At 47.7% G+C, this 230,686-nt stretch carries 206 protein-coding genes, 2 tRNA genes, 5 pseudogenes and 1 riboswitch; of the genes and pseudogenes, 37 read left to right on the forward strand and 176 right to left on the reverse strand.

Annotated features, from left to right (window positions below):
* Positions 1-127: 127 nt before the first annotated feature.
* From cimA to ACQ5DJ_RS08300, 7 genes are all read right to left on the reverse strand, one after another.
* Positions 128-1,750 (reverse strand): citramalate synthase, encoded by a 1,623-nt coding sequence (gene cimA, locus ACQ5DJ_RS08270; protein ID WP_429842021.1) that lies wholly within the window; start codon positions 1,748-1,750, stop codon positions 128-130.
* A gap of 118 nt (positions 1,751-1,868) precedes the next feature.
* The gene (locus ACQ5DJ_RS08275) at positions 1,869-2,708 is read right to left on the reverse strand and encodes an alpha/beta hydrolase (RefSeq protein ID WP_429842022.1); all 840 of its coding nucleotides are present in this window, start codon (positions 2,706-2,708) and stop codon (positions 1,869-1,871) included.
* A gap of 104 nt (positions 2,709-2,812) precedes the next feature.
* Complete coding sequence (locus ACQ5DJ_RS08280) at positions 2,813-3,904, reverse strand: YheC/YheD family protein (RefSeq protein ID WP_429842023.1); 1,092 nt, start codon at positions 3,902-3,904, stop codon at positions 2,813-2,815.
* A gap of 120 nt (positions 3,905-4,024) precedes the next feature.
* Positions 4,025-5,215, reverse strand: coding sequence for a M20 metallopeptidase family protein (locus ACQ5DJ_RS08285; protein ID WP_429842024.1), 1,191 nt, complete (start codon positions 5,213-5,215; stop codon positions 4,025-4,027).
* Between the two features lie 75 nt (positions 5,216-5,290).
* On the reverse strand, positions 5,291-6,289 hold the full coding sequence (locus ACQ5DJ_RS08290) for a histidinol phosphate phosphatase domain-containing protein (RefSeq protein WP_429842025.1): 999 nt from the start codon (positions 6,287-6,289) through the stop codon (positions 5,291-5,293).
* Positions 6,290-6,442: 153 nt separating this feature from the next.
* Complete coding sequence (locus tag ACQ5DJ_RS08295) at positions 6,443-6,919, reverse strand: dihydrofolate reductase (protein WP_429842026.1); 477 nt, start codon at positions 6,917-6,919, stop codon at positions 6,443-6,445.
* Positions 6,916-7,710, reverse strand: a complete 795-nt coding sequence (locus ACQ5DJ_RS08300; protein ID WP_144613138.1) for a thymidylate synthase — start codon at positions 7,708-7,710, stop codon at positions 6,916-6,918. Before ACQ5DJ_RS08300 ends, ACQ5DJ_RS08295 begins: the two co-directional genes overlap by 4 nt.
* Positions 7,711-7,817: 107 nt before the next feature.
* Between ACQ5DJ_RS08300 and ACQ5DJ_RS08305 the strand changes: the two genes are divergently transcribed.
* Both ACQ5DJ_RS08305 and ACQ5DJ_RS08310 read left to right on the forward strand, forming a co-directional pair.
* Positions 7,818-9,257, forward strand: a complete 1,440-nt coding sequence (locus tag ACQ5DJ_RS08305; RefSeq protein WP_429842027.1) for a PLP-dependent aminotransferase family protein — start codon at positions 7,818-7,820, stop codon at positions 9,255-9,257.
* 117 nt (positions 9,258-9,374) lie between these two features.
* Complete coding sequence (locus tag ACQ5DJ_RS08310) at positions 9,375-9,575, forward strand: hypothetical protein (protein ID WP_429842028.1); 201 nt, start codon at positions 9,375-9,377, stop codon at positions 9,573-9,575.
* Between the two features lie 117 nt (positions 9,576-9,692).
* Here ACQ5DJ_RS08310 and ACQ5DJ_RS08315 read toward each other — a convergent pair whose 3' ends face one another.
* Positions 9,693-9,899 carry a cold-shock protein gene (locus ACQ5DJ_RS08315; RefSeq protein ID WP_392428351.1) on the reverse strand — a complete coding sequence of 69 codons (207 nt, stop codon included), beginning with the start codon at positions 9,897-9,899 and terminating at the stop codon, positions 9,693-9,695.
* Positions 9,900-10,023: 124 nt separating this feature from the next.
* On the opposite strand from ACQ5DJ_RS08315, the gene ACQ5DJ_RS08320 reads away from it, so the two are divergent.
* From ACQ5DJ_RS08320 to ACQ5DJ_RS08330, 3 genes are all read left to right on the forward strand, one after another.
* Positions 10,024-10,503, forward strand: coding sequence for a hypothetical protein (locus tag ACQ5DJ_RS08320; RefSeq protein WP_429842029.1), 480 nt, complete (start codon positions 10,024-10,026; stop codon positions 10,501-10,503).
* 185 nt (positions 10,504-10,688) lie between these two features.
* Positions 10,689-12,152 carry a sodium/proline symporter PutP gene (putP, locus tag ACQ5DJ_RS08325; protein ID WP_429842030.1) on the forward strand — a complete coding sequence of 488 codons (1,464 nt, stop codon included), beginning with the start codon at positions 10,689-10,691 and terminating at the stop codon, positions 12,150-12,152.
* Positions 12,153-12,237: 85 nt separating this feature from the next.
* Positions 12,238-12,330 (forward strand): DUF3951 domain-containing protein, encoded by a 93-nt coding sequence (locus tag ACQ5DJ_RS08330; protein ID WP_429842031.1) that lies wholly within the window; start codon positions 12,238-12,240, stop codon positions 12,328-12,330.
* Positions 12,331-12,370: 40 nt separating this feature from the next.
* Here the strand turns inward: ACQ5DJ_RS08330 and ACQ5DJ_RS08335 are convergent, their stop codons facing one another.
* Positions 12,371-13,792: a PLP-dependent aminotransferase family protein gene (locus ACQ5DJ_RS08335; RefSeq protein WP_429842032.1), complete on the reverse strand. Its 1,422-nt coding sequence runs from the start codon at positions 13,790-13,792 to the stop codon at positions 12,371-12,373.
* A 114-nt stretch (positions 13,793-13,906) separates the two neighbouring features.
* On the opposite strand from ACQ5DJ_RS08335, the gene ACQ5DJ_RS08340 reads away from it, so the two are divergent.
* Positions 13,907-14,476 carry a GNAT family N-acetyltransferase gene (locus tag ACQ5DJ_RS08340; RefSeq protein WP_429842033.1) on the forward strand — a complete coding sequence of 190 codons (570 nt, stop codon included), beginning with the start codon at positions 13,907-13,909 and terminating at the stop codon, positions 14,474-14,476.
* 64 nt (positions 14,477-14,540) lie between these two features.
* Here the strand turns inward: ACQ5DJ_RS08340 and ACQ5DJ_RS08345 are convergent, their stop codons facing one another.
* Entirely contained in the window at positions 14,541-16,508 is a 1,968-nt protein-coding gene (locus ACQ5DJ_RS08345; protein WP_429842034.1) for a dynamin family protein, read from the reverse strand.
* Positions 16,505-18,175 carry a dynamin family protein gene (locus tag ACQ5DJ_RS08350; protein ID WP_429842035.1) on the reverse strand — a complete coding sequence of 557 codons (1,671 nt, stop codon included), beginning with the start codon at positions 18,173-18,175 and terminating at the stop codon, positions 16,505-16,507. The genes ACQ5DJ_RS08345 and ACQ5DJ_RS08350 overlap by 4 nt, the downstream gene beginning before the upstream one ends.
* A gap of 210 nt (positions 18,176-18,385) precedes the next feature.
* Here ACQ5DJ_RS08350 and ACQ5DJ_RS08355 point away from each other — a divergent pair, with 210 nt between their 5' ends.
* From ACQ5DJ_RS08355 to ACQ5DJ_RS08365, 3 genes are read left to right on the forward strand one after another with little or no spacing between them, the layout of a single operon-like run.
* Complete coding sequence (locus ACQ5DJ_RS08355) at positions 18,386-19,960, forward strand: spore germination protein (protein ID WP_429842036.1); 1,575 nt, start codon at positions 18,386-18,388, stop codon at positions 19,958-19,960.
* Complete coding sequence (locus ACQ5DJ_RS08360) at positions 19,961-21,067, forward strand: GerAB/ArcD/ProY family transporter (RefSeq protein WP_429842037.1); 1,107 nt, start codon at positions 19,961-19,963, stop codon at positions 21,065-21,067.
* Positions 21,060-22,292 carry a Ger(x)C family spore germination protein gene (locus ACQ5DJ_RS08365; protein WP_429842038.1) on the forward strand — a complete coding sequence of 411 codons (1,233 nt, stop codon included), beginning with the start codon at positions 21,060-21,062 and terminating at the stop codon, positions 22,290-22,292. Before ACQ5DJ_RS08360 ends, ACQ5DJ_RS08365 begins: the two co-directional genes overlap by 8 nt.
* Positions 22,293-22,492: 200 nt before the next feature.
* On the opposite strand, the gene ACQ5DJ_RS08370 is transcribed toward ACQ5DJ_RS08365, so the two are convergent.
* The 8 genes from ACQ5DJ_RS08370 to ACQ5DJ_RS08405 all read right to left on the reverse strand — a co-directional run bounded on the left by ACQ5DJ_RS08370 (position 22,493) and on the right by ACQ5DJ_RS08405 (position 30,885).
* Positions 22,493-24,358 carry a hypothetical protein gene (locus ACQ5DJ_RS08370; RefSeq protein ID WP_429842039.1) on the reverse strand — a complete coding sequence of 622 codons (1,866 nt, stop codon included), beginning with the start codon at positions 24,356-24,358 and terminating at the stop codon, positions 22,493-22,495.
* A 79-nt stretch (positions 24,359-24,437) separates the two neighbouring features.
* Positions 24,438-24,962 carry a type 1 glutamine amidotransferase domain-containing protein gene (locus ACQ5DJ_RS08375; RefSeq protein ID WP_390299076.1) on the reverse strand — a complete coding sequence of 175 codons (525 nt, stop codon included), beginning with the start codon at positions 24,960-24,962 and terminating at the stop codon, positions 24,438-24,440.
* Positions 24,963-24,988: 26 nt separating this feature from the next.
* Positions 24,989-28,147 (reverse strand): hybrid sensor histidine kinase/response regulator, encoded by a 3,159-nt coding sequence (locus ACQ5DJ_RS08380; RefSeq protein WP_429842040.1) that lies wholly within the window; start codon positions 28,145-28,147, stop codon positions 24,989-24,991.
* An 88-nt stretch (positions 28,148-28,235) separates the two neighbouring features.
* Complete coding sequence (locus ACQ5DJ_RS08385; protein WP_429842041.1) at positions 28,236-28,709, reverse strand: 23S rRNA (pseudouridine(1915)-N(3))-methyltransferase RlmH; 474 nt, start codon at positions 28,707-28,709, stop codon at positions 28,236-28,238.
* A gap of 98 nt (positions 28,710-28,807) precedes the next feature.
* Positions 28,808-29,923 (reverse strand): response regulator, encoded by a 1,116-nt coding sequence (locus ACQ5DJ_RS08390; protein WP_429842042.1) that lies wholly within the window; start codon positions 29,921-29,923, stop codon positions 28,808-28,810.
* 165 nt (positions 29,924-30,088) lie between these two features.
* Positions 30,089-30,170 (reverse strand) — tRNA-Leu (locus ACQ5DJ_RS08395).
* 16 nt (positions 30,171-30,186) lie between these two features.
* Positions 30,187-30,263 (reverse strand) — tRNA-Pro (locus ACQ5DJ_RS08400).
* 115 nt (positions 30,264-30,378) lie between these two features.
* Positions 30,379-30,885, reverse strand: coding sequence for a hypothetical protein (locus ACQ5DJ_RS08405; protein ID WP_429842043.1), 507 nt, complete (start codon positions 30,883-30,885; stop codon positions 30,379-30,381).
* A 134-nt stretch (positions 30,886-31,019) separates the two neighbouring features.
* Between ACQ5DJ_RS08405 and ACQ5DJ_RS08410 the strand changes: the two genes are divergently transcribed.
* The 3 genes from ACQ5DJ_RS08410 (at position 31,020) to ACQ5DJ_RS08420 (ending at position 33,645) form a co-directional block, all read left to right on the forward strand.
* Complete coding sequence (locus ACQ5DJ_RS08410; RefSeq protein WP_007722024.1) at positions 31,020-31,244, forward strand: hypothetical protein; 225 nt, start codon at positions 31,020-31,022, stop codon at positions 31,242-31,244.
* 99 nt (positions 31,245-31,343) lie between these two features.
* Positions 31,344-31,769 carry a metallothiol transferase FosB gene (gene fosB, locus ACQ5DJ_RS08415; RefSeq protein WP_429842044.1) on the forward strand — a complete coding sequence of 142 codons (426 nt, stop codon included), beginning with the start codon at positions 31,344-31,346 and terminating at the stop codon, positions 31,767-31,769.
* A gap of 154 nt (positions 31,770-31,923) precedes the next feature.
* Positions 31,924-33,645, forward strand: coding sequence for a protoglobin domain-containing protein (locus ACQ5DJ_RS08420; RefSeq protein WP_429842045.1), 1,722 nt, complete (start codon positions 31,924-31,926; stop codon positions 33,643-33,645).
* A gap of 11 nt (positions 33,646-33,656) precedes the next feature.
* Here the strand turns inward: ACQ5DJ_RS08420 and ACQ5DJ_RS08425 are convergent, their stop codons facing one another.
* The 19 genes from ACQ5DJ_RS08425 to ACQ5DJ_RS08515 all read right to left on the reverse strand — a co-directional run bounded on the left by ACQ5DJ_RS08425 (position 33,657) and on the right by ACQ5DJ_RS08515 (position 53,018).
* On the reverse strand, positions 33,657-34,754 hold the full coding sequence (locus ACQ5DJ_RS08425; RefSeq protein WP_429842046.1) for a hypothetical protein: 1,098 nt from the start codon (positions 34,752-34,754) through the stop codon (positions 33,657-33,659).
* 291 nt (positions 34,755-35,045) lie between these two features.
* Positions 35,046-35,282, reverse strand: coding sequence for a hypothetical protein (locus ACQ5DJ_RS08430; RefSeq protein WP_429842047.1), 237 nt, complete (start codon positions 35,280-35,282; stop codon positions 35,046-35,048).
* A 48-nt stretch (positions 35,283-35,330) separates the two neighbouring features.
* Entirely contained in the window at positions 35,331-36,641 is a 1,311-nt protein-coding gene (locus tag ACQ5DJ_RS08435; RefSeq protein ID WP_017252027.1) for a nucleobase:cation symporter-2 family protein, read from the reverse strand.
* Positions 36,642-36,673: 32 nt separating this feature from the next.
* On the reverse strand, positions 36,674-37,264 hold the full coding sequence (locus tag ACQ5DJ_RS08440; protein WP_429842048.1) for a xanthine phosphoribosyltransferase: 591 nt from the start codon (positions 37,262-37,264) through the stop codon (positions 36,674-36,676).
* Positions 37,265-37,497: 233 nt separating this feature from the next.
* Positions 37,498-37,599, reverse strand: a riboswitch (purine riboswitch).
* Between the two features lie 135 nt (positions 37,600-37,734).
* Positions 37,735-38,820 (reverse strand): ribosome small subunit-dependent GTPase A, encoded by a 1,086-nt coding sequence (gene rsgA / locus ACQ5DJ_RS08445; protein ID WP_429842049.1) that lies wholly within the window; start codon positions 38,818-38,820, stop codon positions 37,735-37,737.
* A 242-nt stretch (positions 38,821-39,062) separates the two neighbouring features.
* A complete protein-coding gene (locus ACQ5DJ_RS08450) occupies positions 39,063-39,326 on the reverse strand; it encodes a hypothetical protein (RefSeq protein WP_429842050.1) in 264 nt (87 codons plus the stop codon).
* Between the two features lie 97 nt (positions 39,327-39,423).
* The gene (locus ACQ5DJ_RS08455) at positions 39,424-39,648 is read right to left on the reverse strand and encodes a WYL domain-containing protein (RefSeq protein ID WP_261376067.1); all 225 of its coding nucleotides are present in this window, start codon (positions 39,646-39,648) and stop codon (positions 39,424-39,426) included.
* Positions 39,649-39,790: 142 nt separating this feature from the next.
* A complete protein-coding gene (locus tag ACQ5DJ_RS08460; RefSeq protein ID WP_429842051.1) occupies positions 39,791-41,032 on the reverse strand; it encodes an MFS transporter in 1,242 nt (413 codons plus the stop codon).
* Positions 41,033-41,308: 276 nt separating this feature from the next.
* Positions 41,309-41,932 (reverse strand): YcnI family protein, encoded by a 624-nt coding sequence (locus ACQ5DJ_RS08465; protein WP_429842052.1) that lies wholly within the window; start codon positions 41,930-41,932, stop codon positions 41,309-41,311.
* A 15-nt stretch (positions 41,933-41,947) separates the two neighbouring features.
* Positions 41,948-43,234, reverse strand: coding sequence for a copper resistance protein CopC (locus tag ACQ5DJ_RS08470; RefSeq protein ID WP_429842053.1), 1,287 nt, complete (start codon positions 43,232-43,234; stop codon positions 41,948-41,950).
* A gap of 151 nt (positions 43,235-43,385) precedes the next feature.
* Entirely contained in the window at positions 43,386-44,219 is an 834-nt protein-coding gene (locus ACQ5DJ_RS08475; protein WP_429842054.1) for an alpha/beta fold hydrolase, read from the reverse strand.
* A 65-nt stretch (positions 44,220-44,284) separates the two neighbouring features.
* On the reverse strand, positions 44,285-45,388 hold the full coding sequence (locus ACQ5DJ_RS08480) for a Ger(x)C family spore germination protein (protein ID WP_429842055.1): 1,104 nt from the start codon (positions 45,386-45,388) through the stop codon (positions 44,285-44,287).
* Positions 45,385-46,488 (reverse strand): GerAB/ArcD/ProY family transporter, encoded by a 1,104-nt coding sequence (locus tag ACQ5DJ_RS08485; RefSeq protein ID WP_429842056.1) that lies wholly within the window; start codon positions 46,486-46,488, stop codon positions 45,385-45,387. Before ACQ5DJ_RS08485 ends, ACQ5DJ_RS08480 begins: the two co-directional genes overlap by 4 nt.
* A gap of 18 nt (positions 46,489-46,506) precedes the next feature.
* The gene (locus ACQ5DJ_RS08490) at positions 46,507-47,982 is read right to left on the reverse strand and encodes a spore germination protein (RefSeq protein WP_429842057.1); all 1,476 of its coding nucleotides are present in this window, start codon (positions 47,980-47,982) and stop codon (positions 46,507-46,509) included.
* Positions 47,983-48,132: 150 nt separating this feature from the next.
* Complete coding sequence (locus tag ACQ5DJ_RS08495) at positions 48,133-49,188, reverse strand: ABC transporter substrate-binding protein (protein ID WP_429842058.1); 1,056 nt, start codon at positions 49,186-49,188, stop codon at positions 48,133-48,135.
* A 61-nt stretch (positions 49,189-49,249) separates the two neighbouring features.
* The gene (locus ACQ5DJ_RS08500; protein WP_429842059.1) at positions 49,250-50,047 is read right to left on the reverse strand and encodes an ABC transporter permease; all 798 of its coding nucleotides are present in this window, start codon (positions 50,045-50,047) and stop codon (positions 49,250-49,252) included.
* Complete coding sequence (locus ACQ5DJ_RS08505) at positions 50,044-50,847, reverse strand: ABC transporter permease (RefSeq protein ID WP_429842201.1); 804 nt, start codon at positions 50,845-50,847, stop codon at positions 50,044-50,046. The genes ACQ5DJ_RS08500 and ACQ5DJ_RS08505 overlap by 4 nt, the downstream gene beginning before the upstream one ends.
* 44 nt (positions 50,848-50,891) lie before the next feature.
* Complete coding sequence (locus ACQ5DJ_RS08510; protein ID WP_429842060.1) at positions 50,892-51,878, reverse strand: ABC transporter ATP-binding protein; 987 nt, start codon at positions 51,876-51,878, stop codon at positions 50,892-50,894.
* A 189-nt stretch (positions 51,879-52,067) separates the two neighbouring features.
* Positions 52,068-53,018, reverse strand: a complete 951-nt coding sequence (locus ACQ5DJ_RS08515; protein WP_429842061.1) for a DMT family transporter — start codon at positions 53,016-53,018, stop codon at positions 52,068-52,070.
* Between the two features lie 137 nt (positions 53,019-53,155).
* Here ACQ5DJ_RS08515 and ACQ5DJ_RS08520 point away from each other — a divergent pair, with 137 nt between their 5' ends.
* Positions 53,156-54,505, forward strand: coding sequence for a PLP-dependent aminotransferase family protein (locus ACQ5DJ_RS08520; protein ID WP_429842062.1), 1,350 nt, complete (start codon positions 53,156-53,158; stop codon positions 54,503-54,505).
* 433 nt (positions 54,506-54,938) lie between these two features.
* Positions 54,939-55,562, forward strand: a complete 624-nt coding sequence (locus ACQ5DJ_RS08525) for a YqaA family protein (protein ID WP_429842063.1) — start codon at positions 54,939-54,941, stop codon at positions 55,560-55,562.
* 46 nt (positions 55,563-55,608) lie between these two features.
* Here the strand turns inward: ACQ5DJ_RS08525 and ACQ5DJ_RS08530 are convergent, their stop codons facing one another.
* The 5 genes from ACQ5DJ_RS08530 to rbsK all read right to left on the reverse strand — a co-directional run bounded on the left by ACQ5DJ_RS08530 (position 55,609) and on the right by rbsK (position 61,093).
* Complete coding sequence (locus tag ACQ5DJ_RS08530) at positions 55,609-57,747, reverse strand: AAA family ATPase (RefSeq protein WP_429842064.1); 2,139 nt, start codon at positions 57,745-57,747, stop codon at positions 55,609-55,611.
* A gap of 118 nt (positions 57,748-57,865) precedes the next feature.
* A complete protein-coding gene (locus ACQ5DJ_RS08535) occupies positions 57,866-59,005 on the reverse strand; it encodes an MFS transporter (protein WP_429842065.1) in 1,140 nt (379 codons plus the stop codon).
* A 64-nt stretch (positions 59,006-59,069) separates the two neighbouring features.
* Positions 59,070-59,666 (reverse strand): TetR/AcrR family transcriptional regulator, encoded by a 597-nt coding sequence (locus ACQ5DJ_RS08540; protein ID WP_429842066.1) that lies wholly within the window; start codon positions 59,664-59,666, stop codon positions 59,070-59,072.
* 152 nt (positions 59,667-59,818) lie between these two features.
* Positions 59,819-60,181, reverse strand: a complete 363-nt coding sequence (locus ACQ5DJ_RS08545; RefSeq protein ID WP_429842202.1) for a cupin domain-containing protein — start codon at positions 60,179-60,181, stop codon at positions 59,819-59,821.
* Positions 60,182-60,190: 9 nt separating this feature from the next.
* Positions 60,191-61,093: a ribokinase gene (gene rbsK, locus ACQ5DJ_RS08550; protein ID WP_429842067.1), complete on the reverse strand. Its 903-nt coding sequence runs from the start codon at positions 61,091-61,093 to the stop codon at positions 60,191-60,193.
* Positions 61,094-61,260: 167 nt separating this feature from the next.
* Between rbsK and nfi the strand changes: the two genes are divergently transcribed.
* Complete coding sequence (gene nfi, locus ACQ5DJ_RS08555; protein ID WP_429842068.1) at positions 61,261-61,947, forward strand: deoxyribonuclease V; 687 nt, start codon at positions 61,261-61,263, stop codon at positions 61,945-61,947.
* Here nfi and ACQ5DJ_RS08560 read toward each other — a convergent pair.
* The 34 genes from ACQ5DJ_RS08560 to ACQ5DJ_RS08725 all read right to left on the reverse strand — a co-directional run bounded on the left by ACQ5DJ_RS08560 (position 61,944) and on the right by ACQ5DJ_RS08725 (position 97,866).
* On the reverse strand, positions 61,944-62,582 hold the full coding sequence (locus ACQ5DJ_RS08560) for an immunity protein Imm33 domain-containing protein (protein ID WP_429842069.1): 639 nt from the start codon (positions 62,580-62,582) through the stop codon (positions 61,944-61,946). The two genes, nfi and ACQ5DJ_RS08560, sit on opposite strands and share 4 nt — an antisense overlap.
* A 207-nt stretch (positions 62,583-62,789) precedes the next feature.
* Entirely contained in the window at positions 62,790-64,547 is a 1,758-nt protein-coding gene (locus ACQ5DJ_RS08565; protein WP_429842070.1) for a thioesterase domain-containing protein, read from the reverse strand.
* A gap of 111 nt (positions 64,548-64,658) precedes the next feature.
* Positions 64,659-64,931 (reverse strand): hypothetical protein, encoded by a 273-nt coding sequence (locus tag ACQ5DJ_RS08570; protein WP_429842071.1) that lies wholly within the window; start codon positions 64,929-64,931, stop codon positions 64,659-64,661.
* 39 nt (positions 64,932-64,970) lie between these two features.
* Entirely contained in the window at positions 64,971-65,252 is a 282-nt protein-coding gene (locus ACQ5DJ_RS08575; protein ID WP_429842072.1) for a hypothetical protein, read from the reverse strand.
* 15 nt (positions 65,253-65,267) lie between these two features.
* On the reverse strand, positions 65,268-65,909 hold the full coding sequence (locus ACQ5DJ_RS08580; protein ID WP_429842073.1) for a hypothetical protein: 642 nt from the start codon (positions 65,907-65,909) through the stop codon (positions 65,268-65,270).
* Complete coding sequence (locus ACQ5DJ_RS08585) at positions 65,906-66,427, reverse strand: imm11 family protein (RefSeq protein WP_429842074.1); 522 nt, start codon at positions 66,425-66,427, stop codon at positions 65,906-65,908. The genes ACQ5DJ_RS08580 and ACQ5DJ_RS08585 overlap by 4 nt, the downstream gene beginning before the upstream one ends.
* A gap of 15 nt (positions 66,428-66,442) precedes the next feature.
* Entirely contained in the window at positions 66,443-67,546 is a 1,104-nt protein-coding gene (locus tag ACQ5DJ_RS08590; protein WP_429842075.1) for a pentapeptide repeat-containing protein, read from the reverse strand.
* 17 nt (positions 67,547-67,563) lie between these two features.
* Positions 67,564-69,057 carry a contractile injection system protein, VgrG/Pvc8 family gene (locus tag ACQ5DJ_RS08595; protein WP_429842076.1) on the reverse strand — a complete coding sequence of 498 codons (1,494 nt, stop codon included), beginning with the start codon at positions 69,055-69,057 and terminating at the stop codon, positions 67,564-67,566.
* A gap of 289 nt (positions 69,058-69,346) precedes the next feature.
* The gene (locus ACQ5DJ_RS08600; RefSeq protein ID WP_429842077.1) at positions 69,347-70,042 is read right to left on the reverse strand and encodes a hypothetical protein; all 696 of its coding nucleotides are present in this window, start codon (positions 70,040-70,042) and stop codon (positions 69,347-69,349) included.
* Between the two features lie 230 nt (positions 70,043-70,272).
* Positions 70,273-70,875, reverse strand: a complete 603-nt coding sequence (locus ACQ5DJ_RS08605) for a hypothetical protein (RefSeq protein ID WP_429842078.1) — start codon at positions 70,873-70,875, stop codon at positions 70,273-70,275.
* A 419-nt stretch (positions 70,876-71,294) separates the two neighbouring features.
* Positions 71,295-71,804 carry a CbrC family protein gene (locus tag ACQ5DJ_RS08610; RefSeq protein WP_429842079.1) on the reverse strand — a complete coding sequence of 170 codons (510 nt, stop codon included), beginning with the start codon at positions 71,802-71,804 and terminating at the stop codon, positions 71,295-71,297.
* A 363-nt stretch (positions 71,805-72,167) separates the two neighbouring features.
* Positions 72,168-72,389 carry a hypothetical protein gene (locus ACQ5DJ_RS08615; RefSeq protein ID WP_429842080.1) on the reverse strand — a complete coding sequence of 74 codons (222 nt, stop codon included), beginning with the start codon at positions 72,387-72,389 and terminating at the stop codon, positions 72,168-72,170.
* Between the two features lie 204 nt (positions 72,390-72,593).
* Entirely contained in the window at positions 72,594-73,118 is a 525-nt protein-coding gene (locus ACQ5DJ_RS08620) for a hypothetical protein (RefSeq protein ID WP_429842081.1), read from the reverse strand.
* Between the two features lie 16 nt (positions 73,119-73,134).
* On the reverse strand, positions 73,135-73,890 hold the full coding sequence (locus tag ACQ5DJ_RS08625; RefSeq protein ID WP_429842082.1) for an RHS repeat domain-containing protein: 756 nt from the start codon (positions 73,888-73,890) through the stop codon (positions 73,135-73,137).
* An 11-nt stretch (positions 73,891-73,901) separates the two neighbouring features.
* Complete coding sequence (locus ACQ5DJ_RS08630; protein ID WP_429842204.1) at positions 73,902-76,826, reverse strand: DUF6531 domain-containing protein; 2,925 nt, start codon at positions 76,824-76,826, stop codon at positions 73,902-73,904.
* Entirely contained in the window at positions 76,711-77,262 is a 552-nt protein-coding gene (locus tag ACQ5DJ_RS08635) for a hypothetical protein (protein WP_429842083.1), read from the reverse strand. Before ACQ5DJ_RS08635 ends, ACQ5DJ_RS08630 begins: the two co-directional genes overlap by 116 nt.
* Positions 77,263-77,407: 145 nt before the next feature.
* Positions 77,408-77,875, reverse strand: a complete 468-nt coding sequence (locus ACQ5DJ_RS08640) for a DUF600 domain-containing protein (protein WP_429842084.1) — start codon at positions 77,873-77,875, stop codon at positions 77,408-77,410.
* Positions 77,876-77,888: 13 nt separating this feature from the next.
* Positions 77,889-80,576 carry a DNA/RNA non-specific endonuclease gene (locus ACQ5DJ_RS08645; RefSeq protein WP_429842085.1) on the reverse strand — a complete coding sequence of 896 codons (2,688 nt, stop codon included), beginning with the start codon at positions 80,574-80,576 and terminating at the stop codon, positions 77,889-77,891.
* A gap of 13 nt (positions 80,577-80,589) precedes the next feature.
* Positions 80,590-81,012, reverse strand: a complete 423-nt coding sequence (locus ACQ5DJ_RS08650; RefSeq protein WP_015892706.1) for a DUF4280 domain-containing protein — start codon at positions 81,010-81,012, stop codon at positions 80,590-80,592.
* On the reverse strand, positions 80,999-81,550 hold the full coding sequence (locus ACQ5DJ_RS08655) for an imm11 family protein (protein ID WP_429842086.1): 552 nt from the start codon (positions 81,548-81,550) through the stop codon (positions 80,999-81,001). The genes ACQ5DJ_RS08650 and ACQ5DJ_RS08655 overlap by 14 nt, the downstream gene beginning before the upstream one ends.
* Positions 81,547-82,692 (reverse strand): pentapeptide repeat-containing protein, encoded by a 1,146-nt coding sequence (locus ACQ5DJ_RS08660; protein ID WP_429842087.1) that lies wholly within the window; start codon positions 82,690-82,692, stop codon positions 81,547-81,549. The genes ACQ5DJ_RS08655 and ACQ5DJ_RS08660 overlap by 4 nt, the downstream gene beginning before the upstream one ends.
* A gap of 72 nt (positions 82,693-82,764) precedes the next feature.
* A complete protein-coding gene (locus tag ACQ5DJ_RS08665; RefSeq protein WP_429842088.1) occupies positions 82,765-84,189 on the reverse strand; it encodes a contractile injection system protein, VgrG/Pvc8 family in 1,425 nt (474 codons plus the stop codon).
* The gene (locus ACQ5DJ_RS08670) at positions 84,186-84,854 is read right to left on the reverse strand and encodes a hypothetical protein (RefSeq protein WP_429842089.1); all 669 of its coding nucleotides are present in this window, start codon (positions 84,852-84,854) and stop codon (positions 84,186-84,188) included. The genes ACQ5DJ_RS08665 and ACQ5DJ_RS08670 overlap by 4 nt, the downstream gene beginning before the upstream one ends.
* A 14-nt stretch (positions 84,855-84,868) precedes the next feature.
* Positions 84,869-85,648, reverse strand: coding sequence for a DNA and RNA helicase (locus ACQ5DJ_RS08675; protein ID WP_429842090.1), 780 nt, complete (start codon positions 85,646-85,648; stop codon positions 84,869-84,871).
* A 44-nt stretch (positions 85,649-85,692) separates the two neighbouring features.
* A complete protein-coding gene (locus ACQ5DJ_RS08680) occupies positions 85,693-88,365 on the reverse strand; it encodes a molecular chaperone (RefSeq protein ID WP_429842091.1) in 2,673 nt (890 codons plus the stop codon).
* Positions 88,366-88,416: 51 nt separating this feature from the next.
* Complete coding sequence (locus tag ACQ5DJ_RS08685; protein WP_429842092.1) at positions 88,417-89,112, reverse strand: iron-dependent peroxidase; 696 nt, start codon at positions 89,110-89,112, stop codon at positions 88,417-88,419.
* Positions 89,103-90,380: a normocyte-binding protein gene (locus tag ACQ5DJ_RS08690; protein ID WP_429842093.1), complete on the reverse strand. Its 1,278-nt coding sequence runs from the start codon at positions 90,378-90,380 to the stop codon at positions 89,103-89,105. The genes ACQ5DJ_RS08685 and ACQ5DJ_RS08690 overlap by 10 nt, the downstream gene beginning before the upstream one ends.
* Positions 90,377-92,212 (reverse strand): serine/threonine protein phosphatase, encoded by a 1,836-nt coding sequence (locus ACQ5DJ_RS08695; protein ID WP_429842094.1) that lies wholly within the window; start codon positions 92,210-92,212, stop codon positions 90,377-90,379. Before ACQ5DJ_RS08695 ends, ACQ5DJ_RS08690 begins: the two co-directional genes overlap by 4 nt.
* Positions 92,213-92,232: 20 nt before the next feature.
* Positions 92,233-93,072, reverse strand: a complete 840-nt coding sequence (locus tag ACQ5DJ_RS08700; RefSeq protein ID WP_429842095.1) for a PP2C family protein-serine/threonine phosphatase — start codon at positions 93,070-93,072, stop codon at positions 92,233-92,235.
* Positions 93,073-93,077: 5 nt separating this feature from the next.
* Entirely contained in the window at positions 93,078-93,608 is a 531-nt protein-coding gene (locus tag ACQ5DJ_RS08705; protein WP_327948879.1) for an FHA domain-containing protein, read from the reverse strand.
* Positions 93,609-93,679: 71 nt separating this feature from the next.
* Complete coding sequence (locus tag ACQ5DJ_RS08710; protein ID WP_429842096.1) at positions 93,680-94,234, reverse strand: FHA domain-containing protein; 555 nt, start codon at positions 94,232-94,234, stop codon at positions 93,680-93,682.
* 332 nt (positions 94,235-94,566) lie between these two features.
* Complete coding sequence (locus ACQ5DJ_RS08715; RefSeq protein WP_429842097.1) at positions 94,567-95,019, reverse strand: J domain-containing protein; 453 nt, start codon at positions 95,017-95,019, stop codon at positions 94,567-94,569.
* A 102-nt stretch (positions 95,020-95,121) separates the two neighbouring features.
* Positions 95,122-95,547 carry a hypothetical protein gene (locus tag ACQ5DJ_RS08720; protein ID WP_015892720.1) on the reverse strand — a complete coding sequence of 142 codons (426 nt, stop codon included), beginning with the start codon at positions 95,545-95,547 and terminating at the stop codon, positions 95,122-95,124.
* Positions 95,548-95,697: 150 nt separating this feature from the next.
* Positions 95,698-97,866, reverse strand: coding sequence for a transcriptional regulator (locus ACQ5DJ_RS08725; RefSeq protein WP_106834274.1), 2,169 nt, complete (start codon positions 97,864-97,866; stop codon positions 95,698-95,700).
* 549 nt (positions 97,867-98,415) lie between these two features.
* On the opposite strand from ACQ5DJ_RS08725, the gene ACQ5DJ_RS08730 reads away from it, so the two are divergent.
* Positions 98,416-100,455: a VWA domain-containing protein gene (locus tag ACQ5DJ_RS08730; RefSeq protein ID WP_429842098.1), complete on the forward strand. Its 2,040-nt coding sequence runs from the start codon at positions 98,416-98,418 to the stop codon at positions 100,453-100,455.
* Here the strand turns inward: ACQ5DJ_RS08730 and ACQ5DJ_RS08735 are convergent.
* Entirely contained in the window at positions 100,436-101,362 is a 927-nt protein-coding gene (locus ACQ5DJ_RS08735; RefSeq protein WP_429842099.1) for a serine/threonine protein kinase, read from the reverse strand. The genes ACQ5DJ_RS08730 and ACQ5DJ_RS08735 overlap by 20 nt on opposite strands.
* 100 nt (positions 101,363-101,462) lie before the next feature.
* Between ACQ5DJ_RS08735 and ACQ5DJ_RS08740 the strand changes: the two genes are divergently transcribed.
* On the forward strand, positions 101,463-101,834 hold the full coding sequence (locus ACQ5DJ_RS08740; protein WP_392429161.1) for a VOC family protein: 372 nt from the start codon (positions 101,463-101,465) through the stop codon (positions 101,832-101,834).
* Here the strand turns inward: ACQ5DJ_RS08740 and ACQ5DJ_RS08745 are convergent.
* Positions 101,815-103,044 (reverse strand): MDR family MFS transporter, encoded by a 1,230-nt coding sequence (locus ACQ5DJ_RS08745; RefSeq protein WP_429842100.1) that lies wholly within the window; start codon positions 103,042-103,044, stop codon positions 101,815-101,817. The genes ACQ5DJ_RS08740 and ACQ5DJ_RS08745 overlap by 20 nt on opposite strands.
* 148 nt (positions 103,045-103,192) lie before the next feature.
* Here ACQ5DJ_RS08745 and ACQ5DJ_RS08750 point away from each other — a divergent pair.
* Positions 103,193-105,044: pseudogene (locus tag ACQ5DJ_RS08750) on the forward strand (ABC transporter substrate-binding protein).
* Between the two features lie 270 nt (positions 105,045-105,314).
* On the opposite strand, the gene nagA reads toward ACQ5DJ_RS08750, so the two are convergent.
* The 8 genes from nagA to ACQ5DJ_RS08790 all read right to left on the reverse strand — a co-directional run bounded on the left by nagA (position 105,315) and on the right by ACQ5DJ_RS08790 (position 113,780).
* Positions 105,315-106,484 (reverse strand): N-acetylglucosamine-6-phosphate deacetylase, encoded by a 1,170-nt coding sequence (gene nagA, locus ACQ5DJ_RS08755; protein WP_429842101.1) that lies wholly within the window; start codon positions 106,482-106,484, stop codon positions 105,315-105,317.
* A gap of 45 nt (positions 106,485-106,529) precedes the next feature.
* Positions 106,530-107,609, reverse strand: coding sequence for an NAD(P)H-dependent flavin oxidoreductase (locus ACQ5DJ_RS08760; RefSeq protein WP_429842102.1), 1,080 nt, complete (start codon positions 107,607-107,609; stop codon positions 106,530-106,532).
* A 14-nt stretch (positions 107,610-107,623) separates the two neighbouring features.
* Complete coding sequence (locus tag ACQ5DJ_RS08765; protein ID WP_429842103.1) at positions 107,624-108,661, reverse strand: NUDIX domain-containing protein; 1,038 nt, start codon at positions 108,659-108,661, stop codon at positions 107,624-107,626.
* Between the two features lie 204 nt (positions 108,662-108,865).
* A complete protein-coding gene (locus tag ACQ5DJ_RS08770; RefSeq protein ID WP_429842104.1) occupies positions 108,866-109,897 on the reverse strand; it encodes a FecCD family ABC transporter permease in 1,032 nt (343 codons plus the stop codon).
* 2 nt (positions 109,898-109,899) lie between these two features.
* Positions 109,900-110,955, reverse strand: a complete 1,056-nt coding sequence (locus ACQ5DJ_RS08775) for a FecCD family ABC transporter permease (protein ID WP_429842105.1) — start codon at positions 110,953-110,955, stop codon at positions 109,900-109,902.
* 132 nt (positions 110,956-111,087) lie between these two features.
* Complete coding sequence (locus ACQ5DJ_RS08780; protein WP_429842106.1) at positions 111,088-112,353, reverse strand: helix-turn-helix domain-containing protein; 1,266 nt, start codon at positions 112,351-112,353, stop codon at positions 111,088-111,090.
* Positions 112,341-112,676, reverse strand: coding sequence for a hypothetical protein (locus tag ACQ5DJ_RS08785; protein ID WP_429842107.1), 336 nt, complete (start codon positions 112,674-112,676; stop codon positions 112,341-112,343). The genes ACQ5DJ_RS08780 and ACQ5DJ_RS08785 overlap by 13 nt, the downstream gene beginning before the upstream one ends.
* A gap of 129 nt (positions 112,677-112,805) precedes the next feature.
* Entirely contained in the window at positions 112,806-113,780 is a 975-nt protein-coding gene (locus ACQ5DJ_RS08790; protein WP_429842109.1) for an ABC transporter substrate-binding protein, read from the reverse strand.
* Between the two features lie 275 nt (positions 113,781-114,055).
* On the opposite strand from ACQ5DJ_RS08790, the gene ACQ5DJ_RS08795 reads away from it, so the two are divergent.
* Both ACQ5DJ_RS08795 and ACQ5DJ_RS08800 read left to right on the forward strand, forming a co-directional pair.
* Positions 114,056-115,003, forward strand: coding sequence for an ABC transporter substrate-binding protein (locus ACQ5DJ_RS08795; protein WP_429842110.1), 948 nt, complete (start codon positions 114,056-114,058; stop codon positions 115,001-115,003).
* Between the two features lie 125 nt (positions 115,004-115,128).
* Positions 115,129-116,775 (forward strand): helix-turn-helix domain-containing protein, encoded by a 1,647-nt coding sequence (locus ACQ5DJ_RS08800; protein WP_429842111.1) that lies wholly within the window; start codon positions 115,129-115,131, stop codon positions 116,773-116,775.
* Positions 116,776-116,828: 53 nt separating this feature from the next.
* Here ACQ5DJ_RS08800 and ACQ5DJ_RS08805 read toward each other — a convergent pair whose 3' ends face one another.
* Genes ACQ5DJ_RS08805 through ACQ5DJ_RS08835 form a run of 7 tightly spaced genes read right to left on the reverse strand, consistent with a single transcriptional unit; the run spans position 116,829 to position 124,594 of the window.
* Positions 116,829-117,614 carry a DeoR/GlpR family DNA-binding transcription regulator gene (locus tag ACQ5DJ_RS08805; protein WP_429842112.1) on the reverse strand — a complete coding sequence of 262 codons (786 nt, stop codon included), beginning with the start codon at positions 117,612-117,614 and terminating at the stop codon, positions 116,829-116,831.
* Positions 117,615-117,639: 25 nt separating this feature from the next.
* Complete coding sequence (locus ACQ5DJ_RS08810) at positions 117,640-118,803, reverse strand: saccharopine dehydrogenase family protein (protein WP_429842113.1); 1,164 nt, start codon at positions 118,801-118,803, stop codon at positions 117,640-117,642.
* Positions 118,804-118,822: 19 nt separating this feature from the next.
* The gene (gene phnW, locus ACQ5DJ_RS08815; RefSeq protein ID WP_429842114.1) at positions 118,823-119,941 is read right to left on the reverse strand and encodes a 2-aminoethylphosphonate--pyruvate transaminase; all 1,119 of its coding nucleotides are present in this window, start codon (positions 119,939-119,941) and stop codon (positions 118,823-118,825) included.
* Complete coding sequence (gene phnX, locus ACQ5DJ_RS08820; RefSeq protein ID WP_429842115.1) at positions 119,938-120,732, reverse strand: phosphonoacetaldehyde hydrolase; 795 nt, start codon at positions 120,730-120,732, stop codon at positions 119,938-119,940. Before phnX ends, phnW begins: the two co-directional genes overlap by 4 nt.
* 3 nt (positions 120,733-120,735) lie before the next feature.
* The gene (locus ACQ5DJ_RS08825) at positions 120,736-122,445 is read right to left on the reverse strand and encodes a putative 2-aminoethylphosphonate ABC transporter permease subunit (RefSeq protein ID WP_429842116.1); all 1,710 of its coding nucleotides are present in this window, start codon (positions 122,443-122,445) and stop codon (positions 120,736-120,738) included.
* Between the two features lie 5 nt (positions 122,446-122,450).
* Positions 122,451-123,500 (reverse strand): putative 2-aminoethylphosphonate ABC transporter ATP-binding protein, encoded by a 1,050-nt coding sequence (locus tag ACQ5DJ_RS08830; protein WP_429842117.1) that lies wholly within the window; start codon positions 123,498-123,500, stop codon positions 122,451-122,453.
* 17 nt (positions 123,501-123,517) lie between these two features.
* Positions 123,518-124,594 (reverse strand): putative 2-aminoethylphosphonate ABC transporter substrate-binding protein, encoded by a 1,077-nt coding sequence (locus ACQ5DJ_RS08835; protein ID WP_429842118.1) that lies wholly within the window; start codon positions 124,592-124,594, stop codon positions 123,518-123,520.
* A 231-nt stretch (positions 124,595-124,825) separates the two neighbouring features.
* On the opposite strand from ACQ5DJ_RS08835, the gene ACQ5DJ_RS08840 reads away from it, so the two are divergent.
* A complete protein-coding gene (locus ACQ5DJ_RS08840; RefSeq protein ID WP_429842119.1) occupies positions 124,826-125,296 on the forward strand; it encodes a pentapeptide repeat-containing protein in 471 nt (156 codons plus the stop codon).
* Between the two features lie 88 nt (positions 125,297-125,384).
* On the opposite strand, the gene ACQ5DJ_RS08845 is transcribed toward ACQ5DJ_RS08840, so the two are convergent.
* The 7 genes from ACQ5DJ_RS08845 to ileS all read right to left on the reverse strand — a co-directional run bounded on the left by ACQ5DJ_RS08845 (position 125,385) and on the right by ileS (position 133,753).
* Complete coding sequence (locus ACQ5DJ_RS08845) at positions 125,385-126,077, reverse strand: aspartate/glutamate racemase family protein (RefSeq protein WP_429842120.1); 693 nt, start codon at positions 126,075-126,077, stop codon at positions 125,385-125,387.
* A 6-nt stretch (positions 126,078-126,083) separates the two neighbouring features.
* Entirely contained in the window at positions 126,084-126,977 is an 894-nt protein-coding gene (locus ACQ5DJ_RS08850; protein ID WP_429842121.1) for a sugar nucleotide-binding protein, read from the reverse strand.
* Between the two features lie 129 nt (positions 126,978-127,106).
* A complete protein-coding gene (locus ACQ5DJ_RS08855) occupies positions 127,107-127,967 on the reverse strand; it encodes an MBL fold metallo-hydrolase (RefSeq protein ID WP_429842122.1) in 861 nt (286 codons plus the stop codon).
* A gap of 172 nt (positions 127,968-128,139) precedes the next feature.
* Positions 128,140-128,814, reverse strand: a complete 675-nt coding sequence (gene rpiA / locus ACQ5DJ_RS08860) for a ribose-5-phosphate isomerase RpiA (protein WP_429842205.1) — start codon at positions 128,812-128,814, stop codon at positions 128,140-128,142.
* Positions 128,815-128,911: 97 nt separating this feature from the next.
* A complete protein-coding gene (gene wrbA / locus ACQ5DJ_RS08865) occupies positions 128,912-129,529 on the reverse strand; it encodes an NAD(P)H:quinone oxidoreductase (protein ID WP_429842123.1) in 618 nt (205 codons plus the stop codon).
* A 142-nt stretch (positions 129,530-129,671) separates the two neighbouring features.
* The gene (locus tag ACQ5DJ_RS08870) at positions 129,672-130,604 is read right to left on the reverse strand and encodes a ring-cleaving dioxygenase (protein ID WP_429842124.1); all 933 of its coding nucleotides are present in this window, start codon (positions 130,602-130,604) and stop codon (positions 129,672-129,674) included.
* Positions 130,605-130,672: 68 nt separating this feature from the next.
* Entirely contained in the window at positions 130,673-133,753 is a 3,081-nt protein-coding gene (gene ileS / locus ACQ5DJ_RS08875; protein ID WP_429842125.1) for an isoleucine--tRNA ligase, read from the reverse strand.
* A gap of 108 nt (positions 133,754-133,861) precedes the next feature.
* On the opposite strand from ileS, the pseudogene ACQ5DJ_RS08880 reads away from it, so the two are divergent.
* Positions 133,862-134,032: pseudogene (locus tag ACQ5DJ_RS08880) on the forward strand (helix-turn-helix domain-containing protein); the annotation flags it as partial.
* 32 nt (positions 134,033-134,064) lie between these two features.
* Positions 134,065-134,298: a hypothetical protein gene (locus tag ACQ5DJ_RS08885; RefSeq protein WP_429842126.1), complete on the forward strand. Its 234-nt coding sequence runs from the start codon at positions 134,065-134,067 to the stop codon at positions 134,296-134,298.
* A gap of 140 nt (positions 134,299-134,438) precedes the next feature.
* On the opposite strand, the gene ACQ5DJ_RS08890 is transcribed toward ACQ5DJ_RS08885, so the two are convergent.
* From ACQ5DJ_RS08890 to ACQ5DJ_RS08935, 10 genes and pseudogenes are all read right to left on the reverse strand, one after another.
* Complete coding sequence (locus tag ACQ5DJ_RS08890; protein ID WP_429842127.1) at positions 134,439-134,951, reverse strand: GNAT family N-acetyltransferase; 513 nt, start codon at positions 134,949-134,951, stop codon at positions 134,439-134,441.
* A 25-nt stretch (positions 134,952-134,976) separates the two neighbouring features.
* Entirely contained in the window at positions 134,977-136,095 is a 1,119-nt protein-coding gene (locus tag ACQ5DJ_RS08895) for a low temperature requirement protein A (protein WP_429842128.1), read from the reverse strand.
* A gap of 22 nt (positions 136,096-136,117) precedes the next feature.
* Entirely contained in the window at positions 136,118-136,738 is a 621-nt protein-coding gene (locus tag ACQ5DJ_RS08900; RefSeq protein WP_429842129.1) for an alpha/beta hydrolase, read from the reverse strand.
* Entirely contained in the window at positions 136,735-137,685 is a 951-nt protein-coding gene (locus tag ACQ5DJ_RS08905; RefSeq protein ID WP_429842130.1) for a ring-cleaving dioxygenase, read from the reverse strand. The genes ACQ5DJ_RS08900 and ACQ5DJ_RS08905 overlap by 4 nt, the downstream gene beginning before the upstream one ends.
* 206 nt (positions 137,686-137,891) lie before the next feature.
* Positions 137,892-138,107, reverse strand: a pseudogene (locus ACQ5DJ_RS08910) (LysR family transcriptional regulator); the annotation flags it as partial.
* 72 nt (positions 138,108-138,179) lie between these two features.
* A complete protein-coding gene (locus ACQ5DJ_RS08915; protein WP_429842131.1) occupies positions 138,180-139,385 on the reverse strand; it encodes an MFS transporter in 1,206 nt (401 codons plus the stop codon).
* Positions 139,378-139,815 (reverse strand): hypothetical protein, encoded by a 438-nt coding sequence (locus ACQ5DJ_RS08920; protein ID WP_017252122.1) that lies wholly within the window; start codon positions 139,813-139,815, stop codon positions 139,378-139,380. The genes ACQ5DJ_RS08915 and ACQ5DJ_RS08920 overlap by 8 nt, the downstream gene beginning before the upstream one ends.
* A gap of 127 nt (positions 139,816-139,942) precedes the next feature.
* Positions 139,943-140,137, reverse strand: a complete 195-nt coding sequence (locus ACQ5DJ_RS08925; protein WP_017252123.1) for a CDGSH iron-sulfur domain-containing protein — start codon at positions 140,135-140,137, stop codon at positions 139,943-139,945.
* Between the two features lie 61 nt (positions 140,138-140,198).
* Positions 140,199-142,034 carry an amidohydrolase gene (locus ACQ5DJ_RS08930; RefSeq protein WP_429842132.1) on the reverse strand — a complete coding sequence of 612 codons (1,836 nt, stop codon included), beginning with the start codon at positions 142,032-142,034 and terminating at the stop codon, positions 140,199-140,201.
* 27 nt (positions 142,035-142,061) lie between these two features.
* Positions 142,062-142,238, reverse strand: coding sequence for a XapX domain-containing protein (locus tag ACQ5DJ_RS08935; RefSeq protein WP_173624009.1), 177 nt, complete (start codon positions 142,236-142,238; stop codon positions 142,062-142,064).
* A gap of 275 nt (positions 142,239-142,513) precedes the next feature.
* Here ACQ5DJ_RS08935 and ACQ5DJ_RS08940 point away from each other — a divergent pair, with 275 nt between their 5' ends.
* From ACQ5DJ_RS08940 to ACQ5DJ_RS08960, 5 genes and pseudogenes are all read left to right on the forward strand, one after another.
* On the forward strand, positions 142,514-142,708 hold the full coding sequence (locus tag ACQ5DJ_RS08940; RefSeq protein ID WP_429842212.1) for a hypothetical protein: 195 nt from the start codon (positions 142,514-142,516) through the stop codon (positions 142,706-142,708).
* Positions 142,644-142,829, forward strand: a pseudogene (locus ACQ5DJ_RS08945) (hydrolase); the annotation flags it as partial. The gene ACQ5DJ_RS08940 and the pseudogene ACQ5DJ_RS08945, both read left to right, overlap by 65 nt.
* 108 nt (positions 142,830-142,937) lie before the next feature.
* Entirely contained in the window at positions 142,938-143,402 is a 465-nt protein-coding gene (locus ACQ5DJ_RS08950) for a Dps family protein (protein WP_429842133.1), read from the forward strand.
* Between the two features lie 128 nt (positions 143,403-143,530).
* Positions 143,531-143,836, forward strand: a complete 306-nt coding sequence (locus ACQ5DJ_RS08955) for a universal stress protein (RefSeq protein WP_429842134.1) — start codon at positions 143,531-143,533, stop codon at positions 143,834-143,836.
* Between the two features lie 5 nt (positions 143,837-143,841).
* On the forward strand, positions 143,842-144,387 hold the full coding sequence (locus tag ACQ5DJ_RS08960; protein ID WP_429842135.1) for a universal stress protein: 546 nt from the start codon (positions 143,842-143,844) through the stop codon (positions 144,385-144,387).
* Here ACQ5DJ_RS08960 and ACQ5DJ_RS08965 read toward each other — a convergent pair.
* Positions 144,374-144,523, reverse strand: a complete 150-nt coding sequence (locus tag ACQ5DJ_RS08965) for a hypothetical protein (protein ID WP_429842136.1) — start codon at positions 144,521-144,523, stop codon at positions 144,374-144,376. The genes ACQ5DJ_RS08960 and ACQ5DJ_RS08965 overlap by 14 nt on opposite strands.
* A 241-nt stretch (positions 144,524-144,764) precedes the next feature.
* Between ACQ5DJ_RS08965 and ACQ5DJ_RS08970 the strand changes: the two genes are divergently transcribed.
* Both ACQ5DJ_RS08970 and ACQ5DJ_RS08975 read left to right on the forward strand, forming a co-directional pair.
* Positions 144,765-145,403 carry a hydrolase gene (locus ACQ5DJ_RS08970; RefSeq protein WP_017252129.1) on the forward strand — a complete coding sequence of 213 codons (639 nt, stop codon included), beginning with the start codon at positions 144,765-144,767 and terminating at the stop codon, positions 145,401-145,403.
* 78 nt (positions 145,404-145,481) lie between these two features.
* Positions 145,482-146,321, forward strand: a complete 840-nt coding sequence (locus ACQ5DJ_RS08975; RefSeq protein ID WP_429842137.1) for an alpha/beta fold hydrolase — start codon at positions 145,482-145,484, stop codon at positions 146,319-146,321.
* A 285-nt stretch (positions 146,322-146,606) separates the two neighbouring features.
* Here ACQ5DJ_RS08975 and ACQ5DJ_RS08980 read toward each other — a convergent pair whose 3' ends face one another.
* From ACQ5DJ_RS08980 to ACQ5DJ_RS09010, 7 genes are all read right to left on the reverse strand, one after another.
* Positions 146,607-148,169, reverse strand: a complete 1,563-nt coding sequence (locus ACQ5DJ_RS08980; RefSeq protein ID WP_429842138.1) for a response regulator transcription factor — start codon at positions 148,167-148,169, stop codon at positions 146,607-146,609.
* The gene (locus ACQ5DJ_RS08985) at positions 148,162-150,063 is read right to left on the reverse strand and encodes a sensor histidine kinase (RefSeq protein WP_429842206.1); all 1,902 of its coding nucleotides are present in this window, start codon (positions 150,061-150,063) and stop codon (positions 148,162-148,164) included. Before ACQ5DJ_RS08985 ends, ACQ5DJ_RS08980 begins: the two co-directional genes overlap by 8 nt.
* A gap of 35 nt (positions 150,064-150,098) precedes the next feature.
* Entirely contained in the window at positions 150,099-151,799 is a 1,701-nt protein-coding gene (locus ACQ5DJ_RS08990) for an extracellular solute-binding protein (RefSeq protein ID WP_429842139.1), read from the reverse strand.
* Positions 151,800-152,149: 350 nt separating this feature from the next.
* Positions 152,150-153,010 carry a LysR family transcriptional regulator gene (locus tag ACQ5DJ_RS08995; RefSeq protein ID WP_429842140.1) on the reverse strand — a complete coding sequence of 287 codons (861 nt, stop codon included), beginning with the start codon at positions 153,008-153,010 and terminating at the stop codon, positions 152,150-152,152.
* On the reverse strand, positions 152,995-153,894 hold the full coding sequence (locus ACQ5DJ_RS09000) for a LysR family transcriptional regulator (protein ID WP_376900406.1): 900 nt from the start codon (positions 153,892-153,894) through the stop codon (positions 152,995-152,997). The genes ACQ5DJ_RS08995 and ACQ5DJ_RS09000 overlap by 16 nt, the downstream gene beginning before the upstream one ends.
* Before the next feature lie 730 nt (positions 153,895-154,624).
* Positions 154,625-155,191 carry a DUF1273 domain-containing protein gene (locus tag ACQ5DJ_RS09005; protein ID WP_429842141.1) on the reverse strand — a complete coding sequence of 189 codons (567 nt, stop codon included), beginning with the start codon at positions 155,189-155,191 and terminating at the stop codon, positions 154,625-154,627.
* A gap of 397 nt (positions 155,192-155,588) precedes the next feature.
* Complete coding sequence (locus tag ACQ5DJ_RS09010; protein ID WP_429842142.1) at positions 155,589-155,804, reverse strand: MerR family transcriptional regulator; 216 nt, start codon at positions 155,802-155,804, stop codon at positions 155,589-155,591.
* Between the two features lie 269 nt (positions 155,805-156,073).
* Here ACQ5DJ_RS09010 and ACQ5DJ_RS09015 point away from each other — a divergent pair, with 269 nt between their 5' ends.
* On the forward strand, positions 156,074-156,457 hold the full coding sequence (locus ACQ5DJ_RS09015) for a hypothetical protein (RefSeq protein ID WP_429842143.1): 384 nt from the start codon (positions 156,074-156,076) through the stop codon (positions 156,455-156,457).
* A gap of 242 nt (positions 156,458-156,699) precedes the next feature.
* Here the strand turns inward: ACQ5DJ_RS09015 and ACQ5DJ_RS09020 are convergent, their stop codons facing one another.
* Positions 156,700-158,145, reverse strand: a complete 1,446-nt coding sequence (locus ACQ5DJ_RS09020) for a YcdB/YcdC domain-containing protein (RefSeq protein ID WP_429842144.1) — start codon at positions 158,143-158,145, stop codon at positions 156,700-156,702.
* A gap of 168 nt (positions 158,146-158,313) precedes the next feature.
* Between ACQ5DJ_RS09020 and ACQ5DJ_RS09025 the strand changes: the two genes are divergently transcribed.
* Positions 158,314-158,763 (forward strand): DinB family protein, encoded by a 450-nt coding sequence (locus ACQ5DJ_RS09025; protein ID WP_429842145.1) that lies wholly within the window; start codon positions 158,314-158,316, stop codon positions 158,761-158,763.
* 104 nt (positions 158,764-158,867) lie between these two features.
* Here ACQ5DJ_RS09025 and ACQ5DJ_RS09030 read toward each other — a convergent pair whose 3' ends face one another.
* The 7 genes from ACQ5DJ_RS09030 to ACQ5DJ_RS09060 all read right to left on the reverse strand — a co-directional run bounded on the left by ACQ5DJ_RS09030 (position 158,868) and on the right by ACQ5DJ_RS09060 (position 166,361).
* A complete protein-coding gene (locus ACQ5DJ_RS09030) occupies positions 158,868-159,320 on the reverse strand; it encodes a nucleoside deaminase (RefSeq protein WP_429842146.1) in 453 nt (150 codons plus the stop codon).
* Positions 159,321-159,347: 27 nt separating this feature from the next.
* Positions 159,348-160,298 carry a carbamate kinase gene (gene arcC, locus ACQ5DJ_RS09035; protein ID WP_429842147.1) on the reverse strand — a complete coding sequence of 317 codons (951 nt, stop codon included), beginning with the start codon at positions 160,296-160,298 and terminating at the stop codon, positions 159,348-159,350.
* A gap of 18 nt (positions 160,299-160,316) precedes the next feature.
* Positions 160,317-161,798, reverse strand: coding sequence for a cytosine permease (locus tag ACQ5DJ_RS09040; RefSeq protein ID WP_429842207.1), 1,482 nt, complete (start codon positions 161,796-161,798; stop codon positions 160,317-160,319).
* A 78-nt stretch (positions 161,799-161,876) separates the two neighbouring features.
* Positions 161,877-163,304, reverse strand: a complete 1,428-nt coding sequence (locus ACQ5DJ_RS09045) for a DUF1116 domain-containing protein (RefSeq protein WP_429842148.1) — start codon at positions 163,302-163,304, stop codon at positions 161,877-161,879.
* Positions 163,305-163,306: 2 nt separating this feature from the next.
* Positions 163,307-164,851 carry an acyl-CoA synthetase FdrA gene (fdrA, locus tag ACQ5DJ_RS09050; RefSeq protein ID WP_429842149.1) on the reverse strand — a complete coding sequence of 515 codons (1,545 nt, stop codon included), beginning with the start codon at positions 164,849-164,851 and terminating at the stop codon, positions 163,307-163,309.
* Positions 164,833-165,744: a DUF2877 domain-containing protein gene (locus ACQ5DJ_RS09055; RefSeq protein ID WP_429842150.1), complete on the reverse strand. Its 912-nt coding sequence runs from the start codon at positions 165,742-165,744 to the stop codon at positions 164,833-164,835. The genes fdrA and ACQ5DJ_RS09055 overlap by 19 nt, the downstream gene beginning before the upstream one ends.
* 8 nt (positions 165,745-165,752) lie before the next feature.
* Positions 165,753-166,361, reverse strand: coding sequence for an ankyrin repeat domain-containing protein (locus tag ACQ5DJ_RS09060; RefSeq protein WP_429842151.1), 609 nt, complete (start codon positions 166,359-166,361; stop codon positions 165,753-165,755).
* 216 nt (positions 166,362-166,577) lie between these two features.
* On the opposite strand from ACQ5DJ_RS09060, the gene ACQ5DJ_RS09065 reads away from it, so the two are divergent.
* On the forward strand, positions 166,578-168,272 hold the full coding sequence (locus ACQ5DJ_RS09065; protein ID WP_429842152.1) for a PucR family transcriptional regulator: 1,695 nt from the start codon (positions 166,578-166,580) through the stop codon (positions 168,270-168,272).
* Positions 168,273-168,389: 117 nt separating this feature from the next.
* Here ACQ5DJ_RS09065 and ACQ5DJ_RS09070 read toward each other — a convergent pair whose 3' ends face one another.
* From ACQ5DJ_RS09070 to ACQ5DJ_RS09085, 4 genes are all read right to left on the reverse strand, one after another.
* Positions 168,390-169,004: a PH domain-containing protein gene (locus tag ACQ5DJ_RS09070; RefSeq protein WP_429842153.1), complete on the reverse strand. Its 615-nt coding sequence runs from the start codon at positions 169,002-169,004 to the stop codon at positions 168,390-168,392.
* A 78-nt stretch (positions 169,005-169,082) separates the two neighbouring features.
* Positions 169,083-169,430 carry a DUF1801 domain-containing protein gene (locus ACQ5DJ_RS09075; protein WP_429842154.1) on the reverse strand — a complete coding sequence of 116 codons (348 nt, stop codon included), beginning with the start codon at positions 169,428-169,430 and terminating at the stop codon, positions 169,083-169,085.
* Between the two features lie 97 nt (positions 169,431-169,527).
* A complete protein-coding gene (locus ACQ5DJ_RS09080) occupies positions 169,528-170,085 on the reverse strand; it encodes a nitroreductase family protein (RefSeq protein ID WP_429842155.1) in 558 nt (185 codons plus the stop codon).
* An 81-nt stretch (positions 170,086-170,166) separates the two neighbouring features.
* Positions 170,167-170,427 carry a hypothetical protein gene (locus tag ACQ5DJ_RS09085; protein WP_429842156.1) on the reverse strand — a complete coding sequence of 87 codons (261 nt, stop codon included), beginning with the start codon at positions 170,425-170,427 and terminating at the stop codon, positions 170,167-170,169.
* 67 nt (positions 170,428-170,494) lie between these two features.
* Here ACQ5DJ_RS09085 and ACQ5DJ_RS09090 point away from each other — a divergent pair, with 67 nt between their 5' ends.
* Positions 170,495-170,875, forward strand: coding sequence for a RidA family protein (locus tag ACQ5DJ_RS09090; protein ID WP_429842157.1), 381 nt, complete (start codon positions 170,495-170,497; stop codon positions 170,873-170,875).
* 89 nt (positions 170,876-170,964) lie between these two features.
* Here ACQ5DJ_RS09090 and ACQ5DJ_RS09095 read toward each other — a convergent pair whose 3' ends face one another.
* The 18 genes from ACQ5DJ_RS09095 to ACQ5DJ_RS09180 all read right to left on the reverse strand — a co-directional run bounded on the left by ACQ5DJ_RS09095 (position 170,965) and on the right by ACQ5DJ_RS09180 (position 193,657).
* Complete coding sequence (locus tag ACQ5DJ_RS09095) at positions 170,965-171,702, reverse strand: PIG-L deacetylase family protein (RefSeq protein ID WP_429842208.1); 738 nt, start codon at positions 171,700-171,702, stop codon at positions 170,965-170,967.
* A 10-nt stretch (positions 171,703-171,712) separates the two neighbouring features.
* Positions 171,713-172,729, reverse strand: a complete 1,017-nt coding sequence (locus tag ACQ5DJ_RS09100; protein WP_429842158.1) for an N-acetylglucosamine kinase — start codon at positions 172,727-172,729, stop codon at positions 171,713-171,715.
* Positions 172,729-174,237 (reverse strand): argininosuccinate lyase, encoded by a 1,509-nt coding sequence (gene argH / locus ACQ5DJ_RS09105; RefSeq protein WP_392428874.1) that lies wholly within the window; start codon positions 174,235-174,237, stop codon positions 172,729-172,731. Before argH ends, ACQ5DJ_RS09100 begins: the two co-directional genes overlap by 1 nt.
* Positions 174,238-174,346: 109 nt before the next feature.
* The gene (locus tag ACQ5DJ_RS09110; RefSeq protein WP_429842159.1) at positions 174,347-176,878 is read right to left on the reverse strand and encodes an NEW3 domain-containing protein; all 2,532 of its coding nucleotides are present in this window, start codon (positions 176,876-176,878) and stop codon (positions 174,347-174,349) included.
* Between the two features lie 120 nt (positions 176,879-176,998).
* Entirely contained in the window at positions 176,999-179,518 is a 2,520-nt protein-coding gene (locus ACQ5DJ_RS09115) for an NEW3 domain-containing protein (protein WP_429842209.1), read from the reverse strand.
* 58 nt (positions 179,519-179,576) lie between these two features.
* On the reverse strand, positions 179,577-181,304 hold the full coding sequence (locus ACQ5DJ_RS09120; RefSeq protein ID WP_429842160.1) for an ABC transporter permease: 1,728 nt from the start codon (positions 181,302-181,304) through the stop codon (positions 179,577-179,579).
* Between the two features lie 14 nt (positions 181,305-181,318).
* Positions 181,319-182,395 (reverse strand): ABC transporter ATP-binding protein, encoded by a 1,077-nt coding sequence (locus ACQ5DJ_RS09125; protein ID WP_376900425.1) that lies wholly within the window; start codon positions 182,393-182,395, stop codon positions 181,319-181,321.
* 123 nt (positions 182,396-182,518) lie between these two features.
* Positions 182,519-183,637 carry an extracellular solute-binding protein gene (locus ACQ5DJ_RS09130; protein WP_429842161.1) on the reverse strand — a complete coding sequence of 373 codons (1,119 nt, stop codon included), beginning with the start codon at positions 183,635-183,637 and terminating at the stop codon, positions 182,519-182,521.
* Positions 183,638-183,661: 24 nt separating this feature from the next.
* Positions 183,662-184,840, reverse strand: a complete 1,179-nt coding sequence (locus tag ACQ5DJ_RS09135; protein ID WP_429842162.1) for an ROK family protein — start codon at positions 184,838-184,840, stop codon at positions 183,662-183,664.
* Positions 184,841-185,623: 783 nt separating this feature from the next.
* Entirely contained in the window at positions 185,624-185,902 is a 279-nt protein-coding gene (locus ACQ5DJ_RS09140) for a hypothetical protein (RefSeq protein WP_429842163.1), read from the reverse strand.
* A gap of 189 nt (positions 185,903-186,091) precedes the next feature.
* A complete protein-coding gene (locus ACQ5DJ_RS09145) occupies positions 186,092-186,973 on the reverse strand; it encodes a LysR family transcriptional regulator (protein ID WP_429842164.1) in 882 nt (293 codons plus the stop codon).
* Between the two features lie 130 nt (positions 186,974-187,103).
* Positions 187,104-188,072 (reverse strand): threonine ammonia-lyase, encoded by a 969-nt coding sequence (locus tag ACQ5DJ_RS09150; protein ID WP_429842165.1) that lies wholly within the window; start codon positions 188,070-188,072, stop codon positions 187,104-187,106.
* A 160-nt stretch (positions 188,073-188,232) separates the two neighbouring features.
* On the reverse strand, positions 188,233-189,354 hold the full coding sequence (locus ACQ5DJ_RS09155) for an aminotransferase (RefSeq protein WP_429842166.1): 1,122 nt from the start codon (positions 189,352-189,354) through the stop codon (positions 188,233-188,235).
* Between the two features lie 33 nt (positions 189,355-189,387).
* The gene (locus tag ACQ5DJ_RS09160; protein ID WP_429842167.1) at positions 189,388-190,437 is read right to left on the reverse strand and encodes an ornithine cyclodeaminase family protein; all 1,050 of its coding nucleotides are present in this window, start codon (positions 190,435-190,437) and stop codon (positions 189,388-189,390) included.
* A gap of 130 nt (positions 190,438-190,567) precedes the next feature.
* Positions 190,568-191,299: an IclR family transcriptional regulator gene (locus ACQ5DJ_RS09165; RefSeq protein WP_429842168.1), complete on the reverse strand. Its 732-nt coding sequence runs from the start codon at positions 191,297-191,299 to the stop codon at positions 190,568-190,570.
* A 27-nt stretch (positions 191,300-191,326) separates the two neighbouring features.
* Complete coding sequence (locus ACQ5DJ_RS09170; protein WP_017252169.1) at positions 191,327-192,016, reverse strand: amino acid ABC transporter permease; 690 nt, start codon at positions 192,014-192,016, stop codon at positions 191,327-191,329.
* Positions 192,017-192,080: 64 nt separating this feature from the next.
* Entirely contained in the window at positions 192,081-192,893 is an 813-nt protein-coding gene (locus ACQ5DJ_RS09175) for an ABC transporter substrate-binding protein (protein ID WP_429842169.1), read from the reverse strand.
* A 41-nt stretch (positions 192,894-192,934) separates the two neighbouring features.
* Positions 192,935-193,657, reverse strand: a complete 723-nt coding sequence (locus tag ACQ5DJ_RS09180; RefSeq protein WP_429842170.1) for an amino acid ABC transporter ATP-binding protein — start codon at positions 193,655-193,657, stop codon at positions 192,935-192,937.
* 213 nt (positions 193,658-193,870) lie between these two features.
* On the opposite strand from ACQ5DJ_RS09180, the gene ACQ5DJ_RS09185 reads away from it, so the two are divergent.
* Positions 193,871-194,470 (forward strand): hypothetical protein, encoded by a 600-nt coding sequence (locus ACQ5DJ_RS09185; protein ID WP_429842171.1) that lies wholly within the window; start codon positions 193,871-193,873, stop codon positions 194,468-194,470.
* A 56-nt stretch (positions 194,471-194,526) separates the two neighbouring features.
* On the opposite strand, the gene ACQ5DJ_RS09190 is transcribed toward ACQ5DJ_RS09185, so the two are convergent.
* The 4 genes from ACQ5DJ_RS09190 to ACQ5DJ_RS09205 all read right to left on the reverse strand — a co-directional run bounded on the left by ACQ5DJ_RS09190 (position 194,527) and on the right by ACQ5DJ_RS09205 (position 197,328).
* On the reverse strand, positions 194,527-195,078 hold the full coding sequence (locus ACQ5DJ_RS09190) for an NADAR family protein (RefSeq protein ID WP_429842172.1): 552 nt from the start codon (positions 195,076-195,078) through the stop codon (positions 194,527-194,529).
* 114 nt (positions 195,079-195,192) lie between these two features.
* On the reverse strand, positions 195,193-195,543 hold the full coding sequence (locus tag ACQ5DJ_RS09195) for a DUF6463 family protein (RefSeq protein ID WP_429842173.1): 351 nt from the start codon (positions 195,541-195,543) through the stop codon (positions 195,193-195,195).
* Positions 195,544-195,590: 47 nt separating this feature from the next.
* Positions 195,591-196,775 carry an ArsA family ATPase gene (locus ACQ5DJ_RS09200; protein WP_429842174.1) on the reverse strand — a complete coding sequence of 395 codons (1,185 nt, stop codon included), beginning with the start codon at positions 196,773-196,775 and terminating at the stop codon, positions 195,591-195,593.
* Positions 196,776-196,851: 76 nt separating this feature from the next.
* The gene (locus tag ACQ5DJ_RS09205) at positions 196,852-197,328 is read right to left on the reverse strand and encodes a MarR family winged helix-turn-helix transcriptional regulator (RefSeq protein ID WP_429842175.1); all 477 of its coding nucleotides are present in this window, start codon (positions 197,326-197,328) and stop codon (positions 196,852-196,854) included.
* 144 nt (positions 197,329-197,472) lie between these two features.
* On the opposite strand from ACQ5DJ_RS09205, the gene ACQ5DJ_RS09210 reads away from it, so the two are divergent.
* On the forward strand, positions 197,473-197,661 hold the full coding sequence (locus ACQ5DJ_RS09210; RefSeq protein WP_429842176.1) for an H-type small acid-soluble spore protein: 189 nt from the start codon (positions 197,473-197,475) through the stop codon (positions 197,659-197,661).
* A 62-nt stretch (positions 197,662-197,723) separates the two neighbouring features.
* On the opposite strand, the gene ACQ5DJ_RS09215 is transcribed toward ACQ5DJ_RS09210, so the two are convergent.
* The 17 genes from ACQ5DJ_RS09215 to ACQ5DJ_RS09295 form a co-directional block, all read right to left on the reverse strand.
* Positions 197,724-199,907 (reverse strand): polysaccharide pyruvyl transferase family protein, encoded by a 2,184-nt coding sequence (locus tag ACQ5DJ_RS09215; RefSeq protein WP_429842177.1) that lies wholly within the window; start codon positions 199,905-199,907, stop codon positions 197,724-197,726.
* A gap of 4 nt (positions 199,908-199,911) precedes the next feature.
* Positions 199,912-200,619: a glycosyltransferase family 2 protein gene (locus ACQ5DJ_RS09220; RefSeq protein WP_429842178.1), complete on the reverse strand. Its 708-nt coding sequence runs from the start codon at positions 200,617-200,619 to the stop codon at positions 199,912-199,914.
* Between the two features lie 46 nt (positions 200,620-200,665).
* Positions 200,666-202,048 (reverse strand): glycosyltransferase family 2 protein, encoded by a 1,383-nt coding sequence (locus ACQ5DJ_RS09225; protein ID WP_429842179.1) that lies wholly within the window; start codon positions 202,046-202,048, stop codon positions 200,666-200,668.
* A 125-nt stretch (positions 202,049-202,173) separates the two neighbouring features.
* Positions 202,174-202,371 carry a hypothetical protein gene (locus tag ACQ5DJ_RS09230; protein ID WP_429842180.1) on the reverse strand — a complete coding sequence of 66 codons (198 nt, stop codon included), beginning with the start codon at positions 202,369-202,371 and terminating at the stop codon, positions 202,174-202,176.
* Between the two features lie 14 nt (positions 202,372-202,385).
* On the reverse strand, positions 202,386-202,760 hold the full coding sequence (locus ACQ5DJ_RS09235) for a DUF2642 domain-containing protein (protein ID WP_429842181.1): 375 nt from the start codon (positions 202,758-202,760) through the stop codon (positions 202,386-202,388).
* A gap of 225 nt (positions 202,761-202,985) precedes the next feature.
* On the reverse strand, positions 202,986-203,975 hold the full coding sequence (locus ACQ5DJ_RS09240) for an aromatic acid exporter family protein (RefSeq protein WP_429842210.1): 990 nt from the start codon (positions 203,973-203,975) through the stop codon (positions 202,986-202,988).
* 252 nt (positions 203,976-204,227) lie between these two features.
* Positions 204,228-205,919: a YcdB/YcdC domain-containing protein gene (locus ACQ5DJ_RS09245; protein WP_429842182.1), complete on the reverse strand. Its 1,692-nt coding sequence runs from the start codon at positions 205,917-205,919 to the stop codon at positions 204,228-204,230.
* A 121-nt stretch (positions 205,920-206,040) separates the two neighbouring features.
* Complete coding sequence (hemQ, locus tag ACQ5DJ_RS09250; protein WP_017252188.1) at positions 206,041-206,793, reverse strand: hydrogen peroxide-dependent heme synthase; 753 nt, start codon at positions 206,791-206,793, stop codon at positions 206,041-206,043.
* A 121-nt stretch (positions 206,794-206,914) separates the two neighbouring features.
* Positions 206,915-207,679, reverse strand: a complete 765-nt coding sequence (gene nagB / locus ACQ5DJ_RS09255) for a glucosamine-6-phosphate deaminase (RefSeq protein ID WP_429842183.1) — start codon at positions 207,677-207,679, stop codon at positions 206,915-206,917.
* Between the two features lie 203 nt (positions 207,680-207,882).
* Complete coding sequence (locus tag ACQ5DJ_RS09260) at positions 207,883-208,776, reverse strand: MurR/RpiR family transcriptional regulator (RefSeq protein WP_429842184.1); 894 nt, start codon at positions 208,774-208,776, stop codon at positions 207,883-207,885.
* A gap of 145 nt (positions 208,777-208,921) precedes the next feature.
* Positions 208,922-215,476 carry a carboxypeptidase regulatory-like domain-containing protein gene (locus ACQ5DJ_RS09265; RefSeq protein ID WP_429842185.1) on the reverse strand — a complete coding sequence of 2,185 codons (6,555 nt, stop codon included), beginning with the start codon at positions 215,474-215,476 and terminating at the stop codon, positions 208,922-208,924.
* Positions 215,477-215,633: 157 nt separating this feature from the next.
* The gene (locus ACQ5DJ_RS09270) at positions 215,634-215,999 is read right to left on the reverse strand and encodes a YisL family protein (protein ID WP_429842187.1); all 366 of its coding nucleotides are present in this window, start codon (positions 215,997-215,999) and stop codon (positions 215,634-215,636) included.
* Positions 216,000-216,152: 153 nt separating this feature from the next.
* Positions 216,153-217,157, reverse strand: a complete 1,005-nt coding sequence (locus tag ACQ5DJ_RS09275) for a proline racemase family protein (protein ID WP_429842188.1) — start codon at positions 217,155-217,157, stop codon at positions 216,153-216,155.
* A gap of 43 nt (positions 217,158-217,200) precedes the next feature.
* Entirely contained in the window at positions 217,201-218,640 is a 1,440-nt protein-coding gene (locus tag ACQ5DJ_RS09280) for an aldehyde dehydrogenase family protein (RefSeq protein WP_429842189.1), read from the reverse strand.
* Between the two features lie 13 nt (positions 218,641-218,653).
* Positions 218,654-219,538 (reverse strand): dihydrodipicolinate synthase family protein, encoded by an 885-nt coding sequence (locus ACQ5DJ_RS09285; protein WP_392429036.1) that lies wholly within the window; start codon positions 219,536-219,538, stop codon positions 218,654-218,656.
* 31 nt (positions 219,539-219,569) lie between these two features.
* Complete coding sequence (locus ACQ5DJ_RS09290; RefSeq protein WP_429842190.1) at positions 219,570-220,595, reverse strand: 4-hydroxyproline epimerase; 1,026 nt, start codon at positions 220,593-220,595, stop codon at positions 219,570-219,572.
* Entirely contained in the window at positions 220,592-221,785 is a 1,194-nt protein-coding gene (locus ACQ5DJ_RS09295) for an NAD(P)/FAD-dependent oxidoreductase (RefSeq protein ID WP_429842191.1), read from the reverse strand. The genes ACQ5DJ_RS09290 and ACQ5DJ_RS09295 overlap by 4 nt, the downstream gene beginning before the upstream one ends.
* 134 nt (positions 221,786-221,919) lie before the next feature.
* On the opposite strand from ACQ5DJ_RS09295, the gene ACQ5DJ_RS09300 reads away from it, so the two are divergent.
* Positions 221,920-223,680 (forward strand): sigma-54 interaction domain-containing protein, encoded by a 1,761-nt coding sequence (locus ACQ5DJ_RS09300; protein ID WP_429842192.1) that lies wholly within the window; start codon positions 221,920-221,922, stop codon positions 223,678-223,680.
* A 585-nt stretch (positions 223,681-224,265) separates the two neighbouring features.
* Here the strand turns inward: ACQ5DJ_RS09300 and ACQ5DJ_RS09305 are convergent.
* The 6 genes and pseudogenes from ACQ5DJ_RS09305 to ACQ5DJ_RS09330 all read right to left on the reverse strand — a co-directional run bounded on the left by ACQ5DJ_RS09305 (position 224,266) and on the right by ACQ5DJ_RS09330 (position 230,508).
* On the reverse strand, positions 224,266-224,982 hold the full coding sequence (locus ACQ5DJ_RS09305) for an ABC transporter ATP-binding protein (RefSeq protein WP_429842193.1): 717 nt from the start codon (positions 224,980-224,982) through the stop codon (positions 224,266-224,268).
* Positions 224,979-225,754, reverse strand: a pseudogene (locus tag ACQ5DJ_RS09310) (ABC transporter ATP-binding protein). Before ACQ5DJ_RS09310 ends, ACQ5DJ_RS09305 begins: the two are co-directional and overlap by 4 nt.
* On the reverse strand, positions 225,717-226,724 hold the full coding sequence (locus ACQ5DJ_RS09315) for a branched-chain amino acid ABC transporter permease (protein WP_429842194.1): 1,008 nt from the start codon (positions 226,722-226,724) through the stop codon (positions 225,717-225,719). The pseudogene ACQ5DJ_RS09310 and the gene ACQ5DJ_RS09315 overlap by 38 nt, the downstream one beginning before the upstream one ends.
* 3 nt (positions 226,725-226,727) lie before the next feature.
* Positions 226,728-227,630 (reverse strand): branched-chain amino acid ABC transporter permease, encoded by a 903-nt coding sequence (locus tag ACQ5DJ_RS09320; RefSeq protein WP_429842195.1) that lies wholly within the window; start codon positions 227,628-227,630, stop codon positions 226,728-226,730.
* Positions 227,631-227,673: 43 nt separating this feature from the next.
* A complete protein-coding gene (locus ACQ5DJ_RS09325) occupies positions 227,674-228,819 on the reverse strand; it encodes a branched-chain amino acid ABC transporter substrate-binding protein (RefSeq protein ID WP_429842196.1) in 1,146 nt (381 codons plus the stop codon).
* 21 nt (positions 228,820-228,840) lie between these two features.
* On the reverse strand, positions 228,841-230,508 hold the full coding sequence (locus tag ACQ5DJ_RS09330) for a peptide ABC transporter substrate-binding protein (protein ID WP_429842197.1): 1,668 nt from the start codon (positions 230,506-230,508) through the stop codon (positions 228,841-228,843).
* Between the last annotated feature and the right edge of the window lie 178 nt (positions 230,509-230,686).

Genomic DNA, 230,686 nt, shown 5'->3' on the forward strand with positions numbered 1-230,686 from the left:
CAAATAGCGAAGAACTGCTGATAATTTATCATTTGCAGTAAACTTAGACAAAAAAACTGCACCTCCAACTGTTAGATGTGTCTAACAATTGGGGTGCAGTTCACAAATGCCCGGGCTGGTTTCTTTATTAATGATTTACAATCCCTACGCGCGTCCCAGAGGAAGCAAGGCTTCCGACTTCCTCGCAGCCTTCCTTCCAGAGTAAGTAACGGATACTGTCTGCCAGCGCTTCCCAGCTCGCCTCGATGACGTTGGTGGAGACGCCGACTGTGCTCCATTTTTCGCCGTTGCTCGAGGATTCGATTAGGACACGTACTTTTGCGGCGGTTGCACCGTTTTCATCCAAGACACGCACCTTGTAATCTTCCAGCTGCATTTTTGCAATGCACGGGTAGTAGCCTTCCAACGCTTTTCGCATCGCATTGTCCAGTGCGTTCACCGGGCCATTGCCATCAGCGGCCGTATGGACAGACTCCCCGTTCACACGTAGCTTCACAGTCGCCTCAGACGTGATCGATTGGACGGCTGCCTTTTCCAGCATGATTTTGAAGGAGTCTAGATTAAACAGGTTTTTCAGCTTGCCGGAGGCTTCCAGCAGCATCAGCGTTAGCGAAGCCTCTGCTCCCTCGTATTGATAGCCTTGGAATTCGCGCTCTTTGATGTGTGTAATGATTTCTCTCGCCTTTTCGCGATCCAGCGACAGATCGATCTCTAGCTCTTCCATTTTGGCGAGCAAATTGCTTTGTCCAGCGAGTTCTGAGACAAGTACGCGACGTTTGTTGCCGATGTTTTCCGGCTCGATGTGCTCGTACGTTTTCGGATCGCGCATCACGGCGCTTACGTGAATACCACCCTTGTGAGCAAAAGCACTATACCCTACAAACGGCTGGTTGTTCGGCATCGTCATGTTGGCAATTTCCGCTACATAGCGCGACAACTGTGTCAGCTCCTGCAATTGATCAGTTCTCACACAATGATAGCCCAGCTTGAGCTGCAAATTCGGAACCACGGAAATCAGGTTGACGTTCCCACAGCGCTCACCGATGCCGTTAATGGTTCCTTGTACTTGCTGTGCGCCCGCTTGAATCGCAGCTAGTGTATTGGCAACTGCCACTCCGCTGTCATTATGCGGATGGATGCCTACAGGCGTCCGCAGATGGCCCACAGTCGTTTTGACAATATCATAGACTTCATGCGGCAGCGTCCCGCCGTTTGTATCACAGAGAACAATCCAGTCAGCTCCAGCTTCTTCTGCCGCTTCCAGCACCCGCAATGCATAGCGCGGATTCGCCTTGTATCCATCGAAGAAATGCTCTGCCAAAAAGAGAGTCGTCAGTCCGTTTTCTTTTAAAAATGCGACCGAATCAGCGACCATGCGCACGTTTTCTTCCAATGTCGTCTTGAGAGCATCTGTCACGTGCAAGTCCCATGATTTCCCGAAAATCGCCGCCGCGCCTACCCCGCTTAAGATCAACGCTTGCAGATTGTCATCATCCGCCGCAGCTACATTCGGTCTACAGGTACTGCCAAAAGCCGTTACTTTTGCGTGCTGCAGCGGAATCTCCCGGATACGCTCAAAAAAAGCCATGTCCTTTGGATTGCTGCCCGGCCAACCGCCTTCAATAAAATCGATACCAAACTGATCCAGCCGCAGTGCGATCTTTATCTTGTCTTCTACCGACAGGCTGATCCCTTCTCCCTGCGTACCATCTCGCAGGGTCGTATCATACAGATACACCTTGCTATTCATGTTTCTTCTCCACCTGTTCCGTTATTTTTCTGAATAATCACATCATTCAAACCGTTAGACGATACCCAGTATACCACAGCCCAAATGGAAAGAAAACGCAGGAAAATAGAGGTTTTTTCTATGTCCGTGGGGTGCGGACAAATACGGCGGTTTGCTTGATCGCAGCTTCCAACGGAGCCGATGTTCCTGCAAACGGATGACGCGTGTTAAATGTATGATCTCCGCCTTCTATCCAGTGCAGCTCGCTGTTTTTGGCAACCTCATGAATTCTTTTTGCACCCTCTACCAGACGGACATAATCTTTTTCTCCTGTGATGATGCACAGTGGTTGTTCCATCGTAGAAACACGTTCCAAAATATCGTATTGTTGGCGATTGTTGTCCACGTCCTCGATCACGACTCTGGTAATTGGCATATCTTGACCAGTTCTCGCATTCGCTATGTATCCGACGCCTGTCTCTTCTATTTCTTGGCGCAGCTTCTTGTCGAACAAATCCACATGAGCGATTCCGTTCCAGGTCACAATCCCTGCCACATGCGGGTTGTTTGCTCCGAATAAAATCGCGTCACCGCCGCCCTTGCTGTGTCCCAATACATACAGCTTCGTTTTGTCCACATAATCGGGTACAGGAAGCTCGCCTGACAAAATCCGTTCGGTCAAGGCTTCCAAATCAGCCAGTTCACGCGCATACGTATTGCGCCCGAATTTCTCCAGCTCATCGAACTCCGTCAAGCTCTCCCCTACGCCATTGCAGCTAAAGTTAAAGCGAATCGTGGTAATGCCTTGCTTGGCCAGCTCATCAGCTGCGTAAGGAAAGCTTCCCCAATCTTTGAAGCCTTTAAAACCATGGCAGAACAGCAGCAGTGGCTGTGCTGAGCCTGCCGCTTCCTCCGTATGAATGTCTCCTCGCAGCGTCAAATCCTCGTCGAGCGCGATGGAAAATGATTGCTTTTGCATGTGCGCTTCACCTCTTGTGTATTTTTTTATTATTATGACGTGTCCCCCTCTGAAAAGAAACGGAAATACCAAAAAAAGAGACCTTCCTCTATGGAAGATCCCCTTTAGATAACTGCATTATTTTTATTAACAAGATACAACGCGTACTCCAACGGCCGTCGAACCGCCATCTTATATCGCCTGTGTTGACGCATCTGCTTAAAAATTTCTCTGCCTGGCTTCGGATTGATTTCGATAATCCAAACCTTCCCGTGAACATCAATCCCCAGGTCAAAGCCAAACTCCATCATCGGACCGAAATGCTCTTCAATGCGTGTGACAGTCTTGATCGCGAGCTCCTTGCATTCCAGTACAATCCGCTCTGCCACTTCCTGACCAAATCGTTTGACCAAAAAGGAAACAGCAGGCAAAGCGGTTCCCCCTCCATGCAAATTCGAGGTGGACGATTGTATCGGCCCAACGCGAATGCCCATCCCGGTCAAACACCATTGACCATTCCCGTCCTTTTGCACAAGCAGGCGAGCATCTACTGTTCGCTTGGGAACCAGTGACAACCGTAGCCCCTGCTGAAGAAAAAACTGCTCGTTTCCGCTCTTTTCATTCTTCATCCAATGCTCCAGCCGCTCGCATACCTCTGTGAGCGTCCCCATTTTTTCGCAGCTTTTGGCTTGCTGCTTGGTCCTACCATGTAAAAGGTAACGACCTGCTCGTTTCTCTACACGCAGTATGCTTCTGCCACCTGTGCCGTTTGTCGGCTTGAGATAAACCAGACGATGATCGGCAAGCATCGCGGCAAGCATTTTTCTGTCGTAGGGGAGTGTTTCTGGAAGCCAGCGCTGTAGCTCAGGATCTTGTATCAAAATCTGATGAACGACATATTTGTTTGAGAAGCGGTTATTCGCATAACGAAACCAGTCTTGCTTGCGAAATGGCAAATAGGCACGATGCTTGGGCAATGGATAGTAGCGATAGCGGTCGATGACGATATCGGGCCAGGCAAAACACTCTCGTCTCCACTTCGTGCCATCTGGTACATAGCCGTTGATCCTCTTTTCTGCAAACTGGACATCCTGTGGGCTAAACAAAAAAACCTCTGCGCCCATTTCTCGTCCTTCCTCTACCAGCCTTCGCAAAAAGCCGGGCTCGACAAAGCCTGATTCTCCTCGGTAGGTCAGTACGCCTATCCGTTTTCTCACCGAAAGGCCACTCCCTCCCTTATTCGATTTTCTAGCTAGCCTCGTATAGCTTATGGTTGAAAGCAAAAAAAGCGCCTTTGTCCTATGTAGGCAAAAGCGCATCTTTCATGAGTTTTCTTATTATTGATGTGTTTCCAAATAGTGCAGCGCTGTTCGTCCCAAGAGCTCGCCTGCAATCAGCATGGCATCCTCGTCAATATCAAAGCGGGGATGATGATGCGGATATGTCGCCAGTTTTTCCGGATTGCCTGCCCCTACGAACAAGTAAGCGCCGGGCACCTTTTCCAAGTAGTAAGAAAAGTCCTCGCCACCCATCAACGGCTTCATCGATTCCACACGACCAGCTCCGAATGCCGCAATGGCTGCTTCCTGTGCGATTGCTGTTTCTTTTTCATGGTTAATGACGGCTGGATACCCTCGATCGTAGACAACCGTAGCACTGCCTCCCATCATGGTAGCTGTCCCCTCCGCAATTTCTGTCAGGCGCTGCTCCGCACGATCGCGGACGTCTGGCAAAAAGGTGCGGACAGTCCCTGTCAAACGACAGCTATCTGCGATGATGTTCGTACTTTCTCCGCCACGGAACGTCCCCACGGTCACGACCACACTCTCCAACGGGCTGACGTTGCGGCTGGCGATCGTTTGCAGATGACCGACAATTTGTGAACCGATCACAATAGAGTCGACGGTTTCTTCTGGAACAGCACCGTGTCCCCCTTTTCCTTTGATCTCGATGGAAAAGTCGTCCGTATTCGCCATGAGCGGACCTGCACTAATATACACCTTCCCCACCGGGAACATCGACCAGAGATGAACGCCAAAGATCGCATCGACGCCATCTACAGCACCATCCTGAACCATTTGGATAGCTCCGCCCGGATTTTCCTCTTCCGCATGCTGAAAGACAAAGCGAATTTCTCCGGCAAACTGCTCCCGATGTGCTGCCAAAACAGAAGCGAGTCCTAACAGCTGAGAAGTATGCGCATCATGTCCACACGCATGCATGACGCCGGGTACGGTAGATTTATACGGCACCTCTTTTTGATCCTGAATCGGCAATGCGTCAAAATCCGCACGCAACGCGACGACCTTTCCCGGGCGACCTCCGCGCAAAACGCCGATGACTCCTCTGCCGCCAACTGCGGTGCGAACCTCATCAAAGTGAAGTCCTCTCAATATTTCGGCAATAAGGGCTGGGGTCTTCTCCTCTTGAAAGGAAAGCTCGGGATGCTGGTGCAGATGACGCCTCCAGCTAATGATTTGCGGCTCCATCTCTTTGAGTAGCTCTTTTAATTGTTCCTGCAAGGCCATGGTTCTTATTCCTCCCACTGGATGCACCATTCTTCTTTCATCATAGCAGAATCATGGGCCAAATGGGGAGCTTGACTAATCCAGAGCGAGCATGCTGCGTTTACGCTTCTCAAAAACCGCAAAGCTCGTATAGCCTACTCGTTTCAACTGTGCTCGAGCCTCGTCCAACTGCTGACCGACTTGATCAGGTGCAGTAGCACTAGACGCCAAGGTAATGGGCACCTCATTCTGGAACAAAATTTCTAGAAAGCGATAACTGGGCGAAAATTCCCGGAGCTGACTCACCAGACCGTAACCGGTATTGATTTCCGTCGCAATCCCCCTGCGTCCAAGAGCTCGAGCCACACGCTGATAATACGGCAATAGTGCCGTTTCATCTGGTCGCACACCAAACGCTTTGATGCCATCGATATGGGCAATGACATCGAATAACTGCGATTCGATCGCCTGCTCCAGCTTATCAAAATAAAGGCTGTACAATCCGATTAGTTCCTGTCTTCCAAAGCGTTCTCGTGCATCCTGGATCGAATAGCCCCACCCTTCCAGAAAATGCACGGCCCCAATGCACACATCCCAAGGATATTGATTGATGACATGCCGCAGTGTCTCTTCTCCACCTGCAAAATAATCCAGTTCAATTCCGACACGCAGATCAATCCCGTCCTCCGCCCAACGAAGCCGCTCTTTTTGTAGGAAAACAACAAAGCTGTCCAGAGAGTCATTTGCGACCTGAATCAGCCATTTGCGCTGTGCCGTCCCCAAGCGATCAGAGCCGATGTGCACATGCTGTTCGTAGTACGGCCGATACTCGAGAAAACGGTATAAGTGCTCGACCACGCATACTTGCTGAATCCCCGCCTGTTTGGCACGTAATCGATACAATTCAAGCCAGTCCCGTGAATACGGGCCTTGTTGAAGGCGCTCTGCCAACCCATTGATCAGCATACTCGCCCATTTTCGGCTCCCCTTCATTTCGGCATGCTCCACGAGAGGACGCAATGCTTCCGCCTGTTTGAGCAACCAGTCCAGCGAATACGGTCCTTCCTCCAGATGGACGTGAAAGTCTACCTTCATCCCGATCACCTCCTTGGGTTCGTCCCTGCTATTTTCTATCGTTTATATGCATGTGATTCCATACATATGTCGAGTATTCACATGACGAACGAACTAGCAAAAGAGGTGAAAAAGGAACAAAAAAATGCCTCAGCAACGAGGCATTTTCGATTATCAGCTATTTTTTCGTTCATACACGTAAAACGCATGCGGATGAACGTTCTTCTCATCCACGATACCCTCACGCTTGTCCACCAAGGTGTAAGCATCGCGATCCCATCCTGGGAAAAACGTATCGCCCTCAGTTTCCAAATCGATCTCCGTAATGTACAGCCGATCAACGACATCGAGGAACTGGCGATAAATTTCCGAGCCACCAAAGATGATGACATCACCCAGTGCGAGCACTTCTTCCTTCGTATGGACGACATCTACACCTTCAGGGTGAAAGTCCTGGCTGCGTGTCAGAACGACATTTCTGCGGTTAGGCAGCGGCTTGCCAATCGATTCGAACGTTTTGCGTCCCATAACGATCGTTTTGCCTGTCGTTAATTCCTTCACATTTTTCAAGTCAGCAGGTAGGTGCCACGGCATGTCGCCATCTTTTCCGATGACTTGGTTGCGGGCATAGGCAACAATCAGGCTGATCATACGGCCACCTCGCCTTTGATGTGCGGGTGGGATTCGTAGCCGACGATTTCAATATCTTCGTATTTGAAGTCAAAAATCGAAGTCACTTCTGGATTGAGCACGAGCTTCGGCAGTGGTTTCGGCTCGCGAGTGAGCTGGAGCTTGACCTGCTCGATATGGTTGAGATACAGATGAGCATCTCCGATCGTATGAACAAAATCGCCCACTTCAAGTCCAGTGACATGCGCCACCATATGCGTCAGCAATGCGTAGGAAGCGATATTAAACGGCACACCCAAAAATGTATCGCCACTGCGCTGATACAGCTGGCAGGATAGCTTGCCATTCGCTACGTAAAACTGGAACAACAGGTGACAAGGCGGCAATGCCATTTTGTCCAATTCAGCCGGATTCCACGCGCTAACGATCAAGCGACGAGAGTCCGGATTGCGTTTGATCTCATCAATGATCCATTGAATCTGGTCCACTGTTTTGCCGTCGCGTCCCGTAAAGGAACGCCATTGGCTTCCGTATACCGGGCCCAAATCTCCGTTTTCATCGGCCCATTCGTTCCAGATCCGCACGCCGTTTTCCTGCAAGTAGCGGACATTGGTATCGCCTGATAAAAACCAGAGCAATTCATGGATGATCGATTTCATATGCAGCTTTTTCGTTGTGACCATTGGAAAGCCTTCACTCAGATCAAAACGCATCTGATGCCCAAAAACACTGGTCGTTCCGGTGCCTGTCCGATCCTCTTTTGTGACACCCTCATCTAAAATGCGCTGGCATAAATCCAGGTATTGTTTCATCGTCCATCTCTCCTTCCATCTCATCTATTTTACCTGACCCAGACGAAAATGAAAGATCGGAATGTCATGATATAATAAATGGATAAATGTAGAAAGCGGGATTCGTGATGGATGGTATATCTTCTACGGCTACAAAGCCCTTATATAAACAAATAGCAGAGCAAATCGAGCAAAGAATCAGCAGTGGTGAATTCGGTCCTGGCAGCTATTTACCCTCGGAGCGCACGCTGGCCAAGGAACTGAACGTCAACCGTTCGACCGTTGTCGCTGCATACGATGAGTTGCAAGCAGCAGGTATGATCGAGCGCATTCAAGGAAGTGGTACCATTGTCAGCCAAGATATTTGGGGACTCGCACGGACACGCGTTCCGAACTGGCGTCATTTGACGGAGTCAGGGTCGTTTCGCCCGAATTTACCGTTGATTCGCAAAATTCGTCGTGAAACACAGGAAAATGACTTGATCGATTTGGCGAGTGGCGAGCTCTCGACCGATCTCGTCCCGAATCTAACACTTCAGCAGCTCATGACCCCAGAGGATTTCCCCGCTCATCTCGGCTATGAGCATCCGCAGGGCAATTGGGCTTTGCGAGAGACATTGAGTCTCCATATGAAAACATGGCGAAGCATCTCGGCACCTGCAACCTCAATCATGATCACGTCAGGAGCGCAGCAGGCCCTTCATCTCGTCGTTCAATGCTTGTTAAAGCCAGGGGATGCCGTTGCCATTGAGGAACCGTCTTACTGTTATTCCTTGCCGCTTTTTCATTCCGCTGGCTTGCGTACGTTCTCGCTGCCTGTAGACCGGGACGGAATCGACCCGAAGCACTTGGCCCAGTTACACCGACAACATCGCATCAAAATGGTTTTTCTCAATCCGAATTATCAAAACCCGACAGGGACGCTGCTTTCATTGGAGCGTCGCCAGGAATTGCTCGCGTTCTCCTATGAAAACGGGATTCCGATCATCGAGGATGATCCATACAGCTTGACCAGTTTTTCGAGAGAGCCCGTCCCAACCTTAAAATCGCTGGATCAACACGGAACAGTACTCTACATCAGCTCTTTGACTAAAATCGTAGCCTCAGGTCTGCGGATTGGCTGGATCGTCGGGCCCCCTACGGTTATGGAAAGACTGGCAGATGCGAAACAGCAGTTTGATTTTGGACACAGCATTTTTCCGCAATGGCTGGCGAATCGCTTTCTCGGATCGCCTCAGTTTGCGAGTCACATTGATCTTTTGCGAACAGAGCTGTCCTTACGGCACGATCAGCTTGTCTCCTCGCTTCAAGACAAGTTCGGTGACCAAGTAGAAATGGTCGGTTCAGAAGGAGGCATTCACCTGTGGTGCAAATTCAAAGGGGAATGGAGCGGCGAAACTCTTCTCACAGAATCAGTCAAACGGGGAGTTGTCTTCGTGCCAGGACATCTTTTCGGGGCAGAGCAAGGCTATGTCCGCTTCACCTTTGGCAGAGCTACCACAGATCAGATCCCTGAGGCAGTTTCGCGCTTAGCGGATGCATTCATGGCAAGTGGATGGGCAAAATAATCCCCAAGTGGATGGCAACATTTTTATGCGGTCGGTATATGATCGAAGTAGGCTACCGTATGCATCCTCGTGTATATCCAGCAGGATGACTGTGCCATACAGAAAGGACTGGCTGTTATGAGTATTTTGCCTTTCATTATTGCTATTATTGTACTTGTTCTTATAGGTCTGGTCGTTACGATTAAAATCGGAATTAACCCAACCGAAGCCAAAGTACGGGGCTTTAAACAACGCTCCCGCAATTTGTTGATCATTTACGGCATCATTACGATCGCTCTGGTCATTGCTCTGTCAGTCTTTCTCTACAACAACCTTTGATCCAATCCCGAACGCAACATGACATAAATAAGACGCCGTCTGCCTTATACAGGTATGACGGCGTTTTTGAATCGAAGGAAGTCCTTCGTCATGTGTGTTTAGAAGATGATACCTCTTTTACACGACATTCTTCGCTACATTGGCTGCTTGCAGCCCCCGCTGACCATTCACAATCTCAAAAACCACCTGCTCGCCTTCCTCCAAGTTCCGGTAACCTGACCCCGTAATCGCAGAATAGTGTACGAATACATCAGGTCCTCCATCGCGCTCAATAAACCCATAACCCTTTTCTTTGCTGAACCATTTTACTTTCCCTTGAATCATTGTGTTTCCTCCCTGTAATCAGTGCAGCTCTTACGCTTACCCCATCATATGCGGATGCGAAGTCAGAGGATATACGGTAAAATAAATAAAGTAAGAATCGTCACGCCAGAAAGGAGTGAACCACATGAAAGAAGTTTTGATTGTTGCATGCGCATTGCTGCTCACTGCCTGCTCCGAAATATCCGAAGGGGTCCAAACCGCCCAGCAAGCAGTAGAAACAGGTCAGCAAGCGATTGAGACAGGCAAACAGGCTGTCCAAGCGGGACAACAAGCTCTCGAAGCCGGCAAGCAGCTGGCTGAGTCTGAAGTCGCCAAACAATTACAAACATACCTCCAGCAAAAATACGAATCCTCTGAGGCATTGCGTAATGCCATGTTCAGCGGAGATGGTCAGTTGCTCGTGGAAGAATTGCAAAAGACCGAGCTAGCGAACTTCAGCTTTTACAAATCTGACATGTTTGGTGTTGAATATACAGGCACGCTCTCTGCCGATGGTACTTTCAAAGTCCTTAAGCACGATTTGAACAACCAGGGTGCGGAGCCTACTGTCGTAAAGGAATTTAAAGTAACACTCGACGGAAACGGTCAGGTTCAAGTTCAATAATTTTGGAAAACGTTTCAAGACAAGCCTGCGATCTCTTCGCGGGCTTTTTCGTGTTATTAAAAAACTTTTTATTGAGGCTCGACAAAATTTTCTGTGTTTCCTTATAGATTTTTATAATCGGGCATGATAACGTGTAAGATGTTCATATAAATTTCATAAATACTAAACACAACGAGGTGATGCCAATGAATATGCTGCTCGCATCTATTATTGTGTACATGGCAGGTATGTTGTTAATCGGCTATTATGCCTACAAACGTACCTCCAATCTGACCGACTATATGCTTGGTGGTCGATCGCTGGGTCCAACTGTAACCGCTCTCAGCGCGGGTGCATCCGATATGAGTGGCTGGTTGATGATGGGTTTGCCAGGTGCCATGTTTGCCCAAGGTCTTAGCGCATCCTGGATTGCCATCGGTCTAACTCTTGGCGCTTATGCCAACTGGCTGTATGTCGCTCCTCGCCTTCGTTCGTATACGGAGGTTGCCAACAACTCGATTACGATTCCTGCTTTTTTGGAAAATCGTTTCGGAGATGCGTCTCGGATGCTTCGTCTTGTCTCGGCTCTTGTTATTATGATATTTTTTACTTTTTACGTCTCGTCTGGTCTCGTGTCTGGAGGCGTGTTGTTTGAAAACACCTTCCACTTGAGTTATCAAACGGGACTATGGATTGTCGGATTGGTCACCATCGCCTACACATTGTTTGGCGGCTTCCTCGCTGTAAGCTGGACGGACGCTGTACAAGGACTCATTATGGTCATCGCGCTCATTCTCGTTCCGCTTGTGACCGTTCTTACAGCAGGCGGATTGGGAGAAACGTTTACGGAGATCCACGCTGTCGATCCCTCTTTGCTCGATATTTTTAAAGGGACGAGCCTGCTCGGCATCATTTCCTTGTTTGCATGGGGACTCGGCTATTTCGGACAACCGCACATTATCGTTCGCTTTATGGCGATCACATCCACGAGTGAGATTAAAAAAGCACGCAGCATCGGTATGGGCTGGATGATTTTCTCCGTCGCTGGCGCCATGCTGACAGGTCTCGTCGGTATTGCCCTGTACTCCAAGCAAGGCTGGACATTGAGCGATCCTGAGACGATCTTCATCCAGCTGGGGACGATCCTGTTCCATCCACTCATTACTGGCTTTTTGCTGGCGGCGATTTTGGCAGCAATCATGAGTACGATTTCCTCTCAGCTGCTCGTCACGTCCAGCTCCTTGACCGAGGACATTTACAAAACCTTTTTCAAGCGTTCTGCCACTGACAAAGAGCTGGTCACGATTGGCCGCCTATCCGTATTGCTCGTATCTGTCATCGCCTTCTTGCTCGCCTTGAATAAAAACGACACGATCCTCGATCTCGTCGGATATGCGTGGGCCGGATTCGGCGCTTCGTTTGGGCCTGTCATTCTGCTCTCCCTTTATTGGAAGCGAATGAACAAATGGGGTGCTCTCGTGGGTATGGTCGCTGGCGCGCTTACCGTTATCATCTGGACTCGTTTTGATGTGTTGAAGGCCTTCCTTTATGAGATGGTTCCCGGCTTTGCCATTAGCCTGCTCGCCATCGTGGTTGTCAGCCATTTGACCAGCAAGCCTTCGAATGAGGTAACCTCTCAGTTTGATGAGTACCAAAAAAGCATGAAATAATTCTTGCCGATAAAAACCAAGCAGCCTATGCGCTGGACAACTGCCCTGTCCCACGCCATAGGCTGCTTTTTTCTGTTGAAACTATTTGGGGCTTTTTGTCCAAAAGAAACCGGTCGAGCATTACTACACCCCGCTAGATCGCGTGTTCGGGCAAACGCCAGTTGAATTCCATGAGTGATGACAAGGATAAGAACGAGAAGATCCGGCAAAAACGCAGATCATAACGAAAACCAAGCTTCTGCCAAACGACTGATTCCTACCGCAATGTCTTGTTCCTCCACTCCACCAAATCCAACGATGATTCGCGGACGTGCATTCGTCGGATAATTGGCCCAGTTATGGCCGCTCGGATAAACGCGAACATCGGCCGCACGCGCCAGCTCGATCAGCTCCTTCTCCGTTCGAAAAGTATTTACCTCGAGCAAAATATGCAGCCCTGCTGACTGTCCTAATACTCGTACTTCCCGGGGCATGGATGTCTGTATCGCCCGAAGCAGTGCATCGTGCTTGCGGTGATAGACGGTGCGCATTTTTCGGACATGCTTTTCCCAATATCCTTTTTGCATGAACAACTGCATACTTCGTTGCAAATGGCGGGAAACCGGAGAAGGATACGCCTGATATGCTTCCAAATATCGCCCGAGCAACTGCCTCGGAAGTACCGTATAATCCAAGCGAAGTGCTGGAGAAAATGCTTTGGAAAAATTGCCGATATACACAACACATCCGTCCCGATCCATCCCTTGCAAAGATGGCGTAGGGTGTACATTGTAGCGGAATTCACCATCATAATCATTTTCGATGATGATTCCGTTCTTTCTCTTTGCCCATTGCAGCAATTGCTGACGCTGACCGACTGGCATGACCATCCCATACGGAAATTGATGGGCAGGTGTCGTGTACACGACTGTTGCTTTGCTTTTTTCCAAAGCTTCAATGGACAGCCCCTCTTCCCCAAGCGGGATGGACACGACCTCATAGCCGTGATGGGAAAAGACGATCCGTGCATCTGCATAGCCAGGCTCCTCGATCGCAACCACGCGATGCCGATCTGCCAAGAGGAGACATAAAAAGCTGAGAGCCTGCTGTAATCCGGTGCCGATGATGATTTGCTCAGGACGACAAATAAGCGTTCGTGCTCTGCGCAAGTATTTACTGAGCTCTTCTCGGAGCTCCCACTCTCCTTGATCATCCCCATAAAAAGAAAAATCCTCTGGATAGACATCCAGCGCTTCCAGCATGCAAGAGCGCCATGCAGCGTAAGGAAAGGACTTCGTATCGATGACAGAGCCATGAAAGTTGTAGCGACAGGTGAGATGCTCCCCTTTTTTCTTTCTCAAGATGGACGAATACAAGGCAATCTCCTCATCCTGATCCACTGGTTCTGACCATCTCTCGATCTCGGCAGCAAAAAAGCCGCTCCGCTCCTGGCTCACGATATAGCCTTCTGCGAGCAGTTGCTGATAGGCTGCCTCAATCGTATTTTTTCCGACGCCGCTTGCCTTCATCAACTGACGGATCGACGGCATCTTGGTTCCGGACGGTATCTCTCCTGATGCAATCCATTTGCTCAATTGCTTGTATAGCTGCTGATACAGAGGTTCTTTGCTCTGTGCATCCATGATCGGCATGTACTCCATCAGCGGCCCTCCAATCTGTTCCCATCTAACTCTCTCAAACTGTCACTGTGTATAGGAGCAGTTCTCTTTTACAATGATTGTACCAGATTCACCCACACGAAAGGAGAACAAGTCATGCGTATTCATTTGCAAGGAGAAAAGGTCGTTCTGCGAGATATTCGAGCAGATGATTTTGATACGATCTACTATTGGAAATACGAAGCAGAGGATCGTGAACATCTCAATTGGAATGGCCCCTATAAACCGCTTGATCCGTACACAAAAGAAGAATATCGCGCCCTCCCACGCCACCAAGAGTCGCTCGCTCTCGTTGGGACAGATGCACCAAGAACCGAACTGATGATTGAGATTGACGGCGAGCTAAAGGGCAGTGTCGGTCGCTACTGGGTATCTGAGGAGACGAACTGGTGCGAAATCGGAATCGTCATTTATGACTCTCGCTATTGGCAGAATGGTTATGGCCGGGAAGCGTTTCGGATGTGGATCGACTACTTGTTCACCCACATGGATACTGTCCGTTTAGGCATTGGTACGTGGTCCGGCAACGAACGGATGATCAAATTGGCTGCTCACATGGGAATGGTGGAAGAAGCGCGGGTACGCAAAGCAAGGATTGTTCGCGGCGAATATTACGATGCGATTAAGATGGGGATTTTGCGAGAGGAATGGGAGATTCAGAAATGAAAAAGGGCAATCCCTGGTCTGAACAAGACACAGGGACTGCCCTTTTTACTTGTGGGAAAATGTATTACACCAACTCAGCCGCCACACGACTTACTTTTGCAGCCAACTCGTCGAGATCGATGTTCATCTCAAGAGCCGCAAACAGACCTGTGAAATACTCGTTGATCTGGTCGATGACGCGATTGCGCTCATGCGCCACCAGCTCTTGGAACAGCGTAGAAAACTGCTCATCCAGCTGCTTGTTTCCGATTTCTACATACGCACTCACTGGTTCTTGCATGCGCTTCTCCAGTTCTTCACGCATTTTCACTTTGCCATCCTGCTCGAAAAAGTCTTTGGTGTTTTTGAACAAGGAAATTGCTGATGCAAATGCAGATTCGGCTACTGGCAGTTCGTTAGCAAACGACAGTGTTTCCACCTGTCGCTGCTGATAAGGTGCCAAGGTCAACCCTGCTGCGTAGCCTTGTGCATCCTTTTGCCACGCCGCAACAAGTGATGTCCCCTGCTTATTTGTGAATTTCTCCAAACGAAGGGTAGTCGCTCTCAGTTCCTGCGCCAAGTCGTAGCTGATCGAGCGCAGAAGATCAGTCAAGCATCCTTGCAGTGCTTGCTTCATGTTGCGTCCATCGTCCTTGATGACAGCCGGGTTAAAAGCGAGATTGAACAATTCGTTGAAACGGAAGAACAATCGCTGGCGAACGTAGTAGAGTAACTCCTCGCGCTCTTTGGCCAAGTCACGCTCGAACGAAGCGGTAGACAGTGTTTCAACAGCTGACAGAGCCTGTGTCTTGGCTGTGCTTGCTGCTTCTTTGCGCAATTGACGCTCGTCTTCTCCGGACTGTGCCATACGCATGAATTCTGTCAAGGTATCATGGGCGCGACGGATTTCACCGATTGCAGCATTCACAGCAATTTGCGTCAGCTCTTCAATCGTAAAGCGGAGGAACTCTGCTTCAAACGAAGCCATTCCCGAGAACTTGAAGGCTTCATCTGCTGGCATCAGCGGCTCGCCTTCAGCTGTATTCGTGCGCTGGCGGTATACTTTCTCCGCAGAAGCTGCGAGTTTGCCTTTTTCATGCATCCGTGCCAACAGAGCAGTCTGGCTGGACACTGGATAAATACGTGGGAGGCGAATGCCGCACGAGAGGAGGTTTTTCTCTACGTGGGTAAGGACACCCTGCAATTCCTCATCGTTTGCTGCGAGGTCACAAGCATTGACGATAAAGAACATTTTGTCCATTTCAAACGTATCCTTGACGCGACCCATTTGCAGCAAAAATTCGCGGTCAGCCTGTGCAAAGGCGTGGTTGTAATACGTCACGAACAGGACCGCATCCGCGTTTTTCATATATTCAAACGCCACACCTGTGTGACGTGCGTTAATGGAGTCAGCACCAGGGGTATCTACCAGAACAATTCCCTGATCAGTCAGTGGACAAGAATAGAACAGCTCGATGTACTCTGCGAAACAAGCTTTTTCTTCCTTTGCCACAAACCCTTTGAACGCTTGCATGTCAACCAGCAGCTCGCCGCCCAGATGAGCCGACATCTCTGGCAACCCCTTTGTAACAGCTTTCAAAAAGGTGTAATGCGGTTTTGCCGTCGGAGGGATTTGGGAGACGTCGATCTTGCCCAGTTCTGCCAGTGCCCCTTCGAGATCAGTAGCGATCATACCAAAGACAGCAAGGGAACGGATCACGTCCTGCTCAATGGCTTCACGCTCTTTCATGACGACACGAACAGTACCATGCGGGTGTGTATCCGTAGGCGGCATGATTTTGTTGATCGCTGCTGTAGTCGGGTTCGGTGACACTGGCAGAACGAGATCGCCCATCAAGGCGTTCGCGAAAGACGATTTCCCTGCACTGAATGCACCAAACAGTGCGACAGTAAAACGATTGGCTGTCAGGCGATCTGCTCGATCCAGCATCGCTTGTGCCTGCGCTTGCATCCCTGGTACAGAAACGACTTCTTCACTTGCGCGCCGCAGACGCTCTGCTGCCGCAATTAGTTTGTCTCTTAGTTGATTCATGCTACTTGTTCTCCTCCACGCATAATCGCCAACAGACGACCCTTGGTTTCTTCTTCTCTCGCTGCCAATCCTGCCAGCTTTTGATGTAGCGCTGCCATTTCACGCAATACGCCAAGGCGCTCGCCTTGAGCTGCACTTTCTACACGCACATGCTCTTTGATCATCTCAACCACTTGTGCAATAAAGGAGAGACCCACGCGTCTGTACTCCAGCTTCATCCCATTGGAAATATCCGCACAGTAGTTCAGGACATAATCACTCGAGGCAGCACCCTCTTTGATGTGCTTGCTCAGGAACTCGCCCATAATCTCGATCTTGGTCGCGTGAACGCTGGCGTGATATTCTTCGCTCCGCAAATCAAACACTTGCGGCTGCTTGCCGAGCCATTCTTTGAAATGGAAGTCGAGATTTCCCGCCACTTTTTCGCGGAACTCAACGAGAAGCGCTTCTTCGCGACGCGCGCGTTCTTCCTCAGTCTTCTTTCCAGCAAACAACAATCCCACCTTGAAGCCCGGTTTGCGGCTCTCCAAGTAGCTTCGTGCTGCTTCGTTTGTGCTGAAATAAGTCAAACGAGCATTGTCCAAAAGTACACTCAGCTCTTTTTCCATCTGGATTCGGGCATCCTCGGCACGTTGCTCTAGAGCAGCAGCTGTCGCTTCCTCCTGCTCAAGCGCTTCCTGCACAGCCGCTGCATGACGACTGTCGATGCCTTCAACTTCCAGACCATCCAGTTGGGCTTCCCACTGCTGGCATTGATCTGCCTGGCTTGTTCTTACTACTTGGATGTGTTCGTCGATCAAATGCTCGGCAGCACTGCGAACGCTCGTGCCAACAAGCTTTTCACGATCAGCGATCAACTGCTCAAGCATGCCCTTGAATGCCTCATACATGTTCTCAGAATGATCTGGTTCCGCAAGCGACGTGTAAAAAATACCATCTGGATGGATGTTCCAGGTCGCGAATGCCTCCTCGACACTTTCCTTATAACTATCGAAATCCAATTCGAAATCAATATGTTTATCGATCATGTTCACCACCAGATAAACCGGCTTGCCACGGTCCTTCAACGTCTTCGTAAAGTTGAAGTTCTCTTCGGCTTGAACATGGTTATAATCCATCATGTAAATGACGACGTCAGCCAAATGCAGAGCAGATTCCGTAGCGATTTTGTGTGCGGCATCTGTTGAGTCAATGCCCGGTGTATCGAGCAAGCTGGCGTATTCGTCAAGGAATGTTCCCGGATAAGAGACCTCTACGGATTCAACCGTATCTCCGTCAACAGCAAACTGTTTGAGCTTCTCCATCTCTGTATCTGGATCAAATGTAAGGACTCCGCTGTTCAGGGTGAAGACGCGAGCCGCTTTTTCTCCGCCGCGAATCTTGACGACATTCGCACTTGTCGGAATCGGATTGGACGGCAACAAATTGACACCCAGGAGCGTGTTAATCATCGTTGATTTCCCAGCGGAAAAATGTCCGCAAAACGCAATATTCAGTTCAGCGCGCTTTGTTTTCGCAGCCAATTGAATAAGCTTGTGAGGCGTGGTTTCGTCTCCCTGCGATTTCATTACTTCCGCGAGTTCTTCCCATGTATGTGCCAGTCGGGAAAAGTCCGTTTCCCGGATCAATACTTGACTGTCAAGCACTTCTATTCCACCCTTCTCCATCTTTCCTACTCTCTCTACTAATACCTGTTCATGAACTTCCTTTTTACTACACTCTATTCTACCATGCCGAATGTATCATAGGTCACAAATGAGTTCAATTCAAAACTATGAAAGATTTAGCATTCGCCTATTCTTTCTGCATAAATTTCCTCTCATCTGGAAAAAATCGCACTAACATGATATTCGCATTCTGAACGGGAGGAACTTCAAATGATGCGAAGATTTTTGTCACAGCGTCGCCAAAAGAAAACTCCCTCTCTTATCGAACAGCGTTTGCAGCAGCGAAATGATCCTGCTCTTGAACTATCAACCAATTTGCAGCAAAACATGGAGACGTTTAAGACTGTGCTGGGCAGCCCGCACGATTTATTAATTCGTTCCTTTACGATCGGCAACACCAATCATTCCTGTGTCGTTATTGCGATTGATGGATTGGCGAACTGCGATATGTTGGATACGCAAGTCCTTGGACAAATCCAGTTGATGATTTCAACTGCTTCCAAAGTAGTACCGACTGAACCAGATGAGATTGTCCGAATGCTTTATGAGGAAGTCCTTTCTGTCGTTGAAATATCGAAAGCAACGGATTTGACAAAAACACTCGAAGGCATTCTTACTGGGGACACAGCCCTTTTGGTAGATGGATCGACCGAAGTCATTATTATCGACAGCAAGGGATGGAAAACTCGCGCCATTGAGGAGCCGGTCTCCGAAGGCTTGGTGCGCGGTCCCCGAGATGGCTTTACAGAGAATATCCGGGACAACACCGTTCGTATACGCAGACGTATCAAAGACCCAAACTTACGTTTTGAAGGTTCCATCATAGGCAGACGCAGCCGAACAGATGTGATCATCGCCTACATTGATAATATCGTTGATCCAGAACTATTGGATGAAGTGAGACGGCGAATCTCTACGATCGATGTTGACGAGATAGAAGAGTCCGGTTTTATCGAGCAATGGATTGAAGATGATTTTCTGTCGCCTTTTCCTCAGATTCATAACACGGAGCGTCCCGACAAAGTCAGTGGAGCATTGTTTCAAGGCCGCATTGCGATATTGGTGGACAGCACTCCCATGGTGCTCATTTTGCCTGTGACGATTGGCTTGCTCCTGCATTCACCAGAGGATTACTACGAGCGTTGGATTGTCGGATCATTAGCTAGGCTGTTGCGGTATTTGGCAGCCTTTCTGGCCGTCTATTCGCCCGCTTTCTATATCGCTCTCGTCACCTTTCACCCTGGCTTGATCCCGTCTGATCTCGCCTTTTCGATTGCAGCCACACGTGATGGGGTTCCGTTTCCGGCATTCGTAGAAGCGATCATGATGGTGACGACGATGGAGCTGTTGCAGGAAGCCGGAATACGCTTACCGAAGCCGATCGGCCAGACCATCGGAATCGTCGGCGGTCTCGTCATCGGTGACGCAGCTGTTTCTGCGGGCATCGTCAGTCCTGTCATGGTCATCGTCGTCGCCCTCACCGCTATCGCTTCTTTTGCCATCCCTTCTTATCACCTTGCCATCGCCTTTCGAATGATTCGTTTTTTCGCCATGCTTATGGCAGCCATTTTTGGTATATATGGCGTGGTGTTAAGCTTGATTGCCATCATGATTCATTTATCCAATCTGACCAGCATCGGGTACCCTTATTTGGCTCCTCTTGCTCCACAGATGCCGAGGGATTGGAAGGATATGATTTTGCGCGCACCTGTTACCTTTTTGAAAACCCGACCAGATGCCCTTCACACAAAAGATGAAAACCGAATGAATACAGGAGGGTCGTAAGTGAGTGCACAAACCTTGGCGGAGAAAATGATCAGCAAAAATCATATGGGGATTAACATTGCCTCAGTCACAATCGGCGTCGGCATCCTGACTTTTCCCCGCTCCTTAGCCAAGGCAACCGGAGCATTCGATGGATGGATTTCCGTCGTGATCAGCGGTCTTTGTGCATGCCTGATTGGCTGGATGCTCGCCAAGCTGGCTGCTCGGTTTCCGAGAAAAACCTTCTTCGAATACAGCTCGATCATTGCGAGCAAACCGATCGCCTACATCTTGACCTTTCTCGTCTGTATTTACACGATGCTATTTGTGTCGTTTGAAATCAGGGCAATCGGAAACATCGCCAAGCAGTACCTGTTCTACAATACCCCAGTGGAAATGATCACGCTCTCCTTTCTCCTGATCGTTCAATATTCCGTGGTTGGATCACGTATTGCTATGCTGCGGCTCAACTTGCTATTTTTGCCTGTGGTTCTTGTCGTCATGTTCGTCGTCCTGCTGTTTACTACCCAGTTGTTTGAGATCGAAAATATTCGCCCCTTCTTTTCTTCAGACTGGCGCTCCCTCTTGGAAGGCTCCAGAGCCGTCGGGCTGTCTTATTCTGGCTTTGAGATTATCCTTTTTTACACCATGCTAATGAAAAAGCCTCAGGAAGGGGCAAAGGCCGTGGCGTTAGGTCTCTCGATCCCCGTTCTGCTCTACATGACCATCTACATGTTCGCCATCGGAGTATTCTCCGCGGAGGTTGCGACGAACTTGACCTATCCAACCATCGAGCTGGCAAAAGAGGTCGAAATCCCCGGCGGATTCTTTGAACGGGTGGAGTCCATTTTCTTCACCATCTGGATCATGACGATCTTCAACACATGTGCGATGTGGCTCGATATTACCGTGCTCAACTTGTCGTCCATGTTCCACAAGGTACACAAAACGATTTGGGTGCTTATTCTTTCTCCCATGATTTATTTTGTCGCGATGCTCCCGCAAAGCCTGGTTGATTTCTTCACGTTTGCTGACAGCATCACCTATTTCGGAATGATCGTCGTCTATTTATGTCCGATTTTGCTGCTCCTCATCGCTGTCATACGAGGTGTAAAGGGTCATGAATAGACAGCTCACTGCTTTCTGCATCTTCCTGCTTCTATCGACTTTGCTGGCTGGATGCTGGGATCAGGTTCAAATTGAGGAACGAGGATTTGTAGTAGGCGTAGCGATTGATAAGCCTCGAACAAAAGAAGCCGAGCAGCAAGCCAAACAAGAGGCTCCAGACAAACCTCAAGTCAAAGAACGCTTTCTCGTCACACATCAATTCGTCGTACCCGGCGGATTGATCTCCGGCGCCCAAGGAAGCGGCGGTGGTCAAAACACAGCCAATGAGGCTTACCACAACCTCATATCCGAGGGGGATTCTCTTTTCGAGATTTCCCGCGAATTGGCTACCCGGACCAGCAGAACGCCATTTTATCAGCATATGAAAATCCTGATTGTCTCCGAAGACGTCGCCCGTACGAAAAACGGTTTTGCCAGAGCACTGGATTTCTATCTGCGTGATCCAGATTCCAGACGAAGCAGCAAGGTATATATCTCAAATGGTCCTGCCAAAGAAGTACTGGAAGTTAAACCGAAAACAGAGAAGCTGCCCGCTATTTACGTCAACTCGATTGGAGAAAACGTCAATAAAAATTCCCGCATGCTTCCAGAGGTCCGATTGGGCGATGTTCACGAGGAGCTTCTCAGTCCGTACAGTTTTGTGGTTCCGCGCATCAGACCTGAAGAGCAAGAAGTAAAATTAGCAGGCTCCGCTGTTTTTACTCATGACAATCAGATGATTGGTTTTCTCGGGGAAGAAGAGACGGAGGGACTGAATTTTCTCACGGGAAAAGTCACCGGAGGTATGGTAAAGGGCAAGTTTAAAAACAATCTTGTGTCGATGAACATCCAAGGGATCAAGCATAGCATTGAAGCAGATTTACGCGATCGACAGCACATGAAATTCACGATAAGTATCGAATGTGAAGGCACATTGGCCGAGTCTTACGCCACACTGGATTCTCTGAATAGCACTGCGATGGAGAAGCTTGAACAAGTGTTTGCCAAAGAAATTGAGCGAATGAGTAATGACACCATCAGGAAGGTCCATAAGCAGATGAAAGTGGATGTCATCAAGCTTGGCAGCTATTTGAAGCAGCATCACTTTTCGCTTTGGAAAAAGATTCGGCAGGATTGGGAAACAGGGCAGCGTCTGTATGAAAAAAGTGAGGTAACCGTTCAAGCAAAAGTCTATTTACGCAATATCGGTGCGATCAACCGTACCGAACGCCAAAACAACAGGTGATCCCATGTTCAAATTTTTAGGCGTAGTCCCTCCGTATTTGACCTTAGCTGGGACGGTCTTGGCGTTTTTGATTCCCTATCTTTTTTTTAAAATCAATAACAAAATTCACGAGCTTGGCGATCCGCCGTGGAAGAAAAGGAATGACTCCGGTTCATAAAACACCAAGCCGAAATTTACCATGTTTCGGCTTGGTGTTTATCTCATTTGGTATCAACTTCTCGTAATTTTATTTCCCCCTTCAAATATCCGTCAAATGTTTCGATTCGCCTGCAACTGTTTTTGTTCCACTCGAAGTTTTGTAAAATCTGTTGCTCATTCCACGTTTTTCTGCTTTTTATCTTCATGATTTTCAATCTTTCATGAGCTGCAATCGATTTTTTAACCGACCTTTCCCATTTTCTTTTATAGATTGGACGTGCTTTTTTGACAATCTTTGAATACGTCATTCTTTCCCGTTTATGATTGAGGATGACCCGTAAAACGCGGCTTTGCTTTTGGAGCATGGCTTTGCATTTCTTCAGCAGGTCTGGGCTTATATCTTTTGCGTTCATTTTTGTTTCGATATCTTTCAGATGATCCTGTTCCAGCTGCAAGCTTTTCAAGTCATCATCCTTCATGGAAAAAGAATCCAAATAATTTTCGTTTGCATATTTCAGCTCATCGTATTCCATCTCAATCTCAGCATCCCGCAACTCTTGGATAAAACAGCTTCTATATCCTTCATCAACCATTTTGTCCATCACAACAGCAGGAGCTAGCTCAAAGTCCTCTGGTTGATCTGCATCCTCCATGGCTTCAAACTCGATAAACTCTTGTCTGTTTTTCTCGTACATTTTCTCGACCGCGTTTCGAATACCAGCGGACTCTGCCACCAATCCGTCTTGTACACTCCCGTAGTTCGCTACCCTTTCCCTTCCTTTCCATGCTATCGGGTCTTTATTTTTCGCATGATCTGACATCAAGGCTTGATGCATGGAAAAACGAACACCTGTAACGCCCTTCGTATCTTCCAAATCACTGGACGTATAGTCTTTGTCTTCTCCTCGATTTACGGAATACGACAAATGGTATCTCGCCGTATAGTCGCTCTCCGTATAATCCAGATTACTTTCGTCCATATTTTCTGAATATTGATCATAGGACGAATCCCCTACCGTTGGACGACCAAATTGACCATTGTTGAGCATCTCTGCTTGGGCCTCCCATTTGAAGGGTATTCTGACAGGAAGCTGAATTTCCCATGGTTTATCCGCGTCTATTTTTTTCAAGATCCCCAGTTTGAATAGCTGATCCTGGTCTACACTGAAATTCAATTGATCGTATTTTACTTCTACGGTGTACTCGTACTTTGTTCCAATTTTCGCTTCACGGAGCATTTCCTCGATTGTATTATTGTAGGATTGTTGATTATTTTTGGTATCCTGCGGGGCTACATTCCATTCTTGATCAGCTCCTTGTCCTCTGAGGATCTGATAGCCAACCAAATGGCCTCCATCGTAGCTGGCCAATAACCCGCTAATCGCGCCTTCCCGTATAAAAATCTCTTCTTGTCCAAGATTTCCGATGGCTGTTACCAGCTTTAGCCCTTCACGGTCATTTTTAGAGGCACTTTTTGTGATAAAAGCGGTAACAGAATGAGGACGGTCGCATGTATCTCCCAACTCTTTTTTTGTTTTGGCAAATACCTTTGAATTCAAATTTTTTTCCCCGTATACTTCCTTTAACATCCCCCAAAAAGTAGGAAGTCCTTTATCTGCTTGCACATCCGTAAACTTCCCGTCATCTCCAACGGCTTTTTCAAAATCTTTTTGTTCGAATGCATCTGGATGGTCCGCTTTCATTTTATTGAGATTCTCTTGTTTGAGTTTCCTTTGGATGACAGGCATTCGAGGTTGCTTTTGATTTTGCAGGAGCTGCGTCATTGCCTTGTTTCCTACTTTTTTGGCGAGCTGTAAAACGGGCGGCAGATTTCGGGAGGAATTTTGTGGGGAAAGCATATTTTCAAATGGATTTTTGCTGCTCGGCGTATGATTTTCTTTTGGGAGTGGCTCCCGATTGTTGAACACCCTATCATCCCCTACTAGATTGGAGTTTCTTTCATGAAAGGACTTGCCCGTTTACCCGAGCAAGCCCACTACGCATTTCCTATTGTTGTGCCAGCAAATCAGCAAACGCTTTTGCGTATGCAGGCAGATCAGGCGGTCTACGTGAACCAACAATGTGACCGTCTACCACGACCTCTTCATCTACCCAAATCGCGCCTGCATTCTCCATATCATCTTTAATGCCTGGCGTCGATGTCGTGGTTACCCCACGCAAAATTTTTGCGGAAGCAAGCACCCAACCCGCATGGCAAATATGTCCAATCGGTTTTTTCGCCTCGTGCATCGCACTCACAAACGACAGCACTTCCGGATAGCGGCGCAACTTATCAGGTGCCCACCCTCCTGGAACGAGTACACCTGCATAATCGGCAGGATTGACCTCTGCCATCGCTTTGTCAGCCTCACACGGTACACCATATTTCCCTATGTAGACGTGATTCGCCTTCGGGCCGACGAAATGGACGGTAGCGCCTTCTTCTCGCAGTCTCATCACCGGATACCAGAGCTCGAGATCCTCAAATTCACTTTCGACGAAGCAAACCACTTGTTTTCCTGCAAGTCTCAACGTTCTCGCCTCCTTTTCCTTCTATACTACGCTATTGTAGCATGCATCCCCTCAGGAGTAGGAATGTACATGACGATTTTGGTCCCTTTTCCCATTTCAGAGGTAATACTCAAGGTCGCACCAGGAATGGTATCCAATCGTCTGCGGATGTTTTGGATGCCGATGCTTCCTTTTTGATTCTCGCCTTTTGACATTTGATACAGGAGATCATCTGCAATACCGACCCCATCGTCTTCAATCATGACCTTGATGTAATGACCTCCGTCCACAATCGTAAGCGTCACGTGACCTTTTTCGTCCTTTTCGAATAATCCATGCCGGATCGCATTCTCTACGAACGGTTGGATGCTCAAGGAAGGAATCTCTTTGTCAAGAATTCCATCATCTACGTGACACACAAATTCGAAGCCTTCCCCAAAACGAGCCTTTTCGATCTCTACATAAGCATGGATGAGCTCCATTTCCCGAAACAACGGAACGAACAGCGTCGTTCGATCCATATCTAAAATATAACGCAAATACTGGCTGAGCATGGTGATGAGATACGCTGCCTTTTCTCCATCGGTATAACAAAAAGAAATGACACTGCTTAAAGCGTTGTAGAGAAAGTGTGGCTTGATTTGAGCCTGATGAAACGCATGTTCATTGCGAATTGCCTCCTGAATGGAGGTTTTCATCGAGATCAGTGTCTGTACGCGGGCAATAAGTGTCTCCGCATCAAATGGTTTGGTCACATAGTCGTTCGCCCCTGCTCTATAGCCGAGTGCAATGTCTTGAGGGGTATCTCTGACGGATGCAAACAAGATCGGCAAGTCTAGAATCGAATACTGCGTTCGCAACAGCTGGCACAGCTCAATCCCCGATACTCCTGGCATCATCACATCCAGAATGACGAGATCAGGTTGTGGATGCTCCTTGATTTTCTTCATGGCTTCTTTTGCCGAAAAGGCCGAAACGACATTATAGCGATGCTTGGACAGAATGTTCAGCAAGGTGTGAATGTTGGATGCCTCGTCATCGACAATCATGATGGTGTATTGGTGATCATCCAAAATATTGAGAGGAATCTGTTCACTGGCCTCCCGATGCCTCTCCTCAGCCGTTGCAGCAAGCTCCTGCGGGACCATCTGCTGATGCCCCGTCGCCAGCGTAAATGTCATACAGGTGCCTTTGCCAAGCTCCGAGCTCTCTACCCAAATTTCTCCGCCCATGAGTTCAACCAGCTTGCGATTGATGTATAAGCCTACCCCCATGCCTGTATATCCATCCTGTGGCAATAGCTGATCCACCTGCTCAAAGTAATCAAAAATGGCTTCATGCTTATCCAGTGAAATTCCTATTCCCGTGTCCTCAACAGAAATACGAACCTGTCCCCCCACAACACCCGCCGTTACCTTAATCGAGCCTACATTCGTATGCTTGATGGCATTGTGTACGAGATTATACATGATTTGACGAAGGCGATTCTCATCTGCATACACCCAAATGTTAGCAGGGACCTGATTTTCCAGTCGGACATCTTTCCCCAGCAGTTCGAATTGCAGTACGTCAAAGACAATTTGGGTGATGACCTTGATATCCACAATCGAGAAATGGAGGCGCAGCTCCCCATGCTTCAGGCGAGTAACATCGAGTAAATCACCAACCAGCATAGACAGCTTGATCGATGTATCCTTGACGAGCCAAAGATTTTGTCTTTGTTTGGAAGACAACGCATTACTCTCATCCTCTAGTAAATGGGACGTGATATTGATAATCCCGTGCAGCGGTGTCTTCATCTCATGCGAAGTATGCGTCAAAAACTCATCTTTGATCTGATTGGAAATCTTCAATTGATGAGAAAGAATTTCTGTCTTTTCATAGGCATTCGTGAATCGCACTGCCAAAAGAATGTTGATGAAGGTAATGAAATACAGGATGCCGATTTTTCCCGCAAGATCAGTGGGCACGATGTTTTCTGCGTATAACAGGCCATCAATGAGACTGACCGACAAGGAAATACTCGCACCAACGAAAAGCAGCATTTCTTTTCGGTCCGACGAGTCCCTATGACTCTTGTTAGATAAATAAAGCAACCTACCCATGATGAAGAAATGAAAGATTTGCACATAAATCAGGAGAGGCCCTTTCAGATTCGTATAGAAGGAGTAGGGCAAGACGAGTATGACAAGGATGTAGAGAAAAATAGGCGCTGTCAGCTTCACCAGCCAGTTGCGGGATAGAACCCTCGTATCAATGGAGCAGAAAAACAGGGCGAGCAAGATCGAGCTTGCGAACAGGGATGCATCCTGTGCCTTGTAAGCAACAACGAAAGGAATCGAAGGGAAAAGCTGCAACAGTACCTTCTCTCCAAAAACCATGTGATAAATACCAAGAACAATCATATAGCTGCCGCTGAACAAATAAGTTCTATCCCTCATACGGAGAAAATAAAAGCTGAGATGGTACGCAGCCATGATCCCTAGTGTTACGACAAAGGCAATATCCGTTCCGAGCAAGGTGCTGTTTACAATGGCAATATCCTCATCCAAGCCCAGTTGAATCGAGCTCGCAATCCCCCCGGTGAAAAACATGAAATTCGCTACTTGAATGACAATCTCCAGATCCTTGTCATCCACGGAAAAAAACACAGTATACGGCGTATTCCCCGGCTGATGGGCTTCACTCTCTACGGCTGGCTGTCCGCTCGCACCTTCTTCGTTTCCATTTACATATAATCGGTGGGACATCCGAATGCTCTTTGTTTTTAATCCATATATTTGTCCGTCTTCTGGGAGCTTTACTTGTAATCGATAGGTTGCAGCGCCTTTCCGGTCGATACTATCGATGAGACTGTCTCCCTTCCACGTTCCAGGTACAACCAGATACGAGGCATTTGCATGTTGCCCTCGTCGAAAATCTTCAGGCGAAATCAATTCCCCCGGATATATCTCCCATTCCCCATCTAAATTGACCAAGCCTTGGCTTTGAAAATCCCAGCTCGACAAATCGAGTACTCCCCGCTTCGCCATGGGCATGTCCCGACTAGGAAAGGTTTGTATATAGATCCCGATAAATACCGCTATGGAAAGCAAAAAAACCAATCCAATCCCGGCAGGCATCAGGAAATTCCTTCGTTCCAAAAATGTATCCCCTTCCCCTACAGAACTCGAATATGTACGATCTTCTCGTTCTAAGAGTACCATTTCCCCCTCACAAAAATCTCACAATGTTTTTACGTACATAGAAAAAAGGAGTCTCATGATTTCGAGACTCCTTTTGCCGTTAAACTGACTACCGTAGTGGCTCTCCCAAGCTGATTCGCAGCGCTCTGTACAAACGTTCCAACACGACTAAACGCGTCAACTGATGCGGATATGCTTTCTTCGGGAGTGCCAGCCGATCATTTGCTCTGACCAAGACTTCCTCCGATAAGCCAAGTGAACCGCCAATGACAAAGAGAATCTCTTTTCGGCCCTCCATCGACAAATCTTCAATTTGCACAGACAGTCGCTTTGGGGTCCATAGTTCTCCTTCTCCAGTGAGGGCGATGACATGCTGCTCTTGTTTGACTTGCGCGAGGATTTTTTGTCCTTCCGACTGCCTCACTTGTTCGATCTCAGCGCTGCTCATCGTTTCCGTTCGGGCTTCTTCTGGAATTTCAACAATGTTCATTCTGCAATAGACGGCCAAGCGTTTGCTGTATGCTTCCACTCGCGGCAAGATATCATTTTTGATTTTTCCCACAGAGATAATGGTGAATTGCATGAAACTCGCCTTCTTCCTTTTTCTAGGAATGATAGCAATAACGTCTCCCAAACTTCTCACATGATCTGTGGTCGAAATGATATGTGCCTGCGTTACTATCACTTTCCAAGCATGCGGGATACCCACTCGCTTATTTCCCTCGGCGGCTCCATGTCCCACTCTTGGCGATAAGCATCAGCGAATTTGGCATAGTGCTGGACGATTTTCTGTTTTTGATCGCCCCTTGCATAGATGTCCATCAAAGCGACATTCATTTCCTCGTGCAAAGGGTAAACCGCCAAGTACTCTTCCAGCCTGCGCGCCGCCCTTGGTAACTCCGTTGAGGTCATGTCGAGCTCTACCAGTTTGCACACCAGCTCCGTATACTTTTTCCGGTACCGTTCTTCCAGAGGGGCTTTCCACAAGAAATCCTTGCGATCAAAAAGGGCCCCCTTGTACATTGCACACAAATTTTCGGCTCCTCCTGCGCTTTGCCTATCCGTTAACGAAGAGAGATCGAATTGTTGGAATGCCAATAAATCGTACGTCTGATCCATCGGGTGAAATAAATAGCCTTCACCCGTTTTTTGTATATCGATACCGAGTTCTTGCTCTTTCATAATTTTTTTTAGTCGGTACATGGTATTGTGCAGGTTATGCGTGGCTCTGCTCTCGTCCATCTCCGGCCATAAAAGATCAGTCAGATGCCACTTGCTGATATCCTCCTTGGGATGGCAGAGAAAGTAGGCAAACAACTCCTCACTCTTTCTCGTTGGCCATCGAACGACTTCACCTCCTGCATTGCGCACGTCCAAGCCACCAAAGCATTGGATGGAAACATTCTTCATGGGTTGTTTGGTCGGGGCCGTCAATTGTAGCTGTTTGACTAACCGATTTGTGACTCGTTCAATGGCCGCAGGCGTAACCGGTTTTAAAATATAGTCAAACGCGTACACCTTAAACGCATCTAACGCGTACTCTTTATAGGCAGTCGTAAAAATAATTTTAGTGTGCTCAGACAACTCATTTATTTTGGAGCCTAGCTCGAGTCCGTTCATTTTTGGCATTTCTACATCTAAGAACGCCACATCAGGGCACAGATCGGGCAGACAAGCGAGTGCCTCTAGTGGATGTGTGAATGCTCCAACGATCGTATAGTGATCGTTTTGTCCGATGACATGCTTCATGAGATCAAGGATCGGTTTCTCATCTTCCACTATCATTACCTTAATCACTGTCGTCCTCTCCTTTGGCAGGCTTTGTTTGTCCTGCTTCTTCCATGCGATCTTCCCTATCTATTGTCGGTATAATGGACACTGATTTTAAGAATAAAAAAAAAGTGAGAAACAGGCCTACTCACTGTTCCCCACCTTATAACGAAAACCATATGTATAGATTGCTGGTGCCGGTAGAGGGACTTGAACCCCCACGGTTTCCCTCACGATTTTGAGTCGCGCGCGTCTGCCATTCCGCCACACCGGCATATTCATTTGAAACATGGTCGGGAAGACAGGATTCGAACCTGCGACCCCTTGGTCCCAAGCCAAGTACTCTACCAAGCTGAGCTACTTCCCGATTTCCAGCAGTATCGGAACTCTCACGTTCGACAATTTCCGATAAGTATTGCAACACTTACATACTATACAGGCAAATTGAACCAATATCAATACCGGATTTTTTTGGAAGATAGTCATTTTTTCCTAATTTTTAACTTCCCTCTCCAAGGTGTACAGATTTTTCCACATGGTATTTGGCGTTTCAGGAAATCCTGCGGAAGGTTAAACGGATAGTCCAGCGGATGACGCCCTACAACGATCCAGCGCCCATTCGGAAGCTTTTTCAACTGGTACACACGGAAAAATCGATCACTTGGATCGAAGGCAAACCAGACCACAAGCGTCGCACATCTGCTGCCCGAAGACAGGACTTGTGATTTTACAATCGGTGGCGCCCCGATCGTATCCCCTACAGGGATCGCGAGTCGTCCGTTTATTCGTCGCAAATCAAGATTGCCGATCACGCGATTTGCCAGACAAGGGGTCATGAATTTTTGCAGAAAACGGCGAATTTTTAACTTGGAATTAAAGCGCTTTGGCAAAATGATTCCGCGATCCCCCACCCGCTTATGCGCTGAAAAGATGATCGTGAAGAAAGCTTGCTCTGCCAATCGAATGACTTGCACCCATTGCTTTTTCATCTGACGTCCCTCCCCCTGTCAGACTATGCATCGCGGAAGGAAAACGGTTGGACGCGTATCCATATACATAAACCGTTGCGTGCGGGGCAAATTAATACGGTGTTCCCATCATCGAAACCCGCAGGAGGTATATCATGCCTAGCCAAATTAACACCGACTCGCTTAAAAAAGCAGAGGTAGCCACCACACTGGCAAAAAATATGATTACGCAAGCGATCGAGCAATCTGCAGCCAATCCACAGCTCGCCGAAGAAGCCTTGAAGCAAGCTTCTCAGGAAATTGCCCAAGCTCAAACGATGGTGTCCCAAGTCCAATCCACGCTGCAAACCCAAGCGCAAGCTCAACAAAGTCAATCCTAAACAAATGGCAGGCAGACCCGGGATAGACTGGTGGTTTGCCTGTTTTCCCCATACAATAGCAATAGTTGCAAGATTATTGCTAAAAAGGTGGGGGACGTATTGCCGCAACTTCAAGGATTGAATCATTTGCTTTTCTCTGTCTCAGATCTGGAGAAATCTTTTTGTTTTTACCGGGATGTACTGCATGCCAAACCACTTGTACGAGGTCGCAAGCTGGCTTACTTTGACCTGAATGGCTACTGGTTGGCGCTAAATGAGGAATCAGACATCCCACGCAATGAAATTGCCCACTCTTATACACACATGGCCTTCACGATCACAGAAGAGTCATTTGATGAGTGGTACGCTCATTTAGAAAAGCACGGCGTTACCATTTTGCATGGACGTGATCGTTCAGAGCGGGATAAGCGCTCCATTTATTTCACCGACCCTGATGGGCATAAGTTCGAATTACATACAGGCACTCTCCAGGACCGCCTCGCTTATTACCGGGACGAAAAGCATCACATGACCTTTTTTGAATAATGGATGACGTTGCCCATTTCTTAATATACTTTTCACAAAATCACAATAGTTCCAAAGATTCAACTCCATTCGTGAATGCTATAATCTAAAAAGCACTTATGGCCTATTCTTTATATGAATAGGCCCGTTTTCCGTAAAAATATGGAGGGATTTTATGTTTGGTAAGCGTGGCGCTCAAACCGTTACCGCCTCAATTCAAAAAAGCGATGTCCAAATGCCCGATCAGCTACAGGGAAAAGTTCATTTTTTGCAAATGAATCAGACAGACCTTGATCGGTTGAAACAAATTGAACCACTCCTAACCCAACACCTAGAGGCCATTACAGAGCGTCATTACCACATGCTTCACCAATACTCCCATCTGATGCAAATCATCGAAACGAATACGACGGTTGATCGATTGGCCGTATCCTTTCGTCACTATTTGCAATCGCTTCCACATGCCAAGCTAGACGACGCCTATATAGCCGGGCGCAAGAAAATCGGAGAGGTCCACAGCAAAATTGGACTTGCGCCAGAATGGTATACAGGCTCTTACTTACGGGTGTATGAATATTTGATTCCAGCAATCGTTAACACTTATTCGAAACGTCCCCAAGAACTATCTTCCGTCCTGTTGGCACTCATGAAGATCATCACGCTTGATTCGCAAATTGTCCTCCAATCGTATCAGGAGGATAATGATTACAAAGTCATTGACCGCCTGGGCGAAGTTCTGGAGTTAGTGATTCAAATCGATAAATTCAAGCATGTGCTGGACACGCTTGAGGATACAACTGAGGAAGCTGGCAATGTGGGTTCTGCTGCCGAGCAACTAAGCGAATCTGTACAAAAAGTGGCTCAATCAGCCGTCTCTGTCGCAGAGAGTGCCTCCACTACAATCGAGCAAGCGACGATAGGCAAAGATATTATCCAAGAGTCATTGACCAGCTTTCTTTCCATGGCAGATGAATTCCAAGAGATGCAAACAAAAATTTCGCAGCTAATGACATCCATTACAGAAGTTTCCCAGGTCGTCCAAGTCATACGCAATATTGCCGATCAAACCAATCTTCTTGCATTGAATGCGTCGATTGAGGCAGCACGAGCCAACGAACATGGACGCGGCTTTGCTATCGTGGCAGATGAAGTGCGAAAGCTCGCCGAACAGACCAAGCAATCCGTTCAAAGCATAACAGCCACAATCAACAATGTTCAGAATGAAGCTGTTCAGGTAAAAGAAACGGCCACTCTCATGAGCGACCATTTTAACGATAAAGTGATTCAGACACGTGATGCGATCGGCATATTAGGAGATATTGTGCAAAATATTGAGACTGTCGGACATTCCACCGGACACATCGCAGCATTGGCACAAGAGCAGTCTGCTGCCACAGATGATATTTCGATGCGCATATCGCAAGTCCAGGCGAATATGGAGCAGGTCTCTTCGCACGTCTCGAATGCAGGTAAAAACGTCTATGATGTTGGCGCTGGCATTAGCAGCCTGCACAAACTGAGCATCGCACAAACGAGCCACTTAAAGACCAAGCATTACTTGCGCATCGTCAAAACCGACCATCTCTTATGGAAATGGTGGCTGTACAACTTCATGCTTGGGTATCACCACATTGATGAAAAAGAACTCGTCGACCATCATCAATGCCGCTTGGGGATTTGGTATGACGAGGCCCTGAACAATCCATCCGTGAACACCTTGCCCTCTTTCAAGCAATTAGAAGCGCCTCATCGCCAGTTCCACGAAACGGTTCGGCGGATTTACACCCTCGTCAAGCAAGGAAAACAAGAGGAAGCAGAAGCTACGTTTGATACACTAGAAGATATCTCACACCGCATTCTTCACCTACTGGATCAGTTAGCCAAAGAAGTTTCCTAATGCTATTATCTTTACGTCTTTTTCTTGCCCGGCTGCCTTTTAGAGGCAGCTTTTTTTGTTTGGACACGGTTTAACTCAGTGGCAGACAGTGGTCTCGTACGAGCGTTGTTTCTCCTGACTCCTTTGGCTTTGGCAACTGACTTGCTAGTTCTCCCTGCTGATCTCGCTACCCCGACGCCAAACGCTTGCAATGCCCAGACAACCGGATACGAAATCGAGAGTCTGCCATTGGCTGAACCAGCAAAATTCACGGCTGCGGCGTAATTGCCCGCAGTCAGCCAAACAGAGCCAGAATCTCCAGGCAAGGAGATGGGAACCGTACTCCTGATGACCGTCTGATTCTGAAAACGAATGGTCCCCAGCCCTCCGTAGCTCCCGTAACTAACATCAACATCGGTGTGGATCGATTCAACCGTTCCCCATGCCAGCCCGGATGAACGGCCCACTTTTTTCAATCTACGCCCGATGCCATACGAACGAATAACACCTGGTACTCTGCCTACTGTTGCATAACGAGGGGCAAGGAGTCGATTAGAAGTAGGGATACTAATCGCTGCATCCATTCGATTCACTGCATTTCTCCGAAGATGAACATAGCGGTACAAGCGTCCGACTCGATCTCTTCCCGAACGACCTCCGTCTGCTCCACCAGGCTGGATGGTCTCGGTATAGCCACTCGTATTGTTTCGATTCAGGACGTGATTGTTGCTCAACACAAACCGTTGGCCTCCTCGCGCAACGATTAACCCAGCCGTTCCGGACGCTCCTGGGTAGCCGATGCTGTAGCCAGCGATCACAGGTCTGATTCTGCTGCGATAATTCGTTGCAGAGGGACGTACAGCGGGATGACAATGGCACCGTCCAGAGGTGACAGTTCGAACAGGAACGGATACATGGGCTGTCGCCACCTGTCTTTTGACAAGGACGCAGCTCGGGCATACCTTCTTCACGGCGGCACTTGTATTGACGGTATACATCACAACGCAGGCGCCGCCTTTTTTATTTTTACCGTTTGCATAGCCAATCCCGATGCCAATTACGCCCGGCATTCGCTTCCACCTTTTGACTAAGTGCTTCTTGGCCAGGAGCGCTTCCTGAAAGGTTGCCATGGCATCCCTTCCTTTCTGGAGGTAGTTTGTTTTACATGGTCATCGTATGTAAAACTTGGCCAGCACTGTTGGACGCTTGTCATTGCAGGGAAGCCTTTTTTAAAATCGTTGCTCGAGCTGTCGTGGTGGGAGGAAACAGGAGAAAACACTTAGCTTCAAGGGCCACTCGCTGAGAGATTCACTGCCCGACTCCATGAAAAAAAGCGAAACCCGCGTCCAAAGTGGTCCATCCTGTTTCCCCTACGAACTTTCCGTGTTAATCGATTTTTAAAAACCTTAGAAAGAATGTCATCAGTAACGCCAGAGAAGAATATTTCCAGACGTAGCGACTTGTGGAGTCCTACCGAGCGGAGAAGGGATTCGCGGGCAAAAGAAACGCAACCGTGCCCGGTCTACGAAGCGGCTACCACTTTTGCGTTTCCCCGCGAATCCCTTCGGAGCGGGCAGTTCACACTTCCCAGCAGGACGGAGCCTGGAGCCTAGACTGGAAATATTCTTCTCTCCACCGCAGCCACATTTCCAACGCAAAAACCGCCACCTCCTATTAACCAGGAAGTAGCGGTTCATTTTTTGATATTAAGACGCTTCCGAAACAGTTACATTTGCCGGAGCAGTCTGAGATGCTTTTTTATTCGTATGAACGAGTAGAATGTTCAAGATGACTGCGGTCAAAGAACCTGTCACGATACCATTTTGCAGCATCATTTTTGCCAAAGTAGGCAGTTGATCAAACATCGCCGGAACTGCAGCAGAGCCTAGTCCAACCGCGATACTGCAAGCAGCGATCAGCAGATTTTCGTTTTTGTTCAGGTCAACCTGCGAGAGAATATTGATACCAGATGCAACAACCATCCCGAACATAGCGATCATCGCTCCACCCAATACCGCGTTAGGAATAACCGTTGTCAAAGCAGCCAGCTTCGGCAGTAGTCCGAGAACAACCAGGATTCCACCGGCACCAATCATCACATCGCGTGATTTAATACCAGTCAAGGAAACCAGACCGACGTTTTGCGAAAAAGCCGTGTAAGGGAATGCGTTGAAAATGCCGCCCAGTACAATTGCAACCCCTTCCCCGCGCAAGCCCTTGACTACATCTTGATCTGTTACTTTTGTATCGGTCACTTTACCGAGTGCAAAGTAAACGCCTGTGGACTCAGCCATGCTGATGATGTTGACGAGAATCATGGTAACAATGGCGACAATACTGAACTGTGGTGTACCGAAGTAAAACGGTTCAACCACGCTAAACCAAGAGGCTTCCGCTACACTCGCGAAGCTGACCATCCCCATCATGTAAGCTACAGCCGTACCGACAATCAACCCGAGCAATACGGAAATCGCACGAATAAATCCGGTAAAGAAACGATTAATAAGCAAAATGATAACCAACGTTCCTAAAGCCAAAAGCAAATTGTGCGGTTGTCCAAAGTCCGGCATGCCTTGTCCGCCAGCCGCATTGTTCATCGCAACGGGAATGAGCGACAGTCCAATGATCGTTACGACTGAACCTTGTACCACGGTTGGGAAAAAGCGTAGTAGCTTGCCAAACAGTGGAGCTGCCAAGACGACGAATATACCCGATATGATGATGGCACCGTAAGCAGTCGCTAGATTACTCGTAGAAGCAATCGCGATAATCGGTCCTACTGCTGTAAAAGTACAGCCTAGCACAACGGGAAGGCGAATCCCTGTATAACGCGTGCCTAGGACTTGCAAGAGCGTCGCAATTCCACATGTGAAAAGGTCGGCAGCTATCAAATAAGCGATTTGCGTAGGAGTCAGATTCAAAGCACCGCCGATAATCAACGGCACGACGACGGCTCCTGCATACATGGCAAGAATGTGCTGTAAGCCTAAAGTAACAATCTTATGTTTGGCTAGCATGAGTGAACCCTTACCTCCTATTGATTTATTGATTATACGCGTGCAGGCTCTTCTTCAATAAAGTGAATGCCTTCTGGTGACATTGATTCAATACGTGCCAAGGATTCGATTCGTACGCCAGCTTGCTCCAAGAGACCGCGGCCTTCCTGGAAGCTCTTTTCAATAACAGCGCCAACCCCGACAAGATGAGCACCGGCATCTTTGATAATATTCGTAAGCCCCACAAGAGCAGCTCCGGTAGCCAAGAAGTCATCGACAATCAATACGCGGTCTTCTTTGGACAAATACTGACGGGAAACACTAATTTGATACGTTTCCTGGCGGGTAAAGGAATGAACTGGAGCAGAGTATACTTCCTCTGTCAACGTGACAGCTTTTTTCTTTTTCGCGTAGATAAAGGGAACACCCAACGCAAAGGAAGTCGCCATAGCAAAATGAATTCCACTCGCCTCAATCGTCACGACTTTTGTGATTTTTTCACCAGCGAACAGCTCGGCAAAGCGCTGTCCGATCTTCATCGTCAATTCTGGATCTACCTGGTGGTTCAAAAACGCATCCACCTTCAAAACGGATGCCGACAGTACCTTGCCGTCCTGTACGATGCGCTCTTGTAATTCTTTCATCAATTCTTCCTCCTCGGGTATGGTTCCGGCCACTTTTTATACCTGTGGCCTACTGAAATATAGAAAGCCCAGAGCGGACAGTGTCACAAGCGGGCTACGTAACAAACCAACGCCAAGTGAAACTGTCCCTCTGGGCTTTTGTCCCTTAGGTGTGACACAACAATCGTGCCTGCGTCGCTCGGACCAGCTTTCTTTCAACCCTATTTTTAGAATAGGAAAGAAAGAAACGGAACCCTAGACGCACTTTCACTCGTAGTCAGGTGATTTACGGTCACCTGGTAGAAACGGTTGGGCCTTATTCCCAAAATTATACGAGCTACCATCTATTTATTTCGAAGTGTAATAACGAGTATTGACCAAATCTATCATAACTCTCGCGTTGTGAGCAAGCGTTAATTTTTGAAAACAAAAGGAAGCGCTTACTTGTCCATATAAAGGAAAGAGCCCTGATTTCTCAAGGGCTCTCGTGTTTATCGCTTCGGTTTTTTCTCCCGCATTTGAACGTTGATCTTTTTCCATTTATCCCTTTCAGCAGCTGCAAGCCTTGCGTCTTCTTTGCGCGCTAGATGTGCCAATTCGCGTTGAAGCTTCAGGTAGCTGTCAAAGCGTGCCTTTTCCAATGATCCAGCTTGGATGGCAGCTTGAACAGCACAGCCAGGCTCGCGCATATGCTTACAATCATTGAAACGGCATGTTTCCGCAATGGACTCGATATCGTCAAAAGCACCGCGGAAGCCTTCATCTGCCTCCCAGAGCTGCAGCTCCCTCATGCCCGGTGTATCGATCATCAGAGCACCACTCGGCAACCGGAACAGTTCGCGATGTGTCGTCGTATGGCGACCACGGTCATCACCTTCACGCACGCCACTGACTTTTTGCATCTCTGCTCCGCTCAATTTATTGATCAACGTGGATTTGCCAACACCAGAGGAACCCATCAAGGCAATCGTCTGGCCCTCGCCCAGATACGGTGCAAGCTGATCCAGTCCTTCTCCCTGCTCAGCACTGACTACATGAACAGGTACTCCGATCGCAACTGATTCTATCTCTGCCATACATGCATCCAGATCGTCACACAAATCTGCCTTGGAAAGCACAATCACCGGATTGGCTCCACTTTCCCACGCAAGAATGAGATAGCGCTCTATCCTGCGCAGATTTAAATCATTATTTAAGGAATTCACGAGGAAAACGGTATCGACGTTCGCCGCCACAATCTGCTCTTCCACAGTATCCCCAGCTACCTTGCGGGAAAACTTGCTCTTACGTGGTAGAACTCCGTGGATTGAGGCTTTCTTTTCCTCTGGGCGGGCACTGATCACTACCCAGTCCCCGACAGCCGGAAAATCTTCTCGTCCGATGGCTTCATAACGAAGCTTACCCGTTACTTCGCCCAAGAGTTCGCCATGCTCATTCCACAGACGATAAATACGTTTATGTTCGAGTGTGATACGTCCCACACTGTAGCCTTGCTCGGCATAAGGGGCAAAATGATTAGCAAAATACTCATTCCAGCCCATGGATTGCAATACTTGTTGATTGGTTAGTTGATTCACTGCGGATTCCCCCTGCAATTGGTTAAATATACGGCTATCAGCCAGAACCAGTCACAGTCGAATCCTCATTTGGTGAACGGTATTACTGTTCGCTTGAAAGGAGGATTCCTGTGACCCCGACTACGACACTCTGAACAAATTTGATGGCTACCATAAAACATCTCTCCTTTGCAAACCTACCATTCAGGTTTGGAATCATATTTCCCAATTATTGTACCATAATGAAACAAAATGCAACAGCGTCAATCTCCCCCGCCGCCGCCTCCACTATCTCCGCCACCACTGTCTCCACCACTACCGCTATCGCTTCCGCTGTCATAGCTATCCCAACGATCGTTGGAGTCGTGATTTCGATGATGGTGATTGTGACTGCTGTCGACATAGAAGGCTCCGCCCCCACTGTCTGAAGAGGAATGAGTGCGCCCACTTCCGCCTTTTGCGGCTTTGGACGCCAAGACAAATACTACGACCAAAAACATGATGACGATGACAATGAAGAACTCCATTGTTGTCCCCGCCCTTCCTCTTTTTTGAAGTTGTTTACCTATTTAGTATAACATAGTATGGCTGGAATAGGCTGGGGGCGTGGAGGATGATTCCTTTTCATCCGGCAAAATGTCCAGACACAGGTGCGATCGCCAAAATGTTATCCAACACAAATACACGATACGCCTTCCTCCTATAACAGTATGCTTTCAAGCTCCCTTTGCTCTCATCGATATGCACCATACGGATCGTACGCCTGCTAGCCTCTCCATCCTTCTTCAAATAGATGATCTCCACTGCTTGCTGCCGGGCTGCGTACCTTCTCAACTCCAGAATCATCATGCTGTCACCACCAAAAATGTGTCTTCTTGTTGTTGAGATCATCATACCAAAAGAGAACACACGTTCGCAAGTTTGTTTGCATTTCCTCAACAAAAAAGGCATGCGCCCTAAAAATGGGCACATACCTTATACTTGTTACAACTCAGCGCCTTCTAAGCGCACGTCCGAACACAATCAGAATCGGTGCCAACAAGATGGCCGCCGCAACCAGCGAAGCGCGAATCGAAAACCGGGTCCCGATCCATCCGACTGCCGGACCACCTGCCGTTTGTCCTAAGGCATTGGACTGGCCCATCATCGACAAAACCGTCGCTCTCACACTGCTCTCAATGTTCAGATTCAGCCACGTATCATACAGCGGACTGCTTAATGACTGAATCACACCGATCAACAGCAATGCTACTAACGCCCAGCTAAAGCTAGGGGAAAAGGCAAAAGCAATCATCGCTGCAATTTTGAGACCCGTCAACGTGAACATGCCCACAAGGACAACCCGCTCATTGTTCACATCCAGCCTTTTTTCCACAACGCTTACGACGATGAGGCCAAGTAAGCTTGCGAGTGCGGCAATAATCCCGAACCATATTGGCATTGAAATAGCAGCGAGCTCTGGAAAGCCAATTTCTGCGATCAAATGCGCTTCCCACAAACGGTCATACCCTTCAGAAGCTGCACCCGTAAATAGCGTCACGAACAAGATCAACACCAGAATCGGCTGGCTGCGAATCACTTTGGCACCCGAAGTCCACGTCTGAATCATTTCCTTCACGTGGGAAGCACCTTGCTCACGCTCACGAGGAATAAAACCGGTCTCCTTCATGAACAGAATCAGAAAGACACCAAGCCCCAGATACATGAGACCGCCTATGATGTAAGGCAAATTGGGAGCGAGTGTTGCCAATGCCACACTAAGTGCAATCCCGAGCAGATTCCCAAACAAGGAGTAACGCTTGGCCTTCATGAAAATCGTACCGATCTTCTCTTCTCCAACCTCATCCACAATCCATGCAGTATCCGCTCCACTGATAAACGTATACCCGAGACCACTGACGACTTGCGAAAATAAGACCAAGCCGAAGACAGAAATAAACGGTACCCAAGCATCAAGCGTGGGAACAATCCCCTGCATTGCAAATCCGATTCCCAGCAAAAACATCCCGATAATGACGGAGCGACGGCGGCTGTACGTATCCGCAACTACTCCTGTTATCCCTTCAAACACCAACACGGATAACTCCAATACCGTCCCGATCAAAAGCAATTCAAACGGGTTAAAACCCAGTGTCACAATGTAGTAAAGCGCATAGGTCGTGAACATGGTCGTATTGGCCAGGGAAATCAAAAAACTTTTGATCGTATATACTTTTGTGGCATTCATAGACATGGAAGCAGTATCCACCTTTTTTAGGCAGATGACACGTTCCGTTTTCACATACTGATTGTTACTCTAGAATCCTCTACTGTGCAAAATGCGTACGCGTCATGCTGCCGTTCATATTTTTCCTTCCTGTGTACTTGCTTGCTCTGAATAGTGTTTTTAACATGTGATATACACCTCCGAAAGTAATTATTGCTATTATAGAATTTTTCCAATTCCCACACAATGAAAAAAAGCTGTGCAGCATGATTGGACACACTGCACAGCTTGATTATGAAGCACTTACGCTTTTTTTCTAAACAGGCCAACAATGGAGATCAGCAGCGCCAAACCAGAAAGTACCAATGGTAAGGTATTGTTGCTGCCTGTACCAGCAGCTTCTCCGGCAGGAGCGGTTGCTGGCTTTTGTTCTTGTCCATGCTCATGCCCTGCTTCGCCTACACCAGCCTTAATGGTAGTAACAGACGCTGGCGTTTTGGAATCCTTGTCCCCTGTCCATTCCACAACCTCGCCATTTGCATAGGTCTGATAAGCCTTCCAAGCTAATTGGCCCTCTTCTTTCGGGTTTGCCCCGACAAACGTGAACTCTTGGAACTCATGCGCCTTGATTCCGCCTTCTGTTGCTGTCCACACAAGCGCTGTGTTCACACCGTCTTTATCTTTTTCGAATTCATAGCTCCAGCCCGGAATCGGTTGCACAGTATTTACCTTCACACCTGCCGGGAATTCCAGCTTCACTTTTGTCGTATTGACGTCTTTTTCAACCGGGACACGCACTGAGTATTTTTCATAGGAGCCTGTAGTAGTCTCTTTCGGATATACGTTCACATGTGCTTGTGCTGCTGTCGCCAACGTCAAAACTGCACCTGCTACCAGTATACTGCTCATCCATTTTGTCATTTTCATCGTATGAAACCCTCCCTAGTTATTATCATTTTGAATCACGGCCTGATTATTTGTCGTCGCCGTCGGGTAGTTGATCTGGCTCATCCAAAGTCCAGCCAGAACGGCGATAATCCCGAATACAATCTCCCAACGCAAGTAAGCCGGCTCCAAGGAATTTTTCGTCCGCCAACGTCTTGTTTGCCTAAAGGCTAGAAGAAGCATGAGACAGACACTTACTATTTTTCCGTATAACAGATAGCTCCATGCCGTTGTACTCTGGAAAATATTCATGACATCCGTCTGCACGATGAGCATGACAACACCCGTCACGACAGCAAGCACTGCCGCTACAGCAACTGTCTGCAAAAAGAACCTCTTGAACGACTCCTGTCCTCTTTCCGCCACTTTGACTGTAAGGAGCAAATAGACAAGTGCCCCCATCCACACGGCGACCGTCAATACATGCAACAGTCTCAGCAAAATGGACAGCCAGACAGGAGCAATCCCCCATGCATGACCACCAAAAGCTTGTGCGCTGATCACGAGAATCCAGATTCCCACATACCAGCCGGACACCATATTAGGGATCGCCATCAATAGCAGTAATGCAAAGGACACCAGTAGCATGATCGCAAACGGAGACTGACTGAGCAAGTTCCCGTCCATCTGCCACAGTGCTTGCGTAAGTGATACAGCGGTTAACGCTTCGTCATACAAGAACCACAAAAATATAAGTCCGATGATCGCCAAACTCCAGCCTATTTGTCTGCCAATCCCGATGAGCTGGGCAAGCGAAGGCAAGCCATGACGCTGTGCTGCCCACGCTACCAGATACAAGCCGCCACCTACGAGAATAATCCCTTGCGCTAAATAGCGGTACATGATCAAGTAGCTTGAATCTGCTTTTTGCTCACTCGGCGGAACCACGAACGCACTTTTTTGTCCGATGGAAAACGTGAGCTTCTCTTCGATCGGATGCCCGTCCTCGGAAACGACAGACACGATAACCGAATACGTCCCCCAAGCCAAATCGCTCGGCAGATTCACATTCAACTGCGCGGCATCACCCGGCTGCAATGTCGGCCGCTCCACGTTTATTTCCTTGCCATTCCAGTCAAATAAACGCACGTTAACAAGATCGGGCTCCAATGTTTCGGTAAACAACGCAGATATTTTCCCTGGATTCTCCTTCAGTACCTCACCATCTTGTGGGGAGCTGCCCATTAAGCCAGCATGGGCGTAAGCAGTTGTCATACCCGTTGTCAGTACAAATAAAAAGGCGAGCAAAAACACAACTGCATAATGTCTGATGTTATCTGTCACCCTATCACCTACTTCCTTATTTCGTCTTAATCCTATCAAAATAGTACGAGAATCTATATGGCTCCATCGGGCTATCTGATGTGGCAAAGTGTTGAAAACAAAAAAAGGCATGAGCGGAAAATCTCTCCGATCCATGCCTTTTCAAACGGTATTAGGAGGATTTTACAATGCTTTGTGCGAGAAATTCCAGGACGAGTTTGTTAAATACCTCTGGTTGATCCATCGGTGGGATATGGGCTGAGTCAGGCAGGATGACTTTTTGTGCGCCTGTAATCCGTTCAGTCAATACATCGGCGATCTGTAAAAAATCGGGATAATCCCGCGCTCCTGCAATAACAAGTGTCGGGGCTTCGATGTTTTCCAAACGCTCTATTGGTGAGGGGGATAACGTTTCCAATCCAGCGCCAAACTCCGGCAGCGAAAAGGCATGTCTGTTGATTTCTTTAAAGCGGTTACGGGCTTCCACAGCTTGCTCATTTACCGGCTGACCAGGACCGTCAAACCACATTTGCGTCGTCATTTCCATCGCTTCCTCTGTCGTGCCACGCTGACATACTTGATTGAATCGTTCCACATCGTGCAACCTTTGTTCACTTCTTGGGTGACCAAACAAGCCTGAGGCGACTAGAATCAAACTACTCACCATTTGTGGATAAGCAAGGGCGAACTCCAGCGCGACCATTCCCCCAAACGAAAGCCCAGCCACATGTGCTTTCTCGATACCAAGCCCTAGCAGAACCGCTTTCACGTCGTCGTACAAGGTAAAAGGAACGTCAGTCGCCAGTGTTTTACCGAACCCGCGGATATCAAAGCGAACAACCTTATACCTCTGTGCAAAAGCTTGCAGCTGGGCATCCCATAGCCTCGTATCCAAATTGAAGCCGTGGATCAATAAGAGCGGTTCGCCTTCCCCTGCTACTTCATAGTAAATACGTGCACCATTCGCTTCGAGAAAGCCAGTTCGTACAGCCTGCCTGTTTTCCATTTTTTCTCACCTCTCCCTCACTATCTCACCTCGGATTGTTGCTTGTCTATTTATTTTTGTTTCGATTACCCAATGACGCCTGTACGTAAAATCTTGATCTCGATATCCACATCATATTTCGCCCTTTTCACGATTTCCCGACATTCATCTCTACTCAATTTCTTTTTCCCGCTCGTTTGACTGGCTATATTGTAGAATTCCCCAAATCCTACCGGGTCTACATCGTGTTTTCTTAACTTTTCTAGTAGATGTTCCGTCTCTTTTTTCACCGCCAGTTCGATTGCTTTTTGTACCTTTTTCAACTGCTCAGGCTTTGATAAATCAATTTTTTCAGCCATTTCCTGAATCTGCGCTGTCATCTTGACTTTCACAGAAAATCTTGGTTTCTCTAAATCCACTACTTTAATTTGCTTTTTGCTTGAGATATGTTCAATGACCGTAAAAAGACGCTTTTTATCGAGGGAAATATTGATTTCCAACTCTCCCTTATTGTAACGCTCTCGTAAGATCTTGAGGAAAAATCCTTCCCTTGTTGTAATCTCTGCCACGAGTCGTTGATCTCGAAACAGACCAATTTGATTAATATGCAATTCATTCTTTACTCTTTCGATATAAGGCATCACAGGATCTTTTCCGATTGCATAATAATCTTTCATGAACTCATGCAGTTTCGAGGAGATCATATTCTCTCCATCGACGTTCTGTCGTATGGCTTGATACAGGTAAATTCCAATGTTGCTGTTCTCGGGATAGCGATGTGTCAAAATATCATAAGCGCGTCCTTTGGCTACAGTTAAATAGACATTGCTTCCAATGGAGGCATCACGCGTTAAGTTTTCCACCAGAGAAAGGATCCCTTTACGCGCTAGCTCATCATGATAGACCACGACGCGAATTTGACCGCCTACAATTTTTTTGGAAGACTCCCTGTTCTGTGCAACGGTAAGTCCTTTGCTTGTATGCGCTGTGCCAGAAATCACAGTGACCAACTCACGTGCCTCCGGATCAATTTGATAAAATACCGTGGTACCTAACAGCTTTCCATCTTTACTAAGATCGTACCCCACTGCAACCGCCAGTCCCAACTTTTCTAATACATGTTGCTCCCCACAGCCGTTCAATAACACGACCACTAATAAATAGTGAACAAGCAAACGTAACCTTTTCATGTCCGGACCGCTCCCTTCCGAAACAGCCGAATCACTATATAAAGCACGATCGGATAAATAAAAATGATATAGAAGCCTACTCCACCGAAAATATCCGTGATGAGATTAATCGACTGGCGTGTTTCCAAAAAGTTGCTAGCAAAAAACATGACACCAACAATCCCGAAAAGTGCCATTCTTTCCTTGACCCCACTAATATGGTGAACCCCCCGCATGGCTATCCACAAGTCCATCAGCAAATTATCCAGCATGATGAGCATCCACAGTGAGATGGACACAAACTCAAAACGCTCCAAAAACGGAAACTCTACAATTTTCATCATCATGAACGTTGCCCAGATAAGATGCTGAAGCTGTTCCCCTTGAAAGTACAAGAGAGTAACCAACATGACGAAAACATACAAGCAAGTAGTCATAAACAACCCACCATGTACATACCGCGGTAGTATTTCCTTTTCCTTCACAAAAGGATAGATGAACAAAATAATCTCAAATCCGATAGTGGAAAAAGACATCTTCTTCGCAGCGTCCATCAACTGTCCAATGTCATGATGAAATACTGGCTGCAATAAATGAAAATCGGCATACTGCATGGGATAAGCCATGAGCAGCAGCTGCCAAAGCGTCAATCCAACAGAAAAAAAGCTAATTCCAGCCAACACTCGAATGCCACCCGTCACTCCATAAATGGTCAAGCAAAGCAAGGAGGCATTTAATATCCAAGAAGGCACTTCTGGAAACATCCATGACTGAATGATCTCGATGTACCCTCTCAAGATTGTTAAAGCAGAGCCCATGATATATACGATAAAGATGAAATTGAGAATGCGAGCCGGCCATTTTCCAAATACACTTTGATGAATGTCATACAAATCCATGTCTTTGAATTTCGCTAATATTTTTAGCATGAACCACGCTGCTATATGGGTCAAAATGCCGGCTATTATGACCGCAATCCAAGCGTCTTGTTGCACCCTATCATAAATAAACCGTTGTACGCCTGCTATGCCGATTCCAACCTGATTGCCATGAACCATAAATAGCGCAAGCGATACGCTTATAACCATATGGCTATTCCGCCGAAAAGTGGACAGTGACATTCACATTCAACACCTAACCTACTGAACTGGTCTTTTTTTCCCTGCTTCATCAGGCACACGGGTATCATCAGGAGAACGTGTCATAACCGGACGCTTGCCGAGAGAGTAAAAAGGAAACCGGATCAGACTGTTTTTAAAATCCTGCAAGCGAAAAGGAAAAAACGGGAGAAAAAACGGACGTCCCAGACTTGATTGACGTAGGATGTGTATCAATAGAAAAGACGCGCCAAGCATAATACCAAACCCTCCCCAAATTCCAGCTAACAGGATAATCGGAAAGCGGAGGATGCGTACTGCCGTACTCATCATGTAGGAAGGAAAAGTAAACGAAGCTAATGCACTGAGCGCCACAATCATGATCAAGATGTTACTGGTAAAACCCGCCGCAACGGCCGCCTGACCAATTACGATACCGCCGACGATCCCAATCGTTTGCCCAACTTTGAAAGGAAGTCTTGCTCCAGCCTCCCGCAAGAATTCAATAATCATCTCAAGCAACAAAGCTTCAAACAATGGGGGAAAAGGCACCTTGGAACGAGACTTTACTAGCGATATAAGGAGAGCAGATGGAATCATTTCATAGTGGAACGTAAGTGCAGCCACATAAGTAGCTGTAAAAAACAAAGAGACAAAAAGGGCCGAGAAACGTAACAATCGAATGAAGGAAGCCATTTGCCACCGAACATAGAGATCTTCATTGGCCTTGAAAAAGTCAACGAAGGAGCTGGGACCGACGATAGCAAACGGACTCCCCTCCACAAACACGACAATCTTTCCTTCTAACAGGGCTTCACTTACATGATCAGGTCGTTCTGTTAGGATTAGCTGCGGAAAAATAGACAACGTATTGTCATCAATCAGTTGAACCAATTTTCCACTGTCAATCACGCCGTCTATATCTAGATCGCTTATACGCTGAATGACGGTTTGAACATTTTCAGGAGTAGCCAGTTCCTCCATGTAACATATTTCCACATTCGTCATGCTACGTTTCCCAATCGTAATGGATACGTTGGTAAGCAAATCAGTCGACAGATATCCCTGTAGAACCCCTAAGTTGGTTTCCAAGGCTTCGGTAAAAGAAACCTGGGGACCGAAAATCTGGGTTTCGACCTGAGCCTCTCCCAAAGAACGACTCGGTATTCTTGCTACGTAGAGAAGAATCCCACACGCCATTCCTTCTATTTGAAGGTAAATCCATCCCCTCACGAGATAATCGCTGATTTGTCTGTAATCCGTGGTTTGGGTGACATGAGCAACAGGAACAGTTCCCAAAATCGTATCAGGAACGATCTTTTCGTCAGGTAACCTTTCGAAATAGGGAAGCAACACCTGCTGGAGAATTACCGTATCAACTAGATAGGGGAGGTAGGCTAGCAACAAGCTATTGGTTCCACAAGAAAGGTTACGAAGGACCAATCGCGGATTTCGCATGTGATCCCATAATCTTTCTCGCGTTTCGCTAATGGATTCAGAAATCATGTTGGTTGTCATCTTATGTGTACCCCAATATATGGTGTCCCCTTATTATTTTTCCAATGCCCTCTCTCTATTCCCCTTTCAAACCAAAGAGCAAGCTCCCAGACAAAATGAACACAAAAAAACCGAGACGGAAATACTCCATCTCGGTTCGTTCACCACTATTTATCTACCACTCTTCATTTCAGTCCAGTAGCGGTCGTATTGCTGCAAGGTTTCTCCTACATCCACCAGCCACTCTGCACGGCCAATGTCTGCTGTATCCAGGAAGACCATCTTATTGGAGCGATATTCTTCACTGTGCAGTGGGTATGCTTTTTCGTTCGGGTTGCTGTAGCCAATCGATTCGTAGTTTTTCACACTGACCTCTGGCTCCATCAGATAGTTGATGAACTTCTCAGCCATTTCCTTGTTCTTCGCGCCTTTTGGAATTGCCAGCGTGTCTGCCCAGATCGTTGCGCCCTCTTTTGGAATGACGTACTCAACATCTGGATTTTGTGCGTGAATGAAAGCCGCGTCACCGGACCAAACCGTTCCAATCCATGCTTCCTCAGCAATCATCTTTTGCTTGATGTTGTCTGTATCAAAGGCAACAACATTCGGTACTACCTTTTTCAAATCAGCAAAGGACTTTTCCAGTTCCTCTTTGTTCGTCGTGCTATTGGAGAAGCCATTCTTGATCAGTGCCATTCCCATAACCTCACGAGGGTCGTTCAGCATGATGACACGGCCCTTGTAAGCTTCATTCCACAGATCATTCCAGCTTGTCGGGGTTTCTTTTACATATTTCTTGTTGTAAGCGATCCCCGTAATTCCCCATGTATATACGAGTGAATACTTGTTTTCTTTGTCATAAGGAGGTGTCTTGAACGTAGACACGATATTGCCCATGTTCGGGATGTTGGCTTTGTTCAACTCTTCCAGGAGGCCCAGCTGAATCATAGTGCCTACCATGTAGTCGGAAGGTTGAATCAGGTCGTAGCCGGATGCACCTGCTTGAACTTTTGCCAGCATTTCTTCGTTACTGCCGTATACATCATAGTTAACCTTAACGTTGAATTTTTGCTCAAAATCTTTGATGACGTCTTGGTCGAAGTTGTCTGCCCAGCTATAAATATTCAATACTTGTTGCTCCTGCTCAGATGACGATGAGCAGCCTACAGCAGTCACCGCAAGTACGGCGGTCAAAGCGCCGATCATCAAGGACTTGAAACGTTTCATTTTTTCCTCTCAACCTCCAAATCAGTTATGGGATTGCTTTTATGAAAACTCCATGATGTATCTAAAAGATAGATTGATTATTTTTCGAGTCTTTACGGCGGAAAACCTCTGCCACCACAACCAACAGCACAGTACTCACGATCAAAAGTGTCGAGAGTGCATTCACTTCTGGCGATACGCCTCGTTTTACCAACCCATAAATATAGAGTGGCAATGTCGTCGAATTCGGACCAGCCACGAAGAACGAAATAATGAAATCGTCCAGCGACAGGGTAAACGCCATCAGGAAGCCTGCGATAATCCCTGGCATGATCAGAGGCAACGTCACATAGCGCAATGTCTCCCATGGAGTTGCTCCCAAATCTTGAGACGCTTCTTCCAGGTCTTTTCCCATATCAGCCAAACGTCCAGAAATAATGACCATCACATACGGCATGCTAAACGTAACATGCGCCAGGATCAAGGTCACTTTCCCCAGCTCCATCTGTACTTGGCTAAACAGCACGAGCATAGCCAAGCCCATCATGATCTCCGGGATGACGATTGGCAAGTACATCAGCCCGTTGAAGATGTTGCTCCAACGTAGCGAATAATGCTTAACCGCCAGAGCGGCAGCCGTACCCAAAACCGTTGCAATAACACTGCTGATAACCCCAATAATCAAACTGTTCATCAGCGCTTGCATGACCTGCCTATTTTCAAACAAAGAAACGTACCACTTCCACGTAAAACCAGTCCACGTAGCATTGATCCGTGAATCATTGAACGAATAAAGGACAAGGATCAAGATTGGCAGATACAAAAAGACGAGCATCAGCCACGAGTATCCAGATAGTGCGTTTCGACGTAATGTTTTCATGCCGACCCCTCCTTTGTCTCACTCGCTTTGGTAGCGCGGAAATAAAGAAGAATCAACAGCATGGACAATAGCATCAGCACGATGGACAAGGCAGAACCAAACGGCCAGTCACGCGCAGACAAAAATTGATTTTGAATGACGTTTCCGATCAGAGCCGATTTCGCTCCTCCCATGACATCCGGAACGACGAACATCCCGATGGAAGAAACAAATACAAGGATCGACCCAGTGACGACACCTGTCTTGGTCATCGGCAGAGTCACGTGCCAAAAAGCTTTCCAAGGTGTTGCGCCCAAATCATACGCTGCTTCCAGCTTACGACGATCCATCTGCTCCAGTGACACATAAATCGGCAATACCATGAATGGCATGAGTGTGTACACCATCCCGAGCAGGACAGAACCCGAATTGTACAGAAGCGGCAGAGGCTCCGAAATAATGCCCAGCGATTGCAGGAACGTATTGATTACGCCTTGCGAACGCAGGATGATTACCCACGCATAGGAACGGACCAAGAAGTTGATCCAAAACGGAATCATCACGAGCAAAAGCCATATTTGCTGAGTCGATTTTTCCAGTCGTGAAATGTAATACGCTAACGGATAGCCGCACAAGATCGAAAATACCGTTGTGAAAACCGCCACGACCAACGTATCCCAAAAAATCTGGCCATACAGCGGATCGAAAATACGGAGGTAATTGTTCAGCGTAAACTCATAGACAACTTGCCCGTACGTGCCTCTTTTGAGGAAAGACAGTATGGCGATCATAAGCATAGGCAGGACGAAAAGCGCACCCATCCACAAAAGGGCGGGAAGCGCGAGCAGTTTTACCGGCTTCTTGTTTAACAAGGAAGAATCACCTCGTCCGTCTGTGCCCAGCCAATGGCCACTTGATCTCCCACCTGCCAGTCCAGACCGTCACCTGCGTACTGATGTGCCATTACGGTCATATCCTGCCCTTCGAGGCGGATAAATACCTTCCGCAAATTGCCGAGGAACACCGCGTCAGCAATGGTGCCCAGCTTCTTGTGCTTGTCCTTTTCGGAGTCAATCGGGTACAACTTGATCTTTTCTGGACGTACGGCTGCATTCGTTCCGTTCTCCCGGAAAATGTTGTTTTCCCCAATAAAGGTAGCCACAAACAAGGTTTGCGGGGAGTTGTAAATCTCTGCTGGAGAAGCAATTTGTTCAATTCGTCCCTTGTTCATGACAGCGATTCGATCGGACATCGCCATCGCTTCTTCTTGGTCATGGGTGACGTAAATGAACGTGATCCCTAAGTTTTTCTGCAAGTTTTTCAGTTCGAGCTGCAAGCTTTTTCGCAATTGGTAGTCCAAAGCACCTAGAGGCTCGTCCAGAAGCAGAACACGTGGGTTGTTAATAATCGCCCGTGCGATTGCTACGCGTTGCTGTTGTCCGCCAGACAGCTGCTTTGGCATGCGCTTCCGCAATTCTGTCAATTGGACGTACTGAAGTACTTCCTCCAAACGCTTTTGTTGTTCAGCTGCGTTTACTTTTTTCATTTTCAAACCAAACAGGATGTTTTGCTCCACTGTCATGTGTGGAAACAAAGCATATTGCTGGAACACCATGTTCATATCCCGCTGATACGGCGGCACATGGCTGAGTGGTTTTTCGTCTAGGAAAATCTCCCCAGTCGTTGGCTGCTCAAAGCCAGCAATCATTCGTAGCAGTGTCGTTTTCCCACAGCCACTGGGGCCGAGTAACGTCAAAAACTCCCCTTCTTCAATGGAGAGAGAAAAAGAGGGGACGACGATAGTATCTGCAAATCTCTTTTCAATCGAATTCAGATGTATAATTTTTTTCATTCCGTCATCTCACCATATGTCATTATACTCACAATCTAGGTAACTATATCGTGTATGATACGATTTGTAAACAGTTTCACCAAGTCTGGAATGATTTTTTTGCGACCAGCAAGGATGAGCGATTCCTCCACAAAAACAAACAGAGCCAATGAATAAACATTCGCTCTGTTGCGTATCCTTTTTATTTTCTTACACAGACGTGGATTTCGGTTGAGGCGTGCGATTCTGGTTCTTCGCTTTTGCCCCTAGGAAATTCGTCCCTATCACCCCGATAATAATCATCACCGCGCCAATAAGATGGTAGTATGCCAGTTGTTCCTGCAAAAAGATGACGCCTGCCACGATGGTAACCAATGTAGACAAATTGTTAAACACGCTGAGTTTGGATGCTTCCATCTTGGACAAGGCAAAGTTGGTCATAAAAGACGTCATGAGCGAGGACAGTATCCCCAAAAATACAATGGAGATGATAAACGACGAGCTAGCGAAAGGGGCAAAATAAGTCGACAAGGTCCCTTCTGCACTATGGCGAATGACTGACCAGCTGTTAAAAAACAAAAATCCGAGTAACGCCACCATATACGTCATGTCTATATAATGAAAGGACTTTGTCATTTTCCTCGCCAGAACACTATACCCCGCCAAAGAAAACGCGGATAACAGGATGAGAATGGTACCGATACTGCTCCCTGAGCCTGCGCTTACACTCAGCCCCTTCATTGCAAAAATGTACACGACACCTCCTACGGATAAAAGCGTGGACAGCTTTTGCAGCCACGTAGAAGACTCTCCCAAAAAGAATGCTGCCATGATCATAGTAAAAATCGGAACGGTTGCTTGAATAATCCCCGCTTCAGACGAAGTCGTATACACCAGTCCAAACGCCTGAAGGGTAAAGAACAGAATGGGATACAGCATGGCGAGCGGTATAATGGCGAGCATGTCTTTTGGTTTGATGGACAGCTTGATCCACCCAAACACGATCGGTATAGATGCAACAATAAATGCCACGGTAAAACGGTGTGCCAAAGTATCAACCGGGCTGGTTACAGCGAGTGCCATTTTCAGAAACAAAAACGACAAGCCGGTAATCCCTGCATTCAGTAATGCCGCAAGAATCGCTTTTTGTTGGTCTTTCATCGTATGTATCTCTCCTACTGGGGACTTTTTACAGACGGCCGTCTTAGGTTAATAGTAATGGGGGATCAATCGTGCTACAATGCAAAAAAGGAGTAACTGTACCGATACAAATCCAACGGTAAGGGAATGTTTTTTGGATGCACAAATATTTGCAGCTACAAAATGAACTCGAAACGTTGATTGAAAGCCTCACCTATCGAGACGGAGACCGGCTTCCCTCTATTCGGGAGCTCGCCTCTCGCTACCAATGCAGCAAGAGCACTGTAATCCGCACTTTGGATGAGCTCGAAAAGCGTCACCTCATCTACTCGGTCGACCGAAGCGGCTACTACGTCGTGAAAAAACAAAGAAAGGTCCAACCCGCAGAGTCGTCGGTGATCGATTTTGCGACCTCTGCTCCCGATCCTGACCTCTTCCCTTATGTTGACTTTCAACACTGCATCAATAAAGCGATTGAAACCTATAAAAACGATCTTTTCATATATGGAACCACACAAGGCTTACCATCGCTCATTGCCGTCATCGCCAAGCTGCTTGGGAACCATCAGGTTTTTACGGACCCGGGTAATATTTTCATTACCTCTGGTGTCCAACAAGCGCTATCCTTGCTGTGCAGTCTGCCTTTTCCAAATGGCAAGGAAACGATTCTGATTGAGCAGCCCAGCTACCATCTTTTCATTGAAAGCTTGCAAGTACGCAAGCATCCTGTCGTCGGGATCAAGCGCACTGCCCAAGGAATCGATTTAGAACAGCTGGAGTCTATTTTCCAAACGGGAGAGATCAAGTTCTTCTATACGATACCTCGCTATCATAGTCCGCTCGGTACCACGTACAGCCGAAAGGATAAACAGCGCATCGTGGAGCTTGCCCAACAGTACGACGTCTATATCGTGGAAGACGATTACATGGCAGATCTTGAGCATGACAGCAAAGCTGATCCCCTCTTTACCTATGATCGCTTTTCTCGCACCATCTATTTAAAAAGCTATTCCAAAATTATTTTTCCTGGGCTGCGTTTGGGTGTGGCCGTTATACCTGACGCGCTAAAGGATTCCTTCAACCAGCACAAGCGACTCATGGATATCGACAGCTCCATGCTATCTCAAGCTGCGTTGGAAATTTACCTAAAAAGCGGAATGTTTGAGCGTCACAAGCAAAAAATTCGCAGTTCCTATCAACAGCGATCCAACCTGCTGATGGCGTCCTTGAACCATTTTGCGACGAATGAAGAGCATCTGTTCACCTTTCATCCCTTTGCGTATCCGGGGATTCATACGCATATTGTTTTGAACGATTCCATCCCAGTCCATGCTGTTATCAACCAGCTAAAAAAGCGCTGCATTCTTGTAGATGCTACTGACAAAAATTACTTAGTGGGCTTTCCGCAAGAAAATATTTTGAAGCTGAATGTGTCCTATGCCAAGGAAGCAGGGATTGAGCAAGGGATTGAGGTGTTGATGGATGTGTTACGCCGCATGAACCGTTAACCTATCCGCCTTAAGTCGCAGTTAAAATCCGACGAGGGTGCGTTTTTGGATAATCAAAAAATCTCCATAATAGAGCTGTTGAGTTGATCCATAACCCAGGCGGATGTGAAATGATTGTTTACGTAACCTATTAACGATTTACAACGTATTACAAATACAGGAATATGGTTTAACAGAATGATGGCGGCTTTGTAAAAAATATGCAAAGAAAATGGTTTCAAAATGCATCCAATGCGGTATATCGTTGTATAGTAAGTGAATCCCAATTCAAAAAAATTCGTTCCATAGTCGGCCAGTTTGAAGTAGAATCGCATCTAGACACATGTATTTTGTTGGGCTTACTCGGCTTGATGCTGAATATTCCAACAAAGGGCAAAAAGACCTCCAAAGCTGATGACTGGCAGTTAACGATAGAATGACAAAGGAGAAATAGATGTTTCAGAACATTTTAGATTTCTTAATGGAATACGGCTATTTGGGAATGTTCATCCATTCTTTTGCAGACGCAGTCATCTTTCCCGTTCCTGCCTTCTTTCTTCAAGTGCCACTCAGCCTCGTTGATCCTTCGCAGGCATTGTGGATTGCAACGGTAGGCTATTTCGCTTGTCTCTTAGGGACACCCGTTGGTTATTTTATCGGTAAAGTCCTAGGCAAATCCGTTCTGTACAAAATCCTCAAGAAGGAATGGATTGATTCTGCCACAGCGATGTTTCAAAAGAAGGGCGAAGTCGCGATCTTCATCGGGTCATTTACACCGATTCCGTTTAAAGTATTTACAATCATGTCAGGTTGCTTGAAATTCCCGTTGTGGAAATTGCTTGGGTATGCGGCAATTGGACGGGCAGTCAAATTTTACGCAGTCGGATTTTTGTTTTACTTTTACGGTAAAATGGCGGAAAATATGGTCCATAACGTTTCTCTCTATATATTCCTTATCATGGTGCCGGTCATCTTGGTCGGATTATGGGTGAAGAAAATTGTCACCAAGCGCCGCCAGTTGAAAATGGAAAATACTGGTGTCAGCAATGGCATCAATGAGAAAGTCCTGAATAAATAGCAAAGAAACCCCAATTCACACATTGGGGTTTCTTTTTTTACGCCTGTTATGCTCTTTTGACACGGATGCCTTCCTCTTCTACATCAATCAGCATTGATGTCACATTGTCTTCTTCCATCACCAGATCCGCAATGCCATCCTCGACATATTGCTGAATTACGCGGCGCAATGGACGTGCCCCGTAGGAAGGGTTGTAGCCCAGCTCAGCCAGCTTTTCTTTTGCGGCATCTGTCACACTGATCTCCATTCCTTGCTCGGACAGATTGCCCATGACATCTTGCAGCAGCAGATCGACGATTTTGACCAAATCCTGTTTTTCCAGATGGGCAAAGGAAATGATCGAGTCGAAGCGGTTTAGGAACTCCGGCTTGAAGTACGCCCCCAGAGAATCCAGCACAGTGGCAGGCTCGGGTGCTTGTGCTCCAAAGCCAACGGAGATTTTACGCTCGATCACACCGGCATTGCTCGTCGCAATGATGACCGTCTCCTTAAAATTCACCGTACGGCCCTGGCTGTCTGTTAGACGACCATCCTCCAGAATTTGCAGGAACATGTGCATCACGTCCGGGTGTGCTTTTTCGATCTCATCCAGCAGGATAATACTGTACGGATTGCGACGTACGCGTTCTGTCAGCTGACCTGCTTCTTCATGACCGACGTAGCCAGGAGGAGAACCGATCAATTTGGATACCGAGTGCTTCTCCATGTACTCGCTCATATCGAGGCGGATCATGGAATCGCGGGTACCAAACAGCTCCTCTGCCAATGCTTTGGACAGTTCTGTTTTCCCTACGCCTGTCGGGCCGACGAACAGGAAGGAAGCAATCGGTCTGTTTTTCGGTTTCAGACCTGCACGACTGCGTCGAATCGCCTTCGCGACTTCTGTGACCGCCTCGGATTGACCAATAACTTTTGCTTCCAAATGAGCTGCCAGGTTTTTCATTTTCATCTGCTCATCACTTTGCAGCTTCGTAACAGGAATCCCAGTCTTTTGCTCGATCAAGGCTTGGATGTCCGTGACGTCAACCTGAACGCGTTGTTCCTTGCCCTCAATCTGATCCAGCTTCTCTAAAATGCCCGCTTCCTCGTCTCGCAGACGGGCAGCTCGTTCGTATGCCTCTTGCTCCGTCGCTTCCTTTTTCTCCTGATTGATCTGTGCCAGCCGCTCATGCAGATCTGCCGTATCAACCGTGGAGGACCTCAAGTTCAAACGCGAGCCCACTTCATCCATGAGGTCAATCGCCTTGTCAGGCAAGAATCGATCCTGAATGTAACGATGGGAGTATTCCACGCTAGCACGGATGACATCATCCGAGTAAGCGACTTGGTGGAATGCTTCGTATTTCGGACGCAATCCTTTTAAAATCTCGATGGCTTGTTCTACGGTTGGTTCCTTGACCATGACTGGCTGCAAACGACGCTCCAGAGCTGCGTCTTTTTCAATCACGCGATACTCTTTTAACGTAGTTGCCCCAATCAGTTGCAACTCACCGCGAGCCAGTGCAGGCTTCAGGATGTTCCCTGCATCCATTGATCCTTCCGCAGAGCCCGCTCCCACCAGCAGATGAATCTCATCCACAAACAGGATGACGTTTTTGCGCTTTTGCAGCTCGGCAATCACTTGCTTCACTTTTTCCTCGAACTGTCCGCGAATTCCCGTGCCTGCAACCAGAGAGGCGACATCTAAAATGTACACCTGCTTGTTTTTCAGCTTGGTCGGCACTTGCCCTTCCGTAATACGCAAGGCGAGACCTTCCGCAATCGCCGTCTTCCCGACCCCCGGCTCCCCGATCAGAACCGGATTGTTCTTGTTGCGTCGGTTCAAAATCTCAATGACACGCTCAATTTCCTGTTCGCGTCCAATCACAGGGTCAATCAGTCCGGCACGTGCCGCATCGTTTAGATTACGACCCAGATCATCGAGGATGCCTCCGCCACGCTCTGGTGCTTGTGGCTGCGGTTGACTGGAAGATTTGCCCGGATTCACCCGGCCTTGGGCAAAGCCTTGCAGGAACTCATCCAGCCCTGAGAAGGAGGAGAAAGGACTAAAGCCCATGCCCACCCCCATTTTGTTGGTCAGCTTTGTCTGGCAGTCTTTGCACAGATCGTATTTTTGTTGCTGATTTTGTACGCGTATATGGACAGTCACAGTTGCTTCTCGTTGTTTGCAAATTTCACAATTCATTTTCAATCCCCCCAAAAGCGTTGTTTTGGAATTAAGAAGATCTTTGACCTTTCCTGACCTTCGTTGGCTTTATTATAGTTTGACCTTCTTTGACTTTCAAGAGGGATTATATGGTTTTTTACACTTTGCTTTTTTGCAGATAGGGAACGATTGAGAATAACCCAATAACAGCTAAACAAGCGCCTACCCACAATGGTGAAACAAGTCCGTAACCACTACTAATGCCGATCCCGCCTAAGGAAGAACCAATGGCAACACCCAATGTAATAAAAGAAGTATGCACAGTGTTTACCATTGTCCCACTGCCTGCTGTATTCATGACTCGTGCGATCATGGCTGGATTCATCGCTACACCTGTCAACCCAATCAGAACAATGGACAGCACAGCGATCCATTTATTTTCGGCACCTACGGCAAACAGAACCAATGCCGCAAGAAGTATGCTAAATCCCGTTACAAGGATTCGCATGGCAAAACGATCAGCAAGTCTGCCAATCACGATATTTCCGATCACGGTCGCGACGCCATAAAGGGCAAGCAGATACGGGATACTCGCATCCGAAAATGCCGTTACATCCGTAAGAATTGGAGTAAAATAACTAAACGCTGCGAAGGTACCGCCAATGATCAGCATACTCGTTGCATACGCGGCCCAAAGGTGCGGATTTTGAAAACTGGTAAGCTCATCCTTTACGTTCATCTGGTCTTTGTGTGCGTCGGAAGGGAGCAACCATTGAATCAATACCCCTGATAGCAATACGACGACTGCAACTGCCCAAAAGCTCATCCTCCAGCCAAACAATTGTGCAATCACGGTTGTCAGAGGGAGTCCGATGACAGTAGCAATCATTAAGCCTGCCAAAACAATCGAAGCTGCCTTTCCCCGTGAATGAGGGGGAACCAAGCTGGCTGAAATACTGACGGAGATGCCAAACGCTGCAGATGAAGCAATACCCGTCAGGATACGTGCAAGCATCATCGATTCGTAATTCCAAGCCATTGCTCCTAACGATTGGCCAAGGAAGAAGACGGCAACCAATGAAAGTAACGCTTGTTTTCGGGGGATGTTCAGGAGCGTTGCCGTTAGTATCGGGCCCCCTATCACCATTGCACCCGCATACGCCGTAATGAAATACCCGATGGATGAAATCGATACGCCGAAATCATCGGCAAGCTCATTCATCATCCCTGCCACCATAAATTCAGAAGTCGTCATTGCAAAAATCGCTACCGCTAACAAATAAATCATCGACGGCATAAAGAAGCCCTCCCCGCTTATTATTGTGACAATCGGTACAAAAATCATTCAAAAAAAGAGCGCATTACGCGCCGAAGATAGATTCCATGGTCCCCTTCATAATTTGTTCAGCCAATGTCCGATTCTGTGTGGATGTATTCAATACACGAAAGCCGTAGTAACTGCTTAAAAATAGGCTTGCCAAATCCACCGCAGATCGTTTTTGAGAGATTTCACCCGTTCGCAAGCCTTCCTCCATCACTTTTTCCATGGTATCCTTCAGAAGTTCAACATGTCTGGAGACGATTTCTTCAATCTTGGGATCGTCTTTTGCCCGTTCCAATCCCGCATTGATCAGCAAACATCCCTTTGGATTCGTTGATTCAAAGTCTTCCACGAATGCCCACGCTAAAAAATTTTGCAACCGTTCTTTCACGGAATCCGGACCTTCTAATAATGCCCGCTGTTCACGAATCCCGGTATCGTGATAGTGTTCCACCACTGCAAGATACAGGTCCTGTTTGCTGCCAAACGTATTGTACAAGCTGCCTTTCCCTAGTCCAGTATCACTGCATAAATCATGCGTAGAGCAACCATTGTAGCCTTTTGACCAAAATGTTTTCATGGCCACATCTACGATGGATGTGTAATCAAAATCACGTGGTCTGCCGCGTTTGCTCACCGGAATCCTCCTTTCGTTTCCAACTGTTATGAAAAATCATATACATTATGTACCGTTTGGTCAACAAATGAAATGCTTGCAACTGTACAAAACCATGCCTATAGAAAAAGCCCATTTTGAAAATCATCTTTCAAAATAGGCTCGATCATTGATTATATCGTCTCTAAATCTGTTACTGTTTTTTCGTTTACTTGATCTCCAGTATTCAGCGTCGTCTTTGGTTCAAGCAATAATACATGAACCTCTTCCTCTGCAACTGGCATATGCTCTACACCTTTTGGAACAATGAGAAATTCCCCTTCGTTTAACCAAACATCTTTATCGCGAAACTTTATAAGCAGTTTCCCTTTCACTACGAAAAACATCTCATCCTCATTTTCATGCTGATGCCAGACAAACTCTCCTTTCAACTTCGCCAGCTTTACATAGGAGTCATTGATTTCGCCTGCAATTTTGGGATTCCAATACTGATGGAATAACGTAAACTTTTCAGCTACATTGACCTTTTCCATTATTCTCCCCCATTAAAAAGAATATGCTTGTACTTCATCGAAAGTAGGCAGGGATGGTTGAGCACCGTTCCTAGTAACGACAATCGCTGCTACTTTGCTAGCGAAAGTGGCCGCTTCGGTTTCGGTCATTCCTTGTGTGATCCCAACCGCAAAAGCAGCTGTAAAGGAATCGCCTGCCGCAGTTGTATCCACTGGCTCTACGCGGAACGCCGGGATATGGGTCGCTTCAACAGCGGTTATTAAGAGAGCGCCCTTTTCTCCCAACGTCACGATGACGCGCTTTGGTCCACCAGATAAAAGCTTTTTGGCTGCGGCATGCACTTCGTCTATCGTGGATACAGGCATTCCTGTGAGAATGGAAAGCTCTGTTTCATTCGGGGTTAGGGTATGTACATGGGTTAATAGCTCACTGGATAGCTCGCGTGCAGGTGCCGGATTTAAAATGACCAGCTTGCCGACTCGGGCTGCCTCTTTGACTGTATATTCCACGACAGGCATCGGGATTTCCAGTTGGAGCAATACGACGTCACTGTCCTTTAAAATAGACAGATTTTCAGCAATATGCTCGGTGCTGACGAGTGCATTCGCTCCTGGAACAAGCACGATGTTGTTTTCCCCATCATCACTTACATTGATAAAAGCCATGCCTGTTGTACCCGAGCATTTAATCCCCTCTATGTGAACGTGCGCATCCGTTAGCCCTTTGAGCATAATCTGGCCGTTCTCATCCTCTCCTACCATTCCAATCATGGAGACATGCGCACCCAGGCGCGACGCTGCTACTGCCTGATTCGCTCCCTTTCCACCCGGGATCAGCTCGAAGTGATGGCTTGCTATCGTTTCTCCTGCTTTGGGCAAATGATGTACATGGGTTACGAGATCCATATTGATGCTTCCTACTACTGCGATTTTCACGACGAGCCCTCCTCGTTCCATCTCGAACACGATCATTGTGTCGGTTACAAAATAGTGCTTTTCATCCGAGAAGTCAACGTATTTTCTCAGGATTGTTCCTAAGACTTGGAGTGCAATGCTCCCATTGGATATAATAAACAAATCTTCTATCATCCGGAGGTAACCAGATGGAGCCGATTATCCAACATCCTTGGAACATTGATGAGCAAGAGGCCATCAACTTACAGCGACAACTAGCCCAGCAAGTGAAAAAAGAAGATCAACTAGCGGACGTACGCTTTATCGCTGGAGTAGATGTCGCCTATCATGCCGAGTCTGATTTGTTAGTTGCTGGTGTCGTGATCCTCGACGCTACTTCCCTGCAAGTCGTCGAGTCTGTCGTCATTCAAGACACCGTCGAATTCCCGTATATTCCCGGCTTATTCTCTTTTCGAGAGCTGCCTCCGTTGGTGCGTGCATTCAAGGAGCTAAAAACAACACCGCAGCTCGTCGTCTGTGACGGGCAAGGAATCGCTCACCCACGAAGATTCGGACTAGCCAGTCATTTGGGCGTCCTGTTTGATATTCCTACCATTGGCTGTGGAAAAACGAGACTGCTAGGTGAATACGAAGAACCAGCACAGGAAAGAGGCATGTTTTCCCCTTTGATCGATCAAGGTGAAATCATCGGTGGAGTCTTGCGCACACAACCGAATATCAAACCGATATTCGTCTCAATCGGACACGGAATCTCATTGCCAACTGCATGCGCCTGGATCACCAAGCTCTCCCCCAAATATCGTTTGCCCGAAACGACGCGGCAAGCGGATCAGCTCGTGAATAAAGTATCGGCGGAATTAACTAGCAGCCGCTAATGGAGTGTCGGCCATACATTTTCATCGTGCTCATCCAAGACTGCTTCAATCTGATCTCCTTGGAACACGACGATATACCCTCGAGGAAGAGCCAATGCTTGCAAAAGAGACGGACGTAGCTTTAGCAGTTGGTAAACGTAGTATGACTCTAGCTGGTCACTGTCTACTTCGCCTTTCACTGGCCCAAGATACCACCCAGAGTCACCTTTTCGAAGATCTTCTACACGCTGCAAATAGACGTGTTCTTGTTCAAATGCACCTTTTGCCACCACGATTTTATCTTGGAACAAAGCAGCTTCCCCTTCTGCTCGCACGGTTTGCAAACAGTTGTTTTGCGCCATTTGCACAACTAAGGACACAGACAGGTCAGAAGTTGTTTCGGAAAAAGGATTCGCGTCGTAGTCGGGTGCCACGATCTCCATATACCCATCCCGTTCAAAAACCAGCAGAATGGTCCAGCCTACCTGAATTTTCGCACCGTTCTTGATAGGACCAGTCTCGTCTTCTACATCGGCGAATACGTCCAACAGAAAGTCTGCTTGCTTCACCAAAAACTCTTTGCAGGTCACGACAAACGTTCGGTTATAAATCTGTTTGGAGCGTTGGCAGAGTCGGGACTCTTTCTCAGCTGACATGGACCTCTTCCTTTCTGCGTGATCGGAATTGCTGCTATCTTCAGGATATCACGAATACGAGAAAAGCTCCGTTACACATTTGCTACAAAGGATGGAAAATTGGCTGACGACTCTTGGTTCGGTAAATGGAGGAAAAGGAGCAGCGGCAGACAAACGACGTTGTCTTGTCGTCCTTGTCTACCGCTGTCTTGATTGTTCCCAAAGAAGTTATTTGGTGCCGTGTGGTACTGCCAACAGCTCCGCCAGCTTGACCGCATTCTCTCCTACCATGCAGCTGTAATGGTTCCCGGCGATTTCTGTCACTTCCATTTCTCCAATGCATATATCTTGCCAAAAAGCGAGGGTCTCTTCGCTCGTGCTTGGCAAAAATTGAAACGGCTCGCGAGCCAGCAGGAAACGAATGTCTCCCATATAGGGCAAAGGAGTATAGCGCGCTGCTTTAAAGCTCTGCCCAAACACCTTGCACAAGCCCTCTGCCATCTCCACTGGCATCTGTTCCCCTGATGTTTTGCCTAGCGCTTGGACATATGCAGTGAAGCGTTCTCTTCTGTCAAACGCGGATAATTTGCGGAACATCTCTCCCACCTGATCTAGCCCCTCGTCTCCACCGATAGTGCACGCTGAGCCTTGCGGGATGCAATCCCCGTGTTTTTCTACGAGCTGCAAAATCACCCGGGCAAAATCATGCTCATTCACTTTTCCAAAAGCAGCCTGTTCCAGCGTAATGTTTAGGTTCGGAACAAAGAGAGCCTCAATCAAGAGATCGTCATTCACTTCTGTCAGGATCGGAGGAATGTCGATCAAAACCAAGTCCAGAATAGGGACGCCCTGCTCCCCGAGTCTTCTCGCTACTTCAATGGCAATCAATCCGCCCAAGGAATAGCCGATGAGCTGTACAGGCCTTTGCTCTCTTTCACGCAAGACGTCGATCAAGCATTCGGCATAATCATCGGCCACGGTTTCTATCAGCTCTAGCGCGCAATAACGTTCGCTATCGTCAATAGCGATCCCGACGATACTTCCTGTCTGCTGGGCTTTGAGCTGTTCAATCAATGGGCGAAAACCGTCCATCGTCCCCAAAACGGCATGGAATACAACCCGCAGCGGCCCAGATTCGTCGCCGCCATATGGAATCAACACCGCATTGCTCGACTTGTTGCGTTTTTTCGGCAATGCGACTTCCTCACTCTGCTGACTCTCCTGATTGCGCATGTGTATGAAGCCAGCCAGTGCATCCGCGGTCGGGAAGTTAAGCATTTGTCGGAGCAAGACATCAAACGGGATGGCAGCGTGCGCCGGGTTCTCCGCCAGCTTGTCGCGCAGCTTTCCGGCTACCTGTGCCATAATGAGGGAATCTGCACCGTACTCATAAAAGCTTTGAGTTCGGCCGATTCGCGAGACTCCCAATGCTTCTGCCCAGACGTGAGCAAGCTGAGCTTCCAACGGATCTGATTCCGCCCCCTCTGTAGCGTCCATAGAAACACTTTGTCCGAATGACGATGCTGGGCGCCATTTTGCCAGCTTGCTGCGATCTATTTTTCCATTTCCGGTAAGCGGCAGTGCGTCTACGACTTGCAAGTGGGCAGGCAGCATATAGGCAGGCAGGTGTAGGGAAAGGAATTTTTCCAGCTCTGCGGCACTGACCCTCACCCTGTCCAGCTTCACGCGATGAGCGAGCAAATGATTCTCTCCATCCTTTTGCAACACAAACACAAGACCGTCTTCTTCCTTCTGCCATTCACTTATCCATGAATCCTCTGTCCACTTGGCAAGAATGAGCCACCCGCCCGGGTAAATCAGTTCTTTCAGCTTGTTCATGTCGGAGCTATCTATCGCTCCCGCAGCCAGCACCACGTCGAACGAGTTCGGTGCCAGTCCCTGTGCCCGATACTCTTCTTCCACTGTATCCATGCTTATATACGCTACATTATAGCCTTCCAACGCTTGTGAGACTTGCTCTGTCAACGCCCCGTTCCCTGCGCCGATGGTGTAATGGTCCGTGTAAAAAACAAGGCATATTCCTCCTCGGTGATTCGAGTTGGAATATGCCTTATCGACATCTTAGATCGGACCTGATTACCCTTCCACGGCAAGTAAAATAAACGTTATAAATGCGATTATTGTACCAACGACGAAATATAAACCCATAAGAATAGCCATTAACAACAAGCTAGCTTTTGCCCAGTTTTTACGATTCAGATTCCCATCTGAACCAAAAGCCCAGATAAATAACAATACAATATTCGCGATCGGAATCATCATGAACAACGAGACGATTATCCAATCTTTCATTGTCATGACCTTTTTGTTTTCCGCTACGCTTCCTTCTACATACGTTTGGTGATCCATTCTACACCCTCCACGTTCTTTGCCAATCCACCGTTCTCGCTATTGTTCAACCGCTGCGCCAATGAATGCCAGCATCAGCATTAAAAAGAAGACACTTACGTACAACCCGATGCAAACACCTATGATCAGCAAGTTCGCTTTTGCCCAGTTCTTTCTGTTTAGATTGCCTTCACTGCCAAATGCCCAAACAAAATACATCACGAGATTGACCACGGGCACCATCATAATTAAAAAAGTAATCAACCATTCCTTGACCGACATGACCTGTTCATTTTCAGGCACGTTCACTTGCAGTTGCTGTTGATGTTCCTGCTGTTCCAATTGGAAACCTCCTTGTTATGTCATGTTCACATTTTGTTCAACCCGTAGCGTGCGAATCAACGCATGGGCCAGAGGCTGCCATACGAGCACTTCTTCGGATTCAAAATGAAAGCTCCCGAGTAGTGCCCGTCCGTTCACTGATGTCGAGAACAAGATTTGATAGTAGGTTTTATCCTCGAGTGGAATGATGAATTCACTGAAGGCAACCCTGCATCCATCCAGCTCGATCAGCTCATTATGTACGACCTGCAAGCCAGCCTGCGCCTTTTTGACTTGTGCTGTCATCGCTTGCACAAACGGTTCCACGCCGCTCATCGGCAACAGATGTGCCATATGATTCATGCCGAGCATGACTGCGCTCTCTTCCTCTTTATAGGAAATCTGCTCGTGCTGATGATTCGCCCCGCTATTTGACCCACGCCCCCTCGGTATGAGCTGCATCGAACGAGGCAACTGAATGCCAAGCTGCCCGTCAAAGAGGACCTTCTCCTCGAATTCGAATCTGCGTCCTTCATACTCCAGGTAGCCTTTTTGCACGCCATCCAGACACTCCGCAAGCGTCAATTGCACCTGCTGTTCCTCCATTTCAGCTAATTGACGCCGTGTCTGTATGCTGTTCCATACGTCCAAAATCTTTTCATCCCAGTAAATCGTCATGGCTCCCTCCGCATTGCCTGCTCCACTTTTTGCAAAACAAATCCGTTCAAGCTTCTGCGAAGGAAGCTTTCCGCAGCATCCAGACTCACCACGATATACGGCTCCAAAATCCCTTGTACTTTAAAGAAATGATGTGCCTTTATCTTATCGGTATCTAATACAAGCCTCTTTACCGTTCCATTCAAATAAAATGCGGTCTCCATAGAAAGGCAATCTACAGCAGGTACTTGCATGGCCCAATAGACGTTTCGCAGATTGGTTTCGCTGTCGATCAAATCGACACGCTTCCATTGAATACTCGGATTGTATTTGGCAGTAATGGTTTTCATCCGCTCCGAAATCATCGGCAGTGGCTTTTCCAACCAATCTGTGCAGACATGGGCCCCATCCATGTTGACCTTAAGAACGGATATCGGCGAGAGTAACTCGAAGGTGTTTTCCTTTTGCAGCCCCAGACCCGATGGTACGACCCTTTGAGCTATTCGACCGTCATCTGCTAGCAAATAATAATCACGCATGTCATCCCGCCTCCTTTATTCCGTTTTCCACTCAATCTGCTGTATCTGTGCTTCACTCAATACAAAGCGCTCCCGGTCCTTCTCGAAAAAAACGGCATTCCGCATATTCGCTCCTTGAAAATTCGCATGATACAGACGAGAATGGCGAAAATCCGCTCCTTCCAAATCAGCATATGCAAATTGGACACCGAGTAAGCCCGGTACACGATGCAGCTCGTCCGCATTAACTCCTTGTCCCTCGGCATAAGAGAAGATGGCTCCGCTCAAGTCAGCATGACGAAAATCGGCATCACAAAGAAGCGAATGGCTGAAATCGGTGCGTTGAAGCTTGCTCTTTACCCACCTTGTTCCGAATAGGACACACTCACGGAACTGACTGTCCGTAAAATTACTGTCACTAAAATCGCAATAGCGCAAATCCAGTGCATCCACATTGCTTCGCGGCAAATCCATGTGGGCGAATGTTTCATGGGTGCAAAATGTTCCTTTTGGTTGCCCAAGCAGGCTTCTGCTCTCTTTCTCCTCCCGCTTGATTCGCTCTTCTACGTACACTACTTCGCTGATGTCTTTGAATTCGCCCACTCGTATATACAGACGATCTGCTTTCTTAATCTGTTGATACTCAGGCAGCTTGATGACTTCCGGAATCGCTACTCGGGAAAGCGCTGTGACAAACTGACAGAAAAGCTCCATTTCCTTTAGGACCATATACTCCACATCAGCAGCATGTATGATCCCCATGTACATTTTTCGGCGTTCGTCCAGTAGCGAAATGAGCGTGGACATCTCTTGCAAAGCCCACGCTGCATCGTACCCTGCATAGCATTCCACTGGCTCCCAGTACCATTGATCCGTATAAGCCTCTATCAAAAATGTGTGTGTGCCATGCAATACCGTTGTCCGAAGCAACGAGTAGTGAATAAAACCGACAGGGGGAAGCTCCTGGTTGTTCTGCATGAAATCAATATGCTGGAGCATTTGCCGAAAAGACTCCACGAACTCCCGGACGAGCTGATCCTTGTTTTGCTGGAAATAGCGCTCGAGTGCCGCTACACTTTCAGCCAACGCTGGACGGAAGGTGTTATCGTGCAGATGCTGGAGCGCTTCCTCTTTCTTCATCGGTGTAAATGCCCCCTCTAGTTCATCTTGATTTCCGAACCTTTCATCTCGATCTTTTCTTCCAGTTTGATCGTATTTCCTTTTCCACTCAGTTCTACTTTATCCGCACTAATATGAAGAGAAGCAGCTGACAGGTTAATGTCCTTACCGGCTGTAATGTTCACGTTCTGGCTACTCTGGATATCGATTCCACTCGTATCACTGATCGTGATCGACATATCTCCTGTCGTGATCACGATTTTGTCAGGAGCCAGCACGATTTCCTTGCCATACTTAGTACGAAACGTCTTTACCGCAGGGTCCTTCATCCGGCCTCCCCCGCCACCGCCACCTCCACCGCCACCTCCACCTCCACCTGCATTGCTTTTCGGTGAGGATTTCTGTTTGGGAGCTGGCTTGTCGTCGTCTGGGATTTCCTTGAGAACAGAGCTGATCGCGATACCTTCCTCTTCCTTTTTGCTCGGGAAATAAATCCGAATTTGGTCGTTCAGCTCTGGCATGACATACCATCCAGTTTGATCCTCGGAGGCATAAATAGTGGAGTAAGGGAACCAATATGCCGTGCTCTGATCCTGCTGATCATCCATGTCCAGCTTGGCCCGCACATTGTCCTTCTGGACTTGCAGCACCCGGCCCTGGATGGACGCCCCGATGATGGCATGGTTATACTGCTTCTTACGCGCCAGACCTAGGCGTGGATAAAGCTTGTACGTGTGCGTGACAATGCCTTCCTTCATCTCTGTGACCGCTTCTCCGACCACAAGTGGTCTGGATTTGAAGTTCACCTCATTGCCGACCTCCAGCACTCGTTCGCTCTGTACTTCATACACGGTATAGTCCTGGTCATCGATCCCCGGAACCTTGTTCTCCGCATCACTCTGATAATCTCCAACACGCTTATGCACCGTATAATGACTTACCGCAAGCTTTCCTTTATCTTGACCTTTTGGCAAACCGAAATAAAACTTGGGAATGTCAAAAGCCGTTGTCGGGATCAAGCCTGTATAAAAGCGCGACGCCATCCTCTTCAGGAACTGCCAATCGGTTTCTTCATACTGCATGACAAACGTATTCAAAGCCTTGCCATTTGTAACAGAGTCAATAAAATCAGCTTTTCCGTACCCGGACAGCACCGTTTTCACGAGCCCCGCATACGTCATCGCCGGGTTTTGAAACGAACGCTTTCTCGTTTTGACATCCAATAAATAGGTATGAGAAATTGCCTCCAGCGACAAGTAATAAATACCGCGAACCGCTTTAACATGGACTCGCAAGACGATACCCTGAAACCATGTTTTCGGCTTGCCCGATTCATCCGCCAGTGCCACGCTGATCAGTGTTTGCGCATTTGTCTGGTTCACGTAGCTATCTTTTCGCTCTTCAGAAATGATCCCCGTGAGCGTTAGTCGCACATGCTCGTTCATCTTTTTCACGACTTTCACCGTTTGCAAATGAGTAAACTCATAGGGCGAAACTTTTATATCTCCGTAAGTGAGTGTTCGATTGCTCATGGTATCCCCTCCCTGCCAGATGAACCCCCTCCTCCGATACTTCTAGGGAAATAGATTCACCCTTCCAAATAAGACCATTATTTTACACACAATCTTACAATCGGTATTTTCTGGGATTTTATGAATGGGTCGTTAGTCCCGAATGATAATGATTTTGAGACAAAAAAGCCAGATGCCATAAAGAAAAAAGCCCGCTGGCGTGCAACGGGCTCTCTGTCTCTTATGTGAGGAAGAACATCTGTCTAGTCAATAACAGGATTCGGGCTGTCACTATTCTCGTAGACGTTCTTTATTGAATAATCTCGGAAATCGCTTGCTTTTGCTCCAAAATCTCGGTTTGAACCTCGATCAGTTCTTTCAACAGATCAGCAGCCTCTTGCAAGGATGCAACTGCTTGTTCCTTGTCGCCGGACTTGAATACTTCTTTTGCTTCTTTCACTGTGTTTTTCTCATTTGTTTTCAGTTCTTTTGCTTGCTCTTTGTTCGCTTTCTTTTCTGTGCGGATTTGCTTCAGCTCTTGGTTCATCTCTTTGAAAGATGCTTTTTTCTCTTTTACCTGCGCTAATTCAGTTTGGACATGAGCGAGTTTTTCTTCGATAGCCGTATGGTTCGCGGCGATTTCAGCCTTGATGCTCGCTACCTTTTCTTTATCCTTTGCTTTCTTCGCTTCTTTCAGTTCTACAGACAACGCTTTGTTTGCTTCGCGCAGTGGCTTCGTTTCTTCCAGTGCACTTTTTACCTGTTCGCGCACTTCTCTGGTCACATCTCCCCAGTGAACATCCCACGCTTGTTTATTAATTTCCGATTGTGCTTTCAGTTTATCTTGCAAAGCTTTTTGCTCCACTTGCAATGCTTGTAGCGCTTGAACTTCAGGCAGGCTCTTCCACCCTGCTTCTTTCCCTTCTTTTTCAGCTGCAAAAGCTCCTACCGCACTCGTTGCCAACAAGCTCGCTGCGATGACAGATACGGAAAGCATTTTTTTCATGTGTGAACACTCCCTGTCTCATATGGTTTCTTTCTTACAAGCAAATCGTACCGTACGAGCATTGATAATGTTCGGGATAACCTCGTGAAAAGTAAGGGGAAAGTGTGGGATTTGGGAACAACACAAAAAGCCCAGGAATTGCCTGGGTCGATCTGGATTGTCACTCATTAAAAGCTACTCGATATAACCGTTCTTGGTGTAACAAGTTTCCTATTTATTCATAATTTCGGTCATGCTAAAAAGTCTTCTTCGATAGTCTCAAAACCTTCATTGGACAGTCTTTCTAAAAATTCTCGAAAAGATGGTGCTATCTCTGGCAGGCATTGCTTGATGAGTGAATAAGACAAAAGAATAGGATCGTCATCCGCATAGTTTTCAGCGATATCACCTGGAACAAGGACACATTCTCCGACTTTCAGATCATGGTTATAGGAGCAAAACGCTTGATCTGCGATGAATACACGTATTTGGCTATCATTGGTGCTATTCAAATCGAGACAAATAGCATGACCACCTATTGTTGTAGCGATTGTGAGTAGCCCGAATTTTAGCAGGTACATACTTGGTACAGCAGATGAGTTCTCTACCTTTATGGATTCTAAATCTGATAACCTTATTCCACCACTTAATGTAGGCAGATAGTGAGGATTATACGTCTCATAAAAACCAACAACCGAATCAGGTACAGTATATGTTTTCAAATCTTCCCATTCTAGTAAGGAATGCAGTTGAGCGGTAGTAGCTTGTTGGAAGGCTTTGTCGATATCTTCTGGGGGCATTCCGTCTCTTGCGAAATTACGATGGAATTTTGTAATGATCTCTGCGAACTCCAAAGATATTCCTCCTATCATTTGGGATTCTAACTGAACTGTAATTGAAATGATTAAAAGTTTAAGCTATTCTTCATGATTTTATCTAAATACTGATCAAACGAAGATGCAATTTGTTCAAGTTCTTCAAATTCAGGTTCATAACCGCATACTATTGAACCAAATTCACTCCCGAGCTCTATTGCATAAGTGTCATCTTACCATTCCAAATTGGTGAAGTGCCCGCTATTCTGCATGATAGGTGTCTCACTTCCTCTATCAACTATCCCTATCAGTTGTATACAAACTTATAGCTGGAACATGAAAAAAGCTCACTCCAACTCAGTTAATAAGTTGGAATAAGCCATTGATAATTAATTTTCTTCGAGTACTACATACTACAAACAACTCTATATAGCTAGTAACATCATTTTTTCCACAAATTATGTGTGATCAATGTGAACTCTATGTTGTCCGCATTTCAGACACTGAAACAAATAGATTCCTGAATCATCACTTACTTGATCCAAAGTTTCAATGCCATAATTTCTCTTTAGTGTTAATAATTCTTCATCTCGTAAATCAATCTTCATTGCTGATAGCTCACTTGTATTCACGTATCCAATAAAAGCACAAAATTCATCGCAGTGGCTTAGCCATTGTGGTTCCTGCCATGAAATGTAACCAGGGGTACGAAAGAGTAATTCCTCTAGTTTATCATCTTTAAACTGTTCAACTTCATCGTATCCCATAAAATACATATACTGATTGGATTCGTCATCATAAGTTACAGACAACAATTTATTCTTATATTCTACTGCCGCCTGTAAAACACCATTATATTGCTTAGTAGCTGTTCCTTCATAAATGCACCATGGGCAAACATTTTCCTTTTTGAATATTCCAATATCGTACGCATTTGGTTGATACTTAAATATTGGTAGGTTATTCATATAAAATATTCCTCCGATTAGAAAAAGGCTGATGAGTAAGAACAAAGCAAATCAGCCTTTCTTTGATTTAAATCCATGGTATACCACATCGCGAACAGATTGCCCTAACTGCAATGTAATATCTGCAAACGGTTCATTCACGTTTCACATTCTTGTTTTCTTTACTTTGTGATAAGAAGCAAAGTCGTTTGTACAATAACCAACGAATCCAAGCAGAATTAAGCGGCCCCAGTCCCATTGAAGTCGAGGACTAAAACCGCTTAATCGAATTTTACTTTTTATACTGTTTATTTGAAGTTTTACAGTTCACTTTTGGGACAGCCTCTTTGTAATGACACTGCCACCCCATTATGGTGAAGTGTACTATAAAATAATAGGCTTATGATTCGCCTTAGCTTTATCAAGAATTTCTTCTGCAGTTAAATCTTCGATACTAGTAGCAATAATTCTATAAATCTCTTGATAGTAAGGTACACTGATGCTTAGTTGCTCTAGCCAGAGATCTTCCTCCTCGTCTGTCCCCTCTGCTAATAGTATTTTATCAATCGTATCAATAATCTCTTCTCTACTTAATTTCTTTGTCATTTTAGTTTCATCCTCCTGCAATTTACATTAATGATACATTCGGTCAATTATTCAGGTGACTTCATCAACCCCAACGGATCAATGAGCCCATTCGGATTGGCTATAACTCCATCCCTTATAACTGCTTGTCTTACCCTCGTGCACACTTAAAAGTGAGGGTAAAAAAACCTTGAAAGACTTAAAGTCAATCAAGGTTAGGACATACTAGAATGTAAACTTATCTATTATTTTTAAACTACTGAAATCTGAATCATCATTTACCTTAGACGCATATATCAAAGGGCTTTCATGTGCCGATAACTCAAATACTTTCCCTTCTGTACAAATGATAAATCTCTGTAAATCGGCAATAAGTTCTTGCATATTTATGTTGATAAAATCTGCGCTTGGTACTGAAACAATTACAAATGGATGATTGAAGCTTTGATTCATACAAATAAAAGTATGATAATCAAATGCTGCCTGAGTAAATTCTTCAGGTAGGGAGTAAATAGATATCGTCTTTATATTCTCTCCATTCTCTAATGCTTTACTTAACTTTACCTCTGTTCGTTTGATAGTGGTTAACTTTCCTGATTTAAAACTATCCCCAATGATACCTAGATGTGTTGAAGGGTATCCTAGCTCCTCATTAAATTTCAAAAAATATTGATACCATTCCCATATCTCCTGTTCCTTGGCCTGGATTAAGCCATATAAAACAATTGATGTCATTAATCTACCGCTCAAATCTTCCACCTCTTTTTTACTTTTTAATCGGCAGTAATTGTATACTCCCAGCCCTACTGCCAAGTTCTTTCTGGTTATCAATCATTCGTTCTACCAGTTTGGCTGGATCATCTGTCGTACTCGGAACTTCATACTGATTAATTTTACCATTAGATTTAACTACCATAACATCAGGCCTTCTCGGTCTAGCACTAGCTACTTCATTCTGGAGACCTTTGTTCAAATAAACTTTAACTGTATCATCTTTCTTGGCTTCTTGAACAGCTTTCCGCATACTCGCAAACCAGTGGCCAGGTGTTTTATTCGTATGTGGTTTGCTCGGGAGTACAATTTTATCTTTCCAAGCCTTACACTTCATCAATCCCAACGGATCAATGAACCCAATCGGATCCCCATTCACATAAGCAAACCGGTTAAACGTCTGCCCGTCCGTCATATCCCCTTGGAGCACGTCTCGGTTCAGGAACCGCTTCAACCCCGGATGGTAATACCGGGCCCGCATGTAATACAACCCATTCGGATCGGTCATGACTCCATCGCGGCCGTTATAACAAAACGGCTGTTTCGTCCTGCCTTCGTGTGCCTCTAGTTCACCATACAATCCGTAGGTATAACGGTCAGTGACCCGACCATGCTCGTCCGTCAACAGGGTCGTGCTTCCGCGCGTATCCACGTGATAGGACAAATAATCGCCTTGGACATCCTCACGACCAATGAGACCTAGTCCATATACATAATACGCTTTGGCTGCTCCATTTTCCTCCAGTTCCATAAGAACCTGAGTCAGGTCTTACCGTTCCATGTCATGGAGGTGCGCACGTATTCAGCATCATAGGTGTAGCGCGCTTGTCCAGCGCGAACGAGACGATTGCGGGCATCGTACACATATGCATCTGGCTGTTGCTTGCCCGGTAGCAGTAGCAGATTGCCGTCCTCGTCATACTGAACGGTTTGACCATCTACCGTGTCCAGTCGGTTGTCCTTGGCGTACGTCATCGCCGTAGCAAGACTCGAACCTGAGTCCCCGATCGCGGTAATATTCCCGCCCTGGTCATACGTATAGAGAATCTTGCGTCCTGCCATGGCTCCGCTCGTCAGGCGCCGCAGGGCATCATAGGTGTACTGCTTTTCTTCCTCTTGCATGATCTGCCCGAGCTCGTTGTACACAAACCGATATTGCTGGAGCATGACGCCTTGTGCATTCTGATCCCAAAGACGCAGAAGCTGTCCGGCTGCTTCATAGTGACGCTGCTCTACCGTGCCGTTCGGTCGCTCTGTGCGGATGAGGTGGTAATTTTCATCGTAGGTGTACCTTGTGACACGACCTGCCCAGTCTGTGACAGCGGTCAATTGACCTGCGAGATCATAGGTATAGCCAACCGTCTTGCCATCTGGATAGACGAGCGTTGCCAGTCTGCCTCCCGCATCGTAGGTGTACTGTAGCGTATATCCATACTGATCTGTGCTGGAGACGATTCGTCCCAAAAGATCGTAAGTACGGCGCTTGGTGTCTTTACCGTCCTCCTTGACACTCACGACTCGACCCTCGGCGTCGAAAGTCCTACGGACAGTCCCCGCTTCGTCCTGCTGCTCAATGAGCTGTCCGGCTGCATCGAAGCGGTAGTGCGTTTCTTGTCCGCGCGCATTGGTCTTGTCGGTCAGCCATCCGCGCTTGTCATAGCGGTAGGTCGTTCCTTCTCCGGTAGCATTGCGTTCAGCTAAAAGTAAACCACTGGCATCATAGGAGAGCATGGTGGCATTGCCATTGGCATCCGTATAGCTCGTTAGACGGCCTTCTGCGTCGTATTGCTGCTTGTAGACGGCTGCTTCATTTTCCAATACCTCTGTCAGTCGTGCGGCTGCATCGTAGGAGAATTTGTTTTTTTGTCCAGCCGCATTTGTTGTGGCAATGACTTGATGGAGCTTGTTGAATTGGTATTGGGTTGTTCGTCCGAGTCCGTCAATATGGGCAAGAATATTGCCTGCGCCATCATAGGTGAGTCCGCTCACCTTCTGTCCGGTTGCATCATAGACAGCCAGTAAACGCCCCGCCGCATCGTATTCATAGCGCTGAGTGTTCCCCAACGGATCGGTGACAGACGTCACTCTGCCCATGGCATCGCGTTCGAGACTGGTCTTCGCCCCGGTTGTGTCTACTACCCCAACGATCTGCCATTCCTTGTCATACTCATAACGAGTGGCTTCACCATAGGCATTCGTAATGGATTCTACTTTTTCCGTAATCGTGTAGCCGATCTTCGTCGATGCTCCGGTAGGCGTTGTCTCCTCTACTCGGCAATCCTGTGTATCGTAGGTGAAGGAATGTATCCTTCCGAGAGGATCTGTGACACCGACAAGATTATCATTGGCATCGAATACCTGACGTAGCGAACCCCCAAAAGCATCTGTAAAGGTTGTCATCCTGCCTGTAGGGTCGAAGCCGACGCGGAAGATGCGGCCTTCTGGGTCTTGAGCGGAAACAAGCATTCCCTGTCCATCGTAGTGATAAGTGGTTTTTGCTCCTGTAAAATCAATATAAGTGCTTCTTTGCCCGTGTTCGTTATACCCGATGGAAGAGGTGCAGCCGTCTGGTCTTGTCATGCTGACCAGCCGCTCGTGTTCATCATAGGCGAAAGTCGTGACTCCGCCTTCCGCGTCTTCTTCTGTTGTCATGAGGTCTTTTTCGTTGTACGTATACGTCGTTGTATTGCCAAGAGGATCTGTCTCTTTTATCAGATTCCCGCGATTGTCATACGTATAAGTGGTTGTCTCACCCGCTCCGTTTGTCTCAGCAGTGGTTTGGCCCCACTCATTATAGGAGTATTTAGTGACCGTTCCATCCTTCTCCGTCTTCTCCAGCAAATGGCCATTGTCGTCATGAACCATAACCTCGACATTCCCATTGCCATCTGTGAAGGTCGTGACCATCATGCCAGGGCGGCTCTCGGTATCGTAGTGAATATAACCTGGGATGCCTGCTGCGTCTGTCTGGCAGATGATGCGTCCTTCTTCGTCAAACGTATTCGTGTAGACGATGACGCCATCGGATGCCAGAGATTCCAATTGGTCATTTCCTGTATAGGACAAGTCAGTGACAACACCATTGGGATTGGTGTAGCGAGTCATCCTGCGGTCGGCATCATACGAAAAGCGAAGGGAACGAGTCCCATCGGACAATGCTGACACCAAACCATCCGCCCCATACTCCAGTGAAAACGCTCGACGACTCCGCTCTTCTGTCAAGCGATTCAGCCTGCCATGCTGGTCATAGCTGAAGAGCAGCGACATTCCGGCAGACACCGTATGACGAAGTGCTTGTCCATTTCTGGCAAAATCGTACGTCTCTCTCGTTTCCTTGACCCACAGCGTATAGCCGTCTTGTCTTTCCCGCAGTTCGTCAAAAAAGACATCCGCATCGCTGGACCGGTATAAGCCGTCCTGAACACGAGTAAAGGTATTGGCGCGGCCAGCATTCCACCAAACCGTAATTTCTTCGCGTGTCTCATCCAGGAATTCCAGGCGCATTTCGTAGTTGTGTGTCCATGCTTTGCCCAGTGCTCCCTCTTGCAAAAGCAAGGAGTTGTAATGCAGCTCAAACGTCCACATCTCCGCGCCATACAGCTTGAGGGCTGGATGAACAATAAACTGCGCTCCGGTGCCTGCATGGATAGGGTCTCGAAGGCAACTTTTCAGCTTCGCTTTTTTGATGTTCCGCTTTTTTGATGTTCCGCTTTTTCAGTCTATTGGTGTTCTTCTTCGTCACACGAACTTTTTTACGGCGCCCGGCAATTCCCGTTACGGTTGAGAAAACACCATCCGTCGCATAATCCAATGCCTCAGATCCGGCTTCCTTGATCACTTCTTTCACAACGGGCTTCTGCATGAACTTGCCAAGCATACTCTTCTTCAGCTTCTGCACAGCAGCAAGCTTGTCCATACTCTCCTGAATGTTCCGCGCAGCAGTGACGACCTTGCCTTTCACCGCACTTGCTGCTTTAGCAGTCGCCTTGACCGCTTTTGATACACCCAGTGCTTTGTCCGCTGCCTTGACCGCTTTCGTTGCCTTGGTCATCGCTTTTGTTGCCTTCACTGCTTTCGTCGTCAGCTTGGCCGCAGGCACTGCCGTACCCGCACATTCGCTCATTTGATTTTGAGCATGGAAAAAAGGCCGACTCCATCTTATTGTTGAAAGATGGAATCAACCTTCGAAAGTTTATCATGTGATAGTTATGTTACTTATTGTACGTGCTTTTTATTGTAATGTTCGGTTCTTTTTTAGTACATTGTCCTTATAATTTTCCACCCATTTCTTCGAACCAATCATTGAATATATGACTAGGTAATTTTTCAGGATCATTCGTATACTTTATCTCGTAACTGTATTGAGCTTTTAATTTGTTCTCAGATACGTTATAAACCAATTTCATCTCTGTGGGCATTTCCCTGTTATTTTTCTTACATAAATCACTAATTTCACGTAAGTTTTTATTAAGAATATTGAGTAAAGTTACTTGTCTCTCTTTTGATATATCGTAGATAGGTCTTGAATTACTATTAGTGTCTAATACTGCATCATTTACCTTGTGTTTTTTAACAATAGCCTTGTTAATTTGATAAAATACATCTGTACTAAATTGTCCATACTCATTCGAAGCATATATATATATCATATCAGCTTTATTATTTACATACTCAAGACAAATGGACACCATATCTGCCTGTAGTTCTGAAAAATAATCTTCAAACACTTTTGTCATAGTCCAATCTCCTTTAATTTACTAAATCAAACACTTTCAGCTCACCATCTATTATGTAACTTACATTAAAACTGGACGGTCGAAGCGAATCTCCCTCATAATTTACTTTTACATCAACAGACACTTGTTTAGGCGGATTCTCTTTTAAAGCTCTTGCCCATTCATTTTCAATTTTCTTATAAGTACTGAGATTAACCTTACTTGACTGGGATACAAGGTTATCGATATCTGGTGAACCACCAAACCTATCACCTGCCAAATGCCCTGCATGGTCACCAGGTTCCTTACCTGGCGTATTTGACTCATGTGGTAATCGTTCATCTCTTGCAGTTAATTTTAGATCATCTGTTTTAAAGCTTTCAATTCTTCCTAGATGATCAGTTTCATAGTCATATTTGTGTTCACCTGCTTTATACTGCACGTTCGGTTTAAGTTTTCCTGTTTCATCAAATGGATTATCAACAAATGTTTTATTAGGAACATTTCCCGATCCATCAATTTCAGGCGGCTTCTCCGGCGGCTTTTGATTCGGCTTCTGCCCATTCGGTCCCCCATATGTTTCGCGCCACTTCAGTTGGTTCTCCGTAGGGGCAAGCTCCACCACATCTTTTTTATTCGAGAATTTTACTGGAAACCCTTCCGCCAACTGTAACTGTGGGCCTAAACTGTCCGCTACATTCTGCAAGCCTTCTTGCATATCATCCCGCAGCTTCCTAGCTTTTTGCTTGAGCTGTTCTTTCATCTGTGTAGCCTTGTTGATGACAGCATCTTTTGCGGCCATGACGCTAGCGTACAACTGCTCCTTGATTCGCTGGACGGCTTGCATCACATCCATCTCGTCTAGTGTTTTGCGGGCAGCCGTCCAGACCTTCCCTACGGTGCTTTCGACGGCATTTGCTACCGTCTTCACTACATCCGCCGCTGAGTCTGCTACCTCAAGCACTTTCTGTCCCGCTTTCGTTCCCTTTAGTGCTTTATGCGCTTTGGCTCCCAGCTTGGCTCCGGTTGCCGCCCAGCCCGCAAAAGGGATACACGCTGCCAAAGATAGCGCTGCTCCTGCATAGTCTCCACGTGCTAGCGAGATTCCTGCATTCGCCAAGTCCGCTATTTCTCCCAGACCCGGAATGAGTCCCACAACATCCAGCGCTAACTGTACACCATCCAGAAATCCACCCCAGCCAGACTCTTCCTCTTCCTGCTGCTCCTCTTCCTCTTCTTCCTCCTCCTGCGGCAAATCCTCCACAACCACAGGCGCCTTCGTCAGCCCGACCATCTCAATCTTCGGCGCTTGCAGATCCACTTCCCCGTCCAAAATCATGCTGCTGGTGCTGCACATGAGGTAGATCGCTTCCTTGGCCTTGATCTCAACCTTCGTATCTGACGTAATCTCCATATCCTTTTCCGAGGAAAATACGATCGGATGCATGCTATGAATCTCAATGCCGTCCTCTTCATGCAGCTTGATAAAAATATTTCCTTCCTTGCTCTCCTTGGCAGTAAGAACGAGCTCCTTGCCGCCCATCATCAGCTCTTTGCCAAAGTTGGTTCCCCAGTACTTGATGCCGGGATTGCCCGTCTTCGCCGTGCTGCCCCCGCCTTTTCGCACGGAGCTGACTGCCATGGCACCTTCTTCATCTGGTGTGGAGAAGTACAGCTTGACGGAGTCACCCATTTGCGGCATGCAGTGAAAGCCGCTGTTGCCCTCTGCTGAATAGACCGTGGCATACGGGAACCAGCTCGCCTTTGCCTTGGGCTGCTTCGGATCGATGTCGAGGTGGATTTTGACGGTGTCCTTGTGGATGTCGATGATCTTGCCTTCCAGGGCAGCGCCGCATATGTCGTCGTTACGGATAGGGTTTTGGCGGATGCCTGCTTCGGGCATGAGTTGATAGGTGTGAATGAGAAGGGCATGGTCGATCCTTGTTGTTGACCCGGCGACGACCAGCTCTTTGCCTTGGTAGTTCACGCGGTCTCCGAGCTGGAGGACCTGTCCGCTTTCTACTTCATAGGTGAGAAAATCGTTTTCCGACATACCTGCCGCGTAGCCGTTTTCTGTCGTTTCCATATAGGGCGACAGCCTTTTGCTAATGGTGTAGCTCGCGTCTGTCAGTTGGGCAGTACGTCCCTCGGGTAAGCCGAACCAGAATTTTGGCTTATCCGCGACAGCCTCGGAGACGAGAATAGAGCCGAAACGGGAGGCCAATCGCTTTAAAAACTCCCAATCTGTCTCCTGATACTGGATGGCGATGGTCCCAAGCGGCGCTCCGTTCGAAGCATGGTCCAAATAATCCGAGCCAGGATAGTCCTTTGTGATTTCATCCAGCAGACTGGCATACGTCATTTGTTTATGCTGAAAAGAGCGCATCTTGCGCTGTCCGTCCATTCGCTGCGTGTGCGAGACCGCTTCGAGCTCCAAATGGTACACGCCGTGAACAAAGTTCACACTGACGGAATCCACGAGTCCTTTGAATAATGTCTTCGTAAGTGAACCGTTTTCCACCAAATTCAGCGCGACTGTATCCTCACTCGTCGCCATCTCAATGTAGCGGTCGCTTTTTTCCTCCGGGATGATACCGGTGACGAACAGTCTCGCGTGCTCATTGACTTTCTTCACGATTCTGACATCTTGCAGGCTTTGGATTTCAAAGGGTGAGACCAACTGAATATTCTCATATCCAGCCAGCTTCTCTGTCGTATTCATACAATCCCCCTCACTATTGCTCCTGTCCGTCGTCTTCGATGCGAATGCAGCCTCCATATATGCACATGTTCGTGCTGGTGTTTAACAGGGCGGGATGATTTTCCACGAGTACATCTGCCTTGCCATCGATCCAGGGCATGGTGACTACTGGAATGCATGGCATCGGCTTGAGTACGCCGTTGTTGGCAGCAGTTGCAGCTGCAACAGTTGGATTTTTCTCGCATTTGCATTTGCCGAACGGCATGATGTTCACTTGCGGCATATAGTCATTCACGTTCATCTGTGCCTGATTGCGAATGTACACGCCATGACTAAACGGCGTTTTCAGCTTGTTCTTCTGGCTCCCGTAGTCGCACGTGAGAATTGCCCCTGCCACGACGTAGCTTTTCTTCGGAGCCGACGACGGTACAACATCGACATCTTCAATCATGGGCATGACTCATTCTCCTCCCTGCTTGCTCTGCTTTTTTCAAGCGGATACCGAAAAAGTCCCGGCGCAACAAAGCCTCTGCCAGCCGCAAATCGATGATGATATACGGTTCGCGAATCCCTTCGATTTGAAAAATCGTATGGCGTCCAATCTTGTCTGGATCGAGAACCAGCCTTTTGAGTGAGCCGTCCCTGTGAAACTCGCTTTGCTCGGACAGGCAGTTCACACGAGGCAGGATCATCAGCCAGTACAAATTCTGTTTAATCCGCTCCCTGTCTACCAGCACGACGGATTTGACGAACAGCTTCGGTGCGAACTTGTGGATGATTGTCTTTAAGCGGTTGGAATAGAGCGGGATCGGTCTGTCGAGAAAATCCAGGTAGTCATTTTCTTTCTTTTGCTTGATGTCGAACTGGATGACGGCCTCGTCTAGCTCCTCCTGATATTCTGTGGTGAGCCACTCCTGCCTGATGACGTCAAAAACGCCCGTAGGCTCTACTGCACTCGCGATTCGCTCGTCCTGTGACAAGATGAAATAATTCATGCCCGACTCCCCTCTCGCCAAATGACATGTCGCTCCTGAAGCTCATCTAAAAGAATGGACTCCCTGGCCTCCTCCGAGAAAACGGCTCTCTCCAGAAGCGCGCCGCTAAAATTCGCTCCGGTCAAAATCGCATCTGTAAAGTCTGCTCCGCGCAGATCGGCTCCAGTAAAATCAGTCCCGGTCAAGTCCGCCCCGACGAACAAGACGCCATCAAAGCCGGGCGTCTCCCACGCATCTGGTTCCAACAAACCCCTTGGCCCGGATGCTTCACGAAAGCTCGCGCCTAGCAGATTCGCTCCGGTAAAATCCGCTCCATGAATGAGACTGTCTCCGAAATCAACCGCTTTTAGCTGGGCACGATGCCATCTCGTCCCGACCAAAACACTTTCGCGAAGGGTCGCTTTCGTTAGCTGACTGTCAGAGAGGTCCGAATAACGAAGATCAAGACCATCGAATTGCCCTTGCCCCAGATCGAGGCCAGCCAAAACCTTGTAGCCGTATTCCAGCTCTTGCTTTTCTTCCAGCCAGGCACGGATCATCTCGGAATCTTTGTGGCGAGTGTCCAGACAGTACACGATCTCGCTTTGATCCAGATATTCTCCGACACGCACCTCCAGCTCTGGCTCTTTGTCCACCTGTTGAAAGACTTCCAGCTGAACAGCCTGCACCATGGCATAACGGATCAGGTGAACGACATATTGATGAAACTTCTCTGCCTCCACGAGCTTGATCCGTTCGATATCGGGAAGTCTTACGTGTCCGGCATACGCTCTGGCAGCCTCGTTCCATTGGTCTGCGAGCCGATCCAAAAAGTGGAATGCCCAGCTCGCATCATAGCTGGTTTGACACTCTACCGGATCGAAAAACCAACTGCTGTCCGTAGCTTCCAGCAAATAATGACTGCTTCCAAGAAGAAGCTCCGTCCGCAGCATGGAATAGGTCAAGTGCGCCAGTTTGCCCTTTGTCCCTTGCTCCTGCTTATCAACCACACGTCGGCATATGGCTTCAAATGAACGAAGAAATTCTTTTGCGAGCCTCTCTTTATTCGCCTGATAGTAAGCATCCAAGGCATGCAGGCTGGCAATGGTTCTCTTCGGCACCTCGTGCTCCTTGAAATGCTGCAAGGCTTCCTCTCTCTCCATGCCAATCCCCCCTTCTTCTCACCGTTTTTGCATACACCAAACACACGGTTACCCGCGTGGCAACCATGTGTGTCAATTGGTTTTGAGCTCCTGCCCGACGATGCTTGTATTTCCGTCCATCTTGATGTTGCTCTCTTTGCAGGTGAGACTGATCTCCTCTTTCGCCGAGATAATCACCTTCGTGGCAGAGTCCATCAAAATGTCCTTTTCGGAGACAACCTTGATATTTTTTTTGCTAAAAATCTGGATGCCGTCCGCGTCGGTCATGCGAATGAGGATTTCCCCGTCCTTTGCGCTAAGCAATACCTCCGACGGGCTGAACATCAGTTCTTTTCCATTAGCCGTACGGAAGTATTTGATATCGGGATTCCCGAGCTTGTTCGTTTCGCCCTCGTCTGAATTTTTCCGGACAGAGCTGATCGCAATCCCGTCACTTTCCTTGTTGCTCGGAAAATAGACGCGGACGTAGTCATCGAGCTCCGGCATGCAATACCAACCGCTGTTTCCTTCGGCCGTATAAACCGAAGAGTACGGGAACCAATGCGCTTCACTCTTGCTCTGGCTCTCATCGATATCGAGGTGGATTTTGACGTTGTCTTTGGAAACCTCAATAACTTTCCCCTGTACTGATGCCCCTACAATGAGCGAATTGTGGAGCGGCTTTTGGCTCATTCCTTTTTTGGACGCAAGCAAATACTTATGCTTGAGCAAGCCTTTCTTCATCTCGGTATGGGCCTCATACACATACAGGCTCTTCCCTTTGAAATCCACACCGTTGCCCAAATCGAGCACGCGATCCGTCTCTACTTCGTAAAAGATGTAGTCATTTTCATCCACGCCATTGACCCCGTTTTCCGAGGAATGGCGGTATTCATTCAAATTTTTGCGCACCCGATAGTGAAAATCGTCCAGCTTGCCTTTCGATGCACCCTCTGGCACACCAAAGCTGAACTTCGGCTTTTCAAAAACGGATGCCGGCATCAGTCCAGTCTGAAAACGCGAAGCAAGTCGCTTCAGAAACTGCCAATCCGTCTCCTGATACTGCATGGTAAAGGAGCCCAGCTTCCCACCATTGGAGGCCATGTCCATAATGTCCATGCCTGGGTATTCTCCTGCGATTGTTTTCAAAAGGGCACCGTAGGTCATGGCCTTGTTTTGAAACGAACGGCTCTTGCGCTTCACGTCGAGATTGTACGTAGGCGAGACAGCTTCGACGTACAAATAATAAACGTCCCGTACGGCTTTGATGCCTATCTCCAGAACTATCCCAGCAAAAAGCGGTGTGGCGTTTCCGTCGCTATCCACTTGACTGATTTCGATCGGGGTCTGTGCTTCTGTCATTTCTACATAGCTGTCCTTCAATTCTTCTGGTACGATCCCCGTAAATGTCAGGCGGGCATGCTCATTAATCTTTTTTGTAATCGTCAGTTCTACCAGATGCGTCAATTGATAAGGAGAGATTTGCAAATTGTTGTAGGCAATGACAGGAAGACTCATATTTTCCCTTCTCCCTTCCCATTTTCATTCGAATTGGTGGATACGAGCGACAAGGAATCCATGATCCCCCAACCTACTGGCTTCCAGTCCGACAGCTCCTGCTCCGTGCAATTGAACGTGCAGAGAAGAGCGCGTCCCTGTAGGGAGACAAAGCTGATCAGGTTGTAAATGTCCGTATCCAATGCAGGCGCAACAAACTCGAAAAACCCGACGCTGGTCCCCGCAATCTCACGTATTCCTTCCTCCTGCCAACGAGCGAGCGGCTGAGTTCTCCGCAAAACCTGCTTCATGACATCCATGAAGGTCTTCAGCTGTGCAGGAGAATCGGTCAGCTTGCTCTCGGTATAGGTAAAAGCCAGGTTAATCGACGCCGTTTCGTTCGTATAAATCAGGGAAGGCCTGCGTTCCGATGGATACTTCAGCGCTGCTACTTCTGGACTCATAATGGAAAATGTCTTCGGGAGTCTAATCTGTACGAGATCGTCGAGGACGCGCTTGTCCTCCATGGGAATTCTCTCTTCACCGACTGTAATCAATGATTTGTTCACCACATCCAGTCGGTTTTTGCCCTTTGGACCAAAACGTATTGCTGCTGGCTGTGCATCCTCACCGGAGAGCTCATTCAACATGCCGATAATGCTTTCATCCATGCGCGCCATTTCCATTCACCATCCTCTCGTTAATCAACAATAACCCGCTGACGCCCGCCTGATTTCCACTCCGTTTTTGAGGACTTTCCGCCACTCTTGGCGTCATCCAATATGCGTGCGAGGTATTTGAGAATCTGCAGGTTCGTGTACTCGCGGTAACCAGTCCCCAGTCTGTTGCCTATATAATGAAGAATGAGCCCCCGCTCTACCCTGTCCGCATTCAAGCACTGCATGGCAAAAGCGAGATCATACGGGTGATTGGTGACCGTTTTCAGCATTTCATTCCCAAAATACCGCAGGATGAAAGGAGCAAGTGTTGGCTCGTTTCTCCCGGCATGTTCGACATGCACGATATTCCACGTATTGAATTCGGTCGCCATATCGGCTAAATCTTGATAATCACCGCGAAGCCTCGCCCCTTGCTTGAGCTTGAAGCGCCCCAGCTCCCTTTCATCCTGACGTGACTCTATCTCCTGATCGAGAACATACGACGTCTCGTAAACGTAATAGTCGGTCAGCGAAGTCTCCTCGTGAAAGCGAATCTTGAGCACCGTCTCCATACCTGTGGCCTCGTAAGGGACACGCTCTTCGCGGTCGAATAAGTAAATCCGTCCTTGATGCTTGACGATTCCTCTGCCGACAGTGAGGTGCCCTTCGCCTATCGATACATCCACCCCGGAAATAATGCCGTCTGTATAATCCTGAAAGTGTAAATCTACAAAATGCCGCGGGTAATCACGCAGATTTTCAAGCATCTCTCGCTTGAGAATTCGCCCTTTATGAAAATTGGGATAGAGATGGGAAAACACCGCTGTTCCCCCTTCCTGTTCATTTAAGCTGCCTGGTTACTTGATCATTTCATCCCGTCAAAGAAATCCAGCTCGGACAAGTCACTCTCAAAAGCAAAGAAAACCTTTTTTCCCAAAGCAAGCTGTTCATTCAGACGAGCTACTGGCACGACATGGAATCCCCACTCACTGCCGCTCGCAAAAACGAAGTATTTCGACTCGCCATTTTGAATCGAGTCAGTCTCATCCTGCGGGATATGCGTTCCGTACTTGCTTGCGATGTCCTCATACAACACGTTTTTATATTGAGCAGGCTCATCCATGTACAAGTACCGCTGGCGCAGCTGGCCGTCATTTTCCTTGAGATAAAATTCGACTTCGCTCACGCCGTAGGGACGCGAGATAGAGCCATGCACGAGACTCAGCTTTTCCTGACTGTGAATAAGCACTCTCTCTTGCTTGTTATGAGTGAAGGCGGTCACGGAATACGGGACGATCGGCGCATGATTCGTAATTTGCGCTTCGATGAAGCCTGCCTTTTTGGCACTTTGATAGCGCAGTGCTCCACGTAAGCAAGACAGCTTCAGGTCTGGCACCTTGCCCGCATCCTCCGACTTTTGCCGGAACTCGATACTGCGTCCAGGGACAAACTCTTTGAGGGCTTCACGGAAAACATCAATCCGGCACGACTGCCCAGTCAGCTTGATGATCGAGAAGTCAGCCAGCCTTCCCTGTTGGTAAAAATCGTCCAAGAAGACGCGCAAAATCTCGTAAATGTCCGCCTTGATCAGGTGATTGATCTCTTTGGCGTTGAAGACGACATCCGGAAAATCAAACACATCCCGGAAGCGACCATCCTCCCGTATCGACAACACCCATCGCTCGACTGCCGTCAGCTTTAGATCAGGCTCTTGACGATTTTCTGTATCGGATGTGAAGCGATTGCGCAGAATGCCGGTCTGACGGAAAAATTCTTTTTTCATGTGGTCAGCAAGGTCCCACAAAAAGTGAAAATTGTTGCGGACACGCTGATACTCGTCCCGGCTTTTGTTCTCGTACTCCTTGTAGCGAGTCGGTAAAATCGCCTCGGCTTCCCGATATCTCGTCGCGAAGCGTTCATAGATGGAGTCGACGCCGTATTCATCCACGTACCGGAATATTTCCGATCCAGGGATGTCGATGATCTGGTCGATGTCGGTCACTTGCCGCCCTTTTCCGTAATAGTCCGCGAAGACGATTTTCATAAATTGCATGATGCGATACGTAATGTTGTTGCCGCCAAAATTGGTGTCGCCGTTTTCATAGGTCGTATCGATATCGATGCGATAGGAGATATGTCCATCCTCAATCCGGAAATGGCAGGATGACAGATCCGTCGTTCCTCCGCCGCAATCGATGACGAGCGCTTGATACGTTTCCCCGTCCAGAAAGCTGTTTTTGTCAATTTGATCCGCAATCGTGTTAAACAGGACAGCCATTCCTTCATCGAGGGCGTGCTCTGATTCGATGCGATACTCAGGCAAAATCTCGGTGAACATCTCAAGAAACTGTGTTTTCAGCTTGACCGGACTTGTGATATGCAGATGACGAAAGCGGCATTTGAATTGATGCTCGGCCATTTGAATGACGTGAAGAAGGTACTGGCGCAGGATATCGCTTCGTTTCACAGTGGCGGTATTCCCTTGGCTGTCCATGACCTCTTCGATCTTGTGATAGCTGTTCACCCAGCGTTTGATGCCTTGAAACACGGTCGCGTTCGTGCTGTATCCGTTCTTTTTCATGTGCCGCAGTGCTTCATAACCGATGTGAAAACGAACGTCATGTGGGGAGGAGCAATCCGCCACGCTGACAGCCGTGGGTAGCACCTCGATCCATTCCTCGTTCTTTTGCGTTGTATCGGGGAAAGAGACGTAATTGATCGCATTCAAGCGTATGCGTCCATTCAACAAGTCGTTGCTAGAAGGGGAGCTGACATACTGATGGTCAAGAAAAACACCCGCTGTCGTCGAGGAGGTACCAAAATCAATCGCGAGAACGGCATCTGTTTCTTCCAATTCCCTGATCTCGAGGTCATTCACCGGTACTTTGTAGTAGTGGAGATTGACAGGCGGCAACGGATGGTCCTGATGATACGCCTTGTACAAATACTCTGAATCCTGCTTGCGAAAAAAGAGCAGGCTGTAGTTTTGATTGACGGTTTTTCTCAATGGCGCATCCTGGTGAGCGTGCAGCGTAAAATGCCCCGCTCTCCTATCGTCTTTGTCTTTATGCAGATGCAGAATGCCACATAGCTCCATATGGTCATTCACCAAAAGCACATTGGATTCGGACAAGCCCTGGGAGGATTCGACGCGATAGTTGTCCAGCCTGTCAATGGCGAGACCCATGTACAAGCACATCTTCGCTGGAATTTTGATCGCATCTACACCTGGCATCGGTGTGTTTAAATATTTGTGGAGTACAGCTTCGAGGCGTTCAATACCACCTGGAACAGCCCGCTCAATCAGAAGGTTTTCTTCTGCCCCACGAAAACGCAGAAGCGTTTGCAGCAGTCCCTCCCGATCGAGATTGTTCACGACAGAGCCGACCAGTTTTTCCTTGTAGCAAATATTGCGGAGCTGAAAGGTCGTCATCTCCATCAGCTCGTCCCGTGTGTAGGTCGCTTCGCCTGGATAATTGCGTTGATTTCCATCCCCGCTGCCTTTTTGGAGATGAAGCTTATATGAATAGGTAGTCATCCCAACTCTCCTCTCTCCCGACCTTCGTTGGGGTCAATCGGTCAAAAACCTCTAGTACAGTGCAACACTGTCGATTTGCATCGTTTCCTCGACACCCAAAATGCCGAAATGATTTCGCCAATAAATCTCTGTATGGAACCGAACCGGTAGAAAAATATCCTTGATTAAAGCGAGCTTCGCATGTGCCGTTTCACTTTCCGACTGCCCGACGTAAATCAGCAGTTCATCCTTTTCTTCGCAATTGGCGTAAATGGTAGAGTGAGAGAAAATTTTGCGCATCGTATCCTTGAGCAGATACACGGCTTCACCGGTCTCATACAAGCGCAAAATATTGCCCGCGATAATCTCTCGCTCCTCTTTGGTAAAAAGTCGGATATTTTCCTGTACCCGACTGCCGAACAGCCCTGCTTCCAAGTCGCGCAATACAAAGCGGATGTGATATTCACGCTTGTTCATCCCTTGCGACAGATCAATCTCAGCCAGCAAATGGATGATGATATCAAACAAGGTATGCCGAAGCTCTGCATCGTCCGAGTAATTCGCGTCGAAAAGGTCACGGAAAATATCATCGAAGCGGTAGTACGGATTGACTTCTACAGTCTTGTCCACCGTTTTGGCGTTGATGGCCTCATGACTCAGTTCCATGTAGGGCGAATACACTTTGGCCGCTTGGAACTGGATGTCTTTTTGGGCGATCCCGACGCGTTTTGCTCGAATAACCAAATCCCAGATGTAATTCAAGCCCATTCTCCTTCACACTTGTATTCCGGAAAATACATCTGAACCTCGGAGACGAGGAAGCTCATCATGTCTTGGAGAAGAAAGCTGTTCGCCCCGCGTCTCCGAAAGCCGAGAGCCATGATCTTCTTGTCGTTTTCTACACGGACGTTATCGCTAATGAACGGATTCAAGCCGTACGTAGCGGGAAGGCGATTGTTTTTGTCCCGAATCTCCACATTCACTAGCTCCAATTGTTCAGCGGCTTCAAAGGAATGGACGATTCGGATAATCTCTCCTTTGGCCCGTACGGTCAACGCCTGCTTCCGCGCATAGCTCCCAATAAAGCTGTTCTTCCGACGATTGGACACCAGTTCGTAATCCAGTCTTCCGATTCGGGTCGTGACAGGCTGTGTAATTTTGCATACGTTCCAAACTCCCGACTTCTCCTGAGGCGAAACAATCGTCAGCTCTTCCGGCGAACGCTTGATGTAGCGGATCAGCTCCTCATCCCCATCTACTAAATACCCGTGCTCACTGCCCGTCTTGCGTAACGACAGGACATGCTCGAAGTTCACCCGGTCAATGGCAGGTACAGGAAAGCCGATGTTTTTTAAAGCCAATCGCTCGATGTTCCACAACGGGATCACGTCCAGCTTTTTGTAAGGCTCCCACTCATCGAGCGTAATCGACATTTCCAGTATCTCTTCGTCTTCTGTAAACGTGCCCTCACAGGCAACCAGAATGACATCGAAAAACTTGCTGGCGTAAGGGTGATTCACCGTTTTCCACGGCATCCCGTTCTTTTGAAACATGTTGTACAGCTTTTCCAGCTCATCCATATACACACGACTTTGTTGGAGGCGCACCTCGATTGGATAGTGATTGCCTGCCGTGGTCAGACGACCCTTGAAGGTTCGCTTGCTCATCATCAGCGCCTGTATCTTGTCGTACTCACACTCTAAAAAGATCGTCATCATGACCGCTTCTTCCTGATTGCTGAGCTTGACCGCCAACTCTTTGCGATCACATATCTTCTTCTCCTCATCGCCAGGGATCATCGGGTACAAATACTCATGGATCGGGTCAAAATCATCGCGATGGCAGAGGGTCACGTATATGTCAAGCTTATCTTCCTTGTCCTCGATCTCAGAAAAAACACGCTCCTCCAGCTTCTTCTGCATCTCCTCCTGATACTCGACCAGGTTGAGGAAGACACCGTTCATGATCTGCTTGAGCAACCTGCGTTGTTCAAGCTCCTCCATTTTGTTCAAGCGATCCAGTACGATCTCTTTCATGGCGTTTTCGCTGCCTCCTCCTGTGTCGGATTGGCTGTAGCTGGTGGATTAGCATGTGGTGGCTGAACTGGCTGAGTCACCGGAGCTGTCTCGGCTGGCGGGACTGCTTGATTGGTCGGCGCAACTTGGGGCGCCGGAGCTGGCTGATACGTTGGAGCCACCGGATTCGCTGGGACTGTCTGGTTAACTGGGGCCGTTTGGATAATCGGTGCCGTCTGGTTAACTGGTGCCGTTTGATTCACCTGAGCTGCCGGAGGTTGGCCTGCTGGAGCACCTGCCGAAGGTGGAGCAGCAGGGGGATTCAGCTTCTCCTCTGCCTTTGTCACCTTGCGCTCCATCGCCAAAACTTTTTCCAGCACACCAATCTCCTGATAAATTTCCTGCGCCTGCGTATACGATTGGATCGCTCCCTCGAAGTCTTGCGCCGCATAGCTCTCGTCGCCTTGCTTCTCCAGCTTGTCGCCGTCGAGCGTCTTCTTTTCCTTATCAATGCCGGTCTTTTTGGAAGCTACCTCGTCCAGCTTGGTGCGAAGCTCCTTTTCTCCTGTTACAAAAGACGTTTCCAACGCCAGCTTGCGCGCCTTTTGGTAATAGGCTTCTGCACCAGCGTAATCCTGCGCCTCAAACAAGAGATCGCCTTCCTTTTTCCATTGCATGACGAGTACATACGATTGCGTCTTTTCTTTCTTCTCCAAAATCTCCGCTTGGTTAAAATCTTCGCGCCCTTTCATTTCCTTGAGCGCCTTGTCGTACTTATCCAATGCTTTGGCGAACTGCTCATCTTTTACAGCCGTATCTCCATCCACGATCAGCTGTGTAATGCGGATTTTTTTCGCCAAGAGAGCAGCCTGAACTTTGTTTTTAACGATATTTGCGGCATTTCGGGCATCGCTATACGATTTGAGTGCTTTCGGATAATCGCTCTCCGCAATGAAAGCGTCTCCGGCTGTTTCATGCTCGAACATCCCTGTCGCAGCATCCGCGATGCGCTCCGCTTCTTTCATTTTGAATAGCAAAGCCCCGCCTCCAGCCAAGGCAAGCACGAGAAGGATGAGTGCCACCCGTTTGATTATTCGCCATTTTTTTTGCGGGTCTGTCTTGAATACTTTGTTCGCAAAAATAGCGGCTGCCGTGTAGTTTTGAACGACATGCTCTTGCTTGCTCAAAACCACGTCTTCCAGCGTATCGATCCATGTTTCAGGATCTGTCGCCTCTTGAAGCCCGTCCTGCATTTCGGCCGGATTCACCTTCTCCCACAGACCCGGAGTGGCAAGCAGAAAAACATCACCGTCATACAGCGGAAACTTCTTGGAGATAAACGGGCGAAATTCATTGGGTGTCCCCAAATAACTCAAGAGATTATGTCGCTCCTCATGCTGATCAAGCGCGTCCTCTGCAATTTCCTCCCCATCCACCATCTGTTGGGCAAGACTCTGATCCTTGCTCTGCCATTGCAATCGGCCATTGCGAAACTGATACAGCCGGGTGTTACCAGCGACACCGTACCTCACTCTGGCATAGTCCGTTACGATTACTGTCAAGCTCGCCTTTAGTCTGACACGATGGCTTTCGGCTTGCAGGACACGATGGGCCTCCTGCAAATAGCGGCGAATGCGATAACGCGAAATGGACGGCTTCTGCAAAAAGTAGCCCAGAACGCTTTTGGCCGCCAGCTCTGCACTCTCCACTTCCTGATCGTTGTCCAATCCGCGGGCGATTACCCAGCACGCAATATCATCCAGCTCGGCGTAGGCAAAGTAATCCTTGTTGCGAACGAAGCTGCCTGATTCGGATAGAAACCCGGTAATGAATTCACTGTTGTCCTTTCTCATTCGTACTACCCGCTCCCCCGTTACCAGCCTTTTTCCAGGATGAGAATGGTTGCGTTGTCCTGATTGGCTTTTTGCTTGCTTTCCACCGCTTCAATGATTTGGTCAGCCGCGTCATGGGCAGCGATTTTTTGGAACAAAATCTGCTCGAGCTCCATCTCGGTTAACGTATCGTAGACGCCGTCACTACACAGAATGACCTTGTCTCCCTGCTCAAGCGGAAACGGCTCGCGTCCTATTTCAATATTTTGAAAGTTGTCGTAGCCCAAGTAGTTGATCAGCTGTTTTTTCTGCGGATGCTCCAACGCCTCGTCCTTCGTAATCTCGCCGGACAGAAAGCGCGCCTCCAGCACCGACTCATAAATGTCTTTTTGATTGATCGGAATGAATTCTCCATTCCGGAAAACGGTAATGATACTATCTCCAACTGCTCCCCAGTACAGCTTGTCCTCTACGATTACGCCAGCGACCAGCGTTGTTCCACCCCGACTTCCTCTCAGCGCCTGCAAAATCTCCGAATTGGCAAGAGAAGCAGCCCGGGAAAAGAAGAGAGACATGTGCTTCGGGTTGTCCAGCTTTGTAAATTCGCGGATAAATGTAGTCACGGCAAGCGTTGAAGCAAGTCTGCCGTTAGCCAGTCCACTGATTCCATCAGCCAAGACCGCAATCGTCCCATGAGACGATGTTGCTGTAGAAAAGTAATCATCCTGTTCTTCTCGTCTGCCGATCGTCTGTCCATTTCCGATCTGGATGACAGGATTCTTTTCTTGCCGGATCAAAGCTGCACGTAGACGAAACAAAAGAGTAATGGCAATGATCACGCCAAGGACGACCAGATAGGGGATTGCGCCCTGTTGAAACATGCTCATCATTCCTTGCCTTTGTTGGAGTTGTCCCACTCGAAGTGAACACCGCATAGCGGGATGAAAATAAAGGTACTCTTTCCGAGCTGAAGCACATCGTACGCAGTAAGCTCGACTGGTGTGTACACTGCTTCATTGTTATGATAGGCAAGCCCCGACGCATCACCCGGGAGCAAGTAAAAGTTGCGTTTTTTCGGATCGTAGACAATTACCGCATGATTGCGGCGAGAGATCGTATTGTCTCCAACGATCCGGATATGCATGTCCTCTGCGCGACCGATGAAGTTCTTCTCCGCCATAATGCGGTAATCTTGACCTTGCTGCGGCCCCTCAATACATACCAGCCATCCGGTAACAGGCTCAATCCCTTCTGTTTCTCCCAGGTACGGCATCGTCTTATCGTCTTCTGCCACTCTCGCTGGTGCTTTGTTGTCAGGTTTTGCCCCAGGCTCAACGACCATACTGCAATATGGGCAGGTACTTCCGTGTTTTCTGGTGCTAAACATGTGACCATTCGCGCATCTTGTCAAACTCATTCTTCTGCTCCCCCGTTTCGTTCCGTGCAAGGACGATATGTATGTGTGTAAAAGCGCTGTTTACCCCGTTGTTATTTCAGCAACAAGCGGGTATTGGCTATGTAAATGATGTCGCCAGTCTTGACTTTATGCGGCTGTTCAATCTCCAGCTTGCTCTTGTCGCGTTTGTTCGGCTGCTTGATGCCTGTGCCGTTTTTGGAATGAATATCCTCGATGAACCAGTTCCCGGACGCTTGGTTCAGAACCGCATGCTGCTTGCTGATCAAGGCAGCGTATTCCGCGTCCGCCAAGTCGATGTCGACCTCGTTTTGCGCAGAGCTTTTGCCGATCACAAGGGATGTCTCCCCTTGGATGAGCCACTCCTTCACGCTCTCTCCCTCTTCATCTAATAGAACCAGTTTGGTGACGCCATCCTCTTTCTTTGGCTCCGGTTCGTCGGGGCTTCCGAATTTGACGATAATGACCCCGAACAAAAAGAGTCCGAAGGCAATTCCTGTAATAATCTTCAGAGTGTTGCTGTCCGTATAACCAAAGACATAAATGAGTGCACTAATCACAAGAATGGAAATCAGCAGCTCTATGAGCTTCACTCTGATGGACTTTTGGTATCCTTTTTTTCTCGCCACATCTTTACCCCCAATCAACTACCTCAAAATGCTCTTGTTCAAAAATTTGTCTTTTCAGCACCGAGAAAGTTACGTGAACCTGAAGAAGGAGGAGCGCAGTGTAGGGGACCTACATGAGCACCGGACTTCAAAGGTGAACGTAAATTTCGATGCCGAATTAACTTCGAGAATGACTTCGTGATCAAAAGACGAATTTTTGAACTTCCTATTAAGAAAAATGCTCCGAGCTTTGGGCGAATGGTGTATGTATGGACATCCATCCAAAGACAGGAGCAGGTTGCTACTACCTCTATGTCATGAAAGAGCTGTCATCCAAGCCCGATTTTTCCATCTTATTTTTTCTTCATTCGGAAAAACTGTTCAAACATATCCGTTGTATCCAGTGGATTTTTCTTTTCGGATTTCATGGTGTTTGGATTAATCTCACCTGTCTTCGGATGAAAACCAAAAAATCGTTCAAAGGTGCTCCCCAAATCTTCGAAGTTCACACCCTGCGCAGACTGTGCTTGCTGTTTGCTTTTCCCTTGTTTTGTGCTATTTGTATGACTGGTCTGTTGTTGTTTCTTCTGCTGAAAACCTTCATAACGCGCGTCGTACGCCTCGCGCAAGGCCGGGTCCTGCAATGTCTGATAGGCCTCGGTAATTTCTTTAAAGATTCGCTCTGACTCACTGCTCCCGGCATTGACATCCGGATGATGCTGCTTTGCCAGCTGACGGTATGCTTTTTTGATGTCATTCGTGGAAGCTTGTTTGGTTAGCCCCAGAATCTCGTAATAATTTTTCATGCATGCACCCTCTGTCTGGCATTGGTTTTGGTTATTTTGTAGAGCCGTACCTCGAACACGGCTTTCGAGGTACGGCTCTTCCTACCTTACTTCGCTCAAAACCTAAACAGCGTAGCCGCCTTCGATTTTGGTGAATTCGGTTTTGTCTTTCTTTTGCTTGATGAAGATGCTGAATGTTCCTACACCCTCGGTATCGCCAAAGCTCTCGTTGTAATCTACTACGAATGCGTTCGGGAAGTAGATTTTGCGGATCACTTGATCAGCAGCGATTACTTCCAGTGTAACTTTGCGGTAGCAATCCGCTTTTTCTGCTGGTACCAAAGACCAGAGAGCCAGCTTCATGGTGTCATCCGCGCTGTCACCATCTGTTGCAGTGATGATTTTGCCAGTCAGTCTCAGTGTTGCACCCACATCTGTGGAGCGCGCGTTGGAATCGTCTGGCGTGTCAGTGTCGTACTTTACTGTCTGAATGTTGTCCATGCCCAGCTCAATTGTTTCAGAACCTTCTACTTTGAGTCGAAAACCCATGTATAAAACCTCCTTGAAATGAAATCTTGCTCTCGAAATACCTGATTGGCTTCGAGGCTTATGTGTAAGGGTGCGTTTTGGGAAACACACCTCTAACCACCTGCGTAATGTGTCAAAAATTTTCATAAACAGCTCTCCAGGGGATCAATGCTATGCTTTGACCGGAGTCGTTCCTTTGGTGATGGTGACCTCCAGATTTTTCACATTGCCGTTGAACACCAGATCGATATGGCACAGATTGCTCTTGTCATCGATGATGTAGCTCATGTCATCCCCATCGTGAATGATGGAGTTCACGAAGCCGCGTGTGCCCAGCCATTTGCTTTTTTGGCTGCTCGGATTGTTACTGAAGAACTTCACGATGTTGTCGTGTTTGAAATCACCAGTCTGGAAGCGGAGAATCCGCTCGATATAGGTGCTGACCAGTGTTTTGTAGATGGAATCAAAACCGTCCTCTGCCATAGCGAGGCTGCGTGCCTTGTACACCGTAATGCGCTTGATATCTTTGCCTTGGATTTGTGCATTTTCCGAAGAGAAGACGAATCCAAAGTTTTTGCGGTTAATGGAATCTTTGATGTTGTTCGTGAAGCCAGAGATTTCTTTGGCCATTGTGGTGATAGCGCGCAGTCCATTTTCACCTGCTTCGATGTCAAAGCGCACACCCGGATATTCGCGGCTAACCACTTTAAATGTCTCACGCAAGTACTCTGGACACTGGTACGCTGCCACGACACCCGCAGCTACATAGCTGGCACCGACATAAACACCCTCGATCCACAGCTTCAGGATGTCTTCTTTTTCCTGGGACAGCTTCACGCCGTCTTCGGTTTGCAGCATTCTGCTGTCGATGACAACTCCTGATTTATCTTTCGGAATAATCGTGAAGTTCGGAATGCTCGGGATCGCGAATTCACTGAATTCTTTGCGCACCAGGATTCCGCACTTGTCGATGTATTTATCAATACCTGCAGTCGCCATGCTGTTAAAGGTCGTTTCTTCACCTGTACTGAAGCTGAAGAACACTTGTACCTTGAAGTCCTTGACGACTTGGAGCAGCATGGTGAGCGATTCCATCGTATTGCCGTCCTGCTTGACGACTTTTTCGTTCCCACGGAAACGCTCGCGAGTCACTTGTGCTTTTCCGGCGGAATCCATATCAACAGATGGAACGATTCCGAACCAGATCGTATCCGTGAAGTCGTTTTTCGCGTTGACCGTGTTCAGGTAAGTCTCCAGACGTGGAATGTTGCTGGACTTCACGAGCATGTCGAGCTTCGTATTCGTGATCAGCATCGCTGGCTGCATGCCTTTGTTCTTGGTCACGTACTGATCGAAGAACATCTTCACGCCCAAAATTTTCTCAACCAAAGGCTTCACCGTTTTTACGAAGTCGTCCTTGGCGTTTTTGTAAAACTCCAGATACGTATTGTAGTTCTGTACTTCTGTCTCAATGTTGACTTCGGTATGCACCGTCGGCAGCGGGCAGAAGGTGCGCACCACGAGATCTTTTACATAGGAGGATGGCGTCTCTGTGATCGACTCGTAATCCTCTTCGAAAACGTTCATCAGCCCGTTTCCGCTGTTTTCATCGAGAACCATCAGCTCGCGGCTGTCACTCTTCGGTGCCTCGATGATCTTCAGTTCTCCATCTTCCCCAATCGTCAGCATCCCGATCTGAATCGCTTCGGATTGGTTCTCTTCTTGTGCGCCGCCCAAGAGCAGTCGTGTTTTGATATCTTCAATCGCCAGCGGCAGCATCGCCATGACGTTGTTGTAGTTTTTGCTGGCATCCTCGAACATCGTGTTCAGCTTGTCACCGAGATCGAGCTTCTTCGGATCGCCATCATCGAGCTTTTCGTAATGACCGTACAAGTAGTGAATCTCTTTGCGCACCTGACGGATGTCATCCATCACTTTTTTCGGGGAAATCATATCGAGCAAATTCTCGAATTTGAAATCCACGTTGGTGATTCCTTGGCTGCGCTTCGTATCAATCAGGGTAAACAGCATTTTCAAGAAGTCGTTGCTCTGATCGATCTTGATCTCGGAAATCGCATCCTCTGCAATTCCGTCAGGCTTTTTCAAGGTGTACATCACTTTTTGGTTTGCTGCATTGTAGAAGGAATACACGCTCGGGGAGAACTTGTCCAAAAACTCATCGAAGCTGCGCACGAGGAGGTGCTCGTTGATCTCCTTGATCTTGTCGTCACTGAGACTGTCGATGCCTTTTACATCTCCAACAATGGTGATCAGGTCCAATTTTTCCGGGTTGATCTCTTCGAACAGCATGGTTCGGTTGGTCTGGTTAATAATGTCCATAAATGGCCCCTTTCTGTTGTCTGCATAACCACTTAGTCCTACTTGATAGATGATGAGTCCTACTTCTCGAAGGAAGATGAAAATCGTGACATTTATACCAAAAACAAGCAAAAAAATCTTGCCTCTAAATTAAACGTAGCCCGCATAATTTGTCAACATTCCTCAGATTGCGACAATTTTCCTATACCCCGAAGACCATTCTCAGTATTTAGACCCATTTTATTCCACGAATCTTCCTTTTCTTGGATTCTCGTTTTATGCTGAAGACACAGAGTCTCCTTTCCTAGTTCTTCGAAAAAATGGTGATAAGCACAGCCTTGTCCACTCTCTTACTAGGAAAGAAGCACAAGGACTGATAGATATTTCTCCCTAGTTGCCGCTGGGGAGTATTATACATTCCCCTCATATTTACAAAAATGGGTGTTATTAACTTTTATATACATCGGCAATACGTAACCGATCTTTTATACGAACAAACATTTATAGGTAAATCGTCCCATTTTAGTAAGGTATGAACTTTTAAAATTTTTTTCAGAAAAAGGTGAATGTATGTACAAAAATCGTCAGTCAACCCTCTCTCTGCCGCCACTTTTTCGAATGGTGGTCATTGGACTGCTCCTTCCCATGCTCTTCTTGTCCGCCCCTCTTACTGCCGGGGCAAATGGAACAGCAGATGCGGGAGTAGACGCGGTCTTTGTCATTGATACGAGTAATTCCATGAACAAAACGGACCCTGGCAAAACAGCCGCAGAGGTCATGAGTATGTTCATTGATATGAGCGAAGCCACGCGTACCCGCATTGGCTTTGTCGCTTATAATGATCGGATTGTACAAGCTCAATCACTATCGAATATGGCCGAAGCAAGAAATCGGGAACAGCTCAAGCGAACCATTCAAGGGTTGCGTTACTCTGGGTATTCAGATTTGGGACTCGGGTTGCGCAGAGGGGCAGATATGATTGAAAAAGCAAAGGACCCGGCTCGCAAGCCATTTTTGATCCTTCTGTCAGACGGGGGAACAGATTTGCGGCAAAATGCGGGTGGCAGGAGTTTGGCAGCATCCAACAAGGACGTGGAGACAGCTATCGCAAAAGCAAAAGCGCAAGGCTATCCGATCTATACGATTGGCCTCAATAGCGATGGCTCCGTCCAAAAGGATCAATTGAAAAAAATCGCAGAGGCAACAGGCGGAACTTCCTTTGTCACACAAAGTACGGATGATCTGCCCGAAATCTTCAACCAGATTTTTGCCAAGCATATTCAATCACAGCTCGTGTCAGTGGCGGCCATGACAGCTACCGGTGGCTTGCAGGAAGTGACCGTTACCATTCCTAACAGCAGCATGCAGGAAGCGAACATTATCCTATTGTCGAACAATCCGCTACTGGAATCGCAAGTGTACTATCAATCGCAAAATGTGCATTTTATGAAATCAAAAAAATACTCCCTGATGAAAATAGAAAAGCCGAAGAAGGGAAACTATCTCGTAAAATTCAGAGGCAAACCCGGGGATTTGGTGAAAATCAATTTACTAGGGAATTACAGCTTGATGGCTGGTGTAGAGGTCAAGCCTGAACCTGTGATCAAAGGGAATCCTGCTACGTTTACTACCTATCTCCACCATCTGGATGGTGGCAAACGACTGGATGACAAGGATGTGTACGCATCCATGCAAGCAGAACTGATCGTAACCGATCTCGTGGGGAAAAAAGAAGAAAAGGTCCCGATGAAGAACCTTGGCGATAGCTTTACAGTCGACTACGTCTTCCCTCACACGGGCAAGTATGAGTGGAGAATTTTTATGAATGGCCCGGACTTTTATCGCGAGACGGCTACGAGCGTTTTTGATATCACGAATATCGCGCCTGTTGCTGCCTCGGTAAATACCTTGACGATCGAGAAGGAAAACGGTGAGCAGGCTATCGATTTGGGTTCGTTCTTCACGGATGCCAATAACGACAAGCTGACCTATACCATCGTCACCGCTGATCAAGACGAACGATTTGTCGCTACGATTCAAGACGCGGCTCTAAAGCTCTCACCAGAGAAAAGTGGCACATCAGAAATCACCATCACCGCCACGGATGCGGAAGGAGCAAGTGTCACAGGACCGCTCGTCATTACCGTGCACTCAGTATGGGATCGTTACATCACCATCGGCATGATTGTGTTGCTCGTAGCAGCGATCGGCTATGGTGTTTACCTGCTTACACGTCCCAAACCTGCCTTTGCGGGTCGTCTGGAGGGGTATTTCCTGCACACGGCAAGCGGCAATGACATCCCTGTCAAGTTTTGGCCTCTCGCCTCCTTGGGCAAGAAACAGCGGATTACGTTGCAGGACCTATTCACCAGTTTGGATGTAAATGAGCATTTGCCCGAAGCGCAGAAGATTTACTTCCAGCCAGGAAAAAATCAGACACTGCTCTTGGTCAATCATAGTCACTGCACAGTTGAGCGGGGCAAGGAAGCCATGCCCCGACATAAAAAGCTCGTCCTCCAATACAACGACAAGGTGTATGTGACCTTCGAGGATCGGATGACCGAGATCGAAATTCGCTTTAAGAAAACGTCTAGTGAGGAAGCTTCCTAAGAGAGAAGCGCGCCTTTCCCTTCCCAATCAGATGCTCCGCACGAATCGCTGTCGCAAACAGTTTGAGTGTGGGGCATCTTTTTTTCGAGTCGACAGCCAATCCCCACATAATGACATTCGCCAGGAGAAGCGGAACCTCAGGGTTGATCGTTCGAAGTGATGGCAAGCGATCCTCAATCACTCTTGCCGCCACATCAATGGGACGCTCTTTGGTCAGACAGTAATACAGCGTGGCAGCCAGACTGTAAATATCCGAGATTACTCCTTGCTTGGATTGACCCGAGTAAAACTCAAGCGGTGAATACCCTTCTGTCGTCACAATCGGCTTAGGTTCATCACTCACGAAATAGATCGCGGAGCCAAAATCGATCAGCATAGGCTGACCAGCTTCGGTGACTAAGATGTTCTTAGGCTTGATATCGCGATGAATGATGCCTTTTTTGTGCAAATAGTCCAATCCGTCAAATACCGGAAGTACCGTCTGATGCAAAAATGCTCCCAGATCAAGCTCGGCTTGGGCTAATACATATTCATCCAGCGTCTTCCCTTTACAATACTCCACGACGAGATAGCCTGTGCCATTTTCGGCAAAATGGTCGATGTACCCGATGATAGTTGGATGATTCAGTTCTTCGTGCAGGGCCGCCTCTTGCCAAAAGCTGTCTAGCAGCATATCGAATTTGGTTTGTAACGACGGTCTGCGACAAATGACCTTCACGTGATCCAAATCTCGCATAGCTAATGCTTGAGGGAAAAACTCTTTGAGAATGAGTGTCCGCTTGCTTTTCATATGGTAGACCACATACACATTCGACAGCTCACTTGTGGAAATGGTCTTTTTGATCCGATAAGCTTTTTGCAGGATTGTGCCTTTTTTCAGACCTCTTTCCCGTTCTACCTGTCCCATGTCATGGCCTCCCCTATCTTTCCTCTCAAAAAAAATGATAACGAAAGATGGGGGATTCTGGCAATATAAAGAAAAAGTATAGAGAGGGGAATGATTGATCATGGCACATTTGGAATCGTTGCTTCACGTACAAGTTCCCGTGAAAAATTTGGAAGAGGCCATTGTCTGGTATTGCAATCACCTTGGCTTTTCCTTACAGGCGCGGTATCGTACTTCCGCTTTTCTTGCTCTGTCTGCGGGGCCCACCTTGATGATATGGGAAACGGATGAGCAGACGTCCACAACCTTTACCGTTGATCATCAACCCATGCCTGTCTTTTTGTACACCACTTCCGATGTGCATGCACTCCATGATTATTTGCAGGCCCATGAAGTCTCGATTACCCACTACCAAAACGATGGCTTCGGATGGGTGCTCAAGTTTTTTGACCCGAGCGGAAACATGTGGGGAGTCATCCAGAAGAACAACTAACTTGTGAAGATTTTTCACAGCTTTTTCTTTGATGTTGCTGCTGCTCCCATAAGTACTGGCCGCGTTGATAGAACGGAAGCGCGATAAAGGTCAACAGCATGAGGATGGCGAAGATGATCGGCCCTTGTCCAAAGCCGAGTACCTGGAGCAACACCCCGCCGATCCACGCACAAACACTCTGTCCGAGGAAGGCAAAGCCGCTGGCGCCGTAATACGCTCCACGTAAATGCTGGGGAGCGATCTCCCCGATCAGGATATCTCCGACGACAAAGCACAAGATTTCGCCGATCGTAAATACCACCATCGACACGGAGAGCCAAAACAAATTCGTAAATAGCCCGAAGCCGAACAGCCCCACCCCAAACAATAGGCAGCCCAGCTTCAACGCAGTCATCGATGAGTACCGCTTCATAAACTTCGCGAGCGGATATTGAAGCGCTAAAACCGAGATGGTATTCACTACAAATAAAAAGGAATACGCCTCTATCCGATCATGTCCAATGTACTGAGAGAGTGTGGTGTCCAGATGTGAGTAGGCCCCAGCAACGAACAAATTCCCGAGCAACAAGTAAAGAAATACTTTGTCTGTAAAAACAATGCGTGCCATCTGATTCATGGTGACCGGATCAGCAGCCACGTCCTTCTTCAGCTGTTCCTTGAATATAACCATAAATACTACCAACAATGCTGCGTACACGGCAAAAATGATGGCTGTAACGAGGAATGGCAACAAAGATGTGCTTCCTGCGCCTAGTTGCAAACCGATTAACGGACCGATTGCTCCACCTAGGTTGATCGCGAAATACCTGGCGTTGAAAACAGCTGCCCGCTGATCATCCGACGTGACATCTGCCAAAAGGGCTCTGGCTGTCGGCTCAAATACGTTTCGAAAAAGGCCGTTGCAAGCACTTAAAACAAAGAACATCCACGTCTCCGTCGCAAAAATGAATCCGATCAAGACGATGCTCCAAGCTCCCATCGCAGTGATCATCACTGGATATCTGCCCAATCGGTCTGACAGTGCTCCCCCAGCAAAGCTGCTAATCGTTCCGACCAGCAAGCTAAGTGCGAGGATCGAGCCAACGATCGCCGGATCAATTCCTTTTACCTTTCCTAAATAAATGCCCAAAAACGGAAGCGTCATAAAAAAGCCTGTGCGTGACAAAAAGGTTCCGATAATAACACCCCATGCCACCGGATGAAATCTCATTCTCCCCATCTCTCTTTCCCATTCCCGTTTGTTATCTCTCGTGTTATCTTCAGTATATGGAACTAGAAAAAGGGGAAAAAGGGTTCGATTTGATTGAATTCGATCACCTTTTTGAGCATGCATTTTTATCTGAGAAATGGGGGCCTGCATGGTTACCGTTCTGCATTTTTTAGAGCTTCGTTCGTTTTTTCATCAAGAAGAACTCAGGAAACCGTTCCCTGTCACCATCGAAAAGCTGGCTGGGATTTGGCACTGTACGCCTCGCTACGCCAAGCTGATTGTCCGTAAGCTAGTCGAGCTAGAATGGGTCGAATGGAAGGCGGGACGCGGCCGAGGGAATGTCTCAGTCATGACACTTCATGCTGATTCCGATGAAATTCTCCTCGCCGAGGTCAAGCTGCAAATAGACAAGGGAGACGTCAAAGAAGCGATGGAGCTCATGAATCGCTACGGCAAAGCAGACGTCAAAGACCAGATCATGGATTGGCTCTCGGAAGGAATGGGCTTCTTACGCCACTCAGTATCGAATCGTTCCCAAGATATCATGCGCTTTCCGGTGTATCGCACGATTGTGACGCTGGACCCTGGTCACGCTTATTATCACTTCGATGCCCATTTGGCGGGACAGATATTCAATACGCTCGTCCATTATGATCAGAACAGTCGATCTATTTTGCCTTCCATCGCCCATTCTTGGGAAAGCAGCCCAGATGCAAAGCAGTGGACCTTTTATTTGAAAAAGAACGTGCTTTTTCACCATGGACGGGAATTGACTGCCCATGATGTCGTGTTTTCCTTGAATCGACTACGTTTTCATCCAGATACGTATGAAGCAAGCTGGATGTTTCGTGACATAGAACTGATTGAGGCTATGGACCAGCGAACCGTACGCATCCTGCTAAAAGAACCGAATTACTTGCTGATGCGGCTATTGGCAACGATTCCTTCAAGCATTGTTCCAGAAGAAATCGTTCGGCAGGATGAGAAAGGCTTTGGAGAAAAGCCAATGGGAACCGGCCCCTTTCAGCTGACCCGCCTTGACGAGGGGATCTGTATTCTAGAGGCATTTCCAGCTCATTTTCTCGAGACCGCAGTTGGATCGTGTGGAAATTTTGATCTTCCCCGAGTTGGATATGGGGCGCCTAAAGGAACCAAATTGGGCGTCAGTGATGGTGTCGCACGGGGTCCAGTCGAAGGCACAAGCATTGAAGGAGGTCGTTATTCAGGACGGACAGGACTGGTGCGATAAGGAGGCGTTTTTTTCCTGCTGCAATTTGCTTGTTTTTAACCAGTGGAAGCGCGGCCCGCACAATCACCTCAAATTTCGCCAAGCACTTGATCAGCTGATCGATCGGGATCAAATGATTAACGATTTGGGCGGTGATCGCATCTACCCTGCAAAGGGCTTCCGCACGTATCACCCTGTTTTAAGGGAGGTCAGAGCGAGAGAGAACGAGCAGCTCTGCCATGCTGAAATTATGTCCCTGCTACAGGAAAGCAACTATCAGGGAGAAACATTACGTCTCGTGACCACAGCCTACCATGAAGAAGATGCGCTATGGATTCAACAACGATGCAGCGATTATGGCATTAATCTGGAAGTCGCCGTGAGAGAACCATGGGAGTTTTCGAATCGCGATTGTTTGCCTGAACATGACTGCCAGTTGTACGGCAATGTATTTAGCAGCGATCAAATTAGCGAGCTGGAGATGTATTTGCAAAGAAATTACTTTCTCCCCGCGTTCGATGAAGCATTGGCTCGGGCGATCAGCAACGAGATTTGCTTGACGTTTCAGGAGCCAGACCGGCTTGCTCGGGAGCACCATCTCGCCAGGATCGAAGCCATGATCAAGGAAAACTATGCTGTCTTGTATCTAGTTCAGAAAAAGACCCTTACGTCATTTCACAAGTCTCTACGAGGCGTGTCGATCAATTCGTCGGGCTGGTTGGACTTTCATAAAATATGGTTTCAACCGAATGTGGTGCAGCAGCAGTTGTAAGAAGAAGCTGTGGAGGGGGAAGAAGGCGTTATGAAAGTTCTCCCTGAGTTGACGATCATGAACGGTGTAAACCAGGCAGAAGACAAAAGCTGTACGGAAGTCCTGTCACATGTTTGGAAGGAGACCGCCCGATCGTAGAGAGGATATAGGCGACTGGAAAACATGTGGCAGGGCTTCTCCCCGACCACAACCGTTCGAGGACATCTTTATTCTTTCACGCTAAAAAAGCAATCCAAGGTCGACCTTGGACTGCTTTTTTCAAATAAGAAACTACTTTGACTGCTGGTAAACTTCTTTACCTGCTACAAAAGTCATTGTCACGTCAAATTGTGTATTCAAAACCGTGATATCAGCATCGTACCCTACTGCTAGACGCCCTTTTTTCTCACCCATGCCTAGGATGCTTGCTGGTGTTAAGGAAGCCATTTCCACTGCATCTGGCAAAGAGACACCGCTCAGCGTCACCATGTTGCCAACCGCCCGATTCAGCGTCAGGATACTTCCAGCAAGTGTTCCATCTGCGAGCTTTGCCTGATTGTCGTGGACGTGAACCTCTTGTCCACCAAGGTCGTACGTCCCTTCGCCCATCGCGGCTGCCCGCATGGAATCGCTGACGAGAGCAAGACGTTCAGCCGTTTTGACCCGATACAAAATCTTCATGACTGCTGGATGCACATGGATGCCATCTGCGATCAGCTCTGTGCTCAACTGCTCATGATACATCGCGGCGCCCACTACACCCGGCTCCCGATGATGCAGTCCTGTCATGGCATTGAAGCAATGTGTAAAATGGCGCACGCCCGCATCTACCGCTTCCGTCGCTTGGGCAAACGTAGCGCCTGTATGTCCAGCAGACACGATGACATCGCGTTCTTTTAACCATGCAATCGCTTCAAGTGCTTCCGGTTGTTCAGGCGCAATCGTCACGACCTTGATCAGACCTTCAGATAGCCCGTAAAGCTTTTGCACGGCATCGAGCTTGGGAATCGCGATGTTTTCTTCTTTTTGCGCTCCCTTGTAACGAGGATTGATCCACGGACCTTCCAGATGGATGCCGATCGCTTGTGCCCCCGGAATCCCTTCCCTGCTGTTCTGCGCGATGTTTACCAGCACCTGCTCCAATTGATCATAAGGAGCCGTCATCGTCGTCGCCAAAAAAGACGTCACCCCATGCCGCGCGAGCGCAGTCGAGATGGCCTGAAGTGATTCCGGCGTCCCGTCCATCGTGTCGTAACCGTCAATCCCATGCATGTGCATATCGACGAATCCAGGGCAAATCCAGCCATCCTCTACGGTCACCACATGATCTGGCAAAGCTTTTCCATACTCATCAGCCTTGCCAGCGTAGGTTATCGTTCCATTTCCCACGACTACGAGACCATTATGCAATTCCTGTCCATCTGCGACAAGTTTCCCCTTGAGAGCGTATTCCTGGTTCACTTTGATTTCCTCCGTCTTTCGCGTGGCTTTCTTTGTGCATTTATTCTACTGGGATTGCCCCAGATTGCTGCAAATCCTCGTCGTCTCCGCTGCCAGCCTTTCAACGAGCTCACTCGCGCTGATTTCCCGGCTGAGTGGAGCTGCCTGCCCTGCCCACATCGACATGTACGCACTTTGCTGCTGCTTGCCCGCAGCTGCTCGAATGTCTTTGGTCAGGGCATTTTGTACCGGATAGGTCGGGAGCTCGTGATCAAGTGGGGCGAGCGTTGTCATAAACTCATTTTGAATGCCCCTTGCCCATTTTCCAGAGAAAGCACGTGTCATCACGATGGACTCTTCGCTCGTTTCCAAAATGGTCTTCTTGTGCAGGGCATGTGCTCCGCTCTCCTTGCACGTCAGAAAAGCCGTTCCGAGCTGCGCCGCCTGTGCCCCGAGCGCGAGTGCTGCTGCGATCCCTCGCCCATCCATGATCCCTCCAGCCGCGATTACGGGAATCTTTACCCGATCCACGATTTGCGGGACGAGCGCCATTGTTCCAATCATATTGCTTGGTGAATCCGGCAAAAAGGAGCCACGGTGCCCGCCTGCTTCGCTGCCTTGGGCGGCAATCATATCGACTCCGCTCGCTTCCAATGTAATCGCTTCGCGAACGGTTGTCGCTGTTCCGATGACAGTGATTCCCCGCTGCTTCAACTCTGCCATCAAGCGATGATCCAGGACACCGAAGGTAAAGCTGAAAACGGCGGGCTGTTCCTCCAAGACGACAGCCATCTGCTCAGCAAACGGCTCTGTAAATTGCGTCACATCTGGATTGAGCGGGATGCCCAATCGATCTCGCACATCATTCATTGCCTGGGCAATGCTTTCTGCTATCGGCTGGTCGGCATCGAAATCTTCCGGAATAAACAGATTCACGCCAAACGGTTTGTCTGTTAACGCCCGAATGGACTTGATCGCTTCACGAATCTGCTCAGGAGACATATACGCCGCACCGAGCGTTCCGAGTCCCCCTGCTTCTGAGACAGCGGCTACCAGGGCAGGTGTGGTCGCCCCCCCTGCCATTGGCGCCTGAATAATCGGCCATTTTAAATGTAAACGCGAAGTGAAAGGATTACTTGTCCACATGGTTTTCCACTCCTCTATATTTGTTTACTAGTTGATGGGTCGTCGTTGCGAATCCATTCAAGAAACTGAGCCAGCACCCGGGCAGTTAACCCCCAGATGACACGCCCGTCCACCTCGTAAAACAAATGCTCGACTGTCCCTTTTCGCCACGGATATCGCTTGCCACCCGGGATCAGATGATAAGGAAAATCCTCTTCGGGCTCGGTCATGACAGAGGAAAGATACTTCGCTGGCTGTGTTGCCAACAGCCGATCAAGCGGAAGGATAAAGACCTCTCCGACCTCGTCTGGATTCGGCTTCATATCTGGAATTCCTTCCACGTATCCAATATAGGGCGTAATGATAGAAGAGCCTGGCCCAATTACCTGATCCAGTTCGCCTACAAAATGAATCTGATCAAGTGGAATACCCAGCTCCTCGCTTGTTTCCCGAGCAGCCGTCGCCCAACGTGATTCGTCGCTCTTCTCAGCTCGCCCTCCCGGAAAACAAACCTCATTCGCCTGTCGCCGCATGGTGCTGGCTCTTTTTTCAAATAAAATGCCGAGCTGGTTGTCAGCCACTTTGACGAGCGGGAGCAAGACACTATATGCGCCACTCGTCCCTCGTTCACGTTCTTGCAATCTCTTGGAAATCTCCTTGATGGCAGGAGCAAGGAAAGCCGCCCCTGATTCCTGTGGCAAGTACTGAGAAACCTCGATCAAATTATGGTCCGGATCACGCAAATACACCGAACGAATCGGCCCAATGGCACCTGTTTTTTGAACAGGTCCTTCCACCACTTGGACGTCGCATGCATGAATATGCTGGATGACTTGCTCTAGTGGAAGCGATGTGACAAGACATAGATCAGCGGAGCCTGTAACTGGATGCATCGCTTTTGGCTCCCATTCTTGTCCGCTTTGATGCAAATTGATTTTTTGCTGGCCGAAGTGCAGGGCCTTCCTGCCATCGCCAAAGGTTACAGCCTTCATTCCCAGGACTTTTTCGTAAAAGTGACAGGTTGCTTCGATGTCTTTTACCGTCAAAACCAAGTGGTCGAATCGATCGATCATATGCCTTTACTCCTTCTCGTCCCGATACATGCTTATGCTGTTATTATAGCAAACACAAGGCGGTTGCTTCTCCCCCTCATTGTCCTCCAACATTTCCCCCTTTTCAATTCCAAAATTGACTGATCTCCACTTCGCTGTATACAAAAACGAGCGTCTTCCTCGTAACTACACGGGAGAACGCTCGCCAAATCACAACTTGCGAAACTATGCTTTTGAACGTGCCAGCAAGTACAAGAAATACGGAGCACCGATAACAGCTACAACAATACCAGTCGGAATCTCTGACGGCTGCATGATCCAGCGTCCGATGGTATCAGCCACGATGACCAATAGCGCACCCGCCAGCGCTGATGTAGGCAAAAGCATCTCATGCTTTGGCCCCACTAGTCTGCGGGCCAAATGCGGACCGATCAACCCGACAAAACCGATGCCTCCACTCACTGCCACGCAGGAAGCAGCAAGCCCGACTGCGGCAGCCAGCAGCTTCAATTGCTCTTTGGCAACGGGTGCACCCAAGCCTTTCGCCAACTCTTCTCCCAAATTGAGCACGTTCATGACACGTGCTTTGTAAAAAACATAGGGGATTAAAATGGCGATCCAGGGCAGCAACGAAAGAACGAACTTCCAGTTGGTCCCCCAAATACTACCGGCGAGCCAAGTCGCCACAAACTGGTACTTATCCGGACTCAGCTTCAGCGTCAAGACGATCATCGCGGCACTCATCCCAGCCGCTACGGCAATCCCCGTCAATACAATCCGTGTCGGAGACAATCCCTTGTGTCTCTTATATGACAATACGAAGATCAGCGCTGCTGTCACGCTGGCTCCAAACAAAGCCAGCACAGGCAGCAAAAAAACAGGTGCGGCAGACGTAGATGGATAAAACGAAATGAACAGCATCACCATCAAGCCAGCACCAGCGTTGATCCCTAAAATACCGGGTTCGGCCAATGCATTGCGGGAAATCCCTTGAATAATACACCCGGATACCGCAAGTCCTGCCCCTATCAGGAGAGAGATGACAATCCGCGGCAAGCGGAATTCAAACAAGATCAAGCTTTGTTTGTCTGTTCCAGAACCGATCAGCGTCATCAGCAGATCGCTTGGTGACAACCGTATGTAGCCTGTGTTCATACTGATAATAAACGCGATGAAAATGAGAATAGCGAGTATCGTCATAACCGCAAAGGCTTTATTTCTTTTGCGGGTTTGGTAATGGGAAACAATATGCTGCATGATTACATCTCCCTTCTTTCTTTACGCGCCAAGTAAAGGAAGAACGGTACACCGATTAGCGCAATAAGTGCCCCTAACGGCGTCTCATACGGCGGATTTACCATTCTTGCGGCCAAATCGGCGAAAACGACGAGCAAGCTGCCCAAAATGGCTGAACAAGGAATGATCCATCGGTAATCGACCCCAACCAAAAAGCGGGTCATATGCGGAACGATCAATCCAACAAAGCCTACTGCCCCAACAACGGCAACTGCTGATCCAGCCAAAATAAGAACGATGATCATGCCTGCCAGTTTCACTAACGCCGTGCGCTGCCCCAATCCTTTTGCTACATCTTCACCAAGACTGAGCATCGTGATAGAACGAGACAGCATCATGGCACCAATAAGGGCTGCGAGAATCCACGGAAACATGACTTCGAGCTGAAACCATTTGGTTCCCGCCACACCGCCTGCATACCAGAAGGCCAAATCTTGTCCAATTTTAAAGTAAAGGGCAATCCCTTCGCTTAACGCAGACAATAGTGCGGTCAATGCGGCACCCGCCAAAACGAGACGCACGGGAGTCAAGCCACCTTTTGCCAAGGAACCAATCCCGTAAACCATACCTGCCCCGATGCCAGCACCTAAAAAGCTGTAGAGAATCAGGTACATGAACGGCAGACCCGGGAAAAAAGCGAAGCATAATGCCAAAACAAACCCGGCACCTGCGTTCAAGCCAAGCAGTCCAGAGTCTGCCAGCGGGTTGCGTGTCATCCCTTGCATGATGGCACCTGCAACAGCTAGACTGGCCCCGACCATTGCACCACCGAGTAGGCGCGGCAAACGAATCTCCTGAATAATTTGGTGTTGCGTAATATCAGGATTAAATTGAAAAATAGCTTCCCATACGACTGCAAAGTGGATGTCGGCTGCTCCAAATGACACAGACAAAAACATCCCTAGTATTAATGCGAAAACTCCGCCGGTCAAAATTAGCGTTGCTGCCCAAGGGCGAGAGCGAAACGCAACCGGCTTTTCGTTATTCCCCTCTTTCAGGGAATGTGCGTGTTGACTCATACGTGCCACCTTTTTTCGTTAGTATGGAGCTGAGTTGTTTTTTGGTGATATTGATTCTTATTATCATAATAGAATTTTAGGCGATGCATGAAAACAGTGTCAATGGACAAACGCGCACTTATCTTTGTACATTTAGGCTAATACTTTCAAGACATCATCGACCTTTTTCCCGTTGGCGATCACACCGTGATTCATCCAGGTCATAAAATCCACCTGGTACGCCCGCTTGCTTTGGACAGCACGAAGCGCTTGCCACACCGGATGGTTGAGCTGTAGCTGTTCGGCACCTGGTTTTCCCTGATGCCATTTGTCAAAGGCGAAAAAAATATGATCAGCATCCAGCGTAGACAACTCTTCCCACGATACCCCTTCTCTCACCTGCTTGGCAAATTGCTTTCTTACCAACAAGGCCGGCTCCATTTCCAAATCTTGAAACAACACCTGCGATGTGTAGTTTTTCTCCACTAGGATTTGATCGGCTGCTATGCGCAAGAAGGCTACCTTCTGCCCTTTGAGACTGCCCATTACATTTTTGGCAGCTCTTACTTTTTGTTCATACTGCTCGATTGACCGTTCTGCCAATTCACTTCTGCCCAACCGATCGCCGAGGGTGCGCAATGTTTTTCTCCACTCAGGACCGAACTGCCGAATCACGCATGTGAAGGCAATTCGGGCACATTTGGCATACGCATTCTCCTTCCAGCCAGTACATTCCCGAAGCATAATGACATCTGGAGCACGACTGGACAAAAGCTGCACGTCATCTGTCAGCACATCGTAGGTCGGTACATCATGCAGGCCCAAATAATCCTGCTGCCCCCAATATGTATGCGCCCATTGAACAACGGGTCGAATGCCAAGAGCCAGCAAATAATCCTCCATATAAAGAGAGACGACTCGTAAATCATCCCGATGAATGTTGCGATATTTTCCTGGCGCGAGCCCTACACTCTGCTTAAAGCGACGATTGAAATAATACTCGCTGTTGAATCCGACATTTTGGGCAATCTCGTTGATCCGATCACCCGTCATGAGCAGTATCTGCTTCGCCTGATTCATCCGCAGCTGATGGATGTAATCTAGCGGAAGTTGTCCTGTCATTTCTTTGAAAAGCTGTGTATATCGCCAACGTGCAACATGCGCTTCCTCTGCCAGCTGCTCTACGGTCAGCGGCTCCTGGTAATGCCCCTCTACATACGCAATCGAACGTTCAACAGCCCTTTTCGGGTCCAAACTAGTTTTGCCTGGCACATTTTGCTGGGCCAAAACGCATAGCAATTCCTCAAACCGCACGTGATTAAAAAATAGTTGCAGCGCCTCCGTGGCATCGCGATGCTTGTAAACCTCCGCAATCGATTCAACGACACGTGAAAAAGGCGTGCAGGTCAACTCCCCCACACAGAAAAAAGCCTCGGAAGCTTGTTCTTTCGTCGGAGCTCCGCGTGGACGACACGAAAAGTCAGATAATAATAGTCGAGAACATGACTCGTGCAACTGATCCGAACGTTCTGACGCGGTGCTGCAATCCAGCAACGCTCCCGAGTGAACCGATATGTCGATGATTCGATTTCAATGAGCCCTTCTCCGTCTGTTGCTACAATCATCGTGTAGTCTTCCGGCTCTTGATAGTCCTGCCATTTTTCCACATTTACTTTTTGGATGGCCGTCATTGAGAAAAATAATGGTGGAGATAGCTTGGCCCCGGATGCTTCGTTATTCATCTCCCTCACCCTTCTCGTGAGAATGATTATCATTTAATATTATAATGAGTAAACATCCCGACGACAAGCTCCACAAATAAAAAAGAAAACGCATCAACCGATATGACGCGCTTTCTTTACTGAATTCGATTACTTAACAAACGCTTTGACCAAGTCGTCTGCCTTCTTCATATTGGCCAGCATGGCACCGGATTGCCAATGTGTCCGCTCCATTGGGTAGACATGACCTTTCTTCACAGCAGGAACAGATTTCCAGATTGGGCTCTCCAAAATCTTGAGCGCATCCTTGTTTTCTTCGGAAGTCCACGTGCCGTTCGACGGAAACACAATGATATGGTCTGCATCAATAGCCGGGATAGCTTCTTCTGATAATACTACGTGTGTTTCTTGATTTTTGGCAGCGGAATATGGCGTAAGACCCAACTCCTTATAGAGCATGCCTGTGTAAACATTGCCATCTCCGAAAAGTGCCAAATTCGGCTTATTTCCCACGTTCAAACGAATGACGGCTACCGTTTCATTGCCAATCGCCTTTTCCAGCTTTGTTTTGGTATCCGCAATTTTCTCATTGTACTTTTGGATCGCTTCGTCTGCTTTTTCTGGAACGCCTAGCACCTCGGCGATTTTCTTGAGTCTTCCAATCGTGTCGTTACGGAGTTCATCCGGCAGCTTGTACGTAGGAGCTACCTTGCTGAATTCCTCATATTTCTTGGGATCAGCGTAGCCATCTACAATGATGATATCCGGATTGGCTGCAAGCAATGCTTCAATACTTCCTGTAATATCAAAAAGCGGCACGTCCAGCCCGAGGTAATCCTGTTTGCCCCATGCCGGGTGATACCACTGGACAACCGGGGTCACACCCAATGCTGTCAAGAAGTCCTCCTGATAAATAGCAGCTACCCGCTGTGGCTTTACCGGAATCTCTACATCGCCATAGGCGTCTTTCACCACTTTGGTTTTCGCAGCGGTGTTCTCTGTCGATGCTTTCTGCTCAGTTGATGTTGGCTCCGCTGCTTTTTCTGCACACGCAGCTAACACGAGCATCATGATCAATAATAATGCCATCCATGCCAATCCTGCATTTCGAACCGTTCTTACCATCTTTCTACCCTCTCTCGCATCTGTTGATGATTATCTAAATTGATTCTCATTCTCACTATTTGCATCCTGATCATATGTGTTTACTCGCCATCTGACAATGCATTTTCTCCATTATTTTTTGTCCAAACTCCACAACTGTCCGTGTGAAATCCTTTCCTTTGTACAAAATCAATGATGGCTATCTGGCGTTTGTCCATTGAGCTGCTAAGCTATATCTGATAATGATTATCATTAGATAATAAACAGATTCAAACGACTACTGGAGGAAAATAGAAATGAAACACATGCACATCATGACCGGAACGCTAGGAATCTTCATACTGGCTGGCAGCTTGCTCATTGGATGTAGTCCATCCGCTTCAGAAGTAACGAGCAGCGAGGCAAGTCAGAAAAGCCAGACGCGTCCATATACTGATTATCTCGGGCATGCAAGCATCATCCCGGTCTCCCCTGCACGAATCATCTATTCCGGTGAGACATTTGGCGATATGCTCGCGTTGGGCGTGAAGCCAATTGGGGGATTCGGGTACACCAACCAAATCTTTGAAGACCAACTGCACGATGTCGAGAATGTTGGTTTTCCCATTAACCTCGAAAAGGTCCTGGAATTACAGCCCGACCTGATCATTCATGCAAATACCGAAGAAAAAGAATATGAACAGCTAGCCAAAATCGCCCCAACCGTCATTTTTGATACATTCGCGCCATTGGAAGAGCGAATGACCCAGCTCGGCGATATGATTGGGAAACCGGAAGCAGCCACCAAATGGCTTGCCGATTACAAGCTCAAATCGGAGGAGATGTGGAAGAAGCTGAAGGAGTCAGGCACCATGAAAGAAGGAGAAACCGCCTCTGTCTTTACCTATTATCCGGGTGATCGGCTGTTTGTCATGGCAAGAACAGGGCTTTCCCAAGTCCTCTACGATACAAACGGATTCAAGCCCACTGCGCCCATCCAGGAAATACTCGATGCACAAAAAGGATTTGAACTCATCTCTGTGGAACGTTTGCCCGAAATAGCGGGAGGCCGTATCTTTATTCTGAATACAGCGAGCGAGGAAGCTGAGAAATCAACGCAAGAGCTGCTAAAATCACGCATCTGGAAGGACCTCCCTGCTGTTAAAAACGGATATGTCTACTTTATCGACATCGAAAAATCTAGCAGTGATGCGACAACAAGAGAATGGCTCCTGCAAAGGATTCCTGAAATCCTGGCGAAGTAATCCATTATGTCCGCCCGAATGAAACATGAGAAGCTTTTCAACAATGATTGAAAAGCTTCTTTTTTTTGTATACGATTGATAGAACGAATGATAATGATTCTCATAAAAAAAGGAGGGCATAACCGATGCTTCACTCTAAACCACCTCATCCCCCGCTCGGTTCCCTTCATTTTCAGTTGTGCAAAGTAGAGCGGACGGCTAATCCTTCACCCACTCACTTCCATACCCTGTTCTTCTTCACAAAAGGGTACGGCAGCCTCCGTATTCACGACCAAACGATTTCACTTTTGGCAGGAAAGTGTTTTTTACTTTCACCATCTACTCCTTTTGCGATCGAATCCTTATACGAAAGCGCGATTGAGTGTTACCAAATCTCGTTTACCGTCATCCAGTTCGATGCAGACAATCAGCCCCTACCATACCCATACGCACTGCTTGACGGCCGTATCGAGCTGTCCACTCATCCCTCTGCCCGGCTCTTGCGCTTATGTGGCGCTTTGCTCTTGGGCAGTTTACCTTCTTCTGAAATGGACAGCTTTTGGCAGCAATTGCGGTTCCAGAAGCTGCTCGGATTTTTGCTGGAGCAAAATCTGTCTCCTGACCCTATCCCTAGCAAGAGCCAAGAGGTCGAGAACAGCATTCGTTATATCCAACAAAATTATCAAGAGAACATGACGGTCAAGCAGTTGGCACAAATAGCCAATATGCCCTCTTGGCAGTACACGCCGCTCTTTCGTCAGTTGACGGGTAAAAAGCCTTTGGAATATGTGACAGCACTGCGTATTCATCATGCGAAAAAGCTCCTGAGAAGCTCGAACGATTCATTGCGCGACATCTCCTCGCAGGTCGGCTTCACGGATGAGTATTATTTTAATCGTCGCTTTCGAAAGACGACCGGTTACACGCCAAGGCAATATTCCAGGCTGACTCACCGTATGGAGCTCGTACAGGACTGGACAGGGCATGAGGTAGAGATCCCCCTTCAGCCACAACGCATCATTTATATTGGGGAGACGTTTAATGATTTGCTCGCGCTCCATGTTGAAAATATCGTCGGGGGGAATTTTACCTGGATGGAACGAACGATCTATCGAGACAAGGTAAGACACATGAAGGATATCGCCTTTCCCGTTGACTATGATCATTTGACGACATTGAAGCCAGACCTGATCATTTTCGCGAACGCAGAAGAAGACAAATACAAGCAGATGAGCCGGATTGCCCCAACGCTCACGTTTAATTCATTTGCTTCGCTGGAGGAACGATTGCATACACTCGGAGATTGGCTGGGGAAAAAGAACGAGGCGCAGGAATGGCTCAGGAAAAACCACTCGAATGCTGCCACCATGTGGAATCAGCTCCGCTCCGAGCTTGTTCCTGGTGAGACGGCATCCGTCTTTATCCATGAGCATGGCGGGCGTCTGTTCGTAACGGGCACTTCAGGACTTTCCTCCGCCCTTTACCATACAAATGGTTTTTCTCCTGTGGATAAAATGCAAGAAGTACTGCAAGCTGGCTACGGCTTTATCGAAATTAGAGAGAAGGACATCCCCCTGTACGCAGGTGATCGGATCTTTATGTTGCTGTCCGAGGACCCCGAATCGCGTCAGGCTACTGCTGGATTGATGCAAAGTGATAGATGGCACAGTCTGCCTGCCGTTCAGAACGGCTATGTCTATTTTGTAGAGGCGCAAAAATGGAATTGGAGCGCTGCTCTTATCAGGGAGAGATTGCTGCATATGCTGCCACTTTTGCTGCGCCATTCTTCCTGAAGCAAACAGGCCAGCTTCCCTGTCGTGGGGAATCGCTGGCCTGCTTACTACTACTACTCTGCTACCATCCATGCTACGTTTTTTGCTTGGAGTCCTTTATTCCATTCTGCTGGTGCTGCCATATCGCTGATCACGATGTCGACCTCTCCCAAGTCTGCGATCTTGCACAATGTGCTGACACCGATCTTGGAGTGGTCCGCTAGCACTATGCTTTCATTGGCATTTTCGATGAAACAACGGGCGAGTTCCGTTCGATCTGGCTCATAGCAGGTCAAGCCTTTATGGAGCAGGATGCCGTCAGCCGCGATAAACGCCTTGTCCACATAAAATTGTTTCATCATCTTCTCTGCATAGGTCCCGCTTACCCGATGATGCTTGGCGCTCACCTTTCCACCTAGGAAGTAGATGTCTGCCGTAAGCATTCCATTGTTTTGGTACTCGATTAATCGATTCAGCGCCGTGATCGAGCTAGTGAGGATCGTCAAATCTTTTTTCGTCACGAGAAAGCTGATCATTTTCAAAGGCGTTGTCCCTTCATCGATGACAATAGTATCGCTGTCTTGCACCAAGTCCGCTGCCAGCCGCCCAATCCGTTTCTTTTCTTCCGCGCGCAAGACTTCACGGGCAAAATGAGAGGGCTCGGAGCGCTCCACTGTCAGCTTTACTGCTCCGCCATAGACGCGCTTCAGCTTTTTCTCCGCTTCCAGCTCTTCCAAATACCTGCGGATCGACTCAGACGATACTTGCAGCTTTTCGACCAGCTCATTGGTCCGCACCTTGCCATTGGAATTGATCAACTGCAAAATGATTTGCTTACGCTCTTCCCCGAACAACGACACGCCGAATGTCCCCCTATCTCGTGCTTTACGTCAGTTCGATCTTCTCACCATGGATGTAAATCTGACGTTTTGCCAGCTCGTGAAAAATCACAGCCGGATCAAATGCTTCTTCTGGTGTAATGACACCAATAGCTTTTACGTTTCCTTTTGCGATCTGCTCAGTCGCAATCGCCAACGGAATTCCTACGTTGCGGGTATAGGCGCGCAGCCCTGCCCAGTCAGCTACAGAACCGTCAGATGCCGGATGAGTATGGTACAGGATGTGTCCTACTTTGCGGCCGTCCTTGGTACCAGTTACCTCGACATGAAGAGAATACCCGTATAATTCCGTCTCTTTACCCTCTCTAGAATTGTAGAGGTATTGGGAGATACAATCAAGGATTCCCACCTTTGTTTCCCCTACCGTGATGGGATCGTTCCGTAAAAAGCCATAATCATAGAGGGCTTTGACCAGCTCCATGTTTTGCTTCGGCCATGTACCCCGCACCTCGATCAGCTTTACTCCTTTTGGAGACAAAGCCTGCGCGAGCGTCTTCGTTTCTGCATGAGGAATGATGTACTGAATGGTTTTTCCATACGGCTCAGGAAGCTTTATCTCGCGTGGACGAGCAAATGGCGGGACTTGAATGAATGCGCCATTTTCATAGACGACACGCCCTGGCAAATCTGGATCATACTCATAGGTCGTCGTCTCTGTGATCGATTTAGAAAAGGCAATCGGGCGAAAGGAACCGTGGCTGACACGCACTTCGTCGACTTCATCGAGCTGGTTCGCTATATGCATCGCCATCATTTGGGTCAGTCCAGGTGTCATGCCAAAGCCTGGCAGGCAGGTCTTCCCATGGTCACGGAAGATCGCATCCGATGCGTTTTCTTCCCCAAAGCCGTTCAAATTGATGCCATGGCAGCCAGCCTCCGCAATCGCAGCAGTAGACAGGCCGTTCAGTGTGATCGTGGTTCCGTCCATGACGATATCGTAACCGCGCATTTTTTGGACCGTATCCGCATGATCGCGTACATTTACCGGAACAAAATCTACGCGAGGATCGTTCAGCCACTCGACTACCTTGCGACCTTCTTCTTCATTGAAATCGCCGATCGTGATCTGCTCAAAATCCGAATGCAACACGAGATCGAGCACAGCTTCCCGACAAATATTTCCCGCTCCACCCAAGCAAAACACTCTCATCACGATAGCCTCCTTGTATTTACTCCAGCCAGAAACGATTGTTTTCCATTGCAGCGATTAATCTCTCCATATCCTCGGGGTAAACCTCTCCGATATTGCCAATCCGAAACGTGTCCGCTTGCGAGATTTTGCCCGGATAAATGATGAAGCCTGCCTGCTTCAACCGTTCATACAGCTCCGCGAAGGTGAATGCCTCGCTTTCGGGATAATAAAAGGAAGTGATGAAGGGCGATTGCGATTCTTTTGGCAACAGAACGCGGAAACCGACACGCTCCATGCCTTCTGCGAGTAACTGCTGATTTCGCTGGTAACGCTCGTACCGTTTGTCAACTCCCCCCTCTGCCTCAAGCTCTATCAGTGCTTGATAAAAAGCTCGCACAACATGAGTCGGAGAAGTATAGCGCCACTTTCCGTTTTGCTCCTCCATCGTCTTCCACTGGCTGTACAAATCGAGGGACAGCGTACGGGCAATCCCTTTGCATTTGATGAGCGCCGACGTTTTGGCAACGACAAAGCCGAAGCCAGGTACACCTTGGATACATTTGTTTGCGCTTGAGATCAGGAAGTCGATCGAGAGTTCTGCTGCATCCAGCGGAATGCCTCCGAAGCTGCTCATCGCGTCTACGATATAAACTTTTCCGTACTTCTTGGCGACTTCACCAATTTCTTTGATGGGATTAAGCATGCCGGTAGTCGTTTCCGAATGCACCACAGCCACATGCGTAATCGTTGTATCTGCCGCGAGTTTTTGCTCCAAAGCCACTGCATCGGCTTTTGTCACTTCGCCAAAGTCAATTACCTCCGTCGCGATTCCATGGACTTGTGCCATTTCCACGAGCCGATCCCCGTATGCGCCATTCGTCAGGACGAGCAGCTTACCGTCTGCGGGAATCGCACTGCTCACCACCGCTTCCACACAAAAGGTCCCGCTGCCTTGTATCAAGACGCTCGTATAATCCTCTACCTGGGAGGTTGCCAATCGGATGAGCTTTTGGCGGATTGCCTGTACCAGTTCATTGTAATCACGGTCCCACGTGCACCAGTCCCGCAGCATTGCCTCGCGTACGGTTGAGGAAGTGGTCAATGGTCCAGGGGTGAGCAACAAGTACGAATTGTCGGTTAGTCGTGTCTGATTCATGGTCTCTCTCCTCCTGCATGACGCATCTCGATGTTTTTAAGCACCTCATCCAAGCATCCGATCTCCGCGACCACGTAGTGCGCACCCGCCGCCATCAGTCGTTCTGTTGCGACAGCCAGTCTTTTATCCAGCTCTTCCTGTGGCATGCTTGTCACTTCCTCCAAGGACAGGCCGAGTTCGCTTCCACCCTTCAGGACGCCAACGGTCCACATCCCGGCATTTCTTCCTTCTTTCATATCGCTCGTCGTATCACCGACCTTGACTATCTCGTTCATTGGAAATACATCCAGCAGGATCGCATTTTGATAGCACATCCATGGATATGGACGTCCAGCAGGCACTTCGCTTGGGGTGACCAGTGCGTCCGGTTCGTAGCCCTGTTGCTTAGCCGATGCTGCTACAACATTTATCATTTCCCTCGTGTAGCCAGTGGTCGAGCCGATTTTGATTCCTTGCTCGCGCAGTCGTCCTACCAATTCAATTGCTCCCGGAACAGGAGTGGCGTACTCGTGCAGCGTCTCCATCAGCATCGGTTCGAAGTCAGCGTACAATTCGTCCACATCCGCTTCATTTGGAAGTCGACCGTAACGCTCTTGCCATAGCGCTGCTACCCGCTCCATTTTGCAAAGTGCCTGGATATGATCACGCTTGAGCATCCCCATCGGTTCGCGCGCTTCTGCTGTTGTCAGCTCAATCCCCCGTTTTTTGAACACCTGTAAAAAGACAGCCAAAGGAGCGAAACATCCGTAATCTACCATCGTTCCTGCCCAATCAAATACAACTGCTTTCATGCTTTATGCCACCTGACCTTTCTCTTGGTAGGACCCTGTAGTCCGCTTGCGAAGTTTGGATGCGATCCATTCTGCGCAAGCACGTGCGATGATGTTGAGGATGACGATCAATACCGACATCGCTGCTGCCGGAGCCACATCCCCGGCGTCATCCATGTTGACGATGGAGACAGATGCCAACTTGAAATCCGCTGCGTACAGAAAAACAACTGCCGAGATCGTCACCATCGAGTTGATGAAAAAGTACACCGCCATCTCGACAATCGCCGGCATACAGACGGGAATCGTGACGCGCCACAATAGCTTTCTCTGCGAGATCCCCATGGACTCTGCCGCTTGCTCGAACTCGGGATCGAGCTTTTTCAACGCGCTCGTTGCCGTAATGAAGCCGACAGCGAAAAAATGAATGACGTTCGCCAAAATCAAAATCCAAATCGTCCCGTACAAGCCGTGAAATGGATTCGACGGATTGTTGAAGAAGAAAATGTACGCTAGTCCAATGACCATCCCCGGTAATGCTAGCGGGAGAATCGACAGGAAGTATCCAGCTTGGCGAAGCCCCTTCCACACTTGGGATTTTTCAATCGTGTAGGCAGTAATAAACGTGACCGTCGTCCCGATGGCTGCCGTCAGCAAGGCGACGAGAATGCTGTTCCACAGTGGCTCGATCCCTTCTCCGGCTACGTTGGAAAAGTCGTAATGATCCAAGCCGAGCGTCAAATTGTACGGCCATACTTTGATGAAAGAAGCCAGCACCACCGCAGCCATGAGGAGCAGCAAAAATCCGCTGACGCCTACACAAAGGATGGAATAAAACAAGTCGCGCAAACGATTCTCCTTGATTCGATACGGTTTGGACTTGGCTGTTACAGCCGCGTGCTGCTTCCGCTCAACAATCCGGTCCACGACAAACGCCACGAGAGCGGGAATGATCAAAAGCAGCCCAACCGTTGCTCCCATCGTCATATTTTGCTGACCGATGACCTGCTTGTAAACGTCTGTCGCCAGTACGGAAAACTGTCCGCCGACAACCTTTGGTGCTCCGAAGTCAGTAAACGAGAGAGTAAAACAGACAAAGCAGGCGCTGACGATACCGTATTTCACGCTGGGAATCGTCACTACAAAAAACTTGCGCCAATGGTTCGCCCCGAGCGTATCTGCCGCTTCGTACAGCTGATAGTCGGCAAAAGCAAGGGAAACAGCGAGAATCAAATACGCTTGCGGGAAAACGTAGACGATCTCCGCCAAAATAATCCCCACTGGGCCGTACAGATCGATGTCCCATTGAAACGGGAGCAACCCGAAGATTCCCGTCGTCACTAGCCCTTGATTCCCAAAGAGGTAGGTCAGGGCTATTCCGTGCATCATCGTGGGCGCAAACAGCGGCAACAGCGCGATTGCCCGAAAGACTCGTTTTCCGCGAATCCCGCTACGCGTCAAGGCATACGCGAACAGAAAAGCGAGTGTGACTGCGATCAGCGTCGTCATCGCAGAAATATACAAGGTGTTATTCAGCGACCCAGCCAGTGCCGGGGTGGAAAAGTACGTAACGAAATTGTCAAGGCCGATGAACTGACCGTTCTTATTATAGAATGCTTTGGAAAACAGCTGGCCAAGTGGCAACAGAACACTCGCTGACAATCCAAGTACGACGAGAGCGATGAGCCACTTTTGTATGGCTTTTCCATCGAAGATCGATGTCATTTCCTTCATGCTGCTCACCCCTGTTCCTCTATGGCTGGCGCATGCTCAAAGGTTAGCAAATTCTCCAGCGGAAACTCCAGCCACACCTTTTTGCCTCGGGTAATTCCAAGTCTTTGTGCCTCGGCCGCTATCAGATCGATTGTCAAAAGCTCTTTTTTTATCTGACCTTCCTCTTGCCACTCCAGAAAGATTCGGTAAAAAGCACCGCGAAACTCTATCTCGGAAATAGCCGCAGGTATGGCACATTCGGATTCTTGCTGCAATAGCCGCACATGCTCCGGTCTGATAGCAAGTAAGCGATTCTGATCAGATTGCGCATTCTCAAAGCGACTGTACTCAAAAAAGTTGATCGCTCCGATAAAATCAGCAACAAACGGAGTGGCTGGTTTGTTATAGATCTCCTCTGGTGTACCTACCTGAACGACCTCGCCGTGATCCATGACGACGATCTTGTCAGCCATAGTCAAAGCCTCATCCTGGTCATGCGTGACCATCACTGTTGTCATGCCGTACTGCTCATGCAAACGCCGAATCTCCCGGCGCAGCTTTTGTCTTACCTTTGCATCTAGTGCGGATAATGGTTCATCTAAAAGCAAGATATCCGGCGATAGTGCAATCGCTCGCGCCAAGGCAATTCGCTGCTGTTGACCGCCTGAGAGCTGGCTGGGATATTTGGCGGCGGCATGAGACAAATCAACCATGTCTAGCGCCTCTTCTACTTTGGCTGCGATCTCTTTTTTCCCCAGCTTCTTTTCTTGCAGACCAAAGGCAATGTTTTCGGCAGCCGTCAAATTGGGAAACAAGGCGTACGACTGGAACATCATCGCAATGTTTCGTTTCGCTGGTGGCAGGGAAGTAATCTCCCTGCCTCCCAGGATCATCTTGCCTGTTGTCGGCTGCTCCAATCCAGCCAGCATTCTCAGTAATGTCGTTTTACCGCAGCCACTGGGACCGAGCAGACAAACAAATTCATTCCTGTCAATTTCGATGGAAATGTGCTCCAATGCGGCAAACAAACCAAAGCGTTTACTGACCCCTTGAATGGATAGATAGGATTGTGTCATGCTGTTCTCCTCGCTGCTTACTTAGGTTCGCTCTTGGTCGCGTATCGTTTTTCCCACTCACCCAAGATGTTGTCACGATTTTGTGCGGCTTGATTCAGGTCGAGCTTGATTAATTGCTTGATTGGATCTACTGCGTAGCCTTCCGGGAGTGTCGCACCTTCTTGCTTGACACTGACGATGGCGAAGTTCTTGTTATAAGCTTTCATGACTTCATCGGAGATGGCCCAGTCCAAGAACAGCTTGGCTTCTGGCTTGATCTCACTCTTTTTCATCAAGGCATTCGCCTCTACATCCCAACCCGAGCCTTCTGTTGGAAAGACGACTTCAACGGGTGCGCCTTTTTTCTTCTCGGTAATCGAACGATAGCCGAAGGAAATGCCGATTGGATATTCGCCCGATGCGGCCATTTTCGCTGGCTTCGAGCCGGAATGCGTGTAGATCGCCATATTTTCATGCAGCTTGTCGAGGTATGCCCAGCCTTCTTGCTGCCCTTTCAGTTGCATGATTCCGTTAATCGTGAGCAGCCCAGTTCCTGACGACGCCGGATTTGGCATCACGATCAATCCTTTGTACTCCGGCTTGATCAGGTCTTCGTATGACCGCGGGATAGGCAAATTGCGTTTTTCCAGCTCCTTGGTGTTGATCGCGATCGCTGTCTCCCACGCATCGATTCCTACCCAGCTTGCAGGTTCCTTGGAATCCTTAAACTCCGGGGATACTTTCTCGATTCCTTTCGGCGAATACCCTTCGAGCATGCCTTGCTGTTCGAGTACAAGCAGGCTTGTGGCTGCTGTTCCCCATACGACGTCTGCTTGTGGATTGTCTTTTTCCGCCAGCAGCTTTGCTGTGATGATCCCTGTAGAATCGCGGACAATATTGACTTTTACATCTGGATATTTCGCTTTGAAGGATTCCAAATACGTTTTGATCTGGTCATCCTCCAGCGCCGTATAAACAGTAATCTCTCCTGAGGCGGTTGTACTTTCCTTCGTGGAAGCTTGTGTGTTTGGTTGTGTTTGAGGTGATTGTCCACATCCTGCTAAAAACGCGATTGATAGAACGGAAGCAAGTAAAGGATAATGCCATTTCTTCATGAGAACCTCTCCTCTTTGCGGAATGTTCATTGCTTGATTCCTACGACTCCAATCTTACGGGGAAAATATTAAGCGGATGTGAACGCAACGTTAATAGATTGTTTTTATGTGTGTTTAGTTGTTTTTGGTTGTATTTTAGCACAAATAAAAAACAACTGGGTAATAAAGGGGAAACAAGGAGTATGTCGAAGTTACACATGCCTCAATTAATAATGCGAAGGGGATATGAGAATGAACTTGAAGGCGGAACCGTTGGATTTGCAAATGGCGGATATATCAGGTTCTAAATGGCAGGAGGTCAGAGCTGAGGAACTTGATATTGATAATGTCAGCTTGGCAAAGACTAAAATCAACAACGTAAATATGAGTCAAATGACTTTGACTGATGTGAATATGAGTGGAAGCATAATCTCCAATGCAAACTTGTCAGGCTTAGGCATTCAGCATGCTAATCTTAGCCACGCTGTTATTAACCAGGCACATTTGTTTGGAACAGAGTTTCATAATGTGGTTCTTCCGAATGAGGGAGATGGGAATTATCATCCCGATGAGCGCTATAAACCCGTAAGTTTTCATAGCTGTAACCTTTCTCATGGGCAATTCAGAAATTGTGTTTTATCCCATGTGGAGATAACGGATTGCGACATTACTGGATTGAAAATAAACGGTATCTTGCTCTCGGATTTAATCAAGGGCAAGTAAAAGGCAAGCACTTTTGCACAAAAAAAGACTCAGACATCCATTCTAGTAGCAAATAGGATGCGCTAAGTCTTTTGTTTTTTGCTATCTTCTACCGCAAAGCAGCCTCTACAGCCGCCTTTGCATGAATCGCTGTCGTATCAAATACCGGAACGGTGCAATCTTCGGCTGTGATCAACAGACCGATTTCCGTGCAACCGAGGATGACTGCCTCAGCACCTTCCTTGACCAGTCGCTCAATGATCGCCTGGTATGTACGTTTGGATTCCTCGCGAATGGTTCCGACGCACAGCTCATGATAAATGATGTCATGGACGAGTTTTCGCTCTTGTTCATCCGGCAGCAATACCTCTAATCCGTGTACGTCACGCAGCCGCCCTGTGTAGAACTCCTGCTCCATCGTGAATCGCGTCGCGAGCAGTGCCACTCGTTTATGCCCGTGGTTCGTGATCACTTGGGCTGTCGCATCTGCGATATGAAGAAACGGCAGGCTGGTCGCTCCCTCGATGGCATACGCCAGCTTATGCATTGTATTTGTACAGAGAACGATCAGGTCGGCTCCTGCCGCTTCCAGACTTTTCGCCGCACTCGCCATCCGCTCGCCTGCTTCTTCCCATCGTCCTTCTCGTTGCATTTCTTCGATTTCCGCAAAATCAACAGAATACATAATGCTTTTCGCCGAATGCAAACCGCCTAGCTTCTCCTTAACGGTTTCATTGATCAAACGGTAGTAGACCAAGGAGGACTCCCAGCTCATGCCGCCAATTAATCCGATTGTTTTCATTGTTTTCTACTCTCCTTTGTCGTTGTCGTTCTCGTTGCCATTTGCGTTTTCCCATCCCGCCTGACGAAAACGGGTCTGTAGCAGTTCATGCGCCTTTTTCGTATTCAATGAAGTATCCATTGGTACTCCTCGTTCTTGCGCATCCGCTTCTGTTAACAAGGTTTCTTTTACACCATCAGCATTCAGCCCTAATGCCAGAGCCATCTTTTTGTAAAAGGAATAATAACTCTCTTTCTTTGCAGGACCGAGATGAAGCGTTCCGAGGTAAGAGCCGTGTAGCAGTTCGTGGATGGCATTCCCCACGTCTTCCACATGGATAACCGTCTTGTACAAATTGCCTGATCGGCTTACTTCTCTGCCAGCTTCCAGGTCTGCACACATCGAAGCGACACGTTTATCCCATTGCCCAGCCGCATTTCGACCATAAATCGGGCCCACTCGCACGATGACATGGTTGGGATGCCGCTCGCGAATGCGTGCTTCTCCTTGTATTTTGGCATTCGAATAAGTAGCTAACGGGTTTCTCTCATCTAATGGCTCAGGCGGATCTTCTTCCCGATAAGAGCCTGTACCTTTTCCGAAAATACCATCTGTGGAGATGAAGATCAATTTGCTCTTTTCTGGCAACAGAGAAAGCAGAGCATCCAAGCCGTTTTCTATTAGCGCTCGTTCATCTGTTGCACTCATCAACGCCCAAATGACAACATGTGGTGAAAACTCTTGTAGTATCGCTGTAAAAGAAGGGATATCGGTTACATCGATTTGGAGCAGATGACCAGCGCCTGGTGCCGAAAAGCATGTACCTGTGAGTTCAATAGCCTCGTCCCGCAAAAGCTCATGATAGATTTGACTCCCCAAGTAGCCGCTTCCTCCGAGCAACAATACTCGGTGTTTCTCCATGGCTGTCTCCCTCCCTTTCCGTTATGATCCAATATACCACTATCTCCCATCTAGAGCGACGCATAAATAGTCCGATCACCTTTATGAAAAAGAGTTGTTTTTTCAATTGTACCAACCCGATGAATAGGATCATTGGTGGGCAGCTCCTACCATGAACCATTCGAGAGCTTCTGAAAATTCATGAGGAAGCTCTGACACCTGGAGGAAGGTACACATCTCACTTACGATCAGTTCTCTGTTTTGCCCGTATTGCTCTGCGAGCAGAGCTAGCTGCTCCCAATCACTGAGTTCCTTTTGAAAAGCTGCTCGATCCAATGGCCGGCCGTGCGATTCCACGAAAAGAGTCGCTTCAGACTGGTACGCTTGCTTCAACACGCGCAGAAAACGGGAAGCTGTATAACTGCGCGGTCCGCCATAGACAGAGGGACCCAAGGCATCTCCCAGGAACAGCGTTTGATCCTCTTTTACGTACACATAACACGAATCTTCCGAATGATCTCCTCCGACACGGTTCACCTGACATGTCACGCCACCAAGGTCGATCGTGATCGACTCATCGAATAGGATATCCGGCTCGACTATTCGGATCAAGTCCCGGTTCATTCCGTACTCTTTTTTAATGTTCGCCATCGTGCTAGCATTGATGATCTTCTCCTTACAGAGCTGTTCCATGACTTCATCCGACCATTCCAGCTCCATCAGCTTGCTCAATGAATGTGCGGTTTTTGCCTGCGCGATGGTAGGTAGATCCCATGCTGACATTCCGAATGTATGATCCCAGTGCCAATGAGTCAGTATGAGCAGATCTGGAAGACGAACGCCTAGCCTTTGCAACTCCTGACGAAACAACGCGGCATGCGCCGGTGAATTTCCAGCATCAATCAAGAGAGTTTTTCTGGCCCCTGTAATGGCTGCTAGGATGGGGCGATCCGTGTCATGACTTGCATGCATAATCAAGATATGCTCGGTAATCTGTTCGATCGTGGACATTTCCTTCTCCCCTTCCCAATTACGCTAATGTAATTTTCTCTCTACAGAATGACACAGCAATATTTTCCATGTTATCACACAACACTTCCCCTTCTCTGTGGTTGTCTAATGTTAACAACTTGAGAATTTCGAGTGCACATGAAAAAATGACAACAACAAGAGGATTTCAACCTCAATTTTTCTTAGACAATACTTTTAGCCCAATTGAGGTTCCCATGATCACAGTGTCGGCCATGGATATAAAAAGACCTGTATCAACAACACCGGGTAAAAGTTTAATTGTTCGATCAAGTATAGCCGGATTTTCAATATATCCAAAAGAACAGTCCAAAATATAGTTACCATTGTCAGAAACGTATGGGCAACCATTCACTCTACGTAATGTTGGGACGCAGTTTAACCCCTCAATCCGTTTGGCTGTAACTTCCCATGCAAAGGGAACGACTTCAATAGGTAGCGGGAATTTTCCGATTTCCTCGACAGCCTTAGATTCATCTGCCACTATAATTAGACGATTAGAAGCAGCTGCGACTAACTTCTCGCGTACGAGTGCTCCCCCTCCCCCTTTAATCAGATCCAATGATGAATTAAACTCATCAGCACCATCAATTGTCAAATCTAATTCTGTTGATTGTGCAAAAGTTTCTAGTGGAATACCTAATTCATTAGCTAAATAACTAGTTTGTTGGGAAGTAGGGATGGCACGAATTTGTAATTCTCCCTTTTTTACTAACTCTCCCAATTTACGTATTGTCCAATATACTGTAGAGCCGGTACCTAGGCCGATTGTCATTCCATCTCTAATATATTCCACTGCTTTCTCGCCTGCTAGTTTTTTTAAATTCATACGAGTCCTCAAGGTCCTTTCTCCTAATTCTTAAAACCATTTAAAGGAAAACCACAGTAAAAACTGTGGTTTTCCAACAATGTATAGAGATAATTTTTTATTGCATTCCTTTTTTAACCCATTCAGCTACCGTAACCACACGCTTGGCTTGATGTTTAACAGCATTTTGATAAGCTTCCTTATCTCCAACAATTTGATTGTTTTGATCGACAGATATGCTTGTTCCATACGGATTCCCTCCGGCAGCGAACAAGGAAGCATCAGTATATCCTGGAGCAACCACGATTGCCCCCCAGTGATACATGGAGGTGTATAAGTTAAGGATAGTCGCTTCTTGACCACCGTGAGCGTTTTGAGCAGAAGTCATTGCACTTACCACTTTATTAACCGTTTTTCCATGGAACCAGATTCCACCTGTTGTATCTAAAAATTGTTTCATTTGGGCGGCAATGTTTCCGAAACGTGTAGGCGTACTGAAAATAATGGCATCAGCTTCAACGATGTCATCCGGTGTAATAACCGGAATATCTTTTGTGGCTTCCACATGCGCTTTCCAAGCCGGATTCCTATCAATCACTGCTTGAGATGCCAATTCTTGAACCTTAAAGATTTTCACTTCCGCGCCGGCTTCCTTTGCCCCTTCCGCAGCCCATTGTGCTAATTGATAGTTAGTTCCGGTGGAGCTGTAATACACAATTGCAAGTTTGACATTCATGTAAAAAATCTCCTTAAATTAAAATAGTTCGTTATACAACACACTCTACGATATCCATCTCGTTCAAGTGGTAAACCTGATTCGACATAAAAACATAGGGTAGTTGTTACCTCTTAAGCTCTTTTTGAAGTCCCAGCGTAAGTTAGTCTAATTCTCTTACTTGAAATGGCAACAACACACGTTCAATCTGTTCTCGATGCGGTTCATATTGTTCAGGTAACATCAGTTTTTCTCCCATGGTCTCATGTGACTCGTCGTGAGCGAAGCCTGGCGGATCTGTTGCGATTTCAAAAAGAATTTCGCCGTGCTCTCTAAAGTAAATCGCATTAAAATAGTTTCGATCTTGTACAGGGGTAACACCATAACCATGTGCTTCAACATAATTTTTCCAAACCAATTGATCTTGGTCGTGTAAAGCCCGCCAAGCAATGTGATGTACTGTTCCAACGCCCATAGCTCCTCTAGCCATAGGTGATAATTTTAGATCAATCACATTTCCGATATCAGCTGTGGAACGAAACCGGATGAAATCACCTTCTGTACCAATCATCTGTAGGCCCATCACTTTTTCCAATAGTTCTCCTGTTTTTTCCGGACGTAAGGATAAAAGTGTAGCTCCGCCAAATCCTTTTATTGCAAACGCGGAAGTGATTTCACCAAAATTCCAGGTGTTAGCTTTCCCTTCTTCTCTTTCAACTATTTCCAAATGCAGGCCATGGGGATCGTCAAATTGTAAATACTGCTCTCCAAACCGTTCCATTTTTACAAAAGGGATTTGAAATTTCTCCAGTCTTTTTTCCCAAAAGTCCATAGCACCTTTCGGCACAACGTAAGAAGTTACCCCCACTTGACCGCCGCCGATTACTCCTTGGCGAGCACCTGGCCATGGGAAAAATGTGATAATGGTTCCCGGTTTTCCACTTTCATTTCCAAAATACAAATGAAATGTTCCTGGATCATCAAAATTAACCGTTTGTTTTACTAAACGCAAACCTAATACTCCTGCATAAAAATCCACATTTTCCTGTGGATGACCTACAATTGCAGTAATATGGTGAATACCCATCGTTTTCATATTCGTACACTCCTTTGTCCAATTGAATTTGCCTATTTGGTATTTAGGGTTATAAGTCCATATTTTTGTTATTCAATCAGTAACCCGAAGTTTTTGTCCCCAATCGAAACTGTCTCCATGCCTATTTTTTTAACAAATTTGACCTCCGACAATATTACGTTTTCCTGCAATACATGATCAAAACGTTCCAACGCTACTTTAATCTGTTCATCGACATCGAGAGTAAGTATCACTCGTTTTTCAATAGGGAAATCCATTTTCTTACGGTAATCTTGAATCACGCGGATGACTTCACGAACCATCCCTTCCTGCTCTAGTTCCTCTGTTATCGTCGTTTCCAAAGCAACATTGATTTGGTAACCCGAAGCAGTAGCGAAGCCCTGCTTACCATGCTTTTCTACGAGCAGTTCATCAAGCGTAATTCGGACGGCTTCGTCTGAAAGAATAACATCCAAGAAACCCCTGTCCACAACTTGTTTGGCTTCGGTGATGGACAGTTGCTTCAAACGTTCTTGAATCGTTCCAACGAGTTTCCCGTATTTTTTACCGGCAACTTTTAAATTAAGTTTAAAGTGGTAGGTAATGAAGCTGCTATCACTTTGCTCTACTCGGATTTCTTTTACGTTTATCTCATCTTTGATGATGTTCGCGAACCTACTCATGTTGAACGGGCGGTCTATGGAGACGATAAGTTCGGACAGAGGCTGGCGTGTCTTGATTCCGCTTTCGTTTCTGATGTTCCGAGCTAGCTCAACGATTTGACGGGCGGTTTCCATTTCGCTTTCGAGAGTTTCATCGATAACTGCCTTATTCACCTGTGGATAATCTGTTAGGTGCACGCTTTCTCCGCCGCCAAGATTTCTATAGATGTCATCTGCAATGAGTGGTGCATACGGCGCAATCATGCGGGCCGCTGTTAATAACACCTTGTGTAGTGTTTGGTAGGCAGAAACCTTGTCCTCAGTAATCCCACTGCTCCAAAAACGGTTACGGGAGCGGCGGATGTACCAATTACTAAATTCGTCTATAAACGCTTCTATGTGCTTTGCCGGATTTAGAAAGTCGTATGTTTCAAGCCCTTTTACTACGTTTTGCAGGGTGGAATTCAGCCTCGAAAGCAGCCAGCGATCTAACTCGTTCTCAAACGCTTTTTGAGGGTAGTCCTCTGGCCTGTATTGATCGATCGTTGCATATAGCGAATAGAAAGCATGCGTGTTATGAATCGTATCGATCACTTTAGACTTCGCTTCGGCTACCATTCTTTTAGAAAAATGCTTGCTGCTCCACGGCGCACTGTCAGAAAGCAGGGCCCACCGGAACGCATCAGTCCCAAATTCTTCTATCACTTCCCAAGGATCGATGCCATTCCCTTTACTTTTAGACATCTTTTGTCCGTTTTCATCAAGAACGTGCCCAGTTGAAATGACCGCTTTGTATGGCGATTTTCCGTTATACATTGTGGATACCGCCAGCAAGCTAAAGAACCAGCCTCTTGTTTGGTCGATACCCTCGGAGATTATGTCAGCAGGATACTGCTCCTGGAACAGTTTCTCATCACCAAAGGGATGATGGTATTGGGCAAATGGCATCGATCCGCTATCAAACCAAACATCGATGACTTCTGGTGTTCTTTTCATGGTTCCACCGCATGAGCAACGCAAATTGACATCATCTACGAAAGGTTTATGCAACTCCAGATCTTCATCCACGACCTCGACTGACTTCTCGCGCAGATTTTTCAGGCTGTCTGGAGCATACTCGGTCCCGCAATCCTGGCAAAGCCAGATGTTCAGAGGAGTTCCCCAGTACCGATTCCGGCTGATATTCCAATCTACGAGATCTTCCAGGAATTTACCGAAACGTCCTTCTCGTAAATGGGAAGGGTACCAATCAATTTTCCTGTTGTTTTCAATAAGCTGTTCTTTTATCGCAGTCGTTTTGATGAACCAGCTTTCAATCGCATAGTAAAGAAGAGGAGATTTACAGCGCCAGCAAAAAGGATAGCTGTGCTCATAACGTTCTTTAGAGAACAGAAGATTACGGAAAGACAAGTCTTTTACGATATCGACGTCACAATCTTTGACGAAGCGTCCGGCGTAGTCGCTGATTTGATCCGTGTATCGTCCGGCCAGATTTACCACGTTAACGAAATCCAATCCGTGCTGAATGCATGTGCGATAATCGTCTTCCCCGTGCGCAGGTGCCGTATGAACGATACCAGTACCACTTATATCGCTGACATAGTCAGCATCTACGACGATATGACCTTTATTTACATGAAAAAAACCAAACGGCGGCTCATAAGCTGTCCCTATGAATTCTGATCCTTTGTGTGTAGACAATACTTCATAGTTCTCTTTCATTACTTTCTCTACAAGATTTTTAGCAACTACGTATACCTCATCGTTCTGTTTTACCCGCACGTATTCGATATCTTTGCTGATCGCTAAAGCCACATTAGACGGGAGGGTCCATGGCGTTGTTGTCCAAGCAAGAAAGATATCCTTCCCAGTCTTGCTTCGGAATTTCACCGTTGCACTCAAATCTTTGACGTTGTCATAGCCTTGCGCCACTTCGTGAGAACTTAGTGTTGTTTGGCAGTCAGGACAATAGGGACTCACGCGGTGTCCTTTATACAATAGACCTTTTTTATGGATGACAGACAAGATGTGCCAGACTGATTCGATATAATCGTTAGTCAGAGTGACGTAGGGGTCCTCCATGTCAGTCCAATAGGCTATGCCTTCTGTAAGTTCTCGCCACTGCTTTTCATATTCGAACACACTGTTTTTGCACTCTTCCACAAATTTAGCGACTCCGTAATTTTCAATCTCCTGTTTTCCCGAAATGCCAAGCTGCTTTTCCACGCCAAGCTCTACTGGAAGACCATGAGTGTCCCATCCGGCTTTTCGGACGACTCTGAATCCTGACATTGTTTTATAGCGGCCGATGAAATCTTTAATCACGCGACCGAGAACATGACCGATATGAGGCAGTCCATTGGCTGTAGGAGGCCCTTCATAAAACACAAAGTTCGGTTTTCCCGCCCGATTATCAATTGATTTTTGAAAAGTATCCTCTTGCTTCCACTGATTCAAGACACGCAGCTCTCGAACTCTGGCTTTTTCCTTCACATCCACTTTTCTCATGTCTTTCATCCTTCCTCCGTATCTATTAAGATTGGGTAAAGCCCAGAAAAAATTGTGCCTCCCCAAAATCTCGATATTGAATGAAGCACCGATCTCGTTGGAGGATTTATGAATAAATCATTATTGCAATTAATGGTTAAAATTGCTGATACAAGGAGTTTCACACAAGCTGGAAAAGAATTGAATATGACTCAACCAGCTGTAAGTAAAGCAGTTAACGGTCTTGAAACCGAACTTGGGGTGACTCTTTTGATTCGAAATCGTCGTCGTGGAGTCAGGAATTCAACACCTTTCCACTACACCAAGAAGAAATGTATGCTGTGCTAAACAAGGAACATCCTTTAACTACAAAAAATATGATTCAAGCAACAGATCTCTTGGATCAGTCTTTGATTTTTTGTAAATCAGGATTTGAAACTCCAGTTATAGATTGGTTTGAAAAATCCCGCGGGAAACCGAAAGTGAGATACGAAAACTTGATCCCCCAGCGTATCGTAATATTCATATGGCCGTTTTATCGTTTGAGGATAGTGGGATTTCTGTAAAATTATTCATTGAAATTTCCCTGCAATTATTTCCGCAATTCTTTGCTAGATTCAAATGACCTCCGTAAAAAAGCCGCGAAACAGCACAGTGCTGCGCGACTTTTTTACATAGTTCTTAGAATCATTTGACCTATATTTTATTACAACAGTACATCAGCATAATCTTCATGGCGGTCAAATTGACTTTTGGCAAAAGGACATAATGGCATAATCTTAATCCCTTTCGTCCGAGCGAATTCGACTAATCTCTTCACTAACGCTTGTCCTACACCTTGACCTTTTAGACTATCGGAAACGATCGTGTGATCTACTATAATAATATGATTTCCATTTTGAACATAATGAATTTCAGCTTCTTTATGATCCTCATCTCCAACATAAAAACCGTTCGTACCTTCTTTAATTTCGAACATTTGTTTTCCCCCATTCAAAAGGTGTGGTTTCCATACATATTCCAACGCACCACTCGGACAATTATTTATTTGAGATGCTATTTTATCAGCCGTTTCTCCATCAACATGAACCCATGGTTTCTTTTTAATATTAAATACTCCAGGTAACCCACTAACACATTTTGCCGAATGAACGCATCGTCCCGGGTGAAATATAACATCGATATCTTTCCCTACATATTGCTTAGAATCATCACTCAATATCTTTCACTCTCCCATATAATCCTCAAGTTGTTACTTTCGCATAGATGATAAAGAACATCATTATTTCTCCAATTACAATATAATTAGGTACGTAAAAAATGTTGTCCAACGCATAGAAACATCCGAGCAGTCCTAATAATACCGCCAAAGAGCGGGCTCGTAGCCTTGTATGTTTCTGTCTGTATCGGTGGAAAACAAATGATGTTGAAATAAAATAAAGCAGAACCGCCCCGAAAATAAAATCCAACATAAGTGGATAATGTAGTTGCTGCTGAAATAGTAATTGGATCGAAGCAGCTATAAAACCCATAGATACATAAATGAATAAATGACCATAAATAATCGTTTGGCCGGCTGTTTGCATCTCCTTACTCACTTTTTTCTCCAGATTATCAAAATACTGCCACCACATTGCAATCACCAATACAAATGTAAATAAGGCGAACAAAATAGATGTCCAGGTCCAGCTACTAGACTGCAAGACCGTTAGGATACTAATAACCGACTCACCTATAAGAATAAGTGTAAATAATCCAAAGCGCTCCAATAAGTGATGGGTATGTGTGGGTGTAATGATCAGGTACCGCCGGCTGAATAATGGCAGCATGATATCTACAGCTATTCCAGCATACAGAATCACATAACGGATCCATGAGTCAAAGAAAAGCGAGAAGGTAGATATGACTATGCCTATCCAAAAGTAAGTCCCCAAATGTTTGGCGGTCATTCTCTGATGTGTTCGATTTGATTTGTGTACCGTAAGATATTGAATGGCTGTCAGTGCTCTCGAACCAATATAGCCTACAAAGAAGGGAATATAGTATCGATCAAAATTGACGGATAGGCTTGCTGTCATAATTAGAACAAAAAACAGTTGAAAGACCATGAAAATCCGATGATTACTAATATCCTGGCCAAAGCGATTATTAAAAAGCGTTTGTCCCACCCAACTCCACCAGATTGGAATGAATATTAAAACAAATTTGATTAAATATTCAACGGAAATGGTCCCATGGCTAGAATGTAACAAGACATGGTTTGCTTTTGACACTGCCGCTACAAAAAGCAAATCATAAAAAAGTTCCAACCAAGTTACTTTTTTCTCGACTCCAACCTCAGTACTTCCTTTATTTGCTCTCATATAAAAGTTAAGGTCGTCTCCTTCATACCGATTGATTTTGAAATTTTTCCCTAAACCAAATTGCAGCTGCTTTCGCTTCGTTATAGATTAATTGGTGACCGTTGTTTTCCCAATGAACTCTTACAACAGCTCCCGAATCACGAAGCAAGCTTTGGAGCTCCTCTGTCTCCTGTGGGGAACAAATCGGATCATTTTTCCCGGCACCGATAAAAATGGTAACATCAGACAAATCCGGCAATTGGATACCGCGCAATGGAATCATCGGATGATGAAGGATCGCTCCTCTGAACACATTTTGATAATGGAAAAGAAGGCTCGCAATGATATTCGCTCCGTTCGAATAGCCAATAGCAACCAAATTATCGCGATCAAACCCGTATTCCTTGGCCGACTGGTTCAAGAATTCATTCACTTCTTTGGTGCGGAATACTAAATCCTCTTCGTCAAACACGCCTTCCGAGATTCGTTTAAAGAAACGTGGCATTCCGTTTTCCAGCACATTTCCCCTTAAGGAGAGAATGGACGATTTTGGGGAAACGAGCGTTGCCAGTGGCAACAAATCTTGCTCCGTCCCACCCGTCCCGTGAAAAAGGACAAGTGTGGGTGCGTGTAAATCGCCGCCCTTTTCAAAGATGTGTCTCATCTCTTGTCCCCTTTAAGCACTCTCACTTGGATTGAGGTCAAGTTAGCTTCAATTTTCTCACGTTCGGATTCGTACCACTCCGGGAGCATCAATTTTTCACCTAAAGATTCGGGAGCTTCATCGCGTGCGAAACCTGGAGGATCAGTTGCAATTTCAAATAAGATACCGCCATCCTCCCGGAAATAAATCGCATTGAAGTACTGCCGATCTATAATATGAGTTGGTTTATAACCTCTCTCAGTTACTTTTTGATGCCATTGCTCATGCTCCTGGAAGTCTTTCGCACGCCAGGCAATGTGATGAACTGTACCAGCTCCTCCATGCCCCCACTTCTGATTATCAAGAGGAATATCGATCAGATTCCCGATATCTCCAGAAGCTTGAAAACGTGAATATCCGGCGTCTTCTCCTACTTTTTTCAGCCCCATTACATTTTCGAGCACATGCATCGTCTTCTCTGCGTTTACGCTGAGCAGAACAGCACCGCCGAATCCTATAATCGCTTTGTTCGCAGGAATTCCGCCAAATGACCAACTGTTGCTTCTTCCTTCTTCGCGCTCAACAAGTTCAAGATGAAGCCCATCGTTATCCCTAAACTGAAGGTAAGTTTCTTGAAACCTGGTTGCTTTAATTGGGGTAATGTCAAAGCTATTAAGTCGCTTTTCCCAGAAGTCAAGTGAGCCGTGCGGCACGACAAACGTAATTATACCTACTTGCCCCCCACCAATTTCTCCCCGCCGAGAGTTACGCCAAGGAAAAAAAGTCATAATGGAGCCAGGACTTCCTGATTTATCACCGAAATAAAGGTGGTAAACCTCTGGAGCGTCAAAGTTGATGGTTTTCTTAACGAGCCTAAGACCGAGTATGCCTGCATAAAAATTGACGTTCTCCTGCGGATTACGTGCAAATGCTGTAATGTGATGGATCCCTGCAGTTTCTAATGTCACATGAGTTCACTCCTTTTATTAGGCTCTATAATGAATTCCGACATGTAATCGATAAAGGCTTTCGTTGTATGAGGCATCACTTTATACTTAGGGTAGATAAGCTTAATCTTGCAAGTAGGTGAAGGATCGGTTAGACGGATCAATTTGATATTTGGATAGTCATAACTTTTAACGAGATGGCAGGATAAAATGGTTACAATCATTCCCATTATGGCGATGCTTTTCTGAAATAGGATTTTCCCTGCCTCAGTTATTTCTATTCCCCTTCCGACTCTATCAAATAACGAAACTCCAAATTCGTGCTCCAGCAAACGAATCTGTTGACTTAATGTAGGTTGAGAAACCATCAATACTTCCGCAGCTTTAGTGAAACTTCCCACTTTGCATATTTGAATAAAATATTCAAGTTGTCGAATTACCACTATTTCACCTCAGGTCATGATGGTATTTAACAGATCATGTGAAATTGAGGTGATTTAGTTTAATTAGTTTATTTAGTTTTTTCCAAGTCCTTGTCGTTCTTCCAAATGAATAAAAAAGGGCACAATCATGCTTACGAACAATAATCCTGCCAAGATTTCAAAAGTGAATAAATAGCCCCCGAAATCTATTAGGTAAATGGAAAGGATCGACCCAAGAGAAGCGCCTATGAACACCATAAACATATGAAACGAAACCGCAATTGCTCGGATTTCCCCAGCCATGTGACCGATTAGTGAGATTAATGATGGAAGAGCCATAGCTATTCCCAGTACAAATACAACACTCATCGATATTAAATAAATGAGGTTAAGACTCAAACCTAACAATCCTAAGCCGCTTCCAGCTAAGATTAATCCACAGCATAATACGTTCTTGACACCAATTTTTGTAACCAATCTTCCGGCAAACGGAGAAACTGCCATACCCAAAATACCAATCGCACGAACCCATAGAATATCTTGATGACTTAACCCGAAGAGTGGGCTACTTAAGTAACTTCCAAGAGTCGCGAAAAATCCGACAAGCGAAATAAAGAGTGAAGCGGAAACGATGTAGCACAGAGGCAATCCTTTTCGTTTGAAAATATCGCCTACCCGCAAAAAAGAAGTAACAAAGCTGCCATTTGTTTGCTGTATTTTGTCGTTTGGTATAAAAAAAGTAAGCAAGATAGAAGATATTCCATATACTGCGGAAAGTAGGTAGAATACATAGGACCAATTTCCTAACTCTAAAACAACAAAGCTACTATATATTTGTCCAACGATGGTAGCCATTAAAAAAGCCGTACTAATAAACCCGATAATGGTTGCTCTTTTTTCAGACGGAAACATTTCCATCGCATAAGCCAAAACAGACGGAGGGAACATCGATGCCGCTAAACCTTGCAAGGCCCGAAGAGCAACAAGCCAAGAAAAACTGTCGACAGTACCTATTAGTGGTGTTATTACCGTAAGCAATAATAACCCCGATAGCATCAATTTTTTTCGTCCAAATCGATCTGATAAAACTCCAAACAGTAGACCCCCACCTGCAAAAGCAAACGAGAAGGCACTGCTACTCCAAGCAGCTTGCGAAGACGACACTTTGAATGCATCTACAAACACTGCTATTAATGGAATAGTTAAATACACACACGATACGACAACTAATGTACACCAGAAAAGGATTCCGGTAATGAATGCGATATTTGACGATCTAACAAATTGTTCGTTACCCAAAATGTTCTCCCCCTGCTTTATTCATGGAAACATCATCATTACGTTTATTTTGAATGTCAGACGCCTTTACGTTAGAAAAGACATTGATAGCAAATATCAAGACACCGGTTCCAGCCACAGCTTCACCAATACGCTTTAACATAATAATCCAATCCGGTGCATAGCCGTGGACCATTAAGGTTAGCGTAATAAGCATTACAGGTAAGCCGAGGCCATGTAACCAGAAGTGCCATTTAGCCAAACGAGATTTTGATGTTTTTGGAAAAAGTAAATAGGTAAACCCGCAAAGAGCCATTGTTGCCCACCCAAAAAGATTCGCATGAGCATGTACGCTAGTTAATGCAAAATTCAGTGTTGTACCCATGTAAACACCGATACTAATACCAACAACAATATATATAACTGCCATTTTCAAAAAGCGTACACCCATTAAAATGCCCCCTGTTAATCATTAGAATCAAGTCAAGAAGCTGTTAGCGACCGCCTGACTTCAGTAAAGCACTCTTGCAAGGATACGGGGTCAATCATGACCCCGCCACGATACCTTTTTAGATTCATTAAGCCCGAGTAGTGCTTTCGAATTTACCTTTGTGTGTCAAGTCACAGAATGGCTTTTGGTTTGATAATCCGCAGCGGCAAAGAATGAAAGATTCTTTTGTCTCAAAGCGGTTCCCTTCTGCATCCACCAATTCTACATTACCCGTTACACGCAACGGTCCGTTGTCTATCACTTTAATTGTTACATTGGACATTCGCTCATTCCCTTTCGAATTCGAATCTATTTTACTTTTGTGCAACCCCTCTGAAGTTCCATCAGAACACGAAGCAATCCAAATCGCAAAAACCGTTGCCGTGATGATGATTGCATTTATGATGACTATGATGACTATGGGGCATATGTAACGCGGAGCCACCACCGCCTCCATGATTTGAGGCCTTATAGTAACCACCAAAGTAATTGTGTGGTGCCCAGTCCGGACTGGCTTTAGGAGCCGGGGGTGATAGTTTTTGAAATTCAAGTGATCCATAAACAATCTTTCCGCCTACGACCGTAAACACCGATTCGATTCTCTTGATTTCTTCTTCTGGAACTTGGAGGAAATTATCAGACAAGATCGACAGGTCCGCATATTGGCCTGCTTTAATTTTTCCCTTTACGTCCTCCTCCCTCGAGAACCAAGCATTTCCGGCTGTATACATACGAAGCGCTTGATGGCGGTCCAACCGATTAGAAGCAGGGTACAAGCTAAGCCCACCAAGCGTTTTTCCAGTAACCAGCCAGTAGAGGGCAACCCACGGGTTATAACTGGCTACCCTTGTAGCGTCTGTACCTACACCTACTCTCAATCCTGCCGTAAGCATCTTCGTAATGGGAGGTGAGTTTTCCGCTGCTTCCGCTCCGTACCTATCGACGAAATATTCTCCTTGAAAAGCCATTCGGTTTTGAACGGCAATCGAACCACCTAAAGCGACGACACGTTCCAAATCCTTCTCACGAATCGTTTCAGCATGGTCTAAAATCCAGCGTAAATCTTTAAATGGAACTTCTTTATTGACACGTTCAAACACGTCGAGGAAGCGTGAGATCGATTTACCATACGTTGCGTGGAGCCGGAAAGGCCATCTTTGTTGCACCAGATGTCTGGTTACCCCGAATAAATCATTCTCTAACACAGCAGGCAATTCCGGACGGGGCTCAACGAAGTCTTCGAAATCAGCCGCACTGTAAACCAGCATTTCACCCGCGCCGTTGTGACGATAGTAAGGGCTGCCTGTATAAGGCTGCGAAGTGGCTGTCCATGATTGAAAATCGTCCAGTTCATGATTTGGGTGTTGGGTAAAAAGATTGTATGCCGTACGGACGGTAATCTCCCCACGTTTATCCAGTTCCTCATAAACTTGATAATCATCGGGGTAGTTCTGGAAACCACCGCCAGCATCAATTACACTCGTAATTCCAAAGCGATTTAATTCCCGCATAAACAGCCGTGTGGAATTCAATTGATCTTCATAGGAAAGCTTTGGTCCCTTTGCAAGAGTGGCATACAATATCGTTGCATTCGGTCTTGCAATTAGCATTCCAGTCGGATTGCCTTTACTATCACGCTGAATTTCTCCGCCCGGCGGATTAGGGGTATCCTTCGTATACCCAACTACCCGCAAGGCTGCTTTGTTCAAAAAGGCTTGTCGGTATAAGTTAAGAATGAATACCGGAGTCTCTGGAGCAATCAGATTGATTTCATCCAATGTCGGCATCCGGCGCTCCTTAAATTGAAACTCTGTCCATCCGCCTACAACCCGAACCCAATGGGGTGCAGGCGTGCGGTCCACTTGATTTTTTAACATACGCAAGGCGTCGGCAACCGATGGCACTCCATCCCAACGAAGTTCGAGGTTATAGTTCAATCCACCGCGTATGAGATGAATATGGGAATCATTTAATCCTGGAATCAGAAGGCGTTTATTTCCATCCACAACTTCCGTTACAGGTCCTTTATACTGCATAATGTCGGAATCACTGCCTACGGCTAAAAAACGGTCTCCCTTAATAGCTACTGCCGTTGCCATGGGGTTAGATTCGTCCATCGTCACAATGTTAGCGTTGAGAATCAATAGGTCAGCCTCTATCCTGTTAGTCTCATTCGACATCCCTTTATCCCCTCCTAAGTTGAGTTATTAAGATGATTGATGATTCAGCAGCAATTTAATCCATGGGATAAGCCGTTGTCCTAGAAACATGCCAATGAGCCCTATCAACCCTAACATTGGAGGGGCCGGCGACGGTATACGCAGGGATTGAAAAACAACTCCAATCACAATCCCGGTACCTAGCGCTAATAATATAGACCACATAAATGTGCCTCCTCTCTCGGAAGACTCTGGACTAAAAGGTTCTTTCGCCCTTTCGCCCTGATTATATTAGCGTCATAAAGTATCTATCAATATGGGTATATCTATATAAACTATAAGGAGATCCTATGTTTTGATAGACTTTCAAACCATAGGATCTATCTATATCTTTTATATAGAAAACAGAATTGATTGAAGTATTTGGTTTTCAATACTATAAATACATGCGACGAAATGCTGTCGTAAATTTTAAAAAGAAAGTTGGGAGGGAATAATACATGTTCAATGACAAATCTGATTTGCTTACACCCAGCAACTCTGCCATAATCCTTATCGACCACCAACCGCAAATGCTGTTCGGAGTACAAAGCGCCGATAGGCAAACCGTGATCAACAATGTCCATACAGCGTATGATCCAAGCTGGGGCGATTCCGGTTACTTGGCAATCTGTTCTTCTCGAGTATCAACGTGATTGGGCTCGCCAAGATACTTACGATTCCGTGATGGAAATTGTTATTCAACATGGTGGCGCTTACGGCGTAGGTGTATTGTATGCCCATACTATGTTTGGTGGGCACGAGGGAGCAGTATGATTTTCCAAGTTTTAGCCGGCTGAAATCCGTTAAAACAAGCCAATGATGATAGATGCAACGCCATATGAAAACAGAGGTAATGTCACTTTTATAATGGAGTGTTCCTACATGAAAACTACGGCGAAAACTAAAACATTTCAAGAAATTCAGGATATTTTGAACAAACAAGTTTCAAACTGGAACGTGCTGTATGTAAAGCTTCACAACTTTCACTGGTATGTGAAAGGCTCTCAGTTCTTCACACTGCACACAAAGTTCCAAGATTTCTATGAAGAAGCGGCACTCTACATCGATGATCTTGCCGAGCGTGTGCTCGTTTTAGGAGGCAAACCAGAAGCAACCATGAAGCGCTACCTGGAGATCTCCAGCATTAAGGAGGCCAAGGGCAATGAGAGTGCCGAGCAGATGATCGATGCTTTGATTGAGGATTTCAACATTGTTGTCGAGGAGCTGAAGGTAGGGATGGAGAAGGCTGGGAACGCGAATGATGAAACAACAGCCGACATGCTGCTTGCGATCCACAGCACAGTTGCGAAAAATCTATGGATGCTTAAAGCTTTCAATGATCGTTAAGATATGAATAACAATTCTTCATGATAACACAGCAAGGGTTGTCGATTCACGGATGACAACCTTTGCTGTGTTTATTTGTTGATCGATAACCAATACAAGAAAGACAAATAAGAGCAGGCGGTGTATATATGAATAAATTATTGGTGCCTATCGACTCAGACAACGTTTCCGCACAGGCAATCTCTTTTGCTAAAACTCTTCTGGAAGAAGGTCAGGCCTTATCTCTTCTCCACGTTATTCGTCCCCTCGCATCTTCCAGAGTAATCCATTACGTAGGACGAAAAGTTGTTGAGGAGATCCTTAAAGAAGATGCGGTCGCTGCTTTAACACAAACGCTGCAATCAGTTGAACAGGACCACATTCCCCATACACTTGAGTATGAATTCGGGGAACCCTCTCAAGTGATTGCGAAAACGCAGACGAACATGATCTAGTCATAATGGGAACACACGAACGTGGTCCGATTACGAGTTTTCTCCTGGGTAGCGTAAGCAACGCGGTACTGAAAAAAGCATCCTGCCCAGTACTATTGGTTCCGAACGGTTATGAAAAAACGGAAGAAATCAAAACCATACTGGTTGCCGTAGACGGTTCTGAAACATCACATCGAGCTGCGCAAATTTCGCTGCATCTCGCAAGAAAAACGAACGCAAGATGCATCCTTGTGCATATAGTCACTCCCCCGGTGCTCTACTCTCCCGTGTTGGCAGACATGGTCAGGAAAGATAGGGAAGAGCTGGTACGTATAGGGGAAGAACTCCTGTTGGAATATGAAAACCTGTTTATGCATGAACAATTTCCTTACAGGAAGAAAGTAGCGATTGGTAATCCGACACAGATCATCAATGAAGTGGCCGAAGACGAAAAAGCAGACGTGATCGTGTTGGGATACAAAGGATTGAACTGGATGGCCGAACAAATCATGGGCAGTGTGACATACAAGCTGATCCATCAATCGAAGATTCCTCTTCTTATTGTGAAATAGTGAAAAGGGTTGAGAGAAACACTCTCAGCCCGATAAGCCCTTTGACTGCCGACTTGCTATCTTCCCCGTACTCGATTGTCCCACCAACTGGTCGAAACGTAATGATTCCGTCTTCTTCGGGGAATTGTTCAAACAATATTGACGTCCCCCTTCTAAGCATGAACAAAGAAGATGCTCGATAACGTAAATTACTTGCCAGAAACAGCCATAGGAATTGCTTATGCAAATACTTTATAAAATTCTTTTGATATTTATAGTATTCTTCTATGGAATATATAGGAAATTGAATATTGTTTGCGCAATTGCATTTCAATAGACTGAGTACATGCACAGGAATTCCTGTTGTAATCACATCTGGAAAAGGTAGGGATATTAGTATGTTTAACGGGAAGACAGATTTACTTACGGCTGATAACTCTGCAATTATTCTTGTAGACCACCAGCCTCAAATGCTCTTTGGTGTTCAAAGTGCTGACCGCCAAACCATCATTAACAATACGGTTGGATTGGCCAAGACAGCTAAAGTTTTCAATGCACCCATCATTCTTACGACTGTAGCTGCGGAAACATTCTCAGGCCCGATTCATCCGCATATTCAAGAGGTATTTCCAGATCATAAACCGATTGACCGTACAACAATGAATTCTTGGGAAGACGAAAATTTCGTAGAAGCTGTGAAGAAAACAGGCCGTAAAAAGCTCATCATGGCAGCACTTTGGACGGAGGTTTGTCTTGCTTTCCCTGTAATTGCAGCCATCAAAGAAGGATATGAAGTTTACATTGTAACGGATGCTTCAGGTGGGACGACTACGGAAGCGCATAACATGTCCATTCAACGCATGATACAAGCAGGAGCAATCCCCGTTACCTGGCAGGCTGTTCTGCTTGAGTACCAACGCGATTGGGCACGCGAAGAAACATATGACGCAGTTATGTCGATCGTAATGGAACACAGCGGAGCTTATGGTGTGGGTGTTGTTTATGCCCAAACGATGTTTGGCGGCCACGGGGGATAAGCCTATTCATCCCAAAAACAGTTTATGCCTAAAGTGAGTGTACTATGCTAAAACCAATTCTAATAGGAAGTGAAAAGCATGGCTAAATTAAAAGTCGGAACAGAAAACGGGCAACCCATTGAATTGCACTTTGAGGATCTTGGCGCAGGCAAACCTGTGATTTTAGTACATGGCTGGCCACTGAGCGGGCGCTCCTGGGAGAGTCAAGTTCCAGCGCTCATCGAAGCAGGTTACCGCGTGATTACCTATGACCGCCGCGGATTCGGACAATCCTCCCAACCGTGGAACGGTTACGACTATGATACGTTTGCGATGGATCTCCATAAGCTAATTATACATCTAGACCTTAACGACGTAACACTGATCGGATTTTCGATGGGTGGCGGAGAGGTTGCCCGTTATGTTGGCACATACGGATCAAGCCGTGTCAAAAAAGCCGTGTTGGCTGCTGCGGTTCCGCCGTTCTTTTATAAATCTGCCGAGCATCCGGAAGGCGGTCTGGATGAAGCCACCATTCAGGGCTTCCAAGACGGTTTGAAAAAAGACCGCATCGCCTTCCTTGACGGCTTCAGTCACAATTTCTTTAAAGCCGGGGATAGAACCGACCTGGTGAGCGAGTCCTTCCGTGCATACAACCTTGATATTGCTTCTTATGCTTCGCCAAAGGGGACGCTGGATTGCATTGATGCCTTCGGCCGGACGGATTTCCGTGGCGATTTGGCGAAATTTAATATCCCATTGCTTGTTATCCATGGCGATTCTGATGCGATCGTGCCGCTTGAGGTAAGTGGTCAACTGTCCCACGAAGCTGTTGCAGGCAGTCAACTCGTCGTAATTCAAGGTGGACCACATGGTTTGAACGCGACTCACCCTGAAGAATTCAATAACGCTTTGATTCACTTCCTTAATACTAAATGAATGAACAGTCTCGGGAATCATCAGTTATTTCATATAAAGCCCTTCGAGACTTTTCATATTGAATTAAAGCCGAGAGTTAAAATAAACTAGGACACTTTAAAAAAATGACCCTCTTGTGGGTCATTTTTTTAAATCTAGGTATGGATGAGGAGCGAGACGAAAATGGGAAAGCTGAAACGGTTGGCGTGACACGACCGATATGGTGAAGAAGGACTCGCCAAGGATCAACGAGTTAAGAGTAGTCGCATGATTTGAGGAACCTGGTAAGTTCAGTGCAATCTTTGCTCATACTTGGGCTTCAAACAGTCTTCGCTGCCTTCGGAATTCCAGCGCTGTGATGCCTTCAGTATCCTTGAATATTCTCGTAAAATGCTTCACATTATCGAATCCAACCTGATCACTGATTTCGTACACCTTCAAATCGGAGTGCACCAGCAGTTCCTTCGCCTTGTCCAACCTTAACCGGCGAACATAGTTCGAGAAACTCTCACCGCTATATTCTTGGAAAGCATGGCTGAAATACGAGTAATTGAGTGAGAAATGGTTGGACACGACCGCCATGTTCAAATCTTCGGCATAATGCGCCTGCAAGTAGGTGAGAACTTTTTGCATCGTATTTTGTTCCGTCGGCGCTTGCTCTCTCCGATCTTGGATGAACCGATCCAGACTATCGAGAAGCTGCTCGATGGCTATGTAATAATCTTCAAATCGATCGAAGTTCCCGATGTGACCAACATGGGCGTACGTGCTTAATAGAAAGAGTACCTTATACCCGTAGATGCGGAACAACTTGTCGAACAGCTCCTCGTTGAGTAGCTGGCTAATACGTTCCAGATAGCCGATCTCACAGTTGCTAATAATGCGAACATCGAGGATTTGATCGAGAAGCTGTTTGATTTCATCCCCGCGTCCCATTCCAAAGAGATTCAATATTCGTTGAATCAACTCAACAGGAACGACATGCCGCTCATTGCGTTCACTTATAATGGTGTAGTCCAGCACATCGAGTTCTGGAAGCAGAATACCGTATTTCAAGGTTTGCTTCGCTTGGTTGTATGCCCACCTTATCTGCTCTATCCCTTGAACAGAATCACTAATCGAAATTCGCAGCTGCGGCTCATATACACTCAACCTCCACCGTTGCGCCAACTGGTAGAACAAAACCGGATCGCGTGCGATCATAATCGTTCCGCCTTTTCCATCACGCGTGAGCATCCAATCCATATGCCCTTGTAACAGCTCAGCGATTTGATTCCTGAAAGAAGCAGCATCCGTACTGCTAGCTTGTGATCCTCCACCGCGTCGCGTAAGCAAGCCCAGCGTATATCCTGCATTCAACCAGCTTAAACCGGCCTGCTTCAGTTTGTTCTGTTTTATAGCATCACCCACATCCTTCTGGGTCAAATGCATGGTAACTAACTCGGCAGCAAAAAGGCTGGCATCTTCGCCCGCCTTGTTTGCTCTCTCTTCTCTCATCCTTATGTCCCGCATTAATCTCTCCAGGACGGCAAACAACTCCTCCCGCACCACAGGCTTTATGAGATAATCCTTCGCAGCACAGCGGATTCCTTTCTGCGCATATTCGAAGTCATTATAGCCAGACAGCAATACTACCTCGGGTTTAACCGGATGGTCTTGCAGCTGCTCGAGCAGTTCGATCCCATCCATAATTGGCATTCGAATATCTGTGAACATAATATCCGCAGGCTCCTGGCGAAGCAGCTCCAGCGCCTCTTGTCCATTCTCGGCAAATCGGTAGTTGAACAGATTAGGAAACTGCCTCTCAATTATCGATTGCAAGCCCCTCCGAATGATCTTCTCATCGTCGACGATAAGCAAGCTAATCATAGATGTCCATTCTCCCTCCCATGACTCGATACGGCAAAATCATGATAATGCGTGTATAGCTTCCTTCCTGACTCTCGATCTGAATACCATATTCCGCCCCATAGCTCATCACTAAACGCTGGTCCACATTACGCAGACCGATTCCATTGCTTTCCTGGTTATCCTTACGCACAAACAATTGCCGGACCTCCTGGTAAGCGGACTCTTCCATTCGTAGCATTTGATTCAATAAGCCTAGCTTCTCTTCCGGTATGCCGCAGCCGCTGTCAGTGATCTCTATGACACAAGCTTGATCACGCCGGACGGCAGAGATCGTAATGACAAGATGTCCGTCGCTGGAATGCATGCGGCTCATCCCATGCTTGATTGCATTCTCGACTGCGGGCTGCAGTGACATTTTGAGCGATTCCTGCTTGAGGCATTCCGGTGCAATCATCAATCGGAGATCAAGTCTTCCATCATAGCGGATGTTCATGACGGCTACATAATGCTGGACCTGCTGAATCTCATCGCTTAGCATCACGTAATCCCGCTTCCATTCCATCGAATATCGCATCATACCGCCTAGCGAGGTCATTATGTCCGATATAAGGTACTGCCCTTCAATCTCCGCCAGCATCTTGACGTTCTCCAGCGTATTGTAGAGGAAGTGGGAATCTATCTGGTTCTTCAGCGCCCGAAGCTCGGCTTCTTTACCTGCAGCATGCCTAGCTGCCTGCTCTTGAATGAGCTCGTTAATCTTTAGTATAAGCATACGGTAATGAAAGCCCAGCTCTCCTACCTCATCGGTACCAGTAATCAGCGGTATCTCAACGTTGAAGTTACCGCTTCTTACCTGTTGCATCGATTCTCTTAACGCCTTAAGCCTGCGCAAAATCATCGCCTGCATGGAGTAAGATAGCAGTACGAGAAATGCCACTAGTAACGAAATGAGTACAATATAACGAACTCTTGAATGGTTAATACCTTCCATCGTCTCCGCAAGACTAACCATATTGACCAAATGTACGTCGATCGACGGAATGTAGCTTTGAAATGCCAAGTAGGACTGCCCATTAACCTCGAACCGTACCGTCTCGATATCTGTATTACTCGTCAGCTTCACGCTGTTTATCAACTGCTCCGCGCTGTGCTGTTCGAACACAGGTGATTCCTTCAAGCTGAATACCCGTCCGCCCCTTGCTACTACGATCAGCTGAGAGTTCATGTCTTGCACGCTACTGAACGTTTGGGAGAAGAAATTCGACAACTTCATCGATATCTCTAGAATCCCGTTATGTGTTACGTTGTCCGCATATTTGAATTCCTGCAAGTACGTCATGAAGGGTTCATTCTGCGATGGTTCGGATGGCGCACCGGTGAGGGCGACGTTCTCCTGTATCTCCCACCAAGGCACACCGCTTTGCTTCATCACCTCATCATGCCAAGGCTTGTCCTGAATACGTGATTCCTGTAGGATGACGGGCCAAATCTCATTCACATAAAGGTTGTCCGTGAACAACCGGACATTCGCAATTCGTGGATTGTTGAACAGAAAATATTGAAAGCTGTTGACCACATCTTTCTTAATATGAAGAACATATGCTGTATCCTGAAACTGTTCAATTTGCAAATAATTGTTCATTTCCCGATTGGATAACGCAAGCTGACCGGTCCATCTCATCAGTTCTATGTTATTATCAATGTTTATCTTCTCTACTTCCAGCACATTCTCGTTGTTCTCCGTCAATTCTTTCATTGCACTGGCGGACTCTTCATTGAGCGTATACCAGGAGAATAGAACAACCGGTATAAAGATAACGAACACAAATGACAGAATCAGTTTGACTTGAAGCGAAAGTTTTAACGTAAATGCACGTATCCCCAATAACCATCGGATTGCCGTGAATCGCATCTCCTGTTTCACATCCTGCTGCTTCCTTTATACAACTATTGATTGAGCGATGACTTCAGCTTCTGTACATTTCGTTCATAAGCTGCTTGGCGGCTAGCTAGGATGAATTCATACTCGGGATCCTCGGTAGTGCTCTTCATGAATTTGGTGAACAGTTGATCGAATTCGGCATCCGACTTGGACATCAACAGCTTCGGCAGCGTTTCGGCCCAGAGCCGCGTGTTTTTTTCAAACGCTATACCTTCCTTCGTTGTCGGGTCAGGATCCAGATTTTCGAACTCGCTCATGCTGATCGTCTTGCCCCTCGTCCAATCAGCAATTTGTTTGGAAGGCTCAGCATCCATCCCCATCATCCATGCTAGCTTCATGTTCGTATCCATTAGCATCCAGTACATATAATCACCGCCATATTTTCTATCGAACGCTTGGTGGTCGGTGTTGAGGAGATGCTTCACCTCCGGCAGGAACTGATCTTTGCCGTCTATCGTATCGTAAGTAACGCCCTTCTCTCCTAAGAACAGATCCTTGTTTCCCTCTTCGCTGAGCAAATAGCTGAGGAAGGCAATTGCCCGCTTCTTATCTTTGACATTCTTCGAAATGAGCGTCACCGTCCAACCGGAGATGCCATTTCCTGCAAGTGTTGGCGCATCATGCGCATCATTCGCCGGACCATCAATCGCGATATACACCTTATTCGGGTCCTTCTGATACAACTTTTGGTTAATCTCTGAAAAATCAGACCACTGATACAGCATGGCAAAATAGCGCCCTTGCGATATTTTTTCATCCTTTTCCCATCGTTTTTCATCAAGAAAGACATCTGTCGGCATCAGCCCATCCTCATTCGCTTGGCGGAACACCTTTAGCCATTTCAGATAGGTTGGATCGCTTCGACGGTCGTACAGCTTGCCGTTTTTCTGCTGCGGAATAGTCAGGAAGTCCTGAAGATACGATTCCAACGAATAGTTGCCAGTTTCCGTAAATTCATGCAGGCCGATCGGAATGAGTGGCTGACCGTCCACTTCCGGAAACTTCTCCTTCGCAGCCTTCAGCGCACCGAGAAACCCTTCCGGCGTGCTCATATCCGGCTTCCCAAGTGCTTCATATATGTCTTTCCGAACAACAAAGGTCTGATTAGACGTAAAAAGCTGACCATATTTTCGATAGTCCGCAGGAGATGAAGATGCATTCGGATAGCTATACACATTGCCGTCAGCCTGTGTAAACCAGCTAAGCTTCGTGGGGTCTGCGACTTTAAAGAAATAAGGATCATACTGATCCGCTAGCTCATTCAATGGAAGCACCATATCTCCATTAATCATCTTCTGCACGGCATCCTCGTACCAGCCTAACGTGATGAAGTCAGGGAGCGACCTTGCTGACATCATCGTGTTGAGCTTCTCGCCGGCGTCGCCAGTTGGCACGATAAAGTTCAAACTCACGCCCGTCTTCTTCGTTATATAATCGGAAACGACGTTTCCTCCCCACTTGCCGGTGAACCAATCGAAGTTGATATACCAGTCAAACGTGATCGGTGTTGTGTCCAGCTTCCAGGCAGGCTCATCGTAAGAAGGCTTTATTTGAGATGCATTTATCACCACAAGATTAGCGTTCGAGTTCGCATGATCCTCAGCAGTGCTATTGCCCGACGTGTTAGTGTTCCCGGAACAAGCCGCTAACGTCCAACACATCATCAGAGCTAGTAATAGCATTGCTGATTTACGCATTTTATCCATTCATAATTCTCCTTTGTCTGTCAGCGGCGAAATGAATATCCTATTATAGTAATATATCACTCTAGTATAAAAGTTACTGCACGCAGAAGGAAAGAGCCCACACTCACATTATATGTAGGCCAGATCACCTATGCCGACAACGCGAATAAGCGAGCATGACAAGGAAATATTCCTTCGTCTTGGCTCGCTTTCGTTAGCTATGAAGTTTTAGTTAATGTACGACATTTACTTGATTCCTATCATAGGACAAAATAAATCCGAAAACAATTCCTTCCTCTCTATACATTGTATAGCTAATATCTATCTATCCAGCACGCTAGCATCTATCTATTCCCTGCCAACTTTTTTGATTATTCTAGAAAAAAATCGATACATTTCTGAACAGAAGGATTATTGTAATGATACTTTTTAAAAATAAGCTTGATCTCACGAACAGGCGTTGGACCGACGAGACGAATCAATTTCAATTGCTGACCAGAAAAGTTTTCAATGAAAGAAGTAGGTAAAATAGCTACCCCCATCTTATGCAGTACCATAGAAAGAAGAATTGCCGTGGAAGTTGACTCAAACTTTGATTGCAAGGATTTGGCGATTTTAGCGCTGAATGTATGAAGCTGCTCGATTAAACTTATATCCCCAACAAATAAGGGAGATTCTAAATCTTCTAGCTCTTGAAAAGAAACAAAGGTTCGATCTGCCCATGGATGATCTGCATAAACGACCAATGCTTGTTCTTCTTTATACAGATGCATCAAATGAATTTCTTTATTTGGATTATAATTGTCGGTAATGCCAATATCGATACTACTATTCAATAATTGCTGTGATGTATTTTCTGCACTGGTAAATTTTAATGTAATGTCAGGATACTGTTCATGGAATTTCAAAAAACGGGGTGCTAAACAAAAAAAGTCCATGGGCGAAATGCCTATCGAAAGTTTATTTGCCCGAGCATTGCGTAACTCGTAAGTTTCTTTCTTCGATTCTTCAATGAGCCTCATCACGGAAAGAGCTTTTTCGTAAAGTATTTCCCCGTCAGCTGTAATCTTTACCCCTCTACCAACTCTCTCAAACAAAGGGGTTCCAACTTCTACCTCTAGAGAACGAATCTGTTGACTTAACGTAGGTTGAGAAGTCATTAAAACTTCTGCCGCCTTAGTAAAGCTTCCTTCTTTACAAATTTGAATGAAACATTCTAATTGCCTGAACATGAAAGATTCACCTCAACCTCTCTTACATATGAATTCATCTCTTGAATGAATAGGCGTGCAGTGGACCTCATAGTAACGGAATTAAGATATACAAGAGATATTTCCCAGTAAGGAGTGTGGCCTTCTAATTTGACAATACGCAAAGAATCGTCCCATAGATTTTCGAGCAAAGATGTTGGTATAAGAGCTGCTCCAAGTCCATGACGAACCCAATGAATCAATACTGAAGTGGAGGACGTTTCTATTATCGACTTCAAGGTAAAACCACAAGAGAAACAATACATATCAATTAATGATTTGTTTTGTTCTCGGAACATGATCGAATTCATTTGCTTTAAAGATCGAAAAGGAATCGAAGATTTATCGGCCAAAGGATGTTCTGAGTGAATCAATAGCGCCATTTCTTGTCTATACAAATAAGTTGAAATGACCGAAGCATTAGAAACCGGATATGCAGTGATTCCAATATCCACCTCTTGCTCCAAAACTTTATTCTCGGCATCTTCTGCATCGATAATTTTCAATAAAATATTCGGGTACTTTTGGTGGAATCTCATAAAGTAAGGAGCAAGATATTCAAGTTCAGTAGGACAACATCCAATAGAAATTGTTTCTCTAGATTTCTTGTTTCGGCCATTTATTTCATTTCGCGCCTCCTCAAGAAGATTCATAATAGCGTTGCCCTTATTCAAGAGAATTTTTCCCGCTTCCGTTACTTCAACTCCCCTACTTCCCCGATCGAACAATTGAACATTATACTCATCTTCCAAAACTCGCATTTGCTGACTTAGTGTAGGCTGAGTCACACCTAATTCTTCTTTAGCTTTGGTGAAACTTCCTGATTTGCAAATTTGAATAAAATATTCAAGCTGGCGCAATTCCACAGTGTATCCCCCCTTAGTTAGTCCAAATTAGGAAAGTGAAGATCAAATACAAATTTTCACCCGTTCATTCATTAATCGTCTATCGAACCGAACAAGCGGAGTGATGGAGGGAGGGCGACGGTGTGCTGCGCCACTCCCGTCCACTTACCCTTTCGCAATTCAGCAAAAAAATAAAGGCGGGAAAGCACCGACGCACTTATGCATTTGCTGGAGTGTTCACCCGCTAGTGGTGATAAGCGTGATCGTGATAATTGCTGGACTTTGTTAACATTATATGAGGAACCTGTCATGTAATATATCCGCTAGATTTCAGGTGAAGGTTACTAGATTTTAGGGTTGTTCGCGGAGCTGGACCACTAGTAGGGCCCCTTCTCTCCTGCTGGTTGTGTTGTCCAGCAGTTCCTCAGTACGATGAGCCTCTCGGACTCCCTTCCTGCTAGTAATCATTTCATCTTTTGGACTTATAGATCACTTTGTTACGGGTATAAAAAATTTTCTTTCTGTGCAGGGGAGGGTCTTCCCAGTCCCCTGGAGCGAGCAGAAAAGATGTTATCTAAACGAGTCTGAAATAACAAAAGGGAACCCGACAGGTCCCCTTTGTTGATAGGTTGTGACATGAATATGATTGTTTGCCCCAGACAATGGACGATTAAAGCAATAAACCAATGTTGGACAAACGGGAGCGACTTTCCAAGAATAAAAACCAGCTTTTCATAGCTGGTTTCTTCGTTTAGAAATTGTCATTGTATAATTCTTGCTGCTGTTCCTCTGCAATGTTTTGTAAGTCATATGCGTTAATTCGAAATAACTGATAATCGCCCATATCCGCTTTTTTTGCGGCAAGCTTACTTAGAAATTTCGGCGAGCCTTCGTTTTCTTCATCGTAAACGAGCAAGATACCGTCTGAATTGGATAGCAAGAATTTGTCTTTCTCTCCAAGCTGCCATGCTCCTTGGTAAGGTGTTTGATAGACACTATTGATATAGTCGGCTTGCATCACAATATTTCGGTAGTAATCCTGGGTCTCTTCTTTCCACTTTTCCTCTTGATTCAAAAACGGAGTAATTACCGCCAGTTTTAGATGGGGATACTCCTTTTTCAATTCCAGAACAGTTTCGGCTGCCCACATTTCTACCCCGAGTTGACCAGATATGATGACCCATTCCAGTTCTTCCTCAAGGAACCGTACGAGTTCCCGCTTCAGTGCTTTCTTAATAATGGCTAACCCCGGATTTTTTTCATTGAAAATGCCAAGCTCGTGGGCTTTGTATCCTGAAACAAATAAACGTTTTAACATGATGCCACCTCTAGTTTAAAAGAACTCTAGCAGAAAATAGATTTCTTTTCACTCGCTGCCTATTCATTCGTGTTACGTCTCATTTTTTCTTATACTATCACAAATTTGAATGACTCAGGATAGATGATTCGTTTCATTCGTTATTGGATGGACTTATTTTACTCATACTGCCTAGTATCCCGGATCGGGTGTATTCCTCTTCGGTGTTATTCATCGTCGTAAAAATCAACGCTTGTTTGTCACTGAACTGCCCGACAAGCTGGTTGTCTATAAATCGATAAGCAAATCCATAGCTGAATACTGCGGCGAGCCGGGAGTGGGTTGTAAAACGGGGTTGAATCCACTTTCATACAAATCACGTATTCGCACTGCGTTACTTGTATCGTTTCAAAGCTCCTCATTTACCGCCTAGTCCATTTTTCTCAAGCTTTGCGATTAATTTTAGCTGTTGCAAAGAGAACCCGAGTTCCTTCCACTCTAGAATGGGTTGAAGAAGTTGCACTTCCTGCTCAGTGAAGTATCTCACATGCAGTAATCCCAATTTTTCGTAATAGCGAATGGTATGGATAGTAACGTTCAGTTTATTGGCGACGTCGCTAATCTTCAGATACATAAGTGTGCACACCTCTCAAGCTCATCATAAAACCTGAAGTACACTTTAGGTCAATACTGTTCATAATTCATCCCACACTGATGCCACGAATAATTTTACCAGGCACAATAAATACGCTGATTGAATATGATTGTTATGTGAAACAGTCAGTGTGTAGTGCTCGCTGGATTTCTTTGGACTAAAGGGTGAAACTTAAGAAATAGTAGTTTACAGTCTCACCTCACACCAATATGTATGAGCAACTTCCTTTTAGGTGGGGGGAAGAGTAGATGGATGGTTCGTCAAATAACGCAAAAAAGAAGCAGTCTACCAATGGTTCATCAAATAACGCAAAAGAGAAGCAGTCTACCAATGGTTCATCAAATAACAAAAAGAAGAAGCCAACAACCAATAATCAATCGGCCTTACAATGCCTAACAGGCCCAAATTTAGAAATCCTCGTGGCTGTTCTTCTTTTAACCGGAAAGCTAAGAGTAGATTCTGTTCAATTGTTTAGACAAGCTACGATGATTGTCGGCTTAACAGGAGAGTTCATTACACTTGGCGATCTCAACAATAAAAATGTCGATAATATGCTGAAATTTCTTAATGATAACGGGAACATGACCGTAGATGATATCATTTCGGCTCTTAAAAAGAAAATGGATACCTAATGCGTTTTTACGAAAGGAATGAGGTGAATTCAAGGATGAAAAATTTTGATGGTGAAAGTTTTTCAGAATCAGTATTATTCCTCATTTTACTTGCATTGCTGATATTTGGTTCAACTGATATTGCTGGTCTTTCCGCTCAGCCTACAAAGGCCTAGAGAACGTTATCGTCAAAAAAGCCGGATTACCATGGGGTAATTCGGCTTTATAATCTGAGCCGTAAGGTATGTAGGTTTTCATTCTACCTACTCTATAACCTTACCTGTCAGGGCATTGATATCGTTAACATTAATTGAATAGACAAGGACCGGTTTGGCTAACCTCTCACCATTAATGAATGGGTAGATGTATAGCAGCTCAGTGGGTTTCGCCAGCAGGGCCTTGGCTGCTGCATCTATGGAGACAGCCTTCCTCTTATCCGGGAGCTTGGCGGGCTTTTGGTCGAGCTTTTGAAAGTACTCGGTGATTTTCCCTGTGAATCCATTCACCCTAATCACAATGCATCGTCCGTATACCAGCGGTAGTCCCTCTACAGATGGCACAAACTCAACTTCATACTGATTTGGATTCTCCTCATCAGTATTCAATATGTAGTAGAACTCCTTTTCTTCCTGTTTGAGATATGGTTGCATGAACTGAACAGCTTTCTCAAGAACCTGCTTTTCCGACAATGTTGCCTTCCCTTTTTGGGATGGGGCGTTCGAATAGCTTTTAAATCCGATCACACCACCATCCTTCGCAACTACTAACTCCTTTTCATCAGGGGAAAAATAGATACTCTCCATCTCGTTTTGGAAGCCGTTGAAGGTACTACCCTTCAAGCTCATACCAAACTCGCTTTCGTAAATCCGCGTTGCCTCCTGCTCATTCGTGACCTTTAATACCTTTCCACCAGGCGTGAGGGAGATTGGTTTCCACCTCCAGTTTCTGTATTGCCGATTAGTGAACAGCTCAGCTCCTGTTACTGCGTCTATATAACCGGAGAATGCAGAAGAGTAGACGAGATCGGTCTGATTTTCACCATGGGTGTACATAAGGTGCAGGCGGGGTGGAATAAAGTGACTGAGCTGATCTTTCTTCATCGCCTGGGCCGGGGGGAGGAAGTCAGCTGAATTGATGTTTGTCAGCGTGTTTTCTCCTCCTGAAACGCTGGTTACCTGTCCCGCACTGTTTACTGACAACCGAAACTCATCGTCAACTACCTTAATGCCATTTACATAGCGGCTATAGATGACATCGCCTACAGGAGCCCGCGTTACCTTGTACAGGCTGCGCATTTCTCCGATCCACCCCGCCATGAAGGTATCTGCGCTCTTATAGGCCAGCTTGTCATCAGGATTTTCAAAATCCTTGTCATCCCAATAAAACATAAGCAGTTTCCCGGTTTCTGCATGGATATAGGCTCTGGCAAAGAATTCATTATTTTTTTCATAACGGATTTCGTACACAGGTTGGGCTTTCGTTTCCAAGGTAATATGTCTTGATGTGTCATCCAGCGCTGGAACGAGCATTTCCAGCTTTTGCTCCGTTCGTTTTGCCTTTTCGCTTAACTGATTTTCCTGAAGGGGACCTGTTGCTTGTTGGTTTCCTGCCTGATTTGCCATGACTGTGCCCAAGACTGGTGACAGGAGCAGTGTCGCTGTTAGTAGAACGCTGCTGAACAGCACGGAATAACGCCTTTGAGAGATCATACGTGTATCCTCCATCTTTTTTTGACGTTGAAGCTCACACATCAAGACGTTATTTGGGAATATTTGTCACACTACCGGTGGTAAATGACTTTATATGTCCGAAAGTATAAAAATTTCAGACTAGATAATATCGTTGTAGACTGAAATAATAAAGAGGGGTGATTCGCATTGAAAACAATCCAAAAAATGTATGAGCATTTAGATTGGGCTAACCAACGTATTTTTACAACACTGCAAAGTATTGAAGATGATAATCAGGAGATGAGGCGTTTATTTTCCCATATCCTTCATGCTGAAAAAATATGGATAACTAGATTACGTGGAATGGACAGTTCACAACTTCCCATATGGTCGGAGAGCGATTTAGGGATCTGTGCAGAACTTATTAAACAAAATGAAGAGAGCTTCACAGCTTTTTTTACGAATTTGGCAAATACCGACCTAGATAAAATAATCTCCTACACGAATAGTAAAGGAAGAGAGTTTACGTATTCTGTACGGGATATTTTAACTCATGTAGCCTTGCATGGTCAGTATCATCGAGGACAGATTAACTCACGACTTCGAGCAGTTGGTATTGAACCAGTTAATCTTGACTTTATTACATTTGTGAGGTAAATGATTCGAATTTAGGGCAAATAAAAAAGAAGAAAAGGGCCCTTATAAGGCCCTTTTTTCATGCTTCGAACATCCGTGTTTCTTGTCCGCTATTCAGTTACCTTCTACTTTTTGTTCAACGGATGAAAGTGGGTAAACAACTGATCGCAGTCCTCACGCTTCTCCACCTTGATCATGTTCAAAACGCTCTGATCCTTACCGGAAAAATAGTCACGCAGATGCTTGTCCGAAAAACCGTTCTCATGCGCATCCTCCGCAGTCGAGCAGTAATGAACGACCTTGATGCCGGACCAAATGATAGCGCCCACGCACATTGGGCAAGGCTCGCATGTCGCGTAAATCTCGCAGCCTGTCAGGTCCATCGTGCCCAAAGTCTTGCACGCTTCACGAATGGCTACCATCTCTGCGTGCTGGGACGGGTCCATATCGACCATCATGCGATTGCTGCATACGGCGATGATTTCGTCCCCTTTCACGACAGCCGCTCCAAAAGGTCCGCCGAGCTTGTTGTTCATGCCTTCTATCGTTTTTTCTACAGCCAGCTTCATATAATCCATTGTCTTGCATCCTCCCTCAAGAGGTCATTATTTTACGATGTGCGTTCCCGCTTTGTTCGTAATGGCATCCTTTAAGCTTTCTGGGTTCGTAATGATCACGATTGACCCGTTTTTCTCCAAAAAGCTCAGGCTGGCTTCGATTTTTGGGAGCATGCTGCCTTTTGCGAAGTGCTCCTCACGAACGTATTGCTTCGTTTCCTCTACCGTGATGCGCTCCAGCGCCTTTTGGTTCGGCTTGCCGAAGTTAATGCATACCTGCGGAACACCTGTCGTAATGATCAATGTCTGTGCATCGATTTGCTCTGCCAGCAAGCTGGTAGCAAAGTCTTTGTCGATGACAGCATCAATCCCATCGTACGTATTTTCGCCCGTTTTCACAACCGGAATACCGCCGCCGCCAACAGCGACTACCACATATCCCACTTCGATCAACGATTTGATTGCGTCTTTTTCCACGATGTCGATTGGCTTCGGGGAAGGAACCACTCTTCTATAGCCGCGACCGGAATCCTCGATAAATACCCAATCTGGATGCTCTTTGCGCATCTCTTCCGCCTGCTCCAGCGTGAAGAAGGAGCCGACTGGCTTCGTTGGATTTTCGAAGTTCGGATCATCCTTGCTGACTTCTACCTGTGTGATGACGCTCGCAACCTTTTTGTTGATTCCTCTTTTAGCGAATTCGTTGGTGAGTGCCTGCTGAATTTGGTAGCCGATCCCCCCCTGCGTATCCGCCACGCAATTGACCAGCGGGATCGTAGGCATCCCGGACACTTCTTTGGCAATTTCGCATCTTTGCAATGCAAATCCAACCTGCGGTCCGTTCCCATGAGTAACGACAACGTTGTAGCCTTCTTGCACCATATCCGCGATATTTGCTGCGGTTTCACATACGGCTTCATATTGGTCTTGAATGGTATTGTGACCATTATCTTTCACTAATGAGTTGCCGCCGATAGCAACAATTACGAGTTTTTCCACTGGGCACTTCTCCTTTGGTTAAGATACTTTTGCAGTTGTTTCACGCTGCGTGATCGCACTTGATTTTTTCCATTTATAGCTCAATGCATAGAGAACGCTGGAGATAATCATCCCGCTAAGGAAAGCAGACTTGCTGATGTTTGCCAATAGTGGCACATTTGGCAAGAAAGAGCCGGATAGCGTAATCAAGAAGCTAACAATCAATACGCCGCATGCCACCATATTAACGCCGCTTTTGTATTCTCCGTTTTCACCTGGTTTTACGTAAATACTCGATAAATCTAGCTTTCTTTTTCTTTCAATGAAAAAACTGACCAGCATGATCCCCGTAATTGGACCGTACATGGAGCCGATAAAGCTATAGAACATATACAGCGCGGCCGTACCATTCACCAGCTTCCAAGGTAAAATGACGGTCCCCAATACAGCTGTTAAGATAGCCGCCGATTTCACTGTAAACATTTTCGGAAGAAGCGCTGTCATTTGCAGTCCAGATGGAAGCAAATTCCCAAACACAACATAGCTCGTCGAACCTATATTCAGTGCCAGCAACAAGATAATGACGGCAACAGGATTCCCAATTTGATCAATGGCAGAGACGACATTAAAGTCTTTGATGCCAAACGCAATTTGCGTTCCAACCAACAACCCTACACACGTAATGCCAAACAGGATGTAGGATGTAATCATTCCAAGCGGCAGACCAAACATCGGAGCTTTCGGGTGTTTTGCCCTTTGTGTAAGGTCTGCAATATTTACAATCGGGCCACCCCAGTTCGATACTAATGCACTAACACATGCGATAAATACAAGCCAATTCTCCATCGGTTTGGTAGGAGCATAAGCAAAGATCGGACCAAATCCGCCAGCAACGCTGATCGCCCAAATCGCTGCACCTACGATGAAAATATAGATGATCGGGGAAGACCATTTACTAAACAGACTGAGAATTTTCATTCCACCTAAAAACAATCCAACTGTAATGACCCAGAGGATCACATAAGAAAGCATCGTCGGGAAATCTAATCCGAGAAAGTCAAAGCCTGGAACCATATTCATATAACCAGGGAATATTTTCTCAAAAATGACATTAAAAGATTGTGCGCCAATAATTGTTTTTGTCCCAAAAAACACAACACCAGCGATAAGCCCGCGACATATAGCAGGAATGATCGAGCCTTTTACACCAAAAGAGCTGCGTAACAGCATCGAATAGCCAATCCCGTATTTCTGTCCCGCATAGCCATTCAACACATAGCCAGCCGAAACAATCAAGGCAGCAATCATGACTGCCCACAAGACTTGCGGAACAGATAATCCGAGGACAAAGAATCCGGCTACAGTCATGTACGACATGAGATTATGCACAGCGCCCATCCACACGGTCACATAGTTAAAGGTGCCCCAATCTCGATTTTCGGAAGTCTTTGGCAAAATATCGTCCGCGTATCCATAGGACTTGAATTCTTCATATGATTCCTTTACGTTTGCCTGTCCCATGTTCATTCACCTTCCTCATTCAACCCAGCTTTCGCAACCTTCTTTTGCTGCGAAAGCTGAGTCACCTAGGATGAAAAGCTATTCGCTAATCGTTTCTGTTACTGCGAGCAATGCTTTTTCAAAAGCTTCCATCGGTGGATACGTAATACCCGCCCCGATCATGCCGATACCTGCGTCCTTATGCGCAATGGCAGTGTTGATAATCGGCAGGATGCCCGTTTGGATGACCTGACGAATATCGATACCTGTTGCTACACCTCGGAAGTCCAGGAGAGGAATCGTGACGTTTGGATTTTCTGCTGTCGTGATTTCTTTCATCGTGGTGGAGAAGCCGATCGCTTCTTCAACCGTTCCGCCTACGAGTGCAACAATCGCTGGAGCTGCCGCCATCGCGAAACCGCCGATACCGTACGTTTCGGTGATCGCACTGTCTCCGATATCCAAACCGGAATCCTCTGGCTTGTAGCCTGCGAACATGGGACCGATTACCTTTTGTGCTGGTCCTGTGAACCATGTGTTGCCAGCCATACCGCTTACACGAATACCGAACTCTACGCCATTACGCGCCATTGTGGTGACAATCGTGCTGTTCTCGATTCCGTGTGCTGCATCCAGCGCGCATTTGCACATCGCCATCCATGTCGGACCGGAGAAGTAATCGCTGCTTGCTACGAAATCGAATACTTCGCGCTTTTGTTCTTTGGTGAAATCTGTCTCCAAGATGTACGGAGTCAGTGCTTGAATCAACAGGCTCGTCCCTGCGTTGTTCCGGTTGTGGCATTCGTCACCCATGTGCAGCGCTTGCGCCAGCATGAGACGCAGATCGATTTCACCCGCGATTCTCATGGCATCACGCAGCATTGGTCCCAATACGTCGCGCATCCAGTTCAGACGGGCGATGACGCTTTCATCGTTGGCACCCATGCGCAAAATTTTAGCCATTTGCTCACTGAGGTTGGTGTAAGCGACGTTGCCATACGTTTTGTTTTTCACCACATGCATGAACATCGAAGCTGATGTGACACCTGCCATGGAGCCTACGCAGTTGTGTTCGTGGCATGGAGAGAACGTGATCGCGCCAGAAGCAGCTACCTGTTCAGCTTCCTCGATGTCTTTTGCCAAGCCCTCGAATACGATTGCTCCGGTTACGGCACCTTTCATCCCGCCGCACATTTTGTCCCAAGTAATGGGCGGACCTGCGTGCAGAATCGTGGTTTTTGTCATGCCTGGTACCACATTGATCGCTTGGTCGAAGCCAACGAGCATCGGCTGGGAGTTGATGATGCGCTCTACCGCCAGCTTGTTTGCCGCAGCGATTTTCTCTGCGACAGCAGCGTTTTCCAGTCTGTCGAGAGCGTTGATCAGCTCAGGCTTTCCGCCGCCTGGAGGCTTCCAATCCAGATGAGACGCTCTCGCATTTTGCTTGATGATATCGTCTTTGAAAAACTCGATCCCTACGTTGATCGCATGAATTTTCCCGTTAAACAGCTCGGTGATTTTGCTCATGATTATTCCCCTTTCGCAACAAATTCTCTAGCCAGAAGACCTGCATTCGTGCTGCTGCTCGCAATCGTTACGCCCGCATCCATCAGCTTCTTCACTTGCTCGTCGAAGTTCGGTGTATCGAGGTCGGTACCCAGCACGTAGCCCAAGATTTCCAAGTGTCTGCCTTCCTTGGTAGCCTGATCTTTTGCTTCGATGATCGCTGGCAGCATCACGCCTACTGGATCCTCGTGGGAACCGAAGCCCAGGATGAAGTCCATCAAAATCACGCCAACGGAAGGATCTTTTGCTTCTTCCAAAAATCTCGCGATGCGCGTGGAAGGATCAATCATCGGGTGCGGCTTGCCATTTGTAAAGTCGTCATCGCCCATGTCGAGGAAAGTGTGAGCCTTGCTCTCATGGATATTTTTCAGCTTGTAATCCGCTTTCTTTTGAATGTTGCTGTATACGTCTTCATACTTGTCCATCGCGAGGTACATCGCTTCGTCGCACAGTGTACCGCCGCAGAACAAACCGCGAACGTATTTTTGCTCAGGTGTCAGTTTTGCCCGAACTTCTTCAATCAGTGGCCAGTTGAGGGCGCGCTTGTTGAGTTCGTCTTCGTTGGCACCTGCCAGCACAACCGCTTTGATGGCTGCTTCCTTGCTCGTTTTTGCAAAATGTCCGCCTGCTTCCAGAACTGGCGTTTCTTCTCCACCAATGAAGTACACAACCACAGGCTTTTTGCAGTTTTTCACCTGCGCCAATACTTTTTCTTGAACACTAGGAGCTGGTGGCTTGGAAATGAGCACGATGACCTTTGTCGCCTCATCCTCTTCCAGTGCTTTGATTCCGTCGAGCATCATGATGCCACCGACTTGCTCAGAGAGGTCGCGACCGCCTGTACCGATCAGCTGCGTGATGCCGCCGCCGAAGTCGTGAATACGCACGCTCACCTCTTGGCTGCCTGTACCAGATGCACCTACGATCCCGATGTTGCCTTTTCTCACGGCGTTTCCGAAGCACAGTGCCACATTGCCGATAATTGCTGTACCGCAGTCAGGTCCCATCATCAACAGGCCTTTTTCATGTGCGAATTGCTTGAGGGCGATCTCTTCCTCAATACTCACGTTGTCGCTGAACAGCATGACGTGCAAATCGTTTTCCAATGCTTTTCTCGCTTCTCTCACCGCGAATGCACCGTTTACCGAAATCACTGCGAGGTTTGCCTCTGGAATGCTCGCTGCTGCTGAATCAATCGTGGAGTATTTGATCTCTGTTGCAGATTTACTGCCACCTTTTTTATTAAACAGTTCTTCGATGGCGATGAGAGCGCTCTCGCACAGCTCATCTGTCGCCGCCTTCACCACGATCATCAGGTCGCTCGTTTTCGCTGCTTCCAACTCAGGGGTGAGCAAGCCTACGTTTTTCAGTACTTCTTTGTTCATGTCGGTGCCCATCGCAATAACCGCTTGTTCGACACCTTCAATTTGATTTGCTTTCGTAGATAGAGACATCAGGGATACCGAGTCAAAATACGTGCTTTGCTTGATTACGACTTTGGTAGACATACGTTACCTCCAGCTTCTAGATTTCGTTCCAAACCACATAGGATGCCAAGCAGGATATCCGTACCCGACGACGAGCCGATCCCGATGATTTTGTCTAAAGCAGGGACAAGCTCCTCCATGGAGCTGGACACCATGGAGGAGAGTAAGTCATTTAGCGACTCTCTTACTTGTCCATGGGCTGCTTTTTTCAGCGTGACCGCACTGATTTCGTTCGTTAATGCTTGGGACGAACGAACGATTTCATCGAAAAATAGGCATGACAAACAAGAGGAAATGTTTTGCATTTTGTATACACTGCACAATCCCACTAAAAAATCATCACCTGAGGGCGTTAACCCCGGTCCCAGTCCGATAAGACTTATCGCATGCTGAGTAGCTGACTCTATGCGGTTGTTTGCCAGACTGTCGGAAAGCATGCCTGCACGCTGGATCAGCATGCGGGACATCTCTTTCTCAAACGGACTGGCAGGTTGGGAGGACATTTTCATGCCCCCCGTCTTGCCGTATACGTCCACGTAGTTTTTCGTAAACGCCACATTTCTGCGTAATACTTCTACACCTTCTATGTCACAAGGATAGGAAGGAAGCTCACCTTCCCACTTTGTTGCTTGCTGAATCCATATTCGTAAATTCGCTCCGATAACGAGCGTGCTATCTTCCGTAATGACCGGTGCGTTAACGGACAGCCCCAACTCTGAAAAGCCTTGTACATCAATGATGAGCGTGTTCGGTGCATTGTCTAGCTGATGGTTGCCAATGGTGTACAATTCCCCGTTCTCGCTGCAAGTCAAATTGATCGTTCGCTTAAAAATACTGTGTACGGTCCCGCTAAAGTTTGCTCGTGCCAAACGCTCAAGGAAACCAGCATCGCCAGACAGCGCCTGGATGTACATGGGACGCTTTACTTTGCTCCTGCTTCCAGCAAGATTTTTTCGATCTCGGTGTAGCCTTTTCTTCTTGTAAGCTCAAGCGGTGTTACACCGTATTTATCTACCATGTGCACATTGCAGCCATGCTCAATCAACAGCTTGATGATCGTTTGTTGCTTCTCGCCGCCATCGTTGAGGATGATCGCTTCGATGAGTGGTGTCCACCCCACAAAGTTGGTATGGTTTACGTTGATGTCAGTCGTCGTTACGAGCTCACGTACGATGTCCACATGGCCTTTTTCGCACGCTGGTGTAATCCCTACTCCTCCAAAACGAGTTAGCAGCTCCAGGTTTGTTCCTGCCTTGATCATCATTTTGACAAGCTCCAGCTTGCCGTTGATGCATCCGAACAAGAACGGGTTGAAGCATGTCTCATCTTGCAAATCTACATCTGCACCCGCTTCTACCAAGAACGATACCGCTTCCAATTTGTCGTTCATGGCAGCAGTCAGAATCGCTGTACGCTTTTGTCTGTTTCTTGCGTTGATATCTACGCCCTGCTCCAAATGCTTTTTCAGTGCTTCGATATTCCCCTCAGCCGCTGCCTCGAGAAATGCTTGTACTACGCTTTTGTCTGTCATAGTAAGCCCTCCATGATCTCGTGATTGAACAACCCGCCAAGATTGGCTGAGCGCTTGCTCTTTTAAAAAACAATTAGACAAGCACCCCGTACTTACATCATTATTTTAGACAGGATGAATGGAGTCGTCATTGTGTATGGAAACTAAAAAAATTGAGGTTCACTTGTGCACATTGCACAATTACAGAAGTCCCTTTGTGGCAAAGGAGTGAACAGGGTGCTGACCATCAAAGATTTGCTTACCATTCAATCCATAGACGGCATCAAAATCATTGCCGGAGAGCAAGGCATCAACAACATTATCTCCATCGTCAATATCATGGAGAACCCGGATGCTTTTGACTGGCTGTCTTCCAATGAATTACTGCTCTCCACCGGATATATTTTCAAGGATAATCCCGAGCTGCAAAATAAAATCATCAAGGAACTCGCGGAAATCAACTGCTCCGGGCTCGTTATTAAGATGCATCGCTATTTCGATCAAATCCCGCAAAACATGATTGATCATGCCAACAAGTACGGACTGCCACTCTTGGCCCTGCCTTTTGAATACACGTTGTCTAAAGTGATTGCCATCATTAACGAAAAAGCCTCCGGACGCTATGATTTGTTGAACCGCAAAACATTAGACATGCATAACGCCCTGTTTCGCATTGCGCTGGAAGGTGGCGGACTGGATCGTATCGCCTCCGAGTTATCTGAGACGATCAACAACCCAATCCTTATTCTGGACCAGGACTGGCATTTGCTTCATTACACGGAAATCTGGCACAATCCGATTCCGCTTGACTCCTGCCTTACCTTGATCAAAAACAGACCCGTTTTTACCCGTGACTTCACGGAGTCCGTCCCGAAAAATATTAGCCAGATCAAAAAGTCGATCAAGCGTATCTACCATGTAAAGGATGATGAGATTAAATGCAGGATTCTACCCGTTGCTGTGGCCAATCACATCTACGGATACATCGTCGTCTGGCAAACCATTTGGGAACTGACTGAATTTGACTACATTGTGCTGGAACAGGCGTCCACCATCGTGGCGCTGGAGCGGATCAAGGCGAGGGAAATCGAGGAAGTGAAGCTGAAGATCAGACAAGACTTTTTCGATGATTTGCTCACAGGTAAAATCACTTCGGCTGACTCGCTGCAAACCTTATGTGATTTGCACGGATTGCAATCGAGCTACATGTATTTCTGTATGGTCATTAATATCGAGCCGGTTGAGCTGGAGAATTTGGAGGATATCATCGATCGCAAGTACGAGCTGGATCGGATCGCCAAAAAATGCGTCGACCTCGTCTATGACAACTCGAGCAAAGCTCCTGGAGAAATCACCTGCTTTTATCGGAACAATCGGATCATCATCCTTATCGGACAAAATGAGCAAAAACCCGTGGTGTCTGCAAGTGAAGCCAAGCAATTCGCCAATGAGCTTTACAGCGCTCTCGTGGATAAAATCAAGAAAACCTTGTTCTTTATTGGGGTAGGTCGTCAGTATAAAAACATCGCTTCGCTTCATAAAAGCTTTTCCGAAGCACATGAAGCGATCCGCCTGATGCAGAAGTTCAACAGCAAGGGCGACGTCTCTCATTTCGATGATTACTCCGTCTATCATTTCCTGGATTCCAACATTAAAGACATTGAACTGGAAGACTTCTTTTTGAAGCGTCTGGGGAAACTGTACGAGCATGATCATGAGTTCGGCACGAGCCTCATGGTGACTTTGGACAATTACTTTCTGTACAATCAAAACGTCAGTGAAGCGGCGAAAGCGATGTTCATTCACCGCAATACGTTTATTTACCGGATTGAGAAGATCAAAGAGATTTTGAACATGGATTTGAAAAACTCGGAGGAGCTGCTTCAAATCCAGCTGGCGCTCAAGATCGGCAAGCTTTTGCATAAGGAGTAAAGCTCGAAAGAGCTTGGTCATCAGGTTGTAGTGGTCGGGAGGAAGGCGTGCCGAAGATTTCGCTTACATGCAAAAAGAGCCTCTTTAAAGAGGCTCTTTCTTCTTAGTTGCTACTTTTTAGTTATGAATATATTTTTCAAAGACTTTCCCAAAGTCTTTCACGACATACTTGTATCGGATGTCTTCCAACCAATCGAAGGTGTATTGGTTGATGGACTTGAATTGTGAAGCTACGTCTGCTTGCTGGCCTGTTACGCGGCCCAGTGTGCTTTGGGCGATGTGGAGGCTTTCTTTTGCATGCTGGAGCGCAAGTTCGTTATCGTGCATAATCGATGCGATCTTCACAAGGGCTTTGTAGAGGTCTTTTAGCTCCTCCAAATGCTTTTTGTTTACATCGATCGAGTAGTGCTCATTGCCCATGGTGAACTTGATTTCTACATCCAAATCGACGGTTCCGGCTGTTTCCAGATACACGTTAGAGATTGGGTGTGTATGGTAGGAATAGCGGCGCAACATACGTTTTTTGCTAGTGGCACTCGTTCCATCCAGATGAACCAGCCCCAGATTGGTGAAACAATACTCGTCGGACTTTGATTTGATCAAAAAATAAATTTTCTCTTGGTCCTCATGCATGATGTAATCATCAGCGTCCACCTTGTCGTAATCGGCTGGTTTTACCACGATTCCCACATTGCTCAAGCCAAGTGCGTCTGCCGCAAGCTTTCCAAACATAATGAAACAGCTCCCCTCGATATGTACGGTCTAACGTTACCCATTTATACGTGCGTGGGGAGACTTAGTTGCAAACAACTACTGTGCTTCACCCAGTTTTTTGAGGAGGCCTGCAAGAACATCAAAATCAAATTCTTTTCCGTTCCGTATTTTGATGGTCTTCCGGTCAGCATGATCAGACTTCTCAAAAAAGCCAGCTGGAGCATCCAGATTCGCCGCTTGAAACAGCGTCACATTAATCCAGTCCTTGGCCGGAAAATACACACATGCCTGGTTGCCCTGAATGGAATAAAAAGCTTGTTTATATTTCACTTGCTCTTCTACATTCGGGATATTTTCATGGATGAGCTGGCGAATCCGATTGCAAACTTCTACCTGAGATTCATTGGTTATGTTTTGGATATAATCCGTTACTTGCTGATTCATGAATAGTCCTCCGCTTCCAAAAAGTGATGGCGCTTCTAGTCTTTATGATAATCGACAGATGCAATAGGAGGCTTCTTCTCGATTGCTATTCTCTCAATTACAGCCAGGTCGTCTTTTCTTCCGCTGCTACTCGACTGGTCTCAGGAGCATCTGCCTCGGGATAGCCAATGAACAGTGTGCCCACGACCTTTTTATTTTCAGGCGATCCGAGGAATTGCAGCAAGCGCTCGTCGCGAACCAAGCCGACTCCTCTTGTGCGCCATACCATGCCTAGTCCGAGTTCCTTCGTTGCCAGCCACATGGAGTGAATCGCGCAGCAAACCGCGTATTCGTTATCCTCCGAGGATGCTTCATCTCCTGGGATCACATCAGCAGTCGCGACAATGACGAGCGGTGTTTTTTCCAGGACGGCCAAGGAATCCTGTACGAGATTGGGCTTGGTAGGAAAACGCTCCAGCAAAAATTCCTTCGCGATTTCCTCGAATCGTAGCTTCGCTTCTCCTCTAATCACATAAAAATGCCACGGCTGACGCAAGCGGTCATTCGGGGCTAACACTGCGCAATCTAGCAGCGCTTGGATTTTTTCTGTTTCTACTTCTTTTGGAATATAGTTACGCACGGCTCTTCTACTTTTGAGTGCCTCTAGTACGGACATACTGGTTCCTCCTCGGGTGTACCATTTTCTTACGAATCCCATTCATTATATAAAAGGTTGTCATGATCGTATAGGTATCCATCAACGGGAATGAATCGCCGAATGTGCTTGGTGTTCGTCTTCTTTTGCCACGTAGATGTCATACTGCTTATGGTCTTGTTCTTGGGGCAGCATCCCCATGTCCTCTCCTAAATGACGAACGGCATGAGAGTGACTGCGTGTCCGAAAACGAATGCCATGAGCACTTAGCTTATTTACCACGCGGATGTATTCTTCATGACCAAACGCGGTGTGGATCAAGCACTTGTACTTGGAAAAAAAGGGGAGAAAAAAGTCCATCATCCGCTCCACTCGCCTTCATTTTTGTAGTATATTCCAATTATTGCGGAAAAGAGAGGGGCTTTCTACTATGAATCGAAAGAAAGTATTCACAGGTTCGCCTTGGGAACCGGTCGTGGGCTATTGTCGCGCAATGCGAATCGGCGACCGGATTGAAGTGGCTGGCACTACCGCCATGAAGGACGGGGAAGTCGTTGGTGTGGACGATGCCTATGAACAAACGCGGTTTATCCTGGAGACGATTGAAAAAGCATTGCGAGAATTAGATGCTGATTTGTCTCACGTGGTCAGAACAAGGATGTTTGTGACAGATATCAGCAAGTGGGAAGAGATCGGAAAAGCACATGGGGAGTTTTTCCGTGAGATTCAGCCTGTCGCTACGATGGTGGAGGTCAAGGCATTGATTGACCCGCGTCTGCTCGTTGAGATTGAAGTGGAAGCTATTGTTTAGCATAATTCACGGTGACATTTTGGGTTACTGACAAACAAAAATAGGGCTGACAAGCAAAATCATGCTAGTCAGCCCTTTTACTTTTTAGACTACAGGTCAATAAGAGGAATACTCCCACCCACACTAACCGGTTCAATCACCTTGCCCGCTGACCGCACCAAAGTAAAGTACTCATAGCAGCCAATCACGCCAAAGTCCCCATCGATAACACCCGGATAAGCGCGATTCACGGAATACTCCTGACTCAAGTGAGCCTTCAGCGCCTCTCCTTTTTGTTTTCGATAGCCCGAAATATCGACCTTGCCTGTAATCGGAACCGCTGGCTTTGGACCATGATCGGGGCAATGATCGTAGTAGTGCGGGATCGATACATAGTACAGATCAGGATATTCTGCAGGAGTCAAGCTCGCTTCCGCTTGTTCGACCGCTCGCGTCGTCGCCTCACACGTGACGATATGATCGGGATGACCCGTTACCCCGTCCGGCGGAAACGTAACAACTACATGGGGCTTCCATTCCTCTATCGCTTCGCGAATCTTACCCACCAGCTCATCCAGATCGGCATTTTGCAAGGAACCATCCGGGTACCGGAATAAGTCAAGACGACTGATTCCGAGCACTTCCGCTGCTGTTTTCAGCTCTATCTCTCGATGTTTTGCCAGCTTTTCTCTGCAATCGATATCGAATGGACCGCTGCGTCCTTTGCAGCCGGAGGTAATGCACAAATAACACGTTTCATGTCCGGCGTCCTTACACTTTGCCAACGTTCCCCCGCAAGCAAAAGACTCATCGTCCGGATGGGGAAAGACGACCATTACTTTTTTCATTTCTGGCACCTCACTTGCCTCCCGATTGGCGTTCTAAATAAGCCAATCCTTTTGCTATGACGCCGTAAATCGGATCGTTTTGTGCATTTTCGATGACGACCTGCAAAGCGTACCCTCGGACGCGCTCTACGACGATCTCTCGTACACGATCATCGTTTTGCAAAACGCCTCCCTGCATGATCATCTGAAACGGCTTGGCCTTCATTTGTAACGTATCTATGACAGCCCGAGCAGCTTCGAAAAGCTCTTCGCCTGCGACCTGCAAGATAGCAGCTGCCACCTTATCTCCAGCAAGTGCCGCTTGACTGACCAACGGCGACAGCTCTCCTACCTTCTCTACGGAATAATGCTCACTGTACGTCCAATTAAATAATTCATCTACGCGTCCCAGTCCAACGTACGGGAGGACCAGCTCCTTCAATACGGTCGACTCGCCGCGGCCATCCGCTGCTTTTAATACAGCCATAATCGCTTGCTTGCCGATCCAGTAGCCGCTACCCTCGTCACCGACTCGATGCCCCCAGCCTCCTGCTCGCGCCGTTTCCTGTTCATCGTTTACACCAAAGGCAATCGAGCCGGTGCCTGCGATGACCAGAATACCGGGTTTGCCTCCGGTCGCACCGAGCAATGCTGCAAACCCGTCGTTTTCCACGATCAGGTGCTGGACGTGAATACCCAACTGGTGCAATACCTTGCTCACCATCCGCGAGATTACCTGTCGATCATACTCCGTGTCTAGGCCAGCGATCCCGAACACCGCGCACTCGATTTCCCATTCGATTGATCCATCCAGTGTCGGAGTGCCGTTTATTAAGGGGGCAACCGTTTGACGAGCGATCGCATCGTCCAGAGCCTGGCTGATCGCTGCAACCAACTCACGAGCTGCTGCTTCCTCCCCGATCCCTTGATAATTGCATGAACCGGAGCGTCCTACACCGATTTCATTTCTGGAGCGGTCCACCAGTACCGCCAGACACTTGGTGCCCCCTCCGTCCACTGCCAGAAGAGGTATTCGCACCATTGCCATTACCCCACACTCCATTCAGCTGTCATCTGATCTAACCCTTTCATTACATTCGCAATCTCCTGCTTTTTCTGTGCCAGCCATTCTGTTTCCTGCTGGAGAACCGCTTGGCGAACGGCGATCATGCGCTTCATTTCCTCTGGATTTGGTCCACCAGGAAGCTTGCGGATCATTACGAAATGAACGGGGTCAAGCGCCAGTCTGAGTTCTTCTGCTGTGAGCGACAGCTCCCGCCCGATTACTTCCACGGCTGCACGGTTTACCAGCTCCAAGCTGATTTGGTTTGCAGCGAGTTGCTCGCTCATCGCTTCTTTTACCACACGACTCACGATGTGATGAGATTTGCGGAACGAAAGTTGATCCGTGCGCACCAATGTATCCGCTAGCTCCGTGACGGTCGCAAAGCTACCCTTTGCCCGCTCCAAGAGAACGTCCTTGTTCACTTCCATCGTACCCACAACACTCGCCATCAAGCGATACATCTGCTCAAGTACCCCCATGCTCCGCCACGCGTATGGCTGCATGTCATCCTCGGTATCCACGATATCGCCAAAAGGCGTATTGTGCATCATCGTAAGCACTGTCGTCGCATTGCCTGCTGCACTGGACAACAGAGAGCGCATATGTTCAAAGGAAACCGGATTTCGCTTTTGCGGCATGATGGAGCTGATCTGCACGTATGGACTCGCGACTTTTAACCCCGCGAATTCCTGTGTGCACCACAGTAGCATATCTTGAACCGTACGCCCCAAATTAATCGCTGCCAATTGTACAGCTGTCGCTACTTCCCCCAAGTAATCAGCACCGCAGACTGCATCATAGGAATTTTCCACCAACTCATCAAATCCGAGCAATTCGCGCATCCGCTCCCGGCTGATTGCAAAGCCAGAAGTCGTCAAGGCCGCTGCCCCCATCGGTGAGCGATTGACTGTGTGATAGGCTTGGATCAGTCGCTTGATATCACGACTGAGCATGTCAGTAGCCGCCATGATGTAATGCGCCATTGTCGTTGGCTGTGCCTGCTGCGTGTGCGTGTAGCCAATCATGATCGTATCTACATGCTCATTTGCAAAGAGGAGCAAATGCTCTTTCAGATAGAGGGCAGAAGCCAAGGTCACCAACAATTTTTCACGCAGCACCATGCGATATATGGTAATCCCCATGTCGTTGCGGCTGCGAGCCAGATGCAGATTTCCTGCCACATCAGGAGCCAGTTCTAGCAAACGGCTCTCTACCTGAAAGAACAAATCTTCAAACTGTCCGGTGTAATGCGATTGGCGCAGCTCTTCCATTTCGATCCCACACAGTGCACCAGCAATTCTTTTGGCCTCATCGTCTGTGAGCAATTCTTGTTCACGAAGCATGATCAAATGTGCCTTGTTGATCGCCATCATCGGATGCAGCAAATGGTGCTTCGCTTCATTGAATGCAGGCTCCAAAACCGCCTCCACGTATGTCTTGCCAGGGAAACTGGCTCCCTCCTGTTGAAAAATTCGATCTCTGTAATTCATCTTCTTGCATCTCCTTCCCTACCCATTCGTAAGCTGCTTCTATTTTTGCTTCTGATCTTCTTTTAGGAGGGGGGCGACCGCCGAACGATCGCCTTCCCTTCTATTATGATTACTGCTGTGGGCTGATCATGTTGACAAACAATCGGATCGCACCCGGTACGAGTGACGGAATTTCGCGATACCACACGAGCGAGCTGTAGGTATACGTTCCTTTTCCATACTTGGCAGTGAGGTACGTACCCGTAAATTCCTTCTCGCCTTCGTCTCCATTGGAGATTAGCTCTGTGTATTCCTTGCCCCACTCGGATGGATTGTAAGCGGAACGATCCTGAATCCAGTTGTTCCAATCTTCCTCCGTGATTTTGTTTGGCGAATGGAACAAGGCATGATCAGGCGCCAATACTGTCACTTTGGAGTTTTCGTCTGTGACACGCCATTGAATCAGCGGAGCACCGATTTTAATCGGATAAGGAGCCAGCTCCGGCTTCCATTTATCCTCTGGCTTGTGGTATTGCACGACCAGATTTCCGCCGTTTTCCACGTATTTCAGCAAGCGGGCATTTGAAGGAATCAACTCAGGTCGGAAACCATAAGCGCGAATGCCCAGCACGATCGTATCGTATTGATCCAGATCGCCAGACTCGATGTCTTTTGCCGACAGATTGGTCACATCGACTCCCAATTGAGATAAATACTGATCAATATTGTCAAAGCCACTGGATACGTAACCGACCTTCAATCCTTCCGGCACCTTCAGGTCAAATGCCTGGATCGCAAGCGTCGACGGTTGAACAAAGTAGGACGTACCGATATGCGGGTAACGGATGACTTGAGCGCCGTGTCGACTCTCTTTACCACTGCCAGATGCTACTGCTGTCACCGTATATTTATCCGGTTGGACCGAAGCATCTGCTTTGACTGTAAAGGCAACCGACTTCGTTTCTCCCTTGGCCTCAAAAGCGAGCGGTGCTGCTTGTGGTTCTACACTCCAGCCTTTTGGCACATCGAGAGAAATGGTTGTTTTCGCTGCACCTGGATTGTAGTTTTTCACCGTGACCTTGACCGGGATTGGCTCCTCTGGCTTCTGCGTATTCAAAACCGTCGCATTTGGACTCAGCACCATAGAAAAAGATGGAAGAACTGCAATGGCATCTGCTGGTGTCACATGGCTATTCGCTGTCGAGCCGGCAAAGCTGTAGTTGACGTCTGCTGTAATGGCTGGAGCAGCATACGGTTGGAACAGAGCGGCATCAGCCGGAACCGTAACATCGAATGTCGTTTTCACCGTCTGATTGTAGCCGAGCGATGAGAAGCTGGTGGTCGATTGCGGCTTGGCTTGCCAGCCTTTTGGTACATTCAGCGCGAGATTGATCTTCCCGACCTTTGCTTGGCCGCCGTTGTAAGCCGTGACCGTTACTTTTGTCGTTTGGCCTGCTACCAGCTCAGTTGTCTCAGGCTTTACCTTGGTCACGAGCGAGAGCGCTTCGGCACTAGCCTTGTTCAACTGGGATTTCTTCACTCCCAAACGATGGCGCAAGTCTGTTTTCGTGTTAGTCGGCAAGGAGGATGCTTCGACTACTGCCGTCGCTTTTTCCACATCCGCCAGCATTTCATGCGCTTCCTTGGCTACTGAGGCAAAGCTTGGGTACGCAGCAATGACCTCTGCGGAATCCTTTTGCAGCTTTTTCAGTTCACCTGCGACTTTTTCTCCACCAGACTGGCTGGCAACTTCCTTGGCTAAATCGTCAAACGAATAGGCAATTCCCGTAAAAAAGTCTGCTTCTTTGTCTTTTGTCTCTACGATGGATTGATCGAGCTTGTAATAATTGAAGCTTGATCCTTCGTCATAGTGACGTCCCATGCCCTGGCTCTTGTGCATAAAACGGGATTCTTCGCCGAGTTGGACATAAGAGGCACCATAAATTTCGTCATAGTCACCAACAGGCACTTTGACCGAGTAATCTTGATCCTTCGCAGGCAGATACAGCTTCTTCACCTGCCAAGGAGCCAAGCCTTCCTTTGCATGCTGCGGAAAAACGCTTGGATCTGCGGCATCCTTGAATGCCCGTACCGTAATGACATTAATCGCGCGATGATGACCGTGAGTCGAAGGTTCGTTCAAAAATGCGGGAATCACGATATCGGGTCTCAGTGTTCGAATACGGCGGATGAGCTTTTCGTACGCTACATCCTCGCCCCATTTTTGCAGAGTTTCATCCGGGCTTTTGGAGAAGCCGAAGTCAAAAATAGGGTCATCGATTTTTTCACTGAGATTCTCCAGATGGATGTTCGTGATTTTGGAAGCTTCCTGCAATTCGCGGGTACGAATGATCCCCAGCGCATTACCCAGCTCGCTGCCTATCTCGTTCTGTCCTCCCTCGCCTCGGTTCGCAATGACGCTGGATGTGTCCACCCCTTTGCCTAGCGACAAATACGCGAGCATCGAACTGTGCTCATCGTCCGGATGTGCTCCGGTGTTCATCGCACTGGCAATCGTGGTGAGCGGCTTGATGGCTTTCCACAGGTCGACAACCCCGCGGTTTGCATGGGCGGTCTCGGGTGCTACCGGCATAATCAGACTCGTGGCTAGCACCGCTGCAGTCGTAATCGTGTACAGCTTGGCAAGTTTCCCCTTACTCAATGAACGTTCCTCCATTCCATTTTCAGATTGATGTCTATATCAATCATGGCGGTCTGTACGTTTGCATTTCATTGATGTAGCCATGGATCGACCCACGGTTGGCCCGGAGTGGATGGGGCATTACTGCTTCTGACTGATCATGTTGACGAACAAACGAAAAGCGCCAGGGACTAGCTGTGGAATCTCGCGGAACCAGGCAAGCGAGCTGTAGGTATACGTCCCTTTTCCATAATGCGCTGTAAGGAAAATACCGCGGAACTCCGGTTCTCCCGGATCACTTGTCGCAATTAGCTCGGTATACTCGCTCCCCCAGCGAGAAGGATTGTAGATGGAGCGCTCCTGCACCCATCCATCCCAGTCTGCTTGGGTAATCACGTTTGGCTCCTGGAACATCGGATGGTCAGGGGCCAGCATGCGGACGTCTGATTGCTCATTGGTCACCCGCCAATCGATTAGCGATTCGCCGATAAAAATGGGGTATGGCGCCAAATGCGGTTTCCATTTGTCCTCCGGCTTGTGATATTGAACGACGAGATTTCCGCCGTTTTCTACATAGTGCAAAAGACGCTGGTTGCTCTCGATTAATTCGCGGCGGAATCCGTATGCGCGAATACCGAGAACAATCGTGTCATAGCGGGACAAATCGCCCGATTGTATTTCGTTTGCGTCGAGATTGAGGCAATTCACCCCAACCGCGCGCAAGTATTTATCCATATTGTCAAAGCCGCTGGATACGTAGCCAATCCGTTGATTTTTCGGGATGGCCAGGTCAAAGGCTTGAACAGTCAGCGTAGCAGGTCGGATGAAATACGTGCGGCCGACATGCGGGTATTCAATGACCTGCACATCCTGCGCGATCTCTGTCACACCGTCTGTCCCCGCGACCGTAGCGCTGATCTGATATTTGCCATTCTTCACTTGCGGCGTCGTATGAACAGTAAACGCGATCGTTTTCGTCTCGCTGCGGAAAGAAAACGGGACATCGACAAAGGCTGGCTCCACTGTCCAGCCTGCTGGGACAACGAGAGCGACCTTGGCTGTAGAGCTTCCCGGACGGTACTGTTTCAGTGTTACCTTAACCGGGATCGCCTCATCCGTATGCAGCGTGTTTCGCACCACATCTGATGGTGTCAGAGTCACGGCATACGGCGGAAGCACAGCTACACGGCTATCCGGCTCCACGCGAATCGTACTGGCTGTATCGAAGGCGAAATAGAGCACCTCGACATCGAGCACGGGCGACTTGTAAGGATGGAACAGCTCCGTCTGTGCAGGAATCGATACCTCAAATACGGTGCACACCGTCTGATTGTAAGCCAGTCGTGGAAATGCAGTTGGCGTGAGTGGTTTCGCCGTCCAACCAGCGGGGACACGCATACGCAACTGCACATGCTCAACCTCAAGCGATCCGCCGTTGTAAGCCGTTACGGTAACGGTTGTCGTCTGGCCTGCCACCCACTCGCCCGTCTCCGGTTTGATTTTCACGACCAAAGATAGAGCCTCGGCACTGGCACGGTTTAGCTGCGCTTCCTTGAGTCCTAGCCGATACATCAAATCAATCTTTGTTTCTTCATCGAGTGGAGCCCTGTGTACTTCTTGTTGTGCAGACGCAAGCAAAGCCTTCATGTGATGAACCCTTTGTGCCACCTCAGCAAAACGCGGGTAGGCATTCAATACATCTGTAGCCGCATCGTGCATACGGTGAAGCACTTCGGCGAGTTCTTGCCCGCCTTTTGCAGCGATGCTCTGCGCCAGATCAGCAAAACTGAAGGGCAGTCCCAAAAAAAAGTCGCGCTCTTTTTCCGGTGCCGGGGAAACAGATGCATCTAAGCGGTAGTAATTGTAGGTCGGGCCTTCGTCGTAATGAACACCCATGCCCTGTGTCTTATGCATAAACCTTGATCGCTCACCAAGCTGCACGTAGGATGAACCGTAGATTTGGTCGTATTCCCCCACGGGTACAGCGACGTGATAATCATCGTTGTCCATGATAGGCAAATACATCTTTTTCATTTGCCACGGCAAAAGTCCAGACTGCCTATGCTCCGGAAAGAACTGTGGATCGGCTGCTTCGTGGAAAGCTCGCTGTGTCAGTAACGTGATCGCCCGGTGATGTCCGTGTGTCGTCGGTTCATTTTCAAAGCAAGCGATGACAACATCGGGGCGCAGCTCCCTGATTTTTCGAATCAATCGTTCGTACACGACCTCTTCGCCCCATTTGCAGAAGGTTTCTTCGGCGCATTTGGAGAACCCGAAATCATGAATGGGATCATCCAGCTCTTCGCTTAAGATGCCAAGCATTACATTGCTAAGAGATGAAGCTTCCTCAAGCTCGCTCGTGCGGATAATCCCAAGCGCGGTACCTTGCTCGCAGCCGATTTCGTTTTGGCCGCCTTCCCCTCTTGTCGCGATCACACTCGTGGTATACACACCTCTCCCCAGCGCCAAATAAGCGAGCATGGCACTGTGCTCATCGTCTGGATGGGCACCTGTGTTCATGGCACTGGCAATGGTAGCGAGCGGCTTAATTGCTTTCCACAGATCGAGCAGTCCGTGTTCCCCCTGCATAGTGCGAAGAGATGCGGGAATAGGCGGGCAGGGCAGTTTAGTCGGCTGTACCATCGGCGATTTCTTATCCATCGATTCACTGACATCCACGAGAAGCTCCTCCTTTTTTACAAAGGCATCCAGCTTTACACTACACGGCCGTTCCCGCTTTATCTCCGGTCAGTTTTCTGGAGATGAACAACACGATGATGATGACCACGATTTGCAAGACACCATAGGCGCAAGCGGTGCCGAATTCATTACTGTACATACGTTGGAATACCGCCACAGACAATGGCGTTGTCTTCGGTGTGAAGATCAGAATCGAAGCCACGAACTCCCCGATACACTGAACGAATGCCAAAAGCGTACCTGCGAGAATTCCCCCCCAAGCCATCGGGAACACGACACGTCTGAAGCTATACCACCAGGAAGCCCCCAGATTCCGTGCAGCCTCCTCGACAGATGGGTCCATCTGCATCAAAGTCGCATTTGTAGAGCGAAACACAAGTGGTAGATGTCGGACAAAATACGCCAACGGGATAATCCAGAATGTTCCGATCAAAACCTGACCAAAGCTGAATGCATTCGGCTCGCTGAACGCTGCAATCAGGTTGATCGCCACAACTGTCCCTGGCAATGCCCATGGCAGCATGATCAACACATCAAGAAGCGTTTTCCCGCGAAACTTGAGGCGAACCATCGCATATGCCGCAGCTACACCGAAAATGACAATCCCGATTACCGCGATAGCAGACAACTGCAAGCTGTTGAGAATCGGACGCCATGTCTTGCTATCCGTGAACAAATCCATGTAATGCGACAAGGTATAATCCGGAGGTAATATTTGCACCGTCCAGGTACCATCCACCGAGAAGGAGATGAGTACCAATACGAGAATTGGCAGCATCAGAATGACTGTACCGATAAAAGACAGCACAATCGTGGTGTAGCGTCCTACTTTGCTCTTGATCTCGGTACGATGCACGCTGACCCCTTTGCTCAAGTTCTGGTAGTTGCGTGCGCCTTGGTACCAACGCATGATCAAAAGAAAAGCCACAGAAACAATCGAAAGAATCGTAGACTGTGTCGCAGCCATGTCCAAATCTCCATTGGTGCGAGACAGATAGATTTGCATCGTCATCGTCCGGTCAATTCCGAAAATGAGTGGCGCCGTATAAGAAGCCATCGAAATCATGAAAACCAACAGAGAAGACGCGACCATCGCTGGCGTAAGCATCGGCAAAATAATGCGCCGCCAAACGGTAAAGCGATTCGCTCCAAGACTGGCTGCCGCCTCTTCCAGGGACGGGTCGAGTCCCTTGATTGCTGCTGTAGCTGTCATGAAGAAGTAGGTGTACATCGTAAACGTATGAACAACGACCACACCCCATATTCCTTTTAACGAGAAAGGAACTTGGGCAAGCCCGAACAGCTCTTTGATCGCCCGTGGGATGATCCCACTCTCCCCGTACAAAAAGGTAAACGAGAGAACACCAATGAGTGGAGGCAACGCCATCGGAACCAAAGCCAGTACAGAAAGAATTTTTCGTCCAGGAAAATCATAGCGTTCCAATAAAAACGCCATCGCGACGCCAACAATACCGCACGTAATGACACTCAAAACCGATATGTAGATACTGTTCCACAACGCTTCCAGGTTGGCGGTATGCTCCAAGCTGAAGAAGCGAATGTAGTTTTTCCACGTAATTCCTTCATCGATCTTAATACTCGCAACGAACGTTTCGAACAATGGATAAACGACATAAGCCAACAATATTAAAAAGAGTGGCGATACCAGCACGTAGACGAAGGCGGGTGAAGCGGTGATGGACTTTCGTCTGGCTGCTGTCGGCGCTTGCTGCAACTCTGCTCTCAAAAGCTTCTTCCCCCTTATCCGGCAAAATAAATGCTCTCTTTCGGTATATGTAGGCCGATGGCATCGCCACGCTGTTTAATCGGTCGTCCCAAGTTGATGGACATGCTACGCAGGCTCTCCGTTCCTACTTCCGTGACGTAATTGACACACGCACCTGTAAATTCTGACATGACAACAGAGCCTGTCACTACATTTTGACCCTCGTTGCCTGTACTCTCCAGAACGGATTCAGGACGAATGGACATAGTCACTTTCTCCCCAACTGACAGCTGTGCACGTGGAGAAGCATTTTCCTTAAATCCGCTGAGCATTTGTCCAGAAGCCGTGCGAACCAGCACTTCATCACCGTCAAATCCGGTAACTGTCCCTTCCCACAGATTCGTCTCGCCAATAAAAGAAGCGACAAAACGGTTTACAGGACGATGGTAAATCTCATGCGGTGTTCCGATCTGCTGCACTTCTCCGCTCTGCATGACCATAATCCGGTCTGACATCGACATCGCTTCCGCCTGATCGTGCGTGACGTAAATCGTCGTAATCCCCAGCTCTAACTGGAGTCTCTTGATCTCAAAACGCGTCTCTTCGCGAAGCTTCGCGTCCAGATTGGACAGCGGCTCATCCAACAGCAGAATCTGCGGCTCGATGACCAGCGCCCGTGCCAGTGCTACCCGTTGCTGTTGTCCCCCAGAAAGCTGATCAATGCGGCGTTCGCCATAGCCTTCCAGACGGACCAGCTTCATGATCCGTTCTACGCGCTCTTTTGCATCTGTTTTGTTCACTTTCCGAACCTGCAAGCCAAACGCGATATTTTCAAAAACAGTCATGTGCGGGAACAACGCGTAGTTTTGGAATACCATCCCGGTATTGCGCTTATGCGGAGGAAGTGATGTAACCTCCTGTGATCCAAAGCGGATATGGCCATCCGTTGGATAATAAAAGCCGGCAATCATGCGCAGGGTAGTCGTTTTGCCGCAGCCACTCGGACCGAGAAAAGTAAAAAACTCTCCTGATTCGATATGAATGTGAACATCTTCGACCCCTTTTGCTTGGCCAAACCTTTTGTGAACGTGATCAAGTGTTACGCTGCTCATCGGGTTGTGTTTCCTCCTTCATCGCAAGTCATTTCAAGCTGCGTCCGTTTTCAAACAACTTCTATAAGTGACTAGACGGAAAGGACAACGCCTTCCCGCCTAGCTGCTTGAAAAAAACCTTCCTTACTTCTTGCCTTTCCCCTTGATGTTTTCATCCCAATGCTGCATCCACTCTTTTTCTTTTGCAGCCATGACAGCCCAATCGAGTTCCATTGGCTTTAGCTCGAGATTTTTCATGAAGTCTGGCAATTCGTCCTTGCTGATGTCTGTACGGGATGGGAACTGGAAGCGCTCCTTCGCCAATTGAGCAGCCATTTCAGGACTCATCAAGAATTCCATGAACTTTTTCGCTGCATCCTGGTTTTTCGCGCCTTTTACCAGAGCTACGCCGTCTACGAGAATTGGTGCCCCGCTCTTCGGATAAATGAAGTCATACGGATGGTTGTTCTTTTTGCTTTGAATCAGAACGTCTTGGAGGTTCCACAGGGAGATGACGCCCTCTTGACGATCCAGCTTCAAATACAGGTTTGTCGGGTCTTGCGTGTACTCTTTTGTATTGGCATCGAGCTTCGTCAGCCATTCAAAACCTTTTTCAGGAGTATCCGCCCCTTGACGGAAGATCATTGCAGAATAAATGGTACGCATCGTGCCGGACGGCAGTACGTTTCGGATAACAATCTTGTCTTTGAATTTCGGATCGATCAATTCGTCCCAATCTTGCGGCGCTTCTTCTGGCTTCAGCACCTGCGAGTTGTACATGATAACCTCTGGCAAAAGCATTTCGCCGTACCAGCGATCTTGCGGATCTTTGTACAAATCCGGAACCTTGTCTGCAAAAGTCGGCTTGTAAGGCTCCAGCAGATCTTCATTGGCTGCTGTCGCTAGAGCAGATTGGGTACCACCCCACCAGAAGTCAGCCTGCGGGTTCGCCTTCTCTGCACGAACGCGCTCCAAAATTTGTTGGGCACCCATTTCGAGTGTTTCCACTTCAATGTTCGGGTACTTTTCTTTGAATTTTGGCAATACGATTTCAAAAATGTTTTTGTCCCGTCCGGTGTAAATCACCAGTTTTTGTGGGTCACCCGATGAATCAGCAGGTTGAGCAGCCGTACCTGATTGGCCTCCGTTGTCAGCAGGCTTTGCTTCCTGTCCTCCACTGCCGCACGCAGCCACAGTTAGAGCCAAGGAGCTGACAAATATGCCCTTCATCCATGTTTTCAGCTTGCTAGTTGTCTTCTTCAAAACGAACTCCCCCTCTTGTTTTTCTCACTCTTTGTCAAGCAGTCGTATGAAAGGAAACGCTTCCAAAACACTATGGACAGCACCAATCAAACCAGCTCGTTCCCCCAGACTCGCTTTTTCAAGATTAGGCACCTCGGGCACCCATTCTCTTAGCCATTCGTGAATTTGCTTCACCCCTTCACCATCGACGTGGACCATCTCCCCGCTCAGGATCAGTATTTCCGGGTTCAAAATACTGATGATGTTCGCCATTCCGTACGCCCAATGTCGATACACATCCGCAAGAAGCTCCTTCGCTTCTGCATTTTGTTTGGCGTGCCGGATCAGCTCTTCTATGACACTCGACCCTTCCTGAAGGTCAGAGAGAAATCCCTTAGCCTGCTCTTGGATGCCTGGGATCGAATAATGCGTCTCAAACACGCCTGACGCGCCATTCGGGCGATTATGTACCGGGCCGATCATCATGAAGCCGATTTCTCCTGCTGCCTCACGACTCCCCCGATAAAACTGTCCATCCAAAATGATCCCGGCCCCAATCCCCGTTCCTACGTACATGTAGACGACGTTGGTATGGCCGACCCCTGCTCCACGGACGTACTCGCCCAGTGTCATCATATTCACATCATTGTCGATAATGACGGGCAGTCCGAGTCGCGCTTCGATAGTCTGCTGAATCGGTGAACCCATCCACCCCGTGCTGGGTGAAAAGCTGACGGTTCCACTTCCACGCTGCGTAACCCCCTGCAAACCGACACCCATTCCGAGCAGACGCTCTCGCGGGATGCCGCTTTCATTGAGCAAGCGATCCAGTCCAGCTGCCAAATCTTCGATGACGGTTTCGCCATTCGCTGGTTGTGCCAGCCGTTTGCGATAGCGAGCTAAGAACTCACCTTTCATATCTGCGATGGCCATGTCCAAAGTAGATCCTTCGAAAATCGCTCCGGCAATGGCATAGGCCTGGTAATTGTACTCCAACAAAATCGGCTTGCGACCGCCTTTGGAATCGCCCATTCCTACTTCTTGCAGGAGCCCTTCCTGGATCATTTCATCTACGAGGGCGGAAACACATGGACGGCTGAGTTGTGTCTGTTTGGAGATATCCGCGCGGGAAATTTGCCCGTGCAGGACGACCTGTTGCAATACTTCTTCTTTATTCAGTTTTTTCACGAGTTTGCTATTACCTGTTTTTTTGGGAGCTTGCACGCTTCATCGATCACCGCCACACAGTTAGTTAACATTACTAACAAAGATAACCAAATTATAGACACGGCGACTGCTAATAGTCAAACAATTTACATTTGTCTTTCAGATATTTTTTGGATTTTTTAGTATATATATCAAATGTTAAAAATTACTAAAAATATGATCTTCACGCTGTTGTGGTGGGGAGGAAACAGGAGAAAACGCTCAGATTCTTGTCCCACCCGCTGAGGGATTCACTGCCCGTCTCCATGCAAAAAGCGAAACCGCGTCCAAAGTGGTCCTTTCAAGATGTGTTTCAAAGGTGGACGCTTAAGATCGTGTTTCGCTTTTTGCATTCCGTCTCGGTCGGTGTACCAAAGATCTTCGCTTATTTCTCCTGTTTCCTCTACGAGCTTTTCGTGTTACTCGGGTTTTAAAAGCCTTAAAAGAACGAAGAACGTATTGAGCAACGCCAGAGAAGAATATTTCCAGACGTAGCGACTTGTGGAGTCCTACCGAGCAGAGAAGGGATTTGCGGGCAAAAGAAATGCAACCGTGCCCGCGCGACGAAGCGGCTACCACTTTTGCATTTCCCCGCTAATCCCTTCGGAGCGGACAGTCTCAACCCTCAGCGGGACGGAGCCTGGAGCCTAGACTGGAAATATTCTTCTCCCCACCGTAGCCACTGTATTTCAGAACATGATTACCCTTTTGCGTTGTGGGAATAAAAAAAGCACATCACCCTCTACAGGGGAATGTGCTTGGAACACTACTCTTCTTTTCCTGATAACCATACGTCCTCTATTAGTCTATATATCCAGCGACTCCTTTTTTAATCAAGTATTCCATCTCTACATCCAGGATCTTCTCGACGGTGATCTCATCCAGCTTCACATCTGACTTACCCATGATGTAATCTACGAGATCATCAAAATCAACGTCGACATCACCTTTTGCATCTGCCTTCGCACTGTTCATGTACGCTTGCTCATGCTTGAGTACGATCCTGATTTTTTCCGGGTCTACTTTTGTTTTCGTAGCTACATGCGAAACGAGTTCGGTTTCGTTTACTTGCTTACTCATTTGTTGTCATCTCCTATTTCTCTTACCTTCTGTCATTTTACAATATCATTGCCGTTCCACACAGAAACGAAACGGAAAAAGGGGGCTGTCCAAAATGAAAGAAAGCAAAATTATATCACGCAAACAACCCTCGCTCTAGAGGGGCAAGAAGAAAATATTGTTTCCAAGAGATAATTTGCCCTTATACTACTACTCTTCTCTTACCGATAACCATACGTCTTTGACCAGCTCCATGAAGGTTTGAATCGCAGGCTCTTCTCTTCGGCGTTCCAAACAGACTAGCGAAGTTTCTGCTTTCTTGGAAAAGCGGAACAGCTCGATCAGTTCGCCTGTTCGCAGTTCTTTTTCCACGAGAACCTTACTAAGCAGGGCTATGCCTGTTTGATTCAGAACTGACCGTTTGATCGTTTCTTCGCTGCTACATTTAATGACAGAAGGTGGGATGTAGTTTAACTCCAACAGGCATTGGGTAATAAATTCATCGAGATTGCACCCCTCCTGATAAGACAAAAAAGGAAAGGTCACGAGTGCGTCTGCTAGTGTTTTGTCCTTCATCAAATCAGGGGAAGCAATCAAGGTGAATTGTTCTACGTCTACGACGCTGGAATGAATACCTGGTTGCGAGGTGGTGCCCGCAATGATTCCAATATCCGCCTCATGGGCTTGGATTTTTTTCAAAGTCTCCTGACTGGTGCATGAAATCACCTGCAGATTGACCTGTGGATGTGTCTCTACATATGCTTTCAGAATTTGGGGCATGTATTGGATGCAATAAAACTCCGGGGCCGCCACGATCAGCGGTCCTACAGGCATGTCTAAGTGATTAAGTCCCTCCGCCATGTGCTGGAGAACGTAGAAAAGCTGATCCGTATGTTGTTTCACTATTTTTCCGGCCGGTGTCAAAAACGTGCGCTTGCCTACCCGATTGAGCAAAGGATGACCCAGCTCCCGCTCCAATGCTTGAATCTGGAGTGTAATTGTAGGCTGGCTGTATCCAAGTTGCTCTGCAGCCTTCGTCAAGTTCAAATGCTCGGCAACGACCTGAAATGTCTTCAGATTGCGTAACTCCATGATTGATAATCCACTCCCTCACCGAACGACACCCATTCTTCGTGTAAGTGTGTGTTCAAAAAGTCGGCTTTTTGAACAACCTTTGTTAGAAAAAGTGTAGCCGAGAGTGGCTCTATGTTCAACCGATACCCTATACGTGCTTCGCTATAACTTCCGCCAGCTTGCGAGCATCTACATTACTGCCGCTCACGATTGTCAGCACCTTTTTTCCTGCCAGATCGGGTACCGTTTCCTGCATGAGTACAGCGATACCTACCGCCCCTGAGCCTTCCACCATCAGATGATGCTCCTTTGCCAGCCAGCTCATGGCTTGAGCAACATGTTCTTCCTCTACGAGCAGGAAGTCATCGACGATCTGCAGGGCCAAATCCAGATTGCCTTGTGTAATTCCCCCATGAAGACCGTCTGCGAGCGAATCCCTGTATACCACATCAGCCAACCGCTTTTCGCGGAACGAGTAGTACCAAGGCGGAGATGCGTGTGTCTGAATCCCAATCACCTGCACATCCGGATTGATTGCCTTTGCTGCGAGCGCCACTCCGCAAATAAGCCCGCCACCGCCAGCAGGTACAAGTATGACGTCAAAATCCGGCTCTTCCAAAAGAGCTTCCAGGGCTGCCGTTCCTTGGCCTGCTATGATCTCGTTGTCTTCAAAGGCATGGACGAATGTGCGCCCAGTTTCTTTCACCAGTTCATAGGCGTGACTTTCTGCGTCATCATAGCTATCTCCATAAACGACCAATTCCGCACCGTAGCGTTTGATCCCCGCTTTTTTGGTCTCTGGTGCGGTTTTTGGCACGACGATCAAGGCAGACACACCTCGAAGCGATGCCGCATACGCGACCCCTTGTGCATGGTTGCCTGCTGAAGCGGTAATAACACCCCGAGCTAGCTCCTCTTCCGTCAAGGATGCGATTTTGTTAAGCGCACCGCGCGCCTTGAATGAACCTGTTTTCTGATGGCATTCCAGCTTCATCCAGACATCGGCATCTGCAATGGCAGACAGCGCGGTTGATGAAATTAACGGGGTATGGATAACCTGCCCCTTTAGATTTTTGTGAGCTTTTACAATATCGAGAAAGGATACGGACAACGACATGAACTTCTTCTCCTTACTGACAAAACGCGGATGATGGTGGGGATAGCTGCTTTTTTCTCCAGCAAAAGCTCTTTTTTGACTTTCGACGCATACCGCAGGACAGTAGCCATCAAAATCCCGAATGCTCCGCTAATTATCCCTCCCCCTCCTACTGTATCCCTTATTTGCGTGACTCCAAAAACTCCGATACTTTTGATAGACCTACTTGAAGCACTTCCGTCGAGCACGCGTACCCGATTCGTAGCCACCCTTCCATGTCGAAGCAACTGCCTGGTGTCAAAAACGCCCCTGTCGTTTTAAACAGGTCAATGCAAAACGTTTCCGAAGGGATATCCAGCTCGTACTTGAGCATTGCGGTTGTTCCAGCCTGCGGCTTGACATAAGAGACCAACGGCTCCTTCGCTACCCACTCATCGAGAATCTGCAGGTTGTCCCGCACGATCTTTAGGTTGCGCTCCATGATCTTGTCGCGGTTTTTCAGTGCATGGACAGCCAGCATGTCATCCAGCATCCCGCAGCTGATGGTCGTGTAATCGCGGTGCTGGAAGCAGCTTTTGATCACATCCTGAGGGGCTGCAATCCACCCCAGACGCAAGCCCGCCAATGAAAATACTTTGGACATACTGCTTGTCGCAATCCCTTTTTCGTACAAGTCGACGATAGATGGTACCACAACCTCCGGGTCTTGGTGCAAATTTCGATACACCTCGTCACACAGCAAGTAAGCATCTACGGAGCGGGCAATCCCTACGATTTCTTGCAACAACTCTTCACCCATCAAAGCTCCAGATGGATTATTCGGATTGTTGATACAGATCAGCTTGGTCTTGTCTGTAACGAGCGAGCGCAGTTCACCCGGATCAGGCAAAAAATCATTTTCCGGCAAAAGTCTGAGCAGCTTGACCTGTGCTCCGAACGATTCCGGTACCGAATAAATTTGCTGATACGTTGGATGAACGGTAATGACTTCGTCACCAGGCGCAACGAGCGAGAACAAGGTGAGAAAATTCGCTCCGATCGCCCCGTTCATCGCCAAAATGTTGTCCGGCTTCATCGTTTGATACATACTCGCGACGAGGCTACGGAATTCCGGCGAACCCTCGATATGACCGTACGTCAGCTTCTTCTGGCCCATCTCGCGGAAAAAATCTTCTGGCTCATCGGAAAGGCGGATCAACTCTTCTACCGTCAGCGAGTCGACGCATGTTTCGGCAATATTGTAAACAGCCTCCATTTCGTAGGCGTTCATCCATTCTTCTACTTTAAAAGGTGCAATTCTCATCGTCGTTCCTCTCCTTATCCTATCCTTTCACCCTTACAGATCAACTATCGTTCCTACACCGCGCTTATCCGCCACTTTCAAAATGTGTGCAGCTGTCAGTAAATCTTGGAACGCGATCCCGGTGCTATCAAAAATCGTGATTTCTTCTACATGTTGTCGTCCTTGGGCATGACCTGGGATGACATTGCCGATCTCTGCTGCGATATCGCTTTCTGTTATCAGGCCCTTTTTTACAGCTACCTTCGTCTCTCCCACCCGTACAGCCTGTTCGACATCATCAACGAAGACGCGCGCTTTTGCAAAAAGCCGTTCATCGATTTCTTGTTTTCCTTCCATGTCTGCCCCTATGCAGGTAATATGCGTCCCCGGCTTTACCCACTCCGCTTGGATCATCGGTTCACGTGAAGGGGTTGCTGTGATGATCATATCTGCTTGTCTAGTCGCTTCTTCGAGGTTATCCACTGCAATAAACTGCACGTCACAACGGCTGGCATACCGCTCGTACTCTTCTCCCGCATACTTGGAGACGAATCTGGTCAAGAGATTTTCTTTGATTTTGGCGGCAAAGCTTTGCGCCTTTTCTGGTGATCGCGGATTGAAGATGTACACCCGCTTGATCTCTGTCATCGTCATCAGTGTCGCCATGATTTGAAAAGGAGCCTGATGTCCCGTCCCGATAATCAGCAGGTTCTCCGATTCGGGACGTGCCAAATACTTTGCACCGATTCCACCGGCAGCTCCCGTACGCATGCAAGTAATGTGCTCTCCACTCAAAATCCCCTGCGGTACGCCCGTTCGGCTGTCTACTACCATCACCGTACCGACTAGTTGTGGCAGACCTTTCTTGTCATTGTCACCGAACCATGAGACGAGCTTGAGTCCAAATATATCGGCTTGCGGCAAATGACCGGATTTGATATCCATGTCGGCTCTACCCTCTACGAACTCATGAAAAATGAGCGGAAACAACGTCGCCTGCTGACTCGATTTCATTTGATAGGCTTGCTCTACCACTTCAATGACACTGGCCATATCCAGCACATCTTCCGTTGTTTCCTGATTAATGACGCGAAATGGAAACATGTCTATCTCCCCTCCCCACTGTTTCTTTCACACTAACACAGTTTTTCGAGGCGAAAAAATTGAAAGATCTAATGGTTACTATAAAAAAAAGCAAACCCTCCATCCACAGATGCTGGAATGGAGGGTTAACTTATACGCCGCCGATTCTTGCCGAAATCGTCGCAGCCTGACGCTTCACTTTTTCGATGAGTAGGGGCAATCGATCTTCTGTCACCCGAAAGCATGGGGCGTTGATCGAGAGCGCTCCGACGAGTTGATTTCCGTAACCGATGATCGGAGCGGCGACTGCCATGGTGCCTTCCGTCTTCTCTTCGTAGCTGATCGCATAGCCACTTGTCTTGGCTTCACTCAGCTGCTCTAAAAATGACGGTTGCTTGTCTGGCGCAAGCTGGGCTGAAACGACTTTCGTGACCGCATCCTGCTTCAAATACGCAAGAATGATTTTGCTAGGGGCGCCGATTGTGAGAGGAATCCGCTCCCCCAGGTTCTCGTCTATGCGTATTTTCAGTGGACTTTCTACTTTTTCGATCGGCATCGAATCCGTCCCCGCCAATACGTTGAGGAAGATACTCTCCTCCACTTCATTCGCCAGCTCCTCCATGAAAGGTCTTGCCACAGCCCGCAGGTTCAGCTTTTCATGCAGGATAAAACCGATTTCCATCCACGTATATCCCGGCTTGTAATGCTTGGTGACTGGGTCCTGCTCAACCAATCCGAACTGGATCATGGATTCGAGAAAACGGTGGAGCGTACTGATTGGTAGACCCGTTGCGCTCGCCAGCTCCGAAATCGGCCAAGCATGTTTTTCGTCTGAAATCAGTACCCGAATAATTTTCATCGCCCGTTCGACTGATTGAACCATCTTTCTTTCGTCCTCCATGACTAAGAGTTACGCTGCCACACTCGTGTTGTCTTTCGCTTGTTTATTGGGGGCTTTGCCTCTGGCTAATCGTGCTTCCAGTTTGTTTACGAAATACGAGAAGATCATGATCAATACGAGATAGTACAAGCCTACGACCATGTAAGTCTCTAGCTGCTTGTAGTTGGAAGCTGCTTCACCGAGACCGGTTCCCCATAAATCTTGCATCCCTACGTATGCGACCAGCGATGAGTCTTTGAGCCCGATAATAAACTGATTGCCTAACGATGGGATCGCCCGACGGAACGCCTGCGGCAAAATGATTCTGCGCATCGCCAGCGGGTACGACATTCCGAGTGATCGGGACGCCTCCATCTGCCCACGGTCAATGGACTGGATGGCGCCTCGAAAAATTTCTGCAATATACGCACCGTTATGAACTGCCAGCGCGATGGCTCCTGCCCAAAACTGCGAGAGCGTCACCAAATTTGCCAAGCCGAAGTACAGAATACAAATTTGCACGATCAAAGGCGTCCCGCGAATGACGGTAATATAGACGTGTGCGATGTAGTTCAATACTTTGTTATCCGATATTCGGAAAAAGGCAATGACAAGACCTACCACACAACCGAGCATCAGAGCAACTGCCGTCAACTGAACTGTGAGCCATGTCGCTTTTAGAAAAAGGGGATAACTGGATAGGAAAATATCAATAATCACGTGCAATCCTCCTCACATGAAGCGTTAAAAGTGGGGCGCCCATCACGGACACCCCGTTGCCCACTCACTGTTTTTGCAGGATATTGCGGCCAAACCATTTTTGGCTGATCTTTTCGTAGGTACCGTCTTTGACGATTTCGTCCAACGCCTTGTTGAGCCGATCTACTGCCTCCTGGTCACCCAAGCGCACAGCGATCGCTTGCTCGTCAAAGCTCAGCGGTTCGCCTACGTCAATGACTTTTCCGCCGCCTTCTTTAATGAATCGCAAGCCAACTACCTGGTCGGTAATCACTGCGTCGAGACGTCCTGTCGGCAGGTCGAGCAAAGCAGTGATATCGCTATCATACTGAGTGATTTTATCTTCATCGGTCAGCTTTTTCGCCCAATCCAAGTAGTTAGATGCTTTCACTACGCCGATCTTTTTGCCCTTCAAATCTTCTTTGCTCTTGATGGTGGTATTGCCCTCTTGCACGAAAATTTGCGAACCGGAACGGTAGTACGGATTGGTGAACAAAACAGCTTTTTGACGCTCAGGTGTGACGGTCAAGCTCCCGATGACAGCGTCGTATTTTTTCGCGTCCAGACCAGGGATGATCGTTTCGAATGGATTGGTGATCGGTACTGCGTTCATGCCCATTTTTTCTGCCAGCGCTTGTCCAATCTCTACGTCAAAGCCAGTCAGTTGCCCGTTTTCCTTGAAGCTAAACGGCTTGTACACGCCACTCATCGCGTACGTAAAATCCTTCTTTCCCCCGTCTCCAGAAGCTTGTCCACCTGCTGCCGGTGCGCTCTCCTGTGATCCACAAGCAGAGAGTAACAATGAACCCAATAGAACAGTGGACAACAAAATTCCGGACCATTTTGCACGTTTTTTCATTGGTGATTCCCCCTGTTTTTCATCTCTATATTTAGTGGATGTTAACGGATGCTACCTAAGAACTGCTTGGTACGATCATGCTGCGGACTTTCAAAGAATTCACTCGGTGGTCCCTGCTCCAGGATTTGCCCATCGTGCATGAACACCGCCCGATCTGCTACTTCACGAGCGAACCCCATTTCATGTGTCACGACGATCATCGTCATTCCTTCTTTGGCGAGCTGCTTCATGACCTGTAGCACTTCACCGACGAGCTCGGGATCGAGAGCAGAGGTAGGCTCATCAAAAAGCATGATCTTCGGCTTCATCGCAAGCGCCCGGGCGATGGCAACCCGCTGCTTTTGTCCACCAGAGAGCATGTCCGGATAGACATCGGCCTTATCCTGCATATTTACTTTTTTCAGGAGCTCGTACGCTAATTGTTTGGCATCTGCTGCATTCATCCCTTTGACATGAACAGGTGCCTCGATCAAGTTTTCCAAAACAGTCTTGTGTGGAAACAGATTAAAGTGCTGAAAAACCATGCCGACCTCGGCGCGGAACTGATTGAGATTCGTCTTGTGTGGATCAATCTGCTGACCACCGATTCGAATCTCTCCACCGTCATAAAATTCCAGAAAATTCAAACATCGGAGTAAAGTACTTTTGCCTGAACCACTGGCTCCAAGCAAGACAACAACTTCCTTTTCTTCCACCGTGAGCGTAACGCCCTTCAACACGGTTAACGGGCCAAAAGATTTGACAAGCTGCTTAACCTCAATCATCCTGCTATCCCCCATTTATGTCCCGGATGAATTGCGTATCAACTTTTCCGAATACCGGAAATGATTTCTGATTTTAATTATAATTATATATTTTCTGATATTCAAGAAAAATATGTTTTATTGAATAAATATTCACGATAGGACTATGGAATAGTTTTCCTCCTTGCGTGGAATGAATAAACGGGAGTGTTTTATACATCAAGGAGGACCGTGATGAAAGTAGCAACGTACTTCTATGTAGGACTCATCATCATTTTTCTGCTCTCCGCCTGTTCTCTGCCAGGTCCACAAGAAGCGCCACCGCCACAGCAAGCGGCTCCATCTGACCCTGAGCGGGAAGTCAAAAGACCGACAACTGATGAGATCAAAGGTCGAACCATAAACAATCAGTTCACGGTGCCGATCCCGATCACCGAGACATTTACGTTTACCATTCCTCCCTCTTGGACAGGAAATTACATCGTGGAGGAGTTCTCATCGACGACTAAGCGCCCCCCTCGCCAACAGCCACTGGAGGGCAAGCTGGATGTACCGACGAAATACGAAGCGCATTTTATGTTCGCTCCCCATCAGCGAAAGGAGGAGCAATCCTCACTCCTCACCATTTTTGTCATGACGGTACCGCATTGGAATCATCTGTCCAAAATGGAAGGACCTCCGCTGGGTGATGTACTGGCACAAACACATGGGCTCGTCTATGCTGTCTCCTTGCCCCAGTCCAATCCGTATGACCCCGCAACTGCGGACGGAAAGCTGTATGAGCAAATGGTCATGTCGCTTGATCAGGTAAAAAATGCGTTTTCCGTTCAGTAAATAGAAAAAAGTGGTTAGCAGCGCAACGTCTGCTCAACCACTTTTTCACGTAAATATCACGAACGTAACTGCTCCCTAACTGCCACCAATGCAAAACCGAGTAAATTTTCTCCCCGCCACTTTTCGGGCTGTTCCGCATGCGGATGATCGTGGGCCATCCCGATTCCCCATATCCGATCATAAGGACTCGCTTCCACAATCATGCGGTCACCAGTGTCCAAGAGGTATGCTTTCAAATCGGCATGCTGGCTGAATTTTAATAGGTTTGCCTGGCGTACGATCGCCGTCTTGTTCGCATTCCACACAGCCTCGTCAAAGGAATGAACCTTTCGTCCCAATTCCTTCGCTTGTTTTGGATGATTTTTCCTGAGTATTTCATCACGAATGGCAAGATCACCGAACAGCTCAGCCTTTTTCGCCATCATGTAATGCTCAGCAGTCAAGTACGTGATGCCATCCTCTACAAAAGCAGCCGGATACCATTGGCTGAAGCATGATTTATCGATCGTGCCTGACTCCTTTTGTGTATGTCCCCAAAAGAACAAGTATTTCACTCTGTTTTTTTGCGATTCTTTGATTAAGGTTTGGACGTCATATATGTGCTCCATCGTTGTATCCCCATCTTTCTTTTATAGACAATCCCATCCTCGGATATTGAAACATATGGAAAATGGTTACATTCATTTTATCTGAACCATCTACCTATCCGCAAATTTCTTACATCACTTGCGCAGCAGGATGCCAGCCTGTGGTATACCGAGCCAGAAGCCCGAGACAGGCAATGTAATCACCCCGACCACGCATATCGCAAGAATCGTCCATCCGAAGGCAGCTGGTGTCTCCATTCCCTTCTTTTTCATCAGCCAATCCGCCATATATCCGAGCAAAATCAGCAAAAAACCAAACATTAGAAACCAAAAAGCAGCAATTTCTTCTTTCCCTACCGCATTCAAAAAGCCGTTTGCGACGATCTGCTGGAGCGGCTCCGCGTATAAAAAGAGACCGACAACCGTATGCAGCAGTCCTGTCAGCATGAGAGTGAAACCCATTTGGCGCTTAATCCGACTTACCATGTCATTTCTCTCCTCTCAAGTCAGCACTCGATTCAATCCTGTACGTCTCAATGCTGGGCAACCCCTTCCCTTGCGCTAAAACGAATGATCAGCCGATCTTCCACATATTTCGCTCCCGTAACCTGTCGTCCCATTAATACTCGTGGCAAGATGACTTTTCGCTTGTAGGCACCCGCATTTACGGTCAATTCATCCCCTGTTTGTGTTAAATCCAAGGCTGCTTTATCTACAAAAGGAATCATCAGCTCTAAATGCAGCTCGCCGTCCACTTCTCGAATCAGTTCCGTTCTGCCCTGATAAAGCTTGGCGGATGGGTCTTCTGTTCCAAAAACGATGTCAGCCAATTCTTCTAGAATGGGCAGCCCAATCACTTCTTTAGGCATCATCGGTGCTTTCAAAATCGGGAGCGGCTGAAAGTTTTCCACGATTTCGTTCTCATATTTTCGTTGTAGCTCTCGCCAGTGGGCAAAAAATCCCTCTCCCGCTTCATCCGGAAGCACCCGATTCACGATGATGGCATCTGTATTGAACCCGAACAGATTCAAGTACGTGAACGAGCGCTTTGCTTCCGCGAGCACCATTTTTTCTGGGTTTACGACGATCCTCACAGATGTAATTTCCGGGTCCAAAACAATTCGTTGCATTTCCTCCAGCCCCCTCGCGAGCTGCTCGACACTGTCTAGCACATCATCAGAAGGAAGTTCCACTTTGTTGACGATCTTGGCCACTGGGCGAACCAGTTTGATCAGCTTGCGCTCCGTCGGAAAAATTTTCTCCAACCACCAATTCAATACGTTCGGATAACTGAGCAGACGCAGTGTTTCTCCGGTTGGGGCACAATCTACTATCAGGACGTCGAACTGCCCGCTCATGGCGTGTTCCTTGATCTGTAGCAAACTGAACAATTCCTCCATGCCAGGAAAAACGAGCATCTCCTCCGTTGTAATATCAGTCAGCTGTGCTTTGTCGAGCAGTGTGGTCAGCCATCCCTGAACTGCTCCCCAGTTGCGCTCGGTTTCCCGCAAGCTGTTTACTTCCTGGCCCCATAAATTTCCGCTGATTGCTACAGGGTCTGGGCCAATCACAGTCCCCAATGAATCTGCCAAACTGTGTGCGGCATCCGTACTGAGAACGAGCGTCCTTTTTCCCTGCTTAGCCAGCTTAACAGCGGTTGCTGCTGCCACACTCGTCTTCCCAACCCCACCTTTTCCGGTATAAATGACGATTCTCATCTCGACTCTCTCCTTCACGATCCATTTAATACGATTTCGTAGTAATTAGACAAAAAAAGAAGCAGGCTCGAACCGACTATTCCTCAATGTTGATCTTAATGGAACGAACCTTTGTTTCGCGAGGCTTGACAGGTCCTCCCTCTTGGAATACCTTGGCGGCTTTGAGTAAAAGGGTAGTGAATTGCTCCATTTCATCCGGTGTAAATGCTTCCTGAAGCCTGCCCAGCATCGCCAGCATCATTTGCTCCGATTCTTTTGCGAGCTGTTTGCCTGGTTGTGTCAGTGTGACGAGCTTCACCCGCTGATCCTCTACAGAGGTCGCCCTCGCGATGTATCCTTTGCGTTCAAGCCGTTTCGCGATGCTGGTCATCGAACTAAGCGGCGCCCCCATCTCTTGCGCCAGCTCTGACATAGTCAAATCTCCGCGGAACAGCAATATGAGGAGTGTCGACAAATCGGAGCGAGTCAGTTTTTCTTCAAGCTGCATCGTATCAGACATAAAGGCGAACGGACGCAAACCGGTTTTCAGAAAGAGGTCGTATAGTTGCTGCATACCGGTGACTCCTTTTAGTACGATTTCGTAGTAATTTCCCTTCAATTTATTACATATTTTAGGTAATGTCAACAGGCGCAAAAAGTATACCATGCTGGGCTGACGTACATATTAAGGCTGTTACGAATGACAGGAGGAGTCAACATGAATAAACAGCGCGCGAAGGAAATCGCCGCTTCACCCGTTATGGCGAATGTTACCTGCGATGGAATACCCGTATACATCCAGCACATCGATGAAGACAACGACATGGCGAGGATTTACCCACTCAACCAGCCGGATCAGGAGATGAGTGTTCCTGTAACAAGCTTGCGGGAGCACGGTGAGTACTGATTTTCGTCACTTTTCATGCATGAAGGAGGGGACCTGTAGCGAATCACAGGTCCCCTTTTGATTTACAACAGACCTTGGATAAACGGCTGCTCTAAATTCTCCATCATCTTTTTTTGACTGGCCGCTATTTTTGCTGCGATCTGCTCCCTGCGTGAGATAGCTTCCCAGGTACAAATGAGAATTCGTTCAGCTAAAAGTGGCTCATCTGTGGAGACAATGAGCTCCGGTAAATCCAAGGAGTATGCGAAGTCGATGCTTTTGATGCGATACGCTAAGCAGACGAATGGAACTCCGGCAGCAGCACTCAGCACATTGGCATGCAGCTTAAAGTTGATCGTCGCCTGAAAACCTTTCATCAGCTCCAGCATTTTTGAATGGTCGTGTAGCTCCAAGTCGAGGATCGTATGCGTTGGATCGCCGATTTTTTTGTGCAGTCTTTTTATGGCTTCCCGATCCGGTCCCCACATCGTCAGCAAATGGATATCGTAGCCTAACTTAATGAGCCTCTTGGCTGCATACACCAGTGCATCCTCTACGGCGTCCTCGTTTTTCCCATAGATGCGATTATAGGATGTCCCCCAGTTGATCCCAATGGTTAATCGCTTGCTTTTGTCTACCTCTGCTGCTGATGGTGCAGGAAGGAGCAGCATTCCCGGATCTCCGCTGATCCATGCTTTGTCGCCTACTCCCGCTTGTTGGAGATATTGAAGAGTAACCGGTCCTCGTACACCAAAGAACGTAGCGTGCTCCGCGATTTTTTGCAGCGTCTGGCACATCTTTTCATTGTCTGTCATGAACTTCGTCGTTAATATGCCTGAGGAATCGAGCTGCACCTTATCCTGTGAATCGAATCCGCTCCCCCAGATCCATAGCCGCTTTTTCTGTTCTACTGCACGATAGGCTACATCCACGTAACCGGGAACAAGAAGCGAACCTCCCCCCAAAACGACGGTGTCATATTCGCTTAAATCGTTGAGGTCAACCCCCGGCAGCGAAGGAATCACCTTGTATTTTGCTGGGTCGAGATATTTGCGAGACAAATCGTGAAAGGCATGCCACATTAACTCGTCACCCAAATTTTTGAACCCTAGCCAACCTACGTACAAGACTTTTTTCATATTCGTCTGACCTCCCCCATTCTTGACTTGAGCGTAGATGGTTAGCAAGGAGGCACATTTCTGCGTGATATGAAAATTGGATTGGACCCACGCTCTTCCTAGACCTCCTATTTCCTTCAGCTCACTCCGGTTACGGCACGCTTGACGCAGAGCACTGTCGATCAACTGAGGAGATGGCTTCTGCACAGAGGAGTGGTCACCGAAGTAACAGTCCCAAGCCAAATCGTAAGACGAAGGCGCGACCAAACCGACGTAGCCATGATTTCCGATCGCAAGCACAGGCTTTCCGCACGCCATCGCTTCGAGTGCGACCCTGCCTGTTCCAATCACCAAATCACTGATTGTGTAATAAGGTCGGACATCGGTTTGCTCTCCCACAATGTGGATATAGGGCTGCCCTGCTGCTTTATTCAACGCTTTTGCCAGCTCATGTACATGAATGGACTGGGCACCCGAACCCACCACCACGATATGCAGGTTGGGGATTTCACTGCGCAACGTTTTGGTTGCTCGCAACACCATGTTGCACACCGTCGCTTTTTGCCAAGCCAGCCTGCTGACATACGTAACCACTGTGGCATCAGAAGGCAAGGAAGGCAGCTTCACCATTTTTGCAGAGTCAGGACGGAAATCTTCCACATCAATCCCATTGGAAATGAGTGTGGTTTTCACCCCTAGCTTTTCCCAAAATAGTTGGACAGGTTTACTCACACTGATGACAGCGGAACAGAGCTGCGCCACTTTAATCGCTTCATCCTTTGGATAGTACGTGCCATGCAAGGTAAAAACGACGGGTATGCCCAACTGATTAGCGGCAGTAGCGGCGAGTAAGCCTGAAGGAGTCTGATGCACATGGACGATGCTAATGCCATGCTTCTTCATAACCCCCTGATAACTCTCGATCAAATGCTGCCTGCGTGCCGAGAGGGGTTCCCGTGCCGATTCGATTCGTTCAACCAAAAAACCTGCATCAACAAACGCTTGATAGAGAGGGCCGTTCCCACCCGCATAAAACAGTTGGACGCCCTTTTTTTTCAACGCTTTGCCTATGCTGAGAACATGTGTCTCGGTTCCGCCTGTCCCTAAGTTATCTAGCACCATCAAGATGCGTTCATTACTGCTATTCAAATTTTCACACCCCCTTTTTCCGATAATATTGCGCTGAACGCTGCTCAGCGTGGATTCGGTAATAGTACAACGCTTCTGCGATATTGTTGACGTCTGCTCGCGCATTCAAGACTTTGGCGATAAATTCGTAGTCTTCTGCACCATCGATCCGACGAGTCGGGCCACCAACCTGATCAAACAAGCGCCCCCGAAACATACAGGTTCCGTGACAGACACAGTGTCCGCCGTTCCCATATACCTTGCGAATGTCATCGCCGTACCTGATCCATGTTGCTAGCTCCTTTTTTTCCGGGTGATCGGACGAAAATGCGTAATAATTCGTACCGACCAAATCAATCTGGGGATGACTTTTTAAATACTCAACCTGCCGCGAAAGGCGCAGGACATGAGAGAAATCATCCGAATCCTGATTCGCGATGAACTCACCTCGGCTCATGTAGTGCCCGAGGTTGATGGCACCCGCAAAGCCAACATTGCGAGGGAGCGCATGAATCAGTACCTGATTGTCTTCCGGAAAAAACCTTTCATTTTGTTCCAGCCACTCTCTGGCGACTTCTACTGATTGATCCGTCGAAGCATCATCAATCAGGACAATTTCCCAATTCTCATAGGTTTGCTGTAGGATACTGTCCAGACACTCTCGTATATAAGCAGCCCTGTTAAAATTCGTAATAACGACACTAACGAGACCCTCTATTCGCTGTTTTGCCAATTTCATTCCCTCCTTCCAGTTTTCTTGTTTTCACATCGCATCCTCGCTACCGTCCTTTCGCCAAGAACTGCAAGGCTTCCACGTGGTCACCCGCAATCTGTTCGACGGCAGGGGGCATTCCGGAACTGGCGAAGTGTTTATCTGGACGGAGTCGGTTGGAAGTGAAGCTGTTCACCTGATGAACCAATTCCATCTTTACACCTGCCTGTGCGTATACTGCTTGTGCTTTAGGCGGGCAAAGCAGTATGTCCCACCCGAGCGGAGCAACCACTTCCCTGCGTAAGGCAAAGGGGACGGTCACCATAGACCCGATCCCCAAATCCTTTCGATTCAAAGCCAAGTTGAGAGCTTGGCGACAAGCCACAAAAACGTTGTCTGCGCTAGGCTGATTCAAAAAAGCAGAAACATCATTCAACGCAACATCCACACCGCACTCGCATGCGAGAACAAATGGGTACAGATCATGCGCGGTCATGATCACATCCGCATCGACAAACAGCAGGATGTCGCCTTTCGCCAGACTTGCTCCAATTGCTCGTCCTGTGTCTACGCCCAATGCATATGGGAACTCTACGGTCGTCGCGCCGCATTCACGGGCAAGCTGTGCTGTTTGATCTACCGAGGCATTGACAACCACTATAATTTCAACTGGCTCCAGCCGAAGAACTTCACGGATCACTTGCTGGATTGTCGCTGCCTCGTTAAGAGCTGGAATGATCACGGATACCGTTTTCCCACTGTAAAGAGTTGTTTGTCGCAAGGGCCATTTCCCTACCTGCGTAACAGGCATATCACTGTTTTTACCGACCACTTTCTCTGCTATATCTCTTCGCCTGCCTCCATCGGACAGTCCGCAACGAAAAGGAAGACGCGAGACGAGATCAAGCTGTTCGGCAATCACCAGCATTTCATACATGGAAAGCTCTTTGAGCAACGAACCGTGAAGCTGTGGCAAAAACATCATTTCTTCCGTTCCCGTTCCAATCGTTTGCGTGGTAATTAACAGGCCGCTCTTAAGCGCCCGCTTGTGCGCTTGTGCGGGCTGTGCCAACTGTTCCACTCCGATTTTGGAAAGTGCCTCTCTGGTCATCGCGTGAGGTGTGTCCAGCAAGGAAGCTTCACGCAGGTCAGAACGACCGAAGAGGTTATTTACCAGCAGGGAAAAACTGTGGATGGGCCGTGGTTTTGTCATCCTCCTGTTCCGCGTATCATGCTGGGGCAAAACGACCTGTGCCTTTCCATATAAAATCGGGAACAAGAAGCGCTGCAATCCAGACAGCGTATCGATTTGCTCTTCGCCGAGAAAAAGCAGGACACTCCCTCTCGCATGCTTCGCAGCCTCTCTCCTCCATGAAAATAGATTCTCAGCATCCACTGCAGGAACGACGCGAATACCAGAGCCAAGCTCCAGTGCCCTTTTCGAAATCACGATGATCTCCAGAGGTGCAAGCTGTTTACATATGGCCATCAACTTTGACAGATGAGCTGTCCCATGCATGGCAGGAATGAGAATGGAGAGGGGCGTTGTGCCCCTTCTCCCTTGCTGCCTCACCATTAGACAACACGCACATACGTGATGCGGTCGAGTTGAAATACGACTGTTTGACCGCCGCCATAGCCTGGCTCACTTGCTGCACGCACGGTTAATGTTGAATTAGTCACGCCGAGCAACGCACCGGAAACCACATCGAATCCAGTTACGACTTGTACACTATCGCCTATAAACGTTCTCAATTTCTGTACATAGTTCATTTATCTTCTCCTCCTTACACCTCTTGAACAGAGTTAATTTGCGCGAAACGAATCAGCACACGTGTACCGCCTGACTCTATGATTTCAGCATAGTCCCGGCCAACCTCATCCAGGACGCCTGTGACACTCCCTGCATCTGTTCCCAGCTCAACGGTTTCATGCAAATAACGCAGCAGCACTTTTCGAAAAGAATCACGTCGCAAATCACTGTGGTTTTCTTGCAGAAATGCGGCGAACTCATCTGCATACAGCTCTTTGCGAAGCGAATTGCGAATGGCTTCTTCCTTGTCATTAGCGTGTTCTTCGTCTGATTGCTCCTTGCCCCAGACGAGACGTCGCAGCCCTTGAAAATACTCTTTCAACTCTTTTTCATTCACAATTAATTTCATCTGGTCACTCTCATCTCCTTGATCCTACTCTTTTGATTTATTTTCGCCGCTTGTACACGGTATACAAGTAAGTTCAAAAACGTACTAGGACAACGGTGCAATTTTTTGATTTTAATGAAAAGTTCACGGAATTTTTATCAAAAAACAAAAAAAGACTGCGAAAAGTATTCGCAGCCCTTCCTTCGATATTCTACAACTCTTTCATTGTTACGTACGGTTGCCTGCCTAACTCTTTGCCGCCTGAGCCTTTTCGTCCCTATTTTTGCCTAGCTCATGTTTGATAAACAAATAGCTCTCAATCTCTCGAAGGAGATAGAACAGCGAGGCACGCGTCTCGAATTCCTCTCGCGTTCGTGGTAAATCTGCTGCCTTGATCTCCTCTTGCATCACGCGCAGTTGGTCGATAAAGCGGTAGGCGGTATTGCCCGGGTGCACCGAGGCGCTGATTCGCTCGAGAAAATCTGCGATTCGATGGCTCTCTTTTACCTGATGATCCAAGGAAGAGACGATCGGCATCATGCGTTCCAACAGCTCGAACTGCTTTTGTCGCATCACAAAATACTCGTAGTACGAATCGTTACGACGGCCCAATCGATTGCCAACATCTCGCGAGGCTAAACGAATCGCCGTTTCCAATACCCCTGTCGTCTCAATCAATTCTTTCCCGTCCCAATCACTTTCCCCGTGACGCAAGTAGTAGCAGAACTCCCGCAAGATTTTGCTGAACAGCTTCTCCACCTTTACTTGCATCCCTTTTAGCTCTTTATCGAGACTCGGCATGTACAGATTGACCAATAGGGCTACGCCAACACCAATGACGAGCAAAGCAACCTCGTTCAGCAGGAGCATCCCGTCGATTCTCTTGGAAGAATACAGATGCATGAGCACAACCATGCTGTTGACGAAGCCTTCCTGAATGCCAAATCGCACCGCGAGCGGCAAGAAAAGCAAAATGAAAAGGAGAATGGCAAGCGGTGTATAGCCCATAAGAGAAAACAGGCAGACACCGATTCCCAGCCCCAATAGACTGGCCAGAATCCGATTCCACGCCGTCTGAAACGATTGCTTGACTGTCACCTGAATACACAAGATCGTAATGATCCCCGCAGAAGAAGCATACATCAAGCCTAGCTGCTGGGCGATCAGAATCGAGATAGCCGTTCCAATGGCTGTTTTTAACGTACGATAACCAATTGTAAACTTGAGAAAGCCCAGTCTTGTTCCCCTCCGCTGTCAAAAATGCTTAGCTGTTTCATCTCACTATACTGTAACAAAAAGTGCCGGGGAACCAAAGACAAGGTTTCGTTAATTTTCGCAGGTGTAGCTATCCTGATTAATCCCGGTTTCGTTGGTCGTAGATCATTGTCAGCAGTCAGCGATTTGAGCGCTGGTAATCTCTTTTTCTGGCCCAAGCCCACCCTCTATGACTGACATCCATCCTATTCGTACAGCGAAATCAAGTGCTGCCTACTTCGCATCACTGTCACGTGGCTCCGGCTTTTTTTGTGCCTCGCGGAAGTTGTACCACTCACCAGAATCTGCTTTGACCACACCTTCATCTCCTATGTAATGATAGACGAGTAACGGTTCAGGTTGTTTATCAGATTTCATCTCTGGAAGCGACAGATAATAGGTAAGCTGCAGTTTATTATTCTCTTGCACAGTTTTTTTCGCCACTTGTACATCGATGAATTTTGCTATTTTTTCGTAAACCTTTTCATCTTCCCATTCTATATATTTGTTCATGGTCTCTGCTTCGCCTGTCTCCAGATTCACATCGACTAGGATTCCTGCATTTTCAATTGGAATACCATCGCGCAAGATACCGAATTGAACCTCATACATCTGTCCCATTTCCCAATATGACTTCAGCGTTTCCTCAGATGGTTCTTCTTCTATCAAATAAATTTCGCCTAGTTGATCAGCCAAAAGCGTTTGTACCAGCTTAATTGCACTTTCTTCTGCTTGTTTCCAGGTGATCATCATTTTTTTAGAGGCTTCATTCAAACTACTTTCATATTTCACCGCGTACTGGAGTAAATCTCCCCGATCATTCATTCTCAGTCTCACTAGTTTGTTATCGTTATTTCCCTCTCCTTGTTGTACTGCGAAGTCGAATCTCCAATTGTTTATCGTAACACCATTCAGACCTTCTTTCCTTCCCCTGCTGCTTATTCCATCCGAACGATAGTTATCAGTAAATCTTTTCATGTATTGTTCAGCGACTTTTTGCGCTTCATCCGCGGTGATCAGCTTTTTTTCGGATGACTTTTTCGAGAGGGAAGTTCCCAATGGTTTGATTTTCTTCTCACTAGCAGCCATCCCGTATTTATTCAGGATTTTCCCTGTAGTTGCCTCTACCAATTGCGGGTCCTCGTCCTGGAACGAGTAAACGAGCTGATTAGAGGGTAGGTCCTGCTGATATTTGTTCGTAATCCAGCCTAAATTCTTGTAAAGTAGGGACGGACTCGCTTCTTCCTCCCATTTTTTCGCGGCTTCTGCTGAATTCATCACCTTGGAAGCGTCAGGCAGCTTGCCGTCAAACCATTCACGACGAAATCGAATCACGTCCCCATTACTGCCTACAGTCAAAAGATAGCCATTATGCAGAAAAGGAATTCCGTTTTCCACCCGCGTAAATCGGATGTTTCTTTCCTGTCCATTGAAATAGTCGGTGGTTTCCGGAGTACGAAACTCATTCGGCTTGGATAAACGACTCCGTTCTTCATCGGTCGTCACTTTATCAAGAAATTGTGTTGCCACTTCGATTGCCTGTTGTTCTAACAACTCGGTTTTACTGCTTCCCTCTTTACTTCCTTCCAAAAAATCGTACCTAAGTAATTGCCCTGAAACAGCATCAAGTCTCAGAATAATCCTTCCACCCTTGGTTGTCTCCCAACTGAGATTCCAAAACGCTTTCCCCATAAGAATGTAATCTTCTTTTTGATCTATCAACATTGCCTCTTCAAGCTTGTAATCTTCAGGGATCGTCACCCACTTCTGGGCTTGCTTGATTGCTTCATCTTGTGAAAGTGTCTTCTCGGCAGCATGTACGACTGGCGTCAGACTTCCTCCCCCTACTGAAGCAAATACACTTGTCATCAAAATGGAAGATGTCACGCCGAGTGAAAGTCCCCAAGATGTAGTACGTTTTAACACAATTCAACCTCTCCTCTCCAATTCCAAACAACCTAATTTTACCATTTTTGAATAACATAGGCTCACATAAAAAAATCCGCCAATGCGACTATCTCGCACAGCGGATTTTTTGGGATGTTGATTATACTTCCAGCTTTTTGGCCAGTGTTTCTACGTTCAATACGTTTCCTACGAGGAAGTTTCCGAATTCACCGAAGCGCGCACTCACTTCGTCAAAGCGCATTTCGTAAACGATATGCTTGAATTCCAGCGGATCGTTGGCAAAGAGGGTAACGCCCCACTCCCAATCGTCGAAACCAACGGAGCCACCGATGATTTGCTTCACGCGACCAGCGTAGGAGCGACCGATCAAGCCGTGGGAGCGCATCATTTCTTGGCGCTCCTGCATGGAGAGCATGTACCAGTTGTCTTGCAGATCACGCTTTTTGTTCATTGGATAGAAGCAGATATGCTCCCATTTTGGCAGGATCGGATAGAGGCGGTCGCGCACGTGCGGATTCGCTTTTGGATCTTCACCTGGATTATGTACATAGTTGCTCAGCTCTACTACGGATACATACGAATAAGGAGCTTCTGTATAGGCAGCAAAGCGGGTTTTATTGAACGCTGTTTTGATCTCATCGAGTTCTTGCATGGTTGGACGCAGGAACATGAACACGAGGTCTGCTTTGTGTCCGAGGATGGAGTAGACAGCTGTGCTTCCTTGGTTCTCGCCCTCATTCGCTTCCCATGTGCGGATCAATGTATTCAGCTCGTCCAACGCTTCTTGGCGTTCTGCTGCGGACGCTGCTTTCCACTTTTCCCAATTGATGGTGCGGAAATTATGATACGTATACCAACCTTCTAATGTAAGCAACGCTTCGTTTGCGCTCATTCTAAATCAGCTCCTTTGAAAAATCTGGTGACCTTCTTGCAACATTCCCAGTATAGCATAAGGAACAAGTGCGTATTCGGAACAGATTGGTGAACAAGAAAAATGAAAACCAAGCGGTGCATTAGCTGCCGCTTGGTTTCGTTCCTGCCAGTACGGAGGTTGTCAACTTGCTCGCTGCTCCCTGATCCACAATGACTGTTACATTCGGATGCAATTGCAATAAGGAAGCGGGTACATCTGCCGTAGGCTCATCCTCCAGCATCAATCGCACTGCCTCTGCCTTTGCCTCTCCACTTGCGAGAAGTACGACTTTTTTAGTGCCAAGAATCGTCTTAATCCCCATGGAAACGGCCTGAGTCGGAACCTGGTCCACACTATCAAAATAGCGGGCATTTGCTTCAATCGTACTGTCAGTGAGCTGGACCACGCGTGTCAATGACTCGGCTGGGGAGCCTGGCTCGTTGAAGCCAATATGGCCGTTATTGCCAATCCCAAGCACCTGGATGTCGATCCCGCCTGCTATACGAATTGCTTCCTCATAGCGTGCACACTCTGCCAAATGATCTGTCGTATTCCCCACTGGCACATGTGTTTTCTCCGCAGGAATGTTGATGTGATCGAACAAGTTTTCTTGCATATACGAGCGATAGCTTTGCGGATGCGTCGATGAAAGTCCGACGTATTCATCCAGATTAAAGCTGCTCGCTTGCGAAAAATCGATGCTCTCCGCTTCCGACAGCTTGATCAGCTCACGGTACATCCCTACTGGCGTGCCTCCGGTTGCAAGGCCAAAGACGGTCTTCGGATTTGCCTTTACTTCGCTTACGAGCATTTCAGCAGCTTTTCTGCTGAGCTCCGCGTAATCTTTCACGATCATGAGCTTCATTTCCAACCACTCCTATCCAATATAAGATAAATTCAAAAAGTCGTCTTTTCAGCATCGAGAAAGTGGCGAGAACCTGAAGAAGGAGGAGCGGAGTGTAGGTAAACTACATGAGCACCGGACTTCGAAGGTGAACGCCAATTTCGAAGTCGAATAAGCTCCCAGAACTACTCCATGATCAAAAGACGACTTTTTGAACTACCTTTTTAATATTTTCTCTCCAGTACAGCCTTCGCTGTTCTCTCTTTATATAAAAGGGCCTTTTCCTTGTTACGCATCGTTATTGTGGTACTAATCACATCCAGAACATGCAGCTGTGCAATTTTCGCTGCGAGAGAGCCTCCCTGCAACGGACCTTCTTGTGCCGCGGTCAGAAGCGTAATGTCCGCTACATTCGTAATCGGTGAGCGTCGATAGTGCGTCAGGCAAATACAAGTTGCGCCTGACTGCTTGGCGACTTTCAATGAATCAATGGTGTCTTTCGTACTGCCTGATACAGACAACCCGATCGCGACATCCTCTGGTCCCAATGTTGCTGCAGCCATCGCTTGCAGATGTGATTCATTAAAAGCGTCCACTCGAAGCCCGATCCGCAAGAACGTGTACTTGGCATCCTGGGCTGTTACCGCTGACGTACCTACTCCGTAAAAATGGATCGTGCTTGCTTTTTGCAAAAGGTCTACACAGCGCTCCAGCTGTTCGAGCTGAAATAAGGCTGAGGTATCCCCAATCGCCTGTTGATTGGTTGCGGTTACTTTGTGCGTGATGATATCCAGCGAATCGTCTTCTCCTACTTCGCCATGCAAGTTTTTTACTGGATTGACCAATTCTTGCGCCAATGCCAGCTTGAATTCCTGATAGCCATGGAAGCCTATTTTCCTGCAAAATCGCAAAACGGTCGTCTCACCCACTCCCGCCTTTTCGGCAAGGTCAATCACCGATGAATAAATCACGCTGTCTGTCTGCTGTAAGACGATGTGGGCAACCTTTTGCTCCGATTTCGTAAAGGAGGGAAGAAGACTCTGAATATGCAAAAGCGTATTTGTCTTCATGATGGTAGCTGTCAATGGATGGGACAGCTCCTCCTGCTGTTTCACCATATGGCTCGCTCCCCCTTGCATAAAAGTCAGGATTTTCACAGTTGTTTTTACCCAAAACAAAATAGCTGTATTTCTACAGCTATTATATCAAAAAAGGAGTTATCCGCCATATTTTTTATTTTTAGTGGAGTAATTCTCCAGAACATCAAAATGGAGTAAACAAAATGGTCGGACATGTTGCTACCTGTAAAGATCCGCTCATTGCTGCTGGAAGCAGAACCAGATCGAGCGTCGCGATTTCCCCCGCGCCTAGCGTCACTGTTCCTCTCGCTTCTCCGCTTCCCATCGCATTCGCAACAACCAAGTAGGTGCCAGGATCAAGCTCAGTCACCTTGTACCTGCCGAAGCTGTCTGTTTGGACCACCACAGTTCTTCTAATTGGTTGATTCACCGTTTGCACATACACAGTCGCTCCAGCAACTGGCACCCCAGTCAAACCGGATCGGACCGTTCCTTGTATCGTACCCGTTTGCGAAAGACGGATGATGATAAAGGTTGTCTGGTTCGGCAAAACGATCGCTTCTGCCTGACCGGTACCAATGCCCGGGATGGTCCCGATAACGGTATACGTCCCCGGAGCCACATTGACAAAATGGAAGGTTCCATCCGGCTCAGCCAGAATATTTTGCAGACGAATCTGGTTTGAATTGAATAACGATAATTGAATATTGTTTCCACTGGCTTGGGTTCCGTCCGGCAAGAGAACAATCCCGGATATCGTTCCGACGATTGGCAATAGCTCGACTGTCGCTACGGTCGTCTGCCCACCTGCGACCGTAACTGTACTGTAATGTGTACCGAAGCCATCTGCGCTTGCGATGACATTGTACACTCCAGCCGTCAAGCCATTCACTTGGAATTGCCCACTCTGGTTCGTAACGGTGTTGGCAACAAACAAGCCATTAGAAAACAACTGAATCGCAACAGCTGCCCCTGTGATCGGGAGTCCCGTCAACTGATTGGTCACCTGTCCGAAGATGTTGCCTGGCAGAGGAGACATCTTCAGAATGACTCCGCTAAGTGTCTGTCCAGCAGTCACGATGATGCTTTGCGTTGCCGCTGCGTAGTTGTCTCCACTTGCGCTTATGAAATACGTTCCTGGCGGCAGATTACCAACAGCGAAGTTGCCTAGGTCATCTGTAATCGCACTACCGAACAATGTCCCGTGTGAATCCTTCACTTGTATCAATGCATTGGGAACAACTCCTCCACCAGCAACCTGTACCTGACCTGTTACAGCAACTGGAAAAGGGGGAAGCCCCACTTCAATAGTAGTGGTCTGTCCGGAAAAGATCGTCGCACCAACAGGCTGGGTCGCGTAGTTTTGAGCGCTAATCGCAAGCGTATAGGTTAAGGGAGCCAAGCCGTCGATTTTAAACTGACCGAGACCGTCCGTAATCGTCCGAGACAACAAGTTGTTTGTGCCAGGGAAAAAGATCAAAACTTCTGCTCCAACCAGTGGCGTACCATCAAGCGCATCCCTGACAGTGCCCTGCAGAACACCAGGATTCGGGTCCAGTGGGATATTGACTGTAGCTGTTCCCCCAGGTGCTACATCAAAGGAGACACTCTCCCTCTGATAGCTTTCGTTCCTTGCCAAAATGGTGTAATTTCCAGCCACAAATCCATCAATGAAGTATATCCCCTGAGCGTCTGTCTGGGTAGAAAAGAGAATCGTGTTATTGTTGCCCAGCAAGCGGACGAGCGTATTCGGCAATGGCGTGGCGATAACAGCGTCACTAATTTCTCCTGTGACACTTGCAGGTAGATTCGGCAAAGAAAAATCAAGGCCGGTAGTCGCTCCCAATCCGACTATAGCTGTTGAAGCCTCAGCAACGAATCCCGTAGCACTTGCGATCAGTGTATAGCTCCCAGGAGTCAGTCCACTCACCATATACTGACCCTGCGCATTCGTCAGGACAATAGCCAGGATCGTTCCAGACGGACTTCCCTGTCGAACAGTAATGACCGCACCGGCAATCGGCAAGGCCGTATCTTCGTCTCGCACTGTACCAGCTATCCCACCGGGCAACTCGTTTAACGCAAAGCTTAATACGGACGCAGCCCCTGCTTGTATCTGTGCGCCAGCTACATCGCTTGCATATCCAGTTGCATTGACATTGACCGTGTATCCTCCAGGAGCCAGCCTATCAAGCGAAAAGTTACCTGTTGCATCAGTCAATACGGAGCCCACAGCAGCACGGGTGTTGTCGAAGACGATTACCGTTGCGCCAGTGATCGGCAAGCCCGTCTCCAGATCAGTCACAACGCCGGATAGACTGCCGGGATTGGGAACTAATGCCTTCTGAATGTTGGTGGTCATGCCCCCTTGCAAAATAACCGCCTGCGAGACAGATACAAAATTCGGTGCAGAAACTGTTACATTTACGACACCGGGTGGAAGCTTCTCGGCCAAAAAATTGCCTTGATCGTCTGTCAATAATTGAGCAAGCACAACACCATGAGCATCCGTAATGAGCACAGTACTTCCCGGAATCCCGAATCCCGTCATCTGATTGGTCACCACACCCGAGATAGCCGCAGGCAAGTCAGGTAACGTGACGGTCGTTGGAGTTGCGGTATTAGCCGCAACGATCACGCCGATACTTCCTACAGCATAGCCAGGCGCTGACGCGATCACGGTGTAAACACCAGGAGAGACACTCCCAATGAAAAATACACCCGATTCATTCGCGAGCAAGCTCTGTATGACGGCTTGATTGCTATCCATCAGCTTGACGCTGATTTCGCTCCCCGTAACAGGTACACCCAAGCTGTTTATGACACTGCCCACGATGGACCCAGGCAAAGGCAAGAGCGCCACACTAGCCCCCGTGGTTTCTCCGCTGACTACATTGGCCCCTACTGATTGATCTGCATAGCTAGGCGCACTGACCGTGATGGTATAAGCACCAGGCAACAAATGTTGAATCAAATAGCTGCCCGTCTGGTCGGTACTTGCTGTAGCCACTACATTTCCGTTACTTATGGAACGAATCAGTACAACGGCGCCTACAATGAATACCCCGGGATTCGTCGCATCCGTCACCTGTCCACTAATCCCGCCTGCATTCGCCTCAAGGGTAAAGTCTACTCCGGTCTTATTTTCACCAGGTCCAAGCGTAACACCAACCGAGCCTGTAACATATTTAGGGGCACTTGCCACCACGACAAATGATCCAGCAGGCAGGTTGCCAATTGTATAGGCCCCGTTTGAATCCGTATAGCCAAAGCCTATTGTCGTCTCATTCAAATCCAGAATACGGACAACGGCATTGACAATCGGCTGCATCCCCGTGTCTAGCACGGTTCCAGAAATACTGGCCGGATTCGGGGTAAGCGTAAAAGAAACGTTGGCCGTCTGCCCAGGCTGTACGATCGCTCCAACAGATTGAACAGCGTAGCCAGAAGCGGTAGCTGTAAGGATATAAGAGCCGGGTGCGACCCCTGAAAATGAAAAGGCCCCATTCCCATCTGCAATGACAGTACCGATCAACAGGTTATTGATATCAAACAATTGAATGGTGGTTCCCGGTACGACAGGCGCTACTGTCCCGCTAATAAAACCGAAGTCCTGATTGAGCTGAAGCTGGACAGGAGTAGTTGTATTCGCGAGCACAATGGCTCCGACATGATTGGTTTGAAAGCCATCCGCTAAAGCCCTGATAACGTATTGACCTGCTGCCAAGCCCGTGATAACAAAACTTCCTTGACTATCGCTGTATACCGAATGCACGACGGAGCCATTAAAATCGAGAGCATTTACTTGTGCACCGGCAATCGGCTGCTGTGTCCCTGCAGCGAGCACCTGTCCTTGGATCTCACCCGGACTCGCAAACAACGATAAGCTGACAGACGTATTCGTATTCGCCAATACAGTGGCGGAAGCACTGTTCGTTTCATAATTGGTTGCACGAGCGGTAATGGTGTAACCCCCGGGTGCAAGCCCTGTGATCACGTAATTTCCAGACAGATCGCTATTTGCATGGGCGATGATTGCTCCAGCTTGGTTCAACACGCTAACCTCTATCGAAGCACCTGTGATCGGCAGACCCGACGTAGCATCGAAAATCGAACCTGAAATGCTCCCCGGCAAGTCTCCCAGTTGTACATTCACCGTTGTTGTCGTCAATGAGGCGACGATTGCCCCTGTGATCACTGTCGTTTTATCTGGAGCAGATACGATGACAACGTACGCCTGTGGTAGCAAATTAGGTACCACATACTGTCCGTTCCCATCAGTCAATACCGTGGCGACAACAGCACCTGCTGCCGTATTTTCTCTAATGATGACAGTGGCACCCTGAATCGGCTGATTGCCGCTGTCGACCACCTGTCCTGCGATTGAGCCCGGAGAAGCTTGCAGGACAAAAGCAAGGGACCCTATTTCCTGAGGCAGCACAGTTGCCCCCAACACAACAGTGGAATAACCAGAAGCCGAAGCGGTTACGGTATACGTGCCTGGGGCCAAGTGCGGGAAGGAAAAGGTGCCAGCGCTGTCGGTAATGGACTGCGCCACAGGAATAGTTCCCTTCAAAACAATGACAGTGGCATTACCAAGTGGATTGCTTCCTGTGTCCGAGACAGTTCCATTCAATACCCCTGCCAGCTTTTCCAATTGGAGGTCAACCGGTGTAGTAGCTCCAGCAATGATCCCTATCCCGACGGTTTGGCCAGCATATCCCTCTGCAGCAGCCGTAAGAACATAGGTTTCGGGACCTAGCAAAGATAAGGAGTAATCTCCATTCACGTCGGTTAATGTCTCTCCTACAGCAATTCCCGAACGGGTTACCACCTTGATGCTCGCATTTGGAATTCCCTCACCCGTTTGCGCATCGGAAATGGTTCCACTTACCGTTCCAAATGCAGTCGTCAAAGAAAAATTAAGTACCTTGGCATCGCCTGCTTGCAGACTGACTCCAGCTAATTGTGTGGAAAAGCCTGCGGCACTGACACGGATTTGATAAACCCCTTCTGCGAGCTTCGTCAGCAGATACGTACCAGTTCCATCTGTTGTCGTTTCCGTCAGTGTAATACCTGTCTGGTTGAGCACTTCCACCAATGCCCCGGCAATCGGTATGCCACCCGGACCTGTCACCAGACCGGATAGTTGGGCAACGGATGTCGGGAGTACTACATTTTGTGTAGTCGTCTGGGCTCGAATGACATTAATTGCGACTGTTGCTGGCTGGAATGTATCCGCACTGACGGCAAGGGTATAGGCACCCGGCACGACATTGGTAAACGGATAGGTCCCCCCTCCCCCTGTCACAGTCTGATTTACGGTCACGCCCGTCGTATTAATGAGCTTTACCACCGCACCTGAGATGGGTGCCAATCCGGTATCTGTTATCGTCCCATTCACCTGACCCGGACTCGGAGGAAGCAAAATGTCTGCTCTTGTGGTTTGCCCTGCTAAAACGCTCACGAACTGGATTTTGGGGTCATAAGTCGGCGCGGTCACCGAAACAGAATACAGACCAGGAGCCAAGCCAGTAAACGCAAAGGCACCATCTGTGTCTGTTGTCGTCGTTCCGATTAGAACAGGAATCGAATCATACAGCTCAACCTGCGCACCTGCCACAGGCAAGTTCGTGGACTGGTCAAGCACTACGCCAGCAACACTTCCAGCCAAGTTAACCGTGATGACAATATTATCCTGAACAGGAGAAAGCGTCCCGCCAGAAAAACTATCTACGCCAGTGACTGTCGCTGTGTTTAACCGCCGCGTTCCGCCTGGAGAGACCGCGAAAACCCCATTGACCGTAAATGACAAGCTGGCAGTAGAACCAGCGGCCAAATTGCCGATCGTCCAGCTGAGCACCTTCGTGAGGGGATTGTAGATGACAGAGCCAATACTTACTGCGTTTACCATAAAAGCCGTTACCTGATCCAGCTCGATCAAATCGTTGACAACGACTGTCGTTGCCTGACTCTTTCCCGGATTGGTGACACTGATCGATCCCGTCCATTGCGATAGTTGTCCTGTGGTAACGACTATCGGTCCTGTTATTAGCTGCTTGTCGATTACGAGACTGGCCCGTACGTCTCCCGTCGCTATCGTAGTCGTATTGCTCAAGGAATTGACAAAGCTAAAGCCTTCACTGGTCCGCAGAGAGTCCTTGTTGTAATTGTTGTCATTGGTAGAGATAAACGGAAGGAAACGAAGGGAGGTAAGAGAGGTAACACCGATCGTTGAAAAAAACGTAGCAGCGGGCATGACGAGATCAATGAAGTAATCTGGATTGCCACTAAAATTAGAACCATCATTCGTAAGCCGCACACGAGCCGTGTCAAAATTGATAATCGGCGCTTGCCAGTTGGGCGCTCCACTGCCGTTTGTGCCCTCTGCCTGATCCGTCCACGAGTTGAATTCAACAATCGTGTTTTGAATCAACGCAATACGATTGCGCAAGCCTTGCACACCCAACATCCACTGGTATGTGCCAGCCACCCCGGTCGTATTGATCAAATATCCCCAGGCAAAATTTTGAAAGCCTGTTTTCTGTGAATTTCTTGGATCCTCGTTGACTCTCATCCGAAAGTAGAGATTCGTTCCATCATACGCTAAAAATGCAACGGGAAACGTAGCGTTTCCTACCATATCAGCAGAGCCAGGATTTTCATCGTTTGGGACATCTCCGAAAGGACTTCCGCCGAGTGTAAACGGAATGAATTGACTGTCAGAAGGATAGGCCATTTTCCTCACCTCTCCCCTCTAACATATGTACATAGAGTGATATGGCCCCCGCTCTCCCTTTGCTAATTGGCTTGTCCGTGCCCGTCTCAACAAAAAAAGGGCCTTCGCCCGCAAATATTTCTTGCGAGGAAACCCTTTCCTTCCCGTATTGCCTCTCTTACATAAATACGCGATAGCCAAGCAGAATAACCAGCACCAAAACAACAATACAGCCGATGAAGAAGCCAATGCTGCCTTCCTGGCGCTTTGCTTTGCCCAGGGACATTTCCATCAAACCAAAGGCGATAACCGCGATGATGCCCTTCACGTAGTAATAGAAATCTGTTGCGTGACCCACGAAAAGCATCCAAGCTCCCGATACAAGAATGATGACCATCATGAGTCTGAGCAGCATATGTACGATCTTGCCTGCTTTTGCTTTACCCACGCGATACAGGATGTAGGCAACGATCAAGAGCACGAATGCGACTTCCCAGCTACCCACATGCGCTTCCATTAACGCTTTGTACGGCAAAAAATTCAACCCCTTTACTCCTAAATTCAATCTTGTCTATTATACCAGAAGAAGGGGAAAAATGCTGATGTCCCAATGCGTGGCAGTATTGTGACCAGGCTTTATTGGGGAAGAAAAAGAGGCTGCCTGTGATCGGCAACCTCTTTTTTCTAGCAAACGATCCTATCGCAGTAAAAATCCGTCTTTCAGCGGGTCCGTAGGGTCAACGACAAATTGATGCAGACCTGTGATGAACGCCTTGCCTTCTATGCTCGGAATGACCGCCGGATAACTCCCCACCTGTGTGGTTGCTACCACCTTGCCGATAAACTGGCTCCCGACAATTCCTTCATGGACAAGTGATTCTCCGGCTGCCAGTTTGCCTCGCGCATGTAAGGTGGCTACGCGAGCCGCAGTACCTGTACCGCATGGTGAGCGATCAATCTGCTTGTCAGCGAAAATCGTCACGTTGCGCAGGTCTGATCCTTCCACTCTCGGCTTATCCGAGATAATCACCCCATAAATTCCTGTAAGCTCAGGCTCCAATGGATGAACAACCTCCATTTTCGCCTCGATTTGTTCCTTGATTCGCTTGCCCCACTCTTGCAGCTCGGCTAATTGCTCAATTTCTACCTGAACCCCGATATCTTCTGCCTGTACGACTGCATAAAATGCTCCGCCAAAAGAAATGTCCACGGAAAAGGTACGTCCTCCCCACTCAATGGGAACGTCTTGTGCCAAAACAAAGGAGGGGACATTTTCAAACGAGACGGAATGGACCAGCGATTCTTCCATGTTAGCGTGTGCAATGATTCTTCCTGCTGGACTGTCAATCACAATACGCTCTGTTGGATCTTCCAGCCGAAGTAGTCCAGTCTCAATGGCAGCCGTCACAACCGCAATGATTCCATGCCCGCACATTGTACTATAGCCCTCGTTATGCATGAACAGCACGCCAAATGCCGCATCTGGACTGACGGGCTCTGTCATGACACAACCGTACATACCATGATGCCCGCGCGGCTCATACATAAGTACCCGCCGGATATAGTCTAGCTCCTCCCGAAAGTAGCTTCGCTTCTCCAGAATCGTTTTGCCCGCGAGCGGTGGGATGCCGCCTGTTATGATGCGCAGCGGCTCCCCTCCGGTATGGGCCTCGATTGTCGTAAACAACTGATTGATGTGCATGACATCCTCACCTTTTTATGCGATTGGCGAAAAGCTCGATAGATCACCACGCGTATTTGATCGAGCATGTTTTCGTCGTACTGTAGAAATCAAGCGCCGCCTGCCCCTGCTCCCGTGTATGTGAGCTGGACAGCTTCATGCCGCCAAATGGAGCCTGGTATTCCACACCTGCCGTCTCCTGATTGACACGAACCATCCCCGCCTGCGCCACATCCAAGAAGCGATGGGCACTCGCCAAATCTCGGGTGAACAGCGAAGCGCTCAGTCCGTATACAGACTGGTTGCACAGCTCAACTGCCTCGTCAAAACCATCTGCTGTCAAAAGCACGGCCAATGGTCCAAACACTTCCTCCTGAACGAGGCGATGATTGGTAGCGACACCCGCAACAATTTGGGGACGGATGTAATAGCCTTGCTCCTCTTTTGCATAAGCAGGGCTTTGGGCAATGACTGTTGCTTCCTCATTAGCCAATTCGATGTATTGCCCAACCGTCTCATACTGTGCAGCCGAAGCAACTGGTCCCAAATACACTTCCAGATCGCTGGCATCTCCTACCCGGCACGTCTCCATTGCCGATTGCAATCGCTCGACCAGTGGCTGATAGATCGCTTTTTCTACAATGATCCTGCTGGTAGCCGTACATTTTTGACCAGCCGATCGAAACGCGCCACTGAGCAAAATCGGAACTGTTTTATCCAGATCAGCATCAGCCAAAACGACTGCCGCATTTTTTCCGCCCATCTCGGTTTGATATTTGATATTGCGACCGGCGCACGAGATGGCAATCTGTCTGCCTGTTTCAGATGAGCCAGTAAAGCTGACTGCATCGACTTCGGCTTCATTCGTGAGTGTATGGCCGATCTCTCGGCCCTTACCAATCACCAGATTCAGCACACCCGCAGGCAGCTTTGTTTCCGCAAATATTTCCGCTAGTCGTGTCGCTGTGAGCGAACCATTTTCCGCTGGCTTCCAGATGACTGTATTCCCGCAAATGAGTGCAGGAGCGATCTTCCAGATGGGGATCGCAACGGGGAAGTTCCATGGTGTGATGACCGCCACGACTCCGAGCGGGATACGCCGGCTGTATTGCAAAACGTTCGTATCTGAAGAAGGAATCAGGTTGCCGTTGGAACGCATCCCTTCTCCGGCATAATAGCGCAACAGACTGACCCCGCGCGCCACTTCACCGCGCATCTCGCCAAGCTGTTTGCCCATTTCCCGGCTTGCTAGCTGTGCCAAACTGTCTGCATTTGCCTCCAGTACAGCTGCCATTTGAAAAAGGATTTCGCCACGAGCCGCACCCGTTTGTTTTGCCCAGCCGATCTGTGCCACACGAGCTGCCTGTTCAGCGGCAAATACATGTGACCGATCAGACAGGTGCAGAACGCCGACTTCCTCTGTGATACGCGATGGGTTTTTGACCGTTAGTTCCTTCCCTGACGGCGTCATCCATTCGCCGCCAATCCAGTTTTTGCTGTGCATTCTGCCCGTCCCCCTATCGTCCACTTGCAGCGCCGACAGCGTAGTCAAACGCCTTTTTAATGCCCGCGTAGTATTCTTCAGACAGCGGCAGACGCGGTGGACGAGTAGGTCCTACTGGGAAGTCGGCCAGCTCCATCATGTATTTGATTGACTGTACCAATTGTGGACTCGCGTCGTAGTGGAACAACGGCAACAATCGACGATAAAGCGCTTGTGCCTCGGCGAGCTTGCCTGCCCGTGCCAGGCGGAACAGCTCCACGCCTTCTTTTGGCAGTGCATTCGGTACACCTGAGATCCAGCCTGTCGCCCCGATCAAGCCACCCTCCATGACGAGATCGTCTACACCGACCATGACTTCCAAATCCGTCTGTGCGAGAATGTCCTGCATGCGGCGTACGTCTCCGGAGAATTCCTTCACCGCGACGATATTTTCGAACTTCGCCAGTCTTGCCAAAATGTCTGGTGTCAGGTCGATTTTGTAATCATGAGGATTGTTATAGGCGATAATCGGCAAACCGACAGTGTTCAGTGCCTCGTAGTGGGCAAACACTTCATTTTCCAATGGCTTGTAATTAATCGGAGGCAAGGCCATCACGCCTGCTGCTCCCGCATCCTTGGAGAATTGCACCCATTCCACTGCTTGACGGGTAGACGGAGCAGCAGAGCCGACCACGACCGGAACTCTTCCTTTTGCAGCTGCGATCACAGTATGAATGACTTTTGCCCGCTCTTCACCAGTCATCGTCGCGTATTCTCCCAGCGAACCGGATGGAACCAGACCGTCTACGCCCTCCTGAATCAACCAGTCACACAATTCTGTCAAACGTTTGTAATCCACCTCATAATCGTTTGTAAACGGCGTGACAATCGCCACGTACACTCCTTCAAATCTTGCCATTTTCATTCTCCTCTCACATTTGGGATTTGTTTTAATGATCCGTTGCGGCTGGTATGAGCAAAAAGCCATTCGCCAGCTCGTCTTCCGGATTGTAAAAAATCGTGTGCTTGCCCATCAGCCAGGCCGATCCTGCAATTCGGGTGATGACAGCAGGTAGACCCCCTTCCTCCGTCACCTGTAGCACTCTTCCTGTAAACAGAGAACCGACGATGCTCTCATGCACAAACGGTTCGTCTATCCCGATCTCCCCTTTGGCAAATAAAGTCGCCAGCTTGGCGGAAGTGCCCGTTCCACATGGCGATCGGTCTATTCCGCCTGGCGGTACGACGACGGTATTTTTCACATTCGCTCCGGGATTGTCAGGGGCCGTATAGAATTCCACATGGGTCAGTCCGCGAATAAACGGCTTCTCTGGATGAATGATCTCCATGGCCTGATTAATCGCTTTTCGAATAGTGACAGCCGTATCGACAATGGTGGATGCGTAGGCTGGCGTCAGTTCGAGATTGAGTTTGCGTGCATCTGTGATGGCATAAAAGTTTCCACCGTAAGCAATATCGCAGGTCACCGCTCCAATCCCTTCTACTTCTACCGTCACATCTTGCTGATAGAGGAAGGCTGGAATGTTCACAAACGATACTTCCTTGGCTTTTCCTCCCTCTACCTGTATGTCTACCTCGACCAGTCCTGCTGGCGTATCGAGCGTAAGCTTTGTCACCGGCTCAGTCACGGGGATCATGCCCGTCTCCACAAGCGCGGTACATAGACCGATCGTATCGTGGCCGCACATCGGCAAGTATCCGCCTGTCTCGATATAGATCACTCCCACATCCGCATCCGGATGGCATGGGTCAACAATCAAGGCACCCGACATCACATCATGCCCGCGCGGTTCATACATCAAAAACGTGCGAATCCAGTCGTACTCGTCCTTCATCTGCAGCATTTTTTCTCCCATCGTGGCCCCAGTAAGCTTTGGCAGACCACTGATTACCGTGCGGGTAGGGTTTCCCCCGGTATGCGTGTCAATGGTGGTAAACATCCTCGTTGCTTTCATGGATGCAACACTCCTTTTTTCGTAAACCGTTCCAAGCGCAGCGACTCTGTCGGAATGATGGTGTCTGTCTGATCGACTAGCATCTCGGACACGAGCTTGCCTGTAACAGCAGCTAGACTGATTCCATCTCCTTCATGACCAGCCGCGATAAAGTAACCAGGAACTTCTTCTACGCGAGAAATAATCGGCAAGTGGTCCTCTGTCCACGGGCGCAAACCGCAATACGTGCGGATGATGGCGAAGTCGGCGATCTTCGGATAAAAGCGCAGTGCTCTTCTCGCCATGCACCTGACGACATTCAGATCAATCCGCGTATCGAAGCCGACAAACTGACGACTGGAGCCAATCAAGAAGTTCTGGCTTTCTGTCGGTTCAAATACGAGCGCGACTCCATACTTCTCCGTCTCCTCGTCTACTTGTCGCACTCCGCCAAACTTCGAGATGAGGTAGCCGAACTCCATCACCTTTCGCACGCCGACAGGCATCTGTCTCGAGGCGACGATCAAATGCCCTTTGCGCGGAACGATCGGAATATCCACCCCGACCATTTTGCCAATGACTGGCGCCCACACCCCTGCGGCGTTGACGACCTGCTTGGCTGTCATACTGCCTGTACCAAGCCCGATATGAAATGTTCCCGTCGCCTGATCACGTCTAAGCGACTTGACCTCTGTACGGCGCATGATCCTCGCTCCATGCTTTTTCGCTCCTTCAAACAGGGCAAAGGTCAGCATGTACGGATTGACGGTAGAATCGGTGGCGCACTCCAAGCCTCCCAGCAAGCCGTCGGCAAAGTAAGGCGACTCCTGTCGAATATCCGCTCGGTCCAGCATCCGAAACGGCAGTCCGGCTTCCTTTTGCCGTCTCACCCATTCATGAGCGGCTTCCATCTCAGCCTCTGATTCGCAGACGAGAATGCTCCCCGGTGCCCGATATTCAAACGTATAGTCCAGCTCCCGGCTCAGCTGATCAACGAGCATCTGGCTTTTCATGGACATCTGACTGTCAAAGCCGGGGTCCTTGTCGATCGCCAAAATATTCCCGTCACAGCGCGAGGACGTCCCTGATGCCAGCTCGCCTTTTTCTAGGACAACGACATCCAATCCAGCCTTCGCAGCGTAATACGCAATCGCCGCACCGATTATGCCACCGCCGATTACCGCAATCTGCGCATGGGTTTGTACTGTCATGCTGATTCTCCTCAAATGCGTATTCTGCTACTCTCTTACTCTTTTTTGCAAAAGCCATGCCAATCGTTCCAAGCGCGATTCCCAAAATATTTCGTCTAAATTCTTTGACAACAGAAACATCGAATGTATAATAAATGAGAAAATGTTCAAAATTTTATACACTTGAACTACCTCTTTTAAAAGGGATGATCGAGTTGAATCACAAACTTCCTGCCTTAACCGAGTTGATACAGACAAACATGCGGATTTTCAACGACCAAGAGCTTCTCCCTCCTCAGTTGGACGAAACCATTCCTGTATTTGCCCAGCGTCAAACCAGCTGGCATGTGGCCAATTCCCCCCATTTAACTGCGAACTTGGCGATCGATTGCACACAAGCCCCTTGGGAACCAGCTGCTGTGACGACACTGGATTCAACATTGGCCGACGCCATCCACCTGCTAGCTACTCACAACTATCTCCTGATCGAAAAACAGCCCGGAGTTCCTGTCGGCTACCTTCATCGAGGTGCAGTCATACAAGCCATTTTTTCCTCGTACGAGATCTTGGAAGCGTATTTCGAGACGATGATCAAGACCATGGACGCTTCCATCTCCGTCATCGATGAAAAAGCACGCGTGATGGTTTGGACAGAAGGGGCTGAACGAATCTTTTCTTTGAAAGCAAAAGAAACGATTGGTCGCCCGATCACCGAATTTTTCCCGCTCGAAATGCTCGAAACACTCAAGTCTCTACAAAGCGGACAGTCTCTCTACCGTCATCAGCATCAGCCGCGGGAGGATCTCGTCGTGCTCATCAATACCAATCCGATCTATTTACATGACAAAATCATCGGAGCTGTCGCGGCGGAAACCGATATCACGAGCCAAGTCCGACTAAATCAGGAGCTGTTGAACGCTAATAAAAAAGTGAACCACTTGCAGCAGGAAATGGCAAAGCTCAGTCCGACCCCTGATCCATTTGCACAGATCAAAGGAACGAGTCTTCCCATTCGCCATATCAAGTCCATGATCCAAAAGCTCAGCGCTACACAAGCAACCGTCTTGATCACAGGGGAAAGCGGCGTCGGCAAGGAGCTTTTCGCCAAAGCCGTGCATGATGTGCGGGAAGGCTCCAATGCGCCCTTTATCGCCATCAACTGCGGTGCGATTTCGCCTACTTTGTTTGAAAGCGAGCTGTTCGGGTACGAGAAAGGTGCCTTTTCTGGTGCGGATCAAAAAGGGAAAAAAGGAATGATTGAGCTGGCACGTGGAGGAACTCTGTTTCTCGACGAGGTAGGAGAAATGCCGCTCGATATGCAAGTGAAGCTGCTTCGCGTGCTTCAAGAGAAAAAATATTATTCTGTCGGAGGGACCAAGCAGATTGAGGCGGACTTCCGCGTGGTTGCCGCCACGAATAAAAATTTGGAGGAGTTAGTGAAGGAAGGAAGGTTTCGCCAAGACCTGTTCTATCGGCTCAATGTCGTGACGCTGAAAATTCCTCCGCTTCGAGAACGCATTGAAGATACGATTGAACTCGCCCACTTTTTTCTCTATGAATTCTCTTTACGTTACAACCGTCCCATTCATGCCATCTCGCAAAATGTGATGCAAAACCTGCTCCAATACGACTGGCCAGGCAACATTCGCGAGCTGCGAAATGCCATTGAACGATTGGTAGTATTTGCGACAGACGGTATTATCAAGGAAGAAGATTTGCCGTATTCCTTGCAAGGTCAGACGAAACAGGTACCGATTGAGCTCCCTCCCGATCTCTTTTCTCTACAAGAAGAAATCGAAGCGCATGAGCGCCGCGTCATATTGCGAGCCATCGAGCTGGAAAACGGCAACAAGCAGGCCGCTGCGAAAAGACTTGGCATATCCCGGGCCACCCTCTATAACAAATTGGGGAAGTAAAAAAGAAAAGACGTTGTCCGTCAACGGTTGTGCATGGGGAAGCCCTGCCACATGTTTTCCAGTCGCCTGTATCCTCTCTTCGTTCGGGCGGTCTCCTTACAAACATGTGACAGGGCTTTTCGAGTTGTTAGGGATTCGTCGTGTTTTTCAAATCGTTTTTGGATCAGGTCAAAGTGTCTTTCGTGTACTAGCTGATCATCTTGTGTTATCGAATTACGATCGTGAAGCATTTGTGGTTCGTTTTAAGACTCAATGATTGCCAGTTGTTTTACAAAAGAGCCGCGTAGGAATGAATGGCGGGGAATTTCAGCTTCACTTATGGAATCCTTCCTCGAAACTTCTACGTTTGAAGCGCTCCCGCCATTCATTCCGGAGCGGACAGTCAATCTCCCTTGCGGGGCGTAGGCCGAAGCGTAGACTGGAAATCCGCTTCTTCCCTCCACTATAGCCTCTTTTTACGCCCAAATACCACACGCCACCTCGAACAAAAATCAGGAAAACGTCGCCCCTCTTTAGGCGGCAACACCTCAGACAAAATACGGATCAATTCCATGGTTGATTCCTCCTTTGTCATCGGGCACTTACTTACGCGCCCAAATACGCCTTGACGATTGAATCGTCGGCCCGAAGCACGTCTGCCTTATTTTCCATGACGATGCGCCCTGTCTCCATTACATAGCCGCGATGAGCAAGCTTCAACGCTGCCTTGGCATTTTGTTCGATCAAAAGGATCGTCGTGCCGTGCCTGTTTATTTCTCTGATTATATTCATGATCTCAACCACAATAATCGGGGCGAGTCCCATCGACGGCTCATCTAACATCAAGAGCTTTGGACGTGCCATGAGACCGCGGCAGATTGCGAGCATTTGCTGCTCGCCTCCGCTCAACGTTCCTCCCATTTGTTCACTCCGCTCCTTCAATCGAGGGAACAGCGCAAAAGCCTGCTCAATCCCCTCTGCGATGGCCGCCTTCTCTTTTCTCTGTGTAAAACCGCCTAGCTCCAAATTTTCACGCACAGTCAAGCCAGCAAAAATCCGCCTGCCTTCTGGTACATGGATGATGCCTGCCTCGACAATTTGGTGAGGAGCCCAGCCTACGAGACTCTGTCCATGAAGCAAGACATTTCCACTGCTTGATCGAACGATTCCAGAAATCGTTTTGAGTGTCGTGCTCTTGCCTGCACCATTGCTGCCTAGCAGTGCGACAATCTCTCCTTCATGCACCTGTAGGTCGATGCCTTTAAGCGCTTCAATTTTTCCGTAAAACGAATGAATACCGTTGATAGTCAAAAGTGGTGTCATATCGCCTCCTCCTCCTTTCCCAAGTAGGCTTCTACGACACGCGGATTACTGAGTACATCCTCGGGAGTTCCCTCTGCGATCTTCTGTCCGTAGTCGAGAACGATTACTTTTTCCGAGATTTTTTTGATCAAACCCATATCGTGCTCGATGATCAGCACTGTCAACTCGTAATGGGTGCGGATACGCTTGATCAAAGCAATCAGTTCTTCCTTCTCCTCATAATTCAGCCCCGCAGCAGGCTCATCGAGGAGCAACACTCGCGGCTTGGTAGCTAAGGCCCGCGCGATTTCCAAATACCGCTGAGCGCCATACGGCAAATTTTTGGCAATGCGCCAGCAACTGTCTTCCATCCCCACGAAGCGAAGGCAGTCCCTTGCCGTATCCTCAATCAACTGTTCCTCTCGACGCTGTTCCCTTGTCTGCCAGAGTGCTCCCCAAACGGTTTGCTCGTGCGGCTGTGCATGCCTGATTTGACATTATCCAAGACCGTCAAATTCGGAAACAGCCGCAGGTTTTGAAACGTTCGCGCCATGCCGAGTCGTGTGATTTGGCTTGGCTTTTTTCCTACGAGCTGGTTGCCTGCAAGGATGATCTGTCCCGCAGTCGGACGGTAAAATCCGGTGATCATGTTGAAGACGGATGTTTTCCCCGCTCCATTCGGGCCAATGATACTGCTGATTGAGCCTGGGCTGATATCAAAAGACAAATCATTTACCGCAGTCAGACCACCGAATTTAAGCGTTACATTTTTCACTGTCAAGCTTGACGTCATTACCGCTGCCCCCTTCTGTAGCCACCTCGGTCTCGCCACGTCTAGCGCCTCGTTTCATCTCATAGCGGGCAGGCCACAGTCCTTGGGGGCGAAACAGCATCATCGCAACCAGCGCGGCACCGAAGATCAAATACCGCCAATCTTCCACTGAACGCAGCAACTCCGGCAAGACAATGACCAGCACGGCACCCAAGACGACGCCAGGAATGCTGCCCAAGCCTCCCAATACCACTGCCAGAAGTATCATGATGGACTGGGTAAAGCTAAAGCTGAGCGGCGCAATCGCACTCATTTTGACAGCAAAAACAGAACCAGCCAGACTCCCGATGACAGCTCCGATCGAATACGCCAACAGCTTCATATTGATCCGGTTAATCCCCATCGCCTCGGCAGCATCCTCGTCCTCACGGATATACATCCACGCCCTGCCGATGCGAGATGTACCCAACTGTTTTACAGACACGACCGCCAAAACAGCAATGATCAAGATCAAATAGTAAAAGTCGATCTGGCCGCCAAGAACATAGCCCCCAATAGAAGGACGCGGGATTCCGTAAATGCCTGAAGCTGATCCGGTAATAGAGAGATTAATCGCTAAAATACGAATGATTTCCCCAAAGCCGAGGGTGACGATTGCCAAGTAGTCACTGCGCAGCCGAAGTGTCGGCGCACCGATGATCACACCCACAATAGCCGCAAATACCATGGCCACAGGCAAGGTCAGCCAAAACGACCATTGATAGACCGTCATCAGAATGCCTGTCGTATAAGCGCCGACGGCAAAAAAGGCGGCGTAACCCAAGTCGAGTAATCCTGCAAAGCCGACTACCACATTTAGCCCTTGGGCCAAGACAACGTAGAACAAGGCAAGTGTCGCAACATCCAGCCAGTAGTTATTGGACAGAAACGGCAGTACACACGCGACGGTGAGCAACAGGACAACAGCGATTTTTTTACGAGATGGATTCATCCGCTACATCCTCTCTGTCACTTTCTCACCCATGATGCCCGTTGGCTTCAATACGAGAATCAAGATCAATAAGGAAAACGCCACGACGTCCTTCCATGAACCGCCGAAAATAAATGTTCCGGCTGTCTCCATCATCCCGAGCAGTAACCCGCCCAGCATCGCGCCCGGAATGCTGCCAATCCCCCCCAAAACCGCCGCCGTAAACGCCTTGAGTCCAATGATAAAGCCCATCATGAAATTAACGGTTCCGTAATAAGCACCTGCCATCGTGCCTGCACCTGCTGCCAGCGAAGCACCAATGAAAAAGGTCAAGCCAATGACTTTATGCACATGAATGCCCATTAAATGACAAGCCGTCTGATCAAGCGCAATCGCCCGCATAGCCTTGCCGTAAAGGGAGCGATTGATGAAGAGATGCAAGCCAAGCATTAAAAACGCAGAGATGATGACAAGAGCGATTTGGACATACGTGATTTTGGCCCCTAAGAGGTTAATACCGTCGTGAGAAAGCTGCAAGGGATACACTTGATACTGCGCGCCCCAAACAATCATCGAGCCGTTTTCCAAAAAGAGAGAGACACCAATGGCGGTAATCAGGATAGAAAGTCGTGGAGCCAATAGGAGCGGACGATAAGCCACCCTCTCGATCCCCATCCCGATGGCGCCAACAATCACCATCGTCAACAATAAAACGATCAATATTCCCATCAAGCCTGCTCTGGAAGAGTCTCCGCCGAGCACACTGAGCAAGGTATATCCGACAAATGCACCGAGCATGTACAAATCGCCATGCGCGAAGTTGAGCAGCTTGATAATGCCAAAAACCATCGTGTAGCCCAAAGCGATCAAACTGTAAAAAGCACCGATGACCAGTCCGTCCGCCAGTGTTTGGACGAGAATATCCATTCCTCCACCATCCTTACTTGAGGCAAGATTGCCACATGCCACCCTACTTCGCTAACGTGAACTTGCCACCCGTCACTTTCAAAACGGCGAAGTTGGAGGTATCCAGCGTATTTTCGGTGTTGAACGAGATTGTTTGACCGAGTGCCTTGAAATCCTTTGTTTCTTTGATTGCTTTTTTGATGGCGTCACGATCAGTCGAGTTCGCCCGACCTATCGCATCTGCCAGCAGATTGACCGCATTGTAGCTCAACGCTGAGAAAGGTCCCGGTGCCAAGTTGGTGTACGTCTGCTTGTACTCAGAAGTGAACGCTTCTGCTCCCTCGATGAATTCCGCTGTAGGTGTCGCGGTAATCAAAAGCCCTTCCGCATTGTCTGCGCCTGCAATCTTGATGATGTCCTCACTGAATGAGCCATCGCCTGCGAGGAATAGACCGGATACGCCTTTTTGCTTAAATTGCTTGACCATGAGTCCGCCAGCCGCATAATAGCCGGTAAAATACGTTGCGTCCGGCTGGAGGCCTTTTATTTTGGTTACCAACGCGCTGAAATCTTTTTCTTCGGGATTGATCGCTTCATACGCAATGACAGAACCTCCGGATTTTTCAACGGACGCTTTGGCAAAATCGGACAAGTCTTTGGCGTACGCAGAATTGTCATGGATGAGCACGACTTTTTTCGCCTGGTTCGCTACCATGTAATCTGCTGCGGTTTGTGCTTGATCTGGGGTTAGGCCATTGATCAAAAAGAGGGTATCATAGCCTTGAGCAGGTAATTTGGCTGAGTTTGCTGCGGGAACGATCATGGGAACGTTGGCATTTTTGAATACACCCGATGAGGGGAGTGTCGCACCAGAGCAGTAGCCACCGACGACAGCCACTACGTTTTGAGAGACCAGCTTATTGGCTGCTGTCGTTGCCATTTGTGGATCGCAGCCATCATCAGCTACTTCTATCTTCAATTTTTTTCCAAGAACACCACCGCTGTCATTTATTTTTTTGACAGCCATTTCGATGGCGTTTTGCATGTCTTTTCCATCCGTTGCATTATTACCAGTTACTGGCAAAATTACACCGACGAGTATCTCGCTAGCGTCTGCACCTCCAGTAGAAGATCCTTGATTGGCACATCCCGCTACAGCAAGCGTTAGAGTCAACATCGCCGCGACTATCACACTTACCCATTTTTTCATAGCCCATCCCCCATTCGACTATTATTCGATTGATGCCCATTTCCAGTCGATTGCGCCCAGACCATCCTGGAAGATTCCTTTTACCTTGTCATTCTTCACCCATGTATGCGTATAGAAGTAGATCGGCATAATCGGCATTTCATCCATCATGATTTGCTCGGCTTCACGCAGAATCGCCTTGCGCTTTTCCGGATCACCCTCGGTGGCGGACTGATTCAGCAGCTCTTTGAATCTCGGATTCTCCCAACGCGTATCATTGTTTCCTCCGTCCTTTTCCTTGAACAGCTCCAGAAAGTTGATCGGATCGTTGAAGTCACCCGACCAGCCAAGACGTCCGACCTGATAGTTGCCCTCGTGCATCGTCTCGAGGTACACCTTCCATTCTTGATTTTCTAGCTTCACTTCTGCTCCAAGGTTCTGGCGCCATTGGTCCTGAATCGCTTCTGCGATCTTTTTATGCCCTTCGGACGTGTTGTAGCTGAGCTTGATTGGTGGCAGCTTGGAGATACCTAGCTCTTTCATTCCTTCTTCTAACAGCTTTTTGGCCATTTCTTGATCACTGTCTTTGAAATAACCGCCTGTATTGAGTCCCATTGTCGGAGGAACTGCTGCCATCGCTGGCTGCTGATTCGCTTGGAGTACGTTGTCGATCAAGATTTGACGGTTAATGCCGTAGGCAAAAGCTTTACGAATCTTCACGTTATTGAACGGAGGTTTCTCTGTATTGAACTTGTACCAGTAGGTAGCACCGACAGGCTTCACTTGCAGCTTTCCGCTGTCTTTAAGCGCTGGCATCGCATCTGTTGGTAGCGAGCTTAACGGGCTGCCTGCCCAGTCAATCTCGCCATTTTCGAACATGGACAGCTCTGTGTTTTCATCCTCCACCATCGAGAACTCGATCTTGTCCAGCTTGACACTATCTTTGTCCCAGTAGTTATCGTTTTTCTCGAGTACCATTTTGCTTTTGTGTTCCCAAGACTCCATTTTGAATGGACCATTTCCTACGTGTGTTTTGGCTTCTCCAGACCATTTTTCATCTGCCTCGACTACTTTTTTATTTACCGGGAAATAAGTTTGGAAGGCGGTTAGCTCCAGAAAAAACGGGGTTGGATTCGTCAACTCTACTTGGAGGGTCTTGTCATCCAATGCTTTTACGCCGACATCTTTCAAGCTGCCAGTCCCTTTGTTGGCCTTCTCCGCATTCTTGATGTAATAGAGCTGGTAGGCATAATTGGACGCTGTCTTCGGATCGAGAGCCCTCTTCCACGCGTATTCGAAATCGTGGGCTGTTACCGTTTCTCCGTTGCTCCACTTGGAGTCTCTCAGCTTGAAGGTGTATGTTTTCATATCACTCGATACGTCAATCTTCTCGGCAACTGCTTCCTCCGGCTTGCCCGAAGGCCCGATGCGTGTCAGTCCATCAAAAACTGCTTTGACAATGGCAGCAGAAGTCGTGTCTTCCGCAAGTCCAGGATCACCTGTAGGCGGTTCGGAGTGAAGATTCCAGCGTAGAACTTGTGCTTTGACTGGTTCTTTAGCCGTGGTGGCAGGTGCTGGCTGCGTGCTTGACTGTCCACTCTGTGATGCTTGCTCGACTGGCTTCGCTGCTGACTGTCCTCCTCCACATCCTGCTAACGCTAATCCCATGACTGCTAGGCTACTCATTACTGCGAACATACTTTTTTTCATTTAATCAACCCCCATTGTTCAGTCGTTATGCGTTGGTTTTCAGAATTATCAGAATGCAAGAGGTATGCCAAAAATGAAGGCGGCAGTGTCTTCGTTCTAGCGTTGGTTGTTGTAAATTTTTTTGTACACTATATACCTTTTTGTGTTTCAAATCTTAGACACCGCTGTTAGACAAAAA

This window comes from Brevibacillus sp. FIR094 (genome assembly GCF_050477165.1).
In the GTDB taxonomy this organism is placed as follows: Bacteria; Bacillota; Bacilli; order Brevibacillales; family Brevibacillaceae; genus Brevibacillus.

What these genes read in the sequence shown, in the direction of transcription:
- cimA (WP_429842021.1), bottom strand. Translation starts at nt 1,750, where the DNA reads ATGAATAGCAAGGTGTATCTGTATGATACGACCCTGCGAGATGGTACG.
- ACQ5DJ_RS08275 (WP_429842022.1), bottom strand. Translation starts at nt 2,708, where the DNA reads ATGCAAAAGCAATCATTTTCCATCGCGCTCGACGAGGATTTGACGCTG.
- ACQ5DJ_RS08285 (WP_429842024.1), bottom strand. Translation starts at nt 5,215, where the DNA reads ATGGCCTTGCAGGAACAATTAAAAGAGCTACTCAAAGAGATGGAGCCG.
- ACQ5DJ_RS08290 (WP_429842025.1), bottom strand. Translation starts at nt 6,289, where the DNA reads ATGAAGGTAGACTTTCACGTCCATCTGGAGGAAGGACCGTATTCGCTG.
- ACQ5DJ_RS08295 (WP_429842026.1), bottom strand. Translation starts at nt 6,919, where the DNA reads ATGATCAGCCTGATTGTTGCCTATGCCCGCAACCAAGTCATCGGAAAA.
- ACQ5DJ_RS08300 (WP_144613138.1), bottom strand. Translation starts at nt 7,710, where the DNA reads ATGAAACAATACCTGGATTTATGCCAGCGCATTTTAGATGAGGGTGTC.
- ACQ5DJ_RS08305 (WP_429842027.1), top strand. Translation starts at nt 7,818, where the DNA reads ATGGATGGTATATCTTCTACGGCTACAAAGCCCTTATATAAACAAATA.
- ACQ5DJ_RS08310 (WP_429842028.1), top strand. Translation starts at nt 9,375, where the DNA reads ATGAGTATTTTGCCTTTCATTATTGCTATTATTGTACTTGTTCTTATA.
- ACQ5DJ_RS08315 (WP_392428351.1), bottom strand. Translation starts at nt 9,899, where the DNA reads ATGATTCAAGGGAAAGTAAAATGGTTCAGCAAAGAAAAGGGTTATGGG.
- ACQ5DJ_RS08320 (WP_429842029.1), top strand. Translation starts at nt 10,024, where the DNA reads ATGAAAGAAGTTTTGATTGTTGCATGCGCATTGCTGCTCACTGCCTGC.
- putP (WP_429842030.1), top strand. Translation starts at nt 10,689, where the DNA reads ATGAATATGCTGCTCGCATCTATTATTGTGTACATGGCAGGTATGTTG.
- ACQ5DJ_RS08335 (WP_429842032.1), bottom strand. Translation starts at nt 13,792, where the DNA reads ATGGAGTACATGCCGATCATGGATGCACAGAGCAAAGAACCTCTGTAT.
- ACQ5DJ_RS08340 (WP_429842033.1), top strand. Translation starts at nt 13,907, where the DNA reads ATGCGTATTCATTTGCAAGGAGAAAAGGTCGTTCTGCGAGATATTCGA.
- ACQ5DJ_RS08345 (WP_429842034.1), bottom strand. Translation starts at nt 16,508, where the DNA reads ATGAATCAACTAAGAGACAAACTAATTGCGGCAGCAGAGCGTCTGCGG.
- ACQ5DJ_RS08350 (WP_429842035.1), bottom strand. Translation starts at nt 18,175, where the DNA reads ATGGAGAAGGGTGGAATAGAAGTGCTTGACAGTCAAGTATTGATCCGG.
- ACQ5DJ_RS08355 (WP_429842036.1), top strand. Translation starts at nt 18,386, where the DNA reads ATGATGCGAAGATTTTTGTCACAGCGTCGCCAAAAGAAAACTCCCTCT.
- ACQ5DJ_RS08365 (WP_429842038.1), top strand. Translation starts at nt 21,060, where the DNA reads ATGAATAGACAGCTCACTGCTTTCTGCATCTTCCTGCTTCTATCGACT.
- ACQ5DJ_RS08380 (WP_429842040.1), bottom strand. Translation starts at nt 28,147, where the DNA reads ATGGTACTCTTAGAACGAGAAGATCGTACATATTCGAGTTCTGTAGGG.
- ACQ5DJ_RS08385 (WP_429842041.1), bottom strand. Translation starts at nt 28,709, where the DNA reads ATGCAATTCACCATTATCTCTGTGGGAAAAATCAAAAATGATATCTTG.
- ACQ5DJ_RS08405 (WP_429842043.1), bottom strand. Translation starts at nt 30,885, where the DNA reads ATGAAAAAGCAATGGGTGCAAGTCATTCGATTGGCAGAGCAAGCTTTC.
- ACQ5DJ_RS08410 (WP_007722024.1), top strand. Translation starts at nt 31,020, where the DNA reads ATGCCTAGCCAAATTAACACCGACTCGCTTAAAAAAGCAGAGGTAGCC.
- ACQ5DJ_RS08420 (WP_429842045.1), top strand. Translation starts at nt 31,924, where the DNA reads ATGTTTGGTAAGCGTGGCGCTCAAACCGTTACCGCCTCAATTCAAAAA.
- ACQ5DJ_RS08425 (WP_429842046.1), bottom strand. Translation starts at nt 34,754, where the DNA reads ATGGCAACCTTTCAGGAAGCGCTCCTGGCCAAGAAGCACTTAGTCAAA.
- ACQ5DJ_RS08435 (WP_017252027.1), bottom strand. Translation starts at nt 36,641, where the DNA reads ATGCTAGCCAAACATAAGATTGTTACTTTAGGCTTACAGCACATTCTT.
- ACQ5DJ_RS08440 (WP_429842048.1), bottom strand. Translation starts at nt 37,264, where the DNA reads ATGAAAGAATTACAAGAGCGCATCGTACAGGACGGCAAGGTACTGTCG.
- ACQ5DJ_RS08450 (WP_429842050.1), bottom strand. Translation starts at nt 39,326, where the DNA reads ATGGAGTTCTTCATTGTCATCGTCATCATGTTTTTGGTCGTAGTATTT.
- ACQ5DJ_RS08455 (WP_261376067.1), bottom strand. Translation starts at nt 39,648, where the DNA reads ATGATGATTCTGGAGTTGAGAAGGTACGCAGCCCGGCAGCAAGCAGTG.
- ACQ5DJ_RS08460 (WP_429842051.1), bottom strand. Translation starts at nt 41,032, where the DNA reads ATGTCTATGAATGCCACAAAAGTATATACGATCAAAAGTTTTTTGATT.
- ACQ5DJ_RS08465 (WP_429842052.1), bottom strand. Translation starts at nt 41,932, where the DNA reads ATGAAAATGACAAAATGGATGAGCAGTATACTGGTAGCAGGTGCAGTT.
- ACQ5DJ_RS08475 (WP_429842054.1), bottom strand. Translation starts at nt 44,219, where the DNA reads ATGGAAAACAGGCAGGCTGTACGAACTGGCTTTCTCGAAGCGAATGGT.
- ACQ5DJ_RS08480 (WP_429842055.1), bottom strand. Translation starts at nt 45,388, where the DNA reads ATGAAAAGGTTACGTTTGCTTGTTCACTATTTATTAGTGGTCGTGTTA.
- ACQ5DJ_RS08485 (WP_429842056.1), bottom strand. Translation starts at nt 46,488, where the DNA reads ATGTCACTGTCCACTTTTCGGCGGAATAGCCATATGGTTATAAGCGTA.
- ACQ5DJ_RS08490 (WP_429842057.1), bottom strand. Translation starts at nt 47,982, where the DNA reads ATGACAACCAACATGATTTCTGAATCCATTAGCGAAACGCGAGAAAGA.
- ACQ5DJ_RS08495 (WP_429842058.1), bottom strand. Translation starts at nt 49,188, where the DNA reads ATGAAACGTTTCAAGTCCTTGATGATCGGCGCTTTGACCGCCGTACTT.
- ACQ5DJ_RS08500 (WP_429842059.1), bottom strand. Translation starts at nt 50,047, where the DNA reads ATGAAAACATTACGTCGAAACGCACTATCTGGATACTCGTGGCTGATG.
- ACQ5DJ_RS08505 (WP_429842201.1), bottom strand. Translation starts at nt 50,847, where the DNA reads ATGGGTGCGCTTTTCGTCCTGCCTATGCTTATGATCGCCATACTGTCT.
- ACQ5DJ_RS08510 (WP_429842060.1), bottom strand. Translation starts at nt 51,878, where the DNA reads ATGAAAAAAATTATACATCTGAATTCGATTGAAAAGAGATTTGCAGAT.
- ACQ5DJ_RS08515 (WP_429842061.1), bottom strand. Translation starts at nt 53,018, where the DNA reads ATGAAAGACCAACAAAAAGCGATTCTTGCGGCATTACTGAATGCAGGG.
- ACQ5DJ_RS08520 (WP_429842062.1), top strand. Translation starts at nt 53,156, where the DNA reads ATGCACAAATATTTGCAGCTACAAAATGAACTCGAAACGTTGATTGAA.
- ACQ5DJ_RS08525 (WP_429842063.1), top strand. Translation starts at nt 54,939, where the DNA reads ATGTTTCAGAACATTTTAGATTTCTTAATGGAATACGGCTATTTGGGA.
- ACQ5DJ_RS08530 (WP_429842064.1), bottom strand. Translation starts at nt 57,747, where the DNA reads ATGAATTGTGAAATTTGCAAACAACGAGAAGCAACTGTGACTGTCCAT.
- ACQ5DJ_RS08535 (WP_429842065.1), bottom strand. Translation starts at nt 59,005, where the DNA reads ATGCCGTCGATGATTTATTTGTTAGCGGTAGCGATTTTTGCAATGACG.
- nfi (WP_429842068.1), top strand. Translation starts at nt 61,261, where the DNA reads ATGGAGCCGATTATCCAACATCCTTGGAACATTGATGAGCAAGAGGCC.
- ACQ5DJ_RS08560 (WP_429842069.1), bottom strand. Translation starts at nt 62,582, where the DNA reads ATGTCAGCTGAGAAAGAGTCCCGACTCTGCCAACGCTCCAAACAGATT.
- ACQ5DJ_RS08570 (WP_429842071.1), bottom strand. Translation starts at nt 64,931, where the DNA reads ATGGATCACCAAACGTATGTAGAAGGAAGCGTAGCGGAAAACAAAAAG.
- ACQ5DJ_RS08580 (WP_429842073.1), bottom strand. Translation starts at nt 65,909, where the DNA reads ATGACGATTTACTGGGATGAAAAGATTTTGGACGTATGGAACAGCATA.
- ACQ5DJ_RS08585 (WP_429842074.1), bottom strand. Translation starts at nt 66,427, where the DNA reads ATGCGTGATTATTATTTGCTAGCAGATGACGGTCGAATAGCTCAAAGG.
- ACQ5DJ_RS08590 (WP_429842075.1), bottom strand. Translation starts at nt 67,546, where the DNA reads ATGAAGAAAGAGGAAGCGCTCCAGCATCTGCACGATAACACCTTCCGT.
- ACQ5DJ_RS08595 (WP_429842076.1), bottom strand. Translation starts at nt 69,057, where the DNA reads ATGAGCAATCGAACACTCACTTACGGAGATATAAAAGTTTCGCCCTAT.
- ACQ5DJ_RS08600 (WP_429842077.1), bottom strand. Translation starts at nt 70,042, where the DNA reads ATGAAAAAAATGCTTTCCGTATCTGTCATCGCAGCGAGCTTGTTGGCA.
- ACQ5DJ_RS08610 (WP_429842079.1), bottom strand. Translation starts at nt 71,804, where the DNA reads ATGAATAACCTACCAATATTTAAGTATCAACCAAATGCGTACGATATT.
- ACQ5DJ_RS08615 (WP_429842080.1), bottom strand. Translation starts at nt 72,389, where the DNA reads ATGACAAAGAAATTAAGTAGAGAAGAGATTATTGATACGATTGATAAA.
- ACQ5DJ_RS08625 (WP_429842082.1), bottom strand. Translation starts at nt 73,890, where the DNA reads ATGGAACTGGAGGAAAATGGAGCAGCCAAAGCGTATTATGTATATGGA.
- ACQ5DJ_RS08635 (WP_429842083.1), bottom strand. Translation starts at nt 77,262, where the DNA reads ATGAGCGAATGTGCGGGTACGGCAGTGCCTGCGGCCAAGCTGACGACG.
- ACQ5DJ_RS08640 (WP_429842084.1), bottom strand. Translation starts at nt 77,875, where the DNA reads ATGACAAAAGTGTTTGAAGATTATTTTTCAGAACTACAGGCAGATATG.
- ACQ5DJ_RS08645 (WP_429842085.1), bottom strand. Translation starts at nt 80,576, where the DNA reads ATGAATACGACAGAGAAGCTGGCTGGATATGAGAATATTCAGTTGGTC.
- ACQ5DJ_RS08650 (WP_015892706.1), bottom strand. Translation starts at nt 81,012, where the DNA reads ATGCCCATGATTGAAGATGTCGATGTTGTACCGTCGTCGGCTCCGAAG.
- ACQ5DJ_RS08655 (WP_429842086.1), bottom strand. Translation starts at nt 81,550, where the DNA reads ATGAATTATTTCATCTTGTCACAGGACGAGCGAATCGCGAGTGCAGTA.
- ACQ5DJ_RS08660 (WP_429842087.1), bottom strand. Translation starts at nt 82,692, where the DNA reads ATGGAGAGAGAGGAAGCCTTGCAGCATTTCAAGGAGCACGAGGTGCCG.
- ACQ5DJ_RS08665 (WP_429842088.1), bottom strand. Translation starts at nt 84,189, where the DNA reads ATGAGTCTTCCTGTCATTGCCTACAACAATTTGCAAATCTCTCCTTAT.
- ACQ5DJ_RS08670 (WP_429842089.1), bottom strand. Translation starts at nt 84,854, where the DNA reads ATGGAAATGGCGCGCATGGATGAAAGCATTATCGGCATGTTGAATGAG.
- ACQ5DJ_RS08680 (WP_429842091.1), bottom strand. Translation starts at nt 88,365, where the DNA reads ATGACTACCTATTCATATAAGCTTCATCTCCAAAAAGGCAGCGGGGAT.
- ACQ5DJ_RS08685 (WP_429842092.1), bottom strand. Translation starts at nt 89,112, where the DNA reads ATGGGCTTGAATTACATCTGGGATTTGGTTATTCGAGCAAAACGCGTC.
- ACQ5DJ_RS08690 (WP_429842093.1), bottom strand. Translation starts at nt 90,380, where the DNA reads ATGAAAGAGATCGTACTGGATCGCTTGAACAAAATGGAGGAGCTTGAA.
- ACQ5DJ_RS08695 (WP_429842094.1), bottom strand. Translation starts at nt 92,212, where the DNA reads ATGAGAAAGGACAACAGTGAATTCATTACCGGGTTTCTATCCGAATCA.
- ACQ5DJ_RS08700 (WP_429842095.1), bottom strand. Translation starts at nt 93,072, where the DNA reads ATGTTTCAACAGGGCGCAATCCCCTATCTGGTCGTCCTTGGCGTGATC.
- ACQ5DJ_RS08705 (WP_327948879.1), bottom strand. Translation starts at nt 93,608, where the DNA reads ATGAGTTTGACAAGATGCGCGAATGGTCACATGTTTAGCACCAGAAAA.
- ACQ5DJ_RS08715 (WP_429842097.1), bottom strand. Translation starts at nt 95,019, where the DNA reads ATGAAAAATTATTACGAGATTCTGGGGCTAACCAAACAAGCTTCCACG.
- ACQ5DJ_RS08720 (WP_015892720.1), bottom strand. Translation starts at nt 95,547, where the DNA reads ATGGGTTTTCGACTCAAAGTAGAAGGTTCTGAAACAATTGAGCTGGGC.
- ACQ5DJ_RS08725 (WP_106834274.1), bottom strand. Translation starts at nt 97,866, where the DNA reads ATGGACATTATTAACCAGACCAACCGAACCATGCTGTTCGAAGAGATC.
- ACQ5DJ_RS08730 (WP_429842098.1), top strand. Translation starts at nt 98,416, where the DNA reads ATGTACAAAAATCGTCAGTCAACCCTCTCTCTGCCGCCACTTTTTCGA.
- ACQ5DJ_RS08735 (WP_429842099.1), bottom strand. Translation starts at nt 101,362, where the DNA reads ATGGGACAGGTAGAACGGGAAAGAGGTCTGAAAAAAGGCACAATCCTG.
- ACQ5DJ_RS08740 (WP_392429161.1), top strand. Translation starts at nt 101,463, where the DNA reads ATGGCACATTTGGAATCGTTGCTTCACGTACAAGTTCCCGTGAAAAAT.
- ACQ5DJ_RS08745 (WP_429842100.1), bottom strand. Translation starts at nt 103,044, where the DNA reads ATGAGATTTCATCCGGTGGCATGGGGTGTTATTATCGGAACCTTTTTG.
- ACQ5DJ_RS08760 (WP_429842102.1), bottom strand. Translation starts at nt 107,609, where the DNA reads ATGTGGACAAGTAATCCTTTCACTTCGCGTTTACATTTAAAATGGCCG.
- ACQ5DJ_RS08765 (WP_429842103.1), bottom strand. Translation starts at nt 108,661, where the DNA reads ATGATCGATCGATTCGACCACTTGGTTTTGACGGTAAAAGACATCGAA.
- ACQ5DJ_RS08770 (WP_429842104.1), bottom strand. Translation starts at nt 109,897, where the DNA reads ATGCAGCATATTGTTTCCCATTACCAAACCCGCAAAAGAAATAAAGCC.
- ACQ5DJ_RS08775 (WP_429842105.1), bottom strand. Translation starts at nt 110,955, where the DNA reads ATGAGTCAACACGCACATTCCCTGAAAGAGGGGAATAACGAAAAGCCG.
- ACQ5DJ_RS08785 (WP_429842107.1), bottom strand. Translation starts at nt 112,676, where the DNA reads ATGAATAACGAAGCATCCGGGGCCAAGCTATCTCCACCATTATTTTTC.
- ACQ5DJ_RS08790 (WP_429842109.1), bottom strand. Translation starts at nt 113,780, where the DNA reads ATGGTAAGAACGGTTCGAAATGCAGGATTGGCATGGATGGCATTATTA.
- ACQ5DJ_RS08795 (WP_429842110.1), top strand. Translation starts at nt 114,056, where the DNA reads ATGAAACACATGCACATCATGACCGGAACGCTAGGAATCTTCATACTG.
- ACQ5DJ_RS08800 (WP_429842111.1), top strand. Translation starts at nt 115,129, where the DNA reads ATGCTTCACTCTAAACCACCTCATCCCCCGCTCGGTTCCCTTCATTTT.
- ACQ5DJ_RS08810 (WP_429842113.1), bottom strand. Translation starts at nt 118,803, where the DNA reads ATGAGAGTGTTTTGCTTGGGTGGAGCGGGAAATATTTGTCGGGAAGCT.
- phnW (WP_429842114.1), bottom strand. Translation starts at nt 119,941, where the DNA reads ATGAATCAGACACGACTAACCGACAATTCGTACTTGTTGCTCACCCCT.
- phnX (WP_429842115.1), bottom strand. Translation starts at nt 120,732, where the DNA reads ATGAAAGCAGTTGTATTTGATTGGGCAGGAACGATGGTAGATTACGGA.
- ACQ5DJ_RS08825 (WP_429842116.1), bottom strand. Translation starts at nt 122,445, where the DNA reads ATGAAGGAAATGACATCGATCTTCGATGGAAAAGCCATACAAAAGTGG.
- ACQ5DJ_RS08830 (WP_429842117.1), bottom strand. Translation starts at nt 123,500, where the DNA reads ATGACACAATCCTATCTATCCATTCAAGGGGTCAGTAAACGCTTTGGT.
- ACQ5DJ_RS08835 (WP_429842118.1), bottom strand. Translation starts at nt 124,594, where the DNA reads ATGAAGAAATGGCATTATCCTTTACTTGCTTCCGTTCTATCAATCGCG.
- ACQ5DJ_RS08840 (WP_429842119.1), top strand. Translation starts at nt 124,826, where the DNA reads ATGAACTTGAAGGCGGAACCGTTGGATTTGCAAATGGCGGATATATCA.
- ACQ5DJ_RS08845 (WP_429842120.1), bottom strand. Translation starts at nt 126,077, where the DNA reads ATGAAAACAATCGGATTAATTGGCGGCATGAGCTGGGAGTCCTCCTTG.
- ACQ5DJ_RS08850 (WP_429842121.1), bottom strand. Translation starts at nt 126,977, where the DNA reads ATGGAGAAACACCGAGTATTGTTGCTCGGAGGAAGCGGCTACTTGGGG.
- ACQ5DJ_RS08855 (WP_429842122.1), bottom strand. Translation starts at nt 127,967, where the DNA reads ATGTCCACGATCGAACAGATTACCGAGCATATCTTGATTATGCATGCA.
- rpiA (WP_429842205.1), bottom strand. Translation starts at nt 128,814, where the DNA reads ATGAATTTAAAAAAACTAGCAGGCGAGAAAGCAGTGGAATATATTAGA.
- wrbA (WP_429842123.1), bottom strand. Translation starts at nt 129,529, where the DNA reads ATGAATGTCAAACTTGCAATTGTGTATTACAGCTCCACCGGAACTAAC.
- ACQ5DJ_RS08870 (WP_429842124.1), bottom strand. Translation starts at nt 130,604, where the DNA reads ATGAAAACGATGGGTATTCACCATATTACTGCAATTGTAGGTCATCCA.
- ileS (WP_429842125.1), bottom strand. Translation starts at nt 133,753, where the DNA reads ATGAGAAAAGTGGATGTGAAGGAAAAAGCCAGAGTTCGAGAGCTGCGT.
- ACQ5DJ_RS08885 (WP_429842126.1), top strand. Translation starts at nt 134,065, where the DNA reads ATGTATGCTGTGCTAAACAAGGAACATCCTTTAACTACAAAAAATATG.
- ACQ5DJ_RS08895 (WP_429842128.1), bottom strand. Translation starts at nt 136,095, where the DNA reads ATGAGAGCAAATAAAGGAAGTACTGAGGTTGGAGTCGAGAAAAAAGTA.
- ACQ5DJ_RS08900 (WP_429842129.1), bottom strand. Translation starts at nt 136,738, where the DNA reads ATGAGACACATCTTTGAAAAGGGCGGCGATTTACACGCACCCACACTT.
- ACQ5DJ_RS08920 (WP_017252122.1), bottom strand. Translation starts at nt 139,815, where the DNA reads ATGGGTGTACGCTTTTTGAAAATGGCAGTTATATATATTGTTGTTGGT.
- ACQ5DJ_RS08925 (WP_017252123.1), bottom strand. Translation starts at nt 140,137, where the DNA reads ATGTCCAATGTAACAATTAAAGTGATAGACAACGGACCGTTGCGTGTA.
- ACQ5DJ_RS08930 (WP_429842132.1), bottom strand. Translation starts at nt 142,034, where the DNA reads ATGTCGAATGAGACTAACAGGATAGAGGCTGACCTATTGATTCTCAAC.
- ACQ5DJ_RS08935 (WP_173624009.1), bottom strand. Translation starts at nt 142,238, where the DNA reads ATGTGGTCTATATTATTAGCGCTAGGTACCGGGATTGTGATTGGAGTT.
- ACQ5DJ_RS08940 (WP_429842212.1), top strand. Translation starts at nt 142,514, where the DNA reads ATGTTCAATGACAAATCTGATTTGCTTACACCCAGCAACTCTGCCATA.
- ACQ5DJ_RS08950 (WP_429842133.1), top strand. Translation starts at nt 142,938, where the DNA reads ATGAAAACTACGGCGAAAACTAAAACATTTCAAGAAATTCAGGATATT.
- ACQ5DJ_RS08955 (WP_429842134.1), top strand. Translation starts at nt 143,531, where the DNA reads ATGAATAAATTATTGGTGCCTATCGACTCAGACAACGTTTCCGCACAG.
- ACQ5DJ_RS08960 (WP_429842135.1), top strand. Translation starts at nt 143,842, where the DNA reads ATGGGAACACACGAACGTGGTCCGATTACGAGTTTTCTCCTGGGTAGC.
- ACQ5DJ_RS08970 (WP_017252129.1), top strand. Translation starts at nt 144,765, where the DNA reads ATGTTTAACGGGAAGACAGATTTACTTACGGCTGATAACTCTGCAATT.
- ACQ5DJ_RS08975 (WP_429842137.1), top strand. Translation starts at nt 145,482, where the DNA reads ATGGCTAAATTAAAAGTCGGAACAGAAAACGGGCAACCCATTGAATTG.
- ACQ5DJ_RS08980 (WP_429842138.1), bottom strand. Translation starts at nt 148,169, where the DNA reads ATGATTAGCTTGCTTATCGTCGACGATGAGAAGATCATTCGGAGGGGC.
- ACQ5DJ_RS08985 (WP_429842206.1), bottom strand. Translation starts at nt 150,063, where the DNA reads ATGCGATTCACGGCAATCCGATGGTTATTGGGGATACGTGCATTTACG.
- ACQ5DJ_RS08990 (WP_429842139.1), bottom strand. Translation starts at nt 151,799, where the DNA reads ATGGATAAAATGCGTAAATCAGCAATGCTATTACTAGCTCTGATGATG.
- ACQ5DJ_RS08995 (WP_429842140.1), bottom strand. Translation starts at nt 153,010, where the DNA reads ATGTTCAGGCAATTAGAATGTTTCATTCAAATTTGTAAAGAAGGAAGC.
- ACQ5DJ_RS09005 (WP_429842141.1), bottom strand. Translation starts at nt 155,191, where the DNA reads ATGTTAAAACGTTTATTTGTTTCAGGATACAAAGCCCACGAGCTTGGC.
- ACQ5DJ_RS09010 (WP_429842142.1), bottom strand. Translation starts at nt 155,804, where the DNA reads ATGTATCTGAAGATTAGCGACGTCGCCAATAAACTGAACGTTACTATC.
- ACQ5DJ_RS09015 (WP_429842143.1), top strand. Translation starts at nt 156,074, where the DNA reads ATGGATGGTTCGTCAAATAACGCAAAAAAGAAGCAGTCTACCAATGGT.
- ACQ5DJ_RS09020 (WP_429842144.1), bottom strand. Translation starts at nt 158,145, where the DNA reads ATGATCTCTCAAAGGCGTTATTCCGTGCTGTTCAGCAGCGTTCTACTA.
- ACQ5DJ_RS09030 (WP_429842146.1), bottom strand. Translation starts at nt 159,320, where the DNA reads ATGGATTATATGAAGCTGGCTGTAGAAAAAACGATAGAAGGCATGAAC.
- ACQ5DJ_RS09040 (WP_429842207.1), bottom strand. Translation starts at nt 161,798, where the DNA reads ATGGGACAGGCAAACGTAAAGGAATCATATGAAGAATTCAAGTCCTAT.
- ACQ5DJ_RS09045 (WP_429842148.1), bottom strand. Translation starts at nt 163,304, where the DNA reads ATGAGCAAAATCACCGAGCTGTTTAACGGGAAAATTCATGCGATCAAC.
- fdrA (WP_429842149.1), bottom strand. Translation starts at nt 164,851, where the DNA reads ATGTCTACCAAAGTCGTAATCAAGCAAAGCACGTATTTTGACTCGGTA.
- ACQ5DJ_RS09055 (WP_429842150.1), bottom strand. Translation starts at nt 165,744, where the DNA reads ATGTACATCCAGGCGCTGTCTGGCGATGCTGGTTTCCTTGAGCGTTTG.
- ACQ5DJ_RS09060 (WP_429842151.1), bottom strand. Translation starts at nt 166,361, where the DNA reads ATGACAGACAAAAGCGTAGTACAAGCATTTCTCGAGGCAGCGGCTGAG.
- ACQ5DJ_RS09070 (WP_429842153.1), bottom strand. Translation starts at nt 169,004, where the DNA reads ATGTTTGGAAAGCTTGCGGCAGACGCACTTGGCTTGAGCAATGTGGGA.
- ACQ5DJ_RS09075 (WP_429842154.1), bottom strand. Translation starts at nt 169,430, where the DNA reads ATGAATCAGCAAGTAACGGATTATATCCAAAACATAACCAATGAATCT.
- ACQ5DJ_RS09080 (WP_429842155.1), bottom strand. Translation starts at nt 170,085, where the DNA reads ATGTCCGTACTAGAGGCACTCAAAAGTAGAAGAGCCGTGCGTAACTAT.
- ACQ5DJ_RS09085 (WP_429842156.1), bottom strand. Translation starts at nt 170,427, where the DNA reads ATGATGGACTTTTTTCTCCCCTTTTTTTCCAAGTACAAGTGCTTGATC.
- ACQ5DJ_RS09090 (WP_429842157.1), top strand. Translation starts at nt 170,495, where the DNA reads ATGAATCGAAAGAAAGTATTCACAGGTTCGCCTTGGGAACCGGTCGTG.
- ACQ5DJ_RS09095 (WP_429842208.1), bottom strand. Translation starts at nt 171,702, where the DNA reads ATGAAAAAAGTAATGGTCGTCTTTCCCCATCCGGACGATGAGTCTTTT.
- ACQ5DJ_RS09100 (WP_429842158.1), bottom strand. Translation starts at nt 172,729, where the DNA reads ATGGCAATGGTGCGAATACCTCTTCTGGCAGTGGACGGAGGGGGCACC.
- argH (WP_392428874.1), bottom strand. Translation starts at nt 174,237, where the DNA reads ATGAATTACAGAGATCGAATTTTTCAACAGGAGGGAGCCAGTTTCCCT.
- ACQ5DJ_RS09115 (WP_429842209.1), bottom strand. Translation starts at nt 179,518, where the DNA reads ATGGATAAGAAATCGCCGATGGTACAGCCGACTAAACTGCCCTGCCCG.
- ACQ5DJ_RS09125 (WP_376900425.1), bottom strand. Translation starts at nt 182,395, where the DNA reads ATGAGCAGCGTAACACTTGATCACGTTCACAAAAGGTTTGGCCAAGCA.
- ACQ5DJ_RS09140 (WP_429842163.1), bottom strand. Translation starts at nt 185,902, where the DNA reads ATGAGTAAGCAAGTAAACGAAACCGAACTCGTTTCGCATGTAGCTACG.
- ACQ5DJ_RS09145 (WP_429842164.1), bottom strand. Translation starts at nt 186,973, where the DNA reads ATGGAGTTACGCAATCTGAAGACATTTCAGGTCGTTGCCGAGCATTTG.
- ACQ5DJ_RS09150 (WP_429842165.1), bottom strand. Translation starts at nt 188,072, where the DNA reads ATGTCGTTGTCCGTATCCTTTCTCGATATTGTAAAAGCTCACAAAAAT.
- ACQ5DJ_RS09155 (WP_429842166.1), bottom strand. Translation starts at nt 189,354, where the DNA reads ATGAGAATTGCACCTTTTAAAGTAGAAGAATGGATGAACGCCTACGAA.
- ACQ5DJ_RS09160 (WP_429842167.1), bottom strand. Translation starts at nt 190,437, where the DNA reads ATGTTTCCATTTCGCGTCATTAATCAGGAAACAACGGAAGATGTGCTG.
- ACQ5DJ_RS09165 (WP_429842168.1), bottom strand. Translation starts at nt 191,299, where the DNA reads ATGGTTCAATCAGTCGAACGGGCGATGAAAATTATTCGGGTACTGATT.
- ACQ5DJ_RS09175 (WP_429842169.1), bottom strand. Translation starts at nt 192,893, where the DNA reads ATGAAAAAACGTGCAAAATGGTCCGGAATTTTGTTGTCCACTGTTCTA.
- ACQ5DJ_RS09180 (WP_429842170.1), bottom strand. Translation starts at nt 193,657, where the DNA reads ATGATTGAGGTTAAGCAGCTTGTCAAATCTTTTGGCCCGTTAACCGTG.
- ACQ5DJ_RS09185 (WP_429842171.1), top strand. Translation starts at nt 193,871, where the DNA reads ATGAAAGTAGCAACGTACTTCTATGTAGGACTCATCATCATTTTTCTG.
- ACQ5DJ_RS09190 (WP_429842172.1), bottom strand. Translation starts at nt 195,078, where the DNA reads ATGGAGCACATATATGACGTCCAAACCTTAATCAAAGAATCGCAAAAA.
- ACQ5DJ_RS09195 (WP_429842173.1), bottom strand. Translation starts at nt 195,543, where the DNA reads ATGGTAAGTCGGATTAAGCGCCAAATGGGTTTCACTCTCATGCTGACA.
- ACQ5DJ_RS09200 (WP_429842174.1), bottom strand. Translation starts at nt 196,775, where the DNA reads ATGAGAATCGTCATTTATACCGGAAAAGGTGGGGTTGGGAAGACGAGT.
- ACQ5DJ_RS09205 (WP_429842175.1), bottom strand. Translation starts at nt 197,328, where the DNA reads ATGCAGCAACTATACGACCTCTTTCTGAAAACCGGTTTGCGTCCGTTC.
- ACQ5DJ_RS09210 (WP_429842176.1), top strand. Translation starts at nt 197,473, where the DNA reads ATGAATAAACAGCGCGCGAAGGAAATCGCCGCTTCACCCGTTATGGCG.
- ACQ5DJ_RS09230 (WP_429842180.1), bottom strand. Translation starts at nt 202,371, where the DNA reads ATGAACTATGTACAGAAATTGAGAACGTTTATAGGCGATAGTGTACAA.
- ACQ5DJ_RS09235 (WP_429842181.1), bottom strand. Translation starts at nt 202,760, where the DNA reads ATGAAATTAATTGTGAATGAAAAAGAGTTGAAAGAGTATTTTCAAGGG.
- hemQ (WP_017252188.1), bottom strand. Translation starts at nt 206,793, where the DNA reads ATGAGCGCAAACGAAGCGTTGCTTACATTAGAAGGTTGGTATACGTAT.
- nagB (WP_429842183.1), bottom strand. Translation starts at nt 207,679, where the DNA reads ATGAAGCTCATGATCGTGAAAGATTACGCGGAGCTCAGCAGAAAAGCT.
- ACQ5DJ_RS09260 (WP_429842184.1), bottom strand. Translation starts at nt 208,776, where the DNA reads ATGGTGAAACAGCAGGAGGAGCTGTCCCATCCATTGACAGCTACCATC.
- ACQ5DJ_RS09265 (WP_429842185.1), bottom strand. Translation starts at nt 215,476, where the DNA reads ATGGCCTATCCTTCTGACAGTCAATTCATTCCGTTTACACTCGGCGGA.
- ACQ5DJ_RS09275 (WP_429842188.1), bottom strand. Translation starts at nt 217,157, where the DNA reads ATGCACATCAATCAGTTGTTTACGACAATCGAGGCCCATACCGGAGGG.
- ACQ5DJ_RS09280 (WP_429842189.1), bottom strand. Translation starts at nt 218,640, where the DNA reads ATGCACAGCAAAAACTGGATTGGCGGCGAATGGATGACGCCGTCAGGG.
- ACQ5DJ_RS09285 (WP_392429036.1), bottom strand. Translation starts at nt 219,538, where the DNA reads ATGGCAAGATTTGAAGGAGTGTACGTGGCGATTGTCACGCCGTTTACA.
- ACQ5DJ_RS09290 (WP_429842190.1), bottom strand. Translation starts at nt 220,595, where the DNA reads ATGAAAGCAACGAGGATGTTTACCACCATTGACACGCATACCGGGGGA.
- ACQ5DJ_RS09295 (WP_429842191.1), bottom strand. Translation starts at nt 221,785, where the DNA reads ATGACAGTACAAACCCATGCGCAGATTGCGGTAATCGGCGGTGGCATA.
- ACQ5DJ_RS09300 (WP_429842192.1), top strand. Translation starts at nt 221,920, where the DNA reads ATGAGAAAATGTTCAAAATTTTATACACTTGAACTACCTCTTTTAAAA.
- ACQ5DJ_RS09305 (WP_429842193.1), bottom strand. Translation starts at nt 224,982, where the DNA reads ATGACACCACTTTTGACTATCAACGGTATTCATTCGTTTTACGGAAAA.
- ACQ5DJ_RS09315 (WP_429842194.1), bottom strand. Translation starts at nt 226,724, where the DNA reads ATGAATCCATCTCGTAAAAAAATCGCTGTTGTCCTGTTGCTCACCGTC.
- ACQ5DJ_RS09320 (WP_429842195.1), bottom strand. Translation starts at nt 227,630, where the DNA reads ATGGATATTCTCGTCCAAACACTGGCGGACGGACTGGTCATCGGTGCT.
- ACQ5DJ_RS09325 (WP_429842196.1), bottom strand. Translation starts at nt 228,819, where the DNA reads ATGAAAAAATGGGTAAGTGTGATAGTCGCGGCGATGTTGACTCTAACG.
- ACQ5DJ_RS09330 (WP_429842197.1), bottom strand. Translation starts at nt 230,508, where the DNA reads ATGAAAAAAAGTATGTTCGCAGTAATGAGTAGCCTAGCAGTCATGGGA.